This window comes from Halomonas sp. XH26 (genome assembly GCF_024138895.1).
Taxonomy (GTDB): domain Bacteria; phylum Pseudomonadota; class Gammaproteobacteria; order Pseudomonadales; family Halomonadaceae; genus Vreelandella; species Vreelandella alkaliphila.
Window position 1 is genome coordinate 2,129,721 of the sequence record NZ_CP071889.1, and the last position, 230,686, is coordinate 2,360,406.

The 230,686-nt window shown below is 52.0% G+C and carries 217 protein-coding genes, 1 tRNA gene, 2 other RNA genes and 2 pseudogenes (2 of these 222 only partly in view); 70 read left to right on the forward strand and 152 right to left on the reverse strand.

Features of this window, described 5'->3' with window-relative positions; translation table 11 throughout:
• Nucleotides 1-300: the 3' portion of an Rrf2 family transcriptional regulator gene (locus tag J4377_RS09890; RefSeq protein ID WP_253485398.1), read on the forward strand. The gene continues 147 nt to the left of window position 1, outside the view; the window shows 300 of its 447 coding nt (coding positions 148-447); its start codon lies beyond the left edge, outside the window; it ends in the stop codon at nt 298-300.
• A 6-nt stretch (nt 301-306) separates the two neighbouring features.
• Here the strand turns inward: J4377_RS09890 and J4377_RS09895 are convergent, their stop codons facing one another.
• The gene (locus tag J4377_RS09895; protein ID WP_253485399.1) at nt 307-1,518 is read right to left on the reverse strand and encodes an NnrS family protein; all 1,212 of its coding nucleotides are present in this window, start codon (nt 1,516-1,518) and stop codon (nt 307-309) included.
• A gap of 158 nt (nt 1,519-1,676) precedes the next feature.
• On the opposite strand from J4377_RS09895, the gene hmpA reads away from it, so the two are divergent.
• The 3 genes from hmpA to J4377_RS09910 all read left to right on the forward strand — a co-directional run bounded on the left by hmpA (nt 1,677) and on the right by J4377_RS09910 (nt 4,020).
• Nucleotides 1,677-2,849 (forward strand): NO-inducible flavohemoprotein, encoded by a 1,173-nt coding sequence (hmpA, locus tag J4377_RS09900; protein ID WP_253485400.1) that lies wholly within the window; start codon nt 1,677-1,679, stop codon nt 2,847-2,849.
• Nucleotides 2,850-3,033: 184 nt separating this feature from the next.
• Nucleotides 3,034-3,600 carry a Yip1 family protein gene (locus J4377_RS09905; RefSeq protein WP_253485401.1) on the forward strand — a complete coding sequence of 189 codons (567 nt, stop codon included), beginning with the start codon at nt 3,034-3,036 and terminating at the stop codon, nt 3,598-3,600.
• Between the two features lie 69 nt (nt 3,601-3,669).
• Nucleotides 3,670-4,020, forward strand: a complete 351-nt coding sequence (locus J4377_RS09910; RefSeq protein ID WP_198349628.1) for a DUF488 domain-containing protein — start codon at nt 3,670-3,672, stop codon at nt 4,018-4,020.
• Here the strand turns inward: J4377_RS09910 and J4377_RS09915 are convergent, their stop codons facing one another.
• The 3 genes from J4377_RS09915 to J4377_RS09925 form a co-directional block, all read right to left on the reverse strand.
• Nucleotides 4,021-4,407 (reverse strand): SirB2 family protein, encoded by a 387-nt coding sequence (locus J4377_RS09915; protein ID WP_120386869.1) that lies wholly within the window; start codon nt 4,405-4,407, stop codon nt 4,021-4,023. It abuts the gene before it with no gap.
• 11 nt (nt 4,408-4,418) lie between these two features.
• The gene (locus J4377_RS09920; protein WP_253485403.1) at nt 4,419-4,841 is read right to left on the reverse strand and encodes a ribonucleotide reductase subunit alpha; all 423 of its coding nucleotides are present in this window, start codon (nt 4,839-4,841) and stop codon (nt 4,419-4,421) included.
• 84 nt (nt 4,842-4,925) lie between these two features.
• On the reverse strand, nt 4,926-5,495 hold the full coding sequence (locus J4377_RS09925) for a hypothetical protein (protein ID WP_230835113.1): 570 nt from the start codon (nt 5,493-5,495) through the stop codon (nt 4,926-4,928).
• A gap of 177 nt (nt 5,496-5,672) precedes the next feature.
• Here J4377_RS09925 and J4377_RS09930 point away from each other — a divergent pair, with 177 nt between their 5' ends.
• The 5 genes from J4377_RS09930 to J4377_RS09950 all read left to right on the forward strand — a co-directional run bounded on the left by J4377_RS09930 (nt 5,673) and on the right by J4377_RS09950 (nt 12,171).
• On the forward strand, nt 5,673-7,571 hold the full coding sequence (locus J4377_RS09930) for a type IV pili methyl-accepting chemotaxis transducer N-terminal domain-containing protein (RefSeq protein WP_253485405.1): 1,899 nt from the start codon (nt 5,673-5,675) through the stop codon (nt 7,569-7,571).
• Complete coding sequence (gene narL / locus J4377_RS09935; protein ID WP_089674621.1) at nt 7,571-8,239, forward strand: two-component system response regulator NarL; 669 nt, start codon at nt 7,571-7,573, stop codon at nt 8,237-8,239. Before J4377_RS09930 ends, narL begins: the two co-directional genes overlap by 1 nt.
• 238 nt (nt 8,240-8,477) lie before the next feature.
• The gene (locus J4377_RS09940) at nt 8,478-10,070 is read left to right on the forward strand and encodes an antiporter (protein WP_253485407.1); all 1,593 of its coding nucleotides are present in this window, start codon (nt 8,478-8,480) and stop codon (nt 10,068-10,070) included.
• Nucleotides 10,071-10,162: 92 nt separating this feature from the next.
• The gene (locus tag J4377_RS09945; RefSeq protein WP_038484906.1) at nt 10,163-10,621 is read left to right on the forward strand and encodes a universal stress protein; all 459 of its coding nucleotides are present in this window, start codon (nt 10,163-10,165) and stop codon (nt 10,619-10,621) included.
• Nucleotides 10,622-10,677: 56 nt separating this feature from the next.
• Nucleotides 10,678-12,171: an MFS transporter gene (locus J4377_RS09950; protein WP_253485409.1), complete on the forward strand. Its 1,494-nt coding sequence runs from the start codon at nt 10,678-10,680 to the stop codon at nt 12,169-12,171.
• A 183-nt stretch (nt 12,172-12,354) separates the two neighbouring features.
• Here J4377_RS09950 and J4377_RS09955 read toward each other — a convergent pair whose 3' ends face one another.
• Nucleotides 12,355-12,771, reverse strand: coding sequence for a MarR family winged helix-turn-helix transcriptional regulator (locus J4377_RS09955; RefSeq protein WP_038484912.1), 417 nt, complete (start codon nt 12,769-12,771; stop codon nt 12,355-12,357).
• A 126-nt stretch (nt 12,772-12,897) separates the two neighbouring features.
• Here J4377_RS09955 and J4377_RS09960 point away from each other — a divergent pair, with 126 nt between their 5' ends.
• Nucleotides 12,898-13,464, forward strand: a complete 567-nt coding sequence (locus tag J4377_RS09960) for a YIP1 family protein (protein ID WP_038484915.1) — start codon at nt 12,898-12,900, stop codon at nt 13,462-13,464.
• Between the two features lie 83 nt (nt 13,465-13,547).
• Here J4377_RS09960 and J4377_RS09965 read toward each other — a convergent pair whose 3' ends face one another.
• From J4377_RS09965 to J4377_RS09980, 4 genes are all read right to left on the reverse strand, one after another.
• Nucleotides 13,548-13,976: a DUF488 domain-containing protein gene (locus J4377_RS09965; RefSeq protein WP_253485412.1), complete on the reverse strand. Its 429-nt coding sequence runs from the start codon at nt 13,974-13,976 to the stop codon at nt 13,548-13,550.
• Between the two features lie 378 nt (nt 13,977-14,354).
• Nucleotides 14,355-14,451, reverse strand: an RNA gene (gene ffs, locus J4377_RS09970) — signal recognition particle sRNA small type.
• Nucleotides 14,452-14,506: 55 nt separating this feature from the next.
• A tRNA-Met gene (locus tag J4377_RS09975) sits at nt 14,507-14,583 on the reverse strand.
• 103 nt (nt 14,584-14,686) lie between these two features.
• Entirely contained in the window at nt 14,687-15,619 is a 933-nt protein-coding gene (locus tag J4377_RS09980) for a choline ABC transporter substrate-binding protein (protein WP_253485415.1), read from the reverse strand.
• 191 nt (nt 15,620-15,810) lie between these two features.
• Here J4377_RS09980 and betI point away from each other — a divergent pair, with 191 nt between their 5' ends.
• The 11 genes from betI (at nt 15,811) to J4377_RS10035 (ending at nt 30,737) form a co-directional block, all read left to right on the forward strand.
• Nucleotides 15,811-16,434 carry a transcriptional regulator BetI gene (betI, locus tag J4377_RS09985; RefSeq protein ID WP_176472079.1) on the forward strand — a complete coding sequence of 208 codons (624 nt, stop codon included), beginning with the start codon at nt 15,811-15,813 and terminating at the stop codon, nt 16,432-16,434.
• 10 nt (nt 16,435-16,444) lie between these two features.
• Complete coding sequence (gene betB, locus J4377_RS09990; RefSeq protein WP_038484928.1) at nt 16,445-17,914, forward strand: betaine-aldehyde dehydrogenase; 1,470 nt, start codon at nt 16,445-16,447, stop codon at nt 17,912-17,914.
• Between the two features lie 99 nt (nt 17,915-18,013).
• Entirely contained in the window at nt 18,014-19,687 is a 1,674-nt protein-coding gene (betA, locus tag J4377_RS09995; protein WP_253485418.1) for a choline dehydrogenase, read from the forward strand.
• A gap of 202 nt (nt 19,688-19,889) precedes the next feature.
• Nucleotides 19,890-22,376: an acyl-CoA dehydrogenase gene (locus J4377_RS10000; protein ID WP_253485421.1), complete on the forward strand. Its 2,487-nt coding sequence runs from the start codon at nt 19,890-19,892 to the stop codon at nt 22,374-22,376.
• A gap of 444 nt (nt 22,377-22,820) precedes the next feature.
• A complete protein-coding gene (locus J4377_RS10005; protein WP_120386858.1) occupies nt 22,821-23,918 on the forward strand; it encodes an ABC transporter ATP-binding protein in 1,098 nt (365 codons plus the stop codon).
• Nucleotides 23,911-25,008, forward strand: coding sequence for an ABC transporter ATP-binding protein (locus tag J4377_RS10010; protein ID WP_231657042.1), 1,098 nt, complete (start codon nt 23,911-23,913; stop codon nt 25,006-25,008). Before J4377_RS10005 ends, J4377_RS10010 begins: the two co-directional genes overlap by 8 nt.
• The gene (locus J4377_RS10015; RefSeq protein WP_253485423.1) at nt 25,005-25,892 is read left to right on the forward strand and encodes a carbohydrate ABC transporter permease; all 888 of its coding nucleotides are present in this window, start codon (nt 25,005-25,007) and stop codon (nt 25,890-25,892) included. Before J4377_RS10010 ends, J4377_RS10015 begins: the two co-directional genes overlap by 4 nt.
• A gap of 1 nt (nt 25,893) precedes the next feature.
• Nucleotides 25,894-26,790, forward strand: coding sequence for a carbohydrate ABC transporter permease (locus J4377_RS10020; protein WP_038484944.1), 897 nt, complete (start codon nt 25,894-25,896; stop codon nt 26,788-26,790).
• 15 nt (nt 26,791-26,805) lie between these two features.
• Nucleotides 26,806-27,078, forward strand: coding sequence for a DUF2160 domain-containing protein (locus tag J4377_RS10025; RefSeq protein ID WP_038484947.1), 273 nt, complete (start codon nt 26,806-26,808; stop codon nt 27,076-27,078).
• Nucleotides 27,079-27,172: 94 nt separating this feature from the next.
• Nucleotides 27,173-28,912 (forward strand): ABC transporter substrate-binding protein, encoded by a 1,740-nt coding sequence (locus J4377_RS10030; protein WP_038484950.1) that lies wholly within the window; start codon nt 27,173-27,175, stop codon nt 28,910-28,912.
• A gap of 169 nt (nt 28,913-29,081) precedes the next feature.
• A complete protein-coding gene (locus J4377_RS10035; RefSeq protein ID WP_038484953.1) occupies nt 29,082-30,737 on the forward strand; it encodes a glycerol-3-phosphate dehydrogenase/oxidase in 1,656 nt (551 codons plus the stop codon).
• A 76-nt stretch (nt 30,738-30,813) separates the two neighbouring features.
• On the opposite strand, the gene glpK is transcribed toward J4377_RS10035, so the two are convergent.
• The 4 genes from glpK to J4377_RS10055 all read right to left on the reverse strand — a co-directional run bounded on the left by glpK (nt 30,814) and on the right by J4377_RS10055 (nt 36,429).
• Nucleotides 30,814-32,298 (reverse strand): glycerol kinase GlpK, encoded by a 1,485-nt coding sequence (glpK, locus tag J4377_RS10040; RefSeq protein ID WP_095603067.1) that lies wholly within the window; start codon nt 32,296-32,298, stop codon nt 30,814-30,816.
• Between the two features lie 164 nt (nt 32,299-32,462).
• On the reverse strand, nt 32,463-33,221 hold the full coding sequence (locus J4377_RS10045; protein WP_038484959.1) for a DeoR/GlpR family transcriptional regulator: 759 nt from the start codon (nt 33,219-33,221) through the stop codon (nt 32,463-32,465).
• A 129-nt stretch (nt 33,222-33,350) separates the two neighbouring features.
• Entirely contained in the window at nt 33,351-35,201 is a 1,851-nt protein-coding gene (locus J4377_RS10050) for an SLC13 family permease (protein ID WP_253485425.1), read from the reverse strand.
• Between the two features lie 250 nt (nt 35,202-35,451).
• A complete protein-coding gene (locus tag J4377_RS10055; RefSeq protein ID WP_095603068.1) occupies nt 35,452-36,429 on the reverse strand; it encodes an NADPH:quinone reductase in 978 nt (325 codons plus the stop codon).
• Between the two features lie 179 nt (nt 36,430-36,608).
• Between J4377_RS10055 and J4377_RS10060 the strand changes: the two genes are divergently transcribed.
• Nucleotides 36,609-37,376, forward strand: a complete 768-nt coding sequence (locus J4377_RS10060) for a glycerophosphodiester phosphodiesterase family protein (protein ID WP_095603069.1) — start codon at nt 36,609-36,611, stop codon at nt 37,374-37,376.
• Nucleotides 37,377-37,411: 35 nt separating this feature from the next.
• The gene (nfo, locus tag J4377_RS10065) at nt 37,412-38,332 is read left to right on the forward strand and encodes a deoxyribonuclease IV (protein ID WP_253485427.1); all 921 of its coding nucleotides are present in this window, start codon (nt 37,412-37,414) and stop codon (nt 38,330-38,332) included.
• Here the strand turns inward: nfo and J4377_RS10070 are convergent.
• Nucleotides 38,302-38,889: a helix-turn-helix domain-containing protein gene (locus J4377_RS10070; RefSeq protein ID WP_084183794.1), complete on the reverse strand. Its 588-nt coding sequence runs from the start codon at nt 38,887-38,889 to the stop codon at nt 38,302-38,304. The genes nfo and J4377_RS10070 overlap by 31 nt on opposite strands.
• 151 nt (nt 38,890-39,040) lie before the next feature.
• On the opposite strand from J4377_RS10070, the gene J4377_RS10075 reads away from it, so the two are divergent.
• Nucleotides 39,041-40,249, forward strand: coding sequence for a benzoate/H(+) symporter BenE family transporter (locus J4377_RS10075; protein ID WP_095603071.1), 1,209 nt, complete (start codon nt 39,041-39,043; stop codon nt 40,247-40,249).
• Nucleotides 40,250-40,383: 134 nt separating this feature from the next.
• On the opposite strand, the gene J4377_RS10080 is transcribed toward J4377_RS10075, so the two are convergent.
• Nucleotides 40,384-40,818 carry a hypothetical protein gene (locus J4377_RS10080; RefSeq protein ID WP_038484981.1) on the reverse strand — a complete coding sequence of 145 codons (435 nt, stop codon included), beginning with the start codon at nt 40,816-40,818 and terminating at the stop codon, nt 40,384-40,386.
• Nucleotides 40,819-41,061: 243 nt separating this feature from the next.
• Here J4377_RS10080 and J4377_RS10085 point away from each other — a divergent pair, with 243 nt between their 5' ends.
• The gene (locus J4377_RS10085; protein ID WP_120386852.1) at nt 41,062-42,792 is read left to right on the forward strand and encodes a proline--tRNA ligase; all 1,731 of its coding nucleotides are present in this window, start codon (nt 41,062-41,064) and stop codon (nt 42,790-42,792) included.
• 93 nt (nt 42,793-42,885) lie between these two features.
• On the opposite strand, the gene J4377_RS10090 is transcribed toward J4377_RS10085, so the two are convergent.
• The 6 genes from J4377_RS10090 to J4377_RS10110 all read right to left on the reverse strand — a co-directional run bounded on the left by J4377_RS10090 (nt 42,886) and on the right by J4377_RS10110 (nt 47,330).
• A complete protein-coding gene (locus J4377_RS10090) occupies nt 42,886-44,109 on the reverse strand; it encodes a PqqD family protein (RefSeq protein ID WP_120386851.1) in 1,224 nt (407 codons plus the stop codon).
• A gap of 49 nt (nt 44,110-44,158) precedes the next feature.
• Entirely contained in the window at nt 44,159-44,392 is a 234-nt protein-coding gene (locus J4377_RS10095) for a hypothetical protein (protein ID WP_176472081.1), read from the reverse strand.
• Nucleotides 44,393-44,610: 218 nt separating this feature from the next.
• Nucleotides 44,611-45,666, reverse strand: coding sequence for a diguanylate cyclase (locus J4377_RS10100; RefSeq protein WP_095603076.1), 1,056 nt, complete (start codon nt 45,664-45,666; stop codon nt 44,611-44,613).
• A gap of 98 nt (nt 45,667-45,764) precedes the next feature.
• The gene (locus J4377_RS10105; RefSeq protein ID WP_120386848.1) at nt 45,765-46,277 is read right to left on the reverse strand and encodes a hypothetical protein; all 513 of its coding nucleotides are present in this window, start codon (nt 46,275-46,277) and stop codon (nt 45,765-45,767) included.
• Nucleotides 46,278-46,459: 182 nt separating this feature from the next.
• Entirely contained in the window at nt 46,460-46,585 is a 126-nt protein-coding gene (gene ccoM / locus J4377_RS18845; RefSeq protein ID WP_267900570.1) for a cytochrome c oxidase subunit CcoM, read from the reverse strand.
• A gap of 226 nt (nt 46,586-46,811) precedes the next feature.
• Nucleotides 46,812-47,330 (reverse strand): peptidylprolyl isomerase, encoded by a 519-nt coding sequence (locus tag J4377_RS10110; RefSeq protein ID WP_095603078.1) that lies wholly within the window; start codon nt 47,328-47,330, stop codon nt 46,812-46,814.
• A gap of 118 nt (nt 47,331-47,448) precedes the next feature.
• Here J4377_RS10110 and J4377_RS10115 point away from each other — a divergent pair, with 118 nt between their 5' ends.
• Entirely contained in the window at nt 47,449-48,819 is a 1,371-nt protein-coding gene (locus tag J4377_RS10115) for an MFS transporter (RefSeq protein WP_120386846.1), read from the forward strand.
• Between the two features lie 2 nt (nt 48,820-48,821).
• Here the strand turns inward: J4377_RS10115 and J4377_RS10120 are convergent, their stop codons facing one another.
• Together J4377_RS10120 and J4377_RS10125 are read right to left on the reverse strand one after the other, a co-directional pair.
• Nucleotides 48,822-50,642: an SEC-C domain-containing protein gene (locus J4377_RS10120; RefSeq protein ID WP_120386845.1), complete on the reverse strand. Its 1,821-nt coding sequence runs from the start codon at nt 50,640-50,642 to the stop codon at nt 48,822-48,824.
• An 82-nt stretch (nt 50,643-50,724) separates the two neighbouring features.
• Nucleotides 50,725-51,972, reverse strand: coding sequence for an AarF/ABC1/UbiB kinase family protein (locus tag J4377_RS10125; RefSeq protein WP_038485007.1), 1,248 nt, complete (start codon nt 51,970-51,972; stop codon nt 50,725-50,727).
• A gap of 192 nt (nt 51,973-52,164) precedes the next feature.
• Between J4377_RS10125 and J4377_RS10130 the strand changes: the two genes are divergently transcribed.
• On the forward strand, nt 52,165-54,081 hold the full coding sequence (locus J4377_RS10130; RefSeq protein ID WP_253485429.1) for a DNA topoisomerase III: 1,917 nt from the start codon (nt 52,165-52,167) through the stop codon (nt 54,079-54,081).
• A 102-nt stretch (nt 54,082-54,183) separates the two neighbouring features.
• Here the strand turns inward: J4377_RS10130 and J4377_RS10135 are convergent, their stop codons facing one another.
• The 4 genes from J4377_RS10135 to J4377_RS10150 all read right to left on the reverse strand — a co-directional run bounded on the left by J4377_RS10135 (nt 54,184) and on the right by J4377_RS10150 (nt 58,028).
• Nucleotides 54,184-54,903, reverse strand: coding sequence for a ZIP family metal transporter (locus tag J4377_RS10135; protein ID WP_253485431.1), 720 nt, complete (start codon nt 54,901-54,903; stop codon nt 54,184-54,186).
• 53 nt (nt 54,904-54,956) lie between these two features.
• Nucleotides 54,957-56,927, reverse strand: coding sequence for a M48 family metallopeptidase (locus J4377_RS10140; RefSeq protein ID WP_253485432.1), 1,971 nt, complete (start codon nt 56,925-56,927; stop codon nt 54,957-54,959).
• A 25-nt stretch (nt 56,928-56,952) separates the two neighbouring features.
• Nucleotides 56,953-57,546, reverse strand: coding sequence for a LemA family protein (locus tag J4377_RS10145; RefSeq protein ID WP_038485032.1), 594 nt, complete (start codon nt 57,544-57,546; stop codon nt 56,953-56,955).
• 71 nt (nt 57,547-57,617) lie between these two features.
• Nucleotides 57,618-58,028, reverse strand: coding sequence for a DUF2784 domain-containing protein (locus J4377_RS10150; protein ID WP_253485434.1), 411 nt, complete (start codon nt 58,026-58,028; stop codon nt 57,618-57,620).
• A gap of 183 nt (nt 58,029-58,211) precedes the next feature.
• On the opposite strand from J4377_RS10150, the gene J4377_RS10155 reads away from it, so the two are divergent.
• A complete protein-coding gene (locus tag J4377_RS10155) occupies nt 58,212-58,811 on the forward strand; it encodes a cysteine hydrolase family protein (protein WP_120386837.1) in 600 nt (199 codons plus the stop codon).
• Nucleotides 58,812-58,873: 62 nt separating this feature from the next.
• Here J4377_RS10155 and J4377_RS10160 read toward each other — a convergent pair whose 3' ends face one another.
• From J4377_RS10160 to J4377_RS10195, 8 genes are all read right to left on the reverse strand, one after another.
• The gene (locus J4377_RS10160; RefSeq protein ID WP_231657061.1) at nt 58,874-59,566 is read right to left on the reverse strand and encodes a hypothetical protein; all 693 of its coding nucleotides are present in this window, start codon (nt 59,564-59,566) and stop codon (nt 58,874-58,876) included.
• Between the two features lie 229 nt (nt 59,567-59,795).
• A complete protein-coding gene (locus tag J4377_RS10165; protein WP_253485436.1) occupies nt 59,796-60,395 on the reverse strand; it encodes an O-methyltransferase in 600 nt (199 codons plus the stop codon).
• Nucleotides 60,396-60,650: 255 nt separating this feature from the next.
• Nucleotides 60,651-60,818 carry a hypothetical protein gene (locus J4377_RS10170; RefSeq protein WP_167520875.1) on the reverse strand — a complete coding sequence of 56 codons (168 nt, stop codon included), beginning with the start codon at nt 60,816-60,818 and terminating at the stop codon, nt 60,651-60,653.
• Between the two features lie 419 nt (nt 60,819-61,237).
• Nucleotides 61,238-61,813: a hypothetical protein gene (locus tag J4377_RS10175; protein WP_253485437.1), complete on the reverse strand. Its 576-nt coding sequence runs from the start codon at nt 61,811-61,813 to the stop codon at nt 61,238-61,240.
• Nucleotides 61,814-62,070: 257 nt separating this feature from the next.
• Complete coding sequence (locus tag J4377_RS10180) at nt 62,071-63,042, reverse strand: ATP-binding protein (protein ID WP_253485440.1); 972 nt, start codon at nt 63,040-63,042, stop codon at nt 62,071-62,073.
• A 75-nt stretch (nt 63,043-63,117) separates the two neighbouring features.
• Nucleotides 63,118-64,134 carry an IS30 family transposase gene (locus J4377_RS10185; protein ID WP_253485442.1) on the reverse strand — a complete coding sequence of 339 codons (1,017 nt, stop codon included), beginning with the start codon at nt 64,132-64,134 and terminating at the stop codon, nt 63,118-63,120.
• A gap of 300 nt (nt 64,135-64,434) precedes the next feature.
• Nucleotides 64,435-66,075: a reverse transcriptase domain-containing protein gene (locus tag J4377_RS10190; RefSeq protein WP_253485444.1), complete on the reverse strand. Its 1,641-nt coding sequence runs from the start codon at nt 66,073-66,075 to the stop codon at nt 64,435-64,437.
• 740 nt (nt 66,076-66,815) lie between these two features.
• Nucleotides 66,816-67,442 (reverse strand): LysE family translocator, encoded by a 627-nt coding sequence (locus tag J4377_RS10195; protein ID WP_038485060.1) that lies wholly within the window; start codon nt 67,440-67,442, stop codon nt 66,816-66,818.
• Between the two features lie 252 nt (nt 67,443-67,694).
• Between J4377_RS10195 and glaH the strand changes: the two genes are divergently transcribed.
• Complete coding sequence (gene glaH / locus J4377_RS10200) at nt 67,695-68,657, forward strand: glutarate dioxygenase GlaH (protein WP_253485446.1); 963 nt, start codon at nt 67,695-67,697, stop codon at nt 68,655-68,657.
• Nucleotides 68,658-68,721: 64 nt separating this feature from the next.
• Entirely contained in the window at nt 68,722-69,936 is a 1,215-nt protein-coding gene (gene lhgO / locus J4377_RS10205; RefSeq protein WP_198349574.1) for an L-2-hydroxyglutarate oxidase, read from the forward strand.
• Between the two features lie 75 nt (nt 69,937-70,011).
• Here lhgO and J4377_RS10210 read toward each other — a convergent pair whose 3' ends face one another.
• Both J4377_RS10210 and J4377_RS10215 read right to left on the reverse strand, forming a co-directional pair.
• On the reverse strand, nt 70,012-70,527 hold the full coding sequence (locus J4377_RS10210; RefSeq protein WP_198349573.1) for an N-acetyltransferase: 516 nt from the start codon (nt 70,525-70,527) through the stop codon (nt 70,012-70,014).
• A gap of 164 nt (nt 70,528-70,691) precedes the next feature.
• Complete coding sequence (locus tag J4377_RS10215; RefSeq protein ID WP_253485447.1) at nt 70,692-71,561, reverse strand: LysR family transcriptional regulator; 870 nt, start codon at nt 71,559-71,561, stop codon at nt 70,692-70,694.
• 94 nt (nt 71,562-71,655) lie between these two features.
• On the opposite strand from J4377_RS10215, the gene J4377_RS10220 reads away from it, so the two are divergent.
• Nucleotides 71,656-72,156: a lactoylglutathione lyase family protein gene (locus J4377_RS10220; protein ID WP_198349571.1), complete on the forward strand. Its 501-nt coding sequence runs from the start codon at nt 71,656-71,658 to the stop codon at nt 72,154-72,156.
• A 237-nt stretch (nt 72,157-72,393) separates the two neighbouring features.
• Here J4377_RS10220 and J4377_RS10225 read toward each other — a convergent pair whose 3' ends face one another.
• The 3 genes from J4377_RS10225 to J4377_RS10235 form a co-directional block, all read right to left on the reverse strand.
• On the reverse strand, nt 72,394-72,624 hold the full coding sequence (locus tag J4377_RS10225) for a hypothetical protein (protein WP_253485449.1): 231 nt from the start codon (nt 72,622-72,624) through the stop codon (nt 72,394-72,396).
• 254 nt (nt 72,625-72,878) lie between these two features.
• Entirely contained in the window at nt 72,879-73,562 is a 684-nt protein-coding gene (locus tag J4377_RS10230; RefSeq protein ID WP_253485451.1) for a hypothetical protein, read from the reverse strand.
• A gap of 891 nt (nt 73,563-74,453) precedes the next feature.
• Complete coding sequence (locus tag J4377_RS10235; RefSeq protein ID WP_253485452.1) at nt 74,454-75,044, reverse strand: hypothetical protein; 591 nt, start codon at nt 75,042-75,044, stop codon at nt 74,454-74,456.
• A gap of 730 nt (nt 75,045-75,774) precedes the next feature.
• On the opposite strand from J4377_RS10235, the gene J4377_RS10240 reads away from it, so the two are divergent.
• A complete protein-coding gene (locus tag J4377_RS10240) occupies nt 75,775-76,695 on the forward strand; it encodes a ketopantoate reductase family protein (protein ID WP_253485454.1) in 921 nt (306 codons plus the stop codon).
• 266 nt (nt 76,696-76,961) lie between these two features.
• Here J4377_RS10240 and J4377_RS10245 read toward each other — a convergent pair whose 3' ends face one another.
• The 9 genes and pseudogenes from J4377_RS10245 to J4377_RS10285 all read right to left on the reverse strand — a co-directional run bounded on the left by J4377_RS10245 (nt 76,962) and on the right by J4377_RS10285 (nt 86,143).
• A complete protein-coding gene (locus tag J4377_RS10245; RefSeq protein ID WP_253485456.1) occupies nt 76,962-77,594 on the reverse strand; it encodes a glutathione S-transferase family protein in 633 nt (210 codons plus the stop codon).
• A 191-nt stretch (nt 77,595-77,785) separates the two neighbouring features.
• On the reverse strand, nt 77,786-78,706 hold the full coding sequence (mmsB, locus tag J4377_RS10250) for a 3-hydroxyisobutyrate dehydrogenase (protein WP_301271696.1): 921 nt from the start codon (nt 78,704-78,706) through the stop codon (nt 77,786-77,788).
• A 24-nt stretch (nt 78,707-78,730) separates the two neighbouring features.
• Nucleotides 78,731-79,846: an enoyl-CoA hydratase/isomerase family protein gene (locus J4377_RS10255; protein WP_253485460.1), complete on the reverse strand. Its 1,116-nt coding sequence runs from the start codon at nt 79,844-79,846 to the stop codon at nt 78,731-78,733.
• 20 nt (nt 79,847-79,866) lie between these two features.
• Nucleotides 79,867-81,021 (reverse strand): acyl-CoA dehydrogenase family protein, encoded by a 1,155-nt coding sequence (locus J4377_RS10260; protein WP_253485461.1) that lies wholly within the window; start codon nt 81,019-81,021, stop codon nt 79,867-79,869.
• A gap of 263 nt (nt 81,022-81,284) precedes the next feature.
• Nucleotides 81,285-82,277 carry a branched-chain amino acid ABC transporter permease gene (locus tag J4377_RS10265; RefSeq protein ID WP_038485111.1) on the reverse strand — a complete coding sequence of 331 codons (993 nt, stop codon included), beginning with the start codon at nt 82,275-82,277 and terminating at the stop codon, nt 81,285-81,287.
• 2 nt (nt 82,278-82,279) lie between these two features.
• Nucleotides 82,280-83,166, reverse strand: a pseudogene (locus J4377_RS10270) (branched-chain amino acid ABC transporter permease).
• 82 nt (nt 83,167-83,248) lie between these two features.
• The gene (locus J4377_RS10275) at nt 83,249-84,472 is read right to left on the reverse strand and encodes an ABC transporter substrate-binding protein (protein ID WP_038485117.1); all 1,224 of its coding nucleotides are present in this window, start codon (nt 84,470-84,472) and stop codon (nt 83,249-83,251) included.
• A 136-nt stretch (nt 84,473-84,608) separates the two neighbouring features.
• The gene (locus J4377_RS10280) at nt 84,609-85,358 is read right to left on the reverse strand and encodes an ABC transporter ATP-binding protein (protein WP_038485120.1); all 750 of its coding nucleotides are present in this window, start codon (nt 85,356-85,358) and stop codon (nt 84,609-84,611) included.
• Entirely contained in the window at nt 85,355-86,143 is a 789-nt protein-coding gene (locus J4377_RS10285; protein ID WP_038485123.1) for an ABC transporter ATP-binding protein, read from the reverse strand. The genes J4377_RS10280 and J4377_RS10285 overlap by 4 nt, the downstream gene beginning before the upstream one ends.
• A 360-nt stretch (nt 86,144-86,503) precedes the next feature.
• Here J4377_RS10285 and J4377_RS10290 point away from each other — a divergent pair, with 360 nt between their 5' ends.
• The 9 genes from J4377_RS10290 (at nt 86,504) to J4377_RS10330 (ending at nt 96,792) form a co-directional block, all read left to right on the forward strand.
• Nucleotides 86,504-86,917 carry a MerR family DNA-binding transcriptional regulator gene (locus tag J4377_RS10290; protein WP_009724565.1) on the forward strand — a complete coding sequence of 138 codons (414 nt, stop codon included), beginning with the start codon at nt 86,504-86,506 and terminating at the stop codon, nt 86,915-86,917.
• Between the two features lie 20 nt (nt 86,918-86,937).
• A complete protein-coding gene (locus tag J4377_RS10295) occupies nt 86,938-88,107 on the forward strand; it encodes an isovaleryl-CoA dehydrogenase (RefSeq protein ID WP_038485126.1) in 1,170 nt (389 codons plus the stop codon).
• Nucleotides 88,108-88,117: 10 nt separating this feature from the next.
• A complete protein-coding gene (locus J4377_RS10300; protein WP_038485129.1) occupies nt 88,118-89,725 on the forward strand; it encodes a carboxyl transferase domain-containing protein in 1,608 nt (535 codons plus the stop codon).
• Between the two features lie 11 nt (nt 89,726-89,736).
• Nucleotides 89,737-90,570 carry an enoyl-CoA hydratase/isomerase family protein gene (locus J4377_RS10305; protein WP_038485132.1) on the forward strand — a complete coding sequence of 278 codons (834 nt, stop codon included), beginning with the start codon at nt 89,737-89,739 and terminating at the stop codon, nt 90,568-90,570.
• Nucleotides 90,567-92,606, forward strand: coding sequence for an acetyl/propionyl/methylcrotonyl-CoA carboxylase subunit alpha (locus tag J4377_RS10310; protein ID WP_038485134.1), 2,040 nt, complete (start codon nt 90,567-90,569; stop codon nt 92,604-92,606). The genes J4377_RS10305 and J4377_RS10310 overlap by 4 nt, the downstream gene beginning before the upstream one ends.
• Before the next feature lie 10 nt (nt 92,607-92,616).
• Nucleotides 92,617-93,522, forward strand: a complete 906-nt coding sequence (locus tag J4377_RS10315) for a hydroxymethylglutaryl-CoA lyase (protein ID WP_198349096.1) — start codon at nt 92,617-92,619, stop codon at nt 93,520-93,522.
• A 66-nt stretch (nt 93,523-93,588) separates the two neighbouring features.
• Complete coding sequence (locus J4377_RS10320) at nt 93,589-95,292, forward strand: AMP-binding protein (protein ID WP_095603109.1); 1,704 nt, start codon at nt 93,589-93,591, stop codon at nt 95,290-95,292.
• A 61-nt stretch (nt 95,293-95,353) separates the two neighbouring features.
• Nucleotides 95,354-96,178 carry a class I SAM-dependent methyltransferase gene (locus J4377_RS10325; protein ID WP_038485143.1) on the forward strand — a complete coding sequence of 275 codons (825 nt, stop codon included), beginning with the start codon at nt 95,354-95,356 and terminating at the stop codon, nt 96,176-96,178.
• Nucleotides 96,179-96,222: 44 nt separating this feature from the next.
• The gene (locus tag J4377_RS10330; protein WP_198349097.1) at nt 96,223-96,792 is read left to right on the forward strand and encodes a hypothetical protein; all 570 of its coding nucleotides are present in this window, start codon (nt 96,223-96,225) and stop codon (nt 96,790-96,792) included.
• Here the strand turns inward: J4377_RS10330 and J4377_RS10335 are convergent.
• On the reverse strand, nt 96,789-98,687 hold the full coding sequence (locus J4377_RS10335; protein ID WP_253485463.1) for a monovalent cation:proton antiporter-2 (CPA2) family protein: 1,899 nt from the start codon (nt 98,685-98,687) through the stop codon (nt 96,789-96,791). The genes J4377_RS10330 and J4377_RS10335 overlap by 4 nt on opposite strands.
• Nucleotides 98,688-98,805: 118 nt before the next feature.
• Here J4377_RS10335 and J4377_RS10340 point away from each other — a divergent pair, with 118 nt between their 5' ends.
• The 3 genes from J4377_RS10340 to J4377_RS10350 are packed head-to-tail and all read left to right on the forward strand — an operon-like array spanning nt 98,806 to nt 101,182.
• Complete coding sequence (locus J4377_RS10340) at nt 98,806-99,099, forward strand: Trp family transcriptional regulator (RefSeq protein ID WP_038485152.1); 294 nt, start codon at nt 98,806-98,808, stop codon at nt 99,097-99,099.
• Between the two features lie 2 nt (nt 99,100-99,101).
• Nucleotides 99,102-100,526 carry an anthranilate synthase component I family protein gene (locus tag J4377_RS10345; protein ID WP_038485155.1) on the forward strand — a complete coding sequence of 475 codons (1,425 nt, stop codon included), beginning with the start codon at nt 99,102-99,104 and terminating at the stop codon, nt 100,524-100,526.
• The gene (locus J4377_RS10350) at nt 100,523-101,182 is read left to right on the forward strand and encodes an aminodeoxychorismate/anthranilate synthase component II (protein ID WP_253485465.1); all 660 of its coding nucleotides are present in this window, start codon (nt 100,523-100,525) and stop codon (nt 101,180-101,182) included. The genes J4377_RS10345 and J4377_RS10350 overlap by 4 nt, the downstream gene beginning before the upstream one ends.
• A 76-nt stretch (nt 101,183-101,258) precedes the next feature.
• On the opposite strand, the gene rluF is transcribed toward J4377_RS10350, so the two are convergent.
• The 7 genes from rluF to cysM form a co-directional block, all read right to left on the reverse strand.
• On the reverse strand, nt 101,259-102,323 hold the full coding sequence (rluF, locus tag J4377_RS10355; RefSeq protein ID WP_253485467.1) for a 23S rRNA pseudouridine(2604) synthase RluF: 1,065 nt from the start codon (nt 102,321-102,323) through the stop codon (nt 101,259-101,261).
• A gap of 68 nt (nt 102,324-102,391) precedes the next feature.
• Entirely contained in the window at nt 102,392-102,937 is a 546-nt protein-coding gene (locus tag J4377_RS10360; protein ID WP_198349269.1) for a DUF924 family protein, read from the reverse strand.
• A gap of 66 nt (nt 102,938-103,003) precedes the next feature.
• On the reverse strand, nt 103,004-105,652 hold the full coding sequence (gene ppc, locus J4377_RS10365; RefSeq protein WP_253485469.1) for a phosphoenolpyruvate carboxylase: 2,649 nt from the start codon (nt 105,650-105,652) through the stop codon (nt 103,004-103,006).
• Between the two features lie 61 nt (nt 105,653-105,713).
• Nucleotides 105,714-106,553 carry a nucleoside triphosphate pyrophosphohydrolase gene (mazG, locus tag J4377_RS10370; protein WP_038485168.1) on the reverse strand — a complete coding sequence of 280 codons (840 nt, stop codon included), beginning with the start codon at nt 106,551-106,553 and terminating at the stop codon, nt 105,714-105,716.
• Nucleotides 106,553-108,829, reverse strand: a complete 2,277-nt coding sequence (relA, locus tag J4377_RS10375; protein WP_038486888.1) for a GTP diphosphokinase — start codon at nt 108,827-108,829, stop codon at nt 106,553-106,555. Before relA ends, mazG begins: the two co-directional genes overlap by 1 nt.
• Before the next feature lie 70 nt (nt 108,830-108,899).
• A complete protein-coding gene (locus J4377_RS10380; RefSeq protein WP_038485171.1) occupies nt 108,900-110,366 on the reverse strand; it encodes a 23S rRNA (uracil(1939)-C(5))-methyltransferase in 1,467 nt (488 codons plus the stop codon).
• Nucleotides 110,367-111,263 (reverse strand): cysteine synthase CysM, encoded by an 897-nt coding sequence (cysM, locus tag J4377_RS10385; protein WP_089037860.1) that lies wholly within the window; start codon nt 111,261-111,263, stop codon nt 110,367-110,369.
• A 91-nt stretch (nt 111,264-111,354) separates the two neighbouring features.
• Between cysM and J4377_RS10390 the strand changes: the two genes are divergently transcribed.
• Nucleotides 111,355-114,054: an ATP-binding protein gene (locus J4377_RS10390; protein WP_253485471.1), complete on the forward strand. Its 2,700-nt coding sequence runs from the start codon at nt 111,355-111,357 to the stop codon at nt 114,052-114,054.
• An 18-nt stretch (nt 114,055-114,072) separates the two neighbouring features.
• On the opposite strand, the gene acpS is transcribed toward J4377_RS10390, so the two are convergent.
• The 12 genes from acpS to rpoE all read right to left on the reverse strand — a co-directional run bounded on the left by acpS (nt 114,073) and on the right by rpoE (nt 125,087).
• Nucleotides 114,073-114,450 carry a holo-ACP synthase gene (gene acpS / locus J4377_RS10395; RefSeq protein ID WP_038486891.1) on the reverse strand — a complete coding sequence of 126 codons (378 nt, stop codon included), beginning with the start codon at nt 114,448-114,450 and terminating at the stop codon, nt 114,073-114,075.
• A 1-nt stretch (nt 114,451) separates the two neighbouring features.
• Nucleotides 114,452-115,270, reverse strand: a complete 819-nt coding sequence (pdxJ, locus tag J4377_RS10400; RefSeq protein ID WP_038485179.1) for a pyridoxine 5'-phosphate synthase — start codon at nt 115,268-115,270, stop codon at nt 114,452-114,454.
• Nucleotides 115,271-115,305: 35 nt separating this feature from the next.
• On the reverse strand, nt 115,306-115,998 hold the full coding sequence (gene recO, locus J4377_RS10405; protein WP_038485182.1) for a DNA repair protein RecO: 693 nt from the start codon (nt 115,996-115,998) through the stop codon (nt 115,306-115,308).
• An 8-nt stretch (nt 115,999-116,006) separates the two neighbouring features.
• Nucleotides 116,007-116,906, reverse strand: a complete 900-nt coding sequence (gene era, locus J4377_RS10410; RefSeq protein WP_095603119.1) for a GTPase Era — start codon at nt 116,904-116,906, stop codon at nt 116,007-116,009.
• The gene (gene rnc / locus J4377_RS10415; protein WP_009722084.1) at nt 116,903-117,595 is read right to left on the reverse strand and encodes a ribonuclease III; all 693 of its coding nucleotides are present in this window, start codon (nt 117,593-117,595) and stop codon (nt 116,903-116,905) included. The genes era and rnc overlap by 4 nt, the downstream gene beginning before the upstream one ends.
• Nucleotides 117,596-117,656: 61 nt before the next feature.
• Complete coding sequence (gene lepB / locus J4377_RS10420; RefSeq protein ID WP_038485188.1) at nt 117,657-118,460, reverse strand: signal peptidase I; 804 nt, start codon at nt 118,458-118,460, stop codon at nt 117,657-117,659.
• Nucleotides 118,461-118,475: 15 nt separating this feature from the next.
• Nucleotides 118,476-120,293 carry a translation elongation factor 4 gene (gene lepA / locus J4377_RS10425; protein WP_038485191.1) on the reverse strand — a complete coding sequence of 606 codons (1,818 nt, stop codon included), beginning with the start codon at nt 120,291-120,293 and terminating at the stop codon, nt 118,476-118,478.
• 191 nt (nt 120,294-120,484) lie between these two features.
• Nucleotides 120,485-121,903 carry a DegQ family serine endoprotease gene (locus tag J4377_RS10430; protein WP_253485473.1) on the reverse strand — a complete coding sequence of 473 codons (1,419 nt, stop codon included), beginning with the start codon at nt 121,901-121,903 and terminating at the stop codon, nt 120,485-120,487.
• 80 nt (nt 121,904-121,983) lie between these two features.
• A complete protein-coding gene (locus J4377_RS10435) occupies nt 121,984-122,430 on the reverse strand; it encodes a SoxR reducing system RseC family protein (RefSeq protein WP_245846638.1) in 447 nt (148 codons plus the stop codon).
• 14 nt (nt 122,431-122,444) lie between these two features.
• A complete protein-coding gene (locus tag J4377_RS10440) occupies nt 122,445-123,233 on the reverse strand; it encodes a MucB/RseB C-terminal domain-containing protein (protein ID WP_253485475.1) in 789 nt (262 codons plus the stop codon).
• Nucleotides 123,234-123,450: 217 nt separating this feature from the next.
• Nucleotides 123,451-124,191, reverse strand: coding sequence for a sigma-E factor negative regulatory protein (locus J4377_RS10445; RefSeq protein WP_253485478.1), 741 nt, complete (start codon nt 124,189-124,191; stop codon nt 123,451-123,453).
• A gap of 296 nt (nt 124,192-124,487) precedes the next feature.
• Nucleotides 124,488-125,087, reverse strand: a complete 600-nt coding sequence (gene rpoE / locus J4377_RS10450) for an RNA polymerase sigma factor RpoE (protein WP_038485199.1) — start codon at nt 125,085-125,087, stop codon at nt 124,488-124,490.
• 378 nt (nt 125,088-125,465) lie between these two features.
• On the opposite strand from rpoE, the gene J4377_RS10455 reads away from it, so the two are divergent.
• Complete coding sequence (locus tag J4377_RS10455; protein WP_038485201.1) at nt 125,466-126,542, forward strand: 3-deoxy-7-phosphoheptulonate synthase; 1,077 nt, start codon at nt 125,466-125,468, stop codon at nt 126,540-126,542.
• 78 nt (nt 126,543-126,620) lie between these two features.
• Here J4377_RS10455 and dinG read toward each other — a convergent pair whose 3' ends face one another.
• Complete coding sequence (gene dinG, locus J4377_RS10460; protein WP_038485204.1) at nt 126,621-128,750, reverse strand: ATP-dependent DNA helicase DinG; 2,130 nt, start codon at nt 128,748-128,750, stop codon at nt 126,621-126,623.
• 5 nt (nt 128,751-128,755) lie between these two features.
• The gene (gene rhlB / locus J4377_RS10465; RefSeq protein WP_038485207.1) at nt 128,756-130,030 is read right to left on the reverse strand and encodes an ATP-dependent RNA helicase RhlB; all 1,275 of its coding nucleotides are present in this window, start codon (nt 130,028-130,030) and stop codon (nt 128,756-128,758) included.
• 145 nt (nt 130,031-130,175) lie between these two features.
• On the opposite strand from rhlB, the gene J4377_RS10470 reads away from it, so the two are divergent.
• Together J4377_RS10470 and xthA are read left to right on the forward strand one after the other, a co-directional pair.
• Nucleotides 130,176-130,424 carry a hypothetical protein gene (locus J4377_RS10470; RefSeq protein ID WP_038485210.1) on the forward strand — a complete coding sequence of 83 codons (249 nt, stop codon included), beginning with the start codon at nt 130,176-130,178 and terminating at the stop codon, nt 130,422-130,424.
• Entirely contained in the window at nt 130,424-131,257 is an 834-nt protein-coding gene (gene xthA / locus J4377_RS10475; RefSeq protein WP_038485213.1) for an exodeoxyribonuclease III, read from the forward strand. Before J4377_RS10470 ends, xthA begins: the two co-directional genes overlap by 1 nt.
• Nucleotides 131,258-131,326: 69 nt before the next feature.
• Here xthA and J4377_RS10480 read toward each other — a convergent pair whose 3' ends face one another.
• The 14 genes and pseudogenes from J4377_RS10480 to J4377_RS10545 form a co-directional block, all read right to left on the reverse strand.
• Nucleotides 131,327-132,466 carry a hypothetical protein gene (locus tag J4377_RS10480; protein WP_370687183.1) on the reverse strand — a complete coding sequence of 380 codons (1,140 nt, stop codon included), beginning with the start codon at nt 132,464-132,466 and terminating at the stop codon, nt 131,327-131,329.
• 121 nt (nt 132,467-132,587) lie between these two features.
• Nucleotides 132,588-133,357: pseudogene (locus J4377_RS10485) on the reverse strand (TonB family protein).
• Nucleotides 133,354-133,761, reverse strand: coding sequence for a biopolymer transporter ExbD (locus tag J4377_RS10490; RefSeq protein ID WP_038485222.1), 408 nt, complete (start codon nt 133,759-133,761; stop codon nt 133,354-133,356). The pseudogene J4377_RS10485 and the gene J4377_RS10490 overlap by 4 nt, the downstream one beginning before the upstream one ends.
• A complete protein-coding gene (locus J4377_RS10495; RefSeq protein ID WP_089037770.1) occupies nt 133,754-134,296 on the reverse strand; it encodes a MotA/TolQ/ExbB proton channel family protein in 543 nt (180 codons plus the stop codon). The genes J4377_RS10490 and J4377_RS10495 overlap by 8 nt, the downstream gene beginning before the upstream one ends.
• Nucleotide 134,297: 1 nt before the next feature.
• Nucleotides 134,298-135,668, reverse strand: a complete 1,371-nt coding sequence (locus J4377_RS10500) for a MotA/TolQ/ExbB proton channel family protein (protein ID WP_253485481.1) — start codon at nt 135,666-135,668, stop codon at nt 134,298-134,300.
• Complete coding sequence (locus J4377_RS10505; protein WP_038485231.1) at nt 135,665-136,447, reverse strand: DUF3450 domain-containing protein; 783 nt, start codon at nt 136,445-136,447, stop codon at nt 135,665-135,667. Before J4377_RS10505 ends, J4377_RS10500 begins: the two co-directional genes overlap by 4 nt.
• A gap of 278 nt (nt 136,448-136,725) precedes the next feature.
• Nucleotides 136,726-137,136 (reverse strand): NUDIX domain-containing protein, encoded by a 411-nt coding sequence (locus J4377_RS10510; protein WP_253485483.1) that lies wholly within the window; start codon nt 137,134-137,136, stop codon nt 136,726-136,728.
• Nucleotides 137,137-137,194: 58 nt separating this feature from the next.
• Nucleotides 137,195-138,166 carry a class 1b ribonucleoside-diphosphate reductase subunit beta gene (gene nrdF, locus J4377_RS10515; RefSeq protein ID WP_038485235.1) on the reverse strand — a complete coding sequence of 324 codons (972 nt, stop codon included), beginning with the start codon at nt 138,164-138,166 and terminating at the stop codon, nt 137,195-137,197.
• A 43-nt stretch (nt 138,167-138,209) separates the two neighbouring features.
• Nucleotides 138,210-140,315: a class 1b ribonucleoside-diphosphate reductase subunit alpha gene (gene nrdE / locus J4377_RS10520; protein ID WP_217181866.1), complete on the reverse strand. Its 2,106-nt coding sequence runs from the start codon at nt 140,313-140,315 to the stop codon at nt 138,210-138,212.
• A 74-nt stretch (nt 140,316-140,389) separates the two neighbouring features.
• Nucleotides 140,390-140,839, reverse strand: coding sequence for a class Ib ribonucleoside-diphosphate reductase assembly flavoprotein NrdI (gene nrdI, locus J4377_RS10525; protein ID WP_051626497.1), 450 nt, complete (start codon nt 140,837-140,839; stop codon nt 140,390-140,392).
• Nucleotides 140,840-140,848: 9 nt separating this feature from the next.
• Nucleotides 140,849-141,070, reverse strand: coding sequence for a glutaredoxin-like protein NrdH (gene nrdH / locus J4377_RS10530; RefSeq protein ID WP_009722061.1), 222 nt, complete (start codon nt 141,068-141,070; stop codon nt 140,849-140,851).
• 373 nt (nt 141,071-141,443) lie between these two features.
• Nucleotides 141,444-142,055 (reverse strand): superoxide dismutase, encoded by a 612-nt coding sequence (locus tag J4377_RS10535; RefSeq protein WP_198349106.1) that lies wholly within the window; start codon nt 142,053-142,055, stop codon nt 141,444-141,446.
• A 232-nt stretch (nt 142,056-142,287) separates the two neighbouring features.
• Nucleotides 142,288-143,214, reverse strand: a complete 927-nt coding sequence (locus tag J4377_RS10540; RefSeq protein WP_038485241.1) for an electron transfer flavoprotein subunit alpha/FixB family protein — start codon at nt 143,212-143,214, stop codon at nt 142,288-142,290.
• Nucleotides 143,215-143,228: 14 nt separating this feature from the next.
• On the reverse strand, nt 143,229-143,978 hold the full coding sequence (locus J4377_RS10545) for an electron transfer flavoprotein subunit beta/FixA family protein (RefSeq protein WP_038485245.1): 750 nt from the start codon (nt 143,976-143,978) through the stop codon (nt 143,229-143,231).
• Between the two features lie 422 nt (nt 143,979-144,400).
• Here J4377_RS10545 and J4377_RS10550 point away from each other — a divergent pair, with 422 nt between their 5' ends.
• Nucleotides 144,401-146,065 (forward strand): electron transfer flavoprotein-ubiquinone oxidoreductase, encoded by a 1,665-nt coding sequence (locus J4377_RS10550; RefSeq protein WP_095603130.1) that lies wholly within the window; start codon nt 144,401-144,403, stop codon nt 146,063-146,065.
• Between the two features lie 50 nt (nt 146,066-146,115).
• On the opposite strand, the gene J4377_RS10555 is transcribed toward J4377_RS10550, so the two are convergent.
• The 15 genes from J4377_RS10555 to J4377_RS10625 form a co-directional block, all read right to left on the reverse strand.
• Entirely contained in the window at nt 146,116-148,323 is a 2,208-nt protein-coding gene (locus tag J4377_RS10555; RefSeq protein WP_253485485.1) for an ATP-dependent helicase, read from the reverse strand.
• A complete protein-coding gene (locus J4377_RS10560; RefSeq protein ID WP_253485488.1) occupies nt 148,320-148,886 on the reverse strand; it encodes a DUF1285 domain-containing protein in 567 nt (188 codons plus the stop codon). The genes J4377_RS10555 and J4377_RS10560 overlap by 4 nt, the downstream gene beginning before the upstream one ends.
• Nucleotides 148,887-148,917: 31 nt before the next feature.
• Complete coding sequence (locus J4377_RS10565) at nt 148,918-149,751, reverse strand: TatD family hydrolase (RefSeq protein WP_253485490.1); 834 nt, start codon at nt 149,749-149,751, stop codon at nt 148,918-148,920.
• 73 nt (nt 149,752-149,824) lie between these two features.
• On the reverse strand, nt 149,825-150,160 hold the full coding sequence (locus J4377_RS10570; protein ID WP_038485261.1) for a PilZ domain-containing protein: 336 nt from the start codon (nt 150,158-150,160) through the stop codon (nt 149,825-149,827).
• A gap of 38 nt (nt 150,161-150,198) precedes the next feature.
• Nucleotides 150,199-151,182 (reverse strand): DNA polymerase III subunit delta', encoded by a 984-nt coding sequence (locus J4377_RS10575; RefSeq protein WP_120386785.1) that lies wholly within the window; start codon nt 151,180-151,182, stop codon nt 150,199-150,201.
• Nucleotides 151,173-151,826 (reverse strand): dTMP kinase, encoded by a 654-nt coding sequence (tmk, locus tag J4377_RS10580; RefSeq protein WP_120386784.1) that lies wholly within the window; start codon nt 151,824-151,826, stop codon nt 151,173-151,175. The genes J4377_RS10575 and tmk overlap by 10 nt, the downstream gene beginning before the upstream one ends.
• Before the next feature lie 62 nt (nt 151,827-151,888).
• Nucleotides 151,889-152,896, reverse strand: coding sequence for an endolytic transglycosylase MltG (gene mltG, locus J4377_RS10585; protein ID WP_253485492.1), 1,008 nt, complete (start codon nt 152,894-152,896; stop codon nt 151,889-151,891).
• 30 nt (nt 152,897-152,926) lie between these two features.
• On the reverse strand, nt 152,927-153,733 hold the full coding sequence (gene pabC / locus J4377_RS10590) for an aminodeoxychorismate lyase (protein ID WP_038485272.1): 807 nt from the start codon (nt 153,731-153,733) through the stop codon (nt 152,927-152,929).
• Between the two features lie 6 nt (nt 153,734-153,739).
• Entirely contained in the window at nt 153,740-154,978 is a 1,239-nt protein-coding gene (gene fabF / locus J4377_RS10595; protein WP_038485274.1) for a beta-ketoacyl-ACP synthase II, read from the reverse strand.
• Nucleotides 154,979-155,171: 193 nt separating this feature from the next.
• The gene (acpP, locus tag J4377_RS10600) at nt 155,172-155,405 is read right to left on the reverse strand and encodes an acyl carrier protein (protein ID WP_008956801.1); all 234 of its coding nucleotides are present in this window, start codon (nt 155,403-155,405) and stop codon (nt 155,172-155,174) included.
• A gap of 124 nt (nt 155,406-155,529) precedes the next feature.
• Complete coding sequence (gene fabG, locus J4377_RS10605; protein WP_038485281.1) at nt 155,530-156,273, reverse strand: 3-oxoacyl-ACP reductase FabG; 744 nt, start codon at nt 156,271-156,273, stop codon at nt 155,530-155,532.
• A 66-nt stretch (nt 156,274-156,339) separates the two neighbouring features.
• Nucleotides 156,340-157,299 carry an ACP S-malonyltransferase gene (gene fabD, locus J4377_RS10610; protein ID WP_095603137.1) on the reverse strand — a complete coding sequence of 320 codons (960 nt, stop codon included), beginning with the start codon at nt 157,297-157,299 and terminating at the stop codon, nt 156,340-156,342.
• A 150-nt stretch (nt 157,300-157,449) separates the two neighbouring features.
• Nucleotides 157,450-158,469 carry a phosphate acyltransferase PlsX gene (gene plsX / locus J4377_RS10615; protein WP_120386781.1) on the reverse strand — a complete coding sequence of 340 codons (1,020 nt, stop codon included), beginning with the start codon at nt 158,467-158,469 and terminating at the stop codon, nt 157,450-157,452.
• 42 nt (nt 158,470-158,511) lie between these two features.
• Complete coding sequence (gene rpmF / locus J4377_RS10620) at nt 158,512-158,682, reverse strand: 50S ribosomal protein L32 (protein ID WP_009099300.1); 171 nt, start codon at nt 158,680-158,682, stop codon at nt 158,512-158,514.
• A 36-nt stretch (nt 158,683-158,718) separates the two neighbouring features.
• Nucleotides 158,719-159,267 carry a YceD family protein gene (locus J4377_RS10625; protein WP_038485316.1) on the reverse strand — a complete coding sequence of 183 codons (549 nt, stop codon included), beginning with the start codon at nt 159,265-159,267 and terminating at the stop codon, nt 158,719-158,721.
• Between the two features lie 162 nt (nt 159,268-159,429).
• On the opposite strand from J4377_RS10625, the gene J4377_RS10630 reads away from it, so the two are divergent.
• A complete protein-coding gene (locus tag J4377_RS10630) occupies nt 159,430-160,032 on the forward strand; it encodes a nucleoside triphosphate pyrophosphatase (RefSeq protein ID WP_253485493.1) in 603 nt (200 codons plus the stop codon).
• A gap of 3 nt (nt 160,033-160,035) precedes the next feature.
• Here J4377_RS10630 and sppA read toward each other — a convergent pair whose 3' ends face one another.
• From sppA to J4377_RS10650, 4 genes are all read right to left on the reverse strand, one after another.
• Nucleotides 160,036-161,163 carry a signal peptide peptidase SppA gene (sppA, locus tag J4377_RS10635; RefSeq protein WP_253485495.1) on the reverse strand — a complete coding sequence of 376 codons (1,128 nt, stop codon included), beginning with the start codon at nt 161,161-161,163 and terminating at the stop codon, nt 160,036-160,038.
• A gap of 60 nt (nt 161,164-161,223) precedes the next feature.
• Nucleotides 161,224-161,874 (reverse strand): HAD family hydrolase, encoded by a 651-nt coding sequence (locus tag J4377_RS10640; protein WP_253485496.1) that lies wholly within the window; start codon nt 161,872-161,874, stop codon nt 161,224-161,226.
• A 9-nt stretch (nt 161,875-161,883) separates the two neighbouring features.
• Nucleotides 161,884-162,825: an RluA family pseudouridine synthase gene (locus J4377_RS10645; RefSeq protein ID WP_253485498.1), complete on the reverse strand. Its 942-nt coding sequence runs from the start codon at nt 162,823-162,825 to the stop codon at nt 161,884-161,886.
• Nucleotides 162,826-162,926: 101 nt separating this feature from the next.
• Nucleotides 162,927-163,067, reverse strand: coding sequence for a hypothetical protein (locus tag J4377_RS10650; protein ID WP_157697981.1), 141 nt, complete (start codon nt 163,065-163,067; stop codon nt 162,927-162,929).
• Nucleotides 163,068-163,501: 434 nt separating this feature from the next.
• Between J4377_RS10650 and rne the strand changes: the two genes are divergently transcribed.
• Nucleotides 163,502-166,966 (forward strand): ribonuclease E, encoded by a 3,465-nt coding sequence (gene rne, locus J4377_RS10655; RefSeq protein WP_253485499.1) that lies wholly within the window; start codon nt 163,502-163,504, stop codon nt 166,964-166,966.
• A gap of 50 nt (nt 166,967-167,016) precedes the next feature.
• Here rne and murB read toward each other — a convergent pair whose 3' ends face one another.
• From murB to J4377_RS10690, 7 genes are read right to left on the reverse strand one after another with little or no spacing between them, the layout of a single operon-like run.
• On the reverse strand, nt 167,017-168,072 hold the full coding sequence (gene murB, locus J4377_RS10660; protein WP_253485502.1) for a UDP-N-acetylmuramate dehydrogenase: 1,056 nt from the start codon (nt 168,070-168,072) through the stop codon (nt 167,017-167,019).
• On the reverse strand, nt 168,059-168,544 hold the full coding sequence (locus J4377_RS10665) for a low molecular weight protein-tyrosine-phosphatase (RefSeq protein WP_038485335.1): 486 nt from the start codon (nt 168,542-168,544) through the stop codon (nt 168,059-168,061). The genes murB and J4377_RS10665 overlap by 14 nt, the downstream gene beginning before the upstream one ends.
• On the reverse strand, nt 168,541-169,332 hold the full coding sequence (gene kdsB / locus J4377_RS10670) for a 3-deoxy-manno-octulosonate cytidylyltransferase (RefSeq protein ID WP_038485338.1): 792 nt from the start codon (nt 169,330-169,332) through the stop codon (nt 168,541-168,543). Before kdsB ends, J4377_RS10665 begins: the two co-directional genes overlap by 4 nt.
• Nucleotides 169,332-169,541 carry a Trm112 family protein gene (locus J4377_RS10675; protein ID WP_038485341.1) on the reverse strand — a complete coding sequence of 70 codons (210 nt, stop codon included), beginning with the start codon at nt 169,539-169,541 and terminating at the stop codon, nt 169,332-169,334. Before J4377_RS10675 ends, kdsB begins: the two co-directional genes overlap by 1 nt.
• Nucleotides 169,534-170,550, reverse strand: a complete 1,017-nt coding sequence (gene lpxK, locus J4377_RS10680) for a tetraacyldisaccharide 4'-kinase (protein ID WP_038485344.1) — start codon at nt 170,548-170,550, stop codon at nt 169,534-169,536. Before lpxK ends, J4377_RS10675 begins: the two co-directional genes overlap by 8 nt.
• A complete protein-coding gene (gene msbA / locus J4377_RS10685; protein ID WP_038485347.1) occupies nt 170,547-172,283 on the reverse strand; it encodes a lipid A export permease/ATP-binding protein MsbA in 1,737 nt (578 codons plus the stop codon). Before msbA ends, lpxK begins: the two co-directional genes overlap by 4 nt.
• A 56-nt stretch (nt 172,284-172,339) precedes the next feature.
• Complete coding sequence (locus tag J4377_RS10690; RefSeq protein WP_253485504.1) at nt 172,340-174,607, reverse strand: DNA internalization-related competence protein ComEC/Rec2; 2,268 nt, start codon at nt 174,605-174,607, stop codon at nt 172,340-172,342.
• Between the two features lie 96 nt (nt 174,608-174,703).
• Between J4377_RS10690 and J4377_RS10695 the strand changes: the two genes are divergently transcribed.
• Nucleotides 174,704-175,255, forward strand: a complete 552-nt coding sequence (locus J4377_RS10695; protein WP_198349120.1) for a DUF2062 domain-containing protein — start codon at nt 174,704-174,706, stop codon at nt 175,253-175,255.
• A 12-nt stretch (nt 175,256-175,267) separates the two neighbouring features.
• On the opposite strand, the gene J4377_RS10700 is transcribed toward J4377_RS10695, so the two are convergent.
• Nucleotides 175,268-175,978 carry an ABC transporter ATP-binding protein gene (locus tag J4377_RS10700; protein ID WP_198349121.1) on the reverse strand — a complete coding sequence of 237 codons (711 nt, stop codon included), beginning with the start codon at nt 175,976-175,978 and terminating at the stop codon, nt 175,268-175,270.
• A 10-nt stretch (nt 175,979-175,988) separates the two neighbouring features.
• Nucleotides 175,989-177,230, reverse strand: coding sequence for a lipoprotein-releasing ABC transporter permease subunit (locus J4377_RS10705; RefSeq protein ID WP_253485506.1), 1,242 nt, complete (start codon nt 177,228-177,230; stop codon nt 175,989-175,991).
• Nucleotides 177,231-177,429: 199 nt separating this feature from the next.
• On the opposite strand from J4377_RS10705, the gene J4377_RS10710 reads away from it, so the two are divergent.
• On the forward strand, nt 177,430-178,500 hold the full coding sequence (locus J4377_RS10710) for an agmatine/peptidylarginine deiminase (RefSeq protein WP_253485507.1): 1,071 nt from the start codon (nt 177,430-177,432) through the stop codon (nt 178,498-178,500).
• Between the two features lie 9 nt (nt 178,501-178,509).
• Nucleotides 178,510-179,412 (forward strand): carbon-nitrogen hydrolase, encoded by a 903-nt coding sequence (locus J4377_RS10715; RefSeq protein ID WP_038485366.1) that lies wholly within the window; start codon nt 178,510-178,512, stop codon nt 179,410-179,412.
• 142 nt (nt 179,413-179,554) lie between these two features.
• Here the strand turns inward: J4377_RS10715 and J4377_RS10720 are convergent, their stop codons facing one another.
• The 4 genes from J4377_RS10720 to J4377_RS10735 form a co-directional block, all read right to left on the reverse strand.
• A complete protein-coding gene (locus J4377_RS10720) occupies nt 179,555-180,502 on the reverse strand; it encodes a Nudix family hydrolase (protein ID WP_038485369.1) in 948 nt (315 codons plus the stop codon).
• A gap of 111 nt (nt 180,503-180,613) precedes the next feature.
• Nucleotides 180,614-181,843 carry a bifunctional glutamate N-acetyltransferase/amino-acid acetyltransferase ArgJ gene (argJ, locus tag J4377_RS10725; RefSeq protein WP_038485373.1) on the reverse strand — a complete coding sequence of 410 codons (1,230 nt, stop codon included), beginning with the start codon at nt 181,841-181,843 and terminating at the stop codon, nt 180,614-180,616.
• Between the two features lie 36 nt (nt 181,844-181,879).
• Complete coding sequence (gene secA / locus J4377_RS10730) at nt 181,880-184,612, reverse strand: preprotein translocase subunit SecA (RefSeq protein ID WP_253485509.1); 2,733 nt, start codon at nt 184,610-184,612, stop codon at nt 181,880-181,882.
• A 68-nt stretch (nt 184,613-184,680) separates the two neighbouring features.
• Nucleotides 184,681-185,049, reverse strand: coding sequence for a hypothetical protein (locus tag J4377_RS10735; RefSeq protein ID WP_038485379.1), 369 nt, complete (start codon nt 185,047-185,049; stop codon nt 184,681-184,683).
• Nucleotides 185,050-185,160: 111 nt separating this feature from the next.
• Between J4377_RS10735 and J4377_RS10740 the strand changes: the two genes are divergently transcribed.
• Entirely contained in the window at nt 185,161-185,637 is a 477-nt protein-coding gene (locus J4377_RS10740) for a DUF721 domain-containing protein (RefSeq protein ID WP_038485381.1), read from the forward strand.
• 96 nt (nt 185,638-185,733) lie between these two features.
• Here the strand turns inward: J4377_RS10740 and lpxC are convergent, their stop codons facing one another.
• The 17 genes from lpxC to rsmI form a co-directional block, all read right to left on the reverse strand.
• A complete protein-coding gene (lpxC, locus tag J4377_RS10745; protein WP_038485384.1) occupies nt 185,734-186,645 on the reverse strand; it encodes a UDP-3-O-acyl-N-acetylglucosamine deacetylase in 912 nt (303 codons plus the stop codon).
• A 160-nt stretch (nt 186,646-186,805) separates the two neighbouring features.
• A complete protein-coding gene (gene ftsZ, locus J4377_RS10750) occupies nt 186,806-187,984 on the reverse strand; it encodes a cell division protein FtsZ (RefSeq protein ID WP_038485387.1) in 1,179 nt (392 codons plus the stop codon).
• Between the two features lie 34 nt (nt 187,985-188,018).
• On the reverse strand, nt 188,019-189,308 hold the full coding sequence (gene ftsA / locus J4377_RS10755; protein ID WP_038485391.1) for a cell division protein FtsA: 1,290 nt from the start codon (nt 189,306-189,308) through the stop codon (nt 188,019-188,021).
• A gap of 317 nt (nt 189,309-189,625) precedes the next feature.
• On the reverse strand, nt 189,626-190,339 hold the full coding sequence (locus J4377_RS10760) for a cell division protein FtsQ/DivIB (protein ID WP_038485394.1): 714 nt from the start codon (nt 190,337-190,339) through the stop codon (nt 189,626-189,628).
• Nucleotides 190,336-191,277: a D-alanine--D-alanine ligase gene (locus J4377_RS10765; RefSeq protein WP_038485397.1), complete on the reverse strand. Its 942-nt coding sequence runs from the start codon at nt 191,275-191,277 to the stop codon at nt 190,336-190,338. The genes J4377_RS10760 and J4377_RS10765 overlap by 4 nt, the downstream gene beginning before the upstream one ends.
• A complete protein-coding gene (murC, locus tag J4377_RS10770; protein ID WP_095603312.1) occupies nt 191,274-192,686 on the reverse strand; it encodes a UDP-N-acetylmuramate--L-alanine ligase in 1,413 nt (470 codons plus the stop codon). Before murC ends, J4377_RS10765 begins: the two co-directional genes overlap by 4 nt.
• Before the next feature lie 53 nt (nt 192,687-192,739).
• Entirely contained in the window at nt 192,740-193,837 is a 1,098-nt protein-coding gene (gene murG / locus J4377_RS10775) for an undecaprenyldiphospho-muramoylpentapeptide beta-N-acetylglucosaminyltransferase (RefSeq protein WP_084183740.1), read from the reverse strand.
• Nucleotides 193,838-193,855: 18 nt separating this feature from the next.
• The gene (gene ftsW / locus J4377_RS10780; protein WP_253485511.1) at nt 193,856-195,037 is read right to left on the reverse strand and encodes a putative lipid II flippase FtsW; all 1,182 of its coding nucleotides are present in this window, start codon (nt 195,035-195,037) and stop codon (nt 193,856-193,858) included.
• The gene (gene murD / locus J4377_RS10785) at nt 195,034-196,428 is read right to left on the reverse strand and encodes a UDP-N-acetylmuramoyl-L-alanine--D-glutamate ligase (RefSeq protein WP_253488133.1); all 1,395 of its coding nucleotides are present in this window, start codon (nt 196,426-196,428) and stop codon (nt 195,034-195,036) included. The genes ftsW and murD overlap by 4 nt, the downstream gene beginning before the upstream one ends.
• Before the next feature lie 59 nt (nt 196,429-196,487).
• Nucleotides 196,488-197,570, reverse strand: coding sequence for a phospho-N-acetylmuramoyl-pentapeptide-transferase (mraY, locus tag J4377_RS10790; protein ID WP_038485409.1), 1,083 nt, complete (start codon nt 197,568-197,570; stop codon nt 196,488-196,490).
• Nucleotides 197,571-197,579: 9 nt separating this feature from the next.
• Nucleotides 197,580-198,938, reverse strand: coding sequence for a UDP-N-acetylmuramoyl-tripeptide--D-alanyl-D-alanine ligase (gene murF / locus J4377_RS10795; protein WP_253485513.1), 1,359 nt, complete (start codon nt 198,936-198,938; stop codon nt 197,580-197,582).
• Nucleotides 198,938-200,431, reverse strand: coding sequence for a UDP-N-acetylmuramoyl-L-alanyl-D-glutamate--2,6-diaminopimelate ligase (locus J4377_RS10800; RefSeq protein ID WP_253485515.1), 1,494 nt, complete (start codon nt 200,429-200,431; stop codon nt 198,938-198,940). Before J4377_RS10800 ends, murF begins: the two co-directional genes overlap by 1 nt.
• A gap of 14 nt (nt 200,432-200,445) precedes the next feature.
• Nucleotides 200,446-202,152 (reverse strand): penicillin-binding protein 2, encoded by a 1,707-nt coding sequence (locus J4377_RS10805; RefSeq protein WP_038485418.1) that lies wholly within the window; start codon nt 202,150-202,152, stop codon nt 200,446-200,448.
• On the reverse strand, nt 202,149-202,484 hold the full coding sequence (ftsL, locus tag J4377_RS10810; protein WP_038485421.1) for a cell division protein FtsL: 336 nt from the start codon (nt 202,482-202,484) through the stop codon (nt 202,149-202,151). The genes J4377_RS10805 and ftsL overlap by 4 nt, the downstream gene beginning before the upstream one ends.
• A gap of 2 nt (nt 202,485-202,486) precedes the next feature.
• Nucleotides 202,487-203,443: a 16S rRNA (cytosine(1402)-N(4))-methyltransferase RsmH gene (gene rsmH, locus J4377_RS10815; protein ID WP_038485424.1), complete on the reverse strand. Its 957-nt coding sequence runs from the start codon at nt 203,441-203,443 to the stop codon at nt 202,487-202,489.
• Nucleotides 203,444-203,495: 52 nt separating this feature from the next.
• Nucleotides 203,496-203,856, reverse strand: an RNA gene (gene rnpB / locus J4377_RS10820) — RNase P RNA component class A.
• A 32-nt stretch (nt 203,857-203,888) separates the two neighbouring features.
• Entirely contained in the window at nt 203,889-204,746 is an 858-nt protein-coding gene (gene rsmI / locus J4377_RS10825) for a 16S rRNA (cytidine(1402)-2'-O)-methyltransferase (protein WP_253485517.1), read from the reverse strand.
• A gap of 113 nt (nt 204,747-204,859) precedes the next feature.
• Here rsmI and J4377_RS10830 point away from each other — a divergent pair, with 113 nt between their 5' ends.
• The 4 genes from J4377_RS10830 (at nt 204,860) to J4377_RS10845 (ending at nt 208,039) form a co-directional block, all read left to right on the forward strand.
• Nucleotides 204,860-206,365 carry a penicillin-binding protein activator gene (locus J4377_RS10830; protein ID WP_253485520.1) on the forward strand — a complete coding sequence of 502 codons (1,506 nt, stop codon included), beginning with the start codon at nt 204,860-204,862 and terminating at the stop codon, nt 206,363-206,365.
• Nucleotides 206,355-206,744, forward strand: a complete 390-nt coding sequence (locus J4377_RS10835) for a YraN family protein (RefSeq protein WP_038485433.1) — start codon at nt 206,355-206,357, stop codon at nt 206,742-206,744. The genes J4377_RS10830 and J4377_RS10835 overlap by 11 nt, the downstream gene beginning before the upstream one ends.
• 22 nt (nt 206,745-206,766) lie before the next feature.
• Entirely contained in the window at nt 206,767-207,360 is a 594-nt protein-coding gene (locus tag J4377_RS10840; protein ID WP_038485436.1) for a phosphoheptose isomerase, read from the forward strand.
• 106 nt (nt 207,361-207,466) lie between these two features.
• Nucleotides 207,467-208,039 carry a BON domain-containing protein gene (locus J4377_RS10845; RefSeq protein ID WP_038485439.1) on the forward strand — a complete coding sequence of 191 codons (573 nt, stop codon included), beginning with the start codon at nt 207,467-207,469 and terminating at the stop codon, nt 208,037-208,039.
• A gap of 130 nt (nt 208,040-208,169) precedes the next feature.
• Here J4377_RS10845 and J4377_RS10850 read toward each other — a convergent pair whose 3' ends face one another.
• The 8 genes from J4377_RS10850 to zapE form a co-directional block, all read right to left on the reverse strand.
• A complete protein-coding gene (locus tag J4377_RS10850; protein WP_253485522.1) occupies nt 208,170-208,658 on the reverse strand; it encodes a ClpXP protease specificity-enhancing factor in 489 nt (162 codons plus the stop codon).
• Between the two features lie 62 nt (nt 208,659-208,720).
• The gene (gene sspA, locus J4377_RS10855; RefSeq protein WP_038485445.1) at nt 208,721-209,347 is read right to left on the reverse strand and encodes a stringent starvation protein SspA; all 627 of its coding nucleotides are present in this window, start codon (nt 209,345-209,347) and stop codon (nt 208,721-208,723) included.
• A gap of 150 nt (nt 209,348-209,497) precedes the next feature.
• Nucleotides 209,498-210,265 (reverse strand): cytochrome c1, encoded by a 768-nt coding sequence (locus J4377_RS10860; protein WP_038485448.1) that lies wholly within the window; start codon nt 210,263-210,265, stop codon nt 209,498-209,500.
• Nucleotides 210,265-211,524, reverse strand: coding sequence for a cytochrome bc complex cytochrome b subunit (locus J4377_RS10865; protein WP_038485451.1), 1,260 nt, complete (start codon nt 211,522-211,524; stop codon nt 210,265-210,267). Before J4377_RS10865 ends, J4377_RS10860 begins: the two co-directional genes overlap by 1 nt.
• Nucleotides 211,524-212,123: a ubiquinol-cytochrome c reductase iron-sulfur subunit gene (petA, locus tag J4377_RS10870; RefSeq protein WP_038485454.1), complete on the reverse strand. Its 600-nt coding sequence runs from the start codon at nt 212,121-212,123 to the stop codon at nt 211,524-211,526. The genes J4377_RS10865 and petA overlap by 1 nt, the downstream gene beginning before the upstream one ends.
• Before the next feature lie 208 nt (nt 212,124-212,331).
• Nucleotides 212,332-212,721 carry a 30S ribosomal protein S9 gene (gene rpsI, locus J4377_RS10875; protein WP_038485457.1) on the reverse strand — a complete coding sequence of 130 codons (390 nt, stop codon included), beginning with the start codon at nt 212,719-212,721 and terminating at the stop codon, nt 212,332-212,334.
• A 13-nt stretch (nt 212,722-212,734) separates the two neighbouring features.
• Entirely contained in the window at nt 212,735-213,163 is a 429-nt protein-coding gene (gene rplM / locus J4377_RS10880) for a 50S ribosomal protein L13 (RefSeq protein ID WP_009721993.1), read from the reverse strand.
• Between the two features lie 224 nt (nt 213,164-213,387).
• Nucleotides 213,388-214,569: a cell division protein ZapE gene (zapE, locus tag J4377_RS10885; RefSeq protein ID WP_038485460.1), complete on the reverse strand. Its 1,182-nt coding sequence runs from the start codon at nt 214,567-214,569 to the stop codon at nt 213,388-213,390.
• A 232-nt stretch (nt 214,570-214,801) separates the two neighbouring features.
• On the opposite strand from zapE, the gene J4377_RS10890 reads away from it, so the two are divergent.
• Nucleotides 214,802-215,248: a ZapG family protein gene (locus J4377_RS10890; RefSeq protein WP_038485463.1), complete on the forward strand. Its 447-nt coding sequence runs from the start codon at nt 214,802-214,804 to the stop codon at nt 215,246-215,248.
• Between the two features lie 90 nt (nt 215,249-215,338).
• Here J4377_RS10890 and J4377_RS10895 read toward each other — a convergent pair whose 3' ends face one another.
• Entirely contained in the window at nt 215,339-216,100 is a 762-nt protein-coding gene (locus J4377_RS10895; protein WP_038485466.1) for a Nif3-like dinuclear metal center hexameric protein, read from the reverse strand.
• 138 nt (nt 216,101-216,238) lie between these two features.
• On the opposite strand from J4377_RS10895, the gene J4377_RS10900 reads away from it, so the two are divergent.
• Nucleotides 216,239-217,483, forward strand: a complete 1,245-nt coding sequence (locus tag J4377_RS10900; protein WP_253485524.1) for a Do family serine endopeptidase — start codon at nt 216,239-216,241, stop codon at nt 217,481-217,483.
• A 53-nt stretch (nt 217,484-217,536) separates the two neighbouring features.
• Here the strand turns inward: J4377_RS10900 and hisD are convergent, their stop codons facing one another.
• From hisD to J4377_RS10945, 9 genes are all read right to left on the reverse strand, one after another.
• Entirely contained in the window at nt 217,537-218,853 is a 1,317-nt protein-coding gene (gene hisD / locus J4377_RS10905) for a histidinol dehydrogenase (RefSeq protein ID WP_253485526.1), read from the reverse strand.
• A gap of 13 nt (nt 218,854-218,866) precedes the next feature.
• A complete protein-coding gene (hisG, locus tag J4377_RS10910) occupies nt 218,867-219,520 on the reverse strand; it encodes an ATP phosphoribosyltransferase (RefSeq protein WP_038485475.1) in 654 nt (217 codons plus the stop codon).
• Between the two features lie 28 nt (nt 219,521-219,548).
• The gene (gene murA / locus J4377_RS10915) at nt 219,549-220,811 is read right to left on the reverse strand and encodes a UDP-N-acetylglucosamine 1-carboxyvinyltransferase (protein ID WP_038485478.1); all 1,263 of its coding nucleotides are present in this window, start codon (nt 220,809-220,811) and stop codon (nt 219,549-219,551) included.
• A 13-nt stretch (nt 220,812-220,824) separates the two neighbouring features.
• Complete coding sequence (locus tag J4377_RS10920) at nt 220,825-221,073, reverse strand: BolA family protein (protein ID WP_038485481.1); 249 nt, start codon at nt 221,071-221,073, stop codon at nt 220,825-220,827.
• A gap of 122 nt (nt 221,074-221,195) precedes the next feature.
• Entirely contained in the window at nt 221,196-221,528 is a 333-nt protein-coding gene (locus J4377_RS10925; protein ID WP_038485485.1) for a lipid asymmetry maintenance protein MlaB, read from the reverse strand.
• Entirely contained in the window at nt 221,525-222,184 is a 660-nt protein-coding gene (locus J4377_RS10930; RefSeq protein ID WP_038485488.1) for a phospholipid-binding protein MlaC, read from the reverse strand. The genes J4377_RS10925 and J4377_RS10930 overlap by 4 nt, the downstream gene beginning before the upstream one ends.
• Before the next feature lie 38 nt (nt 222,185-222,222).
• On the reverse strand, nt 222,223-222,687 hold the full coding sequence (mlaD, locus tag J4377_RS10935) for an outer membrane lipid asymmetry maintenance protein MlaD (RefSeq protein WP_038485491.1): 465 nt from the start codon (nt 222,685-222,687) through the stop codon (nt 222,223-222,225).
• A 16-nt stretch (nt 222,688-222,703) separates the two neighbouring features.
• Complete coding sequence (gene mlaE, locus J4377_RS10940; protein WP_038485495.1) at nt 222,704-223,504, reverse strand: lipid asymmetry maintenance ABC transporter permease subunit MlaE; 801 nt, start codon at nt 223,502-223,504, stop codon at nt 222,704-222,706.
• Nucleotides 223,505-224,326 (reverse strand): ABC transporter ATP-binding protein, encoded by an 822-nt coding sequence (locus J4377_RS10945; RefSeq protein WP_038485498.1) that lies wholly within the window; start codon nt 224,324-224,326, stop codon nt 223,505-223,507.
• A 294-nt stretch (nt 224,327-224,620) separates the two neighbouring features.
• On the opposite strand from J4377_RS10945, the gene J4377_RS10950 reads away from it, so the two are divergent.
• The 9 genes from J4377_RS10950 to rapZ all read left to right on the forward strand — a co-directional run.
• Nucleotides 224,621-225,607, forward strand: coding sequence for a KpsF/GutQ family sugar-phosphate isomerase (locus J4377_RS10950; protein WP_038485501.1), 987 nt, complete (start codon nt 224,621-224,623; stop codon nt 225,605-225,607).
• A 35-nt stretch (nt 225,608-225,642) separates the two neighbouring features.
• On the forward strand, nt 225,643-226,185 hold the full coding sequence (locus tag J4377_RS10955) for an HAD family hydrolase (protein ID WP_038485504.1): 543 nt from the start codon (nt 225,643-225,645) through the stop codon (nt 226,183-226,185).
• Nucleotides 226,185-226,757, forward strand: coding sequence for an LPS export ABC transporter periplasmic protein LptC (gene lptC / locus J4377_RS10960; RefSeq protein ID WP_174412721.1), 573 nt, complete (start codon nt 226,185-226,187; stop codon nt 226,755-226,757). The genes J4377_RS10955 and lptC overlap by 1 nt, the downstream gene beginning before the upstream one ends.
• Before the next feature lie 8 nt (nt 226,758-226,765).
• A complete protein-coding gene (gene lptA / locus J4377_RS10965; protein ID WP_038485507.1) occupies nt 226,766-227,269 on the forward strand; it encodes a lipopolysaccharide transport periplasmic protein LptA in 504 nt (167 codons plus the stop codon).
• A 78-nt stretch (nt 227,270-227,347) separates the two neighbouring features.
• Nucleotides 227,348-228,073 carry an LPS export ABC transporter ATP-binding protein gene (gene lptB, locus J4377_RS10970; RefSeq protein ID WP_095603314.1) on the forward strand — a complete coding sequence of 242 codons (726 nt, stop codon included), beginning with the start codon at nt 227,348-227,350 and terminating at the stop codon, nt 228,071-228,073.
• Nucleotides 228,074-228,178: 105 nt separating this feature from the next.
• Entirely contained in the window at nt 228,179-229,594 is a 1,416-nt protein-coding gene (locus J4377_RS10975) for an RNA polymerase factor sigma-54 (RefSeq protein WP_253485528.1), read from the forward strand.
• 97 nt (nt 229,595-229,691) lie between these two features.
• The gene (gene hpf, locus J4377_RS10980) at nt 229,692-230,000 is read left to right on the forward strand and encodes a ribosome hibernation-promoting factor, HPF/YfiA family (RefSeq protein ID WP_009721972.1); all 309 of its coding nucleotides are present in this window, start codon (nt 229,692-229,694) and stop codon (nt 229,998-230,000) included.
• Nucleotides 230,001-230,004: 4 nt separating this feature from the next.
• A complete protein-coding gene (gene ptsN, locus J4377_RS10985) occupies nt 230,005-230,475 on the forward strand; it encodes a PTS IIA-like nitrogen regulatory protein PtsN (protein WP_038485517.1) in 471 nt (156 codons plus the stop codon).
• A 74-nt stretch (nt 230,476-230,549) separates the two neighbouring features.
• A protein-coding gene (gene rapZ, locus J4377_RS10990; protein WP_038485520.1) for an RNase adapter RapZ crosses the window boundary here: on the forward strand, nt 230,550-230,686 show its 5' portion. The gene runs 778 nt beyond the window's last position; only the first 137 of its 915 coding nucleotides appear in the window; it begins with the start codon at nt 230,550-230,552; its stop codon lies off the right edge, out of view.

Sequence of the window (230,686 nt, forward strand, 5' to 3'; positions counted from 1 at the left end):
CAAAAGAACTACGTTACCGCTATTCGTGGCAAGAATGGCGGCTTACTGCTGACACGGGACCCCGCCACCATTGGGTTAGGCGAGCTAGTACGCGAGATGGAGCATGACATGGCGTTAGTGGAGTGCTTTCATAGCGACAACGCCTGCATCATTACGCCTGCATGTCGCCTTCAACCGATTCTTAATGATGCACTGTCAGCATTTATAGGTGTGCTAGACCACTATACGTTGGCCGACCTGCTGGGCAGTCAACGATCTCAACTGGCGCAACTTATGCGCATTCCTACCGTCAGCGCATAGCACTCCCTAGCCATCCTGACCGTCGACTCGCGCCTGCATCAGCGGCCAAGTGTAGTGCGCGAGAAATATTGCGTAGGCTAAGCACCAGAAGATGATGCTCAGCGTATAGGTCCAGTGGGTAATCTGAGGAAATAACGCCAAGACGGGTGAGCGCACCAAGGCGGCTATTAGCATTAAGCCCAGCGCCACACCAATACCAGGCAATGTGCGTATGGGGCGGCCCGTATGACCTAGCGAAACCCTGGCCATCATGGCCAGCATCATGGTGCCCATGCCACCAATGGTCAGAGCGTGCACGGCAAGTTCAACGCGCATCAGCCCCATGAGTGCCAAGACCCACATGACAAGCCCTAGCGGAATGCAGGCGTAACTACCATGGAGCCCCCAAAGTAAAGGTTCACGCCAGCTATGCAACCCACCCCAACGCGCCATGCGAACAGTGTTGGCCAACGCTGCTAAGAGCATCACCCCAGCCATTAATAAAGTAGGAATGGCAACCCCCAACATGATGACCAGCTGTAGCAAGACGACGCCAGCCGTGCTAACCAGCGTTACTCTTTCGAGTAAAGCAATCGGTTCAGGCTTGGTGCGGTTCAAACGATTGGCAGTAAACATGGCAATCACACGCCCGCCTACGACGGTCATCATTAGGGTAATTAACAGCACGGCTAAGTAGGCCGCTTGGCGGATCAGCTCGGCATCACCTTGCATGACTCCCAAGTGCATCGCCAGATTAGCAGTGGCAAACAGCAACAGCACAGGCACAAAGATCAAGTTGCGCCAACGCTTTGCGGTGATAACGAGACGCGCCATAACCACGGCAACCACTGGAAGAAATGCAAGGTCAACCGCCAGCAGCAGCCATTCTGGCAAATCCATTGGAAAAGCCATCAGCACCCTACCTAATAGCCATAGCACCACCAGACCCAGCAGCGGCCCGCCGTTTAAACTCGGCAACCCTGTCCAGTTACGCACAGCGGTTAGTAAAAACCCCGCCACCACCGCCGCGGCAAAGCCAAACAACATTTCATGCTGATGCCAGAAAACCAGACCGCCATAAGGTCGCAGCAAAATAGTACCGTGCCAGAAGGCCAACCACACCAAGAGGGACACCACACTAAACAGCGCGGCCAGCAGAAAGAAAGGCCTGAAAGCCAGGCGCATTAAGGGTAAATGCTCAAGCTTAGAAGCAGGCTGAGATGAGGTGGTCGTTGGCATGGCGTAATCCCGACTAATTTACTTGGAAATATGAGTGTGCGCCTAGCCACCAACAAAGACCATGACATGTATCAAAAATACATCTTATGGCTAGCATTTAAAGGCCTGTGGAATTAAGATGCATTTCTAATACATCTTAAATTATCGAGGTAGTAACAGTGCTAACACATGAGCAGGAAAAGCTGATTAACGCGACAGCCCCCATCGTGGCCGAACACCTGAATGCGATTACCCAACGCTTCTATCCACTGATGTTCACCCGCTATCCAGAGGTTAAGCCCCTCTTTAATGAGGTACACCAGCAAAGCGGTGGTCAGCCCCGCGCACTGGCCAACGCCGTGTTGGCCTATGTTCAATTGCGCAGCAACCCTGCTCAGGCGCGCGCAACCCTTGATGTCGTGGTCAGTAAACACATCTCGCTAGGCATTCTTCCCGAACAGTATCCAATTGTCGGTGAATGCCTACTGGCGGCGATTGGCGAAGTGCTGGGTGAAGCTGTCACCCCGGAAATCGCCGACGCATGGGGCGCTCTATATAACGAGCTTGCCGCCCTGTTAATTGACCTGGAAGATCAGCGCTATCGTGAGTTTGAACAGCGCCCTGGCGGATGGCGTGGCACACGCCGTTTCAAGATTGCCAGTACCCAGCAGGAAAGTGCTTTAATTCGTTCTTTTATCCTTGAGCCCGAGGATGGGGAGCGCGTGGCTGACCATGAGCCGGGGCAGTATATCGGTGTACGTCTAACCATTAATGGCGAGCTGGTTTATCGGCATTACAGCCTCTCAGACACGCCGAATGGTCAAAGCTATCGAATCTCGATCAAACGCGAAGAACAGGGCCAAGTCAGCCGCCACTTCCACGATGTCTTACAACCCGGCGACACCTTGGAACTATTACCACCAGCAGGTGACCTCACGCTGATTGAAGGTGACGAGCCTCTGCTGCTTGCCAGCGGCGGCGTTGGGCAAACGCCCCTGCTCCCCATGGCACGCCATGCCCTGTCCCTTGGGCGGCAAGTTATCTATCTACACGCTGCCCTAGATGCCGAACATCAGGCCTTTAAAGGTGAATTAGAGACGCTGAAAAGCGAGTATCCTCAACGCCTTAAGGCTGTCCGCATTCATGAGCGTGGCAACGAAGCCGAACATATTGGTCGTATCGACCGCAGCTTATTAGCTCACTACCTGCCTGATCTTAAGGCGCGCTGCTATTTCGTCGGCCCTCAAGGGTTTATGACAGCGATTAATAATGCGTTGTCAGAATTGGGAGTCGACGAGGATCGCCGACACTTTGAGCACTTTGGCCCCTCACGCCCACTCGACGCAGCTTAATAATGGGCGGCCTCGGCATCTACCTGAGGCCGCTCATTAACAGCTCAGCCAACTGCGATCCTCTCGTTAGATGAAAGCAGAACTACCTTGACAGAACCGCCAGTAAGTCCTACTCCTTAAATAACATCACAACATGATATTTTAATTATCAGCTACGATCTCAACCGGCGGCGAGGCTAACACAATGACCCCTCTAAGCATTATTCAATTGCCCTTTACCCATTTAGCGGGATGGAAAGACCTCCAGCAACGCCATCCTTCAATCGCCACTCTGGCTTGGTGCATCGTGCTGCCCATGTCGTTACTCCCCCCGGTGATGCTCTATTACGCGGGCACACACTACGGAGATATTTTTGCTCCAGGCTTTGCTGACCGACAGTGGCGCTTCATCACTACCATTCTGTTCTTGGCTGAGCTGCTCACCTTCTTCGTGATGGGCTGGCTAATTCACGCGGTGGTCAATAGCGATCGGGATCTATCAATTAGCTACCACGACACTTATCTGGTGGCAGCCCTAGCACCTTTACCACTTTGGTCTGCAGCGATCGCCCTGCTGATCCCTAGCCTGTTGTTCAATACCCTGATAGTGCTAGTAGCACTTGGTATCTCTTGCAGTTTGGTCTACCACGGGTTGCAGGCTCTGTGTAAACGCTCAGCAAATGACGTCACAACAATGTCTGTAACTTACACCGTTATGGCCGCCGGAATGCTGGCATGGGGTCTACTGATGGCTATTGTTTGGGCTTATTAAACTTCAGGTAGAACGGAGGCTACTAACTCGCTAGGTTTAGAGGGCGATACAGTGACTAACGAGGTAACGATGAGTATCGAATTAAAGCGTGCCTACGAATCACCGCACAACAAGGATGGTTATCGTGTTCTCGTCGATGGTATCTGGCCACGCGGGGTGTCCAAGGAGGATGCTAAAATTAATGAGTGGCGTAAGGAAATTGCACCGAGCAGCGAGCTTCGCAAAGCGTTTCATACTGACTCACTCGATTGGAATGGCTTCCGCCGACGCTATCTCAAAGAATTAACGTCCTATCGCGAGACTCTTCGGGACCTTGCACAACGTGCCAGGAAAGAGCGAGTTACTCTGGTGTTTGCTTCTAAGGAAGAGCGCCGCAACAATGCCGAGGTACTTCGCCAGTACTTAAGAATGCTGAAATAATCAGCCCAACCAGGAAAGCGGGCTGTGGTGAATAGCAGCCCCCACCATATAGGCAAAGATGGCCACCGCCACTACCGCAGCTAGGGCTCGCACCGTTGGCGTAGCCCCGCGCTTAATCGCAATGGTGCCAATACCGATATAGGCCAGCAGCGCCAGTAACTTGGCGCCAAGCCAAGGAAGCTGCCAGGGCCATACGGAAAGCAATGCCATCAAAGTCACCCCCAGCCCCAACAAAGCCGTATCAATAAGATGGGGCAATACCTTGACCCAACAGGCGTTGAGTCGCGGGCTTTCCTGCACCGACCACCAGGCGCGCACTACGAAGAGCGTGATGCTCAGCGCAGCGGCCGTCATGTGCAGGTGCTTGATGAGGAAATAGTGCTCCATGGTACCGGCCCCTAGCCAACGTTAACCGCATCGCCGTGATGATCGAAGGCAAGATAGGCGGTGATATTACCCATTTGCAGCGACTCCATCATACGCTGAAGCTGGCGTTCAACCTCGGCGTCATCTTTTGGGTCGTCCATGGCAGCAGTGAAGACTAAATCCCATTCGATCTCGGTACGCCGTGACTCCTCGACCAATGCCGCCATACTGCTCAGTTCCTGCGTCGACTTATCTACGCATACTACCGGCACCAATACACCCCCTTCACCCTGTTCGAAGCGACGGCGCTGTTCAGCATCGGGGAAATCGGGCAGCTCTGCGCGAACGAACACAAACAGCAGGCGCTGGGGATTAGGTTGTTTACGTGCTTCCTGCAGTAAATCGGCAAACGTCGCTATATTCATAAAATCGGTGGTCATAACAACTGTGGTCATAAAGTGAGCCTTATCGCTAGTAGTTAAGAATCAGAAGGTGAGAGAGAGTAGTTAAGAATGAACAGGTGAGACTCATAGACGGCGTTACTCGGGTGACTCTACGAAAAGCCACAGCAGCAGCATTACCATGAACAGAGGGATCAACAGGCTAAGTGGCGCCGCGCGCCAACCATAGGCTTGGACGACCAGCGGTGCTATTCGCAGGGAAAGCCCGACACCTGCCGCTAAAGCCACACAAAGGGCGATACAAAGACACACCCAACGGCCAGGCATCCAGCCTTTGGCGTGGGCGATGCCGGTGGTAATCACCGCTCCTCCCAGCCCAAGCCCAGCCCCTACCAACAAAAAATCCCACGGCTGGCTAGCCATCCCAAATCCTCCCAGCGCCAACGCTAGCCCCAGTAATAGCCATTGCATCAAGCGGCAGGTGTCGCCCAGTTTGGCGATATACCAGGCCGGCCACGCCAACAGTACACCACTCATCAATGGTACCAACACATAGACAGGCTGCTTTGCAAGCAGGGCATAAAGTGTCCAGCTAGCCACCGCTAAAGCGCTTGCTAGCGGCATTAGCAGCATGGCTACCAGCAACTGATAACCATTCACTGGCTTTATTGATGTCTCCAACGTGGGAGGCGGCACAGATGATGGCATGGCGTTTCCCAGCGAGGGTATAAAGACATCGGAAGACATGCCAGAATTGTCGGTAAATACTGGGCTTAGGTCAAAAAGGCATCGGAGGTAGGCTGGCTAACCCCAAAGGAATAGCCCTCGTATCGAAATGCAGACAGTGCCACACTCGCTTACCTCTTTCGCGCTATCGGAAATGCCATGAAATTACTTCAGCGCTCCCTGGTTGCTCGCATCATTGCGTCCCTGCTTGCCATTAGCGGGATGGCGCTCATCAGTATCACCCTGACCATGACAATGTCTAACAGCAGCCGTGGCGATGCTGCCGCGATTAATGTCGCTGGCTCATTACGCATGAATGCCTATCAGATTATGGGAGCCTTGCAACGCCTGGAGTATGCTCCAGAGGAGACAAGCGCAGAACAGCTCGAAGGACTGATTTCGAGCTTCGATCAACGCTTGTATGGCACAACGCTACAACAAACGATCCCCATTGATGATCGTCATGAGCGCCGCCGTCAACTGGAAAAACTTCAGAGCTACTGGCAACACTCGCTTCGCCCGGCACTAGAGGCTCCGGCCGCTGCCACGGCGCTAGACCTCGCTACGCTAGAAATGATGATCGTTGAGATGGTCAGTGACATTGAAGTGCTAGTGACCTATCTGGAGCAGAGCACCGAGGCTAAGGTGCGGCTACTGGGGATGATGCAACTGCTTTTTCTGGTGCTGATCGCTATCGTGGTTTCGATAGCCCTTTACGATGTTCGCCATAACCTGGTAGTGCCGCTGCGCCAGCTGATGGTGCTTGCCCGCGAGGCGGCGCAACGTAATTTCAAGCCACGCTCAGAGCTACGCGGCAGTGATGAGCTGGCTTTGCTGGGCCACACCTTTAATAAGATGTCTGCCGAGCTGGCAACCAGCTACGCCGCATTGGAAGACAAGATATCGCGCAAGAAACAGGAGCTTGAGCGCAGCAATCAGGCGCTGCGAGTAATGCATGATGCCAGCCGTTCACTGTATGGCGGCGGTAACGACCTTTGCTCTAGCGCAGCACCTATGCTGCGCGAACTGGAAAACCTGCTGGATATCGGGCCGATTCGGCTTTCCCTCAACGATCCTTTCGACCAACGGGAAATGCCGGTTTTGGAAACCCACTCACGTACCCGGCCAGAGTATTGCCGTGACCAGGAGTGCCACGCCTGCCTGATTGATCCCCGCCCCTTGGAGATGGTGTCCAATAACCAGTCCCAATGTTTACTGCTACCTATCAGCGTCGGCGACACGCTGCTTGGCACCCTGGAAGTGTGGTATCACCAGGAGCGGCTCAACGATAGCACCCGTCGGTTGCTCACCATGTTAGCCGACCAGCTGGCCACGGCGGTGTACCTGCAGCGGCGTATCGAGGAGCAGCAGCACGTCACGCTGATCAACGAGCGGACCATCATTGCCCGCGAACTTCACGACTCGCTAGCCCAATCGCTCTCTTATCTAAAGATGCAGGTGGCGCGACTCGAACGTATGCAGCAAAAAGACGCCTCTCGAGAGATGCAGTCTGCGGTATTCGACGAGCTGCGTACCGGTTTAAACAGCGCCTATCGTCAACTGCGTGAACTGCTTACTACCTTCCGGCTCAAACTAGAGGGGCCAGGGCTGCAATTTGCCTTACGCCAAACCATCGAAGAGTTTAGCCAGCGCATGGAGATAACGGTCGAGCTTGACTACGATGTGCCGCCTTACCTACTTAATCCCAATGAAGAAATTCACGTGCTGCAGATCATTCGCGAGGCGCTGGCTAATACCCACAAGCACGCCCAAGCCCACTGGGCTGGGGTCACTGTGCATTTCGCCGATGCTCGCCTGTTAGTGCGTATTGAGGATGATGGTATCGGCCTGGAAGACGATAGCTCGCCGCCTATGCACTACGGTTTGGTGATCATTCGCGACCGAACCACTACCCTGAACGGGGAGCTAAGTATCACCAATCGCCCCGCAGGGGGAGCCAGCATTGAGATAGCCTTCACCCCGTTGACCGCTCGCTTAATTCAGCAGCAGCCTGTTACGGCTGCCTCAGACTCTCACTTAGGTACAGGGGCTTCTTAATGACGCTGACCACTGCCAACGATACACCCGCCACGCTAATGATTATTGATGACCACCCGCTACTGAGGCGTGGCGTCGCCCAGTTGCTTGAACTAGAGGACGATCTTGAACTGGTTGGCGAGACGGGCGACCCTGAAGAGGGCATTGCACTGGCTCTCAAACTGGAGCCTGACTTGGTTTTACTGGATTTAAACATGCCGGGCGTCAATGGTTTAGAAGCCTTGCGCCGCCTACGGGAAGCCAACTATAGCGGCCGTGTGGTGATGTTCACTGTTTCCGACCATGAGGATGATGTGGTCGCGGCGCTACGCAACGGTGCCGACGGTTATCTGCTAAAGGATATGGAGCCTGAAGACATGGTGCGCCAGCTGCGTCAAGCTGCTTTGGGACGCATGGTCATCAGCGAAAGTCTAACCGCCCTACTCGCTGAAGCGCTGCGTAATCAGCGCAATGCCCCCACCACTCCGGATATTCATAGTCTGACGCAGCGTGAACGCGAAATTCTACAACAGCTTGCTAGCGGACTCTCCAACAAGCTCATCGCGCGCAAGCTGGATATTACCGAAGGCACGGTCAAGGTTCACGTCAAGCATCTGCTCAAAAAGCTCAACTTACGGTCCCGTGTCGAAGCCGCCGTCTGGGCAGTCCAGGAAGGTATCGATCACTAGTCGATTCTGTGTGGTTACCTCCAAAGACTCACAGAGTACTTCTGCCCTGACCCGCCTTTACCCCCTCTCGATTTTTTCTCTTTAAAATCAACGAATCCAGGCTTTTCAGCGACTACCTCTCAAGAGGTATGTCGCTGTTTTTCATGTCATTTTCACCTATTTCCCAATGTCTTCCTCCAGCGTATCTTGCTTTCTAACTGCTAGATGCAGAAAGGTTCGATGCCAAGGGGAAATCGCCATGAGCAAGAGAAATGCCGACATTGAGAAATGGAATGTCGAAGACGCCCAATTCTGGGAACAGGAAGGCAAGCACATTGCCAACCGCAACCTATGGATATCCATTCCCAGCCTGCTGATGGGATTCGCTGTCTGGATGATGTGGGGAATGATTACCACCCAGATGCAGAACCTGGGTTTTTCGTTCACGGTTAACCAGCTATTTTCACTAACAGCGCTTGCCGGTCTAGCAGGTGCCACACTGCGCATCCCAGCATCGTTCATGATCCGCATCTCTGGCGGGCGTAACACTATCTTCCTGACCACCGCGCTATTGATGATCCCCGCTGCCGGCACTGGTATCGCCTTGATGAACCCAGGCACGCCGTTTTGGGTATTCCAGGCGTTGGCGCTACTGTCCGGTATCGGTGGCGGTAACTTCGCTTGTTCAATGAGCAACATTTCCACTTTTTATCCCAGCAAACAGCAAGGTTACGCCCTGGGCATGAATGCAGGCCTCGGTAATTTCGGCGTCACTACCATGCAGATTGTCATCCCACTGGTAATGACCGTCGGCATTTTCGGCGCTATAGCCGGTTCGCCAATGGAATTGCAAAGCGCTAGCGGTACGTTGATCGGCCGGATCGAAGCAGGGACCGATACCTGGATCCAGAATGCTGGCTTTATCTGGCTTGTATTTCTGATCCCATTAGCGTTCGCCGGTTGGTTTGGCATGAATAATCTCCGCACTATTACGCCCAACCCTGGTTCGCCGCTGGCGGCTTTCAGCAAAATATTAGGCCTCTACGGCGTCGGCATGGTGACCGCGGTTATCGGCATGTTGGCTCTAGGCTGGCTTAATATGTGGATTGCCTTGCCGCTAACCATTGTTCTAACCCTGGTGTTGTTGCGCCTGATTCCTGGCGATATCAAGCCCAATATCCAGAAGCAATTCGCGATATTTTCCAATAAGCACACTTGGTCAATGACCATTCTCTATATCCTGACCTTCGGCTCCTTTATTGGCTTCTCTGCAGCCCTGCCGCTCTCTATCAACGTCATCTTCGGCAACATGATGGAAGCGACTGCCGATGGCACGCTGATTCGCGTGGCCAACCCAGAGGCGCCCAGCGCTTTAACCTGGGCCTGGATAGGCCCCTTCGTGGGCGCTCTGATCCGTCCGCTGGGCGGATGGATCTCCGACAAAGTGGGCGGCTCCATCGTTACCCAAATAATCTCTGCGATCATGGTGGTCGCCTCTGTCGCCACTGGCTACGTAATGATGCAGGCCTATAACGCCACTGATCCTAATCAATTCTTTTGGCTATTCCTGCTGCTATTCATCGTGTTATTCGCTGCCAGTGGTATCGGCAACGGCTCTACCTTCCGCAGCATCGGCGTGATTTTCGACCAGCAGCAGAAAGGCCCGGTTCTTGGCTGGACCTCTGCCGTCGCTGCCTATGGCGCCTTCATCGCCCCGCGGGTAATGGGCGAGCAAATCCAGGCCGGCACACCAGAACTTGCCATGTATGGCTTTGCGGTCTTCTACACCATCTGCCTGGTCATCAACTGGTGGTTCTATCTACGCAAAAGTGCCTACGTAAAGAACCCCTGAGCTACGTTTAGAACCCCTAAATAGGGCTTGCTTCTTTACGCTCGGAGCCAAGCTCCGGGTCTTTACCCCCTACCCCAATGCGGGAGGACACCATGAAAATCATGATCGCCTATGACGGTTCGCGAAACGCCAAGCTGGCTCTTGCTCAGGTCGTCAATATGTTCCGCTGTAACCAACCTCTGCTGATACTCGTCGGCGTGGTGGAAAACCCACTCGACGCTACCGATAACAACGAGGTGCTTTTTCAGCAGGAGCACGATGAGGTTAAACAGCACCTTCAAGAGGGTGTGGCGTTCGCTATCGGCGAGGGCTTTCAAGCCGAGCAGCTTCTCGCCGAGGGTGACGCACGCAAGATGCTGCTTCAGGCCACTCGCAAACTCTCGCCAGACCTACTGGTCATTGCCCGCCATAGCCATCAACCGGATGGCGGCATCATCGCCAAGTCATTGACTTACTTCGTTGATGAGCTCGACTACATGACTTTTGGCAGCGTCAGTTCGTTCCTGGCCCGGCGCGCCGAGTGTCCCTTATTGATCCTACCCAGCCCTTGAGTAGCCTCTCCCTCCCTTTGGCATAGACCACATTTGGGACACAGGACGATACGACCATGAAAGTTTCCGCTGTATTCAAGTTTCGCAGCCCCGAAATTCGGGCCTTGCACCTGACCTGGATTGCCTTCTTTATTACCTTTTACGTGTGGTTCAACATGGCGCCGCTCGCGTCGAGCATGCTCAAGAGCGTCGACTGGCTAACCACGGATGATCTCAAGCTGTTCGCCATCTGCAACGTCGCCTTAACGATTCCCGCGCGTATCATCGTTGGTATGGCACTGGATCGATTCGGCCCGCGACGGGTGTTCTCGGTGCTCATGGTCACTATGTCGCTACCGGCGCTGGCGTTTGCTTTCGGTAACAGCATGACGCAGCTACTAGTAGCACGCCTGGTACTGAGCTCGATTGGAGCCAGCTTTGTGGTCGGTATCCACATGACGGCGCTGTGGTTCAAGCCCAAGGACATCGGCTTCGCCGAAGGCTTCTACGCTGGCTGGGGTAACTTCGGCTCCGCCGTCGCGGCCATGTCGCTGCCGACCATCGCCCTGAGCATGTACGGCGGCGCCGATGGCTGGCGCTGGGCAATCGCCCAAAGCGCTATTGTTATGGCCGCTTACGGTATTTACTACTGGTTCGCGATTACCGATGGCCCGGATGCTCAGGCTCACCGTAAGCCACGCAAATCCGCTGCCATGGAAGTGAGTTCCTGGGGCGATATGATCAAGCTGATCATCTGGACGATCCCACTGGTTGGCGTACTCGCCATTCTGGTCTGGCGTATTCAGTATATGGGCTACTTATCTGTTACCGGTGCGACCATCGCTTACCTAGCCATTATCGCTATCGTCATCTATCAAATTGTCCAGATACTGCGAGTCAACCTACCGATCCTGCGTAAGGGTGTACCGGAGGATGATAAGTACTCGTTCAACAGTGTGGCGGCGCTCAACAGCACCTATTTTGCCAACTTCGGCGCTGAACTCGCGGTGGTATCGATGCTGCCCATGTTCTTTGAGGAGACCTGGGGCCTGAATGCCGCTACCGCTGGCCTGATTGCTGCGTCATTCGCGTTCGTCAATCTGGTGGCGCGCCCCATGGGTGGCATGGTTTCCGACCGCATGGGCAACCGGCGTTTTGTAATGCTGTGCTACATGTTTGGCATTAGCGTTGGGTTCTTACTGATGGCTTTGCTCAATTCAAGTTGGCCACTGATTCTGGCCATTGCGGTGACCATCGGCACCTCGATATTCGTGCAAGGGGCCGAGGGAGCAACCTTCGGTATCATTCCCTCCATCAAGCGCCGCATCACTGGGCAGATATCCGGAATGGCCGGCGCTTACGGTAATGTTGGCGCGGTGGTGTACCTAACCATCTTTACATTTGTCACTCCATCGCAGTTCTTCTACATCATCGCCACCGGCGCTTTCATCAGTTGGGTTATCTGCTTGGTGTGGCTCAAGGAGCCAGGAGGCGCTTTCGATGACGAGTACTACGTCTCTTCTGTTGATAGAGACATCGAAGAACAGGCTTTAAAGAGTGCCAAGCACTAAAGAATTATCTGTAGCATCACGGCACTGTTCGCGTCGATTGGATTCGGACAGTGCCTCTACTGTTCAGCAACTAACCGAAATGCCATACAGCACACTTAAGAGCTATACACGGCAATCGCCCCTATCATTTCTGACAAGGGTACGGAATGTATACTGGCTATTTTAAACCTTCTAAGTTCTACATTAAGTGGACGTATTCCAGCCAGGAAATGGCGTCTCTTCCTGCAAATGACGCAATTCAGGTTGATGAGCTTCAGCAATCTGCGTCACCCGATTCACGCCCTCTTCCAATAAATGCACTTCTATTTGACGACGATCCTCACGCCCTTGCCGCCGCACAACCAATGATAGTTGCTCACAGCGGTCGACTAGCGCCACCACTCCATGATGTTTTGATTGAAGCCGCTCAGCAAGTTCCCCTACCGTTGCCCAATCTCTGCCATGGAAGCCACGAAGATGTAGCAGTAATTGATACTGCAATGGCGTCAGCCCATAGCGGCGACAGATATCTTCACTCTGGCGAAGAAAACAACGTAATCGATAACGAAATTGCGATAACCGCTCAAAGTCATTTTTATCAAGGGCTTGTTTTTTAGTCATTTTCCAACTCTGTTTACCACATACTCAACTATGGCTGACTCGCTAATTTATAGCGTCTTTAAAAAAACACAATATCACATCATGATATAAATAATCATTGAAATTACACCTTCAAGGAGACCTGGAATGAGAGCACTCACTTTTCTCAAATTACCATTTAATCATCGTGAAGGCTGGAAAGAGTTACAGACTTCCTGCCCCTCCATTCCTTTACTAGCGTGGCTGGTGGTTTTACCCATGTCGCTCTTACCGCCAGTAATGCTCTATTATGCGGGCAACCATTACGGCGATACATTTATGGTGGGCTTTGCTGACCGAGAGTGGCGTTTTATCACCACCATTATTTTCCTTGCAGAGATATTAAGTTTTTTCGTTATCGGGTGGGTAATCTACGCTGTAGTCAATGGCACTGAAGAGCTATCTATTAGCTATCAAGATGCCTATTTACTTGCCGGGCTTGCACCACTGCCTTTATTTGCCTCGTCGTTGGCACTCCTGGTACCCAACTTATTTTTTAATGTCGTGATTATACTCAGCGGGCTGGGCATCTCTTGCAGCTTGATTTACCACGGCTTACAAGCACTCTGTACTCAGCAAGAAGTTGATGTTGCTACTATCTCAGCCACTTACACAATTATGGCTGCCAGTGCTCTGGGATGGGGTATTTTGTTTGCGGTTATCTGGGCTTATTAAGCCATTAACATTAGGCGCACTGGCCTACAGGGGCGCTAAACCAGTCATCATCAAGCCAAATGATGACGCGTTAAGCAAACGGCCTAACGCTGGGAAGTGGCTAACGTGTGCGCTAGGCAGGGAGAGGAGCAAAATTCACGATCACTCGCGTCTTCCTCTGCAAGCGCTAATAGCGTCAGTTCTTTTATTACCGAAAGATGGGAATCGTCAATTTGACGAGCGGCAGTGAGTAGGGTCACCCGACCCGCGCGTGCGAATCTCATTAAAGGCAGTAGCTTATCAGGGCACGCCTTCAGCTCACTCCTGTATCGCTCAAGAAAGAGTGGTTTACTGATTTTTTGCTGACGATACTGACGGCATAGTTGAAATGCAGGTGCTATCTCCGGGTACCATTCATCTAGAGCAAGCAAGCGGCGTGATAGGCTTCCAGGCCATAAATCAGCCAATATACGAGTACCGTCACAAGCCTCTATCGGCGCATATATTTGCTTGAGCATGATTTCATAAGACATCGGCTATATACCTCTGCCGGCGAGCCCATGGCTTCAGCGAGTAATTCATATAAATATAGTACAGCAGAGATGCCCGACAAATTAACTAACAGAAAATCAGGGATATCGCTTTGTAGCGATGCGATATAGAGAGCGTCCAGGCTGCGCTTCGAAGATACAACAGCATCTGAATACTTAGAATGAAAAACAGTATCAAACTACGACGACAACAATTAGTACGCTAATAGCCTTTTTGCGCTAACAAATTTGCAGCGATTTTTGACGCGGGAGCGATGGGCATTACTTCTATGAATGGCATCACTATTTCTATAGCAATGTTACCAAGAAATAATCTATACCAGTGGTTTTAGGTAAGAAAGGCACTAGAAATGGAGGCAGCCCCAAAAGCCACATCCCGGCACACGCAGCCACCACTACCGTTGCTCCCTTCCGGGCCTGGCGGGGTTTGCAGTTTAGCGTTGCGGGAGGACCTAAGGGGCCACCATAGCGGCACACTCTGATATTTCTAAGTGAGTGTACTGATGCTGATGTGGTGGCTACGCCCTGATTTGAACAGGGGACCCCATCATTATGAGTGATGTGCTCTAACCAGCTGAGCTACGTAGCCTTTCCCTCATCAACGGGTGCAGATTATGCCTATCTTAACTATGAAAGGCAAGCCAAAAACGACCTGCCTTTCATTCAACTACCCTGTTAAGTGAATAGTGTACTTATAAAGCTGCTTGGACTGCTGGCAGCGCTTCTTCGCCAGCTCGAGTAGTCACCCCTTCGAGCCATGCTGCTAACACATCATCGTTTTCATTAAGGTAACTACGTGCTGCCTCTCGCGGGTCTACCCCATCGTCCATAATGGCACTCATCAATTGGTTTTCCATTTCCAGGGTGAATGTCATATTTTTTAGCAATTCACCGATATTAGGGCACGCTTCAACAAACCCTGCCCGGGTATTGGTATGCACGGTTGCGCCCCCTAGGTTGGGGCCAAAATAGTCGCCAGCATCAGATAAATACGCCATATCAAAATTAGTGTTCATTGGATGCGGTTCCCAACCTAAAAACACCATCCATTTTTCATTAGGCACCCTCGCGCGAAGCTCAGCCAGCATACCCGCCTCGCTCGAATCGATGACTTGCCAATCACCAAGCCCATAGGCGTTATCATCAATCATTTGCTCAATCAGCTCGTTACCATCATTGCCAGCTTCAATGCCGTGTAAACGCTGCTCAAACTGATCAGCATGCTCTGCCAGATCATTAACGGAGGTCACGCCCGCATCATAGACATATTGGGGCACTGCCAGGGTGTACTTAGCTCCCTCAAGGTTGACCACTAAGCGCTCAACCTCGCCACGCTCCACATAGGGGTCGCTGATAGAGGCCATCGATGGCATCCAGTTACCTAAAAAGACGTCAAAATCATTATTACCCATGCCCGCATAAGCAATCGGCACCGAGACAGTATCGACACGCGTTTCATAACCAAGTGCTTCCAGTACTTCACTAGCCAATGCTGTCGTTGCTGTAATATCAGTCCAACCCACTTCTGCAAAGCGAACACTACTACACTCATTAGCATAGGCAGCTGCCGGTAAACAGGCAGTCAGTAATAATGTACTTAGGCTTCGTGTGTATGTCCGTTTCATGTTGATCTTCCCCATTATCGGTTTTATATGAACACGCCCTATACGCAACAGTCGTAGAGACGAGAAAACAACGCAGGCTTTTATTGATTGAACGTTCAATAAAAAAATGTCATCATACTCAGGTAATCATGCCTACTCCTGGTTTTCAAGGACAGGAGCCAATGGGCATTCAACGTCAGTAGGAGATAGCTGTGCCTAAGGTGGGAATGGAACCGATACGCCGCCAGCAGTTAATTAAGGCTACCATGGCGGCCATTGACGAAGTTGGTTTAGCAGAAGCAACCGTCATGCGAATTGCCCGTCATGCTGGCGTTTCGGCGGGCATTATTAGTCACTACTTTGGCGGCAAGGATGGCCTGCTGGAAGCAACGATGCGGCAGATCTTAACCGATCTTAGTGACGCCGTTGCAGCACGCCGCCGTGCGTTAGAAGACGACTCCCCCCGGGCGCATATTGGCGCCATCATCGAAGGTAACTTTGATCGCACCCAGGTGACCGGCCCTGCCGCCAAAACATGGCTCGCCTTTTGGGCTAGCAGCATGCATAAGCCCGTGCTTCAGCGGCTTCAGAATGTCAACGATCGCCGTTTGTATGCCAATTTATGTCATCAATTCCAGCGCGTCATGCCCCGTGCAGACGCTCGCAATGCCGCCCGTGGCCTAGCCGCGATGATTGATGGTCTATGGCTGCGTGGTGCACTTACACCAGAAGGGCTCGACGCCGCTGAAGCGCGACATCTTGCGCACACCTATCTCGACCAACTGCTTATTCATCATGGATGCCAGCAACGTGCATCCACTGCAGAAACACAGTAAGGAGACCAACATGGCCGCTCAAGATATTCAGCCACTTTATATTGATGGTCGTCCGGTAGACGCCACTTCAGGCGAGACATTTACCGTTTCAAACCCCTACGATGGCAGCCTGCTTGCCACGATTGGCCAGGCAAGCCAAGCTGATGTTGATAGCGCTGTAGAAGCTGCTCAACGCGGACAGCGTCAATGGGCTTCAATGACGGGCATGGAACGCTCACGTGTTCTGCTGCGCGCTGTTGCACTGTTAAGAGAACGCAACGACGAGCTTGCCGAGTTGGAAACTCAAAATACCGGCAAGCCTATTAGTGAAACCGCCAGTGTCGATATTGTGACCGGTGCCGACGCCTTGGAGTACTACGCAGGCCTTGCCCCCGCTATCGAAGGCAGCCAGATTCCGCTGCGTGATAGCTCCTTTGTGTATACCCGTCGCGAGCCACTCGGTGTCATTGGCGCCATTGGCGCCTGGAACTACCCCATTCAAATTGCCTGCTGGAAAGCCGCACCTGCGCTGGCAGCGGGCAACGCCATTGTCTTCAAGCCCAGTGAAGTAACACCGCTAACCGCTATCAAGCTGGCTGAAATTTTCACTGAAGCAGGCCTGCCTGACGGTGTTTTCAATGTCGTTCAAGGCGATGGCCGCGTTGGCGCGATGCTGACTGAGCACCCAGGTATCGCCAAGGTATCGTTTACTGGCGAAGTCGGTACGGGCAAAAAAGTGATGGCCGCTGCTGGTGGCTCTACGCTGAAAGACGTCACTATGGAACTAGGTGGTAAGTCTCCGCTGATCGTGTTTGCCGATGCTGATTTAGATCGTGCTGCCGATGCCGCCATGATGGCCAACTTCTACTCCAGCGGCCAGATTTGCACTAACGGCACTCGCGTGTTCGTGGAGCGCAGCGTCAAAGACGCCTTTGAGGCGAAGCTGGTTGAGCGCGTTCAGCGTATCAAAGCGGGTAACCCGATGGACCCAAGCGTTAACTTCGGCCCGCTAGTAAGCTTTGAACATCAGCAAAAAGTGCTTTCCTATATTGCCCTGGGTAAAGAGCAAGGCGCGCGAGTATTGGCTGGCGGCGATGAGTGGAATAGCGGTGACTGGGCGAATGGCGCTTGGGCTGCGCCCACCATTTTCACCGATTGCACTGACGATATGCGCATCGTAAAAGAAGAGATCTTTGGCCCAGTAATGTCCGTACTCTTCTTTGATGACGAAGAAGACGTGATTCGCCGCGCCAATGACACCAAATACGGTCTAGCAGCGGGTGTGTTTAGCGAAAGCTTAAACCGTGCTCACCGGGTTATTCACCAGTTGGAAGCCGGCATTTGCTGGATCAACACCTGGGGCGAGTCTCCTTCTGAGATGCCGGTAGGTGGTTACAAAGAGTCGGGCATTGGCCGCGAGAACGGCGTCGAGACGCTCAATCACTACACCCAGACTAAGTCCGTACAGATCGAGATGGGGCCATTTGAGTCGGTGTTCTAAGCGAAGTAATGGACGCTCCCGGTAGGTATATCGAAGAGAAGTATCTCTTTTATGCCTACCGGCTCATTACCCATCATTCGGCTCCTCCAAGGTAAAAGCATGTCTCAATCACGCGAATTTGATTACATCATTATCGGTGCAGGCTCGGCCGGTAATGTACTGGCTACCCGACTCACCGAAGACAGCGACGTCAGCGTTTTGCTGCTTGAAGCAGGCGGCCCTGATTACCGTTTCGATTTTCGCACCCAAATGCCTGCCGCACTGGCCTACCCGCTACAAGGCAAACGCTACAACTGGGCATTTGAAACCGATCCCGAACCGTATATGGATGGCCGCCGTATGGAGTGTGGCCGAGGCAAAGGCCTGGGCGGCTCTTCACTGATCAATGGCATGTGCTATATCCGTGGCAACGCCCTGGATTACGATAACTGGGCCAAGCAACCCGGCTTGGAAGAGTGGGATTACCTCAGCTGCCTGCCCTATTTCAAAAAGTGCGAAACCCGCGATATTGGCCCTAATGATTACCACGGCGGCGACGGCCCGGTCAGCGTGACCACGCCGAAAGCTGGCAATAATCCGCTTTACCGCACGTTTATCGAAGCGGGGAAGCAAGCGGGCTATCCAGAAACCGAGGATGTTAACGGCTACCAGCAAGAGGGCTTTGGCCCCATGGACCGTTTCGTCACGCCCAAGGGGCGCCGTGCGTCGACTGCACGCGGCTACCTGGACACTGCCAAGCAGCGCAGTAACCTGACCATTGAAACCCACGCAGTCACTGATGTGATTGAATTTGATGGCAAACGTGCCGTTGGCGTGCGTTACGAGCAAAAAGGTCAGCCACACAAGGCCCACGCTCGCCGGGAAGTGCTGCTGTGTGGCGGTGCCATTGCCTCACCACAGATTCTTCAGCGCTCTGGCGTAGGCAACCCCGAATGGCTTCGGGAATTAGGCATTTCAGTCGTCCATGAGCTACCCGGCGTAGGCGAAAATCTCCAGGACCACCTTGAGATGTACATTCAGTACGAATGCAAAGAGCCTATTTCGCTGTATCCGGCGCTGAAATGGTACAACCAGCCAAAAATTGGTGCCGAGTGGTTATTTAAAGGTACTGGCGTTGGCGCCAGCAACCAGTTTGAATCCTGCGGTTTTATTCGTAGCAATGATGAGGAAGAGTGGCCAAACCTGCAGTACCACTTCCTGCCCATCGCGATCAGTTACAACGGTAAAAGCGCTGTTCAGGCACATGGCTTCCAGGCCCACGTTGGCTCGATGCGCTCGGAAAGCCGTGGACGAATTCGCTTAACCTCGAAAGACCCACACGCGGCACCCAGCATCTTGTTTAACTACATGGCCAAAGAGAAAGATTGGCAAGAGTTCCGCGATGCGATTCGCTTAACCCGCGACATCATCGCGCAACCAGCGTTTGATAAGTACCGTGGCCGTGAAATTTCCCCTGGCCCTAGCGTACAAAGCGATGAAGAACTCGATAACTTCGTCAAGCAACACGCTGAAACGGCTTATCACCCGTGTGGCAGTTGCCGCATGGGCGAAGGTGAGATGGCAGTGACCGATAGCCAAGGCCGCGTACATGGGCTCGAAGGCCTGCGCGTTGTCGATGCTTCGCTGTTCCCGGTGATCCCTACCGGCAACCTAAACGCGCCTACTATTATGCTGGCGGAGAAAATTGCTGACCGCATCCGTGGACGTGAACCTTTGCCACGCGCCAAGGTGGATTATTACGTCGCTCACGGCGCACCCGCTAAACAGGTTTAGTTGCAGCACCCAAACCTGCATGCAACATGTTAAACGCCATGGCCACTCGCCATGGCGTTTTTTTATGGTCTATTTACGCTACAGTAAAGAGACTATAGCGAATGTATAAGAGTGAAATGCTTGCACTGATATAGGTGACTCTGACAATATTCAAACATACGTTTAAATACGTCCACAATTAATCACCCACGGAGAAACATCCATGCTCACCTTACTACTCATTGTGCTTGCCGTTGCAGGCTTGCTCGTGGTGATGCGCCGCGAAGCAGGCGCTACGCCAGCACTCGCCCTGCTTGGCGTACTGGGCTTAGTAGGCTTAGTGCTTGGCGCAAGCGTTATTGGCACGCTGCTATTGATTGCGGCTGCCGCCGTTGCAATTGCTGGTCTACCAGCATTGCGCAGCAAGTGGCTGACGCCGCGCATTTTCGCCACCTTCAAAAAGGTAGCGCCGAAAGTGTCCGATACGGAGCGCACGGCATTAGAAGCGGGCAGCGTCTCCTGGGATGGCGAGCTCTTCTCTGGCAAACCTCAATGGGAGTCGTTACTTAGCTATAAAGACGACGGCCTGAGCGAGGCAGAACAAGCGTTCTTGGACAATCAGTGTGCGAAAGCCGCTGGCATGTGTAACGCCTGGGATATCGCCCAAGAACGCGCTGACCTCCCCCAACAACTGTGGGATTATCTAAAGAAAGAAGGCTTCTTCGGCATGATTATTCCGAAGGAGTACGGCGGCCTCGGATTCTCAGCTAAGGCACAGTCCATGGTACTGCAGAAGCTCTCCGCTAATGAGACGCTGATGGTCACCGTTGGCGTACCGAACTCACTCGGCCCAGGCGAACTGCTGCTTAAATACGGCACTCAACAACAGAAAGATCACTACTTGCCCCGTCTTGCTGATGGTCGCGAAATCCCCTGCTTCGGCCTAACTGGCCCGCGTGCAGGCTCTGATGCCACGTCGTTACCGGATACAGGCGTTGTCTGTAAGCAAGTTATCAATGGCGAAGAAGTGCTTGGCTTACGCCTTAACTTCGAAAAACGCTGGATTACCCTGGCTCCCATCGCCACCGTGGTAGGCCTAGCCTTCCGTCTTTTCGATCCAGAAAAATTGCTCGGTGACGAAGAAGACCGCGGTATTACCCTTGCACTCGTTCCCCGGGATACTCAGGGCATGGACATCGGTCGCCGTCACCATCCTATCGGCAGCCCGTTTATGAACGGCCCGATTAAAGGTAACGACGTGTTTGTGCCGCTGGATACCATTATTGGTGGCCCAGACATGATCGGCCAAGGCTGGCGCATGCTAGTCGAGTGCCTCTCGATTGGTCGCTGCATTACCTTGCCTTCTGGTGCGACCGGCACCGCCCGCTACGCGCTAGGCTGGAGCGGTGGTTTTACCCGCGTACGTCGTCAGTTCAACGTACCCGTCGCTGAAATGGAAGGCGTACAGGAGCCGTTAGCACGCATGGCCTCGCTGGCTTACATCTCTGCTGCTACGGTTTACCAAACCGCCAACCTGATCGACCATGGCGAAAAACCCGCCGTTCCTTCAGCCATCTTGAAGAGCCAGCTAACCGAGTTCCAGCGCGTGCTGCTTAGTGACGCAATGGATGTTCACGGTGGTAAAGCCGTTACCCTTGGTCCACGCAATTACCTAGGCATTGGCTACAGTGCTAACCCGGTGGCCATCACCGTGGAAGGCGCCAACATTATGACCCGCAACCTGATGATCTTTGGTCAAGGTGCGATTCGTTGTCATCCGTATGTGCTAGAAGAGCTGGCAGCGAAAGACGCCAACGACGTTAAAGCTTTCGACAAAGCCTTCTTTGGCCACGCAGGGCTGATTTTCGGCAATGCTGCCCGTGCCTTTACGCTTGGGTTTGGCTTAGGCAAAGCAAATGTACCTTTTAGTGGCCCTGCAGCGACCTACGCCCAGGATATTGCACGCATTTCAGCAGGCTTTGGCCTATGTGCCGACGCCGCCATGGCCAGCCTTGGCTCTGAACTCAAGAAGCGCGAAATGCTGTCAGCACGCTTGGGTGATGTTCTGTCCAATCTGTATCTAGCTTCCATGGTACTAAAACAGTGGCACACCGGTGACCAAGTCGAGGGTGAAGAAGCGCTGCTACACTATAGCCTGCGGTTCTTGCTAAACCGTGCCGAACAGGCGTTCGTTGAAATTTTCGATAACCTACCGAACCGCGCGTTAGGCAAGGCATTGAAAGTTATCATAATGCCGACCGGCCGCCGTTGGAATAAACCGCATGACGACTTGGCTCGCGATATCGCACAGCGCGTATCCACACATAGCGCCCTGCGCAGCAAGCTACTTTCCAATACATGGGATAAAGATGATGGCGCAGAGTCTAACCCGCTTGCCCGCTACAACGCGCTGCTGGTGGACTATGACCGTGCCGAAACCCTCTACCGCACGGTGAACAAAGCCTATGCCAAAGGTGAGCTGCCACAAACGGCACTACACCCTGAAGCACGCATTGAAGCCGCACTGGACAAAGGGATTATCAAAGAAGACGACGCACAGTTCATGCGCACTTTCGAGGCGGAAGTACTCGAGATGCTGACGGTTGATGATTTCGCCTATGACGCGTTTGCTAATGATAAATCGACGTTGATTAATCACAATGCAGCGCCTATGGCCACGCCGCAGCAAGCAGAAACCAGCGTTAAGTAGTCCTTTCTCGCTTTAACTAGCGATCCTAACCGGCCTCTCCAGGCCGGTTTTTTTACGTATATTTTCAAAAACGAAACAAACGAACATTCGCTTATCTCACTCAGCGGCTGCTTTCCTTCTCTAAACACCTCGTTTTAATGCCAATTTCTCACCAAAACAACCGTCATTCAGCACTCCCCACCGCCGGAGCAGCAGCGATATACGCCTAAAAGCGAATACAAACAGCTACAAAAGTCGTTGCAAGTTCGCAAATGATCAACTAGCCTTTCGTTATTGAAAATAAAGTGAATGGAAGTCCGCTTGATGGTTGGCTGACAATAAAGTGCAAACAGCCAAGGCTAACATCTCGAATAAGCGAGTATTGCTTCACTTTCATCAATAGCGATCAACGCAAGACCTCTACCAATAACATTTATCTATAACAATGACGTTAGCGAGATCGGCATGTCCTTACATCTGCAAAATATCGACCACATCGTCGGTGGTGAATCCCATATCAGTGGGGTGGACCTCGAGCTGGAGCCGGGTTCTTTCAATGTGCTGCTAGGGCGAACCCTGGCAGGTAAAACAACGCTCATGCGATTAATGGCGGGTTTGGAGCAACCTACCCGGGGGCGAATCTACATGGATGGCAAGGATGTCACGGGCGTATCCGTCCGCAAGCGCAATGTCTCCATGGTGTATCAGCAATTCATCAATTACCCAAGCCTTAACGTTTACGACAATATAGCGTCACCACTTAAGCTGGCTAAGGCATCCAAGCAGGAAATCGACAAGCGTGTGCGTGAAACTGCCGCCATGCTGGGGATTGACCACTTGCTGGACCGCTTGCCGCTTGAGCTTTCTGGTGGGCAACAGCAGCGTACCGCCATGGGCCGCGCTTTGGTTAAGGATGCGGACCTGATCCTGTTTGATGAACCGTTAGTCAACCTTGACTACAAACTGCGTGAAGCGTTGCGCGATGAACTTCGCGGGCTGTTCAAGGCGCGTAACTGCATTGCCGTTTATGCCACCACTGAGCCCAACGAAGCACTAGCGTTAGGGGGCAACACTGCCGTATTGCATGAAGGCAAGCTGCTGCAATATGGCCCAACCGAGCAAATTTATCGCGAGCCTAACGGCATCCTAAGCGCTGAGATGTTTTCAGAACCGCCTATCAATATTGTGCCTGGGCATCTTACTGCCAATGAAATCACCTTCGACCAGGATATCCATTTCCCCTGCGATGTCGCGCTACGCAACCTACCCGCGGGAGCATACCGATTTGGAGTCCGTGCCTCTCATGTCAGCCTACAGCCGAATGCAGCAGATGATCTAGAGCTTGAAGTTGAAGTTGAAGTGGCTGAAATCAGCGGTTCGGAAACCTTCCTCCACGTGCGGCACAACCTATTTTCTTTAGTACTCCATTTGCTTGGTATTCATACACCTAAAGTCAATCAGCGCATAAAGATCTACTTCCCTACCCACAAGCTGTTTGTCTTCGATCAGCAGGGTTCTATTGTTCATACGCCGGAAACACGGGGAGTGAATCAACATGGCTGAGATCATACTAAAGGCTCTCGCGCATACTTATAGCGCTAACCCGACATCACCTGAAGATTACGCGATTCGCCAGATGGAACATATCTGGCACCAAGGCGGCGCTTACGCCCTGCTGGGGCCATCGGGGTGTGGCAAATCCACCCTGCTGAACATTATTTCCGGGCTGCTCGAACCTTCCGAAGGGGACGTGCTGTTTGATGGCCAGCGAGTTAACGAGTTGCCGCCTGAGGAGCGTAACATCGCTCAGGTTTTTCAATTCCCAGTGATCTACGACACCATGACGGTGTTTGATAACCTCGCCTTTCCATTGCGTAACATCAACATCCCAGGTCACCGCATCACGCCAAAGGTAGAGGAAGTCGCCGAGATTCTGGAGTTAACCCCACTGCTCAAGCGTAAAGCCAAAGGGCTGACCGCCGATGAGAAGCAGAAGGTTTCAATGGGTCGCGGCTTGGTGCGCGATGATGTCTCGGCAATTCTATTTGACGAGCCGTTAACGGTTATCGACCCTCAGCTCAAGTGGAAATTACGCCGTAAGCTGAAGGAGATTCACCAGCGCTTCAATATCACCATGATTTACGTCACCCATGACCAGTTGGAAGCGGCAACTTTTGCCGACAAAATCGCCGTGATGTATGAAGGTCAGGTGGTTCAGTTCGGCACTCCTCAAGAACTCTTTGAAACCCCAGCGCATACCTTTGTTGGCTATTTTATTGGCAGTCCCGGTATGAACATTCTGGATGTACACCACCATGCGGGGGAAGTCATCTTTGCTGATATACCGCTCCCCATACCGCAGGCGTTTGTTGACGCCATTGCCAATACCAAAAGTTCGAATATAAAAATCGGCATTCGCCCCGAGTTTGTAACCGTGCATGCCAGCAAACGTGAAGGTGCCCTGCCCGCTCGTAAACGGCAAGTGCAAGATCTAGGCACCTACTCAATTGTTACCTTTGAGTTGGGTGGTCAGGCGTTCAAGGCACGCTTGCCGGAAGGTCACCCTGAATTCGGAGACGATATTTATCTCACCTTTGACCATGATCAGTTAGGGCTGTTTGTGGACGAATACCGGGTGGAGGTTACCTCATGAATAATAAAGTCTATAACAACTGCGCTTGGCTATTAGTTCTACCAATGTTAGTGCTCGTGGCGTTTTCCGCCATTATCCCCTTGATGACAGTGGTCAACTACTCGGTACAGGACGTGCTAGGTCCCAACGCTAGCTTCTTTACCGGCACCGAGTGGTTTCGCACTATGCTCAACGATTCAGCGCTGCAAGCTGCATTTGGTCGGCAGATACTGTTTTCATTGATCATTCTGGCTATCCAGATCCCACTGGGAATAGGAATAGCGCTGATTATGCCAAAACAGGGCTGGCAGGCGTCCGCCGTACTAATTCTGATTACCCTGCCCCTGCTAATTCCTTGGAACGTCGTTGGCAGTATCTGGCAAATCTTTACCCGTGGCGATATTGGGCTAATGGGCTGGGGGCTGCGCGAGCTAGGCATTAATTACAATATTACCCGTAATGCTGGTGACGCCTGGGCGACCATTATTTTAATGGATGTTTGGCACTGGACGCCGCTTGTCGCAATGCTCTGCTATAGCGGGCTGCGCTCTATTCCTGAAGCCTACTATCAAGCGGCAAGGATTGACCGTGCTTCTAAGTGGGCAGTGTTTCGCTATATTCAGCTACCGAAGCTAACTAACGTTCTGGTCATCGCCGTACTGCTGCGCTTCATGCACTCCTTCATGATCTACGCCGAGCCCTTTGTGTTAACCGGAGGTGGACCTGGTAGTTCAACCACGTTCCTAACCCAATCGCTTGCCACCATGGCTATCGGCCAGCAGGATCTGGGGCCTTCCGCCGCCTTCTCGATCATCTACTTCCTCGTCATTCTGTTAGTCAGCTGGGTGTTCTATACCACCATCATGCATCTGCAGAAAGACAAGAATTCACAGGGAGGCGTGTAAGATGTCTTACCAACTTGAAAATACCCAGCAGGGTGAAAAATACAACACTATTTTCAGTAAGGTGCCAGCAGCTGAGCGACGCAAGCGCCACTCACGCTCTCGGCTGAGAAAGCGGCTTCTGCTTGGCACCTATATCGTGCTGCTGATACTGCCCCTTTATTGGCTGCTCAATATGTCGCTGCAGACTAACAGCGAGATCCTCGGGTCGATGACGCTGTGGCCGCAAAACCTGACCTTTGACAACTACATCGGCATCTTCACTAACCCAAGCTGGTACATGGGGTACGTCAACTCCATCATGTATGTGGTGATGAATATGGTTATCACCATGTTAGTGGCACTTCCGGCCGCCTATGCCTTCAGCCGTTACAAGTTCATCGGTGATAAGCACCTGTTCTTCTGGCTATTAACCAACTTGATGGCGCCACCCGCAGTATTTTTGCTGCCCTACTTCCAGCTTTATTACTCGGTCGGCTTATTCGATACGCACATCGCCGTAGCGCTAGCTCACTGCCTATTCAATATTCCGCTGGCCATCTGGATTCTAGAAGGCTTTATGAGCAGCGTGCCTAAGGAAATCGACGAAACCGCCTATATCGACGGCTACAGCTTTCCCAAGTTCTTCATCAAGATCTTCATTCCCATGATCAGTTCTGGCATTGGTGTGGTGCTTTTCTTCCTGTTCATGTTTTCGTGGGTTGAACTGCTGCTGGCACGCACACTGACGTCTACAGACGCTCAGCCAATCGGCATGATCATGACCAGAACCTCGACGGCATCAGGTATCGACTGGGGCACCCTTGCTGCCGCCGGTATGTTGACCATTGTTCCCGGCATTCTGGTGGTTTACTTCGTACGCAACCATATCGCCAAGGGCTTTGCCCTGGGCCGCACCTGAGTAGGAGGAAACCTTATGTCCTGGATGGTATGGACTTTACCGACGGCTATTTTCTTTTCTTCCATTGCGGCCATGCTAGCTGGCATGACGATCTGGGAACTACGCTCGCCAAGCATTGAAAGAAAGGGATTTTTACCCATTAGCACCACCCGCGGTGATCGGCTGTTTATCGGCTTGCTGTCTGCCGCGTTTATTCACTTGGGCTTCATTGGGTTCACGTCGCTTTCAATTTGGATTGCACTAGCACTTTCAGCGGTATGGCTGCTGGTGTTAATGCGCTGGGGTTAGCCAATCAGCAATTCCAGGAAAACCCTGGCGTTAAGTACGGCAGTATCAAGGACGCTCAAGATATCAGGGAAGAGCACAACAAAACGAGGTCAATATGCGCAACAACAAGTTCAAACTTACTACCCTCGCCGCCAGCCTCATGCTCGCATCGGGGACACTGATGGCAGACGATCACGATGCGCGGGCAATCGCGGAGCGCTTGGTCGACGAACACTTCCAAAACTCTACCTTGAGTCGTGAAGAGCAAATCGAAGAACTTCTGTGGTTTGCAAAAGCAGCTGAGCCTTTCCGCGGTATGGATATTCAAACTGTCGCAGAAGGCTTGACCACTCACGTCTATGAAAGTGAAGTGCTGGCAGAAGCATTCAGTGAGTTAACCGGTATCAACCTTACTCATAATATTATCGGCGAAGGCGACGTCGTTGATACGATGCAAAATCAGATGCAATCAGGCAACAGCATCTACGACGGTTTTGTTAATGACACCGACGCTATCGGCACGCACATTCGTTACGGCACCACCATCAACCTCACCGAGGCGATGGAAAACGAATGGGCTGACTACACACTTCCAACGCTGGACCTAGACGACTTCATTGGCTTGCAGTACGGCACTGGCCCCGATGGCAGCCTATATCAACTACCCACTCAGCAGTTCGCCAACCTTTACTGGTTCCGTTATGACTGGTTCCAGCGCGAAGACCTGCAAGATCAGTTCCGTGAAATCTATGGCTATGATCTTGGGGTACCCACCAACTGGACGGCTTATCAAGATATTGCCGAGTTCTTTACCGAACATGTTGGTGAAATCGACGGCACTACCGTCTATGGCCACATGGACTACGGCCGTCGTGATCCGTCGCTTGGCTGGCGCTTCCACGACTCCTGGCTCTCAATGGCCGGTATGGGTAGCCCGGGCGTACCATCAGGTAATCCAGTCGATGACTGGGGTATTCGCGTTAACGAAGATAGCCAGCCGGTAGGTGCCAGCGTTAGTCGTGGCGGTGCAACCAACTCGCCAGCGTCTGTCTTTGCCATGCAGAAAGCCGTTGATTGGCTACGTGACTTCGCTCCGCCTGAAGCACAGGGCATGACCTTTGGTGAAGCGGGTCCTGTGCCTGCTCAAGGTCATATTGCTCAGCAAATTTTCTGGTACACCGCCTTCACAGCAGACATGACCGATCCTGCCGTGGCTGTGACCGACGATGAAGGCAATCCACTTTGGCGCATGGCACCTTCCCCTACCGGCCCTTACTGGGAAGAAGGCATGAAAGTGGGCTATCAGGATGTAGGTGCATGGACGTTCTTTGACTCCACACCCGAAGACCGTCGAACCGCTGCTTGGCTATTTGCCCAGTTTACGGTAGCTAAAACTACCTCTCTTGAAAAACTGATGGCTGGCCTAACGCCGATTCGTGAATCTGACATTTTCTCTGAGCAGATGACCGAAATGGCACCCAAGCTTGGTGGTTTGGTTGAGTTCTACCGCAGCCCCAACGAATCCAACTGGACGCCTACAGGTACCAACGTACCCGATTATCCGCGCATGGCACCGTTGTGGTGGCAAAACCTAGCGCCGGTAATGAGTGGCGAAGTTACCCCTCAAGAGGGCTTGGATAAGCTGGCGGCAGATATGGATAACACCATGCACCGCTTAGCTCGCGCGAACGTCTTCGATAGCTACGCCCCAGTGCTTAACGAAGAGCGCGACCCGCAATACTGGCTGGATCAAGAAGGCTCTCCTAAGCAAAAGCTTGATGATGAAATGCCGCAAGGAACGACCGTTCCTTACGATGAAATGATGGAAGCCTGGATGGAAGCGGGTACCCGCTAATCCAGTTAGGGCGGGCTTCGGCCCGCCCTATTAAGGCTCAAAAACTAGGTTTCATCAGCGGCGAGCAAATAACAGCAGGGCTCGCTGGTCTACATAGGCTTATTGCTTTGTTGTCATGTTGAAACCGCTACCTAAACACGGGGCTTTTTCTTTGTTAATTGGAACCGCTATGAAACTGCGTAACCGGAATATCGAGAAATTGCACACTGACGACTTTGACGCACTAATCATCGGTGGCGGCATTAACGGCGCAGCAACTGCAGCCGCGCTTGCAGGCAAAGGCGCTAAAGTCGCCTTAATAGACCGCGGTGATTTTGCGGGAAGCACCAGTATGCACTCCTCCAACTTAGTTTGGGGAGGCATTAAGTATATGGAAAGCAAGGATTTCGCATTAGTACGCAAGTTGTGCAAAAGCCGTAATCACTTGATTAAAAGTTACCCATCTACCGTTCAGGAAATTCGCTTTCTTACTACCATCAGCAAAGGTTTCCGCCATTCACCCTGGTATTTGTGGGCAGGCACCTGGCTCTACTGGCTGATGGGAAACGGGTTTACTAAGCTGCCCCGCTTACTATCTCCCAAGAACATTAAGCAAGAAGAACCCATTATTGATATCGAAGGCTCAGTCGGTGGGTTTGAATACTCAGATGCCTACTTACACGATAACGATGCCCGATTTGTATTTAACTTTGTTCGCCATTCGCTTAACTATGGGGCAATTGCAGCCAATTATGTTGAGTCGCTTGGTGCTGAACGTGAAGGACAGCACTGGGTAACGAAAGCGCGCAATGTCATGGATGGCAGCACGTTTAATATCCGTTCCAAAGTATTAATTAATGCTGCTGGCCCCTGGGTAGATCAGCACAACGCACTTACCGGCGAGAAAACCACCCATCAACATCTTTACTCAAAAGGCATTCATCTGATTGTTCCGCAATTGACGGAAACTAAACGGGTACTGGCGTTTTTTGCCGACGATGGACGACTGTTTTTTGTTATTCCCATGGGGAATCGCACCTGCATCGGCACGACTGATACACATATGGAACATCCAGAGGTAGATGTCACCGCTGAAGATATTGAATTTGTATTGGAAAATATCAATAAGCGCCTAACGTTAGAAAAGCCGCTTACCCAAGACGATATTATTTCAACACGCTGTGGTGTTCGGCCGCTGGCTATCAAAGCGGATCAAGGTAACGATCGCGATTTTCTCCAGCTGTCGCGTAAACATGTCATCGATACCAATGCGGATAGCGCCCACATTAGTATTTTTGGCGGTAAATTAACCGACTGCTTGAATGTAGGTGATGAAATCGCAGAAGAAGTGGTCCGCCTAGGTGTCAATCTCAGCGATATCAACTATCGCTGGTACGGTGAGCCACCAGAGCCTGTTAAACAGCAGTTTATGGACCAAGCTAAACGGATGAATCTAGATGCGATGACCGCACCGACGTCTACCGAGCCGCTCTCTTCCCGGCTGTGGCGGCGTTATGCAGAACAGGCCATGCAAATGCTGGAAAAAATTCGTCAGGATCCTGCGGAAGCCGATATTCTCATTGAAGGTACCGAATATATTCGCTGCGAACTAGAGCATGCCCGAGACCACGAAATGATTACGCAACTGGAAGACTTCCTGCGCCGAAGAGCCAAAGTGTCACTGGTTGTTCATCATGAACAGCTGCGCCACTCTAAGGGGCTGAAAGAAGCTTGTCGTGTCCTATTCGGAGACCAAGCGGAAGAGCGCTTTGCTACCTACTTTGCTGAAAATCGTGACACCTCACAGCCTTTCGTTGCACAAGCAGAGCCACAGAACACTCACTGATTAACCATCAACAACATTAAAAAGCCGCTATCATCGATAGCGGCTTTTGCATATTGAAGTAGCCAATAAACGGTTGTTAATTACAACGCACGCGATTCACGGCATCTAGCCAACCCTGGTACAACTCCTCCCGAGTCGATTCTGGCATTTTAGGTGTAAAGCTCTTTTCGCAACGCCAGAGTTGCTCAATTTCTTCAAGCGTGTCATACCAACCCAAACGCAAGCCTGCCAAATAAGCAGCTCCAAGCGCTGTCGTTTCAAGAATAGTCGGTCTATCCACCTGGACATCGAGCATATCGGCTAAAAACTGCATCACCCAGCTGTTTTTCACCATGCCACCATCGACACGTAGGTTACCGGGCGTGGCTTCCATATCGTCGTTCATACAGTGCTGAAGGTCACGGGTCTGGTAACACACCGCCTGGAGCCCCGCCGCAACGATTTCGGCAATACCGGTATCCCGGGTGAGGCCAAAAATGGCGCCTCGCGCTTTAGGGTCCCAATGGGGCGCGCCCAAGCCAGTAAAGGCCGGTACCAAGTAAACGCTATGTCCGCTACGGGTTTCTTTAGCAAGCGCCTCTGTTTCTGACGCATCTGCAAACAGGTTCAACCCATCGCGTAGCCACTGCACAGTCGCTCCAGCAACAAAAATACTGCCTTCCATCGCATAGGTCGGCTTGCCATTAATTCGGTAACCAATGGTGGTTAGCAGGCGATTTCGTGATACCGAGGGTGTATCCCCAGTGTTAACGATCATAAAACATCCGGTGCCATAGGTGCTTTTACCCATTCCTGGCTGAAAGCACGCTTGCCCCACTAACGCGGCCTGCTGATCCCCTGCCACACCCGCAATAGGGATAGACGCCCCTAACCAATCTGCGTCAGTGGTGCCAAAATCATCGCTGGAATCTTTTACCTCGGGCAGCATGTTGGCAGGAACGTTAAACAACGCTAACAGCTCATCGTCCCATGTTTGATTATGGATATTAAAAATGGCTGTTCGCGATGCGTTGGTAGCATCAGTGACGTGTTGCTTGCCATTCGTTAATCGCCAAATCAAAAAGGTATCGATAGTGCCAAAGAGTAGCTCACCACGCTGCGCACGCTCGCGGGCCCCTGCTACATTATCGAGTATCCAGGCGAGCTTGGTGGCAGAGAAATAGGGGTCTATTAAGAGGCCTGTCTTCGCTTGTACTGCCTCTGTATGCCCTTGGTCACGGAGTGTTTGACAAAGTTCAGAGGTCCGCCGATCCTGCCAGACAATCGCATTATAGAGCGGCTTACCCGTCACTCTATCCCACACCACCGTGGTTTCACGTTGGTTAGTAATGCCAATTCCATCAATCTGCTCTGGCGAAATATTCGCCTTATCTAATACCTCACGACAGGTGGCGAGGACAGTCTCCCAAATATTTTCGGGATCATGCTCTATCCACCCATCTTGAGGGAAGTGCTGGGGAAATTCCTGTTGGGCAACCGCCTCTATTTGGCCTTGGCGGTCAAATAAAATGGCGCGCGAGCTGGTCGTACCTTGATCGATGGCGAGAATAAAGGAGGACATATCACGTTCACTTTGTTGTAGGTTCTTTCGGTTTTGTGTGTTTTGTTTCGCTTTATTATCATCCAAGGCTACTCTAGACGCCCCAAATGCTCAAGTATGAAACTACTCTCCTTCGCTCTTAAACTCGTCGGTGGCCATCTTCTGCCGTAGCTTACGCATCATGCTTAAGCGATATGCAATGCGACACCGTGCTGCGATAACAGCTGCAGAATCGATTCAGGAGGCTTCCGATCAGTGAACAGAGCATCAAGCTGGGAAATATTCCCTTGGCGCACTACCGGATTACGATGAAATTTTGAGTAATCTGCGGCGAGATAAATGCGTCGCGAATTGGCAATAATCGCTTGAGCAACGCGTACTTCCTGGTAATCAAATTCAAGGAGCGAGCCATCCTCATCAATACCGCTGATCCCGATGATTCCGTAATCCACTTTAAATTGATTGATAAAATCGATAGTGGCTTCGCCGATAATACCGCCATCGCGAGAGCGAACTTGCCCGCCAGCAATAATCACCGTGAAGTCCTCTTTGTGCTGAAGAATGGCGGCCACGTTCAGATTATTGGTAATGATTTCTAAGCCCTGGTGTTCAAGCAACGCCTGGGCGATCACCTCGTTACTGGTACCGATATTAATAAACAGTGAGGAGTGATGAGGAATTTGCTGCGCCAAGCAGTGAGCAATCCGCTCTTTCTCTTCTAAATGTAGCGTTTTACGCGTGCTGTAGGCGGTATTAACAGTGCTCGACTCTATTCCTACACCGCCATGCACACGACGAACCCGCCCTTCGTTTGCTAGCGTATTTAAATCACGCCGAATGGTTTGTGGCGTCACTGCAAAGTGATCGGTCAGCTGCTCAATGCTCATATAGCCATGCTGGCGTACTAACTCGACGATAGCATCTTGGCGAAACTGTTGGTTCATAAGCCCGGCCTGTTCGTTATTTATTGGTGTATAAGTGCTGTTCTCTATGGGCTGTAGAGTAGCAAATTTTCGAAATTCAATAATACGAACATTGGGCCTTCCCCATTTTCTCGCTAAGTACCTGCTCCATTAGAGCGGCCAGGCCCATAAAATGGCAGGAATAGCGACTACCATCACTACTAACGAAAGTGGAAGGCCGAGCTTCCAATAATCACCAAATTGATAGCCGCCCGGGCCTAACACTAGCGTATTGGACTGGTGTCCTATCGGCGTTAGAAAAGCACATGAGGCACTGACGGCCACTATCATTAAAAAGGGATCGAGTGATACATCAAAACCACTCGCAAGACTGGCGGCAATAGGCGCCATCAACAGCGCGGCTGCGGCGTTATTGACCACGTTGGAAAGTAACATCGAGAGCATAAACAGCCCTGCCAATGAAACAATAATGGGCCACTCAACGCCGAATCGTAGTAATGCATCAGCAATAATTTCAGCGCCACCGCTCGTTTCAAGCGCTTCTCCCACCGGCAGCATAGCCGCCAAGAGAACAATAACGGGACCATCAATGGCTTGGTAACCTTCTCTCAGCGGCAGTACACCAATCAGTAGTGATATCAACGCCGCGCTACTCATGGCAACAGCGGCAGGCAGAAGATCAAACAGCATTGCAATAATGGCGAGGGCAAAAATACCAATCGACAACGCCAATTTTCGCGGTTGACCTAAGTGAAGCTCACGATTAGCCAGCGGCAAACAACCAAGGGTCGCTAAGCTATCGGCGATTTCATTTTCACTACCTTGTAACAGCAGTACATCACCGGTTTGAAAACGAATATCTCGAAGACGCTGCTTTAAACGCCCCCCATCCCGAGCTACCGCCACTAAATGCAGGCCGAACTGCTGATTTAACCGCAGCTGGCGTACGCTTCGATTGACCATCATTGAATCGTTACGCACCACCGCTTCAATCAGTTGCAGACCTTCCGTATCGACAGGCTGGCGCTCATCCGACGGTTGTGAAGCCCCATTCTCACTACCGGCCTCATCGCTATCTTTTTCATCTTCTTCTGGTTCCGCAATGGCGCTCAACCCTACTTTATCTTCCAGCAGCTTAAGCTCATCAGGCCCTGCTTCCAGCAGCAAAATGTCCCCCTCTCGAAGCACCCCATGAAATGAGTACCCTGCGCGGCGATTATCTTCCCGTACCACGGCAAGTACTGGGATGGTCTCTTCTAGCTCATCATGTAGTTGCTGGAGTGTCAGACCATTAGCCTTTGACTCTTCTGAGACCTTTAGCTCAACCAAATAATTAGCAGTATCAAACATTTCTTCGGTTGAAGCCTGCCCACTGCGCTTAGGCGTTAAGCGCCAGCCCACAAGCACAATAAACACCAGACCGGCTAACGCAACAGCAATCCCCACCGGGGTAAAGCTGAACATACCGAAGTTTTCACCGGTGATATTACCCCGGTATGTGGCAATAATGATGTTGGGTGGCGTGCCAATCAGCGTGGTTAAGCCTCCCAGCAATGAACCAAACGCCAACGGCATTAATAACAGCGACGGGGATGTGTTGTGCTCTCGAGCAAGCCGCATGGCAACGGGCAACAGTAACGCCAGTGCCCCTACGTTATTCATAACCCCAGAAAGCACCACGACCGTGCCGACCAACACGAGTAATTGTAGTAGCAGCCGTTCACCTACTTTGAGCACTTGATTGGCGATGATATCGACAACGCCCGAGCGCTCAAACCCTCGGCTAATGACCAATACCGCGGCCACCGTAATCACGGCTGGATGCCCAAAGCCTTTAAAAGCCTCATCGCTAGGCACAAGCCCAAGCATTACCGAGCCAAGCAATGCCGCAAGCGCAACGAGATCATAGCGAAATCGACCCCACATAAAAGCGGCAAGCGTTAATCCCAAAACGATAAAGACCAGCGTACTGGGCGCAAGCCCGATGCTTTCCATTGTCATGCGATGTCCATCTCCTTGTGTTGGGTACGCTCGGCTGATGTGCCAAATAACTAGCAACACAGTAGATGATGACTATACGGCCGTATAGCCCTAGAAGAGCAGAGCAACAAAAGAACGTTAGGCCAATAAAATGCCTAGCCACGCCAGGCATTCATAAAAAGTGGTTAAAGGACCACTAAGCCACACAGCTCACTCCATGTTGCCAAAAATGGCGGCAAAGCGTGGCCGTTTAACCAAGCGCGTAAACGTATTAAGGAAGTAGCACCGTCGAGCCAGTTGTTTTGCGGCTTTGCAGGGCATCTTGGGCCTTTCCAGCGTCCTTAAGCGGGTAACGATTTGCTACGTCAATATGAAGCTTGCCGCTTTTGATCATGCCAAAAAAGTCATCGCACATCATTTCAAAGCGTTCACGGGTATCCGCATAGCCGTTCAAACTTGGGCGGGTTACAAAGAGCGCGCCTTTTTGGTTCAGAATACCTATATTAACCCCGTCTACTGGGCCAGACGCATTACCAAAGCTGACCATTAGCGAACGAGGCTTTAGGCAGTCTAACGACATTTCCCAGGTATCTTTTCCTACGGAGTCATAAACCACATCGCACATTTCGCCATTGGTTAGCTCACGTACCCGCTCTACCACATTCTCTTCGCTGTAGTTGATCGTTGCCCATGCACCGTTGGCCATCGCCAGGTCGGCTTTCTCTTTTGAGCTAACCGTTCCAATCAGTTTAACGCCTAGCGCTTTGGCCCACTGGCAGGCAATCGAGCCAACGCCTCCAGCAGCGGCATGAAAAAGAATGGTCTCACCGCCCTTTAGCGCATAAGTTTGACGCAGCAGATACTGCACGGTTAGCCCTTTCAGCATACTGGCCGCAGCGGTTTCAAAATCAATAAAGTCCGGCAGCTTAATCACCTTGGCCGCTGGCAATGTATGCATCTCTGCATAGGCACCCAATGGCCCTTGTGCATACGCTACCCGGTCACCCTCTTTTAGATGGGTAACGCCTTCACCCACAGCGTCGACAACCCCTGCACCTTCAGTGCCTAATCCAGAAGGCATAGATGGCGCAGGATAGAGCCCTGTACGAAAGTAGATATCGATAAAATTCAGGCCCACCGCTTTATTAGCAATACGCACTTCACCGCTGCCGGGTGCCTTAGGCGCTGTGTCGACCCACTCCAATACACCTGAATCGCCCGTTTTTGAAAACTGAATACGTTTAGACATCTGGGCATACTCCCATTATTAATTACTGGACACACATTAGCGGGCTATCCAACCGCGTTGTGCGTCTCAAATCAAGCGATTAGCCAGCCATACAGGACATATTGCTGTCATGCACTCATGCTAGACTATCTGAAAATGTTGATAACAATGCTTATCGATTACTCTAAAACGGACAGACTATGACGCACCCAGCAATCTGTTTGCCTACGCTTATAGCCCATCGCGGATACTCAGCCGCCGCACCTGAAAACACCCTAACGGCAGTGCGCGCCGCTCATCAAGTGGGCACTACTTGGGTGGAATTAGACGTTCAACTACTGGGCGATGGTACCCCTGTCATCTGGCACGATAGCGATATTAGCCGCTGCTCCGATAGCCGTGGCGACCTTGCTAGCCTGACGTGGCAGCATGCACAACAGCTTGACGTCGGCAGTTGGTTTGGAGATTTGTTTGCAGGTGAAAAAATGGCCAGTCTAGAGGCCATGCTAGCGCTGCTGAACGAACTCAATATGGGGGTGAATTTAGAGATCAAGGTAAACAAAGGCCGTGACCCCATCGCCTTGGTGGATACCGTATTACCAATCGTATTAGCAACATTGCCCCCTGAACGGCTGATTGTGTCCTCGTTTGATGCCCGAGCATTAGCTCGATGCCGCCGCTTCGCACCCAAAGAAGCCCTCGCGCTGGGCGTACTATTTGGCAGCACACCACCAACCTGGCGTGACCAGTGTGAAGCCATCGACGCCTTTAGTATTCACCCTCATTGGCCGCGCTTAAAACACACACAGGCCGCTGCCATGCGCCGAGATGGTTATGAAATTTTATGCTATACCGCCAATGACCCCAGCGCTTTTGAAAGCCGCTGGGGCTGGGGAATAGCCAGCGCGATCACTGATGAGCCTGAAGCATTTCAACGCTATTTGAATAATCGACGTCGACACGGTTAAATTCGTCAATATCAATATTCTACCTAAGGAAGACTATGCACTATCTTGGTGCCCACGTAAGCGCCGCGGGTGGCGCGGATCAAGCAGTGTTCCGTGCGGTAGAAATCGGCGCAAATGGCTTTGCTCTGTTCACCAAAAACCAGCGACAGTGGAAAGGTAAACCGCTGACCGATGAGGCTATTGCTGCATTTAAACGAGCCTGCCAAACCCACGGGTTTGGCCCGGAACAAATTTTACCCCACGACAGTTACCTGATTAACTTAGGCCACCCGGAAACCGCTGGGCTTGAAAAATCACGCGCTGCGTTTTTAGACGAAATGCAGCGCTGCGAGCAACTAGGTCTCACGTTATTGAACTTCCACCCAGGCAGTCATCTGAACAAAATCAGCGAAGCCGATTGCCTGAAACGCATTGCAGACTCCATCAACGAAGCATTACTAGCCTCACAAGGTGTTACGGCAGTGATTGAAAACACTGCCGGGCAAGGCACCAACCTCGGTTGGCGCTTCGAGCACTTAGCGGAAATTATTGCCCACGTCGATGATAAAACCCGTGTTGGCGTTTGTATTGATACCTGCCACGCCTTCGCCGCAGGGTATGACCTACGTACCGCCGAGGCCACCAAAGCAACGTTGGACGAGCTAGGCAAGGTAGTCGGTTTTGAGTATTTACGCGGTATGCATTTAAACGATGCCAAGAGTGCCTTCGCCAGCCGTGTAGACCGCCACCACAGCCTGGGTAAAGGCAATATCGGCCTGGACGCGTTCACAACGATCATGCGAGACGAACGCATTCATGACATACCGATGATTCTGGAAACCGTCGAACCCGGCATTTGGGCTGATGAAATCAACTGGCTACGTGCTCAAGTACCCGGTGCTCAAGTACCCGGTGCTCAAGTACCCGGTGCTCAAGTACCCGGTGCTCAAGTGCCTGAAGCAGCGCCTGGCAAATAGTGAATCACATCGTGAAAACGTAGCCGCGTCGTAGCGCTGTTACGCATGGCGTGGGGGCGATCGGCAAAAAAACGCAGCCCCTCGCCTACTCGTAGCGTTTGCCAGCGCTCGTCAATGCGCAGCTCCATCTCGCCTTCAACAACGACGATGTGTTCTACCACACCGCTGGCGTGGGGAGACGACTCACTGATCGCCCCTGGCGCTAGCTCAATCATAAACATTTCAAAGCCCAGCAGCGGGTCGTAAGGGAAAAGCAGCCGCGCTTGCATCCCAGCGCTATCATCGCCCCAAACGGACTCCCAGCCATCTCTGTGTAGTTCGCCTAACGCAGGCTTGTCACCATCAAACAGGGTTGAAAACGACACCCGAAAACCACTCGCGATCTTCCACAGCGTTGAGATGGTAGGGCTAGACTCACCACGCTCTATCTGTCCCAACATGGCTTTACTCACACCCGTTTCACCCGCCGCGCGATCTAGGCTCCAACCACGATCTTTACGTAGCTTTTTAACGGTTCCCGCAATGTGTTCGGCAATGGTATGAGGGTCACTCACTATGTGGTTCTCCATAGAATTTAGTGTCGTAGTTTACCTATCCGAACAGCGATGAACACCGGCGATGCCAATATTGTGCGCTATAACGCACAGTGATAGTCTTGCAGCATTGTGCGTTATAGCGCACGCCACCCAATGTAAACGAGGCAACACTATGGAGGCACCACCTACCCTACAGCCCACAGGAAGCCATAGAACTCCTTTCTGGCGAGACATTAGCCTCTCGGCCGTCACAGCAGGTTTCGTTGCTGTCACTATCGGCTATACAAGCTCAGCGGCAATCATTTTCCAGGCGGCAGCCGCAGCGGGCGCCAGCACTGCGCAAATCAGCTCTTGGCTGTGGGCGTTGGGCATTGGCATGGGCATTACCTCGATAGGACTATCGCTGCGCTACCGCATGCCTTTATTGACAGCGTGGTCAACGCCAGGCGCGGCGTTTTTGGCGACGAATCTTCCTGGCATTCCACTTGATGAAGCGATCGGTGCCTTCCTCTTCTCCGCGCTACTCATTACGCTCTGCGGCGTAACAGGGTTATTCGAGCGCTTGATGCGCTATATCCCCAGCGCAATCGCCTCGGCCCTACTGGCAGGTATTCTGCTGCGCTTCGGTTTAGAGCTGTTCAACGTGATGGAAAGCCAATGGCTACTACCACTGGCCATGTTAGCCGCTTGGGTAGCCGGTCGGCGCCTATGGCCAACGCTCGCAGTGCCTGGCGTACTGTTAACCGGCATTGCTATTGCCCTTTGGCAGGGTCAACTTAACGTACACAGCATTCCGTTAGCACCTACCGTACCAGTTTTCACTGCGCCTACCTTTTCGCTGACAACGCTGATCAGTATAGGAATCCCCCTGTTTGTCATTACCATGGCGACTCAAAATTTACCTGGCGTAGCCGTGCTACGGGCAGCAGGTTATCAGCCAAACAGTTCGCCGCTCATTAGTTGGACAGGGGGCGCAACGCTGTTACTTGCGCCCTTCGGTGGCTATGCACTCAATATGGCGGCCATTAGCGCAGCGGTATGCATAGGGCCTGATGCCCATGCGAATCCTCTTAAACGCTATACCGCAGGCGTTGCAGCGGGCGTGTTCTATATCGCGATGGGCATATTTGGGGGCACAGTTACCGGTGTTTTCAATGCGCTTCCCAGCGTCCTGGTCATGTCGCTGGCAGGTATAGCGTTACTGGGCACATTAAGCGGTGGGTTAGCGAATGCATTTGAAAATAGCGGGCAACGAGATGCCGCCATTGTTACCTTTTTACTAACCGGCTCAGGCATCACGTTGTTAGGTATCGGCGGTGCATTCTGGGGGCTTGTGGCGGGCTTGGTGGTACTAAAGCTGACAAAGGCTCCAAATCATTAGCGGTATGTTATTCATACAATAACTATTTATTTAATAACGATACGATAAAAAATGCCCCCAGAGCGTTCACTACTGGGGGCATTTTATTATTTCTGTTCAGCGCTATCTGCCTCTACATATGAGGCCATTACGCATTACATCGTAGCGAGGCGTTCTTCATCCAGTACGCCCGACATCCGCACCATGGCTAACGCTTCATCCAGGCTGGCCACTTCTTCCATCATCAATAATTCGTTTTCCAAGCTAACAGGCTGTCCCGCTTTATCTGACAGCAGCTTTTCCAGCGAAGCTACATCCATAGCGTCGTCTAAGTGGTGAATATCTACCGACGCACTGCTCGCACTTGGTAAGTAGATAGTGCCATTAGAGAAATCCACGGCATAAGCGATAACGCCTGGCACAATAAAAAACAGTAAGCCGACACCATTGGCGATCGCCACCACGGGGTCAACATTACCGCTCATTTGTCCTTTACGTTCAGGATGAAAAAGCGTCCCACAACCACTTAACGTTACAATGGAGACACCAACAACGGCCCCCGTTAACCAACGGCGTACTGCTTGCTGCATGAAGGTTCCCTCAAAGTCCTAACGTACCGATAGCTGAAGAAGATGCGCTTGTTTGCCCACTGCTATCGAGCCACAAAACTGGGCAAGTTTAACACATTTGATTACCAGCACACGCCAAGCTGTTAACGTAGGATTTTGCCGCCATACCCGCTTAGCCGTACAATGCCGCATTCAACGCTAGTTTAAGCGCTACGTTACTAAACGATTAAGCATCACCCCTACCAACAAGGAATGCTCACGCCCATGCGCGCCAGCCAATTATTGATTGCGACATTAAAAGAAACCCCGGCCGACGCTGAAGTCATCAGCCACCAGTTAATGCTGCGCGCCGGTATGATCCGTCGTCTTACCTCCGGCCTCTATACGTGGCTGCCGCTTGGCCTACGCACGCTGCGTAAGGTTGAAGCCATTGTCCGCGAAGAGATGAACCGTGCCGGCGCTCAGGAAGTATTAATGCCCGCCGTGCAACCTGCTGACCTATGGCAAGAGTCTGGCCGTTGGGAGCAGTACGGTCCGGAGCTACTACGCCTGAAAGATCGCCACGAGCGTGACTACTGCGTAGGCCCGACCCATGAAGAAGTCATTACCGATTTGGTGCGCAAAGAGATTGCCAGCTACAAGCAGTTGCCGGTTAATTTTTACCAAATCCAAACCAAGTTCCGTGACGAGATTCGCCCGCGCTTTGGGGTGATGCGTTCTCGCGAATTCATTATGAAGGATGCTTACTCCTTCCACCTGGACGAAGCCTCCCTCAAAGAGACTTACCAGACGATGTATGATGCCTATACACGCATCTTCACCCGCCTGGGTCTCGATTTCCGTCCTGTGATTGCTGATAACGGCTCGATTGGCGGCACGGGTTCACACGAATTCCACGTGCTAGCAGAATCCGGCGAAGATGATATCGTGTTCTCCAATGCTTCCGATTACGCCGCTAATATGGAAAAAGCTGAGGCTCTGCCCGCGCCGCTAGGCAGCAACGCCGAGCGTGCAGCCCCCAGCGAAGAGATGCACCTGGTCGATACGCCCAACGCTAAGACAATTGCCGCCCTGGTAGAGCAGCATGGCCTGCCGATTGAGAAAACCATTAAAACGCTGATGGTGCATGCCGCTGAAGGTGGTTTGATTGCCCTGCTAATCCGTGGTGACCATGAGCTTAATGAAGTCAAAGCTGAAAACCTGCCCCAGGTAGCCGCCCCACTTACCATGGCAAACGAAGAAGAAATCCGCGCCGTGGTTGGCGCTGGCCCAGGCTCACTTGGTCCAGTTGGTCTAAACATGCCGATCATTATTGATCACAGCGTGGCGCTTATGAGTGACTTTGGTGCGGGTGCAAACATTGATGGCAAGCACTATTTCGGTATTAACTGGGAGCGTGACGTGGCGCTGCCCCAAGTTGCCGATCTACGTAACGTTGTCGAAGGTGACCCTTCGCCAGACGGCAAAGGCACGCTGTCTATCAAGCGCGGCATTGAAGTGGGCCATGTCTTCCAGCTTGGACAAAAGTACTCCGAAGCAATGAACGCGACGGTGCTGGGCGACAACGGCAAAACCAGCCATCCGTGGATGGGCTGCTATGGTATCGGTGTTACCCGCGTGGTCGCTGCTGCCATTGAGCAAAACCACGATGATTCAGGCATTATCTGGCCAAACGCTATCGCACCGTTCCAAGTGGCATTGGTGCCGATGAATGCCCACAAATCACAACGTGTGCGCGAAGAGTCCGAACGTCTCTATCAAGCGCTAACAGCCGCAGGCTTAGATGTACTGCTTGATGACCGCGACACGCGTCCCGGCGTCAAGTTTGCTGACCTGGAGCTTATGGGTGTGCCTCACCGTTTAGTGATTGGTGATCGTGGCTTGGATAACGGCGAACTGGAATACAAAGGCCGCAGGGACAGCGAAGCCACCATGGTTCCTGCTGACACAATTGTTGATTTCCTACGCGAAAAAGCCGGACTGATCAGCGCATAACCGTTTATAACGGCCACGACTAGAACTGCATCGTGGCCAATAAAAGAGACACTGGCAGGCATCATCAGTTAGGTTGCCTCGCCAGTGCCAGTGCTAATCGGTGAAAGGCTGAACTAATCCCAGGCTGACTAATTGGCCCAATAACTGGCAGATATCTCGCTTGACACTTTGCCTGCTAGCGCCAACAAAAAAAGCCATCAAGGTATCAATAATTTCATCTTGGCATAGAGCCTCATGCTGCAGCAGTACCCACACGGCTCTACTCGTCACATTCAAACGATGAATTTCGCCGCCCTCTTTAGCAATGACGAACAGCTCTTCACCCAGTGGAAACTCGTGAGCCACCGGACTGATTTGCCACCTGCGCGCGTCGTTTGCTGCCAGCACCTGACTCTGTTTGAACGCCTCCGGCTCAGTTTGACGACGACACGGATTCGTCGCCACAGCACCGTCAAGAAACCCATCGCTATCTATCTCAGTTGCCAGCCATGTTGCCGCTTCGTAAGCATCTCGGTAACGCATTAAAAAACACGGTAAATCTTTTAAGAGGGGCAAAAAGCGCTCAATCAACGTTTGATCCGACTCATGCTCAGCGAAATTCTGCTGCAACAACTGCCACAACCCATCTCCCGGCTGCAGACGAACCAGCTGTAGCTCACTGAGCAATTCATCGCGCTCAATAAGCAGTACGGCGCCTAGCGGACAACGCATCCCATGCGATGCCAGTTGCTGCTCGCCTAACGCCAGATAGCCATAGCGATCATCATGAAGCCCTAGGTGGTTGGCAACAAACTTATGAAACTCCGGCGCAAGGGTCTCTGGCAACGGCAAACGCAATCTAGGTGCAACGCCCAGCGCTATCCCTTCACCACAGCTAGTGAGTGCCAGCACATCATCGCCAAACACCCGATAACCAGCCGCGGCGAACGCCGCCGTGAGCGTGCTTTTACCAGCTCGATGACTATCCGGAAATATTACTAGCTGTTGATTAACCTCTACCGCCCCACAGTGAAGCCCAATATGCTCAGGATGATGTCGAAGATAAGCCCCCGCTAAATCAGCAATCACGCTACATGCGGTTCCTGCCGGTGTATCTAATAACATGCCTCCCGGCAGGGCCGGCGCTTCCTGCCAGTAACCATTAGGATGACGCCAAACACAAATAGAGGGTGCGTGCTGTTGAGCCTCACAGGGCGTTAGCCGCCAACCTGGCATGGCTTGATGAATCACTGGCAGTAGGTCCTCTGCATCAATCAAGCGTATGCAAGGACCAACATTTTCCAGCGCATAATCGACAGCAATCGATGTAGTAGACATGGCACCTACCCATACCAGCGAGGTAATAAGCGGCTTATGCGAATTTCAATCACAGCGTCTCCATCCCAACGGGAGCGCTGTGGGCGAGCGTAGGAAGGACGTGAATAATGGGGACGTGAATGGCTGGGTTTAGAATAACGGGGTCTTGAATAGCTGGGTCTTGAATAACGGGGCCTTGAATAGCTGGGCCGCGAGTAACGTGAACGGGAATGGTGATGTTCGCGCGCTTCAGCTTGCCCCATGGAAAACAGCGTAGGGGCAACGTAAAGTGCAGCGGCGCCAAGGCCTAAACTTGCTAACACTTGTCGGCGTGAACGCCGTTTATTCAGCAGGGAATCGGCTTCATTGCTCATATCAGCACTCCGGATTAATCGCTAGAAAGGTTATGAAACACTGTTTTAAAAACAATCCTAGCCCCGAAGTACACATCAAACCACTGACTGAGCGTCACTTTCCCATTGTTTACTTTTTTTAACTATACTTCAGCGTTTTGTGAAAACATTATGCAGCTGCAGTAATTTGCCAATCATTACGGCCTGCGCTCTTTACTCGGTAAAGCGCCTTATCAGCAGCTTTGTAGGCATCTGGAAAGGTGGCTTCCCCTGCGGTAAAGCGCACTGCCCCAATACTCAAGGTGACCCTTTCATTATGCGGATGCGCAGGGTGTTTGAAATCAGCCTGCTCTAAAACAGACGTCAATTGATCACAGTAGCCAATCAATAACGCGTCATTATCACAAGGCAATACTGCGGCAAACTCATCCCCGCCTAATCGGTACAGTTTTGCTTTTGCTCCAAGTACATATTTCAATAGACTGGCTAGGCGCCGTAACAGTTGATCACCCTCTGGATGCCCCAATGAATCGTTGTACTGCTTAAAGAAGTCGATATCGACCAAGATCAAAGCAAGCGCAGCCCCTTTTTTGGCAGCGACATCCTGATGAAGCGCACTGCGGTTACCTATCCCCGTCAGCGGATCGCGCATCGCATGCTGCATCCAGGCTAGGGTTTGCTTAGTAGCGCGCTCTGTACGCCGCAACTGACGCTCATGCATTCCCCAAAACAGCAACCCTAGTGCAAAAATCACCATACTCGAATAGGTGAGAATCTGATTATGCCGCCGGGTGTTTTCAGAAAACTCATTAATTGCCATACCACGCAGGTCGAGCTGGTTCATCTCAATGTTTGTTAAACAATCAATTGGACCCAACAATTCAGCTGCGGCATCAAACGGCGTCACGGCATTTTCTTTAAGGCGCTCTGTTAGTAAATTGAGGGTTTGTAAACTCGGCTGGGTACAGCTGTACCTTTGACGATATACCTCGACATCAATTAGCCCATAGGCAAGATCGAGATTAAGCCTAACCATTTGTCGTTGTTCATCATCAAAGGGCTGTTTGCCTAACAAATGTTGCTGGGCAAGCTGTAAATATCCCCGTGACCTGGTGGCCAATTGCTGCCCTGTCAAATTGCCTGTTTGGCTGAAGTAAGCCTGTATTTCGGGATATACCCAGCGCGCCTCATAAACAATAACCACCATCAATGCCATAAAACTCATGAGGCTCAATGATAACCACGTTACATAGCGGCGCTTCCTCGCTAAAGGAGCGGGTGGTGGCAGTGGTACGGCAGGTGGAGAAGGGGGCGGCTTAGTGATCACCAACGGGCCTCAATACTTCGAATCATCCATATCCAGTCATTGAATTCACGTAAATTTTTGATATCACGCTGATCATTATAAGCCTGATCAACCAGCCGCAATGGCCCTCGCGAACGCAATGTGAGTAGCTCTCCATCCTCTTCCGTAACCATTAACCACTTGGGATCATCCCAGCCACCTAACGTCACTTCGTAATCATCCCATGTCGTAAAGTGCAATGCGGGGGGAACTTCACCAAACTGATTAATTAGAAAGCGACGGAACTCAAGTCCGTGCATATCTACTTCTCGCCCTTGAAAAGGATCAAATATTGACAAGGTAATCGTAGACTGTTGACGCAACTCGTTAAGAGAGAGCGCTGTGGTTTTCTCACCATTAATTACGCTTAATGCCTGAGCATAGACCGGCATTGATAGCCAGCTAAGTAATAGTAGGATGCAGGCAACAATGGCTTTGGGATAATGATAAGCGCAACAGCGTATGACAACGATTAAATTAACAGCATTCATGGCAAATGGCTTCCTAGCGGTACAATGCCTTATTGTGCTGCCAGATACTTTACCAGACGGTTAATGCGAATACTCGGAAACAGTTTTTAATCAACAAAAAAAGCCGGCCCAAATGGGCCGGCAACAGGAAGCTCGTTGTTAAAAGCAAGCTCCCTCCCCTGACGACGGTCACCACAACGGCGTTAATGCTTTTTACGTTCATCCTTACGGAGGTGGTCGCGTACAATAAAACCTACCCAACCAATCATAAAAGCAATCATTAACGCGACAGTAACTAGACCGAAAATAACAGCATCATCCCAGTACATGGTGATCCCCTCCTGCCGTGATGTATGACACCATCCTAGTGCGTTAATCGCGGCAGGAAGCTGACCTGGGTCAAGCTTTTCAGCGGGGTTATTTGCGGCCTGTCAGGAACTTGATATGGGTCAGTTTTTAACGCTCAAAATACGCTTCAGCATTAAAATACGCTGTCAATTTTGAGCACGCCGAAGATCTAAAGCCTGTAAAACTTGCAGCCCTTAAAACTTGCAGCTAAAGCACTTTTCGATCTTCTACTTTGCTGTGTTCGGTTCCCGGCGGTAGAGGGTGGCCTTTCGCCAGCTCTGCACGGGTTGCATCACGCACATCCAGCACGTTGACTTGATAGCGAAGCGTGTGGCCTGCCAGCGGATGATTTGTATCGACCGTTACCATGTCCCCATCAATACTCATCACCGTGACAATTTGCGGGCCTGCTTCACCTTCTGTTTGGAAACGGCTACCTGGTTCAAGTGCTGCGCTGCCAAATGAGGCACGACTCACTTGTTGCACCAAGTCTTCATTACGGATGCCGTAGGCATCAGCAGGCGCAAGCGTGACACGCAGCTCATCTCCAGCGGCTTTATCTTCCAGAGCACTCTCTAAACCGGGCAAAATATTATCGTGTCCATGAAGGTACTCTAAGGGCTTATCACGCGCGTTGGAGTCATCTAGCACGCGGGTACTGCCATCGCTAAGCACATCGCTTAACACGTAGTGTAAAGTGACTACTTGATGGGCTGTAATCGACATTGAAAACTCCTCTCCGGTAAGCTATCGGCTTTGTCATGGATATCAGGCCTAGTCTACCACTGAGCGGTTTTTAGCGGGCCTCGATGCAGACGTTTTCTTTCCTGGAGTGTTAACCAATATGCCCACCCCTACTCCCCAGCGCAGCTGGCTGGATGCGTTAGGTATTTACTGTCGTGCGCCTGTCATCACCATGCTGTTTCTAGGTTTTTCAGCAGGCTTACCTTTTTTGCTGGTGTTTTCCACTCTCTCTGCATGGCTACGCAGTGACGGCGTTGAAGTGGCCGCCATTGGCTTCTTCGCCTGGATTGGCATGCTCTACTCAATCAAGTTTTTTTGGGCGCCTATCGTTGACCGGCTTGCCCTGCCAATCCTGACCCGCACGCTTGGCCAGCGACGTGGCTGGATGCTGCTTGCCCAGGGGATGATTGCGGCAGGGCTAATTGGCTTAGCGGGAGTCAGTCCCGTAGGCAACTTAGGCTGGGTAGCAGCCTTTGCGCTGCTGATAGCCTTTGGTTCGGCCACCCAAGATATCGCCATTGACGCGTATCGCATCGAATCCGCAGATGACGATGTACAAGCAGCGATGGCCTCTACTTACATTATCGGTTACCGCGGTGGGCTATTAGCGGCAGGTGCCGGGGCGCTGTATGTGGCATCAGCGATTTCCTGGAACGCAGCGTATCTCTGCATGGCTGCGCTTGTGGGCATTGGCGTGCTCACCGTGCTGATTCGACCTGAACCAAAGCGCGCATCGTTGACGGTTCAGCTCATTCACGAACCCAAGGTACGCGCATTCATTCGTGCCAGCCGTGGCCAGCCAAAAGTTTTGCGACGTCTAGGTGCTTGGGTGATTGGTGCCATTGTGTGCCCTTTTACCGACTTCTTCCGCCGCTACGGGGTGAAGGCGTTGGGCATTTTAGTGTTTATCGCGGTGTTCCGAATTAGCGACCTTGCCATGGCCTCTATGGCAAATCCGCTGTATATCGATTTAGGCTTTTCACTGGCCACCATCGCCAACGTCACCAATATTTTTGGTATTGCCATGAGTATAACGGGGGGCATTCTTGGCGGCTTGCTGGTTGCTCGCTACGGCATTGGGCCATTGCTGGTCATTGGCGCAGGCTTTGTCATGGTGACCAACCTGCTGTTTGCCGCGTTAGCGTTGATAGGCAACCAACTCCCCATGCTGGTCGTCACCATTATTGGCGATAATCTTGCCAATGGCTTAGCCAGCGCCGTCTTTATTGCATTTCTTTCCAGCTTAACGTCGCGGGCTTATACCGCCACCCAATACGCACTGTTTTCGTCGCTAATGACATTACCAGGGAAGTTTCTGAGCGGTTTTGGCGGGCTGGTCGTCACGGCCCAGGGATACGCCACTTTCTTCGTAGTGGCCACCCTACTCGGTTTGCCCGCCATTCTGCTAGCCATCTGGATCAGCCGGGATAAGCAGTTGGTGCCTACCCCAGTGATCGCAGAGGCAAAATAAAGCTAGCGGTGATCCGCCAACCACGCCAGCGCCCCTGGCGTGGTGCGCCACTGGTCACGCATCAAGGTACGATACTGCCACGCTTCCGCACGGGAGCCAGGATCGACTTGCCCATCCGCGTGAGGCATTGAAGGCCGCGGGTTCTCGGCACATAACAACTCTATCGCATGGCGATTATGAGCGACCACATCCGCCAGCGCTGCTTCAGCGGCATCGTGCTTTTCCAATCGATACAGCGCCAGCGTACGGCCCATTAATAAACCCAACTCTAAAGAGCCATCATCTTTTTGGGGCTCATCAGTGAGCGCTAGCGCTTCTTCATTGCGGTCATCACGCAGCAATTGATCAAGTACTAACTCTCTTAAGCCAAGACTATCTTCCTGGTCTATGGCTAGCAGCTCTTCAGCCAACTCACGGGAGTGCTGGCGCGCGCCGCGCTCCATGCCCACCACCAGCGCAAGGCCGGTACGCAGCAGCATGGCGTTATCGGCATCATCCCAACACAGGCTACCGTCACCGGCTGCACGGGCCTGCTCAAGCCAGCGAGAAAGGCGCAGTGCCAGCGGTTCCAGCAGGCTCGGCGCCATCCACGGCAGGCTACCAAAGCGGCTGGTCAGTGCTAACGTTACATCTTGCACTACCTGGGGGGCATCTAACCATTCTGGGTGAGCACATAGCTCAGACATCCACTCTATCGCGTTGCCCCAAGGGTCATCGCGAAAGCCCAAGGCGACCTCTTCATCGACCATGACCTGAAACTGTTCGTGCCAAGCCGCAAACAGGGTTTCTTCACGAGCAGTGGTGGTGTAGTGCAACCTACCGGAATCGGCATCTTGCTCAATGGTCAGCTTCGGTGCGATTGGAAGTGCCGCCAACAGCGCCTGTAGCGATACTAGCGGAGTCGCCATATCTTCTTCGGCGCTCAACAGCTGGTCGGCCAAGGTGGCACCAGGATTTTCAGCTAGAGCAGCAAGGAATTCGAGCTGCTCTTCATCCAAGTCGCCCTGGCGAACCAAGCGGCGGTACCAGAAGTTAGCTCGCTCTTTGGCCTCTTCCTCATGACCTTCATGCAGCAGCAACATGGCTTCAATGTAGGCTAGCGTCGGTGAATCCGGTAGTGCCTGCTGGGCTTTTACGAACGCAGCGCGGGCGCTGTCCAAGTCGTCGTTATCCAGGTGCATGAGGCACAACCGCTCAAGCGCCACGCCGCGCAAAAACAGTGGGCCGCGCTCCATAACATCATCAAGCAGGTCAGCACGCTTGCGGGTAAACCCACGCTCTTGATAGATATCTAACAGAATTTCAAACGCAGGCTCGGCCTGCTCCGGCAAGCGCGACCAATCACTACCGTCGAACAGTGACTCAAGAATCTGCATTGAACGACCGGTTTGACCGCTTTCAGCAGCAATTAGCCCGGCTTCTAATAACGCCTGGGCAGGTGCTTGCTGACTTTCCAGCGCTGCTTTCAACGTAGCACCTTTCCACTCACGCAGGGAAAGCATCCACATCATCTGCTCAGGAATATCCGTGGGGAAGTCAACGCGGTAGCAGCACTGTTTGAATTTACGCCCTGAATCACACCAGCAAGGCTCGTTACGCCCTGGTGTGGCCAATGGTTCGTTCGCAAAATTAAGCCGCTCTAGCGGCGTTTGCGACCATAAAATAGGCGCAAGCGCCTGGGCAGTTGCCACATCGCCATTAAACGAATCTGCGCCTTCGGCACGTACCCAGGTCATAAAATCGGGGTAGTGTTCCTGTTTCCTAATTGCCGAGAGTGCCCCAGAGGCAAATCCCAGCAGTTGATCGACCCATACCGCCAGCATTGCCGTCTCCACTGTCTTCAAAACGCGATTGAAAAGCGCAATAGTCTAGCATGACAGGCAGCTCTCCCGCAGCGGCAATTAGTTAGGGTCTACGCGCCCAGGCTAGCAGCGGCTCGGTGCGCGTATGCATATCCAGACGCGCTTTCAGACGTACCAAGTTCCAATAGTGCCCATTCAGCGCCCGGGAGAGCAGCAAGGTATCCGCAGGCGGTTGCAGCCGATCCATGGCAGCCCACACTTTGGGCGTTAGCTCGCGCAGGCGGCGGTGTACCCGCACATCGCTGAAATCCTGCTCACCAGGGAAAAATAGTGGCGACACGCACTCAGCGGACTCTCGATAAAGCGCTAGCGGCGCACCCTGCCCCTGGCGGCCGCCCATTTTCATTAACGCATCATCCATTGCCATCGGGTCTTGCGCCAAGGTGGCGTCTAATAGCTGCATCATGGCTTTTAGACGCGCTTCGGGCACAGGTATCACTGCACCAAAATCGTAGATGACCAAGCGCCCTTCAGCATCCGCCGCAAAGTTACCGGCGTGGGGGTCGGCATGCAGCTCTCGATAGGTGAACAGCTCTTCGGTAATCCAATCAGCCAACGCCACGGCCACTTTCTGACGAGTGCCATCATCGGTGCTTTCTAAATCCCGCAGCGGTGTACCGTCTACAAAGCGCATAGCAAGGACATGCTGGCCAGATAGCTCAAACAGTGGCTCAGGTATGACCAACTGAGGATTATCCTGGTACCGCTCGCGATAGCGAGCCAGCGCTCGTGCTTCGGCGTGATAATCCAACTCTTCACGCAGCCCCGCCGCCAACTCTTCAAACAGCGCATCCAAACGCGCTTGGGGTACTTTGAACCAGCGGCCCAAGCTCATTATCCGTTTGACCTGCTTAAGATCGCTTTCCAACACATCCGCAAGCCCAGGGTACTGCACTTTTAGCACCACGGTTTCACCCTCATGGGTGACGGCTTTATGCACCTGCCCCATGGAAGCACTGGCAAACGGACGCTCTTCTATATCGCTAAAGTACTGATCAATATCGCCGTACTGCAGTAGCAGCGCTTCACGAATACGCGGCCAAGGCATTGGCTCTGCTTGACGCTGCAAGCGAGCAAGCTCATTAGCTAGGTCTGGGGGCAGCAGGTCATCCCACTGGGACATAATTTGCGCTAGCTTCATGGCCGGACCTTTCAGCTCCGAAAGCCCTTCAAACAGCGCTTCACCAAGCGCCCGCCAATCAGCTTGACCACCTAGACGAGTTTTCAGCAGCGCCCCGCCAGTGCGGGCACCCAGACCCAATAAACGTCGTGTTCTGCCGCGCTCGCGCATGGAAATCGCCTCATTAATTGCTTTTTGACAGCTTACTCAATTTGTTAATTTTATACAAAAACTATACACAGAAATAAATTCATCCATCTACAAAACAACCTACTAGCCATCTATCACACGAGCTAGACGCTAACCTGTTGCCGGTTCTGCTAAGATGGCAACTTGTTGTTACCAGACAGGGCTAGACACTGTATGCGCTTGATTATCGCCGAGAAACCCAGCCTTGCACGGGCCATAGCCGACGCGCTGCCCGGCAGCGCAAAACGCCAGGAAGGCGCTATGGTCTGCGGCGACACCACCGTCACTTGGTGCCTAGGCCACTTGCTAGAACAAGCCCCGCCCGAAGCCTACGATCCTGCCGATAAACAGTGGCGGCTAGATCGGCTACCCATTGTGCCGCAGCAGTGGAAACTGATGCCGCGCCCCAAGGCGCGAGGGCAACTGGCAGTGATTCGCAAGCTGATTAAGCAGGCCACTAGCGTGGTGCACGCTGGCGATCCAGACCGCGAAGGCCAGCTACTGGTGCAGGAAGTAATTGAGTACATGAAGTATCGCGGCCCCGTTCAGAGGCTGCTGATCAGTGACCTTAACAAACCCGCCGTGAGCCGTGCGCTGGCCAAGCTGCGCTCCAATATGGAATACCAGCCGCTGTTTCAAGCGGCCCAGGCGCGCTCGCGTGCTGACTGGCTGTATGGCATTAACTTAACCCGTGCCTGGACACTCACCGGCCGCCAAGCGGGACATGACGGCGTGCTTTCCGTTGGCCGTGTGCAAACACCAGTACTCGGATTGATCGTGCGCCGCGACAATGCCATTCGTGATTTCAAGCCTCACCCGTTTTACCCGCTATGGGTGGATTTACAAGTGGCCCAAGGCCAGCTGCGCGCCTGGTGGGCACCTAAAGAGCACCAGCCCTTAGATGAGCAAGGACGGCTGATTGATCGCACTCCCGCCGATGCCTTAGCAGCACAGCTTCCCGGCGCACGAGGCACCCTAACCACCCTCGATCAACAGGAAAAACGCCAAGCGCCGCCGCTACCCTATTCGCTTTCCGCGTTACAAGTAGACGCCGCGCGCCGCCACGGGCTCTCCGCACAGATGGTGCTGGATATTTGCCAGCGGCTTTATGAACAGCACAAGTTAATTACCTACCCCCGTTCCGACTGCCGCTACCTGCCCGAAGAGCATCTAGCGCTGGCCCAGCGCAGCTTAAGCAGCGCCTGCCAGAACGATGACACGCTGCGCCAGTGGTTGGGCGGTGCTGACTTTACCCTGCGCTCAAAAGCCTGGAACGACAAACAGGTAGGCGCGCACCATGCCCTAGCGCCCACCGGCAAGCCTGCAGACTTTAGCCAACTTTCCGCCACTGAAGGCCATGTATTTCGGTTAATTGTGCGCAATGTGATGGCGCAGTTTTATCGGCCGCTGCGCACCTTTGAGGTGAAAGCAGAGTTCACCCTGCTAGATGAAGCTTTCCGTGCCCGCGGCCAGAGCATTCTTGATCACGGTTGGAAGCCACTCTTCACCACCCGCGACGAAACTCCGCCGCTACCGCCGCTCACTCAGGGGGAAGCCTGCCAAGCGCTTGGCGCAGGCGTTGAGGAGAAAGAAACTCGCCCGCCGGAACCATTCACTGATGCCAGCTTGATTAAAGCGATGATGAACATTGGCCGCTACGTAGATGACCCTAACGTGCGCCGCACGCTGCGTGACACCGATGGCCTTGGCACCGAAGCAACCCGTGCAGGTATTATTGAAACGCTGGTGCAGCGTGGCTACTTAGTGCGGCAGCAAAAAGCCCTGCGTGCCACTAAACTCGGCTGCGCGCTGATTGCCGCCTTGCCAAGCGCCGTAAGCACGCCAGAACGCACTGCGCTTTGGGAACAGCGGCTTAGGGCGATCTCAGAACAGCAGGATGACCCCAGCGCATTTCAGCAAGCACTCCTGGATGATCTACGTGGCCTACTCACCCACAGCGATGCGGCCAAGCTGAGACACAGCCTACAAACTGCCCAAGGTGAGGCCGGAGGCCCAGCAAAACGTGCAACTAAGCCAAGAAAAAGTTATCCAAAAAGGAAAAGTGCCGGGGCCAGAAAGAAGACGAGCTAAAAGAAAGCTTATAAGCGCACATTGCTTACTTGACGCTGATAGATGAGTGGCAGGAGACGGCTTGAGATCATCCCAATTGATCACAACTCATAGCTGACTTTATTAGCCACCAGCAATCATCATATTGCCGACTAAACCGAGCAAGAAGCCAGTAACTGCTCCCACTGCGGGCATGCTTTGATGTACAAGCTTAGATTCTGGTGCAATATCCTGGAAAACTAAGTAAAGAATTCCCGCACTGGCGAACAGCATTAAAGCGCCCATCAACTCGTCATACTGGGACAGCAAATAATACCCTGTGGCGGCAGAGGCAGGACCTACTAACGCTAAACCGCTAAAAGCTAGCACGATTTTATTTGGTGAGAGTTGAGAGTTACTACTTAACTCCTCAAAGGCATTAAACCCTTCCGGTAAGTTTTGCAAAACCATTAGCAGCGCCAGCAATAAGCCAGCGCTTCCTCCAGCGGCGAAAGCTGCGCCTAAAGCAATGGCTTCTGGAACAAAATCAGAAAGCATCGCAACCAGTTGACCAACAGAGCTGTTCAGCCTACTTAAAAAAGCATCCAAAAGATAAAAGCATACCCCTCCCGCGGCAAAGCACAACGCGGCCAATAAAGGAGACAGCTTGCTCGCTCCCTCAGGAGCTAGCACCAAAGCGACTGCCGATATAAGCGCACCCCCGCCAAAAGCAATGATGAAATGCCGCCAAGAAGCACCCAAGAAATAGGGGTGCACAAGATCAAGCCGAGCGAGCAATGCCCCCGTGGGCATTGCCGCGCCAGCCAGCAATGATAATAATAAGATATAGGTAATTTCAGTCATCGATATTGGCTATCACTTTTCTTATAGACCTTAATATTCAAACAATACTCTCTCTACTTTACAGAACTTGATAACTCGTCCGACAGCAGTGGCGGCATCGGGCAGTCGAGAATATCGGCTATTACCCGGAACAACTCTGCTTCGGCCGGGCGAATATGTCCGCTATGCTCAATGCAGCGCGCCATGGCTTGCAGAAAAACGGGCTTTTGCAGCGGCTTTAAACGTCGTAAACGCTCCACAGCCAAGCTTAATGCCTGCATATCACTTACTTCGTCAGTGGCAGACAAGGCGAACGGCAGCTCGCTTTCCGCTGCATTCAGCGCTGCGCTAATCTCTTCAGAATTATCCTGGCCAGCAGTTGCCAACACACTGAGCAGGCGCTGGCACTCTCGCTGTAAATCACTGAGTTTAAGATGTGAGAGCACGCTGTTCTTTTCGCCCAGATTGTTCAACAGCAGCTGATACAGCGCCCATTCAAACAAGCTGACGTGGCCATCCGCGTTGATTAATTGCTCCATACAGAGGCGAAAGTGCTGAGCCTGCTCAACGGACAGCAACTTTAAGGCTGGTAGTGCCAACTCAACCAGTGGTAGACGTAACCCGATATTCAGCCTCAATACCTCAGGGCCAATGTCCATCAGCGCTTGATAAGTATCTGGCAAGGCAATTTGTTGTAATGCATCTAACTGCTGCTCACGAACTGATGGTTCATCACTTAGCAGTAGTGCATAAATTAACGCTCGGGCGGTATAGGGTTCCTGGGCCGCAGTTTTGATTCGTTCTGGCAGCGCATTTAGCGTTGCCCTGGCTTGCGCCAGGTGGCGTTGACTGGGCTGGCCGATGGCGTTAATGGCCGCTTGAGCAGAAGCCGCGGTTAATACAGCAGCTAACGTCCCTCTGCTTAGTTTCGCATCAGAACGGTCTTTACTGCCATCTTCACTATCATCTTCATTATCTACTGAGCCAGGGGCGTCATGGTCAGTTTGCTGCGGGGGCCAGCGAACCTCGAAGCGACCATCCCAGTCTGGCATTACCCGCTGAATACGCTCTTTTAGTGGCGGGTGGGTCGCCATCATACGCGTAAATCCCAGCTTGATGCCCTGGCCGAAAAACAGGTGGCTGAATTCGGCTGCCTGCGGCGCTTTCAGGTAAGAACCCTGGCTATGCGAGCCAATCTTAACCAGCGCATTACCAATGCCATAGGGATTACGGGTGAACTGAACTGCGGAAGCATCCGCCAGATATTCGCGCTGACGACTGACCGCTGACTTAATCAGGTTGCCAAAAAAGGTGCCCGCATAGCCGACCACCATTAGCGCCGCTCCCAACCCCAAAATTACCGCCGCGGAGTTGTTACGTTTACTGCCCCCAGCACGCCGATAGCGCATGCTACGTAGCAAAGTACCGCCCAATAGCCCAATCAGCAGAATACCGTGGAGGATGCTGACCAAGCGTATGTTTAGCCGCATGTCGCCGTACAGAATATGGCTAAACTCATGCGCGACGACCCCCTGCAACTCTTCCCGTGTCAGGTTGCGAATGGTGCCACGGGTAATACCGATCACCGCATCGCTGGTTTGGTACCCTGCCGCAAAAGCATTAATGCCCTCTTCCTCTACGACATAAACGGAAGGCACCGGCGTGCCCGATGCAATGGCCATTTCTTCAACGACATTGAGAATGCGGCGTTCATCGGGGTCCTGGGTCATTAGATTAATCTCGCGCCCACCGAGCGCTTCTGCGACTGCCCGGCCACCACCACTTAGCTGACGTTGTTTGAATAGGCCGCCTAGCACCACAATAGCCAGCACCCCGACAGCCACACCAGCAACTAGCTGGAATGAGAGCGCGGACCATACTCCCTGCGCCGAAAGGCTGGTTTGTTCTGCGCCACTCATCAGCTGCAAAGCGATGGCAACCACCAGTGTCGTCACGGCAACCAACGCCAGCACTGCTAGTACCAGCAAGACAACCAGATGCCAAGTTTTGCGCCGAGCGTGTTCCTGAGCAGTGAAAAAATCCATCTAATCCTGGCTCCTGCGCAGTAGCTTAGAACGACACTTTGGGTGCCACTTGGATCTGGGCGCTGTCTTCAAATTCTAGCAATGAGGCATCTTGGCCATGCCCAAACATGCCAGCCACCGCCACTGGGGGGAAGCTCTGCCGATAAGTGTTGTAGTGCATCACCGCATCGTTAAATGACTGACGTGCAAAAGCCACCTTGTTTTCCGTGCTGGTGAGCTCTTCTGACAACTGCATCATATTTTGCGAAGCTTTTAGGTCTGGGTAAGCTTCCATGACGACATTGAGCCGTCCCATCGCTTGAGTTAGCGCACCTTCAGCACCACCAAGATCAGCAATCGCTTTGGCGCTACCAGGGTTCGCCGCCGCCGCTTTAAGTCCGGCCACTGCCGTGTTACGAGCCTCAATGACCGACTGCAGCGTTTCCCGCTCATGGCTCAGGTAGCCTTTGGCGGTCTCTACCAGGTTAGGAATTAGGTCATGCCGCCGCTTAAGTTGTACTTCAATCTGGGCAAAGGCATTCTCAAAGCGATTTTTCAACGAAACAAGACGGTTGTAGATTCCGATAACGTAAAACGCGATAACGGCAACGACTACCAAAACAATGATGAGTGTCAGCATTTGGGTCCATCCTTAGAGTTAGCGGAAAAGTGCTAGCGGAAAAATAATAGCATTTGAGCTTCAGATGCGTATTAACGAAAGCGCGCATTTGGCCGCACTACAAACCAACTGGCCAGCACCAAACTACCAAACAGGGTATAAACCACGATAAATACCCATTCCGGCAAAGTGAAATAAAGCAAGCTCTGCAACCAATATTGAACAAAAGAGCCCGCATAAGTGTCCGCCCCAGCCTTGGCCCGTAGCGCCATTTCCCACGTAGTTAATGGGCAAACGATGCCAAACCACGCCTGCACGACCACATAACCAATGGCACACAGATGAATGATCCGGAATGTCCGATGTCGCACCCACTGCCATTGCAGGAAATACCCTGCGTAGATGGCTAACAGACTGACGACAACAAACGCCACAAACAGCACATGGAGAACTAAAACCAAATCTGCCAGGAGTAACAGTAGCGTTTGTTGAGACATAGCCATCTACGTCATCCTCAAAAAGTGATCAACCTCCCTATCGACAAATGGCTAATTAAATTAGCCAATATTGAATAACGAACCCATGTACGCTGTGACCTGTATCATCGACTGTGGCCATAAGCCTGTCGTTATTACACTGACGCCGCTCTCTTTTAAACAACAATCAATAGCATCAAGGAGTTATTAATGACCACACCTGTCACACTACGTGAACTTTCAGGGCTTGAGCTCACCCCTAGCAAACTTTCTGAGTCTGCATTAATCCTTATCGATTGCCAAAATACCTACCGGGAAGGCGTCATGCAGTTAGAAGGCGTGGAAGAAGCCCTGGTAGAAGCCAAAAAACTCCTTGAAAAAGCGCGCGAGGCTGGTACTCCGATCATTCATATTCAGCATAATAGCGGGGAAGGATCGCCTTACGATATTAATGCGCCCATTGGACAGATCGCGGATATAGTGAAGCCGATAGACGGCGAGCCGGTTATCACTAAAGCGTTTCCCAACTCCTTCGTGCAAACCGACCTTGAAGCTCAGTTAAAAGAGATCGGCTGCAACAAACTGGTGCTGGCTGGTTTCATGACCCATATGTGCGTCAACTCCACTGCTCACGGTGCATTCAACCTTGGGTTTGAAGTAACAGTAGTTGCCAGCGCGACAGCTACCCGCTCGCTTCAAGCTGACCAAGGCAAGATGTTATCAGCTCAAGCGGTTCATGAGGGGGCGTTAGCGTCAACGCGAGATCTGTATGCCGCAGTGGTGGATACCGTCGACGACCTCCCCGTTTAATAAGCGGGGAGATCGTTTAACTTGATGCGCGGCGAGGAGGAGGTGTTATAGCGCCTAACTTGTTAGGGCGTTTGCGCTTCGTCGCGTATCACTCTGAGCGAAGTGATTTCAATGGTAAGCGCATCACGCGTTTTTTCTAAGTCACTTACCTGCTCACTGACCGCGGCAAGCTGGGTATTGGCCTCTTCAATCTCAGCGTTGAGCTCTTCAAGGTCTTCTTCTGCCTGCCTCCGAGCCTCTTCTGCATCTTCCTGCGACTGTTGAGCGGCATCGCGGGCTGCTTCAGCCTCTTTTTTATCCTCATCTACCTCGGCGTATGTTTCATTCAATTCTTCTAGGCGGCCCTGCTTTTCGTCTACTTGCTCATTTAGGGTGGCAACCTCTTCTTCGCGAGATTCACGCTCACCCCGTAAAGTGGTCAAATCGTCTTCAGCATTGGCAATATCCGCTCGCGTTGAAGCAAGCTCGGCTTCAGCTTCGGCTTGCTCAACCTCTAGCGCGTTCATTCTCTGCTGTAAGGTTGCTAGATCAAGCTCTGCGGCTTCGACCTCAGACATCTGCGCCTGAATCTGCTGATGCTCTCGCTCAGTTTCGGCCAAGCGCGCTTCGAGCGCTTCCTTACTGTCTTGTCGCGACCCTGCAATGGTGTGCGCAACGATAGCCCAGACCACCGCAATAATGGCGATGGCTAAGATCACCTTTACACGGTTGTCGCTCAACAGTTCAATCGTTGATGGTTTAGTAGTCCCTGTCATTGGTGCATTCCTCTCGCTTAAGGGCTATCGCTACTATGATGGCTAACATATGAACGCTAGCGGGTCTTTAACTGATCCATTGTTAATATGAAGGAAAGTTCATGGTTCGGCTAGGAGCGACCATTCAACACATACCAATTTAGCATTTGAATTAACTGCCCCAATTATCTCAATACGCCTAGCGGGCACTTCCCACTCATTGCGATCATTGAGCGCCAGCACCACCTCGTCAGGCGGAAAAACCAAAACAGCGCGTTGCCAGAAACTCCCCCTTACCAACAGGGACGGTACATGTGGTGAATTCTGGATCTGCCAACACCAGCGCCATAAAACTAGCCATTTCATCGGCATGAGAAGTGGCGTTATCCACCACAAGAAGCCCACCTTCTCTCAAGACCCGCTTAATATTCGGCCACCACTGTACATACTCAGAACGGTTAGAATCGAGAAAGAGCAGATCGAATGAAAAATCGTCCACGCTTTCCAGCAACTTGCCAGCATTACATTGCAACGGGGTAATGTAGTCAGAAAGCCCCGAGCGCTCGAAATTCGTGGCGGCCAGATCGAACTTGTATTCGGAAAGCTCTACTGTCGTGACGTGCCCGGAAATCTTCTGAGCTGCCTGGGCAAACCACAACGTGGAATAGCCATTAGAGGTACCAATCTCCAGCACTCGTTTTGCATCCGTGGTTTGGGTAAGTACTGAAAGAAACTCCCCCGTATCACGAGTGATATTCAGCATACGATGCGGACGATCAGCAATGGCAGCATCGTTTTCCTGGCCAAATTGCTCTAACTCAGTTAGCAACTCGCGTAATGATTCGACCACACTTGCCCCCTAGCAATCTAAACAGCTTTAAAACGAGAGCCGACTGGTCAGGCTCAAAAGATGGTAAAACATCATGCCCACTTAGCTTAGAAACGTAACGTTTTTAGCTTAACGCACATCATGCACTTCGCCAGATTGATCGAAGGCCTGAAATTGGCCAGGAGCGGATGTTAAAGAGTTTTCAGATTAATGATGTTCACAACATCTATTCCACGCCCCCTTCCCTAAAACGCGGAGCGTGGCGGTCTGGAAATGTCAGTTTCCGTCCTTAAATTTTGCTTTACAATTGCCGCTCATGCACATGGTACAGTAGTGCTCTCTATCCTCATGCTGGGTACCCTCAGCGATGATAATGCCGCAGCCGTTGCAGAACAGGGTGCCAATCCCGTCTTCGAATTTCACAATTGCATGTTCGTAGTCCATAAAGTTCTCCGCGAAGACCCCATCCTGCAAGAACGGGTAGTAATAGCTTGTCAGCAAAAGCCGATCTTTATCTGATATTTCCTTCGATGGCGCTATCAGGCGTCAGTTCAATTTCCTCTCGACCATCAGGTTGATACAGATAATAACAACGCACCTAAACAGCAAAGGCTAAGCAATTCTCTCCCTGGCAACAGATGCATTCAGTGCCATGATTCTCGGATATGCAACTCTGCATCACCAAAGTTGGCTTGGCCGCTATCGGCCAAAAGCGGACATTCACCGCAACTGAAATAACAGGTAATACAGCGACAGCGAAACCGTTAGCTACAATTTTAAGCTAGGTCTAAATCTCAGTCATCACTAGTCTGCTCGCCCGCTATCAACGGCCTTGACCTTCGAAGCAATGCTACCAAACTGAATTAATACCTATACACCAAGTGATCATAATTACCATCAATAAATCCAGCTTCAACACCAAATAGGCCTCCAATTTCTTTTAACGCACAGAGAACGTCTTGTTGAATCCTCTGCATGCTTCTTTCTGAGAAATCGTGCTGGAACTTTGCTGCAAAACTGAACCCTATATAAACTACCGGGTCCTTATAATGAACAAGATAGTTACGCATATCAAAAAGATTCTGAATACCAGCTCTCCAACTTGAATCCCCATAAGGCAATCGAGAGATTTTGTACAATTTTTTAAGCTTGTCTATTGTGTTTCCAGAGCTTCTTTCATCCTCTTCTTTAGCAATTGGGTGAGCATGCCAGACCAAATTTACAAATGCCTCAAATGCAATAGCCCAGCCAAGAATAGCTTCAATACAGAGCGCTATAGTTTCATCATCTTCAAACCCTGGACCTTTAAAGAAATAAGGCTTTCCAGACTCTGGCACGGAATCAGGAACCTTAACCATCCTCTTCTTAGCTTCATCAAAACAATTGTTTGCTCTCTTTAGCATGAGTTGTTCAACATTGAGCCTGTATCCATATGTCATATATTTCACTACGCTTCAAAGGTTAATTAAGCTGCCTTTTTTCGGCCACGAGCGGACATTTAGGCGACACTGATTAATGCCTAGCATAAAGGCAGTTTGTGGAGCAGAGGGAACCACAATTTACTAAACATATAGGCAATTGATTTCTTATGTAAATCCATTCTCATTCCTTGCAGCTAACATCACAACTAAATAACCAGCGCAGCTTTGCTGCGTCCAGCGCCGAAGGCGCGAAACCGATTAATTTGTTAGCTCACTCAAACCGTTTTAGATATTTCAGAGGCCGCGCTATGCCGACCTTCTCTTCCAGCTTCTTCTTCACCAACACTAATAATATCTTGTAAAACACCAGCAAAGCTGCGAGGATTTTTGTTTAAGTGAATGCCAACAAATGTTCCCTTAAAAGGCAACTCCGCATCAACTTTATTGCCATTTTCACATGTTAACTTTCTTACCCCACTTCCTACACAAAACCAACCAAAGCTATTTCCTAACTCAGACAGAACATATAAACCAAATCCCGAATTTTTATATATATTTTCTTTTTCAGACATGTTCTGAGTACGCGTAACACCTGGTTTTATAGCCTCTCTCAGCGCATCTTCTTCCTTTAATTCATATGCGGTGCAAAGGGTTTTGTGAACCCCACAACCTTCATCAATTATTGCTATTTCAGAATGACCATTTACCCATCGTTGTCCACATATGAAACATGAGTCTGAACCAGAGTGTTCCAAAGCATTTCTAATCACTTCGCGAATTGAATAACTAAAACCTTTTTTGGCTTCTGCATTGTCTTCACCGGCTAAAACATTAGCTAACCCATCAGATAGAAAAACGATTGCATCGATCAACTCCTCGCCCGTCTCAGCAATAGATTCATCTAACTCTGCACGTCTTATTTCTCGAATAGGCAAATATCTAGTATTTCCTTTTGCAACACCTACGTTCTTTCCAACATCTTTCATACCAGCATAATCAAAAAAACCGAGATGCATTAAATAAGAGTGAGCATTATTTTTTTCTGTAATACCTGATTTAGTAGTTCTTAAACCTAATTCACGGCGCCTACTTATCCACCTGCGGAAATAACTTCCCGCAACAAGCATTGCCATTGGTTTGGAGAATTCTAAAGGAGAGAAGTCAACGTTCACATTGTCTACAGTTTGACTTTGCGAAAGATCTTCCTGAAGTTTACCTAGAGATGAAGGTTGAAATTGACGTGGCAATCTAATTTCCATATTTTAAATCTCACCCTATGCTTAACTAATACCTGGCGGATGCAGACTCTGAGTGCAACACACTCATTGGATGGTTGATGGGCTTTCATGGTACTTGGCCATCAGCTCGCTCATCACTTCTATCGGACATTTAAAATCAAAGCGTTTTCGAGGCCGCATATTCAGCTCAAAGGCAATGGCATCCAGCTCTTCCTGGCTATGTACTGAAAGGTCTGTTCCTTTCGGTAAATATTGACGGATAAGGCCATTGATATTCTCATTGGCTCCCCGTTGCCAGGGGCTATGGGGATCGCAAAAGTAAATCGCAACACCGGTTTCTTGAGTAATTTTTGCATGGTGTGTCATTTCACGCCCCTGATCATAGGTCATGCTTTTTCGAGCGGTGGTCGGCATTCGGTTCAGAGCAGCACTAAAGCCTGCTACGGCGGATGTGGCGGTGGCATCGTCCATTTTTGCGAGGATCAGATAGCCACTGCTAAGCTCTACCAAGGTGCCTACCGCGGACGCGTTATTCTTACCTTTGATCAGATCGCCTTCCCAGTGGCCGGGCATTTCACGCTTACTGACCTCGGGCGGACGTAAGTGAATGCTGACCATGTCAGGGATCTGACCACGTCGATCCACTTCGCCACGGCGAGGCTTGCGTGTGGTTTTACCTTGTCGCAAGCAGTGAATCAGTTCCTTGCGAAGGTGGCCAACGGGCAAGGCATAAATGGCCGTGTAGATGGTCTCTCGGCAGACGTAGGCATCGCGCAAATCAGGTAGTTTCATCGTCTTGAGCTTGCCGCTAATTTGTTCAGGAGACAAGCGTCGCCGCAAAATATGCACGATGAGATCAAACCGCTCGGTGCCTGGCAAAAGCTTACGCGCAGGACGACAGACTACTCGACGCTTTTCTCGCTGACGTTGGGCGTGCCGGGCACAGTAACCGTTCTGGGCCATTTGGTTACGGCGTATTTCACGAGATATGGTTGAAGGAGCTCGCCCTAAGAGCTGGGCAATGTGCCGAAGGCTCATCCCTTGGGCTTGACCCACTTGGATGCTGGCACGTTCTTCAATGCTGAGTTCGAGGTAAGACATGGGACAACACCTTAGCGAAATGCTCAGGTGTTGCACTCAGTTTCTGCGGCCAAGCCTAAATCCGTGAAGCCGACACCGACACAGATCGGCTAGTGCCGTTTCTTGTGGCGTTGGTCGACGTTGACAGCCTGTTTTGCCCTGCATTTCAACCGATCGAGCACGCTGACTCAGGCTAACAGCACCCGTTAGCCCATGAATGCGCTGCCTTGCCCAATAAACGGTCAGCATGGCGACCTTTTGGGATAACGCAGTCGAGTGCGTAGGGTGTTGAGCACCGTCATCCGCCCGACAGTTTACTTTTTAAAGTTGCAAAAAATGATGAGCACTAATAAAAGCATTTCTACCAGTTAGGGCAGATTCCTGCGCATTAAAATCAACTGTTGTCGTTCGACCTTTCACGATCATTCCTATTACCTGATGAAAATCATTTATTACAGGCCCGCCACTATAACCTGCTCCTATTTCGGCATCTACCTCATAATTATCAACTGTTGAAATATTTACATGTGATGTTATAGATGTTTTGAGAACACTTACAGTAGTGTGTCCAGACATATTATCAGGAAAGCCCACCAGTGAAACCTGGTAACCAGGAAACATTTCTTCTTTATGATATATATCTAAGCTTTGAAATATTTTATTAGGATTATCAACAAATTCTAGCTCAACTATATCTCGATGCTTACATTGCTTCGCCACCTTCATTAAATATCTAACACTGCGTTTATTTATCCTCGAAATGTAACAATACTCGGCGTCATCAGCTTTACTAAAAACGTGTGAACAAGTTAAAACTTTTTGATCTTTAACCATAAAAGCTGTGCCTTGGATAGACTCAGCTTCTTCAGTAACGTTTTTAGCTCCTTCGAAATCCAGAATCCAAACACATTCTTGGAGCTCTCTCTGCTTTGCAATGTCTCTGTATTTTTGATCGGTATTAACAAGCTTAGAAGTTCGCGTAGGAAGCTTTTTCTTCAAAGGAAGTCTATTGAATTTTTTTGCAAGCATTTGATATACGGTAGAGTCTACTCCCTTAATCATACCTATAAAATTAATTCTACCGGCCACTACTTCTTCAAGCCTTTTTGGTTCTTTTTCAGGAAATTTTTCCCAAAAAACTACATTGGCAGCGTCAATATCACCAGACAACGCATGAATCATAGCCTTAGTTGTTCTTATATACCGTCGATCAACATTAACTTTTTTATTGACTTTCAGTCCTGTAACAACTTGACGGGACCGAGAAAATTCACCACGCGTTTTTTGTTTATTTAAATAAAATCCGCTTTTTTCTACAATATTAATGAATTCATTAGATGGTTGAAAAGCACCTTCTGTGGAAGAGCACACACCTTTAAAGTTATTATTTTTAAAAGAGAAAGTTATATCGTCAGCATAGCGTGTATAGAAAGCATGATTCTTTTTCGCAAGCAACGACAATCGACGATCAAGCTGCCGACTTATCATATTTGATATTACGGGTGATGTAGGAGCACCTTGAGGAATAGATCCATTCAAGCAACAGATTGTAGCAATAATTTGAGAGGTGTCTGAACGTAGGCTATATGGGGGAGCAGAAAGCAATCCCCTTACTCGACCGAAATTTATATGGCCATAAAAATCATTAAGGTCAACATTAAACACTAACGCTTTATTCACATGGGGACTAGCATTATAAAAGATCCCCCGATTCTTAATAAATGCTGTAGCGGCCGGGTGAGGAGTATATAAATCTTCGAGCAATGGCTTCAGCTTATTTTGAAGATATTTTAATCTCTTATCTGGGGCAGCAATAGCGCGCACACCGCCAAGTTTCTTTGCAATCTTAAAGTTAGTATAAAGATTATTTGGTCTAACTTTATAAACTGTAAAGCATAAATTTGGGTAAGTAGTTCCTAGTAGTGTAGATAGCTGCCTAGGTGTCGTATTAGTGTCTAGCATCAAGGCCGCCTTCGGGGTTTCACTTTACGCTATTCGAGATGCAACCGTAGACACTGAGGATACCATTTTAAGCTTACAGTGGCAGAGCTGCGATTAAGGTGCTAACTTCGTTGTCAATCAGCGGCATTTGTCTCCGCCAAGATTAACCCCCGTTAGGCGGCATCAACAAGTTAGCACCACCAAATATAAGATTCAATATTTTTTCGAAAAAAATAAGCGCTTACAATTAATCTGGTTAAATATTTTGCACTTCTTTTTCTTCCTATCCTTTCCTATAAGATGGGTTTTGAAAATCCATCGAGCGTGATATGTGATACAAGTATTAAACAACTCACCTTATAGCTGGATATAACGCTTTAGCATGTTTATCCACAAACCCCAGCCTAAAACACTCTATGTTATTGATATAAATAACATAATTTAAGCTGGATTACATATCCAAAATTCTAACGCCTGCTGCATCTCCCTACACGTCTGCTTTGGGTCGAAAACGGACTTCTAGCCAGGTGTCTAATCGCAGTAACCGTCTCCACTTACTTTTATTCAACAACCTGCAACTATCAAAATCCACTTAGCCTCAAAGCTAGCAGATAATGATTGCTGCCGTCATTAGAAATTGGTCGTCTAGCGCTGGTTTCACTATGGACAGGCGCGTGATGCCGCCACTAATTGTGAATACGGCATCCCTGATCATGATTAATTCGTCGGTTTCCTGACAGTCTAAAACCACCAAACGCCTATTACGCAGGCCGTTTGGCCAGCAGTGCCCACACGCCTGCTGAAGAAAGCAATGTTCCGCCGACAATATTGAAACGGCGCTGGGCGCGGCGTGAGGCAAGCATTTTGCGCACGGATGAGGCAAACACCGCGTAAAGCGTGGCATTGAGTGTCGCTAACGCCACGAACGTGACTGCCAAAATCCACAACTGCTGCCCCGCATTAGCACCAGGGCTAACAAATTGCGGCAAAAAAGCGACGAAGAAGATGATGCCCTTGGGATTCAGCGCCGTTACCAAATAGGTATTGGTGAACAGCTTCCAGCGCGACCCTGATACGGCGGGTGTTACCGGCTGAACCGACGATATCCCGGCACGCAACAGCTTTATGCCCATATAGAGCAGGTATAAACCGCCGATCCATTTGATAACGGTGAACCAAAACGCCGAAGCGGCCAAAACAGCACCCAAGCCAAGTAGCGAAAAAATCAGCGCCGTGGAATCACCTAGAGCAACCGCAGCGACAAGCGGAATATTAGCGCGTCGGCCTTGGGCGATGGAGTAGCTGACAACCGTCAAAATCGTCGGCCCAGGAATAGCGAGCAAGGCCACGGATGCAAGCGCAAAGGCAAACCAAATTTCGATAGACATGGGACAGCACCTTAGACGTGGTAATGACTAAGTTAGCATAAGCCGCGGCAGGCTGAAGTACCCCTTTAGCAACGCCCTCTGATATCCCCACTGTTTTGACGATGTGAGCTCCCCTTGCGGTCGAACCCGCACCATATTTTTAACTAAATAAATATAAAACGTTGACGAAATATAAAAATGTAGATATTTTTTAAGCGTAGGTTATTTATTCAGTCGGTTCTTTTTCACCCTTTTGCTAAAGAGAGGCGTCCAATGAACGCTCCAGCCACTATCCCCGCACAGCAGCATCATGGTTTCACCCTTGGCCGCTCACCGCAGTCGGACCGCTTACTGCAACTGAGCTTCCCTAAGGAAACAGTGAAAGCGTTTCTTGACGCCGTGTCGGAATGGCCGGTTCAGGCACTGGAATATAAGTCTTTCCTGCGTTTTCGAGTGGCCAAGATTCTTGATGACCTGTGTAAGAACACCCTACAGCCGGTGTTGATCGATACCATGGTGGATCGGGATACAGGGGCATTTCTGGTGACGCCAGAGGGGCTGGATCAGGTTGAGCAGGCCGACGAGATGGTGATATTCGCCACGGCGGTGGCTCACTTGATGGGACGCTCTAATTACGACGCTATGAGCGGCCAGTACTATGCACGGTTTGTGGTGAAGAACGTCGATAACTCAGACAGCTACCTACGTCAGCCGCACCGCGTGATGGAGCTGCATAACGACGGCACGTTCGTGGAGCAGGACACCGACTACGTGCTGATGATGAAAGTTGACGAACAGAACATGCAAGGCGGCAACTCGTTACTGTTGCACCTCGATGACTGGGAAGGGTTAGACAGTTTCTACCCTCACCCACTGGCGCGTCGTAACATGCGCTGGACCGCGCCGCCCAGTAAGAATGTTGATCGCGACATCTACCACCCCGTGTTCGATGTGGACACCGAGGGTCGCCCGATCATGGCCTACATTGACCAGTTCGTTCAGCCGAAGAACTTTGAAGAAGGTAACTGGCTAGCTGACCTGTCTGATTCGCTGGAAGGTAGCCAACATCAGCTATCGGTTCCGGTCGCTACTGGCAGCTTCCTGCTGATTAACAATCACTTCTGGCTGCATGGGCGTGATCGCTTCACCCCGCACCCTGACCTGCGTCGTGAGTTGATGCGTCAGCGTGGCTATTTCACCCATGCCAAAACACTACGTCAGCCTCGTCAGGTATAATCATTTAGAATAAGCTGGCCACCGCCATGACGGTGGCCATTTTCCCTTGGCTACCGAGACGCCTATGTACGACTACATTATTATCGGGGGCGGCATTCTTGGGCTGTCGACTGCCATGCAGCTTATCCGTGCCTATCCTGACAAGAAGATGCTGCTGGTCGAGAAAGAGGATGGCCCAGCCCGCCATCAAACAGGCCACAATAGTGGCGTGATTCATGCGGGGGTTTACTACACGCCTGGCAGCTTAAAGGCGCGTTTTTGTTTAGAGGGCAACCTCGCCACCAAAGCGTTTTGTGACGAACATAGCATTGCCTACGACGAATGCGGCAAGCTGCTGGTCGCCACGAATGACCTCGAACTCCAGCGTATGAAAGCACTGTGGGAGCGCACGGAGGCTAATGGCTTGGAGCGGTATTGGCTGACGGCAGAAGAACTGAACGAACGTGAGCCTAACATCACCGGCGTCGGCGGTATCTTTGTCCCCTCCAGCGGTATCGTCAATTATGCTGAAGTGGCTGCCGCCATGGGCCGCGACTTCGAAGCCGCTGGCGGTGAGATCCGCTACACCACGTCAGTCACCGGCTTAAGTGAGCAAACCAATGAGGTAGTGGTATCCACCAGCCAGGGTGATTTCTCTACCCGCTATATGGTGTCCTGCTCTGGCCTGATGGCAGACCGAGTGGTACGCATGCTGGGTATCGAGCCAGACTTCACCATCTGCCCGTTCCGCGGCGAGTACTTCCGCCTGCCCACGCAGCACAATCAAATCGTTAATCACCTGATCTACCCGATTCCTGACCCTTCGATGCCGTTTCTTGGCGTTCACCTGACGCGCATGATTGACGGCAGCGTAACGGTCGGCCCCAACGCGGTGCTGGCCTGGAAACGTGAAGGCTATCGAAAGACCGACATCTCGTTTTCCGACACGCTCGCCATGCTGCGCCACCGCGGCATCCGCCAAGTGCTGAAAGACAACTTGCGTCCAGGGCTTTCCGAGTTTAAGAACTCACTCTATAAAAAAGGCTACCTTCAGCAAGTGCGTAAGTACTGCCCAAGCTTAACACTGGCAGATCTTGAGCCTTACCCGGCTGGCGTGCGCGCCCAGGCGGTGTCCAACGATGGCAAGCTGGTCGATGACTTCCTGTTCGTCAACACGCCGCGTACTGTCAACGTGTGTAACGCACCCTCGCCTGCGGCGACGTCTGCTATTCCCATTGGGGCGTATATCGTAGAGAAAGTTAAGCAGCAGGTTGGCGATAGCGCCGCCGTAGTATGCTAGGAACTCACGAAGCTGCTTAGTAACGAGCCTGTTTCGGGCGCATAGTTTGCGTCCGAAATATTATTGAGCGGTTACTTAGCCAAAACTACGTAACGCCCTCACCATAGGCTGCATCATAAGAAATGAATCACTCCTAAGCGGCATCGGCTGCCCCTTCGCCATAAATCCAGACGACCGATACAAGCAAACTGCTGCCTCATTGCTGGTTGTAACGTCAAGCGCGAGACAATCGCACTCTTTATCTATCGCCCAGGTTTTAATTTCACCCAGAAGCGCCTTGGCGATGCCTTTCCCTCTTGCCGCAGGCGAAACCCACATTTGGTAGATGTGAGCGGTTTCCACCTCTGGCGCATGTACCACACCCCAAGCAAGCCCTACCGCCCAGCCCCCCTGCTCGGCCACTAACGGAAAAGCCACAAGCCCCCGTGCGCTAAGATCTAAGCGCGCCCGCCAATCAGCATCCGACAATACAGATTCCTGCTCGTAAGTGGCACCAAACGAGTCAGGGGAATCCTTGAGCGATTCCAGCCTAGCGGACTTGTACAACGTCCAATTCTCAGGGGTTAGTACTTTGATGTTGAAGTTTTTCATATAGGGGACTTGCTGCATGGTGCAGAGGTTTCGGGTGATTTAATAAGTTTGTTACCAGTCGCTTTGGTCAGTATCCGGGTAAAAGCGAACTTTCGGATACTTCTAATGTAATGCCATACTCAGTGGCTTGTTCGCTGCAATGCTTTGTTAAATATCAATCGGACTCAGAGCCAGCATCTAGCTTCCGCTATTACCGTTTCAATTCTCTTCTGATGTCCCCGGTGACGCCGGACGCAAAGGTATAGTGTCTCACTCACCGGGTTAGGAAGTCGGTGAGCCTTTATTTGTTCAGGCTTGTGAAACGCCTCAACCGCATGAGCCGGTAATGCTGTAAACCCCAGCCCGATGCTGACAGGCTCCAGAATCAACCCGATCTGGTTTGAGTACCCCTTTCTTAGAAACTGATGACTGTGCTGGAACTCAGGATAATTTTTGCTAAGCAGCAGGTTGGCGTGGTGACTTCCATCAGGATGGTCAATAAAACCGAGGGCCATCAACGTCTCCCAAGATGGCTCCTCAATGGTCTCAGGGGTCACCAATAACAATGATTCTTCCGCGATAGGCTTGCAACTGACCTCGGCCAGGGTAGATTTTGACGTCATGAAGCCAATATCCACAGAAGATTCGGCGATGGCGGTTTCTACGTCGGAGTTGGGTGCAAAGCGGTAATCAATTATGAGTTTTGGATACTTACTCTGCAGCGCCAATAAGCGTGGATATAGCTTAAGCCCAACACTCCCGGGTGACATCACCCGAACTACCCCTTCGTAAGGCGAATCTTCTTGGACTGCCTGCTCCAAACTCGATAACGCCTGCAGAATGTTCTGCGCTTCGATGTATAGCCTTTCGCCTGCCTGCGAGAGTGAGAATTTCTTCCCCTCCCGGATTAGCAACTCAACACCAAGTTGCTCTTCCAACTTACGCACATGCTGGCTCACCCCTGACTGAGTCATGTGGAGACGTTCGGCCGTACGGGTGAAATGTCCTACATCAACGAGGGTGCAAAAGGTAGTTAACCAGGTGGTGTTTATCATCACTATCCATAATTATCACAATCAAAAATGATAATTTTAAGTAATTAAAGGCGTTCTGTAACCTACTATCAGTCACACCAGAGGAGGACAGGCAATGCCCAACGTTTACCCAAGAAGTTTCTCACACATCGGTATTTCTGTACCGGATCTTGAGCGAGCCGTACAGTTCTACACCGAAGTGATGGGCTGGTATCTGATCATGGAACCCACCGAGATCAAAGAGGACGATAGCGCCATCGGAGAGATGTGCACGGATGTCTTCGGAGCCGGGTGGGAAAGCTTCAGAATCGCACATCTATCTACCGGAGACCGGATAGGTATCGAGCTTTTTCAGTTCAAGAATCAGACCAACCCGGAGGATAACTTTGAATACTGGAAAACCGGCGTCTTTCACTTCTCTGTGCAAGACCCCAATTTGGAAGAACTTGTTGACCGTATCGTAGCCGCTGGTGGTAAGCGGCGCATGAAAAAGCCACGCTACTACTATCCAGGTGAGAAGCCCTATCGCATGATTTACATGGAAGATCCATTCGGAAATATTGTGGAAATCTATAGCCATAGCTACGAACTGACCTACAGCGAAGGCGCCTACTAAATTATTAGCGATTAGAATTCGAGCAGGCTTGATAAGCCTGCTTTAAAAACGCCAGTTTCATTAACTTTTTATAAGTTAATTAAAATTAGGTAGCATTTCCAAACTTAGCGCCTTGCTGTATTTCCTAGCACGTTCGCTTAGGCTCGGTTACCCACCATTCAACACAGTCCCGCTTTTTCTTAAGCCCCTCATCCTGCACGTAGTCAGCCAGCTCGTTACGGCTCAGCGTCACATGGTTCACGGCATCTCCATATGCACTGCAATGATGGTCGCATCAGGAGCCGCCCGATGGGTATTCAGTATGTCTTCTATACCCATAATTGGGTGGCGCCAGTATTCAACACGACTACTTCGGGGTGCCTGTTTATGGTGCGCGAGCATTACGGCGCGAAGATTGCCAACAAGATTGCCCGTATCATGGGGTTCCCCCGCATCGCGAAGGTGGACAGGCGTACCTTCACTCGCCACCTTCAAGCCTCGTCGCGTTTTCGGAACTATCTCATGGATTAGTCAAACGACGGTTTAAGCCAAGCTGTCGTTATATGTCCAGGAACAGCCCTTAGGACTATGTACCCAAGTGTTAACAGTAATAGCTGGAAAATGGCTGATTTCTGTGTGCCGGGCAGTGGCCGTTATGATCAGTAAACTTTACATAACACACATAGGCGGTCATGAGTCTGAGTTTTAAGCCCACGATTCGAGTCATACCGAAAACGTCTAGACTAAAGTAGTCCTGTCATGCGTCCGATTGTTTGGACTAGCGAATTCAATGCAGATGAAGCATTTGTAACCGTGTTAAGGCGATCCCAGAATACGCTTTTCGTATCTTCACTCTGCACACCCTCTGGCTTAGACATCTCTTCAGTAAAAATTGCGATATCCGATGCTGCGGCCTGACGCTGCGCTGGCGTTAGGCTCTCATCTATCTCGATGCTACGGCGCAGCTCCGCCAAGACTGATTTTAGCTCGCGCTCAGCGTCAGAGCAGTAGGCATTAACATCCAGCGCGCGTATGTACCCATCCAAAGAGCTGTTGACGACTCCAACCTGACTCTGGATGAACGTTCCACCTGCCACTATATTTGTTACCGGTGTCATCGTCATAGCTACTCGCTGCTCATTGTATAAGTTAATCGCATATTCTAGGTCGTAATGACCGGTTGCTGGTTGATAAAATACGCAATCATGCTCTCGATTAAATAGCTCATGTTCTTGGATCTCATCGGTACGAAGTTCTGTACCGAGTTGCTGAATGAATTCTGGCCTTTCTGCGTAACAGTAAACTGCCACAAATGGAAATGGATCATTGCTCTCTCGGTCTATCACTAGTGCATGATTAAAAGCCTCTGCTTTTTTATCACCTCCAACCCGGGCGGCGAAAGCGATACGAGACTCACGGATTAACAACGAACATGTTGTGCACCTAACCATGGCATTACCTTTAAGTGAAGCAAGCTTAAAACTGAACCCACTTTTCTTTCTTGTAATGTGGCATTGGCAGCCCACTGCAACAAAAACATCGCCAAGATTTCAGACACCGAGGGCACTAATAGTGCTCCTCTACTGTTCAACAATGCTATGCTGCGCATTTAAACAACAACGTCTATTTACCAGAATAGACTACGTGTCGAGACTGCGTAATTAATTTCGCATTTCGGCCAAGAGCAGCCTTTTAGATAATTCTGATATATGTCAGCAGCGTGAAGATTGGAGCGTATATGAACCGTACTGATTAAATTTAGTTTTCGACTGCGAGACGGGCGCGCCACACTTTTAAAACAGCACTACCGACAACCTTAATCTCTGACGCGGATAACGTGTTACCTTTAGCCATATTGCAGACGAAACACGATAAGGCAAGATTACCAGCCGAATATCCCTTTTTCGGCTCAACACAGTCTATATCCCAGGACACGAAGTAGCCTTTACCTTTGCGAAGCCTCAACCGCTTAAGCTCTTTAAATGTGAGACCGCAGTAAGCACATTCATCTCTCTGTACGGTATACCACGATACAAAATCGGCTTTTTCAATATGTAGTCGTTGCTGAGCGCTCTTCTGTTTATCCAAGTACCTTGCTTTTGCCCGTTTTTCCATGTCGCCATATTGACACCACACACAGTCGGCGCGACCTTTTCGAAATGCGTCCTCTGGCGTATATTCCCCACATGAACAACACTCTCGTAATTGCATTTCTACTCGCAAAATTTAACGTTTAGTTATGGGCGGACTTTGGAATGAAGACGACGTTGCAACAGAAAATACGTCCTCATAGCTACGATTGGAGGATACCAGTGTTACTACTCTGTCCATTGCTTTGCCGTGAGTTTATTTATCACCTCTTGTCGAATGTGTGAGAGTTCTGGTGTTTCGTCTACCAATTTCCAATGATCTTGAATGCTCCAATTCTTACAGGAAATCTTCGTGCCGAAGTGGGTTTCAATCTCTATACCAGCGATATGGTAACGAAGAAACGGTCGCTCAAGATCATACCCAGATTTAGTAAGACCTAGGCTGCCAAACTTCTGATCTGAAGTTTTAGTAATTCGGGCTACCGGGAAAAATACCAATTCCTCAAATGGTGTGCCTGCCTCGTACAGAGAAACCATTGCTGTAACCGGAATAGCGTGCTCACAGACCACTGAATCCTCAGAATTTAAGCCTACTTCGCGATAGAGGCACCCAAATTTTCGTGAACCTGCCATACCCATGAAATCATGGCACCCTCTCAGCCTGCGATTGATTTCATCTCGCTTTTCTCTAGGCTTGCGAAAGACAGCAACTTTTTCAATGGTAAGAAGATTTGCTTTACAAAGCGCAATCTGTTCCGCGATCACATCCGCAGTTGTGGCGCCATGTTTATTTCTTATACTTGGGATAAAAATAACCATGTCAGCTAACTCTCCAAACGTCCGCTGCTGGACGTGAACCCCGTTCTTTGATAGCGCTTAGTAACTTTGACTTATTAAGTTTTGCCAGTCGAAATAAAGCGAGCACTGCCGTTCTTTGTATATGTGGCTTACGAGCTCCACCCTAGATAATAGTTCCCACCATTAGAAAATGACTTGAAGATGTCAGTTTTCGGCTGAGACTGTGTGAAAACGCTTGGGGAGTCTCGGTCCGGCCAAAAAATGATCAAAAATCGCGCTCCCTCGCTAAACTTGGTCATCTTCGTGGCAAAATTTCTCCAGATTTCGCGTACGGACGTCAACTTCTGGACGGTTTAAGAGTTTTCACACAGCCTCGGTCGAAAGCCGATATTGCATATACCACTTTACACAAGCCGCCCTCCCCCTGAGGCGTGACCCAGCCTCTCAAACAAAATCTTCTTAGCCTTAACGCTAGCAGATAAACCTCAGCCCCGTCATTAGTCATTAGCCGCGCATTGCGGTCTTCTGCCACGCCTAGAGCCTGTTCGCTCATAACACCTTTTAGCTTCTTCCATCACCAAAACAAAAAAGCTGATGCGGTGAACCAAGTTAGCACGGTCAACTGCATCGTCGCGTTACTGGTTTGTTTAATAAGGGGGTCTTGAAGCAACTGCTCTCCTCGGCTTCATTTCCTTATGCTGAACACGGTAAGCTTGGGGGCAACACCGCTGCTAATGGCTAAAAATCAACGATGACTTCCCATTGGATACTTGGCCCAGGGGCCATTGGTCGCCTGTTGGCGCATTCGCTTTCCCCCTTGACTGACACCACTTTAATTGGCCGACGTGGGCTACCTGAACAACAGCGCCTAACCTCCCCTGAAGGTGAAGAGCAAACTAAGCGACTGGCGAGCGTTACGGTTGCGGAACTGACTTCTCACCCACTGCCCGCACCTGGGTTTGTACATCTCACCACCAAAGCCATGGCCGCCGAGGCGGCGCTTGCCAGCATTGCCGATGTGGTTGCGCCCACGACCCCGCTGGTGCTGTGGCAAAACGGTTTTTTAGCACAACCACGTATTACACAAACGTGGCCTGGGCCAGTGCTGTGCGCGACCACTACTCAGGGCGCTTATCTCACTGGAGATGACAGTGTGGTTCACGCAGGGCGCGGGCCGACGTTTATTGGTGATTTAGATAATCAGCACGCGGGATTGGCGAAGACGTTAGCGGCGCTATTGAGTGAGGCAGGCTTTACCGCAACGGCGGTGAGCGATATACGCCAACGCTCGTGGCAAAAATTGGCGGTGAATGCGGCGATCAACCCATTGGTGGCGCTCAATGGCGTGCGCAATGGTGAGCTGCGCGGTGATGCTTATGCAGGCCGTTTGGCAGCGGTGGTCAAAGAGGTCGCGGCGATTCTAAAGCAGGAAAACATTGCCCCCCCGAATGGTGGCGAAAATGAAGACGCGTGGTTGGCGCTTGTGTGGCAGGTGGTGGAGAACACCGCTAACAATAAGGCCTCGATGTTGCAGGATGTTGAGGCTAAACGCCCCACCGAGCGCGGGGCGATTTTAGGGCCGTTGATTGATAGCGCCGAGCGCCATGGCTTGCCGTTTGGGGTGTTGAAGGAGCTCGATAGCGAATTGGCTAAATTGGAGGCGGAGTTTTAGGGAAAATTTAGTGGCTGAATCATCGCGCGCTAAAGCGCCTTCCCATAATATTAAATTGCCCTTATTTACGGTGCTGTCAGGGCTGTGCTGTTCCACTTACAACCGCTGCGCTGGTCTGCCATTGCGGGTGCGCTTCGCTTACCGCGCACTACAAAACCCGTATGCTCCATCGCATAAATGCACAATAAAGCCCGTGTATTTAGCCGTTTAGCAAATTGTAGCGCGCTAGAGCGCCCTCCCGTCATCAGGGAGGGCTGCTTTCTACATCACGTTACAGGAATCATCACTACGTTCTGAAAGGCGGGACGTTCTGCAAGCTGTTGGTACCAGCGCTCCAGGCTGGGGCGCCGCTGCCAGGTTAACCCAATGTTCCATAAATTATAGATAAAAGGCGCTAAGGCGATGTCGCCGAGGCCAAATTCATCGCCGGAAAACCAGGGTTGGCTTTGGTTTGCCAGCGCGTTATCTAGCAGTTCGAATGACCTTTCACAGGCTAGCATTCCGGCATCAATAGCATCGTTATCACGCTCTTCCGGCGGTGTTCTTACGAACCCCTGCAAAATAACGCGGTGCCTGGGCGAAAGCGTATTGTTCGCCCAGTCCATCCATTTCTCTGCCTGGGCGCGCTTGGCGGGGTCATCTATCCATAAGCTACCTTGGCCATACTGCGCGGCCAAGTAGCGGATAATGGTGTTAGATTCCCATAACACGCTATCGGTCGCGTCGTCTTTAAGTAGCGGCACTAGCCCATTGGGGTTCATGGCCAAGTACGCTGAGGTATTGTTGACCCCGTGCTGCATTCCTGCCGGAATTTGTTCAAACGCCAAGCCGAGCTCTTCAAGTACCCAGCGTACTTTTTTGACGTTAGTCGAGTTATTGCGGCCCCAAAGCGTAATCATGGCAGTCCTTTTTCTGGGCATACATCTGAGAATAGTGAAGAAAATGAGTGTGCCCGCCCTTGAGGCCAGTGGCAAGGGGCGGCTTATGCCGCCCTCTCGCGGGTGCCTCATGTTGATCGTTCCGCGCAAAACTCGTTACCACGCGCTAAACCGCCACTTGCTCCTCACCATTTTCCATTCACGCCTTAGCCTCACTCCTTATCTTGATAAAACTGCAGCAGGCTAGAGAAGTCGAGTTTGCCGTTGCCACCTGCTTTATGCAGGGTGAATAGCGAACGTGCGGCAGAGCCCATGGGCACCGGTGAGGCGCTTTGCTGGCTAACATCCATAGCGAGCCCCAGGTCTTTAATCATTAGATCCACCTGGAAACCGCCTTGGTAGCCTTTCGAGGCGGGGGCATTTTCCATCACGCCGGGGTACGGGTTGTAAACGTTTAGCGCCCAGTTTCCTCCAGAGCTTTGTTTCATTATTTCGGAAAGCACCGCTGGGTCCAGGCCGTTTTTGACGCCCATGTTGATCGCTTCGCATGTGCCCGCCATCAGGATGGAAAGCAGCATGTTGTTGCACACTTTGGCCACCTGCCCTGCGCCGTGGTCGCCAGCGTGGAAGATATTTTTACCCATCACGTCGAGTACGGGCTTGGCCTGTTCAAACTGTGCAGCGCTACCGCCAACAATGAAGGTCAAGGTACCCGCCTGTGCTCCGCCTACCCCACCAGACACCGGCGCATCAACAAAGCCAACGCCTTTTTCAGCGCCAGCGGCAGCCACGCTGCGGGCGGTATCCGCATCAATGGTCGAGCAGTCAATCACCAGAGCGCTCTTTTTGATGACATCAAACAGCGGCTCGTCGCCATCCACATACAGCCCACGCACATGTTTGCCTGCGGGCAGCATGGAAATAATAAAATCTGCGTCGGTGGCCGCTGCTTTTGCAGAGGCTGCCACTTCACAGCCTTGGGATTTCGCTGTTTCCAAGGCTTGTTCAGAAAGATCGAACGCGCGAACGTTAAAGCCCGCTTTCGCCAAGTTGGCCGCCATGGGGCCGCCCATATTGCCTAAACCGATAAACGCGACAGTGGTCATCTTTATTGTCCTTGTTAGAAAATTGATGGGGAAATGGGTTGAAGAAATAGCTTAGTGAAGATCCGCCAGAGGGCTCTTTTGCCACGGCGAAGCCAGCAGCTCATCGATAAAAGTTTGTTCGACGGACGCGACATCTGGGTATTTCCAGGCAGGCTTACCGTCTTTATCGACCAACAGCGCACGTACGCCTTCGGGGAACTCCTGATGGCGGCAACACTGCACTGAAAGCGCCAGCTCAAACTGAAACACCTCAGCCAACGACATGTGCTTGGCACGTTTTAGCTGCTCATCAATCAGCTTCACTGATACGGGGCTGCCGTGGGAAAGCGTTTTCTGCGCTTTGCTGAACCATTTGTCGTCACTGCGAACCGCCAGTACGGCATCCACGGTTTGCTCAACCGTATCGTGATCCATTAGCTCACGAATCAATGCGGCGGATTTTTGAACCGGCGATTCCAGCTCGGCGAATACCTCTTGAGACGCTTGTTCAAACTCGCGCAGCACGCGATTGACGACACCATGGGCGTCAGTTTGCTTTCCTTCTCCCCAGGTGGCATCCATCAGTTTTTGAGCCAGATCTGCGCGGTAATGGCTAGCAATCGCGCGATCAGCCAGGCCGAGATGAACGGCATCTGGCGCGTTAATTTGACTGCCGGTCATGGCTAAAAAGCGTCCGGTACCATTTGGCAGACGGTTTAAAAACCAGCTAGCGCCAACGTCCGGGTAAAGGCCAATCGTCACTTCTGGCATCGCCAGCCGAGAGGTTTCCGTCACGATTCGGTGGCTGCTACCGCTAAGCAATCCCATTCCCCCACCCATCACAATACCGCTGCCCCAGCAAATGACCGGCTTGGGATAGGTGTGCAGCAGGTAATCCAGGCGGTACTCGTGTTCAAAGAAGCGCTCAGGAAAATCTGGCTCGCTGTCACCTTTAATCGCTTTATACAGATTGACGACATCGCCCCCTGCGCAAAACGCTTTTTCACCAGCGCTATCCAACAGAACAGCGACAACTCGCTCGTCGGTTTGCCACGCTTTCAAGCGCGGCAGAATTTCTTCAATCATCTCTAACGTCAAGGCATTCAGCGAACGCTCGGCGTTAAGCTTGATCTCGCCAATAACATGGCCATCTTGGGTGGCGTGTTCAGCAAACAGTACGCTACTCATTCCATTGTCCTTGTAGTTGGCTACAGCTCAGAGGCACCATCAGAGAGCACGCGACGGGAAATAATCAGCCGCATGATTTCGTTAGTTCCTTCCAAAATACGGTGTACACGAGAGTCACGCACATAGCGCTCCATCGGATACTCTTTAATGTAGCCGTTGCCACCATAGAGCTGCAGCGCCTCATCACACACCTTGAAGCCGACATCAGTCGCAAAGCGCTTAGCCATGGCGCAATAGGTAGTGGCATCGGGGTGGCCAGCATCCAGTTTTGTGGCTGCCATACGCACTAACTGGCGAGCCGCGACAAGCTCAGTAACCATATCCGCCATACGGAACTGAAGCGCCTGGAAGTCTGCCAAACGCTTGCCAAACTGCTTACGCTCCAGCATATATTCACGGGCTTTGTTGATCGCCTGCTGGGCGGTGCCGATTGAGCAAGTAGCGATGTTGATACGACCGCCATCCAAGCCTTTCATGGCAATTTTAAAGCCGTCACCTTCGTTGCCTAACAGGTGGTTGGCGGGAACGCGCACATCTTCAAAGGTAATCATGCGGGTTGGCTGACTGTTCCAGCCCATTTTGTCTTCCTTACGGCCGTAACTAATGCCGCTTGCTTTCGCATCAACCGCAAAGGCAGAAACGCCGCTGGGGCCTTCGCCCCCAGTACGTGCCATCACTACCAAAAAGTCGGTGCTGCCCGCGCCAGAGATAAACATCTTGCTACCGTTGAGTACGTAGTCATCGCCATCACGCTTGGCGGTGGTTTTAAGCGAGGCCGCATCAGAGCCTGCATTGGGTTCAGTTAAGCAGTAAGAACCCAGCAACTCGCCAGTGGCGAGCTTTTCGCCCCACTGTTCCACTGCTTCAGAGGTGCCGAAGTCAGCCAGCATCCACGTCACCATATTATGAATGGTGAGATAAGCGGTGGTTGAGGTACAGCCCATGGAAAGCTGTTCAAAAATAATGCTGGCATCTAGGCGGGAAAGACCAAGCCCGCCAACGCGCTCTGGCGCGTAAAGTGAACAAAAACCTAACTCCCCCGCTTTGCGGATAACATCAACAGGAAAGAGGGCTTCTGCATCCCACTGTGCAGCGTGGGGCTCTAACTCGTTCTGGGCGAATGCCCGAGCCATATCGGAAAAAGCGACCTGGTCTTCACTTAACTCAAAATTCATGGCGAATCTCCGCAGCATGCGTCGCTGAACAGCCTTTGAGCAGGCTGGGCAGCTTGGCGTTTGCTATTATCTTTATTAGCCGTTGGCGTTATTGGCAATTGTCTTTACTGGCTATCGTCTTTACTGGCAATGTTGACGTTTACGTTAACTTATATTCTTACTCTGACAGGTGCAACCGGCTTAGCTCACTACCTTTGGCGTAGAGGCGTGATTTGGGCAGAAAAAAGGGTGCCCTAGGGCACCCAATCATCGAACAGAACCGGTTATTTGAAATTTTTGCGATACATTTTGGTGAGCTCACCCACAATGCCGCTGCGGAAGCTAAGTACGCAGACAACAAAGATAATACCCAGAATGACGCTTACCCAGTTACCCAACGGCGACTGTGCCAAAATGTGCTGCAGGCTAACCACAATGCCCGCACCCATAAGGGGCCCAAGCAGGGTGCCTACCCCACCCAGCAGCGTCATTAGGATAACTTCACCCGACATGTGCCAGTGTGCATCGGTTAACGACGCCAGCTGAAACACGACGGTTTTAGTAGACCCCGCTAACCCGGCCAACGCCGCAGAGAGAACAAACGCCAGCAGCTTGTAAGCATCAACGTTGTAGCCCAGCGAAATAGCACGCGGTTCATTTTCACGAATCGCTTTAAGCACCTGCCCAAAGGGGGAATGCACGGTGCGTTGGATTAGCGCAAAACCAAATATGAAGATGGCAAAAACGAAGTAATACATCGCCAGGTTGCTGCTCAAACTGATCACGCCAAACAAGTCACCGCGTGGCACGCCATGCAAGCCATCCTCACCACCGGTAAACGATGACTGAACAAAGACGAAAAACATCAGCTGAGCCAGTGCCAATGTCACCATGGCAAAGTAAATGCCCTGACGCCGGATCGAAAGCACCCCGAATAACAGCCCTAACAGGGTTGCCATTAAGGTGCCCGCAATAATCCCCACCTCTGGCGTTAGCCCTGGATAGCTTGCCAACAAGTAGCCGGTAACATAACCACCGGTGGCTAAAAATGCCGCGTGCCCGAACGAGAGCAACCCCGCATAGCCCAGCAACAAATTAAAGGCGCAGGCAAAAAGCGCGAAGCATAGAATTTTCATTAGAAAAACGGGATAGGCCAAAAAAGGAGCGACTAGCCCGATGGCCAAGAGCGCTATATAAAACATGTTACGGCGCATTTTGGCCCGCTTCTGTCGCTCTTTTACGGCTGATGGCGCATTGAGTGCTTGAGAATCTGCCATGGTTATGCCTCCTTACCGAACAGCCCAGCGGGGCGTAACATGAGCACCAATATCATCACCAAGAAGATCACGGTATTGGAGGCTTCGGGGTAATACACTTTGGTTAAGCCTTCGATGATCCCCATACCCAGGCCAGTAAGAATCGCACCTAGAATAGATCCCATTCCACCAATGACGACCACCGCGAACACCACAATCAGCAAGCTTGACCCCATGGTCGGTGATACAGGATATAGCGGCGCTGCCAACACCCCCGCAAAAGCGGCTAGCGCTACGCCAAAGCCATAAGTAAGCGTAATTAATAGCGGTACGTTTACCCCAAACGCTTGCATCAGCTGGGAGTTTTCAGTACCTGCACGCAGATAAGCCCCAACCGGGTGCGCTCAATCATAAACCAGGTAAATAGACACATGGCCAGTGCCGCTACCAGCACCCAGGCACGGTAGGTAGGCAGGAACATGAAGCCTAGATTCAGGCCGCCTTGCAGTGCTTCAGGAGTCGCGTACCGCGCACCCGAAACGCCAAAGAAATTTACCAGCGTGCCTTCAAAAATTAGTGCCAACCCGAAGGTGAGCAGCAGTCCATAAAGATGGTCTAAATGGGCAATGCGACGCAGTAAAAAGCGCTCCATTAACATGCCGAAACCACCCACCACCAGTGGCACCAGAAACAGCGCCAGCCAATAGTTGATGCCTAAATAGCGAAAGCCTAGCAGTGCGGCGAAGGCTCCCAGCATGTATTGCGCCCCATGGGCAAAGTTGACGATCTTCAGTAGGCCGAAGATGACCGCCAGACCCAAGCTAAGCAGTGCGTAAAAGGCTCCATTCACAAGCCCAAGCGTTAGCTGGCCCATGAAAACGGCTAATGGCACGCCGAATATCATCGTCATTGTATGACTCTCCTCGCCATCAAGCGGTTGGTGGCAAGTTGCCACCAACCAGTTCTAACGTCACTTGCGGTTGTTATTCGACTTAGTTTTGAACCAGTTTGCACTGGCTATCAGAGAGCGGACGGTAGGCTTCATCGGCAGGAATGGTGCTGAGGATTTCATACAGATCCCACTCACCGGTAGACTCTTCCGGTGTTTTCACTTGGGCAAGGTACATGTCATGAATCATACGACCATCTTCACGAATGGAGCCGTTACGCGCAAAGAAGTCTTCAATAGGCATATCAGCCATCTGGGCGCGTACAACTTCAGGGTCGTCGGTTCCCGCTGCTTCTACGGCTTTCAGGTAGTGCATGGTGCTTGAGTAGATACCCGCCTGAACCATGGTGGGCATACGGCCAACTTCTTCAAAGTAGCGCTCTGACCATTCACGAGACTCTTCATCCATGTTCCAGTACCAGCCAGTGGTTAGCAGCAGCCCTTGGGTGGATTCCAGACCTAGCGCGTGAACATCGTTGAGGAAAATCAATAGGCCTGCTAGCTGCTGGCCGCTCTGCGTGAGACCGAACTGGCTAGCGGTGGTGATCGCGTTAACAGTGTCGGCGCCAGCGTTAGCCAAACCAACAATCTTCGCACCAGACCCTTGGGCCTGCAGGATGTAAGAGGAGAAGTCGCTTGTCGGGAACGGGTGACGCACGCCGCCAACAATCTCGCCGCCATTGGCTTCAACTACGTTGGTCACATCAGCTTCCAGCGCATGGCCGAACGCATAATCAGCGGTTAACAAGAACCAGCTATCGCCGCCCTGCTCTACGACTGCCTTTGCGGTACCGTTCGCCAGCGGGTAAGTATCGTAAACCCAGTGGATGTGGTTTGGCGTGCAGTGTTCATTGGTAATGCTTGATGCCGCAGAACCCGACACAATGCCCAGGCCATTGTTTTCTTCAAGCACTTTAGTGACGGCAATAGACACCGAGGACGCCACTAGGCCACCCACCATGTCGACGTTACGCTGGTCGATCCACTCACGCACCGTGTTAGCACCGACGTCGGCACTGTTACGATCATCAGCACTAAAAATCACGATGGGCGAGCCGTTAACACTGCCACCAAAATCAGCAACCGCCATTTCCATGGCTGTTTCGCCACCTGGACCAGCTAAGTCACGGTAAGTACCTGACATATCTGCCAAATAACCAATGCGTACCTCATTATCGCTAATTTCAGCGTGAGCGGTTGAGACTGCCATAGTAGAAGCGGCGGCAACGGCGATGCTGGCGGTCAGCGTTTTTTTCATAAAGGTCATGTTCGTCTCCTGGCCCTTGAGGCCTTTGTTGTTGTGTTACGACGTACGAATGAAATACTTACAGAGCGTTTAGTGTTGTTAATGCTGTAGTGCACATACTGCGAAGCTGATGCTGCGTTTATGATCTAGATTGGCGTTATACCCCCAGCATAGTGTTGAGATGGTCTCGACGTGACGGAAGCTGCTCAGCGCTAATTTCTTCAACAATTTGGCCGTGATCCATTACAAAATGGCGATCTGCCAGCGGCGCTGCAAAACGGAAGTTCTGCTCCACCAGAACAATGGTCATACCGCGCTCTTTCAGTTGAATAAGCACTTCGCCAAGTTTTTGCACAATAACGGGGGCTAAGCCTTCGGTAATTTCATCGAGCAGCAAAAGACGCGCACCAGTGCGTAGAATGCGTGCCATGGCAAGCATCTGCTGCTCACCGCCAGAAAGCCGCGTCCCCTGGCTTCTGCGACGCTCGTAAAGGTTAGGAAACATGCCGTAGATTTCATCTAGGCTCATTCCACCAGAGCGAACTGTCGGTGGAAGTAATAAATTCTCGTGCACATCCAAGCTGGCAAAAATACCGCGCTCTTCGGGGCAGTAACCAATACCAAGCCTTGGAATATGGTGCGCCTTCATATTCAGCGTTTCGTTGCCATTAATCACAATCGAGCCGGTGCGACGCCCGACCATATTCATAATGGACTTCAGGGTAGTACTACGTCCCGCGCCGTTGCGACCCAGCAGCGTAACCAGCTCCCCACGCTTAACATCGAAGTTCACGCCGTGAAGAATGTGTGATTCACCATAGAAAGCGTGCAAGTCTTGCACTCTCAGCATTTCTAGCGTTTGGGAATCGGCTAGCTCGTTGGTTTCATAGGCTTCAGCGGTATTCATACGGCAGCCTCCTCTTCAGCAGCTTCACTGCCCATATAAGCCTCGCGCACTAATGGATTGCGGGAAACCTCTTCATAGTTACCTTCGGCCAACACCGCGCCGCGGGCTAATACCGTAATACGGTCACAAAGCCTGCTAACCACGCTCAAATTGTGCTCCACCATCAAAACGGTGCGCCCTTTCGAGACACGCTTAATCAGCGCGACGATACGGTCAACATCCTCAGCCCCCATGCCCTGGGTCGGCTCGTCCAACAGCATCATGGTAGGATCAAGCGCCAGCGTGGTGGCAACTTCCAGTGCGCGCTTACGGCCGTAAGGCATTTCTACCGTTAATGTATCGGCGTATTCACGCAGGCCTACCTCATCAAGCAGCTCTAACGCACGCTCATTAAGGTGATCTAGCGACTTCTCTGATTTCCAGAAGTGAAACGATGTGCCTAATTGACGCTGTAGCGCTACTCGGACGTTTTCCAGCGCCGTCATGTGCGCAAACACCGCTGAAATTTGAAATGAGCGCACGAGACCCAGCTGTGCGATCTCATTGGATTTCTTGCTGGTAATGGGCTTACCGCGATAAAGAATTTCTCCACGTGTGGGCGGCAGAAACTTGGTTAGCAAATTAAAAACGGTGGTCTTTCCAGCACCGTTGGGACCAATCAGGGCGTGAATATGCCCTTCCTGAACTTGAAGATTAACGTCATCCACGGCGGTAAAACCGCGGAATTCTTTGGTCAGCCCTCTGGTCTCGAGCACTGGCCCATTAAGAACATCGTCTGCACGCATGGAGTGGTAAGCCTCTTTTTGTTCTTGTGTTCGGGTGTTCTTGTATCCGGGTGTTGGGTGCTGACATTTCACCAACTGCGTCACCAAGTGAAACTCGTTAGCCGGCAACACACCCTTACCTGAACGTAAGGTGTAGGTGCAAACTAGCAATCACTTGAGGGGTATTACAATTACAACTTTGGTCTACGCTTCTTTAACGTTTCTTCACATTAACAATCTAAATTATTATTTTTCAATAGCTTATAAAAAAATCAAGGAAAACAAAAAAGCACAACTACTGCTTTACGTTAACGTAAACTTGTTTTAGCCTCATGGTCAGTGTTCCATAGGGACATTCCCCTATCGACGAGAACAATGATCATGAGCAAAACCTACACGATCAGTGAATTGGCCAGCGAGTTTGACGTTACCACTCGAAGCATTCGCTTCTATGAAGATCAGGAGTTACTCCACCCTGCTCGACGTGGCCAAACACGCATCTACAGCAGCAAAGATCGCGTGCGCCTGAAATTAACGCTACGCGGTAAACGACTCGGCTTTTCCTTAGCAGAAATTCGCGAACTCTTTGAGCTGTGGGATGAAACCCGCAGCGGCAGCGAAAAGCAGCTGCATTTGATGCTAAGCAAAATCAGCGAGCGTAAATCGGCTCTAGAACAACAAATGAAAGACATCACGATGGTGCAGCTGGAACTTGAAAGCGCTGAAATCCGCTGCCGCCAGGCTCTTGAAGAACTCAATGAAAAACCTTCTTTAACGACGAAAAGCTCCCTTTAACAATGACAAGGTGATTGACCATGTTTTCACACTATTCAGAACTCAATTTCGGCCTCGACGATGAACTGAACATGCTGCGCGAGCAGGTCAATGCCTTTGCCGCTAGCGAAATTGCCCCACGCGCTGCTGAAATCGACCGCAACAACGAATTCCCAAATGATCTGTGGAAGAAGTTTGGCGACATGGGTCTATTGGGGATTACCGTATCTGAAGAAGATGGCGGTAGTGGTATGGGCTATCTTGCCCACTGTATTGCGATGGAAGAGATTTCCCGGGCAAGCGCCTCTGTCGCACTCTCCTATGGCGCGCACTCAAACCTGTGCGTCAATCAGTTAAAGATCAATGCCAGCGCTGCACAAAAAGAGAAATACCTGCCCAAGCTGATCAGCGGTGACCACGTAGGTGCACTGGCAATGTCAGAGCCAGGTGCGGGGTCTGATGTCGTGTCAATGCAGCTACGCGCCAAGCTGGATGGCGATCATTACATCCTTAACGGCAACAAGATGTGGATCACCAACGGCCCTGACGCCGACGTATTAGTGGTGTATGCCAAGACCGACCCGGAAGCAGGCTCTAAAGGCATTACAGCGTTCATTATTGAAAAAGGCATGCCTGGCTTCACTACGGCACAGAAGCTCGACAAGCTGGGTATGCGCGGCTCTAACACCTGCGAACTGGTTTTCCAAGACTGTAAAGTACCGGTTGAAAACGTACTGGGTGAGGTCGGTAAAGGGGTTCGCGTTCTCATGAGCGGTTTGGATTATGAGCGCACCGTTCTGGCTGCTGGTCCTATTGGTATTATGCAAGCCGCCATGGACGTCGTGCTGCCCTACATTCATGAGCGCAAGCAGTTCAACCAGTCGATCGGCGAGTTCCAGTTGGTGCAAGGTAAAGTGGCGGATATGTACACCACGCTGAACGCTTGTCGCGCCTACTTATATGCCGTTGCCGGAGCCTGCGACCGCGGACAGACCTCGCGTAAAGACGCAGCGGGCGTGATTCTTTACTGTGCAGAGAAAGCCACCCAAGTTGCCCTAGATGCCATTCAGCTGCTCGGCGGCAACGGCTACATCAACGAGTACCCCACCGGTCGCCTTCTGCGCGATGCCAAACTGTATGAAATTGGCGCGGGCACCAGCGAAATTCGCCGGATGCTGATTGGCCGCGAACTCTTCACCGAAACAAAGTAAGGGCCGCGCCATGAGCACACTCTCTACACAGATCAATCCCCGCAGCGATGTCTTTCAAAGCAACGCAGCATCCATGCTGGGGGAAGTTTCTAAGCTTCGAGAATTGACCGCTGCCGTCGCCCAAGGTGGCGGCCCCAAGGCGCGTGAACGCCACGAAAGCCGCGGCAAGCTATTTGTGCGTGACCGTATCGATCACTTAATTGACGAAGGCTCGCCATTTTTAGAGTTTTCCGCCCTGGCAGCCCATCACGTTTACGATAGCGACGTGCCTGCGGCAGGCGTGGTAACGGGCATTGGCCGGGTATCTGGCGTTGAGTGCGTGATTGTGGCCAACGATGCCACGGTAAAAGGCGGTACGTATTTTCCGCTCACGGTGAAAAAGCACCTGCGCGCCCAAGAAATCGCCCGCAAGCACCGTTTGCCGTGCATCTATTTAGTCGATTCCGGCGGCGCTTTCTTGCCCCGCCAAGATGAAGTGTTCCCCGATCGCGATCACTTCGGGCGCATCTTCTATAACCAAGCCACGATGTCAGCAGAGGGCATCCCGCAAATAGCGGTGGTCATGGGCTCCTGCACGGCTGGCGGTGCGTATGTACCCGCCATGGCGGATGAATCAATCATCGTTAAAGAACAGGGCACGATTTTCCTGGGCGGCCCGCCGTTAGTGAAGGCGGCCACGGGCGAAAACATTAGTGCAGAAGACCTGGGCGGTGCCGATGTGCACGCCAAAATCAGCGGCGTAGCCGACCACTACGCTGAAAATGATGCCCATGCTCTGCAGTTGGCGCGCGCTTGCGTGTCCCGTTTAAATTGGCAAAAGCGCGGCAAATTAGCCATGCAAGCGCCCAAACCTCCCAAACTCGATCCCAGCGAACTTTACGGCATTGTTGGCACCGACCTTAAAAAGCCTTACGACGTTCGCGAAGTCATTGGTCGAATTGTCGATAGCTCTGACTTTGATGAGTTCAAGCGCTACTACGGCGACACCTTGGTAACCGGCTTTGCACATATCCATGGCTATCCGGTTGGCATCGTGGCGAACAACGGCGTGCTGTTTTCAGAGAGCGCGGTAAAAGGCGCGCACTTTATCGAGCTTTGCGCTCAGCGCAAGATTCCGCTGGTGTTCCTGCAAAACATTACTGGCTTCATGGTCGGCTCTAAGTACGAGCATGAAGGCATCGCTAAGCACGGTGCGAAGTTAGTGACTGCCGTAGCATGCGCCAAAGTACCCAAGTTCACCGTTTTGATTGGCGGCAGTTTTGGCGCAGGTAACTACGGAATGTGTGGTCGCGCTTATGACCCCAACCTGCTTTTCATGTGGCCCAACGCGCGTATTTCGGTAATGGGCGGCGAGCAGGCGGCAGGCGTACTCTCGCAGGTCAAACGTGAGCAGTATGAGCGCGATGGCCGCGAGTGGAGCAAAGAGGAAGAAGAGGCCTTTAAACAGCCCACTCGCGACCAGTACGAGCACCAGGGTCACCCCTATTATGCTAGCGCCCGCCTATGGGATGACGGCGTCATTGATCCACTTCAAACCCGCGACGTATTAGGGCTTTCTCTAGCCGCGGCCATGAATGCTGAAGTAGAAGAGACGCGCTTCGGCGTGTTCCGGATGTAAGGGCGAACACTATGGCTTACTCAACGCTACTGATCGAAGAAGGCGTGGCGCGCCTGACGTTAAACCGCCCAGAGGTGCATAACGCCTTTGACGACAGCCTGATCGCTGAACTGAACGCCCATTTAGACGAATTACACGCGCTGGCCAACGCCGGTGACGTTCGGGTGGTGGTGCTTGGCTCTGAAGGTAAGAGTTTCTCTGCTGGCGCTGATCTCAACTGGATGAAGCGCATGGTCGATTACGGCTTGGAAGACAACCTAGCGGACTCACGCAAACTGTCGGCGCTTATGTTCGGGTTAGACACCCTACCTTGCCCTACCGTTTGCCGAGTTCAGGGAGCGGCCTTTGGTGGCGCGGTGGGTCTAGCCGCCTGTTGCGATCTGGTAATCGCTTCAGATAAAGCTAAATTCTGCCTGTCGGAAGTAAAAATTGGCCTATCGCCCGCGGTGATTAGCCCCTATGTTCAGCGCGCGCTTGGCGAACGCCAAATGCGCCGTTACGCACTCACTGCTGAAGTGATGGATGCGCCAACGGCGATGGCGCTCGGCTTGGTTCACCAAGTGGTGGAACACGATGCCTTGGATAGCGCCGTAGATGCCATGCTCGACACCCTGCTGGGTGGTTCTCCCCAAGCCCAACGGGCAACCAAAGCACTGCTGGCAAGCGTGGCTCAGGCACCCGACAGCGACGCCACCCGAGAACACACCTGCCAAGTGATCTCCAAACTGCGGGTGAGCCAAGAGGGTCAAGAGGGCTTAGCTAGCTTTTTTGAAAAACGCCGCCCTGCCTGGACGCAACCGTCTGGCCTTCAAGAACCCAACACTGCTGCGGAGCCACGCTCATGACGCTTGACCTTACTAAATTCGACACGTTGCTAGTGGCTAATCGCGGTGAAATTGCCTGTCGCGTAATGCGCACCGCCCGCCGCATGGGGCTGAAAACGGTTGCCGTTTATTCAGATGCCGATGCCACGGCTCGCCATGTACGCGAGGCCGATGAAGCCGTTCGCTTAGGCCCTGCCGCCGCCCGCGAAAGCTACCTTAATGTTGATGCGGTTATCGATGCCGCCAAACGCACTGGCACTGGCGCCATTCACCCCGGCTACGGCTTTCTTTCAGAAAACGGTGGGTTTGTTAAAGCCCTTGAGCAAGCGGGCATCATCTTTGTTGGCCCCCCTGCGTCGGCAATTGCCGCGATGGGCGATAAATCTGCCGCGAAAGCGCGTATGGCCAATGCGGGCGTACCGCTGGTGCCTGGGTATCATGGTGACGACCAGGATGATGCGCTGCTGCGCAGCGAAGCCGACAAAATCGGTTATCCAGTGATGTTGAAAGCCAGCGCCGGTGGTGGTGGTAAAGGCATGCGCGTGGTTGAAAGCGGCGAAGGATTTAAGGCAGCGCTTGATGGCTGTCGGCGCGAATCCAGCGCCGCTTTCGGCGACGACCGTATGCTGATTGAGAAATACCTAGTGCAGCCTCGTCACGTCGAAGTACAGGTATTCTGCGACCGCTACGGCAATGGCGTGTACCTATTCGAGCGGGATTGCAGCGTGCAGCGCCGCCATCAGAAAGTCATAGAAGAAGCGCCCGCCCCTGGCATGACGCCCGAACTGCGCAGTGCGATGGGCGATGCTGCCGTTCGCGCGGCAAAAGAAATTGGCTATGTGGGCGCAGGTACTGTGGAGTTTCTGCTCGATGCCGACGGCTCGTTCTACTTTATGGAAATGAATACGCGCCTGCAGGTTGAGCATCCCGTTACTGAAATGATTACCGGCCAGGATTTGGTCGAATGGCAGCTGCGCGTTGCGATGGGCGAACCACTCCCCTGCACACAAGACGAGCTGACCATCACCGGCCATAGTTTTGAAGCGCGCCTGTATGCCGAAGACCCGGAGCAAGATTTCCTACCGGCTACCGGTTTGTTGACTCGCTTCGCCTTGGATTTAGAAGGTGCCGACTTAGATAGCGATCGGGTGCGTTTAGACAGTGGCGTGGAAAGTGGCGATGTGGTTTCCATGCACTACGATCCCATGCTGGCCAAACTGATTGTTCACGGCGCTGACCGGGATGCGGCGCTGGCCACTCTCAACCGCGCTTTGGCGGCGCTGGATGTACAGGGCGTGGTGACGAACCGCGCCTTCCTGCAACGCTTGGCAAATCACCCCGGCTTTAAAAACGTCGAGCTCGACACGCGTTTTATCGAACGCAACGAAGCCACCCTGTTTGCTCCGCGCAGCTACTCTACCGAAGCGTATGCCAGCGCCGCGCTGATCGGCCTGAACCAACTGGCCCAAGAGTGCGAGAGCGACTCTCCTTGGGATCGCCATGACGGCTTCCGCTTGAATGCCCCCCATACCATTCGTATTGCGCTATGTGACCCGGCAAGTGCCCAGGCAGCCGACAGCGACGCAGCGGTGGTGATTGTTGAAGGTAAGCGCGAAAGCGGCGAATCGCTGTGGAATCTGACCATTGGTGATCAAACGTTGACCGCTAGCCTACAATCGCTGACAGGTGATGCGGTAGCCGTCACGCTAAACGGCCACCGCCGCCGTCTACAGGCACGCCGCGATGGCCATATCGTGGTGATGGCTGAACCCAGTGGCGAAACACGCCTCTTCTGGCGACGCATCGATGCCATTGACCACGGTCACCATGAAGCGGAATCAACGCTGACTGCCCCCATGAATGGCACCGTTGTCGCGCTGCTGGTAGAGCCTGGCGCGGCGGTCGAGAAAGGCATGCCGTTGATGGTCATGGAAGCGATGAAGATGGAGCACACCATGACCGCGCCTGCCGACGGTAGCGTGGAGACGTTCCACTTCCAGTCGGGCGATACCGTGAGTCAAGGTGACGTGCTACTCGACTTTGCCCCCAGCGAATAGGAGCTAACCGATGGCACTACCTACGTCTATTAAACTGTTTGAAATGGCCCCCCGCGATGGCCTGCAAAACGAACCGGGCACCCTAGTGCCCACCGCCACCAAAATCGAACTAATCGAACGGCTGGCGAATGCTGGCCTTACCCATATTGAGGCCGCCAGCTTTGTCTCGCCAAAATGGGTACCACAAATGGGCGATGCCAGCGAAGTTATGCGCGGTATTGCCCGCAAACCCGGCGTGGTTTATTCGGCGTTAACGCCTAACCTGAAAGGCCTGGAAGGAGCACTGGCAGCCGGCGTTGAGGAAGTAGCGGTATTTGGCGCCGCTTCTGAGGCGTTTTCTCAGAAAAACATCAACTGCTCGATTGCTGAGTCGCTGACACGCTTTGAGCCAGTGCTTGCGCGAGCCAACGAAGCAGGTGTGCGGGTGCGTGGCTATGTGTCCTGCGTGCTGGGCTGCCCCTATGAAGGGGATATTTCACCGCAAAAAGTTGCCGAGGTAGCCAGCGCACTTTATGAGATGGGCTGCTATGAAATCTCTCTGGGTGACACCATCGGTGTCGGCACGCCGCTAGCCGCTAAGCGGATGATTGAGGCTGCCCGTCAGCAGGTGCCTATCGAGCATTTAGCGGCCCATTTCCATGACACCTATGGCATGGCGCTAGCTAACTTATATGCCGTAATGGAAGAAGGCGTGAGCGTGATTGACGCAGCGACTGCAGGGCTTGGTGGCTGCCCCTATGCCAAAGGTGCATCCGGCAATGTGGCCACAGAAGACGTACTTTACCTGCTGGAGGGGCTGGGCATTAAAACCGGCATAGACCTCCAGGCAGTGATTGATACAGGCGTCTGGATCACTCAGCAGCTTGGTCGCAAGCCCAGTTCTAAAGTCGCGTTGGCCATAAGTACGGTTAGCTAATAATAAATATAGAAGCCAACTGCTTTCTTCCCGTTGAGACAAAAAAAACAGTTCGGAGAGACATCCATGGCATCACCTGCACACACCCTACCTAGCTACACCAGCAGCACCGCAGATAAGCCGCTGCTGGGCATGACCATTGGCGATAAATTTGATCAAATCGCCGCACAGTATCCCGACAACGACGCGCTAATCGCCCTTCATCAGAACATTCATTGGAGCTACCGCCAGCTTCAGGAAGAAGTTAACCGTTGCGCACGTGCGTTGCTGGCCATTGGCGTAAAAAAAGGCGACCGGGTTGCCATCTGGGCACCAAACTGCTGCGAATGGACCCTAACCCAGTTTGCCACCGCCAAGATTGGCGCCATCTTAGTCAACATTAACCCCTCTTATCGTACTCATGAGCTGGATTACGCGCTTAATCAATCCGGTGCGCGCTTTTTAGTCACTGCCAATCAATTCAAAAGCTCTGATTACACCGCCATGCTGTTTGAGCTCGCGCCTGAGCTAAATAGCAGCGCAGAGGGTCAGCTAAAAGCACAAAAGCTACCTGATCTTGAGTGCATCATTAATCTGAGCACTGACAAGCATAGTGGTATGTGGCGCTGGGAAGACTTCATTAACGAAGCCAACAAGGTCAGCCAGACGGATGTTGATGACCTGCAGGCCACGCTACAGTTTGATGACCCGATCAATATTCAGTACACCTCGGGCACAACGGGCTTTCCGAAAGGCGCGACGCTCTCTCACCACAACATCCTCAACAATGGCTTCTTTGTTGCCGAAAGCATGGGCTTTACCAGCGAAGACCGCTTGATCATCCCCGTACCGCTCTACCACTGCTTCGGCATGGTGATGGGTAACCTGGGCTGCATGACCCATGGCGCGGCGATGATTTATCCGGATGAAGGGTTCGACCCCGGTAAAGTGCTAAAAGCGGTACACGAGCAAAAAGCCACCGCGCTTTACGGCGTACCCACTATGTTCATCGCCGAACTAGAGCACCCCGACTTTGCCACTACTGATTTTTCCACGCTGCGCACCGGCATTATGGCGGGTTCTATTTGTCCTGCTGAAATCATGAAGCAGGTCATCGAAAAGATGAACATGAAAGGCGTACAGATCGCCTACGGCATGACAGAAACCAGCCCGGTTTCCACCCAAACCGGCGCTAACGACACCATTGATAAGCGCGTTTCCACCGTTGGCCGCACCCAACCCCACCTGGAAAGCAAGATCGTCGATCCTGGCAACGGCGGCATTCTGCCCCGTGGTGAAATTGGCGAGTTATGCACCCGTGGCTACAGTGTGATGCTAAAGTACTGGAACAATGACAAAGCCACGGCTGAAGCCATTGATGAAGCCGGTTGGATGCATACGGGCGATCTTGCCACGATGGACGAGGAAGGCTACATCCAGATCGTTGGCCGCATTAAAGACATGGTGATTCGCGGCGGTGAGAATGTATACCCTAAAGAGATCGAGGAGTTTTTATACGCCCACCCTGCGATTTCAGAAGTACAGGTCACCGGTGTTCCGGATAAGAAGTATGGCGAAGAGTTAATTGCTTGGGTGAAACTCAACAGCAGCGCAGGAGAAGTCACTGGAGAAGACCTGCGCGAGTACTGCAAAGGCAAAATCACTCACTTTAAGATTCCTCGCTACTTTAAATTTGTTGATGAGTTCCCGATGACGGTAACCGGTAAAATTCAGAAATTTAAAATGCGCGAAATTTCTATCCAAGAGCTTGGGCTTGAGGATCAAAAATAACCCTTTAATTAACGCCGGCCCGTGGTCGGCGTTAATTTTTGTAAGGTATTGAGACACCAACATGTCCACTCAACAGCAGCTAGCAGAGCATTACCACCAAGGGTTACGCGATGACGCTATCCTTAGACAAATTCACACCCATTACCCCGATGGCCCAACGCTTCACCAACTTGCCCCGCTAGACCAGCTACATATCGGTGGTATTGCCGCCTCTAAAAAGCTGCTTAACCTACTTGATCCTTCACAACATACAAAGGTGCTTGATATAGGCTCAGGCTTAGGCGGATTAATGCGTCAAGGGGCAGCGCTAGGTTTTCAACTTACCGGTTTAGATATCACCCACCGCTTTAACGTACTTAATCAGGCACTGACTAACTTATCGGCTTCTCCGGCAAATTCGTCACTTAGCTGGGTTACCGGAGATGCCTGTGAATTACCCTTTCCGGAGAACACATTTGATGCCGTGCTATTTCAGCACAGCCTGATGAACATGCCCGACCCGGCCCGCGTTATTGCCGAAAGCCGACGAGTGCTACGCCCAGGCGGCAAGCTTGTCATGCATGAAGTCGTTAGTGGTAAAAACTTTGCCGAATTGCGCTACCCGGTTCCTTGGGCAGCATCGCCAGAGCATTCACACTTACTTTCGATGACTGAACTGACTGACTTGCTGGCAGCAAACGGCTTTCAGCTCCAGCACAGTGAAGATTGGAGCAGCACTGCGCTTGAGTGGCGTCAGCGACAGCGACAAAAAGAGCAAACGAATACCGTCGCCGTGCTTTCTCCGCAATGGGTATTTGGCGAGCGCTTTTTGAAAATGGGTAAAAATCTGCTAGAAAACTTATCAAATAACGCAATTAATGTGGTAGAAATCAGCGCCCGTTGCTAGGCTGATTAAGATAACTTCCTTAGTCAGGGACACGAGGAACGCCAATGAAACGCTTGGCAAGCACCCTGTTTTGTAGTGTTGCTGGTTCCATGCTGCCATTTATGGGCTGTTTAGCCAGCGGCGGAGATACCGACCTCGCCTATGCGTCTCCCAACAGCGAGTTTATGGCCCTGCGCAATGGTGTTGTTCTAGAAGGCAGCGACTTAAGCAGCCTCGATAGTTACACCACTGGCTTCCGCTTTACGGCCGGCTTTAGTCCATGGCAGTTACCACAGCTGGATATTGGCGCAGAAATTGCCTACCGCGAAAGCGAAGAAGTCCCCATCGCCTCCAATGTTGATCCTATTATTATGGATACTCTCAGCTTAGGCGGAGCGATCGTCGCAGGCGTGCGAATGGGCGCCTTTAGTATTTACGCTAAGTCTGGCCTCACCGAGTGGCGTGGCGAAACCGATCAACCACTGGCCGACGACGGCGGCACCGCCTTCCTGCAAGGCTTTGGCGCCACCATGACCATCAATCGCTTGGAAAGCCGCGTAGAGTACGAACGCATCGACGCTCCCACCCTCAGCCACCTCAATATGTTAAGCGCCTCTCTGCATCTGCCGTTTTAGCGGTTTTCTTCGGATGCCTGTTCAGGCGACGTCCATACGGGTTCTTCAGCTTGATTTGACTCATCCCAACCGTGCCGCATTGACCTACTCAGCGCCTCTTCCAGTTTCATAAACAGTTCGCCGTAACGCGGGCTAAAGCTAATACCCTCCTCAATCTCTTTCCAGGCTTCAAACAGCTCATCTTCATGAGCATTTTCGTGTTGCTCAAACGAGTCGATCATCTGCTTGGCACGCATAGGATGCACACCCATAGCCGTTAACGTATGGCCGCCTAGCTCCAGCGCAGAGTGATAAACCTCTCTGGTTATATCGTCAGCCCCTGCTTCGCGAAGCTGATACCCATGGCCACGGTCAAATGCACGCGCCAATACCCAAACGTTGGGATAGTAATGCTTGACGTGCTTCACCATATCAACAGCACGATCGCGATCATCAATCGCCACTACCATCACTCGCGCATGCGCAATACCCGCGGTTTCTAGAAGATCTGGGCGACTAGCATCGCCAAAGTAGCTTTTAATCCGAATATGGCGGAGGAGTTCAATTTGCTCAATTTCGAGATCCAAAGCCACGATGGGAATGTTATTGGCGCGCAACAAGCGACATACAACCTGCCCAAAACGACCGACACCGGCGATAATCACCGGCGCTTGCTCTTCGATCTTATCGGCATCGCGCGTATCATTTTTAGCTGTTTGGTAGCGCGGCAACACTAAGCGGTCGTAGGCAATAAACAATAGCGGCGTCGCAAACATGGAAAACGCGACAACAAGCGAAAGTAATTGCGATACATCAACAGGAATAACGTTGCTCTGCACGCTGTAAGTTAACAGCACAAATCCGAATTCCCCCGCCTGAGCAAGGCTTAACGTAAACAACCAGCCATTGCTATCGCGGACCCGGAACAACATGGCTAGCCCGAACAGAATAATGCCCTTTACAACAATAACACCAAGCACTAATACCAGCACAGCTGGCCACTGTGACGTGAGTACCTGAAAGTCGATACCAGCCCCAACCGTGATAAAAAACAGACCGAGCAAAAGCCCTTTAAACGGTTCGATGTTGGCCTCGATTTCGTGCTTGAATTCGCTGTTAGCGAGTACGATACCGGCTAAAAACGCGCCAAGCGCTGGAGACAAATTGACAATCCCCATTAGCGCAGCAATGCCAATGACCAGCATTAAAGCGGCAGCTGTAAATACCTCTCTCAAGCCAGAGGAAACCACATAGCGAAACAGTACTGGCCCAAGGTAATGCCCACTAATAATTACGATCCCGATAGCCCCAACCACCACCAGCCCGTGGAGCCATGCTGGCATACCCTCGACAAGGCTAAGGCTGCTATGTTCAGCATAACTACCACCTTCTCCCATTAGTTCAGGGAGCGCCAATAGTGGGATCAACGCCAACATCAGGATCACCGCGATGTCTTGAAATAGCAGCACCGAAAACGCGCTACGCCCACCTTCAGTTTTCGTGAGTCCTTTTTCGTTTAGGGTTTGTAGCACAATCGCCGTTGAGGAAAGCGCGAAAATCAAACCGATGGCCAAGGATGTTTGCCAAGCAAGTCCCAGCCACCAAGCAACAGCGGTACCTGCAGCGGCTGTTATCAGCACCTGTAAACCACCCATCCCAATCAAGCTTACCCGCATGGCCCACAACCCTTTTGGGTCGAGCTCCATACCGACTAAAAACAGCATCATCACTACACCAAACTCGGCGAAGTGCTGAATCGTGGTGGTTTCCTGGCCGACTAATCCCAGCATTGGGCCTATCACCACCCCAGCTACCAAATAACCGAGCACCGAACCAAGTCCAAACCGCTTGGCAAGGGGGACAGCGATTACCGCTGCAATGAGATAGATAAACGCTTGAATAAAATAGTCGGTCATCGGGCTTCCTCAAATTAACACGAATGGCTTGACTTCATTGCGTAATAGGATACCGTACTAGTACGCTAGTACAGCAACTTATTTCCTTACTTTTGTGGCAATACGGTGAACTCACTTTATGTCATTTGATGATGACCATCAGGCTGATTTAGTACGCTATTTACTTGCCATTGATTCGCCAGAAGCAATGGACGAGGCACTCGCCAGCTTGTTAACGCCCGCAGAGTACCAAGAAATCTGCAAACGCCTACAGATTTTTAAGCTTTTGCGTGAAGGAGTCCCCCACCGCAAAATCGCTGAAATCCTGGGCGTCGGTATTGCCACGGTATCCCGCGGTTCGCGCGCTTTAACCACATTACCCTCTTCAACGTTACCTTCATCACTACCGTCACCCACTTCACGGACCGATTAATCATGACGACGACTACGCCTGCTTCATCAGGCCCGCAGCCTTTTACGCTGTCGCGCAAGCCTCACTACGTCACCCTGGCGGCGGACTGTGACTTTTTTGCTCTGTTTCAAAAAATTGAACGCCAATTTGATACCTGCTATATGCTGGAATCACTAGGCGAAGATAGCCATATGGCTCGCCACTCGATTATTGGCTTTGATCCTGAGTACACGCTTTACGCCAATGGCGGCACATTAACTATTGAAGATCGTGACGGTAATGCAAACCACTATCCAAGCGATAACCCTTATGAGTTGCTACGCAGCTTGATTCCGCAGAATATTATTTCTCGTAAGTATGCAGGCGGACTAAGTGGTTATCTTGGTTATGACGCTATGCAATACTTTGAGCCTTCGTTATCGTTGAAAGCTAGCGACGATTTCGACACGTTTCGATTTGGCCTTTATAAAGATGGTTTGATCCTCGACAAAATGACCGGGGAAGTGACCTATTTTTATTACGACAACAGTCGCTACGAGTTTCTGCAAACCTTGATCGACGCTGAAGATATCCCGCCAGGCTCATTACACATCACTGCGCTGGGCGACACCATGAGCCGCGAAGAGCACGCCGAAGCGGTGGCCAAGGTGAAGCAGGACATCATCGACGGTAAGGTTTTCCAGTGCGAAGTCGGCTTTAAAAAGCGCTTTAGCATTAAAGGCGATACGCTAGCGCTCTACGATCAGTTGCGTACCATTAACCCATCGCCACAGATGTACTACGTGAAATTCGGCGAGCAAAAGCTGATTGGCGCAAGCCCCGAGCTTCTGTTCAGGCTCCGCCAGGGCGAGATGGAGACCTTCCCGCTGGCAGGCACTACCACTCGTGGCAAAACCCCGCAAGAAGACACGCAGTTAGCCCGCGCGCTACTCAACGACCCCAAAGAGATTGCCGAGCATAATATGATTGTGGATTTGCATCGCAATGATATTGGCCGGGTGGCGCAATTTGGCACGGTGAAAGTACGAAGCCTGATGGACATCAAGCGCTTTAGCCACGTGCAGCATATCTCCAGTGAAATTGTTGGCATTATTGCCGAGGGCGAAGATATGTTTACATCCCTTGCCAGCAACTTCCCTGCGGGTACGCTGACGGGCGCGCCAAAAATCGAAGCAATGAAAATCATTGATGATTTAGAAATTGACGGTCGTGGCCCTTATGGCGGCGCGGTTGGCCAATTCTCTTTTAATGGCGACTGCACCTTCGCGATTCCCATTCGTACGGTCTTTGTAAACGGTGAAAGCGCTTACGTGCAAACCTGTGGCGGCAACGTGTTTGATAGCAACGCCGAGGATGAATACGAAGAAATTCGCCGCAAATTTGCTGGCACCCGTAAAGCCCTTGCCCCTTTTATGAGCGCGGATATGGACATGGAGAGCCAAGCATGAAGGTGCTAATTATCGATAACTACGACTCCTTCACCTATAACCTGTATCAGTTTATTGGTGAGATTTTAACCACGCAGAAGAACCGCGGCGAGCTGCCCCATTTCGAGATTATTGTTAAGCGCAACAACCAAATCGACTTAAAAGCGATAGAAGCCATGGCGCCTGATCGGATTATAATCTCTCCTGGTCCAGGCTCGCCGGATGATCCGCGTTACTTTGGCGTCTGTGCCGACGTTATCGAGAAACTCGGCAAAACCACACCATTGTTGGGCGTTTGCCTGGGCATGCAGGGCATTGTTCACGTTTTTGGCGGCAAGGTGGTAAAAGCGCCTTTACCGATGCACGGCAAAATCAGTCCGATCAACCACAACAATTGCTCGGTATTTAATGGCGTACCCGACCAGCTTGAGGTGATGCGCTATCACTCATTGATTGCCGACGCGTTCACCCTGCCCGACTGCCTGGAAGTGACTGCAACAGTGGGCGCGCTAGGTGCTGAAAAATTTGAGCAACGCAGCCACTGGCAAACAGTGGGTGAGTTTGAATTGATGGGCGTTAAGCACCGTGATTACCCCATTCACGGCATTCAGTTTCACCCCGAATCGTTTGCCACAGAAGGTGGCAAAGAACTAATTGCTAACTTCTTATTTGCCTGATCCATCAGCTTGTAGGTATGCAATAGGTTAGGCGCTAAAGGCGGGCACCCAGGGCTGCCCGCCTTTCTATTTTTACCTAACGCTTCCCTTTCGCCCGACCAACACGGCCTTTACCAACTGGCTTAGCCCCGGCCTTACCTTTTACGCTAGGCTTACCCGCGCCAGCAGCTTTGGCCTTAGGGTGTGGCTTACCCGATGCACTAGCCTTCGGGCCAATACGCGCTTTTCCGCTGGCAGCTTTTTTGCCCTTAGGTGGCGGTTTGCTGCCAACCGCTTTAGCTCCTGGCCTAGCCGGCTTCTGGTGCCCCTGTTTCTGCCTCCCCTGTTTCTGCTTCCCCTTGGTGGCTGTTTTTTTAGGTTTGTTAGAGCCTGCCCCAGAATTGTAATCAGGCCGTGCCGTCTGGCTCTTGTCAGGAACTGCCTCAGAGCGTTCTGTCAGCGCGACAATCGTATCAATCTCTTTAGGGGTTAAATCCCGCCAATCACCTAGAGCCAAACCTTGCAGGGAAACATTCATTATTCGTGTGCGAACAAGCTGGGTGACCTCGTAGCCAAAGTACTCGCACATACGGCGAATCTGGCGGTTCAACCCTTGCACCAGCGTAATAGTGAACACAAACGTCGACGATTTGGTCACTTTACACTTTTTAGTCACCTGCCCAAGGATCGGTACCCCCTTCTGCATGCCTGCTACAAACTCATCGGTAATCGGCTTATTGACCGTAACCACATACTCTTTTTCATGATTATTATTAGCGCGCAGGATTTTATTAACGAGGTCGCCATTATTGGTTAGAAAGATCAGCCCCTGTGAGTCTTTATCGAGACGCCCGATGGGAAAGATGCGCGTGCCATGTTTCACGAATTCAACAATATTATCTTTTTCGCTGGATTCGGTGGTACTGACAATCCCCACTGGCTTATTCAGCGCAATAAGCACCAAATCCTCTTCTTCCTGAGGCTCTATCTCCTGACCGTTGACCTTAACCCGATCACCCGGCACCACTTGATCGCCTGTCGTTGCCCGACGCCCATTAATCCAAACGTTGCCTTGTTCAACATAGCGGTCAGCCTCTCGGCGAGAACACAAACCGCTTTCGCTGATGTATTTATTGATGCGGGTAGATTTTCGTAACGACATAAAACGCCATAGGCAAAAGTGTGGTGAAGTGGTTAAGCAAAATTCAAAAGCTAATGTTAAAAGCCTAACTAGAAGCCGGACCCAGGTTGTTTAAGAAACTCTATTTCGGCTGGCGTAGATACCCGGCCCAACACTTCGTTGCGGTGGGGATAACGACCAAAGCGGTCAATGATCGCTTTGTGGCGAATCTCGAAATCCAAGTTATTCTCTAATCCAGGTTGATCAAACAGCTGCATTGCCACCTCATGAATAGCGGCAGACTCACTGTGCATATAAGGCATGTATAAAAAACTACGCTCGACGGGAGCCAGTTCGTTATCCGCTGCTAAAGCAACCGCTTCCTGTGCAAGCGCTAAAGCTAACGCGTCACTGGCGAAGGCTTGCGGGTGGTCACGGTAGATATTTCGAGAAAACTGGTCCAACACAATAATTTCAGCCAGCCTTCCTCGAGCAGTACTGCGCCACTCATAACATTCACAGGCAGCCGCTTTGGTCAGCAGTGGGCCGAAACGCTGGGTAATCTGCTGATCCATCGACGTATCTTTTTTAAACCACTGCGCTGGCGTTAATTCATTAAACCAAAACGACAGTACTGACTGAGCATCCTTTATCATCACGCCCCCAATTCCTAATAAGGTGATGACGACGCCGCCACACGTAGTGGCGGCGTACTGTTATTTTTAACCCGTATTGCGTAAACCTGCTGCAATACCTGCCATGGTCACCATGAGCGCACGAGAGAGATCGGCACTAATGGCACCATCGGCGTCCCGATTACGCTGTAGAAGCTCCGCTTGCAAGCCATGAAGCGGGTCGATGTAAGGGTTGCGCACATCAATTGCTTGGCGAATAAGCGGGGTGTTTTCAAGCAGCTTCTCTTGCTGAAGGATATCCAGCACGACGTTTTCAAGCCGCTCAAAACGCTCACGTAGCTTCTTACCCAATGCTTTCAGCGAAGGCTCGTCGACTAGGCGATGCTCATAGTAAGCTGCAATCGCTACGTCCGCTTTGGCCAACAGCATTTCCAACATATCGAGATAGGTGCCAAAGAAAGGCCACTGACTGCGCATTTCTTGCAGCACTTCCCGGCCGCCTGGCTGCTCCAGGCGTCGCGAGAACGCCTCACCGCTGCCCAGCCAAGCAGGTAACATCAAGCGAATCTGTGTCCAAGCAAAAATCCACGGAATCGCGCGTAAGGTTTCCACGCCACCATCCTGGCGACGCTTGGTTGGCCGAGAGCCGAGCGGCAGCCTACCCAGCGCCCCTTCTGGCGTGACAGCACGGAAATACGGGACAAAATCAGGGTCTTCACGCACTACGCCCACATAGGCGGCATGGGCTACTTTCGCCAGTTGGTCCATCTCTTCACGCCACTCAGGCTCCGGTGCGGGCGGTGGCAAGAGCGTCGCTTCCATGACCGCACAGGCGTAAATTTCCATAGAGCGCAGCGCGATATCTGGCTGACCAAACTTAAAGCGAATCATCTCACCTTGCTCGGTCACCCGTAGGCTGCCATTCACTGAACCTGGCGGCTGGGAGAGAATCGCCGCATGCGCGGGACCTCCACCGCGCCCAACGGTACCGCCACGGCCATGGAAGAGCGTCAAATCTACGCCATGCTTGTCACATACATCGACTAACGACTCTTGGGCACGGTACTGTGCCCAGGCAGCAGCAAGCTGTCCGGCGTCTTTAGCAGAGTCTGAATAGCCAATCATGACTTCTTGACGGTCTTTCGCCAGGGCACGGTAACCGGGAAGCACCAGCAATTGGTCAATGACATCGCCCGCATGGTCAAGGTCGTTCAGGGTTTCAAACAGCGGTGCGATGGGTAGCGTGACTTGGCCACCCACCTCTTTCATCAATAACGCAACGGTTAATACGTCCGAAGGCTCGGCAGCCATGGAGATAATATAAGTACCCAACGCTTCAGCATGCTCTTGAGCAATCACTTTGAAGGTATCGAGCACTTCGCGGGATTCTGCCGAGCACTCCCAACGGCGTGGGATCAGCGGCCGGCTTGATTCAAGCTCTGCGAGCAGGAACTCTTGGCGCTGTGCTTCGTTCCAGTCCTGGTAGTGCCCCAAGCCCAACGCACTGGTGAGTTCTTCCATTACCTGGGCATGGCGACTGGCCTCCTGGCGCAAGTCAAGTTTGGTCAGCGTGACACCGAACACTGCCACGCGGCGCAAGGTATCAAGCAGCGCACCGTTTGCAATGGTATCCAGCCCGACATCACACAGCGAGCGGTAACATGCCAGCAGCGGTGCGTAGAGCTGGTCGCGGGTTTCAATAATTGGCCCGCCGTCATAGTTGCGGCCATCCAGCTCTGCTTTTGCCCAGTCGCGTGTGGCTTCCATTTTATTCAGCAGACGCTTGAGCAGCTCGCGGTAAGGCTCAGCAACTTCTCCCACCTCTGCCTTCAGGGCGCTGTTGGCTTTCCACATGGAAAGCTCGGTTTTCAGCTGCTCAAGATCGCGCAAATAGAGATCGGCGGCCATCCAGCGGCCCAATAACAGCACCTCTCGCGTCACCCGCGCGGTGACATTTGGATTGCCATCTCGGTCACCGCCCATCCAGGAAGCGTAGCGAATAGGCGCGGCATCTAGCGGCAAACGCTCTCCGGCAGTATCGAGTAATAAATTATCCAAATCGCGATGGAAGTCTGGCACTGCCTGCCATAAGGAGTTTTCGATAACCGCGAAACCCCATTTGGCCTCATCAACAGGGGTTGGCCGCTCATGACGAATCTCATCGGTATGCCACGCTTGACTGATCAACTCTTCCAGGCGCCCCTGGGCGCGAGTGCCACGCTCTGGATAGTCCTCAGAGCTTTCAATCGCGGTCAGGCACTCGTCGATAGCATCATATTTCTGAATCAACGTGCGGCGGATAACTTCTGTGGGGTGGGCAGTCAGCACGAGTTCAACGCGCATACTGGCCAGGGTTTCTACTAATTTACGGGGCGAATTACCCGCCTGCTGTGCACGGCTTAGCAGTTCACCAAGCACTGGCTGGGTACCAGGCTTGTAGTCTTCCACCCGGCGAAAGCGCGCCCGGTAGTGCTGTTCAGCAATGTTGGCAAGGTTCAAAAACTGGTTAAACGCGCGCGTCACTGGCAGCAGGTCGCGTTCGGGCAACTGGCGCAGATACTCAATAAGCTCACGCTGCTGCAATGAATCGCCCTGCCGTCCCCGCTTGGCATGGGCACGAATCGTTTCAATTTTATCAACAAATGACTGGCCTAAATCATCGGCAATCGTACGGCCCAGGCTATCACCGAGAATACGCACGTTATCACGTAGCGATTCGTGTAGGTCGTGACTCATTGGCATGGCCTCCTTACGGGGTCGCATTAGTTGTTAAAAGCTAGTTGTTAAAAATCAGTTGTTAAGGGGTAAGCGTTTTTTCTTGTGCTTTAGCGGCTTGCCAGTGTGTTTCCATTTCATCCAGCGAGGCGTCGGTTAGCGAACGCGCAGCGGCGGCAAGCTCGCGCTCTACGTAGCGAAAGCGGCGCTCAAATTTGGTATTTGTGGTACGCAAGCACTGTTCGGGGTCAGCACCCAATGTGCGCGCTAAATTAGTCACTGCAAACAACAAATCGCCGACTTCTTCTTGAGCGTGCTGTTGGTTACCCTCGGCAAGGGCTTCTTCAACTTCAGCCAGCTCTTCACGGATTTTGTCCAGTACACCGCTGGCATCCGGCCAGTCGAACCCGACCCTGGCGGCACGCTTCGAGAGTTTAGCGGCACGGCTAAGCGCAGGTAGCGTGCGCGGAACATCGTCAAGTACAGAGGGCGTGCTTTGCTGTGAACGCTCAGCACGCTCACCGGCCTTAAGCGCTTCCCAACGTGAATTAACGTGCTGGGTTTGTACGTCCTCGGCACTCACTCCGGGTGGACGCCGTGACGCTAGCGTGCCATCAGGAAATACATGCGGATGACGTCGCAACATCTTTGCGGTCAATGTATCGACGATGTCGTGAAAGTCGAAGCGCTGCTCTTCAGCACCAAACTGGGCGTAATAGACCACTTGGAACAGCAGGTCACCCAACTCGCCGGGCAATTCATCAAAAGCGCGCCGCTCAATAGCGTCAGCAACTTCGTAAGCTTCTTCCAGCGTATGGGGCACGATGCTGTCCCAATCTTGCTTAATATCCCAAGGACACCCCTGTTCCGCATTGCGAAGTACCGACATCAATGTCAGCAGATCCTCTACGCTATAACGCATCAGGCGCCTCCTTTACGGATGTTTTTCTCTGGGTCGGCATTACGTAGACGACGTACTTCCGTCACGTTGGGCAACTGCTGGATACGAGAAAACAAACGGCCTAACGATTCAAGACCGTCGACTTCCAGCGTGATGCGCAGTCGCGCAATCCCCTCGTCAGTATCTGTCAGCGTATTAACAGCTAATACATTAACCTTCTCGTTGCCTAGTAGCCCTGTCACGTCGCGTAGTAAGCCGGAGCGATCCCAGGCTTGAATTTCAATAGTGACGGGGTAACGGGTGTGGGCACGTTCGCCCCACTCTACTTCGATAATGCGCTGGGGCTCTTCCATGCGCAATTGAAGGATGTTGCTGCAATCTTGGCGATGGACGGTGACGCCGCGACCTTGGGTAATAAAGCCAACAATCGGTTCGCCTGGCACTGGCCGACAGCAATTCGCCATGCTGGTTTTTAAGTTACCGACCCCCAGCACGGTGATGTCGCTTTTGGTCGCTTTGCTTGGCTGGCGGCGTGGCTTCGCCAGCAACCGATCCAACTGCTCTTGGTCGTCCGTTTCACCAAACAACTGCTGGGCTTGATGAAGCACTTGGCCGATGCGCAGGTCGCCCGCACCAAGCGCCGCATACATATCGTCGGCGTTTTGGTAGTTAACAGCACCAGCAAGCTTAGCAAGGTCAAGCCCTTCAACATCCAAGCGGCGCATCTCACGCTCGAACAGCGCCCGCCCTTCGTCTAGGTTCTGGTCTCGTGCTTGGTACTTAAACCATGCCTGAATCTTCGCCCGCGCGCGTGAGGTGCGCACATAGCCCAAACTGGGGTTTAACCAGTCGCGGCTGGGGCCGCCTTTGGTGGCCGTTAAAATCTCGACCTGCTGGCCGGTTTTTAACTTATAGGTAAGCGGTACTATCCGGCCGTTAATCTTGGCACCACGGCAGCGGTGACCAATTTCGGTATGCACGCGATAGGCGAAGTCGATGGGTGTGGCAATACGCGGCAGGTCAATGACATGACCATCGGGAGTGAACACATAGATGCGGTCTGGCGCAACGTCGCTGGAAAGACCTTCACGCAGGTCGCCAAAGCCACCCACTTCATCCTGCCACTCAAGCACTTGGCGCAACCAGGCAATCTTTTCTTCATAGCTACGGCTTTTGGCGTTGGTATCATGCCCTTTATATCGCCAGTGTGCGCACACGCCTAATTCTGCTTCGTCATGCATAGCAAAGGTGCGAATCTGGATTTCCAACACCTTATTTTCTGGCCCCATCACCGCGGTATGCAGTGACTGGTAACCGTTTTTCTTCGGGTTGGCGATATAGTCATCAAACTCGTTGGGTACATGGTGCCAACGCGAGTGAACAATTCCGAGTACGGTATAACAATCGGCCACATCAGGTACCAGAATGCGCACTGCGCGCACATCGTGCACCTGGGAAAAATCAATCCGTTTGCGCTTCATTTTGCGCCAGATTGAGTAAATGTGCTTGGCTCGCCCATCGACGTCATAGTGGTGAATATTCTGGGCTTCCATCAAGCTCTTGATGGTTTCCACCACGTCATGAATATAGCGATCACGATCTAAGCGCTTTTCAGCCAGCAGCTTAGCAATCGCTTTGTACTCATCTTCATGCAGATAGCGAAACGATAGGTCTTCAAGTTCCCACTTGATTTGTCCTATCCCAAGTCGATGAGCAAGCGGCGCATAAATATCAGCCACTTCACGTGCGACTTGTAAGCACTTTTCACGGGGCGCATCTTTTACTTGGCGCAAGGCGCAGGTGCGTTCAGCAATTTTGATCAATGCAACGCGTACATCTCCAACCATGTTAACCAGCATTTTGCGCAGATTTTCCTGCTGATTATGCTGGCCCATACCATGGTTGGGCGCTAGTGGGTAGCTAATGGCCGCCATTTGTAAAACGCCATCAATCAGCTTAGCGACCTCTTCGCCAAACCGTTTGGTAACGGCGTCTATACTCAGCAGCCCTTCGCGAACCGCGCGATACAGCACGGCAGCCTCAAGGGTTGCTTGATCAAGCTTGAGCTCGGCCAGAATGTCGGCCATTTCCAGCCCCATTCGAAAACTTGAACCTGGCGAGAGCCACACACGGTGGGTTTGCGGCGCCTCTCGCTCCAACTGTTCAGCAAGCGCGCACGCTTGCAATAGTCGTTCGGGTTCACGTAGGCGCACATCCTCTTGAAGGCGCGCTAACCACTGCTGTATGTCCACCTTTCCGCTTTCGGTAAGCGGCTGGTCTTCACGCACTTTCACCATGACAATCATTCATCCTTTCAGGGTGACGGCTAGCCACTTTCCGTCACCGAGGCTTGATGCAATGGGCAGGCTAGCCCTCGTATTCAAATAGCATCAGCGTTTCCAGGTGAGCAGTGTGTAAAAACATATCGGCCACTGCTACTTGCTTGACGCGATAACCTGCATGCACAAGATGTGCCGCATCGCGAGCAAGCGTTGCCGGGTCACAAGAAATATAGGCCACCCGGGGTACATTGTAACTACCTAATACTTGGCAAGCTGCTTCTGCGCCGCTGCGCGGCGGATCCAGCACAATCGCATCAATTTGCTGATGCTCGCTCAATAGCATTTGCACCTTTTTGGCGTCACTTAAGTCTGCTTGCTGGGCATGCACATCCAGTAGATTAGCATCAGCGTTAGCGGTAATTCGCTCCACCATCGCTGGATTGCCCTCTACAGCAAGCACCTTTGCTCCTGCGGCGGCTAACGGCAAACTGAAGTTACCAATCCCTGCAAAGAGATCTACGAGCTGTTGCCCCGGCGCTGGCTTTAACCATGCTACCACCTGGGCTACCATCTTTTGGTTAACCTCAGCATTTACCTGTAAAAAGTCACCTGGTGAAAAACGTAACGTCACTAGGCTGGATGCTTTATCACCCGACAAACAGTGTTCACTTGTGGGTGAACTCGCTCTTTGAATTCCGAGTTCATCAAGATTAAGCACTTCTTGTAGAACGGGTGTAGCGCCTCCGTGTGCACCATTCCAGTGCAAAACAGGTGTTTCCCGCCCTAACCAAGTGCCGAGCGAGACCTGCTGCTGTTCCGCAAACTGCTGCCAGCGAGCTCTATCTTGATCATGGGCTTTTAACTGACGCACTAGCACGACTGTCGCCTCATCGGTCGCCAGTAATTCGACATGGCCAACGAGACGGGGCGAGGCTAATGTTGCCAGCAGTTGCCGTAACGGAAGAATCAATTTGTTCAGCGCTGGCACCAGCACATGGCACTGCTCAATATCAACTAATCGGTGGCTGTTGGGTGCTCGAAACCCCAGTAGAACATTCCCCTGACCATCTACCCTAACCCCCAAACGGGCGCGACGTCGGTAGTGCTCGCTACTACCATCTAACGCAGCAATAGGACCTAGCGTAAGGCCCTGACGCGCCATTAGCTCGGTGACAACGTCGCGCTTATGCTGGCGTTGTGCAGTAAGATTAAGATGCTGTAAATCACAGCCTCCGCACTGCCCAAAGTAAGCACAGGGAGGCTCAACCCGCTGTTCTGAAGAGGTGAGCCGATTTTTTATATGCGCTTCGTCATACCGCTTGCGCGTCACGTGTATCGCTACATCGACATGCTCACCGGGAAGCGCTTGATCAATAAAGACTGTTTTTCCCTCGACATTATGCGCCACACCACGACCATCATGAGCTAAACGCTCAACCACCAGCGTTGTCGAGATATCATCTTTTGACTCAGTTTTACGGCTTGGTTGGCGAACTAGCCCTGAGTGTCCCGAGGCGGGGCGAGATGGCCGCCGCTTACCCAGCATGGCCATCTATAACTCCGGGGCAAATAAGCCTGTGGAAAGGTAGCGATCGCCTCGGTCACAAACGATGAAGACAATGACCGCGTTCTCAGTTTGTTCTGCGATACGCAATGCTCCAGCCAAACTGCCACCTGACGACACCCCGGCAAAAATACCTTCTTCACGAGCCAAGCGGCGCATGTGGGCTTCTGCTTCTTGCTGAGCGATATCAAGGGTAATATCGACCCTTGGTGCTTCAAAAATCGACGGCAAGTACTCTTTTGGCCAACGACGAATCCCCGGGATGCTCGCACCATCCGCCGGTTGCAAACCGACAATTTGGATCGCTGGGTTTTGTTCCTTAAGATAGCGTGACACCCCCATGATGGTGCCCGTGGTCCCCATTGAACTGACAAAATGCGTCACTTCACCGCCGGTTTGCTGCCACACTTCGGGCCCCGTTGTGCGATAGTGCGCAAGCGGGTTATCTGGATTGGCAAATTGGTTTAGCGGTTTACCTTCGCCTCTTGCAATCATCGCATCGGCAATATCTCGCGCCTCTTCCATCCCGCCTTCTTTGCTCGCTGACACCAATGTGGCGCCGTAAGCCGCCATCGCCTGCTTACGCTCTTCAGAAGCGTTTTCAGGCATGATTAGCGTCATTTTGTAACCTTTGATAGCCGCGGCCATGGCCAACGCAATACCCGTATTACCCGAGGTTGCTTCCACCAGCGTATCGCCTGGAACAATATCGCCCCGCGCTTCAGCTTCACTTAACATAGAGAGTGCCGGGCGATCTTTCACCGAACCAGCAGGGTTATTGCCTTCTAGCTTGGCTAGAAGCGTGTTATTACGACCAGCCGTTATGCGCTTTAAACGAACCAGTGGCGTATTGCCAACCACATCTTCGAGCGTCGGATAATTCATCGTACATTCCTTATCATCACCATTATGCTGCATTATATCGGTGCTGCCGTTAGCTTGACAGGCAACCTCATTGAATCAACGAGCTTCTCTCATGTCTTTAAACACGCGCTTACTCTTTGCGTTACTCGGATTTCCGCTTCTTGTCTATGCCGTCATGGCACTATTGTTGGTGATGCAAAGCGAGACCACCGGCCATGACATGCTAGAAGAGCGCTTAGTTAGCGCCGGTGAATTACTGGCACCAAGCCTGGGTAACGCCATGTTAGATGGCGACCTGCCTCGCTTAGAAGCCATTGCCAGACAGCTTCTGGAGCACAAAGGGTTACGTGCGGTGACGCTTTTCGACGAGCAAGGAAGTCGCTTATTGGTACTGGGATATTCGATACCTCCACCACCTCGCCTAAATGCTCCTAATGCTACGACACTCACCATGGATGAAGCTATTTGGCGTTTACAGGTGCCTTTAACCACGTCTTACGGCCAACCATCTAATCTCGCTAATACTGGCTGGCTTGAAGCCGAAATGGACATACGCACGCTTAAACTGGAGCGCTATAAGCTCATTGCCAGTCTTAGCTTAGGCGGCATGCTGCTTGGGCTGCTGCTTTTTTTAGTCGCGTTTGCGATCAGCCGCTACGCTACTCGTCCAATTGAAGAGGCGAACCAAGCGCTTTATCGCCTATCCCGGGGGGACTACCGGCCTTATATGGTGGCTGCCCGCCCTACTGAGTTTCGGCAACTGGCAGAACATATCAATGGGTTAGCGGAACATTTCCGGCAAGCTCAGCATGATATGCAAAGCCAAATCGAGCAAGCGACCAGTGAACTACAAGAGTCCATGGAGACGATTGAAGAGCAAAATATCAAACTCGATCTTGCTCATCGAAGCGCTCTACGCGCGAATGCAGTGAAGTCCGAATTTCTGGCTAATATGAGCCACGAAATCCGCACCCCTTTAAATGGCATCATCGGTTTTTGCCGTTTATTAGGCCGCTCATCTCTCGACGCTCGGCAGAAAGAATGGCTAGAACACGTGCACCGTGCGTGCGATAACCTGTTGATGCTAGTAAATGATGTGTTGGACTTCTCGAAACTAGAAGCCGACCGGCTGACGTTAGAAGAAGTCGATATCGATCTTGTGTCGCTGATGGATGAAGTTGTTGGCCTTCATGCACCTGAAGCTCAACGCAAACGACTGCATTTAGTGGCGATGGTTTATGACGATGTGCCGTCAACGCTTCGCGGCGACCCGCTACGCATCCATCAAGTCCTCAATAATTTGACCAGCAATGCCCTGAAATTTACCCAGAAGGGAGAAATCATCATTCGTGCCATGCTGGACAGTCAGGAGGGCCAGCATGTCGTGCTGCGAATTAGCGTTAGTGACACAGGCATTGGCTTGAACGATAAACAACAAAAGCAGCTATTTAGTGCCTTTTCCCAGGCAGATCCTAGTCACTCCAGACAATTTGGCGGTAGTGGTTTAGGGCTGACGATTTGCAGGCAATTAGTTCAACGAATGGGCGGAGAGATTTCAGTTGATAGCGAGCCTGGAGAAGGTGCGACGTTCTCATTTACGTTGCCGCTACTTGCCGACATGACCAAGGAACGGCCGCAGGAACTCTCACTCGACGGCTCAATTGTTCGTTTACATGAGCCCCATCTACCCACTCGCAATGTGTTGGAACACTTAATGGAACGCTGGGGCGCAACTGCCGTCTCTTTTATTGAATCTGGCAACGAACAGCTGCTACTGCTGAGCCTAGATCATGATGACTTCATCGGTGAGCGAAAGACGTATTGGCAGTCAGTAATTGCTCAAGCGCCCTGCCCAACACTCATCCTTGCAAACGCCACTAGCTTTGAACTGCCTCACTGGGAGCTTCCTAATGGGGGGGATATACTGTGTAAACCATTTACCAGAACTCAATTGGTTGCCACGTTCAAACAACTATTAGAACCTGTCACAACCACTATTTCTGCCAACGCACAAACGATTAAAGCACTTCCTTCGTCAACATTCACGGTTCTGATCGTTGACGATAATGCGCCCAACCGCGAACTATTAAAAGCCATGCTCGAAAATGAGCATATCAACATTGTATTAGCTGCAAGCGGCCAGGAAGCGTTGGATTACGCACGTCAGAACGAAGCAGACATGGTGCTAATGGATATTCGTATGCCTGATATGGACGGTGTTCAAACCACCCAGGCTTTGCGGCGCATTAATAATAGCTGGGCGCGCTGCCCAATTATTGCCGTGACCGCACACGTGCTAAGCGATGAACGTCAGCAGTGGCTTGTGGAGGGTTTAGACGACGTATTGGTGAAGCCTATCAATGAAACTCAGCTGCAACAGCAGTTACAACGCTTCTTGGGTATTACGCTGCCAATCAGTCCGCTGTTACAGGCGACCCCAAAAGCCCCTGCTCTTGGATATACACCCGCCTCGTTATCCGTCATTGACCTTGAGCTGGGTACGCGACTAGCAGGCGGCAACCCCGAGTTCGCCAAACAGCAGCTAAAGCGACTGATCGATAGCCTAAGTGAATGCGAACAGCAAATTCGCAGCGCTTTCGAAGAAAACAACCTGACGGTCTTGCTCGATCATGTTCATGCGCTCAACGGTGCCAGCCGTTACTGCGGAGCACCCGAGCTCGCGCTAACGGTCGAAACGTTGGAGACACGTTTACGCACCGGGGGCTTGGAACAGGCTGAAAATTTACTTGATAAGCTGTATGCCGCCATCAAACGCCTCAGGGAGCAGCGAAGCACCTTGAATCAGCGCTAGTCCGTTAGCGCTCAAGTACTAACGTTCAAGTACCACAAATGCCACCGCGTAATCTGCTTCATCACTGAGCGTTATATGAGTAGCCGAGGCGCCGCTAGCTTGAAATAGACGAAGCGCCTCACCACTTAGCTGCAGGCTTGGCTTACCAAGTGAATCATTGAGAATCTGAATATCGCCCCATTGCATACCGCTTCTCAGGCCAAGCCCAAGCGCTTTAACATACGCTTCTTTCGCCGCAAAACGCTTTGCCAAATAGCTAGCGGGATGACCTTTTGTCTGCCACACAGCTTGCTCTTCAGGGCCTAAAATTCGCTGGGCAAAGCGTGGCCCATGACGCTTTACTGCCTTAGCAAAGCGCTCGACACGGGCGATATCCGATCCAATTCCGACAATCATCTTAGTGGCTACAGCAACCGTCATGCTTGTGTTCGTGCTCATGTTCATGCTCATGAGCATCTAACGCCGCCATTAATCCAGCTTCCTGACCAGCAATGATCAAGCGTTTCATTTCTTGAATGGCGTCCTTCAACCCGACAAAAAGAGCTCGAGCAATAATGGCGTGACCAATATTGAGCTCATTAACACCCGGCAGCGCAGCAATCGCCTCAACGTTGTGGTAGTGCAAGCCATGCCCAGCATTAACCACTAAGCCAGCAGAAACAGCGTGAATGGCCGCTGTACTCAGGCGTTCATATTCAGCAATAGCAGCCGTACTGCCAGGTTTTGCTTCTGCATAGGCTCCGGTATGAAGTTCAATCGTTGGTGCCCCTGCACGAATGGCAGCATCAATTTGTGCGTTATCAGGATCGATGAACAAAGACACGTCGCAACCGGCTGCGCTTAAGCGTTGACAGGCATTGGCAATATGATCAAAACCACCCACAACGTCCAAACCACCTTCAGTGGTTAGCTCTTCACGCTTTTCTGGTACTAAACACACGTGCGCCGGGCGTATTTCCTCAGCCAGCACTAGCATTTCTTCAGTGACAGCCATCTCTAAATTCATGCGCGTATTAAGCACTTCTGCCAATAGGCGAACGTCTCTAGGCTGAATATGGCGACGATCTTCACGCAGGTGAACCGTGATGCCATCAGCGCCGGCTTCTTCTGCTAGCAGTGCCGCTTGAACAGGGTCAGGGTAACGAGTACCGCGCGCTTGACGTAGCGTCGCAATGTGATCGATGTTAACGCCTAATAAAATCCTCGGAGGATGCATCACGTGTCTCCAATAAGTGATATCAAGATGCCCACCTAGCGCTGTCGGCGGCGGGCCAAATCGAGCATTAGTTCTCGGGAACGTAAAGCAGTCGCGCCCAAATGAGGCGCAAGTGCTGCCCGCATAACCGCTTTTAATGCACTTGCTAAGCCAACGGGCTGCCAATCGCCTTGATCAATATAGCGCAGCGTGCGGCCTTCGATGCCCTGCTCAGCAGGTACAAAAGCACGGCTTGCTGCATCAAATCGATAACGCGTTTGAGGATCGAGAGCACCGCCATCGTAGGTACAAAAACGCGGCGTTGCCTCAAGCGTCTCCAACAGCGCCCATTCAAAACGTCGCAGCGCCAAGGCGCGGTTTGCCGGTGTTGGCAATGCTTCTAAAAGCGCGCTATAAAATGCAAAAACCTCTGGCGCTGCAAGCTCCAAAGGCAGTAGACGCGTGGCTATTTCATTGGCATATAAGCCGCAGAGCAACCCTTCTCCGGCTAGCAGTGCCGTCTGGCCTCGCGACTCCATCAGCATTAATCGCTTTAGCTCACGCTCGCCGCGCCAAGACACAAACAAAGGGGTAAAGGGTTGCAGCCGTTGACGCGACTTAGAACCTGGCCGCTGCCCTCCATGGGCAACGGCGCGGATACGGCCATGGTTAAGGGTTAACAAATCCACCAGCGCACTGGTTTCACGGTAAGGCCTGCGATGCAGTAAAAACGCTGGCTCTGCCGACATGGAAGCACTCAATCGAGATCGTAGCCCAAGCTCTTTAATGCCCGCTCGTCATCAGACCAGCCGCGCTTCACTTTTACCCATAGATTGAGCATTACCTTGGTACCCAAGGCACGCTCCATATCTAGGCGGGCTTCGCGACCAATGCTTTTAATACGCTCGCCATTCTCACCGATCAAGATAACCTTTTGCCCCTGACGTTCGACCAGAATTAAGGCACTGATATGGGTCACACGCTCGGTTTCACGGAACTCTTCGATTTCCACGGTCATTTGATACGGCAGTTCATCACCAAGCTGACGCATGACTTTTTCACGCACCAACTCAGCCGCCATGAAGCGCAAGCTCTTGTCAGTGATTTGATCTTCTGGGAAAAAGTGAACGCTCTCTGGTAAGTATTTGGCAACTTCCTGTTCGAGCGTATCCACTTGGGTGCCATGCTTGGCAGAAATAGGTACAACCGCAGCAAACTCACGACGTGCACCTACTTCAGCTAACCAGGGTAACAAGTCACTTTTATCGTTTAAGCGATCTACCTTGTTGACCGCTAGGATCACCGGTGCTTTCACGTGCTCAAGCCGCTTTAGCACGGCTTGATCTTCATCCGTCCAACGGGTGCGGTCGATAATAAACACCACACAGTCAACATCACGCAACGCCTGTGTTGCCGCTTGATTCATAAAGCGGTTGATCGCTTTATTGCGGTCTTTTGACATGATGTGCATGCCAGGCGTATCAACATAGATGAACTGTGTCTCTTCTACCGTCTTAATGCCCATTACCTGATGCCGCGTGGTTTGAGGGCGACGCGAAGTAATAGAGATCTTTTGCCCTAGAATCCGGTTCATGAGGGTTGATTTGCCTACGTTGGGCCGCCCAACGATGGCCACGAAGCCGCAGGTTTGACTCATGACTTGTCTCCAGGTGTTTTTTCAAGGTGGAATAGCGCTTCTTCAGCTGCCTGTTGTTCAGCATGGCGGCGGCTGGGACCTTTACCAGTGGTATGCTCGGTTAGCAAATCAATGTAGCACTCCACGGTAAAGGTCTGGGCATGCGCCTCCCCCTTTACAGAGACTACTTCATAGCGTGGCAACGCTGCCTGACGCGATTGCAAAAATTCTTGCAGACGTGTTTTGGGATCTTTTTGTGTATCTTGTAGCGAAATATTTTCAAGCCGCTCGGCGTACCATGCCAGCACACGTTGACGAACTACGTCCATGCCCGCATCTAAATAAATAGCGCCAATCACAGCTTCTACTGCATCAGCCAAAATGGATTCGCGGCGATGCCCGCCGCTCTTCATTTCTCCTGAACCAAGCCGTAAGCATTCGCCGAACTCCATTTCTCGAGCCAACTCAGCCAATGTCTGGCCTTTTACCAAACGCGCTCTAAGACGTGATAACTGTCCTTCCCTAGCCTGAGGGAAACGTTGAAAAAGCGCCTCAGCGATTACAAAATTGACGATAGAGTCACCCAGAAATTCCAGGCGCTCATTGTTACGACCACCGTAGCTACGATGGGTCATGGCCAGTTCCATCAGCGTTGGGTCACCGAAGGTATGGCCGATTCGTCGGCAAAAAGCGGTTAAGGAATTACTCACAGTGCTCCTACGTCGTTGACGTTAACTAATATGACAGCATTAACAATTTCTAAACTATTTTTCATTCAATACGCCGCACGCTGGTAAAGCTAGGCAAGCCACCGTCCCAATGCATCCAAACAGCAAATGCTCTTCCAACAATATTATCTTCAGGAACAAACCCCCAATAACGGCTATCGTTGGAGTGGTCACGATTATCACCCATCGTGAAATAGTGCCCATCCGGAACAACCACTTCACGCATCTGGGGGCCAGGATCACGGGGGTTATTATATATATAGTGGCTAATGCTACCTAATTGCTCTTCCAATAATAGTTGCTGTGGCGAAAGCGCGGGACCTTCTTCAATTAAAGTTTTATTGATGGGTTCACCGTTCACATACAGTTGCTTCCCCTCATAACGAATACGGTCGCCCGGCAACCCTACCACACGTTTAATAAAGTTGACCGACGGCTCTTCTGGAAAGCGGAACACCATCACGTCTCCGCGCTCAGGATCATCAACCTCTAAAAAACGGCTGTGCAGCACCGGTAATCGCAGGCCGTAGGCAAACTTATTCACCAAGATAAAGTCACCCACTTCAAGCGTCGGCTTCATTGATCCAGATGGAATTTGAAACGGCTCAACAATAAAGCTCCGTACGACAAGCACCACCAGCAGAACTGGAAAAAAAGAGCGGGAGTAATCAATCGGCCACGGTTCTTTTAGCAATGTCTCTCGCGTTGTTTCATCCAAGCCTTCCGTGGTAGCTGCTTCAGCAGTGGCTAATCGCTCACGCCGCTTAGGTCTAAACCAAAGCACATCTAGCAAATATACTGCCCCAGAAAGTGCAACGGCGATCACCAGTAGTAATGAAAAATCCATGTGGGGTAAGTATCCCTAGTCGTTTACCTTGAGCACAGCAAGGAAGGCATCCTGGGGAATTTCAACACGCCCCACCTGTTTCATCCGTTTCTTACCGGCCTTCTGTTTTTCCAATAGTTTCTTCTTACGGCTTACATCACCGCCGTAACATTTGGCCGTCACGTTTTTACGCAGCGCTTTGACTGTTGAACGCGCAACAACCTGGCCACCAATAGCGGCTTGAATAGCCACATCAAACATTTGCCGCGGAATCAGCTCTTTCATTTTTTCCACTAGCAAGCGACCACGGTTATGCGCATGGTCACGGTGGATAATGACGGCCAGTGCGTCAACTTTATCGCCGTTGATCAGCACGTCCAGGCGAACCAACTTAGCCGCTTCAAAACGTTCGAAGTTGTACTCAAGTGATGCATAACCACGAGAAATAGACTTCAAACGATCAAAGAAATCCATGACCACTTCTGACATGGGCAGCTCATAGGTTAACTGGATCTGATTACCCAGGAACTGCATATCTAATTGCGTACCGCGGCGCTGCTCACACTCAGCAATCACGTTACCAACATACTCCTGAGGAACCAGAATACTGGCGCGCACGATGGGTTCACGCATCTCATCAACGTCTGCCATATCAGGCAATTTCGAGGGGTTCGATACGTATTGAATCTCGCCGTTTTTCATGGCGAGCTCATACACCACTGTCGGCGCTGTAGTCAGCAGATCAAGATCATATTCACGCTCTAAGCGCTCTTGAATGATCTCCATATGCAGCGTACCCAGGAAGCCGACGCGGAAACCAAAGCCCAATGCATCCGAGTTTTCCGGCTCATACTCAAGAGAAGCATCATTGAGCGCAAGCTTCTCAAGCGCGTCACGAAAGTCTTCGTAGTCATCGGCACTAACCGGGAACATACCTGCATATACCTGCGGTTTCACTTTTTGGAAACCAGGCAAGCGGGGAACATCAGGGGTTTTGGTGTGGGTGATTGTATCGCCCACCGGTGCTCCGTGGATCTCCTTAATGCCAGCGACAATGAAGCCTACTTCACCAGCGCGCAGAATATTGGTCTCTTTGCGAAGCGGTGTAAAGATCCCTACCTCGGTGGCCCCCCAATCACGCCCTGTGGACTTGATGCGGATTTTGTCGCCTTTGCGCAATGTTCCGTCGAATAAGCGCACTAGAGAGACAACCCCAAGATAGTTATCGAACCAAGAGTCGATAATAAGCGCTTGCAAAGGTGCTTCTGGGTCACCCTTAGGAGGCGGAATATCCCGCACTAACCGCTCTAACAAGGCGTCGATGCCGATACCGCTTTTAGCCGACACTTGGCAGGCATCGGTGGCATCCAAACCGATAATTTCTTCGACTTCCTGTGCGACACGATCAGGGTCAGCCTGGGGCAAATCAATCTTGTTAAGTACGGGGAGTACTTCCAAGCCTTGTTCAATTGCAGTGTAACAGTTAGCAACCGATTGAGCCTCCACGCCTTGTGCGGCGTCTACCACCAACAGCGCCCCTTCACAGGCGTAAAGAGAACGCGACACCTCGTAAGAGAAGTCCACGTGCCCAGGCGTGTCAATGAAGTTGAGTTGATAGACTTCACCGTCTGCAGCCGTGTAGTCAAGCGTGACGGACTGCGCCTTGATGGTAATACCACGCTCGCGCTCAATATCCATGGAGTCGAGCACTTGCTCCTTAAGCTCTCGCTCGGTCAAACCGCCGCAGGTCTGAATCAAACGATCTGATAGCGTCGATTTACCATGATCGATATGCGCGATGATGGAGAAGTTGCGTATGTGCTTGAGCTTTCCGCTGGAAACGTCTTGAGACATCGAGTGTGTTCTGCCTTATGGGTGTGCAAGGTGTAGCTGGCTTTATAGAGCCAATATGCGCAGGCAATAAAGATTGCCGCACGACTACTTTGCCAATGTTCGTCAAAAAGATAAGCGCTATTGTAGCGATATGCGCGGGATAGGAACAGCAGTCCGGCGAGAACCGCCGGACTGGAGAGACAATCAGTGGATTACTTTAGACGTAATGCCACAAATAGCGAGCGTCCATCTCGATACAAGCGCAATGGAATTGCACGATCATCTGGCAGTTCTTCAACAATTCTCAACAGCTCATCTGCTGAAGCAACGCTGCGATGATCAATGCTGACTAATATATCGCCCACACGCAGCCCCGCTTGCGAGGCAACACTGTCGGGGTCAACCTGACGCACTTCCACGCCACCACCAATATTTAGGCGCTCACGGGTTGCCTCATCAACTTCTACCACAGCCACACCCAGACGAACCTGATTATTGCTGCTCGAACTATCGCTATGACCAGCTTCTGAATCAGGCCAGCTACCCAGTTCAAGCGTTTCGGTCACCTCTTCACCATCGCGCATCAGTGTTAAATCCACATCACTGCCAGGAGCAACGCGACCAATCAGACGCGGTAACGTGCTGGAACGATCAACCTCTTCACCGTTCACTGCAATAATGACATCCCCTGCTTGAAGACCACCTTGCGCCGCGGGCCCATCCGGATCTAGGTCAGCAATCAGCGCGCCAATGGCTTCCTCCATGCCAAACGACTCAGCAAGATCACGAGACACAGGCTGAATCATTACGCCTAACCATCCACGGTTCACGTGTCCGTCTTCACGTAGCTGGTCAGCCACGTCCATGGCGACATTAATGGGAATAGCAAAAGAGAGCCCCATGAAGCCACCGCTACGCGTAAGTATTTGTGAGTTAATACCGACGACTTCCCCTTCAAGGTTAAATAAGGGGCCACCGGAATTACCTGGATTAATGGCAACGTCGGTTTGGATAAAGGGTACATAAACATCACGAGGCAGCGTGCGGTTAATAGCACTCACAATGCCAGCAGATACAGAGTGGTCAAAACCAAAGGGTGAGCCTATGGCAGCCACCCACTCACCGACTTTTAACTCATCGGAGTCGCCCAGATCAAGCACTGGTAAATTGTTGGCATCCACCTTCAGTAGCGCAACATCTGTTTGCGTATCGCTACCCACTAGCTCTGCGGTTAGTTCTCGACGATCGTTTAATCGCACAAGAATTTCATCAGCATCTTGAACCACGTGAGCGTTCGTCAGCACGTAACCATCCGCACTAATGACGAAACCAGAACCAAGTGACTGACGCTCTTCACTGCGGTTTGGCCCTCGACTAGGGGGAGGCGTAGGAAAACTATCGCCAAAAAAGTGGCGGAATATTTCGGGGATATCCTGGCCACCGAACCCTTGAATAGAAGGCCCAGAGCTACGCTGAATCGTCCTGCTAGTAGAAATATTGACCACACCAGGGGCAGCGTCTTCTACCAATTTGGTAAAGTCTGGCAAGTTCTGCGCGTGGGCATTTTGCCCAACGAACAAAAATATAATAAAGCACAACCAAAGTGCGGAAGGAAAAACCAAGCGCTTCATGCAACAGCTCCTAATCAAGCAAAAGTACTAACCACGTACTAAACACAAGGGAGTGCAACTCTCAGCGAGTTACAGGAGTATTAACTGACCAGACGCGGGCGGAAGCGTTCCACTCGTCCGCGTAGTAGATATTTCAGGATGACGACAGAGCCAATTAACGTACTAAAAAATAGCATCGCACAAACCCCATCACTCGCCCCCATTCCTGACGCCGTACCCGTAATGATGATGGTAAATAGGAGAGGCAATGCATAAACGAGCAGCGCCAGAATACTTACATCACTTTTAGTAACGGTGAACGAAACTGAGCTACCTATTGGATAAAGGCTTGAATATTGCGAGGGCAAACCGCCCGGATCAATGACGGTGCGTGGTTGACGGCGAGCTAACAACCCTGCGCCACATCCACGCCCTTCAGCACACTGTTGGCAAGCGACATTGCTCGACACATCTACCACTAATCCTGCTCCAGAGTGAGCAATGACGGTGCCTGAGCGTACGATAGCATTGCAATCTATAGTGTTCACAACGATGTACCTGGTTATTCAAATTGCACTGACTGAACAATGCGCTGCAACAATTCAACGGGCAGCTCGCCGATGCCCACTAATTGCCAGCTCTGATCTCCGACATCAATCAACAACACAGCAGCATTAGATACACCGACTCGATGAAGACCTTCCTCCAACGCTGGCTGACTGGCGGGCGACACAAACACGCTCACCGCCGCTAATCCGTCGCTATACACACGCTGGCCGCTTTGCTGCCCTGGCTCCAATGGCTGCTCGACAAATCCTTCAGGCAGCCAAGTTGCTTGCCAAGGCTGGTCAAGCATCTGCTCATCGGTGGGTCTGGGCACTTCACCACTATAGGCGGTAGGAGAGCGAAGCTGGGTAACTTGGAAGGTTTCAAGGACACGGCCTTGAGCATCACTAAGCACATGCTTAAGCAATAGTCCTGTCGCTTGATCGATCCACCAAGTATGTTGATATCGCTGGCTATCGATAGGCGAAAAGCGAAGCTCTACAGCATCACGCTCGGCGACTCGTGTTTCATCCTGAAGCGTTATGTCATAGTACTCGGCAACATGCTCTGCCCATGCTTCTGGTGCAGATACTGAGTCAGACTCGCCAGCTGGGAACCAAGCTAAATGCCCAGCGATGGAACGGCGCTCAACGCTAACGGACGGACCATCCAAATGCTGCACAACTTGTTGGCGAACGCCATCTCGCACACGGTGGGAGAGCGCCAGCGTTCTAACCCCTATAGCATCAATAGAAACCGCACGCGCTTGAAACTCAAAGCAGTGCCCAGCATAGACACTAGCCACTCATGAGCAGTAGTGAAAGGGGCTTGGCTGGGAGCATCTGCGCAGGAAAGCGATGGGTAGCTATCAGCTTTCAAATGGAGAGGCAGTAAACAGGTGCTCAATACGCACAGGCCAACTGCAAGCCTACCTCTACCTCTCCCGTAAAGATATTTACCTATCACGTTTCCAGCCACGCGGGCCCTCACTTGGTTAAAAAAGTTGGCCAACGCACCTAATATTAACGTTGTCCTAAAGGCTCCGTTACTGAAGAAGAGCGCATTAATGGCATCCAGCTATCACCACTTCCACCGGCAGCACCCTGCGCGTGCTGTTCAAGGTACGTCTTAAGCAGGCGAATCTGGTCAGCATCAATAGCCAGTGTCTGCTGGGCCATATCCCCCTGGGGCGCATGGGGTGTTGAGAACCCAGCGTCGCTGACATTCATAAAGCCGCCTTGTCCAGACTGACCATTCACACGAAACGGCGTTCGTTCAAACATCGGCATTTCTGATGGCGTCATGGAAGCGGGCTGAGAAGCCGCGAGATTAACAGGCTGAACCTGCACACCACTGCCGGTCTGGGCAGCAATGCTATCGCCTGCACTCTGCGCGCTACCTGACGTTGTGTTGCCGTTGTTAAAGAACTGCACCCCGGTAATCACCATCAGTGAAACGGCAGCCGCCACCCCGGCACCACGGGCAAAGGAAAGTCCACCAGAACGAGTGGGAATAACCACGGTGTCGTCTTCAAGGGCTGGAGCAGGTTCATCGCGCAATCGATCCATAATGCCAGCGGAAAGATCGATGCTCACATCAACATTTCTTTCACGCTGCATCATGCTGCGCGCCAAATGGTAGCGCCGCCATGTCTCTGCCGCATCAGAATCGTCAGGCAATGACTTCAACACTCGGCGCAATTCAAGCTCGTCACTTTCGCTATCCATCAATGCTGAAAGCGACTCCCGTGTGTTATGACTCATACTTCACACCCTCACACTGTGTTATTAGAAGCGCTGCGGTGGCACTGCTACCCAGTGTTTACCACCACAGCCACTCCACAGGCCAAGACCTCGTTTCAAATCGCCAATTCCTAAACGCTTAATTATCAGCAGATTAAACTGTTTGACTACTGAACATTGAACGTTCACTTGGCGCTTACTCGACCCAACTAAGATCGTCAGGTTCTATGACGCTTCACTTTCCAGACAGTTCACAAAAAATGTAAAAACGTAATCAAATGTGAATTTAAAGCTCTGCTCCTACAGCTCTCTGCCCCTTACTCATCACGACTATTCCGGGCCGTTGTCACTAATGGGCGTATATGCTCATCAACCGCCTCGCGGGCGCGAAAAATACGCGAACGCACGGTTCCTACGGGGCATTGCATCACTTGGGCAATATCCTCATACGCAAGACCATCCAGTTCACGCAGCGTGATCGCTGTACGTAAATCATCTGGCAGATTTTCGATGGCTTCGTAAACGGCTGCTTCCAACTGATCCCGAGCAATCGATGCCTCTGGCGACTCTGCGTCAGCCAACCGTCCACTTTGGTCAACCATTTCAGCATCGACAATATCCAGATCACTGCCGGGCGGTCTACGCCCCCGAGACACTAAATGATTTTTGGCAGTGTTAATCGCGATACGGTACATCCATGTGTAAAACGCACTTTCCGACCGAAATTTCCCCAGTGCTCGATACGCTTTGATAAAGGCTTCTTGCGCCACGTCTTGTACTTCGGAATGATCGTGAACATAACGTCCGATCAATCCAATAATTTTGTGCTGGTATTTTTTGACCAGTAGATCGAAAGCGCGTGTATCACCTTTTTGGGCACGTTCAACCAACTGCTGGTCTGTTTCACGAGTGCCCATTCACACCCCCCTCCCGCTCGTACGACTTACGCCGAGCGTTATCTCTCTTCGCCCTTTCATGTGGGCCTTCACAGCAAGCAGCATAGTGTCCCTTGGGCATTAGTTAATCTTAATGATGACAGATAATAATGAATGATTCGCTAACCACATTCAGTGTGAAAAAGTATTCAATGGTACTTAGTGTTGCGCGTTCTTAGCGGGGCATCAAGCGCTTACACACACTCCCCCCCTCATTCCGCTCAACTTGACCCACAGCCCCCGCAAATCTTGACCGTGACACTTTTCGTCTAGATCAAGTTCCGTAACAATTGATTTTTACCTGCCTGACACGCCATAGTAGAGCCACTTTTAGTCCATAGCGCACGCACAGGTAGCAAGATGTCAGATCAGCAGGTTAGTAATCTTAACGTCCTTGCACAGGATGTTCTCACCACCCCCGAAGCCCTTAAAGAGACTATTCCGCTGACAGAAGCTGCGGAACGCTCTGTTATTGAGGGCCGCCATACCATCCAAAACATCCTCGATGGTAAAGATCACCGGCTTCTCGTCGTTGTAGGTCCATGCTCCATCCATGATGTCGATGCCGCACTGGACTATGCCCGCCGCCTGCGTAAATTGGCAGATCAAGTGAGCGACAGCCTGTTCATTGTCATGCGCGTCTATTTCGAAAAACCCCGTACCACAGTAGGTTGGAAGGGGCTGATAAACGACCCTCATCTTAACGACTCTTTCGAAATTGATGAAGGCCTCCATATCGCGCGCAAGCTACTTGTCGATTTGGCTGAGCTTGGCCTGCCGCTCGCAACGGAAGCGTTAGACCCGATCTCCCCCCAGTATATGCAAGACTGCATTAGCTGGTCTGCGATCGGCGCACGCACTACAGAATCGCAAACCCATCGTGAAATGGCATCAGGGCTCTCCTGCCCAGTCGGCTTCAAAAACGGCACCGACGGCAGCCTCGACGTCGCTATCAATGCCCTGCAGTCTGTTGCCAGCCCGCATAACTTCCTGGGTATCAACAACGCAGGCCAAGTTGCGATTATCCGTACACGGGGTAACGCTTACGGCCACGTCGTGTTGCGCGGTGGTAATGGCAAGCCAAATTACGATAGCGTCAGCGTTGCTCTGGCTGAAAAAGAGCTTAAAAAAGCTGATCTTTCAGCCAACATTATGATCGACTGCTCTCACGCCAATTCTAACAAAGATGCTGGCCTACAGCCGCTGGTGCTCGAAAACGTCACCAACCAAATCCTAGAAGGCAACAAGTCCATCATTGGCCTGATGGTTGAATCAAACATTGGCTGGGGCAACCAGAAAGTTCCTGCCGATCTTAGCCAGCTAACGTATGGTGTTTCCATCACCGACGCCTGCATTGATTGGGACACAACGGTAGAAACCTTTACCCGCATGAACGACAAGCTTGCACCAGTGCTCGCCCAGCGTATCGCACAGTAAAAAACGGCTAGCAACGCTAGCCATAAGCGCCCCGCAAGGTAATTCGCCTTAGCGGGGCGTTTTTATTGCTACCTTTTATTACGGCATGATTTCTCGCTTGAACGGCGGCAGTGCATCTAGCAACGCCTGGCCATATCGACGCGTAATCACCCGGCGGTCCAACAGCGTAATGACACCGCGGTCGCTCTCCTTACGGATCAATCGCCCACAGGCCTGCACTAGCTTGATTGACGCATCTGGAACGCTAATCCGCATAAATGGGTTACCGCCCTGGCTTTCAATCCATTCGGCAAGCGTAGCCCCCACAGGATCATCTGGCACTGCGAATGGCAGCCGGGTAATCACCACATGGGTGAGATAGTCGCCAGGCAAGTCGATACCTTCAGCAAAACTAGCCAAGCCAAAAATGATGCTCCCATTGCCATCATCGACAGCCGCGCGATGACGCTCAAGCAATTCGTGCTTGGGTAACGCATCCTGCGCTAACACCCGCCCCTTAGCCGCCGCAGGCAAGGCTTTTTCCACTGCTCGCAATTGCGCCCGGGAAGAAAACAGCACCAGTGCAGCTTCGTCGTCTCCCAGTTGGGTCACGAAATTCACAATGGCGCTTTCATGGGCATCACGATCACTGGGATCGGTCGCCTCCTTAGGTACGCGCAGAATGGCATTGGCGTAATCAAAGGGGCTCGGCAACGCCTGATAGCGATAGCGGTTTGCTAGCCCAGCGCGCTCTTGGATTCGCTCAAAACGCCCCAGCGCGGTAAGTGTTGCTGACGTTACTACCGCGCCATGGCAGCGACCCCACAAATGTTTCGCAAGGGTATGCGCCGCGGATACGGGGCTTGCCGAAAACTCAATTTCCGGCTCTCCTGCCACACGACTAAGCGTAATCCAACGAGCACTGGGCGGCGCATTGGCAGCATCCTGCTCACTGAACGCTTGCCATAGTGAATGGGCATCAAGCGAACGCCCATGCAGCAGTGCAATCAGCGGCAACCACGTGTCGGCTTGATCCCTATCCAACCCTGTTTGCTTATCAGGGTCGAGGCTTTCGCGCAGGATATCGCTAATGCTCTCCAGACTGCGTGACAGCGTGGCGAACATAACCAGTAGTTGCTGAGCTTGTTCGCGAAGCGCTTCTGGTACCTGACCCTTTTCAAAACGAAGTTGATGATTAGCTTCTTCATCCGACAAGCCGTTTTCCCGCCCAGCCAGCTGGTGCCCCATGCTAAACACATCGCCCAAAGCGGGCTCTAAGCTATGCAGCAGCTCAGGTAGCCCAGCGAGCAAACGCGCAATCGTCGGCTGAACTGCTAACCCTTGATGCAGATCGGTTAGACTGCTTTTCAGTGTTTTTAACCAACGCAGGCAACCATGCACCGCAAAGCGATGGGCAAAGTGGGAAAGTGCCTTATCCGGCAGGTGGTGGCCTTCATCAAAGACAAAAATGCAGTCAGCGGGATCAGGTAGAATCGCCCCACCCCCCAGTGCTAGGTCAGCAAGAACCAAGTCATGGTTGGCCACGATTATATCGGCATCTTCCAGATCACGCCGGGAACGGAAAAAGGCGCAGGCACCGAAATGACCACAACGACGCCCGGTGCACTGACGATGATCCACCGTAAGCTGTCGCCAATGACCGTCGTCGATCGACGCCGACCATGTATCGCGATCACCTGCCCACTCACCTTTTCCGTAGGCTTCGGCCAGATCCGTGGCTAATAGGGAAAAGTCACTGCTGTGGGATTGAAGTGACTGCTCAAACAGCGACAGTGTCGGGTTCGGCTCAGAGCCTTCTAACGCCTGATCAAGGCGCGCAACACATACGTATCTGCCACGCCCTTTTGCCAAGGCGTAACGAAAGGCAATACCGCTATGACTGGCAAGCGAAGGCAAGTCCTGATTAAGCACCTGCTCCTGCAGTGCCACCGTCGCGGTGGAAACAATCAATCGCTTTCCCTGCGCCTTAGCAATCGGCAATGCGGCAATCAGATAGGCAAGCGTTTTACCGGTTCCAGTACCCGCTTCCAGCACGCACACATGATTATCGTTTGTGCGCTTGCCTTCACTATCCTGCTCAATGCCACCTAGCGTACGAGCGATTTCTGCGATCATCAGACGCTGGCCGTAGCGTGGTGTCAGCTCAAGCTTTTCCACCACGCGACGATAGGCGTCTTGAATATCACTTTTCAGCGCATTATCGAGCATGCGCGTTACAGCATGCCTTCCGGCGGATGTTCGCAGGGCAGCTTACCGTTAATGTAGCGCTCAATTTCTGGTAGCGAGAACGCATCTTCTTCGCCAACAAAACTAATCGAGACGCCTTTGGCACCCGCACGACCGGTACGTCCAATGCGATGAACGTAATCTTCTGGGTCTTCCGGCAGCGTGTAGTTGATCACGTGGCTGACATCTTCAATATGAATACCACGCCCTGCGACATCAGTTGCCACCAGCACTTGGATTTCTCCCTCACGGAAGCTCTCCAAGGTTTTGATGCGCTGATTTTGTGGCACGTCACCAGACAGCATAGCAACACTGACGCCTGCTTTTTTCAGCAAATCATCTAGCTTGCGCACGAGATCACGACGGTTACCAAACACCATCACGCGCTCGAAGCTCTCCTGCGTCAGCAGGTTAACCAACAGTCGCTGCTTGTCGTCATCAGAGACTAGATAAACACGCTGATCGATATCTGCCTGGTTCTCAACGGTGACTTCAATCTCTACATGAGCAGGATCGAGCGTCCATTGACTCGCTAGGCTTAAGATATCGTCGGTGAAGGTTGCCGAGAACAGAAACGTCTGGCGCTCCTCTTTCTTAGGCGTATAGCGAATAATACGTTTCACATCGGGAATAAAACCCATGGAAAGCATGCGATCCGCTTCATCCAATACCAACACCTCAACTTCGGAGAGGTCAATATCGCGCTTCTGGTGGAAATCCAGCAAGCGACCGGGTGTTGCCACCAGGATATCGATCTTCTTACCCAAGCTGTCGCGCTGCTTTTGATAGTCCATACCGCCGACAACACTGGCCACATTGAGCTGCGTGAAGCGAGCAAGCGCTTTAGCATCTTTTTCAATTTGCAGTGCCAGCTCCCGGGTAGGCGCAATAATCAACGCACGGGGTGCGCCTTGTTTTTGGCCATCAGGGGTCGGCTCTTCCAGAAAATAAGCCATTACCGAGATCAAAAAGGCGGCGGTTTTTCCGGTGCCTGTTTGCGCCTTGCCGACAATATCGCCACCCAGCAACGTGTGACGCAGTGCCTCTGACTGAATAGGCGTGCAGTACTCAAACCCTTGGGCATGAATGGCACGCATTAAAGGCAGCGGTAAATCAAAGTCATGGAAGCGCCACTTGCCGGCAACGGCGGGCACCTGAAACTGACGAAGATCCCAGTTCGATTGACGACGACGCGGCTTCCGACGGCGGCGTTTAGGCTTGCGGTTCTGGGCCGATGCTGTGGTCTGTTCCGACTCGCTCATAGGCTGTGTATCTGTCCATTGCTGTGGATGTTAGGCATCACGAAGTGCGCATTGTACCAGGGGTTGGCGATAAGAGCGCGTCCTGCTGTCGAAGGAGTGCGCTTGCCTGTTAGAATGAGGCATAAATTAACCCAAGGAGCGCGACATGACGCGTAAGAAAAAAACTCGTTCGCTAGCGGATAAGGTAACTATCCGCACTGGTCGCCGCAAAGATTACAAAAAATGGCGCCATGACAACCCTGACCAAGTGGCTCCTTCACGCCGCTTTGTGGCTAAGAAGCAGCAACAACGCAAGCTTCAAGCGGTGCGTAAACTGGCACGCCAGCAAGACGGGCAGAATATTGCCATCCATCCTGATAAAGAAGGAGACAACCCTTCAGGAGATCGTTCGTAATGCGTTTGGTCTCGTTTAATATCAATGGCATTCGGGCACGGCTTCATCAGCTTCAAGCGCTGATTGATACGCAGCAGCCAGACGTCATTGGCCTACAGGAAACCAAAGTACACGACAGCGAGTTTCCTCTGGCTGACGTTGAAGCCATGGGCTATCACGTTTTTTATTACGGTCAAAAAGGCCATTACGGGGTTGCCTTAATGTGTCGGCAAAAACCCCAAGCGGTATTTTATGGCTTCCCTGATGATGAGGAAGACGCCCAACGCCGGATGATTGGCGTACGGTTACTAGCCGATAATGGTGAACCGGTCACTGTTTGGAATGGCTACTTCCCCCAGGGTGAAAACGTTGAACACCCAACTAAATTCCCTCATAAAGCGCGCTTCTATCAGCAGTTGGCAAGCCTGCTACAAAACCAGCACCATCCTGAAGAACAGCTGGCGATCATGGGAGATTTCAACATATCGCCGGAAGATCAGGATATTGGTATTGGCGAACCAAGCCGCAAACGCTGGTTACGCGAGGGCAAAGCCAGCTTTCAGCCTATCGAGCGAGAATGGCTTGAAGGTATAAAAGCGTGGGGCCTCAGCGACAGCTATCGACTGTGCCACCCAGATAATAGTGAGTGGTTCAGCTGGTTTGACTATCGCTCAAAAGGTTTTGACCGCGAGCCAAAACGCGGCCTGCGCATTGACTACATTCTGGTGTCTAAACCGCTTGCCGAATGCGTCACCGGTGCAGGCATTGATTATGAACTGCGCGGTATGGAGCGGCCTTCCGATCACGCTCCTACCTGGAGTGATTTTGCGCTGATGCTTTCCCAGACAGACTAAGCACAAACAAGCCAAACACACATACGCCCCTTACGTTATTCGAGGGGCGTCTACCGAGGGCTTGTCACTTCACTCTTCAAAATTCGCCAACCACTGCTCTGCCTGATCATCACCCAGATTCGCCGCCTTGATAAGCGCTCCCTCGGCCTGATCATCTTGCCCCCAGCGATAAGCCAGCTGTCCATACTGCCGCCAGTCTTCCGCTTGCTGAGTGTTCTCAGCAAGTGCTCTCCAAGCGCTTAACGCCTTATCAACATGCCTCGCCTGCTGCCACGCCCCCGCCAGCAGCCGCAACGTTTCTTCATCACGCGCCAACACACCTTCTTGAATAGCCACTTCCAAGTGTTCACCTGCCCTAGCTGGCGTACCACCCGCTAAATGCAGACGAATTAACGTTAAGCGATCTTCGACCGTGGTGAACTTCCCCAGCTGCCACGCCATCTCCCACACGCCAGCCGCCACACCAGCCTGACCTGCTTGCTGGGCAAGCCCTGCCGCCTGACGCCAAGCATCAGGCTCGCTCTGCGCATTCAAATCACCCACTAGCCAACCGAGAGCTTGCTCGTTTTGTCCCGCATTGCGTAACACCACCGTGGTTAGTGCCTGCTGCGCGTCAGTCAATCCGCCTTTTTGCAGTAGCGGGGACAACCATTCAGCGGCGTCTTCCCAGCGCTCCTCTTCCGCTAATAAGCGAACGAGTCGCCACGCAGATTCATCGTAGTGCGGATTGCCCTTGGACTGGGTTAGCCACTGCTCATATAGCGTGATAGCTTCAGTGCTCTGGTTACCTGCACGACGTAGCGACGCCTCATCACGCAGCCAGCGTAGAATTTGGCTGCTAGGCACGCTAGGGCGCTGTCGTGCGCTGGCTAACTCATCAGCTGCCGCAACGTGATCACCTTGACGCACCAACGCACTCGCGGCGAGTTGATGATAGAGCGCACTCGCCCACTGGTCCGCACGATTGCCGCCAGCGAGGCGCTCTGCCTGGGATCGCGCATGTCGCGTAATACGGTTGAGCACATCGCTATCAGCCTCGCCGCTGGGCTGCTCAGCTAATTGGCTTTGCAACCCATTAAGATCGCGAACAATATCACCCGGCAGCGGTTCGTTCGCGTGCGCCATGACGCTTAGCGCGCTTAATACGGCGATTCCCACCCAACGCTGCATACTCTTTCCTCGACTGGCATTTTCAATGGACTGACTCAACGAACCATTCCAACAAACCATTCCAACAAACCATTCCAACAAACCATTTCAACGAACTATTCCAACGAGCTATTCCAACGAGCTATTCCAACGAGCTGTTCCAACGGACTAACTCAACGGGCTATCTCAACTGGAATTCAATACGCTGCGTGGCGCGACGAAGCTGCTGACCGGGTTCGAACTGCCAGCGCGCGATCGCTTCGCGGGCTGCGTCTTCAAACACTCGCCTCGGCTGTGCCCGCGTCACGCGAATCGTGCCGTTATCGACGCTACCATCTCGGCGAATAACAAACTCGACCTCCACAAAGCCCTCCATGCCCCGCCGCTGAGCACGCGGCGGATAAGAAGGGTTCACGCGACTGGTCGGAGCAACTTGCCCGACACTGACAGGCTCATTCGATGGCGCGGGCTCTGCCACTGGCGCGGCCTCACGCTGCGCTGTCGAAGGCGCAGGAGAAGGCGCTGCCGTTGCTGCTGGCTGTGGTGGCGCAGGGTCAGGTTGCGGCGCTGGTCGTGGAGACGGCTTCGGCGTGGGTTGCGGGGTGGGTTCGGGAGTAATTTCAGTCAGCTCTGGTAACTCACTCTCCAACTCAACCGGTTCCACTGGCTCGTCAGGAAGCTCTACCTCAGGTAGCGCAATCGTACTCTCAGCGATAGGTGCCGGCGCTGGCATAGGCATCGGCGGCGGTGTTACTGGCGCTGCCTCTGAAGGCGCAGGCGGCGGCGCTTCCTGCTCTGGCGCCATCTCTGGCGCTTCTATCATAGTCATCGACATTGACATTATAGGTTCTTCTGGCGAGCGCTCCGGGGCGCCACCAGTAGCGCCAACATCCAAAACAAGCCAACGGCTAAGGCAATGCCACCCAGTATCGAGAGGACATGACGAATCATGGTGCACTCCGGCTCGCTGCCACGGCGATCTGGTCAACACCCGCCTGCTTGAGGCGATCCATCACTTCAATCAACAAGCCAGTCGTGGATTCCCGATCGGCCTGGATAACAACGGAGCCATCATCACTCAACATGCCGGCGACCTGCTGGCCAATACGATGCACATCAACTGGCTTTCCATCGACCCAAACAGCCCCCTCCGGCGTCACAGCAATCAGTACCTGTGCGTCGGGGCGCGGGCTTGCCGCTGCCGCTTCGGGGCGTTCAATCTCAACACCGCTCTCTTTAATGAAACTGGTCGTCACAATAAAGAAGATCAGCATGATAAAGACAACGTCCAGCATCGGCGTTAGGTTAACTTCATTACTATCAGCCGTGGTGTCTATGGAACGGCGTCTACGCATCATTCTCCTCCAAGGCACGGGCTAAGCGGTCGTGTAACCGCTGGTCTTCGCGACGAATCACGTGCTCTAAACGACTAATAAACAGCAACCCCACCACAGCAATTGCCATGCCAGTTAGCGTGGGCAGCGTGGCACGGGCAACACCGTCGGCCATGGCCCGCGCCTGATGAGTATCACTAAGAGAAAGGCTATCGAACACGGTAATCATACCGGTGACAGTACCCAGCAAGCCTAGCAGTGGGCATAACGCTACAAGCAGTTTGATCCAGGGCAACGGGCGGCGTAGCTTAGCAACCAGCGCCTCTGTCCAGACATTGCGTAGCGTGCGTGCACTCCAGCTACGGTGATCACTGCGTGCAGCCCAGCGACGAATCAGTTGGCGACGGGCACGCCGCCAACTAAAGCGGTAATACCACCAGCGCTCAATTGCCATCCCAAACACCAGCACGGCAACGAATGCCAGCACCACTAAAACGGCACCACCGGCATCAAGCAGCCGCTCAACGGGCTCAAGCCAAAGAGGTAACGTGGGCATATTAGGTCACCGCTTGCGCATTAGCCGTCGACTGCGCTTCAAGATGGTCAGCTAAGGTGGCACTTGCTTCACCTTCAATGGCCTGGGTAATCAAGCGACTCCGACTCGCTAAGGCTGTCTGAGCAAATAGTAGCGGCACTGCTGTCACAAGCCCCAGCACCGTTGTTACCAGCGCCTGACTGATACCACCCGCCATTAGCTGCGGGTCGCCGGTACCGAACACGGTAATCGCCTGGAAGGTGACAATCATGCCGGTCACAGTACCCAGCAGACCCAGTAGCGGCGCAACGGCTGCCAACAGCTTAACAATCGGCTGGCCACGCTCGATACGCGGCAGTTCAGCCAACACCGCCTCATCCAACCTCGCTTCCAGTGCTTCCGGTGTTTGGTGCTTATCCATCTCCTGGAAACGCTGGAGCACGCGACCCAGCGGGTTATTAGCATTCGGTTGATCCAGCGCTTTACGCTGGCGGTGCAGCCGTGCACTGACGACGACCAGGTAAAGGTACTGCGCCAATGCCACTAATAGACCAAAGCCACCCAGCGCTACCACTACGTAACCGACATAACCGCCCTGCTGGAATCGCTCCCAGAGACTTGGCTGCTGAGCAAGAGCTTGCAACACGCTACCTTGGGTAGGATCAATGGCAAATACGCGGCTTTCACCTTGATGATAGGCCGCCAGCACATCACTGATTTCAGCAGGAGTATGCGGCACTTCAGCCAAGCCACCATCATCCTGGCCTTTCCTGAGCAACGCTGTGTCAGTAAACGCTGCAAAATCACCCAAGCGCACAACGCTTCTCGATTCAATCTCGCCACTGGCATCGGCCACCGGTAATTCAAGGCGCTCGGCACACCCAGTGCTCAGCGTTAGCGTCGCTAAACTGTCCACGACAGTTTCGATTTGTTGACGCTCCAGCACCTCGATCTCATTGAGACGCGGTGGTAACGCATTAGCATCTAGCGTCAACCAGCTATCACTGCCTAGTTCGTTACGCACCTCTTCGCTGTGCCGTGACAGATCCGCCAGTAGCGAGGTGAGCGCTTCGCCCTGCTCTTCCTGGCGCGCGGCCAGCGCTTGAGCCTGTTGCGCTTGTTCCTGCTGTTGCGCAGCTAATGCTACTTTCTGTTCTTCTGCAGCTTGATGCTCAGCCCGCGCCTCTGCTAACGCTTCATCCAGTGCCTCTTGATCTTCAAGGAACGACTGCAAGCGCGCTTGGTCACGCGCCTCAGCGGCTTCGCGAGCTTCACGTAACGAACCAACGCTGTCAGTTTGCGCCATTGCCATACTGCCGCCCAGAAGGCTTGCCAGTAATGCAAAACAGATTATGCTTCTGCGCGCGCCTCGCTGGCGTGTTAACAGACTCATTGCTGGCCCCCTGCGTGGTCGTTAGCAATAATGGAAAGCGGTAGGCGCAGCAGCTCTGGCGTGCGCTGATCGTCAGCAATACGTAGACCGTTACGCACCTCGCGGCGGGCGCTTTCATCAAGTGCCTGCCACTCACCGCTCGCCTTATCCCACATACCCCCTTCTCGACCATCAGGGGTTAGGTAATAAAAGCCGATTCGGCCAATGCGCAAATATTCCACTTCACGCGGATTACCTTCTGCTAATTGCAAACGACCACGCCAGCTATCCACTTCACGGCCATACGCCAATTCAGCACGCCAAGCTTCCAGCAAATTGGCAATGCGCGCCGCACTTTCTGAAGGCTGCTGCTCAGTGGGTTGAACACGCGCCAAACGCTCGGCTTTCAGAAACGGCAGGTCAGACTCGATCCAACTGATTAGCTGCTCTGTCATATCCTGCTCAACAGCAGGCAGCGCGGCGCGCGTGTCGCTTAACGTATCGAGCGCCTGACCAAGGCGCTGCTGGCGCTCGGCTTCACTGGCCAGGCGGCCACTTAAAGCAGCATTGGATGCTTCCATCTGGCGGGTTTCCCGCTCTAGGCGGCGTAGCTCTTCAATCGCTGAACGCGTGGCGTCATCAGCCTCATCAATTTGCTGCTGAAGTGCGGACTGCGCTTGCTGGGCCTCGACACTCTGGGCCGCTTGATCGACTGTCTCATCACTTGCCATTAGCGTACCGCTGACCAGCACTCCGGCAAGCCAGCCTCCATGCAAGGCAAAGAAAGGCCTTTTCAGCACGTTACGTCTCCGTTACTGATTAGCACGTCGCCATTAACGGCGCGCTAGAAACTCATTAGGTATAATGAACGATTTGCGTTTCGTTTAAGCAGTGCATAGCCTAACACTAATAGAATAAATGACAATATTTATCATTAGCATTCAATAGTGCTTCGCTGCAGACCGTCACTCCAGCATAAAAAAGGGCGCCAAGTGGCGCCCTTCAGTAAAGACATAGGGTCTGTAAAAATACAGGTTCAGTAAAAACACAGGGGCAGTAAAATACAGGGAAAGCGCTTCTAAGCAGCAACCACAACATGCTGTTTGGTCAGCGGTGCCAACGGCAGCTTTAATGCCTCTTCGCGGGTTACCCAAACCGTTTCAGCAATCTCCGCCCCAGCATGGACAGGCTGATCAATCACCAGACTGAACAACTGCGCTTCAATCACGGTGTCTGGCTCATTGGCTGCTAAAGCACGCTGCATGCCCAAAGGAAGTAACTGATCACTTGCTATACGTAAGCCAACTTCTTCCTCTAACTCACGGCAGAGTGCCGCTATGGCTTCCTCTCCCTGCTCAATTTTACCGCCTGGTTGCATAAAAAATCGCGCGCCCTGCTTGCGTACTAGTAGCAAGCGCCCTGAAGAGTCGCTCACGACTGCCGCTGCTATTTTCAGCAAATTCTGCGCCTTATCAATATTGCCCGACACTGCTCCCTCCTTGCCTCATCAAGCTATCAACGACGTTGAAAAGCCGCCGATGGTAAGCTTAAAACGCCCAGTCGTCGTCTTCGGTGGCAACGGCCTTACCAATCACGTAGGAAGAACCAGAACCGGAGAAGAAGTCGTGGTTTTCATCCGCACTCGGAGAAAGCGCGGCCATAATGGTTGGATCGACGTCGGTGACGCTGCTGGGGAACAACGGTTCAAACCCGAGGTTCATCAGCGCTTTATTGGCGTTGTAGTGAAGGAATTTCTTCACGTCTTCCGTTAAACCCACCTCATCATAGAGCGATTCGGTGTAGCGCACTTCGTTGTCGTAAAGTTCTAGCAGCAGCTCATAAGCGTAGTCTTTCACTTCTTGCTGGCGCTCGGGCGTGGCTTCTGCCAGCGCTTGCTGGAACTTGTAGCCAATGTAGTAGCCGTGCACGGCTTCATCACGAATGATCAAACGAATCAGATCAGCCGTGTTGGTCAGCTTGGCGTGGCTCGACCAGTACATCGGCAGGTAGAAACCCGAGTAGAACAGAAATGACTCAAGGAAGACGCTAGCCACTTTACGCATTAACGGATCGTCGGAGCGGTAACGCTCAAGAATCAACTCAGACTTCGCCTGCAGCGTCGGGTTTTCTTCACTCCAGCGAAACGCATCATCTACATCCCGCGTCGCGCACAGTGTTGAGAAAATCGAGCTGTATGAGCGCGCATGCACCGATTCCATAAAGGCAATATTGGTATAAACCGCCTCTTCATGGGGTGTGCGTGCATCCTCCATTAATACCGGCGCTCCCACGCTGCTCTGGATTGTATCGAGCAGCGTCAGGCCAGTGAACACGCGAATCGTCAGCTGTTTTTCCTGCTGTGTCAGGGTGTTCCACGATTGAATATCGTTGGAGAGCGGCACTTTTTCCGGCAGCCAGAAATTGCTGGTCAGGCGGTTCCACACTTCCAGGTCTTTATCATCCTGAAGGCGGTTCCAGTTGATCGCATCGACCCGCGATAAGCGTTGCATAGTGGTCATCAGAATTCTCTCACCAACATGATCTAATAAAAGCGATATACGATTACAGCGAGCAGGAGACGCAGCCTTCTACTTCCGTACCTTCAAGCGCGCTCTGGCGTAAACGGATGTAGTAAAGCGTCTTGATGCCCTTACGCCACGCGTAAATTTGCGCTTTGTTGATATCCCGCGTGGTGGCGGTATCAGGGAAGAACAGCGTCAACGACAGACCCTGATCAACGTGTTTAGACGCTTCAGCATAGGTATCGATAATTTTCTCAGGGCCAATTTCATAGGCATCCTGGAAATAATCGAAGTTCGCCTCGTTCAAGAATGGCGCCGGATAGTAAACACGCCCCAGCTTGCCTTCTTTACGGATCTCAATTTTCGCTGCCACCGGGTGAATACTAGAGGTAGAGTGGTTGATATATGAGATAGAACCCGTTGGCGGCACCGCCTGCAGGTTACGGTTATACAGTCCGTGCGCCATTACCGATGCCTTTAGCGCCTGCCAATCTTCCTGGGTAGGTAATGCAATACCGCTACGCTCGAACAAGTGACGCACTTTCTCAGTTTTCGGCAGCCACGCTTGATCTGTGTACTTATCAAAGAAAGCGCCCGATGCGTAGGTGGAGTCTTCAAACCCTGCAAAGGCTTCGCTGTGTTCGATCGCCAGCTGGTTAGACGCACGAATCGCATGGAATGCCACGCAGTAGAAGTAGAGATTGGTAAAGTCCAAGCCCTCTTCCGAACCATAATAAATGTGTTCACGCGCCAGGAAACCGTGCAGGTTCATTTGCCCGAGGCCAATGGCGCGAGACTTGGCGTTACCTTCAGCAATGGAAGGCACACTGCGCAGGTTGCTCATCTCAGAAACCGCGGTCAAACCACGAATGGCAATCTCAACGCTGGTGCCAATATCGCCTGAGTCCATCACTTTAGCGATGTTCATCGAACCAAGATTACAGGAGATGTCCTGACCGACCTGACGATAGCCAAGATCGTCATCGTATTCGGTGGGCGTATTCACCTGGAGAATTTCAGAGCAAAGGTTGCTCATATTGATACGACCGGCAATCGGATTCGCACGGTTAACCGTATCTTCAAACATGATGTACGGATAGCCCGATTCGAACTGTAGCTCGGCCAGGGTTTGGAAGAATGCACGTGCATTGATCTTGTGCTTACGAATGCGCGCATCCGCGACCATTTCATGGTACTTCTCGGTCACGCTGATATCCCCAAACGGCACGCCATAAACCCGCTCAACATCGTAGGGCGAGAACAGGTACATATCGTCGTTGCGCTTGGCCAGCTCAAAGGTAATGTCCGGAATCGTTACGCCCAGCGACAGCGTTTTAATGCGGATTTTTTCATCGGCATTTTCACGCTTAGTGTCGAGAAAACTCAGAATATCCGGGTGGTGAGCATTTAAATAAACCGCACCTGCGCCCTGGCGCGCACCTAACTGATTAGCGTAGGAGAAGGCATCTTCCAGCAGTTTCATAATCGGGATAATACCCGAGGACTGGTTCTCGATACGCTTAATGGGTGCGCCGGACTCGCGGATATTAGTCAACAAGAAGGCAACACCGCCGCCGCGCTTAGAGAGCTGCAACGCGGAGTTAATCGAGCGACCAATCGACTCCATGTTGTCTTCAATACGCAGCAGGAAGCAGGAAACCAGCTCACCGCGCTGCTGTTTACCGCAGTTCAGGAAAGTCGGCGTAGCAGGCTGAAAACGGCCGCTAATAACTTCATCAACCAGTGACTTGGCCAATGCCTCATCGCCACGCGCCAGCGTCAACGCCACCATGCAGACACGGTCTTCATAGCGCTCAAGGTAACGCTTACCGTCGAACGTTTTCAGCGTGTAGCTGGTGTAATACTTGAAAGCGCCCAAGAAGCTCGGGAAACGGAATTTATAGGCGTATGCCTGCTCAAACAGCGCCTTAATAAAGGCAAAGCTGTACTGGGCCAGCATTTCTGCCTCGTAATACTGCTCTTCCACTAGGTAATCGAGCTTCTCTTCCAACGAGTGGAAGAACACGGTGTTTTGATTAACGTGCTGCAGGAAATACTGGCGGGCGGCTTCGCGATCTTTATCGAGCTGCAATTCACCGTTGGCACCGTATAGATTCAACATCGCGTTCAGCGCATGGTAATCCAGGGTACGCGCCTCGGATGCCCCCGCAGTAGGCCGTTTTGTTTCTGCCGAGTTTTTTGTAGCAACGTTGTTAGAAGCTACGTTGTTAGAGACTGAGCTTGACGTTTCCAAAACTCTTCTACTCCTTTGCGGACCTTGGCGACATCGTCGTCAGTGCCAAACAGTTCAAATCGATAAAGCAGCGGCACTTGGCACTTTTGGGCAATGATTCGCCCTGCCAACCCATATGCTTCACCAAAATTCGTATTACCAGCGGCAATAACACCCCGTAAGAGATGTCGATTGTGCTCATCGTTTAAAAATCGGATCACCTGCCCCGGCACTGCCCCTTCGGCATAGCCGCCACCATAGGTAGGTGTCACTAATATGTAGGGCTGTTCTATGCGTGGTGTCGGTTCTTCACGGTTTAGTGGCAGCCGCTGAGCGCTTAAGCCAAGCTTTTGTATAAAACGGTGGGTATTGCCTGACTTAGTGGAAAAATAAACTAAAGAACGATTACGCCCAGCTTCCACATCAGCGTTTTGCATAGCGACGTTTTACGCTAGTGCTTGAATGCGGTCAGGACGAAAACCAGACCAATGATCCTCACCCGCAACCACGACGGGTAACTGACGATAACCCAGCGCTTCCACTTCCTCCTGGGCACCGCTTTCAGCAGTAATATCGATAACGGTATATTCTAGGCCCTGCTTATCCAGCGCACGGTAGGTAGCAGTGCATTGAACACAAGCAGGCTTGCTATAAATTTGGATATCCATGGCTATTTTTTCCTTTTCATAGCGGTGTTTTTCGGGTAGAGCATATCTTGTGCTCGCCCTCTCTGGAAGACACAACGCATACTATATATAGACCATGAGAAAATCAATTCAAGCATATATGGTATTTTTTTCATCCACAGGTTATTGACAGCTCGTACCCAATATCATACCCAGCAGCCTCTCAATAGCCGTCTAAAACACCCCTCCCCTAACCACCCCACGAACGCTCTCAATAGCTCTCATTAGGGCCATCACAAGAGCGGCTTCAGAAATAGCTAAACCTTCTCCCAAAAACAAAAAAACCGCTTCTCAATGGAAGCGGTTTTTTTCCAAGGCGCCAACGAGCTTGGCGCCTTTCTCACAGCGCGTGAGTTTAGGCGATAGCCGCCTGATAACGACGCTCAACATCTTCCCAATTGACTACGTTAAAAAAGGCTTCTACGTAATCAGGGCGCTTGTTTTGGAACTTCAGGTAGTATGCGTGCTCCCAAACATCCAGACCCAATACCGGCGTGTTGCCATGCATTAGCGGGCTGTCTTGGTTCAGGGTATTTTCAACGACCAGCTTTTTCTCAGGTGTAACGGAAAGCCATGCCCAGCCGCTACCAAAGCGACCCAACGCTGCTTTCTTGAACGCTTCCTTGAACGCATCAAGACCGCCTAGTTCAGCTTCAATAGCTTTTGCTACATCACCCTGAGGCTGGCCACCGCCATTAGGTGACATCATTTGCCAGAACATAGAGTGGTTGGCATGGCCGCCGCCGTGGTTAATAACGGCTTGACGCTTCTCTTCAGGTACACGATCAAGATTGGCAACCAGCTCTTCTACCGGCACGTCTTCAAGGCCCGTGCCTTCAAGCGCAGCATTCAGACTAGTGACGTAAGTGTTGTGGTGACGAGAGTGGTGAATCTCCATCGTCATCGCATCGATATGCGGCTCAAGTGCGTCATAAGCGTACGGTAATTCTGGAAGTGTATGTGCCATGCTAACTTCTCCTTAAGTGGCTTTTGTTACGTTCACTCAACTAGGTGTGGTCTTACCCCACCTTTTTCAACCATCACGGCTATAATTAATTACCGTGAGCAGCGATTATTGATAACCGATACGTTTTATACCCCAGTACCTTAGTCAACTATTGGCAGTTTATCGAACTCATCGCCAATAAAAAAGCCGACTTCTGGTGAAGTCGGCTTTTAGCCAGTTTAGATTCAGTGGCTTATAGCTTGCTTTCAAGCTCCGGCAGAACCTCGAAGAGATCACCCACCAAGCCGTAATCGGCGACTTGGAAAATGGGCGCTTCTTCGTCTTTGTTGATCGCAACAATGACTTTAGAGTCTTTCATGCCCGCCAAGTGCTGAATAGCACCAGAAATACCCACAGCAATATACAGCTCAGGGGCCACAATCTTACCGGTTTGGCCAACCTGCATATCATTGGGCACAAACCCAGCGTCTACGGCCGCTCGTGATGCACCAATGGCAGCACCCAGCTTGTCAGCAATGCCGTCAAGCAGCTTAAAGTTTTCGCCGTTGCCCATACCACGACCACCAGACACCACTACTTTGGCACCGCCAAGTTCCGGACGGTCGGATTGCGCCAGCTCTTGCTTAACAAAGCTAGACTGACCATTTTCGACCACTACTTCTACCGCTTCTACAGAGCCGCTACCCGTGCTCTCGACCGCATCAAACGCAGTGGTACGCACGGTCATCACTTTCAGTGCGTCGTCGCTTTTTACTGTGGCGATGGCGTTGCCCGCATAAATTGGACGCAGGAAAGTATCAGCACTTTCAACGCCAATCACGTCGGACAGCTGGCTAACATCTTTTAAGGCAGCCAAGCGCGGCAGTACGTTTTTGCCAGTGGTAGAGGCGCTAGCCAACACGTGGGTATAGTCGCCAGCCAACTCAACCAATAGAGCGCCCATTGGCTCGGCAAGCTGATGGGCGTAAACAGCGTTATCGGCAACGCGAACTTTATTGACGCCTTCAAGCTTTGCAGCAGCATCAGCCGCCGCCTGAACGCCTTCACCGGCCACCAGCACGTCAATGTCACCACCAATCGCCTTGGCAGCAGCAACTACGTGAGCGGTTGCGCCCGCTAACTGACCTTCATGAAGGTCGGCAAGTACCAGAATGCTCATGAGATCAGCTCCTATTAAAGCACTTTGGCTTCGTTTTTCAGTTTGTCGATCAATTCATCTACCGAGGCGACTTTAACACCACCTTTGCGCTCTGCCGGGGACTCCACTTTGAGCAGGCTCACCTTGGAGGCCACTTCAACCCCGTAATCAGCGGGCGTTTTGGTATCCAGCGGCTTCTTCTTAGCCTTCATGATGTCGGGAAGCTTCGCGTAACGCGGCTCGTTCAAACGCAAATCGGTGGTAACGATAGCGGGCAGAGAAAGCGCTACGGTTTGCAGACCACCATCGATTTCGCGAGTGACGTTGACCTTGTCACCGTCAACAGCAACCTCAGAGGCAAAAGTACCTTGGGGTAGATTGGTCAGCGCGGCCAGCATTTGGCCCGTTTGATTGTTGTCGGTATCGATAGCCTGCTTACCGAGAATCACTAAACCAGGCTGCTCTTCGTCAACAACCTTAGCTAGCAACTTGGCTACCGCAAGCGACTCAACGCGCTCGTCGGTTTCAATATGAATAGCACGGTCTGCCCCAAGCGCTAGCGCGGTGCGCAACTGCTCTTGAGCCGCCTTAGGGCCAACGGTAACGGCCACGACTTCTGTCGCAACACCCTTCTCTTTGAGGCGCACCGCTTCTTCTACGGCAATTTCGCAGAAGGGGTTCATCGCCATTTTGACGTTGGTAAGATCAACGTCAGAGTTGTCCGCTTTCACGCGGATTTTGACGTTATAGTCGATGACGCGTTTAACCGCGACGAGTACTTTCATAGATTCCTCGCTTGGCTTGTGATGGAAGCCGTTAGCTTGTCTCAGCATCGTACCAGCTGATGCTTCTAAAATAGGGGCGACGTGTATTTAAAACGACACCTTAAAAAATTCATGCAAGCGTTTGATAGGTCTGTAAATGAAAAACCCTATCAATTTGCCACAACCTAGTGACTAGCGACAACACCGATTAACTACGGCCTTGGTCGTAGCAGCGATGTAAACTCCATGGATAAATGGTGCTTTTGCCATCGTAGGGGTGACCTTACAGGGGTATTATGCCTATCATGGAGCATAACCAGAAGCAAACGACCGTTTAAAATTAAGGCCATCTTTTTATAAGCTAGTTCTCATAACGCTCATTTGACGTTTGTACAGGCTAGTTTTTGTAAATAATGGCTCTTATGAGAATAAGGAGAAGCCGGGTGGAAAATGTTGAACGCGATGTCATGGACTTCGATGTAGTCATTGTCGGGGCTGGCCCCTCTGGCCTAGCTTCCGCTTGCCGCCTAATGCAACAGGCAAATCAAGCAGAACAAGAGTTGACGGTTTGTGTAGTAGAAAAAGGCTCCGAAGTCGGCGCCCATATTCTTTCTGGTGCTGTCTTTGAGCCCCGCGCACTGGCAGAACTATTTCCTGATTGGGAAGAGCGCGGCGCACCGCTTAACACACCTGCCGTTCGTGACGATGTTTATCTATTAAAAGATGCTCAAAAAGCGCAAAAAATTCCTAATGCGCTAGTGCCAAAAAGCATGCATAACACTGGCGGCGATCTTACCCGCTATGTGATTAGCGCAGGCAACCTATGCCGCTGGCTGGCCGAGCAAGCCGAGGCTCTTGGGGTGGAAATTTTCCCTGGCTTTGCTGCCCAGGACGTAATTATCGAAGATGGTGCAGTACGCGGCATCCTCATTGGCGACATGGGTGTTAGCGCAGATGGCACTCCCAAAGATGGCCATATGCCAGGCATGGAACTGCGCGCGAAATACACGCTATTTGCCGAAGGTGCCCGCGGCCACTTGGGTAAACGGTTAATCAAAGAGTTCTCACTAGATGCTGGTCGTGACCCGCAGCACTATGGGATTGGCTTGAAAGAACTGTGGGATGTTCCCGCCGACAAACATGAACCCGGACTTGTGCTTCACGGCTCGGGCTGGCCGCTTGAAAAAGACACTCACGGCGGCTGGTTCCTTTACCACGCAGAAAATCAGCAGGTCGTCGTTGGCCTCATTATGGATCTTGGTTATAAAAACCCCTGGCTGTCACCTTTTGATGAATTCCAGCGCATGAAGCATCACCCGGTGCTTAGCCAATATTTAGAAGGCGGCAAACGGGTTGCTTATGGTGCGCGCGCCATTACCAAAGGCGGCTTTAACTGCCTACCGAAAATGACGTTCCCGGGTGGTCTATTGATTGGCTGCGATGCGGGCACGCTGAACTTTGCCAAAATCAAAGGCCTGCACACAGCGATGAAATCCGGCATGGTCGCTGCAGAAAGCGTCTTTGAAGCCATTAAGGGGGGTGATGAAGGTGCTCAGGAGCTAAGTAGCTTCACTGAGAAATGGCAAGCCAGCTGGGCCTATGAAGAGCTAAAAGAGAGCGCAAGCTTTGGCCCTGCTATCCATAAATATGGCACGGTAGGCGGCGGTGCTTACAACTTCGCCAATCAACTACTGGGCAATAAGCTACCCAACGTTCACGACACCACCACCGACCACGGCGCGCTAAAACCTGCAGCCGAGTTTGAAAAAATCACTTATCCGAAGCCCGATGGCAAATTGTCGTTTGATAAATCGACTTCCGTCTTTTTGTCCAACACCAACCACGAAGAAGACCAGCCCTGCCATCTGCGCCTAGCAGATCCAGAGCTGCCGATTCGCGACAACCTGCCAACCTATGCAGAACCGGCCCAACGCTACTGCCCTGCGGGGGTTTATGAAGTGGTGGAAGATGATCAAGGCAAGCCACGCTTCCAGATCAACTTCCAGAACTGCGTGCACTGCAAAACCTGCGATATTAAAGACCCTGCCCAAAATATTACCTGGGTAGCACCAGAAGGCGGCGGCGGGCCTAACTATCCCAATATGTAACCATCCGACTATGTAATCCGCATCACTAGGGTGCCATACGGCGCGGCCAGTTACGCTGGCTGCGCCGGTGGCTCTAAGCACTCAATCGGCGCACGTCGAGCAATGAGACGACGCCGGCCAGCCTGTGCGAAGCGCACATCGATAACAGGATCGGAGGGGTTACCTTCTACCGAGGCCACCTCACCTTCTCCAAACACGGCATGCATCAAGCGTTGTCCTGGGTAAAAGTGTGCATCAGCCTGGTAACTTGCCGCCGCCTCATTGACCTGCGGCGCCGCCAGCTCAATGTCTGTTCGTCCTAACCGCTCAAGATAGCGCTTCACCAAGCTCGGCGATGTTACCTGCACAGCCGTTACGGGTGTATCTTGGCGCGACAGACATGACGCCACCCGCAAACTATCCTGCCAAGCGCTTTCCGCAATAAAGCGACTAGGCCGATGAACACCACCATCATGCAACACCAGCAGCTGCTCTTGAGCCCGCGTAATCGCTACGTAAAACAGTCGTCGCTCTTCTTCTAACCTCTCATCATTGAGCGGATTGTCTCGACTGTAGTGCGGAAAGTCCTCTTCGTTCACTCCAACAACGGCGACCAACGGCCACTCCAGACCTTTCGCTCCGTGAACCGTGCTAATCAGAACACCGCCAGCTTGGTTCTCTACTGGACGTTCGAGCAGTTCGATAAACGCATCTGGATCTTTCACGCTATCGGCTTGCTCGATAAGCACATCCAATAGACGAACGTCCTCTTCGCCCTTATCGCGTCTTGCCGCTGCTCGCTTTAAGGTTTTTTCCGCTTCGATCGTTTCCACCACATGACTCAGCAGCTTTGCAGGCGGCCAACCACTTAATTTGGGCAGCTCACATAGCAGCGCCCAACGCTTTTTAAGCGTGCGACGCTGCAGCGGCTTTAGAGAGGTTAGTACCGGCTCGTGGCGTTCAGGCCAGCGCTGGGTGCTGGCCAGCTGATAGGCGAGCTGCTGAAGCCGCTCACGGGCAACAAAAGGCGTTGGCTGAGAGAGCAAAAGCAAGAGTTGCTCTGGATCGTGCAGCAGCTCTGGCTGGCGAGACAGTTTCAAATAGCCAGCCAATGCCTGCACGAGAGGGAGTCGGAAAACGAAACGATCTTCTCGTTGAAGACGAAATGGAATACCCGCCTGCAGTAACGCCAACTGAAAAGGCACCGAAAGCGCCCAACTACGCACCAGCAGACTAACATCGCTCAACGCGCGCCCCTGCGCTTGCCAATCAACTAAGGCATCGAGCAGCAGTCGGCTGCCCTGGCCGACAGATATATGGGTCTCAGGATTATTAGCATCCGCCAAACAGAGCTGGTCTGGTCGGCGCTGATTAGCCATGATGGCATGGTTAGCGGTCAGCGCCAGCGCGTGGCCATGACGAAACGTGATAGAGAGCGGGTAGTCTGTGGCGCTGCCAAACGTGGCGGTAAAGTTCTCCAGCATGGTGTCAGGGCGTGCGCCCCGCCATTCGTAGATGCACTGATTCGCATCACCTACCGCCATCACATTGGCGCTGGACCCCGCCAACACCGCTAGCAACCGCTGCTGGGCAGTATTAATATCCTGATATTCATCAATGATCACATGATCGAGAAAACCTTCCACACGACTGCGCAAGGTCTGTTCAGCTTCTAACACTTGCAGGGGCCGGTAGAGCAAATCAGCGTAGGTCATGACGCCTTCAACGTGCAACAGCCGTTCAGCTTCATCAAATGCGCTGGGAAAGTAGTCAGTATCCGGCTCGTAATTAAGACGCTTGTAAAGTACATCAGCCGATAGCATTTCCGCTTTTACCAGCCCACAGAAGTGGGCAAGCGCTTCTAATCGGTCGCCTTCGATAGCCGCATCGCGACGCTCAACGGCATCGTGAAGCACATTCAAGCTCGCCTGACGCAACAGGCGCTCTAGCTGCCAATCAGCAGACAGCAGGCGTCTCGGCGCAAGCGCCCCCCAGCGACACAGACTCTGCGTCAACCGATTACCAAGGGAGTGAAAGGTGCGCACATCTGGCAATGGCTGCCCTTGAGGCGCCATGCTGATCAGGCGGCGTTGAAAATCGTCTCGAGCCGAGCGGTTAAACATCAGCACCAGCATACGCTTCGGCGACACACCAGACGCCAGCAGGTGGAGCACCCTTGCCGCCATGGTGGTGGTCTTACCCGCTCCCGCGACAGCCGCTACGCGGGCATGCCCCTCGCGATGATGGACAACGGCTTGCTGTTCAGCGGTTAACTTCACGTCACCTCGCCTGGCATCGCATCATTGGCATTAAACTGGCCTAAAACATACCAAGATCCTGCGCTGTAGAGTCGGCATTGGCATTCGCCGTCGTCTGCTTCGCTCAGCGTGGCCTGCTCTACCAATCGATAATACACATTGCGATGCAAGCGAGCCGCTAGCCCAAAGCGCACGGCACACTCAGGGGCAAGGACACCTTCAGGCGTTTTGGAGAGACTAAGCGGGTGCTCTGCATCCACACGAACAACGTCATCGAATTGGGTCGTCAGCCACCAGGCATCATCGTGAAAATCTGCTTCTACCGCCACGAACGGGCAGTCAACCACGGTGACACGCCAACGTTCAACAGGCGTTACTAGGCAATAGCCATCGGCATCGCGTCGTAATAGGCTCGCTAACAACCGTGGTATGGCAAGGCGCTCAAACGGCTTTCCTTCATGCAGCCACGTGCCATCAGCCTGAATAACGATATCAATATCGCCACTAAGTGCTGGCTGCCACTGATCAACGGGGGGAATCGTCGCCGAACCGTTAAATTGCTGCATAAGCCGATCAATATTCATCGCTTACCTCCCAAGCTGTGCTCACAGCCACTTATACCACTAAACCGGACTGCGCCAACGCTTCCTTTACGTTATCAGGTGCATCAGGCACGGCAGCGCGGAACAGATGATAAAAATTGGCGCTGGTTTGCATCGCCACTTCATCAACGCTGATCCCTCGTTCTTTAGCGATACACTCTGCCACCTCAACCACCCAAGCGGGTTCGTTGGGTTTTCCACGATAAGGAACAGGCGCCAAATAAGGGCTATCGGTCTCAATCAGCAGCCGGTCAAGCGGCAGTTTTCTGGCCAGCTCTCTAAGCGACGCAGCATTGCGGAAGGTAATAATACCCGATAGCGAGATATAGAACCCAAGCCGCACAGCTTCACGCGCCATGTCTAAATCTTCAGTAAAGCAGTGTAATACGCCGCCCACCTCCGGATTAGTGTGCTCACGCAGCAACGCTAACGTGTCTTCTTTCGCTTCACGGGTATGAATAATTACCGGCAGCTCTAGCTCATTGGCCGCAATTAAATGGCGCTTAAACCGCTCGCTCTGAACCTCTACAGGCACGCTGTCCTGATAGTGATAATCCAGCCCTGTTTCACCGATGGCGACGGCACCGTACTGCTCAGCAGCATCAACAATATCGCTTACGCTTGGTTCTTTCGGAGCCTGATGAAGCGGATGCAATCCCGCCGAAATAACCACGTCGTGGTGCTCACGAGCGATTGCCGCCAACCCCGGCATTTCTTCAAGCGTCACCGCAATAGCTAAGAACTGGTTCACATTAGCAGCACGAGCAGCCGCCAGCGTTGCGGCAATATCGCCGTCGTGGGTTAGCTCAGATAAACGGTCTAAATGGCAGTGGGAATCAACAAACATGCAGCTCTCTTAAATTCTCGTAAACAGGTGAAGGGCAGGCTTTGTTCAATGTTATTGCGGTGCTAAGCGGCTATCAAAGCGTAAAGGATGGAGGTGCTTGATCTAATTGGCCGGCCAACAACGTTTCAATGCGATCACGTACTGAGTAGTCCTGCTGGCTGAAATGCACCCCAATACCTGGCATTCGCTGTCCACTCACGCCCTCAGGAGAAACCCAAACAACATGGCCAGAGATAGAAAGACGTTCACTCTCTCCTGGCAGGGTCAGTAATAGATAGACCTGCTGTCCAAGTCGATAGAGCGCTTTAGTCGGGACAAAAATACCGCCTCTATCTAGAAAAGGCATATACGCGGAAAGTAACGTCGGTATATCCGGCATTGTCAAAGAAAGTGCTTTTTGAACCGTCATAACAGCCTCCTTGGCAACAACCCTATTTAGCAACAGCCCTAGGAGCGTAACAGCGCCGACCAGCGTACCAGCCACGCTTCAAGCACTAGCTGAGGGTTCGGGTTAGCGCCGACTGCGAATAAACGGCGCTGCTCTCGAGCATAATCCAGTAATCGGAACCAATCCTGCACCCGTCCATTTTTCATCGCTTGACGGTATAACGGCTCTAAATCGGGGTTATGCAGCACCGAGGTTTCGCCAGACAAACCCAGCCGGATCAAGTCTTCAAGCCAAGCAATACCGTACCACAAGATGGCATCAATGGCCTGACGATCAAGCCTGGCAGCTTCTGAAACAGGCTCAGCACCACGCACTAACTGCTCGAAACTGTCATGAATTTGATGGCGAAGAGCGCGCTCCTCAGGCGTTGCCAACTCCACAGCAAGCAGCGGCAAACCACCCGACACTCGCCACCAAAAATGTGCTTCGTCGCCGCCGAGTTTTTCAGTCAACCAGCCTCGGCAATCCTCAAAGGGAACACTGGCTAATGGCCACTGCTGACAGCGGGAGCGAATCGTAGGCAGCGTGCGCGAAGGCACGTCTGACAGCAGAATAAATAGCGTTTTATCGCCGGGCTCTTCAAGGCTTTTGAGCAGTGCGTTTGCCGCTGCAATATTCATTGCTTCCGCGGGAGAGATCACGATCACACGATACCCACCCTGCTGCGCGGTTTGCGAAACAAAGCGGTTTACATCACGTATGGGGTCAATGCGAATCTGACGCTTACCCTCTTCTGGAGAAATGCGCATCAAGTCGGGGTGGTAGCCTGAAGCCAACATGGCGCAGCTATGGCAGTGGCCACAGGCTAGCTCGCCAGGCTGTGCGCATAACGTTCGAGCGATCAACGCTTCCGCCAACTGCTGCTTGCCAACTCCGTGAGCACCGCTGATTAACAGCGCATGCGGCAGTCGCCCTTCATTGGAAAGGCGAATCAACTGCTGCCACGTCGGCTGATGCCAAGGCAGCACTCCCGTTATTGCCATATAGCCACTCGCTCTTCTAGCGCTTGAGCTAGAGACGCTTGCACTTGATCAAGCGCTTGCCCCGCATCAACAATTGCGAAGCGCTGGGGGGCGGCAGCAGCGCGCTCTAAGTAAGCCCGCCGCACTGCTTCGAAAAAGGTTACTTGCTCTTGCTCAAAGCGATCACGCTGCGTTTGCTGGTCTCTTAAACGCCCTTCAAGACGCTCTTTCGCAGCATCGGGTGACATATCGAGTAACAGGGTTAGATCTGGGGAGAGACCTTTTTGCACTAACTGTTCCAGTTGAGCAATCCGATCTGTCTCAATACCGCGGCCACCGCCCTGGTAAGCAAAGGTAGCATCGGTAAAACGATCACAGATCACCCAGGCACCGCGCTCAAGGGCTGGCACTATTTTTTGCGCTAGATGCTGGGCTCGCGCGGCAAACATTAATAGCAATTCGGCATCGCTGTGCAAGGGCTCATCGAAAGAGGGATCAAGCAGCAACCCTCGAATCGCTTCAGCGCGCGGCGTCCCCCCGGGCTCACGGGTTCGCACAACCTCTATCCCGCGCTCTTGTAGCCATGTCTCTACAAACGCCACGTTAGTAGATTTTCCGACTCCCTCACCACCCTCAAGGGTGATGAAGCGTCCGCGCTTGCTCATTGAAGCCCCTTACTAAGTAAATTCGAAAAAAAACATCGCAGTTAAACAATGACTCAACCTGATTAGCGATTGCGAATATAGCGATTAACCGCATTATTGTGCTCACGTAACGTACGTGAAAAATGGTGGGTACCATCACCGCGAGAGACGAAGTAAAGCGTTTTTCCAGGTAGCGGATTCACAGCCGCTTCAAGTGAGGCGCGCCCGGGTAAGGCAATCGGCGTTGGTGGCATACCGTCAATCACATAGGTGTTATAGGGGGTCGCCTCACGTAAATCAGCACGTGTGATCCTCCCTTCATAGCGTTCGCCCATGCCATAAATGACGGTGGGATCTGTTTGCAAACGCATTCCCTGTTCCATACGACGTTTAAAGACACCTGCAATCTCCCGACGTTCTTCCGGCGCGCCTGTTTCACGCTCAATGAGCGATGCCATAATGAGCGCTTCGTAAGGTGTGTCGATGGTCAGGTCATCATCACGCCCGTCCCAGACTTCTGCTAGAATCTGCTCCATGCGGGAAAGCGCCTGACGTAGAATATCAACGTCACTCATACCCAGGTGGTAGCGGTAGGTATCAGGGAAAAACCAGCCTTCAGGAAAAGTCCCCTCTCGATCCAGCAACGACATAATTTCGTCGTCACTTAACTCTGCCGTCCGATTCTCAAGTTTTGGCGCACTGTCCAACAGCTCGCGCATCTGGCGGAACGTCCAGCCTTCGGGAATCGTTAACGGATAAGTGACAACGTTATTGCTCCCCAATAGAGCAATCAGTTCAAGACCGCTCATGCCTGGGGTTAGCTGATACTCCCCCACCCGTAAGCGTGGTACACGCTCAGGTTCAACACGCGCCAATAATTGAAATGCCCAAGCATCTTCAATAAAACCCTGGCTTTCCAGCTCTCGAACGACCTGATTGAACCCAGCACCCGCAGGAACCTGGTAAAGCGCGGGCTCCTCAAGTGTGACCGGTGCCGATAAGCGCTGCTGCCAGTAAGCATAGCCGCCCACAACGGCTGCGAATCCAACCACGACCACGACACCTACGGCAGCTAAAAACCGTTTCACCATGACACCTCAATAATGTTGATAAAATTCTGCCTAACGGGATGTCGGCGAATAGCCAAGTAAGTCATGGCCTATTGCTTGCAGCCTATCTTGGCCTGTCAGCGACCAGGACTGCAGAACTTCACCTGTTTCACTTAACAGCTTATTCACTGGCCACACACCTTGTACCGAGTTAGCTACCCAAAGACGCTCAACTTCATGGATAGCGTTCAGCGCAATAGGGGCTTCCTGTACCACGCCATGATCCAATAATGCCGCTCGCAGCGTACCCGCCACGCCGCACTGCGATAATGGCGGTGTGAAGAGCACTCCTGCTTGCTGCCAAAAGACATTCATACTGGTGGCTTCCACCAGCCAGCCATCAGCATCTCCAAGCAACCCCTCGGCGATGTCGGGATCACTCCACTCCTGGCGCGCGAGTACATTTTCCAATCGATTAAGGTGTTTAATGCCTGCTAAAAGCGGCTGATGCCCCAAACGCAACTGACAAATCCGTACGTTAACTCCCTCATGCCAACGGTCAGCATTTACCACAAAAGGCGTTCTACGGCTAAGCAAGCGAGGTTGAGAGCTATCCGGCGTTGCATACCCTCTCCCACCGCTTCCTCGGGTTAGGATTAGTTTGAGTATTTCAAGCTCGGCGCGAGACGGAGATTGCCAGGTGGCGACCAGCTGCTCCATGGAGGGCAACGGAATATTCAAACGCTGACAGCCCAGCAGTAAGCGTGCGTAATGATAATCCCATAACACAGGGACACCAGCGCGCAGCAGCACTGTTTCAAATACTCCGTCACCATACGCAAGCCCTCGGTCGTCAAACGGCACCTGGGGCATTGGCATTGCGTGTTATACCTTTTTAAACAGCAGTGAACCGTTGGTACCACCAAACCCAAACGAGTTTGAGAGCGCTATTTCAATGGGCATCTTCCGCGCGGTGTGCGGTACGTAATCAAGATTACAGCCTTCCTGTGGGTTATCCAGGTTAATGGTCGGCGGCGCAATCTGGTCTCGAATAGCCAGAATACTAAACACCGCTTCAACCGCTCCTGCAGCACCTAACAGGTGGCCAATCATTGATTTGGTAGAGCTCACGGCAACCTGCTGAGCTGCGCTACCAAGCACTTTTTCAATCGCCCGGCTTTCTGCTAAGTCACCCGCTGCGGTAGACGTGCCATGCGCGTTAATATAATGCACATCCGCTGGATCAATACGCGCATCTTTAATGGCATTGCTCATGGAAAGTGCAGCACCACGCCCATCTTCCGGCGGCGCAGTCATATGATAGGCATCATCACTCATACCAAAGCCTGCAAGCTCTGCGTAGATGTTGGCACCACGCGCTTTAGCGTGCTCGTACTCTTCCAAAACAAGCACACCCGCACCGTCTGACAGCACAAAGCCGTCACGATCAGTATCCCACGGGCGACTCGCCGCCTGAGGGTCTTCATTGCGAGTAGAGAGCGCTCGCGCGGCCGAAAACCCGCCCAACCCTAATGGGGTAGTGGCCATTTCCGCACCGCCACAGATCATTACATCGGCATCGCCGTATGCAATCGTGCGAGCACTGTAGCCAATATTATGGGTACCCGTTGTACACGCTGTGGTAATCGCGATATTCGGGCCTTTGAAGCCGTGCTGAATCGCCATGTTGCCAGAAATCATATTAATGATTGAACCTGGCACAAAAAACGGCGAGACGCGGCGTGCGCCACCCTTATTCAGCGCATTATGGTTATGTTCAATCATCGGCAAACCACCAATGCCTGAACCAATAGCCACCCCAATGCGCTCAGCATTCTCTTCGGTACATTCAAGCCCCGAGTCCTGAACGGCCTGGGCTCCTGCCGCCATGCCGTACTGGATAAACAAATCCATCTTGCGTGCGTCTTTAGGGTTCAGATAGGGGCTAATATCGAAATTTTTAACCGATCCTCCAAAACGCGTGTTGAAGCCACTTGTATCAAAGTGCTCAATCGGCGCTATGCCACTTTTGCCGGCGACAATATTTGCCCACGACTCATTAACACTGTTACCCACTGGGGTCACCAGGCCTAACCCAGTTACCACTACCCTTCTTCGCGCCATTAGCTTTCCTCCAGGCATCCATGGTGACACGACCCATCTGGGTCATTTGCTGCAGAAATTCGGTGACTAGTATAACGGAGATTGAACGTTATATTCATTGTGACAACAAAGCAAAAAAGCCGCCCCTACTCAGGACGGCTTTTCATACGGGTGGGTAAGCACCCCACCCTGGTTCACTGCTTCGACTCAACCCTTACTGATGGGCGTTTACGTAGTCGATAGCTTCTTGAACCGTGGTGATTTTTTCAGCTTCTTCGTCAGGAATTTCAGTATCAAATTCCTCTTCAAGCGCCATCACCAGTTCAACGGTGTCAAGAGAATCAGCACCCAGGTCTTCAGTAAAAGAAGAGCTATTCTGGATATCTTCTTCTTTAACGTTCAGGCGCTCTGCCACAACTTTCTTAACGCGCTCTTCAATAGTACTCATCAACGTACTCCAGTCGTTCACATTAGCCGTTTTTGATAACCAGCCATTTGGAAACCGCAAGCCAAAAGCTGCGGGGTAGTTTATAGACGCCCTTAAGCTGACGCAACCGCCAAACCTAAGGCCATCAACGCATATTCATGCCGCCGTTAACGTGTAGCGTTTCGCCAGTGATATAACCTGCAGCATCACTTGTCAAAAACCCAACGGCAGCGGCAATTTCCTCAGGCCCGCCTAAACGCGAAAGAGGAATTTGCTTAAGCAGCATTTCATGCTGCGCTTCAGGCAACGCTTCTGTCATATCCGTTGCAATAAACCCAGGCGCAACCGCATTAACCGTAATAGCACGGGAAGCGACTTCACGCGCTAAAGCACGACTAAAACCTTCCATTCCTGCTTTGGCAGCGGCGTAGTTAGTTTGGCCTAGGTTACCCATCGTTGCCACTACAGAACTTATCGACACGATACGCCCAAAGCGCGCCTTTGTCATACCACGCAGACATGCCTTACTAACGCGATAAACAGATTTGAGATTGGTATCCATCACGGAGTCCCACTCATCCTCTTTCATGCGCATTAACAAATTGTCACGGGTAATACCGGCATTATTGACCAAAATCGTGGGCGCACCAAAACGTTCGCCAATTGTTTTGAGCACCTGATCAATACTCTGCTGATCAGTAACATTAAGGCACATACCTGCACCTTCAATGCCATGCTCTTTTAGATCCGCATCAATTTTTTCAGCACCCGATTCGCTAGTGGCAGTTCCCACCACAATACGTCCTTGACGCCCAAGCTCATGGGCAATGGCTCGCCCAATACCTCGGCTAGCACCAGTAACTAGCGCAACTCTTCGTTCTTGAGTCATAACGTTCTTCCTTCAACCTAACTAAGCAAGGGTAGCGGAAAATAGTGACTTATCACGCACCATTTTTCACGCACCACCCGCCGACGCCTCACGTGCTAACTCAAGGGCTGAATCCAGGCTATCAGGATCATTTACCGCCAACCCTTTGGCACTACGCACAATGCGCTTATTCAATCCGGTAAGCACTTTACCAGGCCCACATTCAATGAACACATTAGCACCTTGCTCGACCATCGCTTCAACGCAAGATGACCAACGAACGGGCTGATACAACTGCTCGATTAAGCGCGTACGCAATGTCTCAATATCAGCATGGGCTTGCGCATCGACGTTTTGGATAACCGCATAACGAGGGGCACGCAGCTCAATTTTTTGCATAGCCTCGGAAAGTCGCTCAGCAGCTGGCCGCATTAACGCACAATGGGAAGGTACTGACACCGGCAGTGAAAGCGCTCGCTTGGCTCCCGCTTCCTGGCAGGCTGCGATAGCACGCTCCACGGCATTTTTGCCACCTGCGATAACAACCTGCCCAGGCGAGTTGTAATTAACGGCAGATACCACTTCTCCTTCAGCCGCTTGGGCACAGGCCGCTTCAACTGCGCTATCGTCAAGCCCCAGGATCGCCGCCATGCCACCTTCTCCTGCAGGGACAGCTTCCTGCATGGCTTCACCACGCAGGCGAACAAGGCGCACGCCTTCAGCGAACCCCATCACTCCAGCGCAAACCATAGCACTATATTCACCAAGACTATGGCCGGCCATGACACTTGGGCGAGGCCCTTCCAACTCTTGCCAGATACGCCAGATAGCTACGCTGGAGGCAAGTAGTGCCGGCTGAGTGCATGCCGTCGCATTCAACGCTTCTTCTGGACCTTCCTGGACGACTTTCCACAAATCGTAGCCCAGAGCGTCTGACGCTTCCTCAAATGTAGTTCCCACCACACTGTAGCGCTCGGCTAGCTCTCGCAACATTCCAAGTTGCTGAGAGCCTTGCCCGGGAAAAATGAGGGCAAGGGGTTGAGACATGTCGTTCACCTTTGCTCTTGTAGGCATTTGCTCAGTTGAGCGATAAGCGTGCTATTGGCGCCGTTGCTAAAACAGCTTTTGGCACATCCTGCTACCACCAATAGCCCGCAAAAATATATAACGTCTTATTATCTACTGCGCTGATAGCGCTCAAGAACACGACCAGCGCGCTGCAATTCGTACAGGCAAATCATGCTCCACTTCTTGCAATGCACGCTGAATTGCATAATAAAAACCATCCGCTTGGGTGCTGCCGTGGCTTTTCACCACAATACCCTGCAACCCCAAGAGGCTGGCCCCATTATAACGTACAGGGTCTAGCTCCCGCTTAAGCCTCTTCAGTACAGGCCTGGCCAGTATACTTGCTAAACGCCCACTCAAGCGTGATTCAAACGCCATTTGTACGCGTTCCACCAACATACGAGTCAAGCCTTCACTGGCTTTCAACGTGACATTACCAACAAAGCCATCGCAAACCACGACGTCAAGATCGCCCTGAAAAATATCCCCACCCTCAGCATAACCAAGGTAATCAAAGCTTAAATCGCTGGCACTTTCACGCAGCAAACGATCCGCTTCGCGCACATTAGCACTACCTTTCGTGGCTTCAGAACCCACATTCAACAAGGCAACACGAGGCCGCCTAATGCGATCCATACACTGAGCCATGGCGGCACCCATCATGGCAAAATCAAACAGTCTGGATGCAGGGGAATCTACATTTGCCCCTAAATCAAGCAAATAGCAACGTCGCCCTCCACGCGCGGGGATTGCAGTACTGATTGCCGGCCTGGAGATACCAGGCAACATACCAAGTTCGCGCCTCGCTAAAGCGACCAAAGCTCCGGTATTTCCCGCACTCACGCCTGCAACCGCTTCACCTGAAGACAGGCTACGCAGCATACACGCCATGCTGGTAGCGCCTCCGCGGCGCATTGCCCAGGCAGCAGTTGCCGCTTGAGAAACGCTTTCTGGAGCATCGGCTGCCACCAAACGTGACGTTGCCGCAGCCAAAGGCTGCGGCAAACGCGAAAGTTCAGCATCAATCTGCTGACGCGGACCAAACAGAGTTAATGCTAGGTCGGGGCGTTCAACAACCGCCCTTGCGGAGCCTTCGATAATGGCACGGGGGCCTTGGTCACCCCCCATTACATCAATCGCTAGGCGCACACAGCACCCACCCTGTTTTGCCGCTCATAAAAGCGCTAAGGCTTAAACTTCGACCACTTTACGACCGCGATAGAAACCGTCGGGAGAAACGTGGTGACGCAGATGAGTAGTACCGGTTTCTTTGTCCTGAGACAGAGTCGGTGCGCTCAGCGCATCGTGGCTACGACGCATACCGCGCTTGGAACGAGTTTTACGGTTCTGTTGAACTGCCATGGGTGTTTACTCCAAGGTAATTAAGGTAAGTGATGCTTACTTTTTGCCTTTCAAAGCGCCACTGCTTTTCAAAGCATTAAGCACTGCGAAAGGGTTCTTGGCCGGAGCGGAGTCTTCCGCCGTGCCTTCGGTCTTGCTGACCAGCTGCTCCGCCGAGACATGGCATTCGGTCTCATCGTGATAGACCACCTGCGGCAAGCTAAGGATAAGTTCATCCTCTATTACCGTCAGCAAGTCCAGCTGTTCATTTTCCACCAGCACCGGCTCATGACTAGCAGGTAGCTCGGCAGCCAAAGCTTCGTCTGCAATCATTCCTAATAAGAAATCACTGGAAACGTCTTGGCTTAGCGGCACTAGGCAACGGCGACAAGGCAACGCCAGGGTCGCTTGCAAATGGCCACGAATTTCGCGACGGCCTTGGGCATCAACGCCAAACTCGAGTACGACATGACAGTCGCCGGTTTGGTCACCTGCTTCTTCAGCTAGGCGTGGCAGCTTGTTCAGCGCCACAATGCCTTCTAGTCGTTCGCGGCGGGCTGCAAGCTTATAAGGCTCAACCCGGCTGGGGATTTGTGAGGTCAACATAGGCGCGCAATGATAGGCACTCGCCCCCCCGCTGTCAAAGCTGTCGGTGCAATTCTTACGAGATTATCTCCCAAAACCACGCAAATAGGCAGGCTACCAAGGTTTCGTTACACTCGTTTAAACGCCGATTAATGCTCAACCAGGCCTATTAAGGAGAACACTGTGCCTCAAACCAATAACGCGCCACTTGTCCTGGCATCAAGCTCTCGCTTCCGCCAAGCGCTACTGGACAAGCTATTACTGCCCTATCAGTGCTGCTCTCCAGACATCAACGAAACGCCCTATCCTAATGAAACGCCCAACGCCTTAGTGCACCGTTTGGCGCTCAGCAAAGCCAACGCCGTTGCTGAGCGTTTCCCCAACCATTGCATCATTGGCTCTGATCAAATAGCTCTGTTTGAGGGCGACATTCTCGGCAAACCTCATACAGAAGAGCGCGCTAGGGAGAATCTAGCGCGCTTTTCTGGCCAAAAAGTGACTTTTTTGACGGGCTTAGCATTAGTTGATACCCGCCACCAACGGCATCACGTCCATATCGAGCCGTTTGAGGTGGTTTTTCGCTCACTGAGCCAGCAAGAAATTGCACGATATGTTGCCCTTGAGCAACCTTTAGACAGCGCTGGCAGCTTCCGCATGGAAGGACTGGGGATTAGCTTGTTTGAAAAACTCGAAGGCCGAGACCCAAACGCACTCATAGGGCTTCCACTCATCGCACTATGCGACATGCTTCGCCAAGCAGGCATGAACCCACTCGGCGACGCTTAGTCGTTACTGAGCCTGAAAGCGCAAAGGAGCATGCGCATGCTGAAGCCCTAGCACTTCAGCAGCTGTTTGAGTAAAGCGGCGTGTCAAACGCTCGAAGGGGTCTAAGCTAGGCGTATAGTTTTCCCATTCAGCATCGCCTACCTGCTCACGAGCGACTTGTTCAAGACTGCCCAGCTCATCTATCAAACCTAGCTCTAACGCTTGCTCACCGCTCCAGATAAGCCCTGAAAAAATCTCAGGGCTATTGCTCAAACGATCACCACGCCCTGCCTTCACATCGTCTATAAACTGCTCATGGGTTTGAGTCAGAACACCCTGCCAGAAATCAGCAGCCTCTTCATCAAGCGGCTGAAAAGGATCCAAAAAGGCTTTGTTTTCACCGGCAGTCATTACGCGACGCTCTACGCCAATCTGGTTGATCGCTTCCTGAAAGCCAAAGCCAGCATAGATAACACCAATAGAGCCAACTAAGCTTGCACGGGACGCCACGATGCTATCGGCAGCAGAAGCAACGTAGTAAGCGCCGCTCGCACCAATATCCTCTATCACGGCAATAATAGGCTTGTCGCCCTGATCACGCAGCCGCATAATTTCGTCGTAAATACGCTGCGATTGCACAGGGCTTCCACCAGGACTATCAATGTGCAGCACAACAGCAGCAGCGCCCCCCGATAACCATGCACGATTCAAACCTTTAATGATGCGTTCAGCATTTGCTGGTGCATCACTGGCAATCACACCATGCACTTCCACCAGTGCTACGTGGCTCTCGGTGGGCAATGAGGCCGTTGGCTCAGCGAGAAACACGCGGTATAGCACTGTTGTTAACGATACCAATACAATCGCCAGCAACATCAAACGAAAGAACAGTTTCCAGCGCCGAGTTCTGCGCTGTTCCGTTAAAACACCGCCAACCCAGCGGTCCATCATTTCCAACTGCGCTAACCGCTGGCGCTCGCGCAGTATTTCGGCATCATCACTCTCCGCTCCCGGTAGCGGTTGCTTTTTGGCCTGCTGGACAACCTCTGGCCCATCAGTCCAACGGTCACCACTCTCCTGGCCAGAAAAACCATCACCCGCCTGAGAGCCACCACCATTACCACTTTCATCGCGCTGCTGCTCATCACTCATATACGATTCCTAGTGTTCGTTTGATCGTACAACCACTACTCTCAGTGGCTGTTAACGCCACTAACCGTGAAGCCAGTCGAACAGGCTATCTACATCATCCGCCAGCCATACAGGCTGACTAGCCGCTAACCGAGCGGGGGTATGCACACCGTAAGTAACGCCCACACGATCCATATTAATAGACCTTGCCATTTCAAGGTCATACTCGGTATCACCCACCATCACAGCACGCTCAACAGGCACTTTTAGCTCTTCGAGCAGTTCAAGCAGCATCTGCGGATGAGGCTTAGAACGTGTTTCATCTGCTGTTCGACTGGCATTAAACCAACCACCTGACTCTGTTTCGGTAAAAACCCGATCTAGACCACGACGACTCTTCCCCGTCGCCACCGCCAAACGCTGATAAGGACGCTCACGCAGACGAGCAACTTGCTCTTTAACGCCTTCAAAAAAAGGCATGGGCGTCGAATCACCATGAACGAAATGGTAGGCATAGCGTTGACGCAAGCGCTCGGCCTGAACCGCTTCAATACCAGGGCATAACGTCGCTATCGCCTCAGGCAGGCCCAGGCCAATAATATTCTCGATAGCACTGACGTCTAACTCATTCCACTCGGCATCAGAAGCAGCGGCCTGCATGCAGGCGACAATTTTCGGCACAGAGTTCATCAATGTGCCATCCCAATCAAAGATAATTAGCTCATAGCGCATTTCGCTTCCTTATTTACGAGCGCGTTTTAACGTTTCTTCTAATGCCTCAGGCAGCGGTGCTTTCACCGTAACGGGTCGACCATTGCCAGGCTCGGGAAACGTTAATGCACGGGCATGAAGAAATAGACGCCCCAAACCAAGGAGCTGCGCCATATGATTACTTTCGCGGGTACCGTATTTATCGTCACCCAATAAGGCGTGCCCAGCATGAGCCGCATGGACACGAATCTGGTGGGTGCGGCCTGTTACAGGCTCCGCCTCTATCAGCGTGACCTTTTCAAAGGTTTCCACTACCGCAAAGTGAGTCCGTGAAACCTTGCCATTTGGATCTACCCGCACTCGCCTTTCACCATTACCCGCATCAAAGCGGTCTAAGCGAGCACTCACATAACTCTTCCGAGCAGGCCAACGACCACTCACTAACGCTAAGTAGCGTTTGTCCATTGCATGCTTTTTCAGCGATTCGTTGAGTGTGACGAGCGCATCACGAGATTTTGCCAACAGTAAGCAGCCCGATGTATCACGATCCAATCGGTGGACAAGCTCTAAAAAAGTAAGGTCATCGCGCACTTGCCGAAGCGCTTCAATGAGGCCAATTTTGACGCCACTTCCGCCATGGACTGCCAATCCGGATGGTTTGTTAATCACCATCCAATCGGGCCCTTCCATAATGACGCTACCAATTAATAAATCACGTAAGTTGTCACTCACCTCTTTAACCGCTTCTCTCGGCGCTAATCGCAGCGGCGGCACACGCACCAGATCACCCGCTTGAAGTCGATAATCTACTTTGACGCGTTTTTTATTAACCCTTACTTCGCCTTTCCGCACAATGCGATAAATCAATGCACGAGGAGCACCTTTTAAACGCGTCATCAGAAAATTATCGATTCGCTGACCTGCTTGTTCCGGGGCGATATCCACCCACTGTACTTCCCGCCCTTCGGACATTAACGCTCACTCCTGGTGTGATCTAATAGCGACAGGCTAAAAACGGCATTCTAGCGTAGACCAATGCGCATTGCGTCAATTGCTGGTAGTTGTCTTTACTGTTATATTCCAAAACGTTCAGCGGCCAAGTGTGGCTTACCCGTAAACAGACACGTCGTAACGGGAGCACTACCACTCTTGCCAAGCGCCTGCCCGACAAACACGCAGGCCAGAGCACAGGCAAAATGGCGTAGTGTACGCATTACCCACGCGCCTTACGTACTGGATATACAGTTACTCTGTCGCATGCTTTTTGACGGCAGAGACACTTTTGCTTCGCCCGCAATGGCAGGCAATTGAATTAACAAACGTCACGCCCCAAGCAGCCTATCCTGTTCGTCACAAGGTGCTGCTTGACTTGGGGCGCCAAGTTCAACGCTGTGCCGATGACCGGCGTTGACGAATCGATGAATGCCAGGTGTTGGCGGTGTCAGCAGAGCCGGATGGACGTGACAGCCACCGAAACATGTTCTGCCTCCGCCACGTACTCAACGCCCTTACGGCCGGGTCGGCATGATTGCCTTCCCGGCTTAATGCGTCAGCATAGCAATGCGCCGAGCACAAGCACGCAGCACCCAGCGATTCGTCTACGCCACGCCCAGACGGCTCGTCGGCTCGCAATGCTATGTGAGACAATATGAAACGGATGCTGATTAACGCAACCCAGCCAGAAGAGCTGCGGGTTGCGCTGGTAGACGGGCAACGCCTTTACGATTTAGACATCGAATCTGGCGCTCGAGAACAGAAGAAAGCCAATATTTACCGGGGTAAAATCACCCGGGTAGAACCCTCCCTTGAAGCCGCTTTTGTTGATTTTGGCGCCGAACGCCACGGTTTCCTGCCACTAAAAGAAATTTCCCGCGAATATTTTATCAAAGATGTGTCTGGTCGCCCCAGCATCAAAGAGGTGCTGAAAGAGGGCCAGGAAGTCATCGTCCAAGTTGATAAAGAAGAGCGTGGCAATAAAGGGGCAGCACTGACTACCTTTATCAGCTTAGCGGGCCGTTTTCTCGTTCTGATGCCGAACAATCCCCGTGCAGGCGGCATTTCACGCCGCATTGAAGGTGATGACCGCAGCCAGTTGAAAGATGCCATGGGCCAACTGACAGTGCCAGACAAAATGGGCCTGATCGTTCGCACCGCCGGTATCGGCCGTAGCCCAGAAGAGCTGCAGTGGGACTTGGATTACCTCGTCCAAGTGTGGGAGTCCATTACCACTGAAGCTGGCAAGCGCTCAGCCCCATTCCTGATTTATCGCGAGTCTAATGTCATTATCCGCGCCATGCGCGATTATCTACGCCAAGACATTGGCGAGGTGTTAATTGACAGCCCCGAGATTCATGCAGAAGCACTGGGCTTTATTCGTCAGGTAATGCCCTCTTACCAGCAGAAAATTAAACTCTACGCCGATGAAGTTCCGCTTTTCTCGCGTTTCCAAATTGAGTCGCAAATCGAAACTGCTTACCAGCGCGAAGTAAAACTTCCTTCTGGTGGCTCCATTGTTATCGATCACACCGAAGCGCTGGTCTCTATTGATATCAACTCTGCCCGGGCTACACGTGGCAGCGATATTGAAGAAACCGCGCTGCAAACCAACTCTGAAGCAGCCGATGAGATTGCTCGACAGTTGCGCCTGCGTGATATCGGTGGCCTCGTCGTTATCGACTTTATCGATATGGGCCCTGCGCGCAATCAGCGCGAGGTTGAAAATCGCATGCGCGATGCCCTGAAGCTGGATCGTGCTCGCGTTCAGATTGGTCGGATTTCTCGCTTTGGCTTAATGGAAATGTCACGTCAGCGGCTGCGCCCCTCGCTAGGCGAAACCAGCGGTGTTGTTTGTCCGCGCTGTAACGGCCAAGGCACTATTCGCGATGTTCGCTCGCTTTCGCTCTCTATCATGCGCCTGATTGAAGAAGAAGCTATGAAAGAGCGCAGCGCACAAATCCGCGCCATTCTTCCAGTACCTGTCGCGACCTACCTACTGAATGAAAAGCGCAGCGTTCTAGCAGACATCGAATCACGTCAAGGCGTACGCGTAGTTCTACTGCCGAATCCCGAAATGGATACGCCGCATTACGACGTTCAGCGACTACGTGATGACCACCTAGACGATGATGAAAGCCTGACGCTATCCAGCTTCGAGCTTTCGACTGATACTGAAGTAGGTAAAGAACCCGATCCTAGCTTCACTCCGCCCGCCATGCGTGCTGAAGCAGCGGTTAAAAGCGTGGTACATAACGCACCAGCGCCCGCCTCTCTTCAGACTGAAGAGAAGGCAGAGAGAGCTGCCAAAGCAGATAAAGCCGTTACAGCGACTCCCCCCTCCACTGAAGAGCAACCCAGTGTGATTGGCCGCTTTATCAGAGGCTTCGCCAAACTGCTAGGCGGTGAAGATACCAGCACGAGCCAGCCTGAACCGGAAGCTCCTGTTGCCCGCAAGCAGCCTGAGAGAACGAGCAAAAATCGCTCACAACGCAGCGAAAGCAAGCCAAAGCCTGCCCGTGAACGTGGCGAAAGCGCCAGCAGAAACGAGCAGCGCAGTCAGCAGCAATCGAGCAATCAACAGCCGAGTAACCCGCAGCCTAGCCAACCGCGCAACGCTGATAATAACGACGACGCTAACGATAAACGTAGCGGTCCTAGTCGTACTCGCAACCGTCGACGCCACCCTCAGCAAGACGATGCCAAGCTCCAGGACAATGATCAAAAGAGCAGTCGTCAAAAAGAGCAGCAGACAAACCTAGCGGCTAAAGAGTCACCTAAAGATGAGGCGGCTAAACCTACTGCTCAACCAGAAAATCGTCGCGACAAACCACGTGATGCCAAGCCGAAAAACGAAGTTACCCGTGAGTCTGCATCACAAACGGACGACAAACAGGATGACGGCAAGCCGAAACGCACGCGTAACAATCCGCGCAACCGCACGCGTAAACAGGCCGTTAATCCTCAAGCCGAAGCGGAACAGCTGAAACTGCAAGCCGCAGCGGCTGAAGCTCCCTCTGCAGACGCTCCTTCTGCTGAGGCTGCTGTTGAATCACCTGCTGTTGAAGCGCCTGCTGTTGAAGCGCCTGCTGTTGAAGTGAACAGCAGTAAAGCAGCGCCGGCCAGCCCCTCTTTACAAGATGGGGCCAGCACAACAGCTGCACCAACCGCCGAAGCAGTGACTGAAGCGCCTGAACCAGCTGTAGAGGAATCAGCAGCTGCCGATGGAACAACGGCTGAGCGCCCTGCCGAAAAGGCGGAGAAAGCACGCAAGGCTACGCGCCAGCGTCGCCAACCTCAGCAAGCGGCAGAGAAAGCGGAACCTGAAGCAGAGGAACGTGTAGAGAAAAGCGCTGAGGCCAAACCTCAACAGCCAACTGATGACGCAACTGCTGCTCAAGAAGCGCCCCAAGAGGCGGCTAGCGGTTCGTCTGAGGTTGTGAAAGCTGATGCGGGAGTAGAGCTGGAGGAAGAGAGTAGTTCAAACGTGAAAGAGTTTGATACCGCCAACAGCGAATCAGTAAGCTCACGTGGCGAAGAAACTGCAAAAGAGACTGACAAGCCCCAGCAGTCGGCATCTCAAGCTGCTGAGTCTCAAGAACCTTCTGAGTCTCAAGAACCTGCGTCTCAAGAACCGCAGGAGACGGCACAAGAGACATCCGCAGACGCCAACACACATGCAGAAGCGCCGAAAGCTGCTGAGACTGCTGAGACTGCTGAGACTGCCGACAGTGACGCTAACACTCAGACACTCTCGCAAAGCGTAGCAGCTAGCATTGAAGCAAGCTCACCAGAGTTTGCTGAACAGCCGGAAGCACCTTCTTTAGACAGTGACGCAGTGAGCAATACAACTGCTTCAGACACGACAGCTGCTTCAGAAACCGCGAATAACAGCGCTGCTGCTCAAGAAGGCACAGAGCAGCCTACATTGGCGACTAATGAAGAGGTTCAAACGCCCTCACCAGAGGCCCCCGTTGAAACAGTGGCACCTGAAGAAGCAAAGCAAGCGCCTGCTGCTTCTACCCAAGACGAGGCACCTAAGCCACGTCGCCGCCGTCGTCGCGCTCATAACGATCCTCGTGAACTGCGCAAACAAGCACAGAACACGACTAATGAGTGATCGCTAGCACTCGACACTAGCACTAAAAAACCCCGCTAAGCGGGGTTTTTTTATGCTTGTACCAAGCGTGGCTCAGGCTCTAACTCAACACCAAATTGATTATAGACCTTGTGGGCAATATGCTCTGCAAACTGCAGTAGCTCACACCGATCACCACCGCCAAAATGCACAAGCACCAAGGCCTGCCGCGCGTGAACACCGAAAGCCCCTTGCCGAATCCCTTTCAACCCACACTGATCAATCAACCACCCCGCTGCCAGCTTGCTTTGACCGTTAACCTGCGGAAAATATGGCATGCTAGGGAATGCCTGTAGCAAGCGCGATAACTGATCGCTGTTAACTAGCGGGTTTTTAAAGAAGCTACCCGCATTTGCGAGCACCTGAGGGTCCGGCAGTTTTTCCTGACGAATAGCACACACTGCTTGAGCCACCGCCAAGCAATTCGCCGAAGCGGCTACTCGGGCAGCTAAATCTCCATAACCCAGTCTTGGCAGCGGCGTTTTTGATAGCCGCAGCGCCAACTGAGTAATAACGACTTTATCCGCTAGCGATTTTTTGAAGATGCTATCTCGGTAACCAAATTGGCAAGCATCGGCGCTTAACCAACGTACATTACCCGACGCCAACTCTACTGCCTGCACCCCTACCAGAACGTCTTTAAGCTCGACACCGTATGCACCAATGTTCTGTACTGGCGCTGCGCCGCAATCACCGGGAATCAGCGCTAAGTTTTCAATGCCCCACAGGCCGCGAGCCGATAGCGTCATTACTAACGAATGCCAATTAACGCCAGCTCCCACATGAGCAACAACAAACTCTCCGCAACTTTCTAGCCACCACTGCTGCATAGCAGGCCGAATCGCAATGCCTTTCAGCTTAGCGGGAAGCAGCACATTACTGCCACCTCCCAAGAGCGTAATGTGCCACTGCTTAGCAACGGCTTCACGCACCACATGCTGGAGTGCACTTAGCGTTTTAGGGGCAACATACCGCTCCGCCTGACAGGGTAAACGCAGCGTGTTCGCGGAGGTTAAATCGACTGACTGGCAACGACTAAGCAGATCATTATTACTTCTTTCACAACTCGTGATTTCACAACCTGTCATTTCTCAGCCCGTCATTTCTCAGCTGGGCAATTAGCCCTGTAGAAGCCGCCTCAATTAAATTCAGGACATGTTCAAAGCCCTCATCACCACCGTAATAAGGGTCAGGCACTTCAGCATCAGGCAAGTCGGCAAAATCTAGCAAGAGCCCTACATGGGCACGACTGGTACTCGGCTGTAGCGCTCGCATTGCCTCGAGGTTGTCGCGATCCATGCCTAGCACATAGTCGAACTCAAGAAAGTCACTGGCGCTTAGCTGACGAGCGCGCAAATGACTAATATCGATACCACGCTGTAAAGCAGCTACCTGGGCACGGCTGTCTGGCGCTTTTCCGACATGCCAGTCACCTACACCACAAGAGTCAACGCTGATATGACGATTTAAGCCAGCCTCTTCAACAGCGTGCCAAAAGACGCCTTCGGCCGTTGGCGAACGACAAATATTGCCCAAGCAGACAAATAGGACGCGCTTCATTCGCTTCCACCTTCACTTTCACTCGCCAGAAGCGCTCTCACCCTGGCTAAGTCTTCCGGCGTATCCACACCAGGAGGATTGATAGTGCTGGCTAGCGCAACTTGAATGGCATAGCCATGCTGTAGCGCGCGCAGCTGCTCTAGCTGCTCCAACTGCTCAAGGCTCGACGGCACCAGCTCACGGTAAGCGGCAAGAAAACTGGCACGGTAGGCGTATATACCAATATGACGCAACCATGCATCGGTGGATAAAAGCGCGGGTTGGACTTTAAATTGCTCTCGATCCCAAGGAATGGGAGCACGAGAAAAGTACAGAGCACGCCCCTGCAAGGAGCGAACAACTTTGACGACGTTAGCGTTAAATAACGTTTCAACATCAGTAATAGGCTCAGCAAGCGTCGCAATGGCCGCTTCTCGATCTTCGGCTAAACGCATCGCCACTTGGTCAATTAAGGCCGGTGGGATAAGCGGCTCATCGCCTTGCACATTCACCACTAAAGTGTCGTCGCTTAGCCCGAGCTGCTCTGCCACTTCGGCCAGTCGGTCGGTACCAGAAGGATGATCCGCGCGAGTCATAACGACATCCGCACCGTAGGGCAACATCGCATCACGTATACGAGGATCGTCAGTTGCTACCACGACACGACTTGCTTGGCTTTGACAGGCTCTTCGCCAGACATGGGCAACCATAGGCTCACCCGCGATATCCAGCAGTGGCTTACCCGGCAAGCGGGATGAGCCAAAACGCGCGGGAACAACTGCAATAAATTCGGTCTTAGCGACTGACATTACACCTCTCCGGTACGACCAGGCGAGATAGGTAACTTTTCATCGGCATCCATCGCGCGCGCCTCTTCAGGAAGCATTACAGGGATGCCTTCTTGAATAGGATACGCCAAACCGTCGTAGTGGCAGCAAAGCTCCTGGGCTTCACGATTATACTTGAGCTTGCCATTGCAAAGCGGGCAAACCAGCATTGCCAGTAGTTCTTTATCCATCGGTGTATCCCTTTTCAGAAAGCGCTGACAATTTAGCTGCCAGCCAGTGTTCAAACTCTGGTGGAAGCACGGCTTCTACCTCTAGCACCCAGCTATCGGGTGGCGCTAACGCTTGGCACTTCACTGCGTCTTTGGCGGTCATCACAACGGGGCGCTGATGACTAAAACGGAAAGTCTGGTCATCAAAACGCTGATGATCTGCTAGCGGACGCATCTCGCCGTCCACCCCTAAACTGCGCAGCGTATTAAAAAAACGCTCAGGATGGCCAATTCCCGCCACAGCATTCACAGGTAGCGTAAATGGCAGAGGGGTAAGCGGCATACGTTGACCATCCTGCACTCGGCGCCAGCTTAGCGGCGCTAGTTGCATCGATACTCCCTCTATAGGCAGAGGGCGACACTGCTGACCATTAATAATCACAGCGTCAACTTGAGTTAATCTACTGGGTGATTCTCTCAGCGGCCCAGCAGGTAAGCAGCGCCCATTCCCTAACCCCCTGGCTCCATCAACAACAACCAACTCAATATCACGTCCTAACGCCAGATGCTGTAACCCATCATCACTGACAATAATGTCGCACCCACTATCAACCAGGGCTTGAACGCCTCGTGGACGGCGCGGATCAGCCACGACCGGGCAGCCCGTTTGTTGCGCCAACATTAATGGCTCATCGCCGCTTTGCGCAGGGTCAGTGATTGCGGTTACCAGTAACGGATAGTGCGATGCTTTACCACCGTAACCACGGGTAATAATACCTGGCGACCACCCTTGCCTTACTAGCCAGTTGACCAGCCATGCCACTAGCGGCGACTTGCCGGTTCCACCAAGGGTAATATTACCCACCACGATAACGGGTACGGATGCTTTAACAGCTAGCTTTTTACCAGCATGGTAGTGAGAGCTACGGCGCGCCATAAGATAACGGTATAAAGCACCCAGCGGATACAGTGGCGTTAGCCATTTGCTTCCGTGATAGGCCGCCTTAAGCCAACGTTGCTCCAGGCTCATTCACTCTCCTGAAACTGGAGCTGATGCAGTGCCGCGTAGGCCCCTCCCGCATCTAGCAACGCCTGGTGGGTACCCTGCTCAATAATGCGCCCTTGATCCATCACCAAAATACGGTCAGCCCGTTCGATGGTGGATAGACGGTGGGCAATGACCAATGTGGTACGCCCTTCACACACATGCTCCAGCGCTTTCTGGATATAGCGCTCGGATTCGGTATCCAGTGCCGATGTCGCTTCGTCCAGGATAAGAATAGGTGCATCTTTAAAAATCGCCCGAGCGATTGCTAGGCGCTGGCGCTGGCCACCGGATAACATCACACCGTTTTCACCTACCACCGTTGCATAGCCCTGAGGCAACTTCTCAATAAACTCACTGGCGTAAGCCGCCTGAGCAGCCGCTTCAATAGCGGCTGGGTCTGGGTTAGTAACGCCATAGCCAATGTTGTCAGCAATGGTTGCATTAAATAGCGTGACTTGTTGCGATACCAATGCAATATGCTGGCGCAAAGGGCCTAACGCATAATCACCGGCATTCACACCATCAATCAAAATGCGTCCTTCGCTGGGCTGATAAAAACGCGGCAGCAGGCTGACCAAGGTTGATTTACCGCTGCCAGAGCGGCCAACAATCGCCACTAACTCACCCGGTGCAACGCTTATATTAATATCGTGCAATACATTAGGCTGATCATCAGCGTAGCGGAAACTGACATTATCGATCACCACGCTGCCTGTTAGCTGATGGGGAATTGTCTTACCTTCATCCTGTTCAGGAGTCAAATCAAGCAAGCCAAATAGCTCAGAAGCCGCCGCAATGCCTTTTTGAATCTCACTATTCACTTCTGTGAGCTGGCGCACAGGCTTGATCATTAGCGCTGCCGCGGTAATAAAGGCAACAAACTCTCCCGGCGTCATGTTTTCCATAAGCGCAGGCGCCATGGCAAGCCAAACCAGAATAGCCATGGAAATCGCTACCAGCATCAAAATCACAGGTGAGCTAACGGCACGCGTCATCGCCTCTTTCATACTTTGACGACGATTTTCTTCACTTACTCGTTCAAAGCGCTGTTTTTCATACTCCTCAGCACCATGCGTGCGCACGACGCGATAGCCGGAGAGCGCTTCAGAAGCGACGTGAGTAACATCTCCCATAGAGTGCTGGATACGCTTAGAGATACGCCTAAAACGCTTACTAACGTACCCCACTACAACAGAGATCACTGGTGTTACACCTAAAAAAAGCAGCGTTAACATCCAGTTAGTCCAGAACAAATAGCTAATCAACCCAATAACAAATAATCCTTCACGAAGAATAATGGTAACCGCGTTGGTAGCTGCACCCGCTACTTGCTCCACATGATAAGTCACCCGCGATACCAAATGGCCGCTGGAATGGTGATCAAAGAACCGCCCAGGTAGGTGTAGTAAATGAGCAAACACATCACAGCGCAGCGTATGAATCACATAGCGCCCCACATACGCCATAAAGTAGGTACTTAAAAATGTCCCTAGCCCTCGCGCCGCAAACATAATCACGACAAACAAAGGCAAAAAGAAACGAAAGGCAGCATCAGGGTTCTGGATGCCATCAATCAATCGCTTCATCATTTCGGCCAATGCTGTACTCGATGCAGCATAAATAACAAACCCTATTATCGCTAACGCGAATGCGCGCCAGTGAGGTTTGACGTAAGTTAATAATCGCTTGTAGAGAACCCAACCTGAATCAGTCACACGCGCTCCCGGCCATAGTGTGCAGTTGCGAGAATTCTACCTTATGGTGACGCGCATCAACACCGCTTACGAACGCCCTGTTGCTTTCGCATGGGAATGATCTGAATTGGCTGAGTCGCTGTGAGGCTAAATTCGAGAGCGCCATCCTGGGCGGTACTCCACAAGCAGCTCTGTTGTTGCCGAAAGCGGCGCACTACCGCGTCGACCGGATGGTTAAAGGGATTATCTTTCCCGGCACTAAAAATGACATGCCGAGGACGGCTTACTTGAACGAACTGAACACCCGAACTTGTATTGCTGCCATGATGCCCAGCCACTAACACGCTAATCGGCATAGTAACATTCGCTAAGATTCTCCTTTCGATGTCCTTGCCCGCATCTCCCGTGATCAGCAAACTCTGCTCACCAACGCTTACCTGAAGCACACAGGAGCGATCATTTGAGGACAGTACGTTATCTCCCTTTGGGGGCCATAACATCTTGTAGCCAATGCCATCACGCCGCCACTGCTGTCCTTGAACACACTCTGTACTAGCAACAGGCAGAAGCTCTCCATGGGGAGCCCACCACTGCGTTATTTGATGGTCTTTTAAGAGCGCACTAATCCCTCCCGCATGGTCGGTATCGGCATGACTGACAATAACGTGATCGAACGATTGACCTGGAGGCCAAAGAGTTTGCAATGGCATAAAACCACTGCGAAAGCGAGGTCCTGTGTCGTACAGCAATCGATAGTTGGCGCTACGTAACTCAATCAGCTGGCCTTGCCCGACATCATAAACAATGACGCGTAGCTCACCTTGGTTAAGCTGCTCATCCGCTGACCACCACGGAAAGCTTAACAGTAGCAGGGTCGCGCCAATACGTAGCCACCCCGGAACATTAGGGAGCCCCCAGCACAGCGAAATTAATAACAGTGCACCTACCAACGGGAATACCAATATTGACGGTGGCTGCCAAAGCGGCGCCCACTGCACGGTAATGACTAGCAACTGATGAAAAATCTGCAGTGCCTGCTCAAAACACCACCACACAAAAAGCCCTATTCCAGGCAGTGGCGATAGCACCCACCCCAATAACGCACTGGGTACCATGACGGAGCTGACCCAAGGTACAGCAACAAGATTAATCAGCGGGGCCGCAGGGGCAACTCTGCCAAACGCCACCAGCACTGCTGCCGCCATCAGCGGTGCGATGAGTAGTTGAGAACGCAGTAGCGCCCAGCACCACCCTTTGAGCCCTTGTGGGCGGGGGCGGCCTTGCCAAATAATAATCAACCAACCTACCGCAATAAACGATAGCCATAGACCGGGCCGCCACGGTGCAAGCGGATCAACCACTAACACTATCCCAAGTGCAAGCCACCAACCTTGCCAAGTTCCTGGTGCATGCCGTCCGCTAAGCACCCACAAGCCTAACAGCGTCATGATCATAGCTCGCATGGCAGGAGGCGCTAGTCCAGCTAACATGGCGTACCCCACAGCCGCCGCTCCTGCTAGCCACCAGGGCCAAACACGCAGACGCCAATTGGTAGGCGTCATCAGCCTGGCACTAAAACGAGCCAGCAGCAGCACAAATGAAGCGACAAGCCCAACATGCAATCCAGAGATAACCACTAAATGCGTCGTACCTGTTGCGTTGAGTAAGGTCCAGTCTTCTTGAGACAACTGCTCACTATCACCCAGCGTTAGCGCCGCAAGCCAGCGTCGAGTTCGCTCATGCAACGGTTGGCTAGACAGCGTTTCAATTGCTTTCTGACGAAGTGTTTGCGTAGCCCCCGACAAGCGTTCAGGCGTAGGCTCTTGCCGCACATAGCCCGTTGCATGTATGCCTTCGCGCCACAACCACTGCTGGAAATTAAACGTATGTGGGTTAGTAAAGCCACTGGGAGGGCGGAGCCGCAGCGTCATCCGCCAACGCTCCCCAACGAGGTAGCGTTGGTTGCCATAGGCACTTACTCGCACGCTACGCAGTGCGCTACAGCTCGGAAGCCCTTCAGGAGAGAGGCAGGATTCAACTGCCAGACGTATGCGTGACGACCCCGCTTCCTTTTGAACATTGATTACTCGAGCCTGCAGAGTGACATCTTCACCACTGAGCCCAGATGGCAAACGGTACCCCCACTCTTGCTGCACGCTGATAAAAACCCAGCTTGAAATAACCAACCAAATTAATAAGCTACGGCGAAAAACAACCCCGAAAAGCGCCACCACCAACACACTAGGCAAGAGAACCTGTAGATGCGCTTCAGGACCGCTTAACCACGCTGCTAGCGCACCCATCAATGCTGCCAAGGCAGCAGGTAGTGCAGCGCCTAATTGCATATCCCCTCCTTGGAACTGGGTCATTCATACCCACGCCATAGCCGAAGCACGCTGCTATATGGATAATAGGATATACCAATTGAAAGAGTACCTGACATGCCGCGCCGTTTCCTGCAGCGCTACATGCCAAAACCCGACACATTAAGGCGACAGCGCTCACTACGCTTTATTGCGCCGTTAATTGCGGATCCTGGGTTATGGCTTTTAACACGTCGAAGCGTCGCAAACGCGTTCAGCGTGGGGCTTTTTTGCGCCATGCTGCCTATACCGTTTCAAATGGTAGTTGCAGCACTAGGGGCAAGATTTAGCCGTTGCAACCTGGCACTTTCAGTAGGGTTGGTGTGGATTACGAACCCGCTCACTATGCCGGTTATTTTTTATTTTAATTATCGGATTGGCACGTTTCTGTTAGAAGCACCAGTAAGGGAGGCGCCATCGCGCATATCAACACCCTGGATTGCAGAACAAATGCACGACATCCTGCCACCGCTAATGCTTGGATCATTAATTTCTGCCTTGCTATTAGCCATGATTGCCAATATCGTCATACGGCTAATTTGGCGCTGGCATGTTTCCCATCACTGGAAGCGCCGCCGCCTGAAGAGACGGCAGCGCCGAGCTTGTATTGAATCAGAGTTCGACGACTAACCCCCTAGGGTATTAGTCGTTGTTCTGCTCAATTAACTGCCCACTATCCAGCCTTAATACCCGATCCTGATGGGCAGCCAAACTGACATCATGAGTCACAATAACAAACGCGCAGGCGCTCTCTTTAGCCAATTCGTCCATAAGCGCTAATATGGTACTTGCCGTGGTTTGGTCAAGGTTCCCAGTAGGCTCATCCATCAGCACAAGACTAGGGTCTGTCACTAACGCACGAGCAATGGCCACCCGCTGACGCTCACCACCCGAAAGCTCGCCAGGCTTATGATCAGCCCGCGCCTTCATGCCCACCCGCTCAAGCAGCTGCATAGCGCGCTGCTCCGCTGCCTTTTTAGACTGGCCACGAATAATTAACGGCAGCGCGGCGTTCTCTACCGCAGTGAACTCAGCTAGCAAGTGATGAAACTGATAGACAAAGCCGATATAGCGGTTTCGAAAACGGCCTAGTGCCGCTTCGTTAAGACCGGCTAACGGCTCACCAGCAATCACTACGCTACCAGCGCTAGGCCGATCGAGCCCTCCCAGCAGGTTTAACAGCGTTGTTTTACCCGAGCCTGAGCTCCCTACAATGGCAACACGCTCTCCAGCATGTACCTTAAGCTCAAGCTGATCTAATACGGTAAGATCTTGAGGGCCTTCGCTATATACCCGTGTCAGGCTGTTACATTCCAACATAACTGTTGTTGAGTGCTGTGTACTTGAGGTCATCGTTGCTTCCTTATTCATAACGCAGTACATCGGCAGGCTGAACCCGAGCGGCCCGCCAAGCGGGATAAAGCGTCGAGAGGAAGGTCAGACCAAAGGCAGCGATGACAATATCACGCACATCACTCCACTGCAGTTGAGAGGGCAAGTCACTAATAAAGTAAACCCCGGCATCCAAGAACTGAATACCGAAAGTTGTTTCAAACCAACTGATCAAATCAGAGATAGTCAGTGCCAGGAGAACACCCACAGTAACGCCAATCGCAATACCTATCAGACCGATGGTGAGCCCTTGCACGATAAAAATCCCCATGATCGAACGTGGGGTGGCGCCTATGGTTCGTAAAATGGCAATATCCGCTCGCTTATCGGTCACTACCATCACTAGCGTAGACACTATATTAAACGCGGCAACGGCAATAATGACCGTAAGCAGCAATGCAATCATGCGCTTTTCCATCTGTATCGCTTGAAATAGACTGCCATGGGAAGCAGTCCAATCCGTACCGCGGTACCCTGCGCCAAGTTCGTTAACGATCGCTTGCGTTTCACTGCCAGCCACGAACAGGTCATCTAGTTCCAGCCGTAGGCCACCCACCGCGTCGCCCAGGCGCGCTAACGTTTGCATATCTTCAATATTGGCATAGGCCAGATTAGCGTCTAAATCAGCGCCTACACTAAAGATACCGCTAACAGTAAATCGCTTAAGTCTTGGAAAAACCCCCGCAGGCGTAATCGATGCCTCTGGAACAAGTAGCGTGACGCGATCACCTACCCCAACGCCCAACCGACGTGCCAGCATAGACCCCAGCACTACGTTCCACTCACCAGGCACCAGATCAGAAAGCTGACCTTGGCGCATATGCTCACCAATAATCGACACTTGATCTTCCCAGTCTGGATGGATGCCATTCACCATAGCGCCTTGGTTTCTACCACCCGCTGAAAACATTCCTTGCTGTTCAACATAAGGCGCTGCACCAATGACTCGCTCTCGCTCAACAAGCTGTTCTGCTAACGCCTGCCACTCAACTAACCCTGCTTGTGATTCAATTTTAGTGTGAGGCACCATTCCCAAAATTCGAGTACGGAGCTCGTGATCAAAACCATTCATCACCGACAGCACAAGAATGAGCACTGCCACGCCAAGCATCAACCCCAGCATTGAAGTTAGCGAAATAAATGAAATAAAGTGGTTCCGGCGTTTAGCGCGCACGTAGCGCAGCCCCACCAGAAAAGGCAAACGATCAAGCATGGCATCATTCCTTAGTAATAAGCGTCCATGGTACGGTTTTTTTAGCATGGGTGCATGTACGAACGCTGCGTTAGAGTAACAAGTCTGCCTACCGTTCCCTCAAGCACGGTAACGCTTGCATGTTGCTAAGCAAGCCCCTAAATTGCGCCCATTCTTCTTGTCGTTAGGGCAAGGATTTTTTCGACTATTAAGAGCATTCGTGACGTTGGCTAACAAGACTTACCGTTTATTGCCCGAGTGGTCCCCCCAAGACGGCTTGCAACTGACTTGGCCCCGCCCAGACGGCGACTGGGCACCGCTGTTATCGCGCATCGAAGCAACACTTGAGCGTATCGTGATTGCCGCGACACGCTATCAGCGCGTGTTAATCAGCGTTCCTGATGACACCACCCAGCGCCGCTTGGCTGAGACGTTTGAGGCCTATGGCATTGCCCAACAACAACTGATGCTCATTGTCGCTCCCACGGATGACACTTGGGCCCGAGACCATGGGCCGATCACCGTGGTGGACGAAGCGCAGCAGCCACTCATGCTGGATTACACGTTTACTGGCTGGGGCGGTAAATTTCCTGCCAAGCATGACAATCGCCTCACTCAGTGGCTGGATGATGCAGGGGTGTGGACCTGCCCCATCGCTCCACGCAGCATGGTGCTAGAAGGCGGTGCGATTGAAACCGACGGAGAAGGCACGCTGCTAACCACTGAGGCCTGCCTACTGAACCCCAACCGCAATCCGTCACTCTCGCGTACGGATGTTGAAGCCCAGTTAGCGGAAGATTTTGGCGTCGATCGAGTCCTATGGCTAGCAAATGGGCATCTTGAAGGTGACGATACTGACAGTCATGTTGATACGCTCGCGCGCTTTTGCAATCCCTTTACCATTGCGTATGTCCGCTGCGACGACCCGACCGATCCTCACTATCCAGCGCTAAACGCAATGAAGCAAGAGCTCATGGCGTTTCGCCAGCGCAACGGCGAGCCCTACCAATTAATTGCTTTGCCGTGGCCACAAGCCTGCTTTGATCCTGAAGATGGTCATCGCCTCCCGGCTACCTACGCGAATTTTCTAATTATCAATAATGCCGTACTGGTGCCCACGTACGGCGATCCCGCCGACCTGATCGCGCTGCAAGCGTTGAGTATTGCCTTTCCAGAACACACCCTGATTCCTATCGAGTGTAATAGCGTCATTCGTCAGCATGGCAGCCTTCACTGTTTAACCATGCAGCTACCGAAAGGCACCCTTGCCCCTGCGCTTAGTCAATCCTAAGGAGCCATCATGTCTAACAGCTTAACCGTCGGTGTTGTTCAACAGCCAGCGTGGCCAGATAAAGCACGTAGTCTTGCAGCCAGCGAAGCAGGCATACGCTCAGTTGCTAGCCAAGGCGCACAATTAGTGTTGCTGCAGGAGCTGCATGCCACGCACTACTTTTGCCAGTACGAAGACCCTGCACTGTTTGATTTGGCTGAACCACTAGACGGCCCTACTGGTCAGCACCTAGCCGAATTAGCCAAGGAGTTGAATATTGTGCTGGTGGGGTCGCTGTTTGAAAAGCGTGCGGCAGGGCTTTACCACAATACAGCCGTCGTTTATGACCGCGCAAAAGGACGTGTAGGGCAGTACCGTAAAATGCACATCCCAGATGATCCGGCCTTTTACGAAAAGTTTTACTTTACCCCTGGTGATTCTGACGACGGACGTGGCCAAGGCTTCACGCCTATTGACACCTCTGTTGGGCGGCTAGGCATTCTGGTTTGTTGGGATCAATGGTACCCGGAAGCGGCACGCTTAATGGCACTAAGTGGTGCGGAGCTGCTTCTCTACCCCACGGCCATCGGCTGGGATCCAAGTGATGATGACGCTGAAAAAGCCCGCCAGAAAGATGCTTGGACAATTATACAGCGCTCCCATGGCGTCGCTAACGGGCTGCCCGTGCTGGTCGCTAACCGAGTCGGCTTTGAACCCGACCACTCTGGCGTTGGTAACGGCATTGCGTTTTGGGGAGGAAGTTTTGTATGCGGCCCACAGGGAGAAATGCTAGCGCATGCAGGTGAAGAGACGCAGCAACTAGTCGTCAACATCGATATGGCGCGTAGCGAGAACACTCGGCGTATTTGGCCTTATTTGCGCGACCGCCGCATTGATGCTTACGGTGACTTAACACGCCGCTATCGCGATTGATAACCCACTCGCTAGATAACCAATCTCGACTGATAAAAACACAAGCTGGTAAAAACATAAGCAGGTAAAAACATAGACGCCTGCTCTCATCGAGAGCAGGCGCAGCGTTCAAAATGCTAACGTGTGGCGATTGGCTTTGGCTTTACTTCCAAAAATCACGAATAGACGCAATTCCCTGAGCGCCAACAGCGCGTGCATGGTTAGCATCAAAACGTGTCATACCACCCAGTGCAAATACCGGCATACCAGCACGTTCCACTAGCTGCTGGAAGTCATGCCACCCCAGTGGCGCCACTTCAGGATGCGAAGGCGTAGTGCGCAACGGCGACAGCGTGACAAAATCACAACCCAAAACCGCAGCCTGAGAAAGTTGCTTTTGATCGTGAGTCGACGCCGAGAGCCATTTATTTTCTGCAATCGGGCGACGCTCAAGGTCCATTAACCGTGCGCTGGTTAAATGAATACCGTCAGCATCAACAGCGTCAAGTAGTGCAGGCTCTCCATTCAGCAACAGCTTCGCATCGTACTGACGGCAAAGGCGCAGCGCGCGCTCAGCACGGGCAATGTATGCCGCTTCATCAAGATTTTTTGCCCGCAGCTGTACGAGTCTGACACCATCTTCACTAAGCGCTCTTTCTAACAAGCTATCGAAACGCTCTTCGTCAGCTTCTTCGCCGGTAATCAGGTAATCAGTGGGCAACATCACCGCACGCAAAATAGGCAAGTTAGCGGCAGGGAAAGGATAGTTCACCAACTCTTCCATAGGCACCCAGCGCACAGCCTGCCCCTCGCGGCCAAACGGCTCACCTGCAAACTCTTGGACTTGCCAAACATCTAGCAGGATGTGCTTATCAGGATACTCATGATGAACGCGGATAAGTGGCCGAGCCCGTACAATCTCGACGCCAAGCTCTTCGTGAAGCTCACGCTTGAGACCTTCCAACCCTGTTTCATAAGGCGCCAGCTTGCCCCCAGGAAACTCCCATAGGCCGCCTTGATCGACATTAGAGGGCCGACGCGCAATCAGCACCCGCTTCTGATCGGCGCTGATCATTGCAGCCGCCGCGACATGAACTCGTCGTTTTACCATTACACTCATTACGTCTTTACCCACTTTTTGCGCGCCGCCCTAACCAAAGACGACGCTATCTCGCTGCATTAGCACGTCACTGCAACTGTTTTGGCTACTTTTCAGTGCGCTTCAGCTACGGTAATCCGCGTTGATAGTCACATAGTCATGAGATAGGTCCGAGGTCCACACAGTGGCACTCTCTTCACCACGGCCCAAATTAATGCGAATGATGATCTCTTCCTGCGCCATGACAGCGCTGCCCGCTGCTTCTGTATAACTGTCGGCACGGCCGCCCTGTTCAACCAAGCGAACGTCACCTAAATCAATCACGACTTGATTAACATCGAATGCCTCAACCGGCGCGCGCCCAACAGCGGCTAGAATACGCCCCCAGTTAGCATCAGAAGCGTAGAGCGCAGTCTTCACCAGCGGCGAATGAGCAACGGTAAAAGCGACATCCAAGGCTTCCTGCCGAGTGGTCGCTTCATCCACCTGGAGCGTCACAAACTTAGTTGCCCCTTCACCATCACGAATAATCGCTTGAGCAAGCTCGGTCATGACGCATTGCAGCGCATTGCGGAAAATGGCCACCTGCTCTTCATTTTCGATGCGAGCGCCGGTACCTGTCGCTGCCAACATGCACGCATCGTTGGTTGATGTATCGCTATCGACAGTGATGCAGTTAAAGGAGTGATCTACCGTTTCACGTAACAAACTTGCTAACAACGGCTGCGCAATCGCCGCATCCGTTACCACAAAGCCCAACATGGTAGCCATATTAGGCTTAATCATGCCTGAACCTTTGGTAATACCGTTGATCGTGACCTGCTGATCGCCAATTGAAACGGTTGCCGTTGCGCCCTTGGCACGGGTATCCGTGGTTAGAATTCCCTCACCCGCTTGCTGCCAAGCAAGGCTAGTATCCGTTAAGGAATTTAGCGCATGGGGTATACCGGCAAGCAGGCGCGTCATGGGCAGAGGTTCACCTATCACGCCGGTTGAAAAGGGCAAGACCTGGCTTTTATCAACGCCCATTTGCTCAGCAAGCGCTTCACAGCTGGCATAAGCATCCTGCAAGCCTGATGCGCCAGTACCAGCATTGGCATTGCCAGTATTTACCAGCCAGTAGCGAGGCACACGCCCTGCGCTTGTACACGCTTCAAGATGCGCTTTCGCAACGACCACTGGGGCAGCGCAAAACGCATTACGAGTAAAAACCCCAGCTACCGTGGCAGTTTCAGGTAGCTCAATCACCACAACATCACGGCGATCCGGCTTTTTAATACCTGCCATTGCACTACCCAGGCGCACCCCATTAAGGGGTGGCAATTCCGGAAAAGCAAGATTTCCCACCGCCATGTTTTTCTCCTTTGCGCTCAATTTCGCCACGCGTGATTAGCTTAGTTTTCCGCAGCACTGCTTATATTTTTTACCGGACCCACATGAGCACGGATCATTGCGCCCTACTTTCGGTCCTTCACGACGCAGCGGACGACCATCAGTCCCTGGCGCTTCCTGTGAAACATCGTCCTGCTGGGCATTAGGGTCGTCGTGGCGGCTTGCTGCTGTCGCACGTTCACGTACTGACTCTTCACGGCGCTTTTGCTCTAACGCATCAACCTCTTCAGGCTGACGGACCTGAACATGGCTTAAAATACGCGTAACGTCAGCTTTGATGTTCGTTAGCAGATGCTGGAACAACTCGAAGGACTCTCGCTTGTACTCTTGCTTAGGGTTCTTCTGGGCGTAGCCACGCAAATGAATGCCGCGACGCAAGTGATCCATCGACTGAAGATGCTCTTTCCAACGGGTATCCAATACCTGGAGCATTACTTGCTTTTCAAAACGGCGAATCAACGTGGCACCAGCAGCCTCAATTTTGGCTTGATACGCATCGCGGTGCATCGCTTGTAAACGCTCACGCAGCTTCTCTTCACTGAAGCGCTCATCCTCTGCCGCCCACTGGGTAACAGGAGCCTCAAGATTGAATTCAGTTTTAAGATGCGCCTCTAACCCAGGCAAATCCCACTGCTCAGCCAGGCTCTGAGGTGGCACATAATCACTGATGGCATCTTCCATGACTTCTTCACGAATACCGATAACGGCGTCGGAAACCTCATCAGCGGAAAGAATTTCATTTCGCTGTTCGTAGATAACTCGGCGCTGGTCGTTAGCGACATCATCGTATTCGAGCAACTGCTTGCGGATATCAAAGTTACGCCCCTCTACTTTTTTCTGGGCGCGCTCAACAGCGTTAGACACCATCTTGTGCTCAATCGCCTCACCGCGTTCTAGCCCGAGAGCCAGCATCAAGCGCTTCACTCGGTCAGAACCAAACAAACGCATCAAACTGTCTTCTAACGAGAGGAAGAAGCGTGTAGAGCCTGGGTCACCTTGACGTCCCGCACGACCACGCAACTGGTTATCAATACGACGGGACTCATGGCGCTCAGAACCAATCACATGCAAACCACCCGCTTCTAAAACACCGTCATGACGCTTCTGCCACTCCGCCTTGAGAGCATCAATCTGTTCTTGGGTAGGATTTTGCAGCTTAGCTGCTTCTGCTTCCCAGTTCCCCCCCAGGACGATATCGGTACCACGACCCGCCATATTCGTTGCAATAGTAATGGCGCCAGGACGACCTGCTTGAGCGATGATTTCTGCTTCGCTTTGGTGCTGTTTAGCATTCAGCACATTAAACGCCAGGCCAGCTTCGCGCATAAGGCGAGCTAGGTACTCAGAGGTTTCAATCGAAGCAGTACCGACTAGAACAGGGCGTCCCGCTTCGGTTTCGGCCCTCACATCTTTAATAATCGCTTCGTATTTCTCTTCCGCACTCAGATAAACCAAATCATTCAGATCTTTACGAGCAAGCGGTCGGTTCGTTGGAATGACGACCACATCCAGGCCATAAATTTGCCGAAATTCGAACGCTTCGGTATCAGCGGTGCCGGTCATACCTGCGAGCTTTTCATACAAACGGAAATAGTTCTGGAAAGTAGTCGATGCCAGTGTCTGGCTCTCTCGCTGAACCGTCACCCCTTCTTTCGCTTCAACCGCTTGGTGCAGCCCTTCTGACCAACGGCGTCCCGGCATAGTACGCCCAGTATGCTCATCAACGATGACGACCTGGCCTTCAGATACGATGTAGTCAACGTCTAAATGATAAAGATGCCGTGCGCGCAGCGCGGAATGCATATGCTGAAGCAAGTTTAGGTTTTGTGCGGCATAAAGCGATTCGCCCTCGCCCAACAGCCCTTCGGCACGCATTAGCTCTTCAACTTTGTTATGCCCCTGCTCGGTAAGCTCTACCTGCTTTTGTTTTTCATCAAGCAGGAAATCTCCCGTGACCGGCGCATCACTGTCCTCAGAGGCTTCACCTTGCTCTAACTGTTGAGCCAGGCGATTCACAATGCCATACAAATCAGTGTTTTCATCCACTGCGCCTGAGATAATTAACGGCGTACGGGCCTCATCAATTAAAATAGAGTCAACTTCATCGACAATGGCGTAATGCAGACCACGCTGCACTTTATCCTCAAGCGCGAATGCCATGTTGTCGCGCAGATAGTCGAAACCAAACTCATTGTTAGTGCCGTAAGTGATGTCACACTGATAGGCATGGCGCTTCTCTTCACCCGTTTGACCAGCATAGATAACGCCTACCGATAGCCCAAGAAACTCATACAAGGGCCGCATCCACTCAGCATCACGGCGAGCAAGGTAGTCGTTAACGGTGACAACATGCACACCCTTGCTTGGCAGCGCATTTAAATAGACGGCAAGCGTCGCCACCAGGGTTTTACCCTCACCGGTTTTCATTTCCGCAATACGGCCACGATGCAACGTCATGCCACCGACCATCTGGACGTCAAAGTGGCGCATTTTCATTACCCGCTTACTGGCCTCTCGCACGACGGCAAACGCTTCGGGCAATAAACTATCAACAGACGCGCCTTCTGCTAATTTTTGACGGAGCAGCCCTGTTTTTGCCTGCAACTCAGCGTCACTCACCCCTTCAAGCGCTTGCTCTAAAACGTTAATACTGAGCACACTTTTTTGCATGCGTTTAACGTCGCGATCATTTTTAGAGCCAACGACTTTACGTAACAAATTATTAATCATGAAAGTTCCAAATCTTCACGAGCGCTCCATTCAGGCGCGCCCTTTATATAAGGCAAATAAGGGTAAATTTAGTAAACGGACAGCTGAGCTGGCGGGCCACGAGGGGTCAGCACATCAATCGCGGCAACCAATCGACGTGGGATATGAAGAAAGTAGCGGGAACAGTGCAAGACGACAGGATGGATACGCGCTTTTTTTCTTACCCAGCGGCGCAGCGCAAAGCGCTTCTTAGCGATCCATTCAGATTGGGCACGCAGCATTGCGGGTACCCAAAAGCAGATGATGACGCCGCGTTCACCACTACGAAATGCATCTGAAGGATGTAAACTAGCAGGTAACAAACAGCTCACTAAGAGGCCTGCCAGCCACCAACGCGCTAGGCCATTTCGGCGTTGCCGCCGCGGCGAAGCAGACAAAACATCTGGCGTTGATGACATGCTGTGGACTGGCTCCCGAGCGTGTTAGGCTCTATCAATTAAAAGACAATACAGAACGCTGGTGGCAACCGTGAGTGTGGCGCAGCCAGCAACGTTCCAGGAATCAAGTTAATGAGTATAAAGGTTAAGCGATCCCGCGCACAGCCCATTACCCAACTGCTGACCAAGTCGGGCAGCGCTGGACAGCTTATGCGACAGTCCCGCTTAATTGATCAGGCTCAGCGTCATTTACGCGCCCACCTTCCTGAAGCAATGCGTGAGCATATTTTCGTCGGGGGCTTTCGGGACGGCCGATTGACGTTAATAAGTGGCCAAGCAAGCTGGTTAACGTGGTTACGCTATGAACAGCCGCGATTGCTAACCCTACTGCATCAGTTGCCAGGGTTTGAAAGCGTTACCGGCTTTACCCTGAAAGTGCGGCCCGTTCGGCCAATTGAAAGCCCCAAACGCTACACGCGCACCCTCTCAGAAAATGCAGGAAAAACGCTGACCGAATGCGCTAAAGACACTGACAACCCCTCACTTAAAAACGCCCTGGAGCGCCTTGCGGCGCATGCACCTAATCATTCAGATGACAAACATTCATAGCCACGTATTGCCAGTGCCAATACGCAAAAAGCACCGCTAAAGCGGTGCTTTTTACTATTGCTGTATGCTTACTCACCCGCCCAACAAGCGTTCAATCTATGCCATTGCAGGTGCCGAGTAAGAGATAGGCGCAACCGCTTTATCTTCTTCAAAAGTGACGATTTCATAGGCGTCGGGCTGCGCCAATAGCTCGCGGCACAACTGGTTGTTGAGCGCGTGTCCCGATTTAACACCCTGGAACTCGCCAATCAAACTGTGGCCCAGCTGGTACAAATCACCAATAGCATCCAGCACTTTATGCTTGACGAACTCATCGTCGTAACGCAGACCACCTTCGTTCACGATGCGGTAGTCATCCACAACAATAGCATTATCTAAGCTACCACCAAGCGCAAGATTATTGGAGCGTAAAAATTCGAGATCGCGCATAAACCCGAAGGTACGTGCACGAGAAACCTCTTTAACAAACGACGTCGTTGAAAAATCGATCAACGCAGTTTGTTTTTGCTGCTCAAACACAGGGTGATCAAAGTCAATTGCAAAAGAAACTTTAAAGCCTTGATGCGGCAAAAAAACGGCTTCTTTATCGCCATCACTGACGGCAACGCGGCGCTTAATTCGAATGAATTTCTTAGGCGCATCTTGCTCTAAAATGCCCGCCGACTGAATTAAGAACACAAAAGGGCTGGCGCTGCCGTCCATGATAGGCACTTCAGGCGCACTTACATCGACATAGGCATTATCAATGCCCAATCCAGCAAATGCCGACATCAAATGCTCGACCGTCGCGACTTTCACACCCTTGTAAGAAAGAGCAGTGCATAATGTGGTGTCTTCCACCAATTCGGCACGGGCCGGTACGTGAACCACAGGCTCCAGGTCGGTCCGGATAAACACAATTCCGGTATTAGCTGGCGCCGGGCGCAAAGCCAAGTGGACTTTTTTGCCAGAGTGCAGACCCACTCCGGTAGCGCGAATGACGTTTTGTAATGTGCGTTGTCTGATCATGGGCAGTGGTCGAACTCTAATGACGGCGGTCACCGGCAAAAGTGCCGACAAGTACCGCTAGGGGAAAGAAGGTTAAGAAACAGTGTTCACTTTAACAGCAAACGAGCGTTTTAACCAATAAAACTCTCGTTTACTGTTTCAATGACCCCGATAGCGTCAGTTAATCTGCCTGACGGCGTAAAAATGCGGGAATGTCCAAATAGTCATCTGCATCAGGGGTGCGACGCTTCTCGGAACGAGGCTTCGCAGCTGGCTCAGGCGCTTCTTTACGCGCCGTTGCCTGCTGACGCATGACAGTTGGCTGTTGCAACTTGCGGTAATCTGATGACGCTTCAGCAGCAGACCGACGCACTGGCTCACGTGAAGCAACTTTACCTTTGTTACCATCCAGCCCAGCAGCCACCACGGTCACACGCAGCTCATCGGACATTTCCATGTCGATAGAGGTACCCACCACAATGGTCGCTTCCTGAGAGGCAAACTCTTGAACTGTAGCGCCTACGTCATTGAACTCACCGATCGACAAATCGGGACCGGCAGTAATATTAACCAAAATACCGCGAGCACCGTGCAGATCAATGTCTTCAAGCAGCGGGCTACGAATGGCTTTTTCAGCCGCTTCGCGAGCACGATTTTCGCCAGTTGCTCCACCTGTGCCCATCATCGCCATGCCCATTTCTGACATAACGGTGCGTACATCAGCAAAATCGACGTTAATAATGCCCGGACTGGTAATCAACTCTGCGATACCTTGAACGGCTCCCAACAACACATCGTTAGCAGCGCTGAAGGCGGTTAGCAGCGTGGCGTTCTTTCCTAGCACAGAAAGCAGTTTTTCGTTTGGAATAGTGATCAACGAATCAACGTGCTCAGAAAGCTCTTTCATACCTTCTTCTGCGGCGCGCATGCGCTTCGGCCCTTCAAACGGGAAGGGCCGAGTTACCACAGCAACCGTCAAAATACCTAACTCTTTGGCAACCTGAGCAACGACAGGCGCACCGCCGGTACCTGTACCACCACCCATGCCAGCCGTGATGAATACCATATCTGCACCGGTTAATAACTCAGCGATGCGATCACGGTCTTCCATGGCTGCTTGGCGGCCGACTTCAGGATTGGCACCAGCCCCAAGCCCCTTGGTGATTTCACCACCAAGCTGCAAGACTGTTTTTGCAGACACTCGCTTAAGCGCTTGAGCGTCGGTGTTAGCGCAGATAAACTCAACGCCTTCGATATTACTTTCGACCATGTGGTTGACCGCGTTGCCACCGCCACCGCCAACACCGACCACTTTGATGACCGCACTGCTCGAGGGTGCGTTATCTACCAATTCGAACATAAGCCCCGTCTCCTGAACCGCGCTTGCGGCCCTGTCAGAAATTTCCTTTGAACCAGCCTTTAATTCTTACCAGCGCCGATTGACCTTCCTTGATATCACGCCTGACGACTTCGTTGCGCCCTTTATGCGCAGCAACGACTTCCCCGTGGCTTTCTAGGCCTTGCCCATGTCGCGCTTCTTGCAATGCATAATGCAGTAAACCCACACCTGTTGCATAAATTGGATTGCGTACCACATCAGCCAACCCTTTGACATTTTGCGGACATGCAATACGAACAGGCATATGAAAAATCTCTTCTGCCAATTCGCTAACCCCTTCCATACGCGAGGTGCCACCAGTGAGCACAACACCAGCAGCCACCATATCTTCATAGCCACTACGGCGTAATTCGTCTCTCACCAACGTAAATAGTTCCTCGTAACGCGGCTCAACCACTTCAGCAAGTGCCTGTCGCGATAAATCACGAGCCGGACGATCTCCTACGCTGGGAACTTTAATCATTTCATCGCTTGCCGCTAGCTGTGTCAGTGCGCAAGCGTATTTAACTTTAATCTCTTCGGCATGCTGCGTTGGCGTGCGCAATGCCATTGCTATGTCATTAGTGACTTGGTCGCCCGCTATCGGTATAACGGCAGTATGGCGAATGGCACCTTCACTGAAAATGGCCATATCAGTGGTCCCCCCACCAATATCCACCATACAAACGCCTAATTCTCGCTCGTCTTCGGTAAGCACCGCCATACTAGAAGCTAGCTGTTCAAGAATAATTGCGTCAACGGCCAGACCACATCGCCGAACACATTTCTCAATATTTTGAACGGCGTTCAATGCCGCTGTCACAAGGTGAACCTGCGCCTCTAAACGAACGCCTGACATTCCTAAAGGTTCACGGATACCACCTTGAGCATCGATTGAGAACTCTTGGGGCAATACATGTAATACACGCTGCCCTTCCGAGACCGCACGTGCGCGGGCTGAGTCAATAACGCGCTCAATATCGGATGGTGTGACTTCCCTTTCTTTAATCGCAACCACGCCGTCTGAGTTCATTGAACTGATATGGCTACCAGCAACGCCGACATAGACAGAGTGAATATCACAACCAGCCATTAATTCCGCTTCTTCAACAGCGCGCTGAATAGATTGCACTGTTGATTCGATATTAATGACCACACCACGCTTCATGCCGCGTGATGGATGAGAGCCGATACCCGCTATCTCAATCCCGCCGTCATCGGTGGGTTGACCGACTATCGCGACGACTTTGGACGTTCCAATGTCCAGCCCGACAACCATATTGGATGCGTTGGGTGAGCCTGCCATGAGTCGGATAATCTCCTAGAAAAATTTTAAAAAAACTTGTTAGTCGTAACTGCGCCAACATTGTTAAAACGGCGATACAAAATCACACGTAATAACATTGACGCCTACCGTAATATCAAGCCAAATGCTGATCGTAATTAAATAAAAAAGCCCATAAAAAAACATCAGCTATAACATAGTATAGAAACAGTACTGACAATACGACTAGCGCACGCCTACGATAATCGCCTTTGTGTGCGATTTAAACCCTATTCATGGCTTTTCGCTGTTGGCAACCACTTACATTTACCTACTTTTTGCACATTGTAAGTCGCTTATTACTCATTCTCTTCTGCAAAGTCACTTTCTCCGTGCCAGGCAACTGCAACACCATTGGGGTAACGCAAATCGATATAGCGAATATGTTCCCCAACCTGAGCAAGCTCACGCTGCCACGATGCCGACAAACGAGCTAGTCGGATTTCATGCTGACGTCTTCCTAACATTACCCAGGCACCATTGCTTAACTGGAGCCGCCATGCACCACGGGGCTCTAAGCGCAATTGAGAAAGTGACAACGATAATCCCTGGAAATGAGGCGTTAAGCGGCGATAATAGGTAAGCACCTCTTCACCACTTCCCGTCGGCCCAGCCAAATCAGGAAGCCCTTGAGGCACGCCTAGTGGCGCAAACGCAAACGACTCACCTTTGGGGTTAAGTAGAAAATCATCGTTCCAGCGGGCCACTGGCGTTTGCTCTACCAGCTCAAATACAAGTGCATTTGGCCACTCTCTGGAAATTCTAACCTCATTCAGCCAGCCAATTCTCAACGCACGCCTACGCAACTCACCTAAATCTGCCGAGAGCCAAGTTGCCTCTTGAACGAGCGGCGCTAGCTGAGTACGGAGGTAATCAGCACTCACATACTCCCACTCGCCACGAATAGACACACGCTCAATAGGCTTATCTAACCATAGCCATAAGGCACGCCCACCAGCACCGAGCAACAGTGTCAGCAATATGAGGCCTAACCACGCATTACGCTTCTTCATGAGCAGCTGCGTTGAACCGCAGTATTCAATATACTCAACACCAACTGATCAAACTCTATGCCCGCATGCGCTGCCGCTTGAGGCACTAAACTATGATCCGTCATTCCTGGCACAGTATTAACTTCAATGAGCCAAAACTTGCCCATCGCATCGCGCATCACATCTACACGCCCCCAGCCTTCGCCACCTACAGCATCAAACGCTTTCTTGCATAGCTCCGCCAAGGCCTGCTCATCACTAGATGCTAAGCCACTGGGCAGGTGATACTGAGTAGTGTTAGCAATGTATTTCGCTTCGTAATCATAAAAACCGCCTGGGACTTCGACACGAATTGCCGGCAACACGTCATTACCAAGCAGAGCAACGGTATACTCTTCACCTACAATGAACCGCTCAGCCATAACACGGGCGTCATAGTTCGCCGCCTCGTGATAAGCAGCTTCTAATGCTTCCTGGCTTTTAACGATACTAATCCCCAGCGTGGAACCTTCGTGAACAGGCTTTACCATCATTGGTAAACCTAATTGCGACACCACCATAGACCAATCAGATGTGTCGCTGAGCATGATGCTTTCAGGTGTGGGTAACCCTACAGCCTGCCAAACCTGCTTCGTACGCTGCTTATCCATTCCTAACGCTGACGCCAGCACCCCACTGCCGGTGTAAGGCAGCCCTAAAAGCTCTAGCGCTCCCTGCAGCGTACCATCTTCACCACCACGACCATGAAGAGCCACAAAAACAGCCGTTGGGGCAAGGCGTTCTAGCCCTACCAAACCCTCTTCTTTTGGATCGTAGCCAATGGCATCGATACCTTGACGCTTTAATGCGTCAAGCACAGCTGCACCGCTTTTAAGCGACACTTCGCGCTCTGCTGAAGTACCGCCATAAACAACAACAACGCGTGCCAAGGGGTCATTCAATGACATTGCTGTACTCATAGCTCTACCTTATCTAGCGCCAACTTGGCTTGCGCGAAACGCAGCGAAATACCACCCACATCACCGGCACCTTGAGTAATAAAGATATCCCCAGGGCGCAGAAGTTTGCTTAACAGTGCAGGTAGCTCCTGTTTATGCTCAACGAACACTGGATCGACTTCTCCTCGCTGACGAATAGACCCAGCAAGGGTGCGGCCTTCGGCGCCTGGAATCACGGCTTCCCCAGCGCTATAAACATCCAATAGAACGAGCGTATCCACTTGAGAAAGCACACGAACAAAATCTTCATAAAGATCGCGGGTGCGACTGTAGCGATGCGGCTGGTACAACATGACCAGTCGACGATCCGGCCAACCTGCACGAACCGCCTGAATGACCATGTCAACTTCACGGGGATGGTGCCCATAATCGTCGACTAACATGATCTCGCCATCAGCCTTGGGGGCGCTGAAGTGGCCATGCACTTGAAAACGGCGCCCTACACCAGCAAAACTTGCAAGCCCACGAAGAATGGCATCGTCGCTGACCCCAGCATCCGTTGCTACAACAATCGCCGCCATAGCGTTTAACGCATTATGGCGACCAGGCATTGCTAGCCGAATAGCTAATGGAGCAGCTTCCCCAGGACGCACTGCGGTGAACGAGACTTCACCGCCTTGCTGAGTGAAGTCCACAATGCGGTAATCAGCATCTTCATCGAAACCGTAGGTGACAAACTGACGCTTCACCTGATCACGCATCGACCGAATGTTAGCGTCATCAATACACAGCACTGCCAGCCCGTAAAACGGCAAATTATGCAGAAACTCGATGAATGTGCTTTTTAAGCGCTCAAAATCCCCACCATAGGTCGCCATATGGTCTGCATCTATGTTCGTCACAATAGAGACCATTGGCTGAAGATGAAGAAAAGACGCATCCGATTCATCAGCCTCAGCGACTAGATAATCACCCTCCCCCAACCGAGCGTTAGCGCCAGCACTGGTGAGTTTTCCACCAATCACAAAGGTGGGATCCAATCCGCCTTCCGCCAGCAGCGTTGCCGTCAAACTGGTTGTAGTCGTCTTGCCATGGGTTCCTGCGACAGCAATACCATGGCGAAAGCGCATTAGTTCGGCCAGCATTTCAGCACGCCTAACCACGGGCACACGATGCTCATGAGCCCAACGGATTTCAGGATTTGTTGCATCAATGGCGCTGGAGACAACCACGACGTCAGCGCCTACCACATTCTCTTCAGCATGACCGATAGCAACGTTAACGCCACACTGACGAAGGCGCTCAACAACATTCGATGCCTTCATATCGCTACCGCTGACGCTGTAACCCTGATTCGCGAGCACCTCCGCGATTCCACACATACCTGCGCCACCGATACCAACAAAGTGCAAACGCTTAATACGGCGCATACCAGGGCCGCTTGGACGGACACCTGAGTGCAACGTATTATTAATAGAGTCGGTCACGCAGTCTCTCCTTGTTTAACCAGCGCTAAACATCCCTTTGTAAGACGCTCAGTCGCCTCTAAGCAAGCCGCTTGGCGGGCTTTAGAAGCCATATCTGACAAAACGCTCGGGACTAATAGCTCATCTAAATAGTGTGTTAATCGCTCGGGGGTCAGTTCAGACTGTGTGACACAAAGTGCCGCCCCGGCCTTTACTAAAACGCCAGCATTGACTCGCTGATGATCATCAACAGCAAATGGAAACGGCACTAGCAAGGCGGGCTTTGCAGCTGCGGCAAGCTCTGCCACTGTTAGCGCTCCGGCACGGCAAACGACTAAATCTGCCCACTTATACGCAGCCGCCATATCGTCAATAAAAGGAGTGACATCTGCCACAATTCCATGCTCGACGTAGGCGCTTGCCGTCGCCACATCTCGGTCTTTGCCCGCTTGATGGCGAACATCAGGGCGTCGTTCTGGAGGCAAGCCCGCCAACCCGGGCGGTAAACGTTCATTCAATGCGACCGCCCCTAGCGAGCCACCAACAACTAATAACCGCAGCGGACGAACGGCCAGTTCAGAATCACTTCTTGGATGCTCACCCAGTGCAGCAATATCTTCTCGCACCGGATTGCCAATCACTTCTGCCTTGTCACCAAAAGCCTCGGCAAACGCCGCGTAAGTGCGTGTCGCCAATTTCGAGAGCACTTTATTGGTCAGCCCAGCAATAGCATTTTGCTCATGTATCACTAATGGCACCCTGGAAAGCCACGCCGCCAGCCCACCAGGGCCACTGGCAAAGCCACCTAACCCAACCACCACATCAGGATTGAAGCGGCGAATTACCTTTCGCGCTTGCAGTACGGCTTGGGAAAGGTTCAGCGGCGCCTTCAGCCAGCCAGCTACTCCTTTGCCACGCAGACCGCTTATGTCGATGGTATGAAGCGTAATACCTGCTTCTGGCACTAGGCGATTTTCGATCCCTCTTGGGCTTCCCAGCCATTCAACGTCGACATTGTGGGCTTTGAGCGAACGTGCTAATGAAAGCGCCGGAATAACATGACCTCCGGTACCTCCCGCCATAATTAAAATGCGTCGACGTGCGTTCGTCGTCACAAACAACTCCTTGAGTAGTTACGGTAACCGAGGTTCATGGCGTGACTTATAGGGTGTTGATACACGACGCGGACGGTGACGCGTCTCTGCATCTACGCGCAACAACAAGCCCATCATCATACCGGTTACCAATAAACTTGAACCGCCATAGCTAATCAACGGCAATGTTAGCCCTTTCGTTGGCAACAGCCCCGAGCTTACCGCCATATTGATAAATGCCTGAGCTGCGATAACGAAACCTATGCCATAGCTGACATAGGCACCAAATAAATGGCCTGCCAATTCTGCGCGACGACCAATCAACATCGCCCTGGTAATGAGCAAGGTAAATAGTAGTACAACGAGAATGGCCCCTATCATGCCAAGTTCTTCTGCGATGACAGCAAAAATAAAGTCTGTGTGAGCTTCAGGCAGGTAGTGAAGTTTTTGCACACTATTACCTAAACCAGTACCGGTCACATGCCCACGACCGAAAGCAATCAGCGCCTGGGTAAGCTGATAGCCAGTCGCAAACTGATCAGCCCAGGGGTCCAAAAAGCTCGTCCAGCGCGCTAAGCGGTAAGGCTCCATAACGACCATCATGACGGCACCAACAGCCAATACGCCACCACTACCAAATAGCAAGGTAAGTGAAGCGCCGCTCATCATTAACATACCAATAACGCACACGGTATATACCACCATGCCGCCAAAATCGGGAGCAAGAAAAAGCAGCCCTGCCGGAATGGCAAGCACCGCTAAAGGTCGCCACATACTTAATGCACGTTGGCGCAGATCATAGGTAAAGCGAGACATGAAGGCGGCCATGTAAAAAATCAAACCGATTTTTCCAAGCTCCGAAACTTGCAGGCTCGGTAAGGGGCCAGGCAGTGAAATCCAGCGTTTACTGCCGTTAACTTCCTGACCAATCACGAGCACCAGCACTAGCATGATAATGCTCACTAGCAAAATTAGCGCTGCGTTTTGCCGCCATGCTTCCAAAGGAACACACAGCATAAAAAAACAAGCCAATATAGCCAGGAGTAGAAAAATGCCATGCTGCCGAGAGTAGTGATAGCTGTTTTCCAGCAGACCTACCGATGCTGAACTTACCATCACCCAGCCTAACCCAGCTAACGCTACGGCGGCGGCGATCAACCACACATCGGAGGGTAAATGTCGCGTTGTCAAAGTATCGCGGATACGCTGTACTCGGCTCATAACCTCTCTCCTGAGTGATTACGCTGTTTATGCTTTTGCTCAACCCAATCCCGAAAGGCATCGCCTCTCGCTTGGTAATTAACAAACTGATCTAGGCTTGCGCAGGCGGGTGACAGCAATACACAGTCGCCGGGCTCAGCTATTTCCCAGGCCACTTCCATAGCTTGAGTTAAATCGTGTACTAGATGCACTGGAACAGCAGATGACAAAGCGGCTTCAAGACGGAGTGCGTCAGCGCCAAATAGCACCGCAGTTTTGGCACACTCTGCTAATGGCATTGCCAGGGGGGTAAAATCAGCACCTTTACCGACACCACCGGCCAATAATATTACTTTCCCTGTCAGCGACGCGCTAATGCCTTGAATCGCGGCTAGCGTAGCGCCAACGTTAGTGCCTTTTGAATCATTCACCCACATAACGCCATTGATACGAGCGATAACTTCACTACGATGGGGCAGCCCCTTAAAAGCAGTTAATGCTTGGCACATCGGTGCTTTTGCGAAGCCCAACGCCTTACCCATTGCCAATGCTGCTAGTGCATTGGCATAGTTATGTCGCCCTGCCATATTGAGAGCTTCTGTGCTAAGCCAAGCAGTATCACCTTGGAACAGCGTTAACTCGCCACCTTTTTCAACTACTCCCCAGTCATTAGCTGCGGGTGCGAAGGCCGTAAAACGCTCTACATGATCAACAGGCGACTCTGGCCAAGTGAGCGCGTCATCCGCGTTGACAATGACTGATTGTGCACCGCGAAAAATACGCTGCTTAGCGCGGCGGTAACCCACCATATCTCCATGACGATCTAAATGATCTTCACAGAGGTTTAAAAAAGCAGCCGCTTTAGCACCCAAATGAGGCGTTGTTTCCAGCTGAAAACTTGAGAGTTCAAGGATGTAAAGCTCGGCATCTGGGTATTCAGCTAATAAATCCAATGCAGCCGTACCCAAATTGCCACCCACCGCAGCTTTAACACCAGCAACTCTAGCCATCTCGCCGAGTAACGTCGTAACAGTTGACTTGGCATTAGAGCCAGTAATAGCGGCGACCGGCGCATTCACCGCGCGAACAAACAAAGCAATCTCACCTACCAGCACGGGCTCCCCCGTTGCTGGATTATAACGCTCTAGCAAGCCATCAAGCCCTGGCGAATGAGGATCTACACCAGGGCTGACAACCACTTCGTAGGCATCTGTAAAATCAAGCGCCGTTAACGGACCACAATAAACCTCAACATTGGGGTTCTCGTTCTGAAAAGCGTGTAGCCCCGGAGGTTCAGCTCGCGTATCTGCTACCATAAATGGCACGCCTTGACGCGCCAAATGCCGACAAATAGCTTGCCCAGAAATCCCCAGGCCAATAACAACGGTGACTCCATTTGCGACTCGCACGATGACCGGCTCCTTTGTGCATCACGCTAATAGTGGCAACACTGCCGCTATTACTTTGCTAATCATCGAACTTTAAGCGTAGCCAACCCTAACAGCACCAGTACGACGGTAATAATCCAGAAACGCACAATTACCCGCGGCTCTGGCCAACCTTTCAGCTCGTAGTGGTGATGCAACGGCGCCATACGGAAAATACGCCGACCGGTAAGCTTATAAGAGCCAACTTGAAGAATCACCGAGACCGTTTCAAGCACAAAGATACCGCCCATAATAAACAGCACAATTTCTTGGCGCACTATAACGGCGACAACGCCTAGTGCGGCACCTAGCGCCAGCGCCCCTACATCTCCCATAAACACCTGAGCGGGATAAGTGTTGAACCACAAAAAACCCAGGCCCGCACCAGCAATAGTGGCACAGAAAACAGCCAACTCGCCGGTGCCATGAATAAAAGGAATATGTAAATAGTTGGCAAACACAGCATTCCCACTTGCATAGGCAAATACGGACAAGCCCATTGCCACCAGTACAGTGGGCATGATCGCCAGGCCATCAAGACCATCCGTGAGATTGACTGCGTTAGAGCTGCCAACGATCACAAAATAGGTCAACACGATATAGAACACGCCAAGCGGCAACGCGACATCTTTAAACATCGGGATCAATAAGCTAGTTTCAGCCGGTGTAGCGGCCGTGAGATAAAGCACCAAGGCAGCGCCAATACCCACCACCGACTGCCAGAAATACTTCCAACGAGCAGGTAATCCACGCGGGTTCTTTTCAACAACCTTGCGATAATCGTCGACCCACCCAATAGCCCCGAAACCTAATGTGACCAGTAGCACCACCCAAACATAATGATTGGTTAAATCGCCCCAGACCAGCGTACTGATAGCAATAGCCAACAATATCATTGCCCCACCCATAGTGGGCGTACCTGCTTTAGACAAATGAGATTGAGGGCCATCATCACGAATCGCTTGGCCAATCTGACCTTCAACTAATCGGCGTATAACCCAGGGCCCAAGCCACAGGCATAGCATGAGGGCCGTTAGCGCTGCGAGAATGACACGTAAGGTTAAATAGTTAAAAACTTGGAAAGCAGACTGATATTGGGCTAGAAAATTCGCCAGGTGAAGTAACATGAACGGCGCTTACCTTGTTTCATCCGCACGTAGCGCAGCAATGACATTTTCCATGCCTGCACTACGCGATCCTTTCACCAGCAGTGTGGTGTTAGGCGGCAGAGTATTAATAACATGACGCACTAGCGTCTCGTGGTCGTCAAAATGCAGCCCGCGACCGAAGGCTTCACTTGCTGAACGGGCGGCATCACCAAAAGTCAGCAATGTATCGATACCCAGTGACGCAGCGTAATGACCGATCTCAGCATGTAGGGCATGAGACTCGCTACCCAACTCCCCCATTGCGCCAAGCGCGCACCAGCGCGGTGTAGGAAAGTTCGCTAACGCATCCAACGCCGCTTTCACAGCACCAGGATTTGCGTTATAGGTGTCGTCTAACAACGTCGTATTGCGCACGCCGGACACGATGCTTAACCTACCAGATAATGAGGACAATTCGCATAGTCCCGTCACTACTTGCTCTGGTGTAACGCCTAATGCGAGAGCCGCTGCAGCAGCCGCCAAAGCATTACTCACATTATGCTTACCAATCAAGGGCAGTTGGACGTCACCCAGCACTTGGCCACGCTCAACAAGCGTAAAAGCATACCGCCCCAAAGAGTCGCACGAAAGTGCGGACGCGTGAACGTCCGCATCGCCATGTAAGCCGTAGCTTACAACTTTCTTGCTTCCCGCACAGGCTGACCAAAATTCAAAGTAATAGTCATCGCGATTTAGCACCGCGATACCACCTTCAACCAGCCCGGTTAATATTTCGCTTTTGGCTTGGGCAATTTGCCCCATACCGCCAAACTCTCCGACATGTGCGCCTGTTACATTGGTAATGATGGCGACATTAGGAGAGGTCAACTGGCTGGTCCAGGCAATTTCGCCCAAATGGTTAGCCCCTAGCTCAATCACACCTACCTGATGGTGCGTTGCTAAACGCAGCAATGTCAGCGGCGCACCAATGTCATTGTTTAAGTTGCCCTCTGTCGCCAGAACACCGCCTAATGGAGAAAGTAGCGCAGCCGTCATCTCTTTAACGGTTGTTTTACCGCTGTTGCCGGTGACAGCCACCAGCGGCAGTTTACAATGTTCACGCCAAGCCCGCGCCAGCAGGCCAAGGCCCAAACGCGTGTCTGCGCATACTAGCTGAGGAAGCAAACTGCTTACCGGGCGCTCAACCAGAGCAGCTGCAGCGCCTTTCTCAAGCGCCTGCTCAATAAAATCATGGCCATCAAAACGCGGCCCCTTCAAAGCCACAAACAGACACCCAGGCACAATATGACGCGTATCGGTAATTACCGCTGTGACCGACAACTCGCATAAAGTTTGCGGGACAGAAAGCTTTAGTGCTGAGGCAATACTAGCTAACGACCAGTTCATCACATGGCAGCCCTAAATTTGAAGGCTTTAATCACTTGTTCGCTATCTTGATAGTCATGACGCACGTTACCGATGTGCTGATAGGCCTCATGACCTTTTCCAGCCACCAAGATAACGTCCTGGGTATCAGCATGCTGAACCGCATGACAAATTGCCTGACTACGATCACCTATTTCCGTAAAGGCAGCCGCAGCAGAAAAGCCCGAAATAATTTGTTGGCGAATTTGCTCGGCAGACTCCTTACGCGGATTATCGTCAGTAACGATCACGTGGTCAGCTCGCTGCTCTGCTACAGCAGCCATTTCAGCTCGCTTTCCCGTATCACGCTCACCACCACAACCGAACAGGCACCATAGTTTCCCAGCGCTCCCTAAATGCTCTTTCAGCGCTTCAAGAGCATTAGCTAATGCATCCGGCGTGTGGGCATAATCGATAACAACGCTGGGCGCATCAACCTCGCGATATAACGCCATACGCCCAGGCACTGGGCTCAACTCAGTTGCTGACTCAAACAACTGATCTAAAGGCTCGCCCAACCCATAAAGTACACTAATGGCTAACAGCACATTGTCTAGGTTAAACCGCCCCATCAAACCGAGATTAAGCGTTTTTTCACCTTCCGGCGTAGCAACAAGAGCCTGTTGACCATATTCATGGGGATGCCAACCAATCACGCGCAGCGTCACTGCTTCATCGTCGCCTACTGCCAAAACACGCACACGGCTATCGCAGCCTGCCAGCATTAGCCGCGCAAGTGGATCATCTGCATTGACGACCGCAAGTACAAGCTCAGAACGCCGGAACAACTTTGCTTTTGCAGCGGCATAAGCCGCCATACTGCCATGGTAATCAAGGTGATCTCGCGTCAGGTTGGTGAATACGCCTGCGGCGACGTTCACTGCGTCTAAACGGCGTTGCTCAAGGGCATGCGAAGACGCTTCAAGCGCCACACGCTTCACTCCTTGGTTAGCTAAATCAGCCAAGGTTTCTTGCATTGCCAATGAACCAGGCGTAGTAAGGCCTGTGTCGACCAATTGGCCAAGGCGACCAACACCCAATGTCCCGATCACTCCAGCAGGCTTGCCAAGCAATTCGCTTAACGCTGCTATGTAATGGGTAACAGAGCTTTTCCCATTGGTGCCCGTCACCCCAATCACCTGGAGGTCTTCGGGAACAGAAAACAGTGTGCGACCTAGCTCACCAAGTCGCATAGACAGATGCGGCAAATAAAGTATTTGCCCGTCCAGAGAAACACCACCTTCTTTCGTGTGCGCCAAAACGAGTGATGCACCTGCCGCCAATGCTTGGTCAACAAACTCATAACCATCACGCTGACTACCAGGAATAGCCACAAATACATCGCCCATCGCTAACTTACGCGTATCCGTCACTAAGCGAAGCTGCTCTGGTAATTTAGGCAACTCCTCAGGTAATACAGCGTTAGGCCAAACCTGCTTTAGCGCAACCCATAGACTCTCTGGGGACAACCTCATGCAATCTCCTTATGCTACTCGACCTCGTGATCGGGCGGCACGTCCAGCAAACGTAGGGCATTACCTGTAACGCTAGAAAACACCGGAGCAGCCACTGCTCCACCATAAAATTGGCCAGCGCGAGGGTGATCAATCATAACGACGGTAACAATACGCGGGTCGGAAATAGGCGCAATCCCCGCAAAAACACTGCGGTAAGCATCAGTGGTATAACCTTGCTGCCCTATTTTACGCACCGTGCCTGTTTTCCCCCCCACACGATAGCCTTCAACGCGCGCTCGGCGACCACCGGTATAGGCGGCGACCGACGTTTCTAAAATATTCAGCAAATCATTGGCCACTGTGGGCGATATAGCAGGACTCCCCTGAGGAGGCTCAGAAAGCCTCAACAGCGAGGGCGGCAAACGCACGCCATTATTGGCTAGCGCAGTGTAAGCACTGGCCAATTGAACCGCTGAAACAGAGAGACCGTAACCATAGGAGAGCGTCGCTCGTTCACTTCGAGACCAGCGAACTGGCGCTGGCAAACTGCCTGTCGCCTCACCAGGAAAGCCGGTTCCCGGTGCTTGTCCAAGACCTAGCTGATTGTATTTTTCCCAAATGGCCGTATCGCTTAGCTGTAGCGCTAAACGAGACATACCAACGTTTGAAGATTTTTCTAGAATCCCCGCTAAATCTAAATCGCCATAATTACGGAAGTCTCGAATAGTGAACTGATCCAGGCGCATCCAGCCAGGCGAGGTGTCAACGATAGCATCACGATCTACAACACCACTTTCCAGTATTGCAGCCATTGCCAAAGGCTTCATAACAGACCCTGGTTCAAACACATCAACCAGTGCCTGGTTGCGTAAACCTCGCGGATCTAACCCAGCGCGGTTATTCGGGTTGTAAGAAGGCAAGTTAGCCATTGCTAACACTTCCCCTGTGCGCGCATCGAGCATTACTAACACTCCACCGTCCGCCTCATGCTCAGCGACAGCAGCGCGCAATTCACGGTAGGCCATATATTGAATACGCTGATCAATCGCCAACGTTAACTCACCGCCAGGTTGCGCTTCACGGATAACTCCGAGCTCACGAACTAAACGACCTCGTCGATCTTTTATGACTCGGCGTTGTCCAGGATGCCCCGCTAAGTAGGGCTGATAAGAGAGCTCTAGCCCCTCTTGCCCCACATCATCCACATTGGTAACACCCAGCAACTGCGCCGCCACTTCACCGGCTGGATAATAACGCTTGTATTCACGCTGCTGATAAACACCAGGCGTGCGTAAATCCAGTATGCGCTGGGCCGCATCGGGCGTCATTTGACGACGAAGGTACATAAATTCTCGACTGCTATATCGAGAGACACGGGATTCAAAGTCATCGAGCGACATGCCTAAAGCTTGCGCCAGCATTACTCGCTGAATGGCATCGGTAGGTAGCTCTTGAGGATTCGCCCAAAGTGTTACAACAGGCGTAGAAATAGCCAGAGGTTCACCATTACGATCAGTGATCATACCGCGGTGTGCGGGTATTGCCTCATGGCGAAGCGTACGGGCATCGCCCTGGCTCTGTAAAAACGGGCGATCAATTACCTGAAGCAGCGTAATCCTGCCGACTAAAATGGCTGACGCAAGCATTACAATAATGAGAATAAATAAAAAGCGTCCGCCAGCTAATGGCGGCGCAATAGGCATTTGACGGGATATCCCTCCCCGACTTTCGCGCTTCATGGTCGAATCACCTCGACATCATTCACATCGGGAATGCGCATTTCAAGCCGTTCCGTAGCAATTTGCTCTACACGGGCTGGAGTAGACCACGCCCCCTCTTCCAATAGCAGCTGCCCCCACTCGGTTTGCAGCTGATTTTTTTCCTGCTCTAACTGCTGTAGCTGCGCATACTGCACTCGCGTCATATGCGTGGTGGCAACCACTAAACCACCGGTCACGACACACGCCAAGAACAGCACGATAAGGATAACCGGCCAAGCTCGAAAACGTAGCTTGAAAGGCCATTCGGTGCGCAGCGTTGACGCCCAACGCTCTATCCGATCCATGCTCATGATCACACTCGTTTACGGGCGGCCCGCATGACGGCACTGCGCGCCCGAGGGTTAGCTTCCACCTCTTCATCACTTGGGCGTATTCCTTTACCCAAGGCTTCAAGACGGCGATTTAGCTGATCATCGCGAATAGGCACGCCTCGTGGCAAGTGCGTATCACCCCGCACATGGTGACGAATGAAGCGTTTTACACGACGATCTTCAAGCGAGTGGAAGCTAATCACAACCAGATGCCCACCAGGAGCCAGCACTTCCAATGCCCCCTCAAGCGCTGCATCCAGTTGATCGAGCTCACCATTTAAATAAATACGCAGCCCCTGAAACGCTTTGGTCGCTGGGTGACGACCCTTTTCCCAAGCAGGGTGAGCCTCTTTTAACACCTCGGCCAAGTCAACAGTATGCGTAAAAGGCTTTTCCACACGTCGCGTAACAACGGCTCGCGCCAAGCGCTTTGCGTAACGCTCTTCACCATAGGTTTTAAACACATTGGCAATATCATTTTCGCTAGCACGGGCTAAAAACGCAGCGGCACTCTCTCCTTGAGTAGGATCCATACGCATATCAAGAGGACCGTTGCGCATAAAGCTAAAGCCTCGCTCTGGATCATCTAACTGCGGGGAAGAAACACCAATATCTAGCAATACACCTGAAAGCTTTCCGTAAACCCCTTGCTCTTGTGCATATTCAACTAACCGAGCGAACTCTCGCTGCGTTATGTCGAAACGAGGATCATCGATATCTTTAGCGGCTGCTATTGCTTGAGGATCACGATCCATGGCCATTAAACGACCTTGTTCGCTCAGGCGCGAAAGAATAACGCGGGAGTGCCCGCCTCGCCCAAACGTACCGTCTAAATAAATACCATCAGGATTATGAACAAGTGTATCTACCGCCCCTTCTAATAAGACGCTGGTGTGGCGAAAATGGGAAGTAACCTGGTCAGCGTCAGGAGAAGGCATGTTAATCTCACACAGTGTTAAGAAAGGTGCGAACGGCGCACCTTTTATGGAAATGGGGAGTCGGCCGATAAGCCGGGTTCTGTCGTGGACAGTCATTCCTCTAGGCGCTGCGTCACCACAGCGCTCAAGCAACCTACCCGGATCCAGCGCGGGCCACGCCATTGGATCCCTATTTGGTCTTGCTCCGAGTGGGGTTTACCATGCCACGCACTGTTGCCAGGCGCGCGGTGCGCTCTTACCGCACCCTTTCACCCTTACCGGCCTCGAAAGGCTTAGGCGGTCTACTCTCTGCTGCACTTTCCGTCGGCTTACGCCGCCCAGGCGTTACCTGGCACTCTGCCCTATGGAGCCCGGACTTTCCTCCCCCAACACACTTTTACAAGTGTGTTAGCGGCGACTGTCTGGCCAACTCCGGCGGCAAGCATACCAGCGCCCCGCCGTCGCCTCAATGCCCACCTTTCAATGCTTGCAATCTTGCGTACCACTCCTGCTTTCGGCCGCCTAGCATTTTTGCAGCAACGGCTGCCCCCTGCTTGACGCCAACCCCCTCTGCTAGCATGGCTTTAAGCAACTCATCAGCAGCAATAGATTGCTCATCGCTTTGAACAACGGGCGGCGCCCCAGCGATCATTACGACAAACTCTCCACGACCTTGGTTAGGGTCTTGCCTAAGCTGATCCAACAATGATGACGGCGAGCCCTGCAAAAAAGTCTCATACGTTTTGGTCAATTCTCGGGCCAGAACAACCGCTCGCTCAGGCATTTGTTCACATAACGATTCGAGCGTGTGCTCAATACGGTGAGGTGACTCGTAAAAAACCAGCGTTTCTTCTCGACACTGCCATTTTTCAAGCGCTTGCCGTCGCGCACTTGGCTTAGATGGCAAAAACCCACCAAATGTAAACTTATCAGTCGGCAACCCAGCCGCTGAAAGTGCACTGACCAGCGCACAAGGCCCAGGAAGCGGCACAATCTGCCTACCCCGCAATCGCAACTCTCTTACCAATACAAAACCCGGATCGCATATCAGCGGCGTTCCCGCATCACTGATTAGGGCAATGCTTTCCCCCGCCATTAAGTAGCTATCCACGGTATCAACTCGTCGTGCCTCATTATGTTCATGCAATGAAAGCATCGGCTTATTAATGCCTAGATGCGCCAACAAGCGGCCGCTGTGGCGTGTATCCTCCGCAGCAATACGTGATACCTCTGCTAATACCCGAGCAGCGCGTGGCGATAAGTCTTCCAAATTCCCAATTGGTGTTGCAACCACGTACAATATACCCGGATGCTGGTGTGTCATCGTGACTCCCGATTTGTTAATAGCCTGCACTGACGGTGCGCCATGCTTGTGCAATGGTAAATTTATCTGCTCATTGAGCGACGGCAGCGCAAATGGAAACTAAGGAAGGATACATGAAACAGTCAATACGTGGATTACTAGCCACTGCCTTCATGGCGCTTCTGATTACAGGGTGCGCTATGCAATCCCCAAGTGTGGTTGACCGCGTCCCTGACCAGGATGCCAGCCGACTACTTAGTCAAGCTGAGCAGCAAGCACCTGAGCAAGCTGCCAAGACGCGACTGGAAGCGGCTAATATCCTTGCTAGACAAGGGCAACGCGAAAATGCTTTTGACGCAGCCGATGCGGTTGATGAAAACATGCTTTCAGAATCGGATCGGGTGCGCTGGGCAATGCTTTTCTCTGAACTTGCTCGTGGCATGGACAACCCCCGCGCGGTCCTGCGCGCGACCCAGGTGCTTGACGACGAACTCCCCATGCAGGCAAACCAACAAGAAACCCTTGCAGAACGGCAGCAGTGGGCACGCCAAGCCTTGGATCAGGCTGAATATACGAAAGTATCCATACCTGAATTAGAGGGTGTCGAAATACGCCGCATAGCAGTGGCCTTACCAGAATCTGGCCCACTAAGTAGCGTGGCTAACGCTATCGCTTCTGCAATGCGCCGTCATCACGAGTTGCGCGGAGATAATGTACAACTTAATTTCATCAATGCGTCTCAATATTCATTAGATGAAATTTACCAACGCGCAGAGCAGATGAATGCCCAACTTTTGATTGGCCCAATTGACAAAGGTCAAGTCACTCAACTTGAGCAGCGCAATAGTGTACCACTACCGACACTGGCTCTGAACTATGGCAACAGCGCAAGCAATCAAGCACCTCAACTCCTTCAGTACGGTTTATCCGCTGAAGATGAAGCCCGCCAAGCAGCTCGCCGAGCCTTTCAGGACGGCCATCGTCAAATGGCTATTATGGTGCCCGACAATGCCTGGGGACGCCGCGTAGGTGAAGCTTTCTGGAATGAGTGGCAAAGTCAAGGTGGTGAAATCACCAATGCCGTCCGCTACAACCCTAGCAGCGCCGTAGCCAACGCAGTCAAAACAGCCCTAAATGTCAGCGGCGATCGCGCCCGCCTAGGGAACATTGATGCACTATTCTTACTAGCACTTCCCGAGTACGCGCGCCAAGTGCCGCCGACCATGGACTACTACTACGCCCCCAGCCTGCCTGTTTATGCTACCTCCCACCTTCATGAAGGGCGTCTACAGACACGTTTAGACCAAGACCTAAATGATGTGATGTTTATCGATATTCCATGGCAAATCCCTGACGCAGCAGTTGGCGGGGAAGAAGCGCTGCCCTTCTATTCGACATATGCCGAGCTTCGCAACGAGTCAGAAGCGTCAATGTTCCGCCTGATGGCAATGGGCGTGGATGCTTACGAGCTTGGCATTCGCCTATCAGACTTATCAGCCCTTGACGGCATGAATGGAAGCACTGGCACTCTTCGCTTATCAGATGATGGCAGGGTTTATCGAGAACTACCGTGGGCGAAATTCCAAAATGGCGTGCCTTCACCCATTTTGATTCCCGGCCTACTGAACGATGACCAATAGTTATCAGAATCCCAATACACCGCAAACAGCACGGACGCGGGGCGCAGCCATTGAGCAATTAGCCGCTCAATGGCTGCAGCAACATGGCTTAACACTTGTCACTAGCAATCATCACGTTAAAGGTGGTGAGCTTGATCTTGTGATGAAAGACCAGGATATCCTGGTCTTTATCGAGGTCAAACATCGCACCACTACCCGTTACGGCCACCCCTTAGAGACCGTCACTGCACAGAAGCGACACCGCTTAATACGAGCAGCCAAGCTCTATATCGCTCGGCATGCTGTTTCAAGTCCGTGTCGCTTTGATATCCTAGCGATCACAGGCACGCCTCCCACGCTTGAATTCCAGTGGGAAAAAGCGGCTTTTGATGCTTACTGATACCTTTACCTAGGAAGCCCTAATGGACTTTCAATCACGCATACTTAATCACTTTAACGCCAGCATAGACACGAAGACATATGCCAGCGAAGTGCTGCCGCCTTTTATCGAAGTCGCCAGCCAAATGATGGTTCAGTGCTTAGTTAACGAAGGTAAAGTTCTCGCCTGCGGCAATGGCGGCAGCGCAGGCGATAGCCAGCACTTTTCGTCCGAGCTATTGAATCGTTTTGAGCGTGAGCGCCCAAGCCTACCCGCACTAGCACTGACAACCGATACCTCAACACTTACCTCGATCGCCAACGACTACAGTTATAATGAAGTGTTTTCCAAGCAGATCAGGGCGCTAGGCCAGCCCGGCGATGTCTTATTAGCCATTTCCACTAGCGGCAACTCAGCCAATATCGTTCAAGCCATCCAGGCGGCCCATGACCGCGATATGACGGTTGTCGCGCTGACTGGCAGAGATGGAGGCGATATGGCGTCACTACTAGGCCAGGATGACTGTGAGATTCGCGTTCCAGCAACATCCACTGCGCGCATTCAAGAGGTTCACCTACTCGTCATCCACTGCTTATGTGATTTAATTGACGAACAGCTCTTTGGCGGAGTCGACTAAATAGTCAGCACAAAACAAATTAAACTGAGCAGATCAAACTGCACAGACACAATCAAACGGGTAGATTAACACCTACTGACTTTACATTTTGAAAGGAGTCATCGCCATGGTCCTACGCTATTCTTTATACAAACTGACTGCCGTTGTGACACTGAGCGTTATTTTACTTACTGGATGTGCAAATAACGCAGCATCTAACCCTTCCAATTATGGTCAGCGCAGCAGTGATGTTGAAGCCATTGACACAACTATTGAACGTGAAGCACCACGTGCGCTGGAACGCTCAGATGCCCGCTTAAGGGATGCACGCATCAGGGCGCATAGCTATAACGGCTCACTACTTCTGGTAGGGCAAGTACCTAGCGAGGAACTACGCAATAAAGCAGGTGAAGTCGCCAGCTCTCTACGAGGCGTAGACCAAGTACACAACGAACTCAGTATTGCTGCAAACCTACCCGCTAGCCAACGCCTAAACGATACCTGGCTAACCACCAATGTGATGAGCCAACTCGCCACCAATGATCGCATCGACTCATCAAAACTGAAAGTCACCACCGAAAACGCGACTGTGTATCTGATGGGCATGGTGACTCGAGATGAAGGTAACCGAATTGCTAACGCGGTATCCGCGGTTGGCGGCATTCAGCGAATCGTTAAAGTCTTTGACTATATCGATTGATTAAACACACTGTCATAAAAAAACCTCGTCCTCGGCTTTTCACCGAGACGAGGTTTTTTATTCACCAACTGCTTTACTAAGAAAAACCGTCGCTCAAGAGCATAAGTTAACCACTTAGCTAAAAACCACGCTACTTAACCACGCGTAGCGTCGGCTTTTTCTTAGCCTTTTTAGTCGATAGTGCAGAAACGTCACCCTCTTTTTCAGGGACAGGCTCTGTTACCGTTAACTCAGGCTTGGACGATTCATCAAAAGCGTCTGAAAAATCGCCATCTAATTCGGCATCATCAAACTCTGCCGCATCCAGCTCTGGCTCATGCCCAAACACCATACCAGCACCATTTTCACGAGCGTAGATCGCGATAAGCGCAGGCGTAGGAATCATTACCTGCATAGGCTGGCCACCAAAGCGAGCGTTAAACCCCATGGCCTGATTTTCCATAAACAGGTCACGCACAGCGGTCGGCGCTACATTCAACACAATTTGTCCATTTTGAACAAACTGCCGCGGTACTTCCACGCCTGGCTGCGTAGCATCAACCACCACATAAGGCGTTAACTCATTATCCAACAACCACTCATAGAGAGCTCGGGCGAGATAGGGACGGCTCGATTTCATAAGACTCCCTCCTCCTGACAAATATGCCCCTTACCCGATTAAGGAGAAGAGGCAGCATGAATTCAAGCGCGCATCTCTTTTTCACGCTCGTTTAAAGATGCTTTAAACGCTTCGCGTTCGAATACCCGCGACATATAGCCCAACAGAGGCTTTACCTGCTTTTCAGGCAATTCGATATTCAGATCAGGCAAACGCCATAAAATCGGCGCTAAACAGCAGTCTACAAGCGTAAACTCCTCACTCATAAAGTAAGGCATATCTTCAAAGATAGGCGAAATCCCAATGAGGCTTTCGCGCAGTTCTTTACGCGCCTTTTCCGCTTCTTTTTTACCACCGGTGCGTATTTGCTCCAGCATTGGGCACCACTCGCGCTCAATACGATGCATCCACAAACGGCTTTGCGCCCGCGCCACCGGATAAACAGGCAGCAGAGGAGGATGAGGGAAACGCTCATCCAGATACTCCATCATGACCTTAGATTCATAAAGCACTAAGTCACGATCTAGCAGCGTAGGCACGCTGTTGTACGGGTTGAGGTCTGCTAACTCTTCAGGTGGACGCTCGTCGCTGACATCAACGATATCAACCGCCACCCCCTTTTCAGCCAGAACAATGCGCACACGATGACTAAAATGATCATCATTACCAGAGTAAAAGATCATCGACGACCGCTTGGCCACAACACCCATGAAAGCATCCTCGCATCAAAACAATCTTTGATAATAACACGCCAGCGCTAGCTTATGGGATGGTAACCCGCTTTGCATTACGACTGACTAAATAAACAAAGGGCGCACGGCTTCCGCCGTGCGCCCGACATGCCATTCATCACTTAATTATTAGTGAACATCTCGCCAGTACTCACGCTTAAGCAAGTAGGCAATCACACCAAAAATGAAAATGAAGATCAGCACTTTAGGTGCCAGCGCCTGAGCTTGAAGCTTTGAGGGTTCGCCCACATAAGCTAGGAAGTTAGTAAGATCATACATCGCTTCCTCAAACTCAGCAGGCTCCATGGAACCTGGCTGGGTCACCTGCAGCACATCACAAGACTGGTACTTACCCGACAAAGGATCGGGTGACTGACCCGCCACCGGATGATCAGTTTCTGAGCACACCAGCTCTTGTACGCCCTGCAGAGGCTCCAGCACGTTAGGCATCGCAACCAGATCAAATACCGTGTTGTTAACACCAGTGGGGCGGCTCGGATCTTTGTAGAAGCCAAGCAGATAGGAGTAGATCCAATCCGTTCCACGCACACGCGTTTTTAGCGATAGATCGGGCGGCGGAGCACCAAACCAAGATTCAGCATCGCCACTATTCATTGCAATATGCATCTGATCATTAAACGCCAGATCAGAGGAGAAAATCAGATTTTCTTCAACCAAATCCTGGGGCATCCCCAGATCTTCAGCCGCACGAGCAAAGCGTTGATACTTAAGCGAATGGCAGCCCATGCAGTAGTTAACATAGAGCTTCATGCCATTTTGCAGCGAGGCTTGATCATGCAGATCAGGATCCATCGAGTGCGGGACACTCGCACCACCGGCAGCCATCGCAGTTACTGGCACTAAGGCGAAAAGGAGTCCAAAAAGATACTTTTTCATTAGCCAGTCACCCTTTCCGGAACGGGTTTAGTCTTCTCCAGCTTGGTGTAGAACGGCATCAAGACAAAGAAGGCGAAATAAATCACGGTGCACGCCTGGGCTAGTAGCGTCCTGCCCTCTGTCGATGGCAACACACCCAAAACACCAAGGATGACAAAGCTGATAGCAAACAGCGTCAACATGGTTTTCGACATCCAGCCTTTATAACGCATTGAGCGTACCGGACTACGATCCAGCCATGGAAGGACAAACAATATCGCAATTGCAGCCCCCATGAATATAACACCAAGGAACTTGGCGTCTAAGCCGAACACCGAGAAAGTAATGGCGCGAAGAATGGCATAGAAAGGCGTCATATACCAAACGGGCGCGATATGATCAGGTGTTTGTAGCGGGTTAGCTTGATCAAAGTTTGGCTTTTCAATAAAGTAGCCGCCGCCTTCTGGGAAGTAGAACACCACCACACAGAAAACGAACAGGAATACCGCAACACCCACCAAGTCTTTTACCGTGTAGTAAGGATGGAAGGGAATTCCATCTAACGGCACGCCCGCCTCATCTTTCTTCTGCTTAATATCAATACCATCAGGGTTATTTGAACCCACTTCATGCAGCGCAATAATATGCAGCACGACGAGCGCTAAAATAACAATTGGCAAAGCAACCACATGCAGTGCAAAGAAACGGTTGAGGGTAATGCCTGAAATCAGGAAGTCACCACGCACCCACTGAGCCAGATCGGGACCAATGCCAGGAATCGCGGAGAACAGCGAAATAATAACCTGAGCACCCCAGTAAGACATCTGACCCCATGGCAACAAATAGCCCATAAAGGCTTCTGCCATTAGCACCAGATAAATAGTCATACCAAACACCCACACTAATTCGCGAGGCGCTTTGTAGGAACCATACAAGAGACCACGGAACATATGCAGATAGACGACAAGAAAGAAGGCAGAAGCGCCGGTGGTGTGCATATAGCGAATCAACCACCCCCACTCCACATCACGCATAATGTATTCGACAGAATCGAATGCACCTTCAGCAGAGGGGTTAAAGCTCATGGTTAACCAAACCCCGGTCAAGATTTGGTTAACCAACGCCAACAGCGCTAATGAGCCAAAGAAATACCAAAAGTTGAAGTTTTTAGGCGCGTAATATTTGGAAAGATGCTCTTGCCACATCTGAGTAGCAGGGAAGCGATCGTCTACCCAACGCATGAGGCCCTTTTCCGCCTTGGCTTTATTCGGATTACCCATTAGGCAGCCTCCTCATCTTCGCCGATGACAATAATGTCATCATTTTCAAAGCGGTAGGGTGGAACCTCAAGATTAGTCGGCGCAGGTACATTACTGAACACGCGACCGGCCAAGTCAAAGCGAGAGCCATGACATGGGCAGAAGAAACCACCCGGCCAATTATCAACCCCCACCCCTTCAGCATTCGGCTCAGGCCGGAACAGGGGCGAACAACCCAAATGCGTACAGATACCAATCAATACGCCTATTTCTGGCTTGATAGAGCGCAAGTCACCCTGGATATACGCTGGCTGCTGCGGCACCTCCGAATTAGGATCCGCTAAACTGTCGGCACCTAACGCTTCCGTTCGCTCAATCATTTCCGGCGTACGATTAATAATCCAAATCGGCCGACCACGCCACTCAACGGTCATACGCTGCCCAGGCTCAAGCTTCGATATATCAGCTTGAACAGGCGCACCTGCCGCTCTTGCCTTGGCACTAGGCTGCCAAGAAGCCACAAAGGGGACCGCAACCCCGACAGCGCCCACCGCCCCCACAACGGAGGTGGCGCCTACAAGGAAACGGCGCCGACCTTTGTTTACGCCGTTATCTGCCATTTCTGGTTTCTCCCATCAGCTTACCCGTTCCGCCGCAAAGGCGTCTTGCGACGACGAATATCAAATACGCTCTATGTTAAAAAAACAAAGCGCTCTGCACAAGAACAACCGCCCGTGACCATGGTGGTATAAGCGTTATAATTTTTTGATATTCCAATAAAAAGCGCCCAGGTCTTTGACCTGGGCGCTTTTGCCGCATAGCGTAAAATTAACGCTTAGAGAACTGCGGACGACGACGTGCTTTACGCAGACCGACTTTCTTACGCTCAACTTGACGAGCATCGCGGGTTACATAACCAGCGGCGCGCAACGTTGGACGCAGATCTTCATTGTAGTTCATCAGGGCGCGAGTAATACCGTGACGAATGGCACCTGCTTGAGAGGAACCACCACCGCCAGCAACAGTGACAAATATGTCAAACTGATTTAGCGTCTCAGTCAACTCAAGCGGCTGACGAACAACCATACGACCAGTTACACGACCAAAATAAAGGTCAAGATCTTTATCGTTGACGGTAATTTTGCCAGAGCCCGGCTTCATAAACACGCGAGCGGTGGAAGTCTTGCGGCGCCCGGTACCGTAATACTGCTGTGTCATGGCGAAGATTTCCTCAGATGTTCAGTTCAAGCGGCTGTTGGGCAGCATGCGGATGCTCGGCACCGGCGTACACTTTTAATTTTGAGTACATGGCGCGACCCAAAGGACCTTTCGGCAACATGCCTTTAACGGCAGACTCAATAATGCGCTCAGGGGCATGATCAAGCATTTTGTCGAATGTCATAGAGCGCAAACCGCCCGGGTAACCAGTGTGGCGATAGTAGGTTTTAGCCTTCGCCTTGTTGCCGGTTACGTGGACTTTTTCAGCGTTGATAACAACAATGTAATCGCCAGTATCAACGTGAGGAGTAAATTCGGGCTTATGCTTGCCACGCAGGCGGCGAGCAATCTCGGTTGCCAGACGACCGAGCGTTTTGTCCGTAGCGTCGACTACGTACCAGTCGCGCTGGACGGACTGCGGCTTAGCACTGAACGTCTTCATGGATAAAATCACCAGATTAAGTGTGTTGGGTAGCTTACACCGCTACGTAAGCGATGAAGCACCATCCCTATTTTTTTTGGTTGCCAGAAAAAACCAGCAACATGCAGCGAGGCGGCATTCTACAGCAAGTATCACCGCAAGTTAAGTACCGCCACTCTTTTTTATTGATATCGCTCTTATTGATATTATTCTTGCTTGCAGCGTACTTATCGGAGCACCCGATACTAGGGCTTATGGGGTAGCGCCAGATACTCTTTAGACTGCATTTCCTGCAGACGCGACAGCGTCCGCTGAAATTCAAAGGTCAGCTTACCATCGCGATACAGCGCTTCAACTGGCACCTCTGCTGACATCAACAGCTTAACCCCGCGATCATAAAACTCGTCAACCATATTAATAAAGCGGCGAGCCTGATCGTCTGTTTTAACATTCATCTGAGTGACGTTAGATACCAAAACTGTATGAAATTCTCTGGCAAGCTCAATGTAATCATTCTGGCTACGCGGCCCATCACAGAGTTCGACAAATTCAAACCATGCCACATCGTCGTGGAGTCGGCGCGTCTTTAAAACGCGATGATTAATCTCAAGAGGCGCCCCCTCCTCACCTTCATGACCGGCTATTTCTCTGAAGCTTCTGCTTAGCTCCTGCTCGGCCGCTTTATCAAGCGGTGCATGAAAAATCTCAGCCCGCTCCAAGGCACGCAAACGGTAGTCAACACCAGAATCGACATTGACGACCTCGCAGTGGCGATTCACTAGCTCAATGGCGGGAACAAACCGTGCACGCTGCAACCCATCTTTATAAAGGTCGTTCGGCACTATATTGGATGTCGCCACCAACACCACGCCACGCTCAAACAATGCCTCAAGCAAATTTGCCAAGATCATTGCATCGGTAATGTCTTTGACAAAAAACTCATCAAAGCAGATGACGCGCGCCTCAGCAGCAAACTTGCCAGCAATCAGCGTCAAAGGGTTCTTTTCGCCCTTATAGTGAGTCAACTCATTGTGGACACGCTGCATAAAGCGATGAAAATGGGTGCGCATTTTTTCAGGGAACGGCAGCGCCTCGTAGAAAGTATCAACTAGATACGTTTTCCCACGCCCCACGCCTCCCCAAAAGTAGAGCCCCTTAACCTCAGGCAGCACTGGCCCGCCGGCACTGACCTTTTTACCCAGCAGCCCGGCAACTTTTGCTTTTAACCCTTTGTTAGCAACTACAGTTTTAGGAGCACTAGCGGGTATGGCTAATAACTCATCATAAAGGCGCTGAAGATGCTTAACCGCCTGCTCTTGAGCAGGGTCGTACTGGAAATCGTCACGCTTTAAGTCTTCCTGATACCGCGCAAAAGGCGTTAATCGGCTCGCCTGCTCACTGTCTTGACGTGCAGATAATGATGACATCAACTCGCTCCCACAGCACACATCGTGAACGAAACTGTGACGTTGTAAGAACACAGCCTGCCCTAATAAAAAAGGAATATTATACGCTGCATAATAACTAAGCGCATGAGCGGATTGACCCAACCGACGGATACGCGCCTATAATGGTCACGCTTTGTTAAGCTGTTTGTTAAACTATTTGTCAAACCCCGCCATGCGCTTGGTGGCGTGCATCATCTCTAGGGAGAATACTGTGGAAGCAAGCTCGCCATTCACTTTTGCGATTATCGGTCTCGTTATTGGATTTGTTATCGGCTTAGCGTGTTATCGCCTGTTCAGCAAAAGCCAACGTGACCACGCCACATTAAAGCAGGCTTTACTTGAGCGTGAACATCAAATAGCCGAGCTTAAGAAAGGCATGGGAAGCCACCTCACCGGCATCCAGCAGCACATCATTAATATTCGCCAGGAAGCTGATCGGCTAGAACAGCAAATAGACAGCGAAGCTGCTGAATGGAGACTGGAAACGGCCATTACACCTTCCACAAACAAACTCGCGCCTAACACAGAGGACGAAGGTGATGTTAACACTCCGCGTGATTATGCAGATGGCAAAAGCGGTACGCTATCTGAAGACTTTGGCTTGAAGAGCAGTTTGAATGAGCATGACACAGCCACACCTCAACCTCCTCGTTATTAAGAAACAGCAAGGCTAATTGCTTTTAAAGCACCTGCATGACAAATAGCATCCGCATAGCCAACCGATGCGGATGCTTTGCACAAGTTAGCGCTAGGCGGGATTATCGATATCGACAAATCGGTGCTCTATACCATACTCACTCGCCAACCACTCACCCAGCGCCTGAACACCAAAACGTTCAGTCGCATGATGACCAGCCGCGATGTAATGAATACCCATTTCTCTAGCCAAGTGCGTCGTGCGCTCTGATATTTCCCCAGACACGAAAACTTGCGCCCCTGCATCGTAAGCCGCCGTAATCATGTCTTGAGCACCTCCAGTGCACCATGCGACCCGCTCCACAGAGCCAACTAAAGGCGACTCGACCACTAAAGGCGCTCGATGGAGCACTGCAGCCAATTGACCGCCCAGCTCAGCAACGCTTAGCGGCTCAGCCAACCGGCCGGACCACAACAACCCTTCGCCAAGCTCACCATCAATGCATCCCTCGACCTTCCACCCCAGACGCTTGGCCAGCTCGGCATTGTTGCCAAACGCTGCATGCGCATCTAATGGCAAGTGGTAAGCAAGCAAGCTCATTTCGTTATCCAACAGTGTTTTAATACGTTTCTGCTTCATGCCGGTAATAGCTACCGGTTCATTTTTCCAGAAATAACCATGGTGCACTAACACCATGTCCGCTCGCCAAGCGACCGCCTCCTCCAATAACGCCTGACATGCCGTCACCCCTGACATCACCCGCGTTACAGTGTCACGCCCCTCCACCTGAAGGCCGTTAACGGTAAAATCTTTAAATTGCGATGACCGCAATTGATGGTCGCAAGCAGCAACTAGTTGGTCGCGATGGATCACACTGACTCCTTAACCGATTAACAGGCTATCGTGAGGAACATCTCAATAAAGTGTTACGATGGAACTATTGTAAATCTCGCTTCGCGTTATCGCGAACCTCACGAACATTTAGACTATCACCCGCTGAGGAAATTTCGCATGCACCGCTCTGTGCTGCCCTATATATGGCCAATTATCACCGGGTTATTGCTCGCTGCCTTGGTGCTACTTGCTTTCCCAGAGTATTTGCCCAATCCGTTTCGGCAAACGCCACCCGCAACGGTCGAACCCCCCTCTTCGCTGGTGCCTACTAGCGGAGAGTCGGCAGCCAATCGACCTGCTCCTGAGATTCGCCAAGCAGAACCGCTCAACCGCAACCAAGGGCCTGCAAGCTACTCCAACGCCGTTAATCAAGCGGCGCCAGCCGTCGTCAATATCTATTCATCACGCATTGTTGAACGCGATCAGCATCCATTAATGTCTGATCCTTTTTTCCAGCAGTTCTTCAGCGGCGACGATGCAACCACTCATCAGCGAATGCTGTCGAGCCTGGGTTCTGGCGTTATCGTCAGCCATGACGGCTACGTGCTAACCAATCACCATGTCATTAATGGCGCCGATCAAATACAGGTAGCACTTCGCGATGGTCGGGAAACACTTGCCGAGGTAATTGGCACTGACCCAGAAAGCGACCTTGCCGTATTACGCATTACCCTTGATGACTTGCCAGTGATCGAACTTGCTGACTCAGAACAGGTAGCCGTGGGTGATGTAGCACTCGCTATCGGCAATCCTTTCGGTGTTGGGCAAACCGTTACCATGGGCATTATTAGCGCAACGGGGCGCAGCCACTTAGGTTTAAATGCCTACGAGGACTTCATTCAAACCGACGCCGCGATAAATCCAGGCAATTCCGGGGGCGCATTAGTCAACCCTGACGGCGCCTTAGTAGGCATTAATACGGCTATTTTCTCACGGTCAGGGGGATCACAAGGAATTGGTTTCGCGATTCCAGCCAACCTTGCCCACAGCATCTTGAATGAACTGGTTACCCGCGGTCGCGTCATACGCGGCTGGCTTGGCATAGAAGCACAAGCACTCTCCCGCGAGCTGGCCGCATCGTTTGGGCTAAGAACCCCTCAAGGCGTGATCGTCGCTGGCGTCGTGAAAGACGGGCCTGCCGCTAAAGCAGGCTTACAGCCCGGCGATGTTCTGCTGTCTATTGACGGTCAAGTGATTTTGGATGCTCGGGTAACAATGAGCGCGATTGCCTCCATTCCACCCGGCACAAAACTACCGCTGACGGTCGTACGAAGCGGTGAGCGCATGGACATGACACTGGAAGTAGGTGAACGGCCGGTACCCATTAATGCCACATCAGGAGAGCATCAGAGCGACTCGTAAGTCGCTCTGATGGTTATCGACGCTTGTTCAGACGGCGTTTTTTCAAACAAGACTCAATCGTTAATACGATACTCCGCTGAACGAGCATGGGCCGTCAGTGATTCGCCCCGGGCAAGTACAGAGGCTATTTTACCAAGCTCAGACGCACCACCAGGCGAGCACTGAATAATGGAGGAGCGTTTCTGGAAATCATACACCCCCAGTGGCGATGAAAAACGGGCTGTTCCAGACGTGGGCAGCACATGATTCGGCCCTGCACAATAGTCACCCAGAGCTTCCGAAGTATGCCGCCCCATGAAGATAGCCCCAGCGTGACGCACTTCATCAAGCCAGCCACCAGGCGCCTCTACAGAAAGCTCAAGGTGTTCCGGTGCAATACGGTTGATCAATTCAATGGCTTCGGCTTGATCTTGACATAGGATTAATGCTCCACGACGCTGCAGCGAAGCACGGGCAATATCTTCACGCTCAAGTGTCGGCAATAATCGTTCGATTGCAGCCTCTACGGCTTCGAGATGCGCAGCGTTCCAACTAACAAAAATCGCCTGGGCATCCTCGTCGTGCTCAGCCTGGGAAAACAAGTCCATCGCCAGCCAATCTGGGTCTGTCTGGCCGTCAGACACCACCATGATTTCAGAGGGGCCGGCAATCATATCAATACCAACCTGACCAAATACCGTGCGCTTAGCAGTCGCCACGTAGATATTTCCAGGCCCTACGATTTTATCTACCCGCGGAACGCTTTCCGTGCCATAGGCAAGCGCTGCGACCGCCTGTGCGCCACCAATCGTGAACACATAATCGACGCCCGCCAGATGCGCAGCTGCCAGCACAAGATCATTCAACACACCGTCCGGAGTCGGCACAACCATCACAATCTCGCGCACACCAGCCACATGGGCAGGGATAGCATTCATCAATACCGATGAAGGATAAGCGGCTTTCCCGCCTGGCACATAAATACCTGCGCGGTCCAGCGGGGTGACCTTTTGGCCCAGCACCGTTCCATCAGCCTCTTCGTATTGCCACGAGCTTGGCTTCTGGCGCTCATGATAACGCTTAATACGCTCAGCGGCGGCTGACAGCGCATTACGCTGCTCAGCAGGCAAACCATCAAAGGCCTTTTTCAGTTGCTCAGGAGATAGGCGTAGCTGCTCCATACTCTCGACTGACAGGCGGTCAAAGCGATTTGTCGCCTCAACCACCGCACTGTCACCTCGCCGTTTAACATCTGCCAATATCTCTTCAACACGAGCCTGTACTGCCTTATCAGACACCCCTTCCCAATCCAGCAGCGCATCTAAATGCTGATGGAATGCCCCATCAACAGTCGAGAGACGGGCAATGGTGGCTGTGGACTTATCGCTCATGGTAAACCTCGTGTCATTCAATAGGCTGAGTCTGACGCTTTTTAACCGCACTTTCCAGGCGGGCTAACAATGGCTTAATACGGTCATGCTTCATAGTCATGGCGGCTTTATTAACCACCAGGCGAGTGCTGATATGGGCAATGAGCTCACGAGGCTCCATGCCATTGGCGCGTAGCGTATTGCCGGTATCCACGATATCAACAATTTCATCGGCCAAATTCATCAGCGGAGCAAGTTCCATCGCCCCGTAGAGTTTGATCACTTCGGCTTGAATACCCTGCTCTGCATAGTAACGCCTCGCTACGTTTACAAACTTAGTAGCTACACGACGACGCGCTTCAGCAGGCAACTGACCTGTCACACCAGCAGTCATCAGCTTGCAACGAGCGATATCCAAGTCTAGGGGCTCGTATAGACCTTCAGCCCCATGTTCAAGCAGAACGTCTTTACCCGCAATGCCTACATCTGCGGCACCCAGCTGCACATAGGTCGGCACATCGGTTGCCCGTATAATCACCAACTTTACATCTGGCAAATTAGTATCAAACAACAGCTTACGGCTTTTACCCAAATCTTCTGCCGGGGTAATTCCCGCATCTGCCAACAGCGGCAGCGTTTCGTCCAGAATACGCCCTTTTGAAAGGGCCAAAATCAGTTGCTTACTCATTATTTAGGCCAATGGTTAATAACATGGCTTAGCCAGGAATACGGCGAATGCGCGCACCCAGCAGCTGTAATTTTTCCTCAATGCACTCATAACCACGATCGATATGATAAATACGATCTACAAGCGTTTCGCCTTCAGCCATCATTGCCGCGATCACCAATGACGCTGACGCACGAAGGTCGGTAGCCATTACCGGCGCACCTGAAAGCTTTTCTACGCCTTCAATCAGTGCCGTATTACCTTCAAGGGCAATATTCGCCCCCATCCGGTTTAGCTCTTGCACGTGCATAAAGCGGTTTTCAAAGATGGTTTCCACTACCCGGGAATGCCCCTCGGCGACAGCATTCATCGCCACAAACTGCGCCTGCATATCGGTAGGGAATGCAGGATAAGGTGCAGTGCGAATATTCACCGCTTTTGGGCGCTTACCGTGCATATCCAAAGCGATCCAATCATCGCCACTGGTAATCTCAGCACCCGCTTCTTCAAGCTTCGCAAGCACCGCTTCTAAAATATCGGCACGGGTGCGCTTCACTTTCACGCGACCACCCGTCATGGCAGCTGCCACCAGGAAAGTACCCGTTTCAATACGATCAGGCATGACATCGTGCTCGCAGCCGTGCAGCGTCGCAACGCCCTCAACCACGATTGTGTCAGTACCATGCCCGCGAATATTAGCTCCCATCTTGATCAAACACTCGGCGAGATCGACAATTTCCGGCTCGCGCGCAGCATTTTCAAGAATAGTGGTGCCCTCAGCAAGGGTTGCCGCCATCAACAGATTTTCGGTACCCGTTACCGTCACTGTATCAAAGAAGATAGTGGCTCCTTTCAAGCGTCCATCAACTCGGGCACGAATATAACCCGCTTCAACGCGGATCTCTGCGCCCATCGCCTCAAGACCACGGATATGCAAGTCCACCGGACGTGAACCAATTGCGCACCCGCCTGGTAGAGAAACATCTGCCTTACCGAAATGTGCTAACAACGGGCCTAACACCAGAATGGAGGCGCGCATCTTCTTAACGAGCTCGTAGGGAGCATGACACTGCGTTACCTGAGAGCCGTCAAGCTGGATACTGAGTTTCTCACCCATCACAGGTTCAACGCCCATTCGTCCTAGCAACTCCAGCGTAGTAGTGATGTCTTGCAAATGAGGCAAATTACCAATAATGACCGGACCATCTGCCAAAAGGCTGGCACACAAAATTGGCAACGCCGCATTCTTAGCGCCACTCACCCACACTTCGCCATCTACCGACCCATTGCCGGTAATGATTAATTTATCCATAGAGAAGCCGCTACTATGCGTTTTCCGGTGCAGTTTGCCACTGCGCCGGAGTAAACGTTTTGATACTAATGGCGTGCAGAGCGCCAGATGCAATTTCGTCATTTAGCGCCGCATAGACCAGTTGCTGACGCTTTACAGGAGAAAGACCTTCAAAAGCTTCGCCAACCGCGATCACCTGAAAATTGCAGCCTTCACCCTGGATATGAAAATCACATCCATCGATGCGGGACTCAAGCAGTGCTTTTACCTCGTTGGGTTGCATAAGACAGGAAACTCCTTTGGGCCATTGAATTAGGTAATTGAAATAGGGAGGACGTTGAATTAGTGAGGAACAGGAGAACATGATAAAGAAAAGCGACACGCTTGGCGATGCTAGACGAGCACTCACGCTTCAGCGTTGGGCGAACCTATTAGCGCGTCGAGTTCAGCGAGCGACGTTAAACGTTCAAGCGGAGCAGACAATGCAATCGACGTAACGACAATGTCTAGCGAGTGACACGCACGCAGCCATTCAAACAGAACGCTAATCGCCGCGCTACTTGCCTTTGAAACGCCTGAAAAATCGAGAACAACATCAGTTAATCGAGCACTTTCAAGCCATTTAACGCCTGCAGCGGCCACATCGGCCGCTGCATTGACATTGAGATCACCCTGAACAGCCAACGCGCAAGACTGCGCAATCAGCGAAACATGGGGCATAGATAACAGCGTCGTCACGCGTTGCCCCCTTGCTCAAGCTCGTCGACACCAATTTCAGGCGACCAACTACGAATGACTGCATCGTAGTCTCGGTTATTTTCGCGCATCGACTGATCAAACTGATTACGGAAGGTCAGCCCTAAATTGATGCCATTAACAATAACATTGACCACTTTCCACTCACCATTTGAAAGTCGCAGACTGTAGCTAACGGGGTAAATCTGACCATTTGTGGCAACAACTTCCATATCAACACTGGCTTGATCTTCATAGCGCTGACCGCGCTGGTCGGTCAACACTCGCAACTCATCGTAATCAAAGGTCACGAGACCACGCGTGTACGTGTCGATCAGGGTTTGACGAAAAACATCGGCGAACCGACTACGCTGTTCTGGCGTTGCGTTGCGAAAGTAGCTTCCCATCACGCTAGCGCCAATATAACGAAAATCCGCTACATCATTCAGGCTATCGTTGACTAACGCCTTAAGCTCATTAAGATTATTGGCGTAATAATCTTCTCTACCGTTAATCTGCTCCATGAATTCATTGACGTTTTCACGAACCAACGCTTCTGGCGATTTCGACTGGGCCTGGGCAGCAAAAGGCAGCAGAACGACCGCTAGCGTCAACAAAAAAAGCAAACGACGGGCCAACATTACGCTATTTTCTTTCATTAAAATCACCTCATGACAACTGACAGCACCCACGGTGCTTAGTTAGTAACCATATTGGATACAAATTGCTGGATAAGTTCTTCGAGCACCAGGGCAGACTGGGTATCACGAATAACATCCCCCTCCTCAAGCACTTCAGGAGCGCCGCCAACACTCAGGCCAATATACTGCTCACCGAGCAGCCCAGCCGTCAAAATAGCTGCGGTAGTATCTTGCGAAAGCTGGCCTTCAAGATCACTATCGAGGCTCAACACCACCCGCGCATCATACCACTCGGTATCAAGCTCAATAGCCTCTACCCGTCCCACAGTAACACCGGCCATGGTGACCCGCGCACGTGGTTTCAGGCTGCCAATGTTGGAAAAACTGGCCTCGAGACGAAACGTGTCGGAAGATGTTGAAAGCGTCATGCCACTTACGCGTAAGCCCAAAAAAACAAGCCCCAGAATGCCCGCAAGCATAAACAGGCCAACACCAAACTCCATGGTTTTACTGCGCTTCATGTTATTGCTCCACCCATTAAAGGCCGCCAAACATCACGGCGGTCAATACAAAATCCAGCCCCAAAACAGCAAGCGATGAATACACCACCGTGCGGGTTGTCGCACGCGAAATACCTTCAGAGGTAGGCACTAAGTCATACCCTTGGAACACCGCAATCCAGGTGACGACTACTGCAAATACAAGGCTTTTGATTATTCCATTACCAATATCATCAACAAACGAAACACTAGCCTGCATATTGCTCCAGTAAGAGCCTTCAAAAACCCCCAGCCATTCCACGCCAACCAAATAGCCACCCCAAATCCCCACTACGCTAAAACCAACGGTAAGAATAGGTAGCGCAACAAAACCTGCCCACAACCTTGGCGCCACAACCCGGCGCAGAGGGTCAACGCCAATCATTTCCATGCTGGTTAACTGCTCAGTCGCCTTCATCAGGCCAATTTCCGCCGTTAACGCAGAGCCCGCGCGCCCTGCAAACAGTAGCGCAGCGACCACTGGCGCTAGCTCTCGAAGAAGCGAAAGAGCAACCATCTGGCCAAGCGCCTGCTCTGCCCCAAAATCAACCAATATGGTATACCCCTGCAGCGCAAGCACCATGCCTATAAACAGCCCTGACACCAGTACAATAGCCAGAGACAGTACACCGACAAAGTGCACTTGGCGCAGCCACAACGACCACCCTTCCCGAGAAGGTACCCCTACTGCCGACTGGGCAAGAAAGACACCTGCACGCCCTAACGACTCTAAGGCATCACACCCTTTTTGCCCCAGCCGAGCGACATGCGAAATAGCATGTTTAATGTTTGATTGCATTTAACGCACCTTCCCTGCAGAGGCTTGGCCTAGAATATCGCGGTAAAGTGTCTCAGCGGGATAGTGAAACGGCACCGGCCCGTCTGGCTCACCATGGATAAACTGGCTTACTCGGGGATCTTGGTTCGTATCTAAGGTTCTTGGCGTGCCAGAGGCTACCACCTGCCCATCGGCAATGAGGTACAGATAATCCGCAATGCTGAGGGTCTCTTTGATATCGTGCGAAACGATCACTGACGTAAGCGACAGTGCCTGATTCAGCCGTTTAATTAGCTGTACAAGCACCCCCATAGAAATGGGGTCTTGCCCGACAAAAGGCTCATCATAAAGGATTAACTCTGGATCAAGCGCTACCGCCCGTGCCAGCGCCACACGCCTTGCCATCCCCCCCGAAAGCTCAGCTGGCGACAAGTGCCTAGCCCCGCGCAAACCCACTGCCTGTAACTTAAGAAGCACTAGATCGCGTATCATAGGATCAGGCAAGTCAGTATGCACCCGAAGCGGAAACGCTACGTTTTCAAATACATCAAGATCTGAAAACAGTGCGCCGCTCTGAAATAACATACCCATGCGCTTACGCAGCGTAAACAGGGCCTTACGCGACAGGCGATGGACATCTTGACCGTCGATTAACACTCGCCCCCGGTCAGGCGTTAATTGCCCACCAATTAGCTTTAAAAGGGTCGTCTTTCCGGTACCGCTTGGCCCCATGATAGCCGTTACCTGGCCTCGCGAAATCGTCATGTTGATTCCGCGAAAAATATCATGATCACCCCGCGAGAAGTACAAATCTTCAATTTCGATGAAGGGAGCATCGGTCATGGGCTGGCTGGCCTTGATGGTCGTCTTGCCGCAACAGCATTAGTATATGCTGGCTACGCATTAGTTAGTTAAAAACAGATAATTCAAAAAAACAGCTAGTTTATAAAGAACAGACAGTTTAAAAAACAGTGTTTTCGAAATATTATCGAACATCGTAACTTAACGCTACTCACAGTAACAGATGCGCTCATTGCAACCGCGCTGAGGAGTAGGATACGCGCCTTACCTACAAACCGCGCCAAGATGTTATTCTTACCGACCTACTTTTGACCGCTTATGAAAAGAGATGCCCTCATGCGCCAGCCACTATCGACACCTAGCCCACTGCGTGAAAGTGCGCTGCGCACACTGCAAATTGAGCAGGCCGCTATCGGTGGACTTCAGGCAAAACTTGATGAGAGCTTTGACCACGCTTGTGAACTTATCCTCGCCTGCCAGGGCCGCGTAGTGGTAACCGGCATGGGTAAGTCCGGCCATATTGCGGGCAAGCTGGCTGCAACGTTGGCAAGCACCGGCACGCCTGCTTTTTTTGTACACCCAGGTGAAGCCAGTCATGGCGATCTCGGCATGATCACCCGCGCAGATGTTGTACTAGCACTTTCGAACTCTGGCGAAACCGCAGAGGTCACTGCGCTGCTTCCGCTGCTGAAACGCCTAGGAACCCCCCTTGTCAGCATGACTGGACGCCCTGGTTCCACATTAGCCAAACACGCCGATGCTCACCTTAATAGCGGCGTTGAGCGCGAAGCCTGCCCTCTCGACTTAGCGCCGACCAGCTCAACCACAGCAGCACTTGCCTTAGGTGATGCCTTAGCCGTGGCATTATTAGAAGCACGGGGCTTCACCGCGGAAGATTTTGCGCTTTCACACCCAGGTGGAAGCCTCGGCAAACGCCTACTTTTGCGTGTAAAGGATTTAATGCACAACGGATCACGCCTCCCCCAAGTAGCATTAGGCAGCCCGTTACGGGACGCACTCTTGGAAATTACTCGCCAAGGGTTGGGCTTTACCTGCGTAATCGATAGCGAAGGACGCCTTGCCGGCGTTTATACCGACGGTGACTTACGCCGAACGCTGGATCAGTTTCATGACCTACGTGACGTCCTAGTTGATGATGTGATGACACGTCCTGGAAAACGTATCGGTCCCGATGTGTTAGCGGCTGAAGCGGTACGCATCATGGAAGACAGTCGAATCACCGCACTGGCGGTCGTGGATGATCAGCAGCGCCCCATTGGCGCGCTACATATGCATGACTTACTTGCTAGTGGTGTCATTTAATCAATCTTTTCAAACATTAATAATACGGAGGCTTCATGGCCCTACCTGACGCTCTACAAGACCGGATTCGCCGCGTAAAATTGCTTGCTATTGACGTTGACGGCGTACTTACCGATGGCCGCCTCTATTTTCAAGCTGACGGTATCGAAATCAAAGCGTTTCATACCCAAGATGGCCACGGCCTCAAACTTTTGAAACGCGTCGGAATCCATGTTGCCTTAATTACTGGGCGTGATTCTCCCATGGTCAGCCAACGTGCTGCGTCGTTGGGAATTACCCATGTGTATCAAGGGTGCGAGGATAAACTCACTACGCTACGCGCGCTTTGCCAACGCCTAGACATCACGCTTGAGCAGGTTGCTTATTGTGGTGACGACCTACCAGACCTTGCTCCAATTAAACGTTCTGGCGTAGGCATCACCGTCCCTAATGCTCCTGATTATATGCATACTCACGCTGACTGGATTACCGATCGGCTTGGTGGCCACGGCGCTGTACGTGAAATCTGCGATACCTTATTGATGTCTCAAGGTCATTGGGATGCTGTTTTAGATACGTACCTACACGGCCAATCGTAATGCGCTTTTGGGTTAAAAAACGCATTTGGATAACCATCATGGTGTTTGCCTTAGGTGGCGTACTGGTATGGCTGGATCCGCGCGGCCCTCAAGACCAATCAATCGACGCAGAGGCTCGTGCTCAAGAGCCCGGCCATGTACTAGAGAATGCAGAAATTACTCTGTTTGGTGACACCGGAGCCATCCAGCAGTCGCTGACGACGCCACGCTTAGTTCATACCCCTCAAACGGCGATGACAGATGTCCTCTCCCCCAGGGCGACACTATTTGATAGCGAAGAGCGTCAATGGCTAGCGACGGCGGAGACCGGCACCCTAAATACTGACACGCAGGCGCTCACGCTAGCTGGTTCAGCCCAATTACTTGCACCTGATGAGGGCTGGCAGTTGAATACTGAGTTATTACACTATGATGGCATCACCCGTCATGCTTGGAGCGATGCCGAAACCATACTTCAGCAACCGCCCCAGCGCATTGACGCTTCACGTATGGATGTATGGCTGGATGATAGCCAGATCCGCTTAACCAATAACGTGCGCGGCGTTCACCCGCCTGCCACTCGTTCTCAGTAGGAGTCGCGATGAACGTTCTTATTCGCACGGCACTCTTCGTCATTGCGCTACCCATTTCAGCGGCAGCGCTACCGGTTATGGCACAAAGCCAAGCCCCCGTAGAAGTAGAGGCTGACCGTTTAGATCTCGATCAACGCGCAGGCACCGCAGTGTATTCAGGCAACGTCGATATTCGGCAGGGCAATATGCAACTGCGCGGCGATCGCGTTGAGATTCAGCGCAACGATGCTGGCGAGCTATCGCGTGCCATTGCAACCGGTGGACGAGCCTACATACGTAACCAGCTCGAAGACCAAGCTAGCCCAATGGAAGGCTGGGCAAAACGTATTATTTATCATGTTGCCGAGCGTCGGGTAGAGCTCATTGACCAAGCGGAACTGACCCAGCAAGCAGATCGCTTTGAAGGTGGGCGATTAGAGTACTTTATAGACCAAGGTGTGGTTCAGGCGCGTTCTGATGTTAGTGGTGGTGAGCCACAACGTATCCGCATGACTCTTCAGCCGGAACAATAGGAGTGTCCAGTGGCGACCAATAACGCAGAGCCCGCACCTCAAACCACAGCCTCAGAATCAGCATCAGAAAGCGCGCCGATAAAAACACTTTATGCCCAACACTTAGCTAAAAGCTATAAACGCCGCCGTGTCGTTAAGGATATTAACCTAGAGATATCTCAAGGCAGCGTGGTAGGGCTACTAGGCCCCAATGGCGCAGGCAAAACGACATCGTTTTATATGATTGTCGGCTTGGTAAAGTCTGATGCGGGAAAGGTTGGCATTGATGAGCTTGATTTAACCCATGCCCCCATGCACGAACGTGCAATGGCTGGTATTGGCTACTTGCCTCAGGAAGCCTCTATTTTTCGCAAACTTACCGTCGCCGACAACATCATGGCAATCCTGGAAACCCGCAAAGAGCTCGATCGTAGCGCCAGGGAGCAGCGCCTTGAGTCGCTACTGGAAGATTTTCACATCACGCACATTCGTGACAACTTCGGCATGAGTCTTTCGGGCGGAGAGCGTAGACGTGTTGAGATTGCCCGCTCCCTCGCGACCGAGCCTGCCTTTATCCTGCTTGATGAGCCGTTTGCCGGCGTTGATCCAATCTCAGTGGGCGATATTAAAACGATCATTCGAGCCCTCAAAAAGCGCCATATCGGCGTGCTGATCACTGATCATAACGTCAGGGAAACACTGGATATTTGCGATATTGCTTACATTGTAGGTGACGGCCATATCATCGCCAGTGGCCCCCCTCAGGAAATTCTCAACAACCAGCGGGTAAGAGACGTTTACTTGGGGGCTGATTTCCGCTTGTAAACAGCCATCTGTAGAAAAAATAGTAGTGGTGGCATACTTATTGCACTTGCACCAAGCCATAACTCGCACTAGGGTGGAGCTTTCTGATTAACGAGCGGTTCTCAGATGGTCATGAAAGCTTCTCTTCAATTGCGTATCGGTACACAGCTGACCATGACACCTCAGCTGCAGCAGGCCATCGCCCTGTTACAGCTATCAACGCTGGACCTCCGTCAAGAAATTCAGCAAGCACTTGATGCCAATCCAATGCTTGAGCAGGAAGATGAGTTCGGCGAACAGGCCGTTAGTGAACCCCAGGAAGCTGAATGGTCCGAAAGCATTCCTAACGAACTCTCAACTGACAGTGACTGGTCAGACACTTATCAAGACCTTGGTAGCCATGGTGCCAGCAGCGAGGGGCCTGACTTTGAGCGTCAAGCCGCTGGTCAAAGTTTGCATGGCCACTTACTTTGGCAACTCGCCATGACAGATTTTTCACCACGCGACCACGCCATTGCTGAAAGCCTCATCGATGCACTGGATGCCAACGGCTACCTAACCCAGCCTCTCAATGACATTCGCGAAGGACTTAAAGCCCAAGGGCATGAAGGCCTTAGCCAGCGTGAAGTTGAAACAACCTTGCTTCGTCTTCAACAGTTTGAGCCCACCGGTGTATTTGCTCGCGACCTGCGGGAGTGTTTAATGCTGCAGCTCGCCTCACTACCGGAAGATACACCGCTGCTTATGCCTGCCAAGCGGTTAGTGCGTCAATTTCTGGAAGCGCTTGGTAAGGATGATGTGCGTTTGCTAAAGCGGCGGTTAAGTCTAGATGATGAGCAGCTTGATGATGTCATCCGCTTGATCCGCAGCCTTGATCCTCGCCCAGGAAGTGCCTTTGGCGACACTGATGACAGCTATGTAACGCCAGATTTAGTCGTACGCCATGACCACGAAGGATGGCACCTGGAGCTAAATCCTGAGGCATTGCCGCGCTTGCGCATTCAACCTGACTACGCAAGCCTGATCAAACGGGCTGACAAGAGCCAAGATAACCAATTTTTAAAAGAGCATCTCCAAGAAGCTCGCTGGCTCATCAAGAGCCTTTCAAGTCGAAATGATACGCTACTGCGGGTGGGCCGAGAAATCATAGCTCGCCAGATAGGCTTTCTGGAACACGGCGAAGAAGCCATGAAACCGCTGATTTTAGCCGATATCGCAGACGCCGTAGAAATGCATGAATCCACTATTTCCAGGGTCACCACCCAGAAATACATTCATACTCCGCGCGGAGTGTTTGAGCTCAAATACTTCTTTTCAAGCCAAGTAAGTGGCCAGGACGGCGGTGACAGTCACTCCAGCACCGCCATCCGCGCTCGAATCAAAAAACTGGTGCAAGATGAACCGCCCGGGAAACCTCTCTCAGACAGCCGCCTCGTGGCGCTATTGGAAGAGGGTGGCATTAATGTGGCAAGGCGAACGGTGGCCAAATATCGCGAGTCGATGGGTATACCCTCTTCAAGCGAACGCCGCCGTTTACGCTAATAAAACAGTGCTAACGAACAAAGTCTGTCTAAGGGCTTTGCAATAGCGCAAAAAGGGTTACAATCGAAGAACAGTCCGATGGATAAGGAGCACGTCAATGCAAGTAAATATCACTGGTCATCACGTAGATCTGACTGACGCCTTGCGTGACTATGTAAATGAGAAGCTGGAACGCGTTGAGCGCCATTATGACAATATCACCACCGTACAAGTGACCTTATCTGTTGAAAAGGAGCGCCAGCAAGCTGCCTGCACCCTGCATGCTGCAGGTGCCGATCTACACGCAGAAGCATTAGACAACGATATGTACGCTGCGATTGATGCACTAGCGGACAAAATTGATCGTCAACTCGTTAAACACAAGGAAAAAGCACAAGCTCGCGCCCAAGGCGCTGGCGTGCGTTAACTCAATGACGTTGGAAACTATTCTTCCCCCGGAGCGCGTGCTGTATGACGTCCCCGGGGGCAGCAAAAAAAGGGTGCTGGAATTTTTCAGCACCTTTATTGCGCAAAACACGCCAAGCCTAGATAGCCAAGAAGTCTTCAGCCGCCTGATTGGTCGTGAGCGTTTGGGTAGCACTGGAATAGGCAACGGCGTTGCTATTCCTCACGCCCGTAGCCCTCACTGCAGCTCGCCTATCGCTGGTTTTTTAAAGTTAGCTGAGCCAGTAGATTTCGATGCTATTGATGGCGACCCCGTCGACCTTGTTTTCGTACTTTTAGTGCCCGAAGAGGCGGACGACACGCACTTAGCCTTATTAGGGCAAGTGGCGTCCATCATGAACAACGTTGACACACGTCAGCAGCTTCGTAGAGCGGCTAGCCAACGTGAGCTATTGGACCTTATTACAGCAAAAATTCGTGAACAACCTGTTACCTAAATGGTCCACCGCTAGACACTGCCTACTAGTTTAACGTTTACCTCCATTTTTATTGGCATGCCAAGAGAAACTCTATGCAACTGGTGATCATTAGCGGCCGTTCAGGGTCCGGTAAATCTATCGCCTTACAAGCGTTAGAAGATCTTGGCTATTGTGCCATCGATAATTTGCCCGCCATGTTACTCGGCTCCCTTGTGGATGAGCTTCGCGA

Excerpts from the sequence above, each read along its gene's own strand:
- J4377_RS10800 (WP_253485515.1), bottom strand. The coding sequence starts at position 200,431 with ATGAGGTTGTCCCCAGAGAGTCTATGGGTTGCGCTAAAGCAGGTTTGG.
- relA (WP_038486888.1), bottom strand. The coding sequence starts at position 108,829 with ATGGTGAAAGTGCGTGAAGACCAGCCGCTTACCGAAAGCGGAAAGGTG.
- J4377_RS10140 (WP_253485432.1), bottom strand. The coding sequence starts at position 56,927 with ATGGATTTTTTCACTGCTCAGGAACACGCTCGGCGCAAAACTTGGCAT.
- lpxK (WP_038485344.1), bottom strand. The coding sequence starts at position 170,550 with ATGAGCCTGGAGCAACGTTGGCTTAAGGCGGCCTATCACGGAAGCAAA.
- lptC (WP_174412721.1), top strand. The coding sequence starts at position 226,185 with ATGCGCTTTTGGGTTAAAAAACGCATTTGGATAACCATCATGGTGTTT.
- dinG (WP_038485204.1), bottom strand. The coding sequence starts at position 128,750 with ATGCTCGATAATGCGCTGAAAAGTGATATTCAAGACGCCTATCGTCGC.
- J4377_RS10315 (WP_198349096.1), top strand. The coding sequence starts at position 92,617 with ATGGCACTACCTACGTCTATTAAACTGTTTGAAATGGCCCCCCGCGAT.
- rpoE (WP_038485199.1), bottom strand. The coding sequence starts at position 125,087 with ATGGGCACTCGTGAAACAGACCAGCAGTTGGTTGAACGTGCCCAAAAA.
- ccoM (WP_267900570.1), bottom strand. The coding sequence starts at position 46,585 with ATGTACTGGGATGATGCTGTTATTTTCGGTCTAGTTACTGTCGCGTTA.
- J4377_RS10160 (WP_231657061.1), bottom strand. The coding sequence starts at position 59,566 with ATGACAGGGACTACTAAACCATCAACGATTGAACTGTTGAGCGACAAC.
- narL (WP_089674621.1), top strand. The coding sequence starts at position 7,571 with ATGACGCTGACCACTGCCAACGATACACCCGCCACGCTAATGATTATT.
- nrdF (WP_038485235.1), bottom strand. The coding sequence starts at position 138,166 with ATGACCACTATGCAACGCTTATCGCGGGTCGATGCGATCAACTGGAAC.
- era (WP_095603119.1), bottom strand. The coding sequence starts at position 116,906 with ATGAGTCAAACCTGCGGCTTCGTGGCCATCGTTGGGCGGCCCAACGTA.
- acpP (WP_008956801.1), bottom strand. The coding sequence starts at position 155,405 with ATGAGTACTATTGAAGAGCGCGTTAAGAAAGTTGTGGCAGAGCGCCTG.
- lpxC (WP_038485384.1), bottom strand. The coding sequence starts at position 186,645 with ATGATCAGACAACGCACATTACAAAACGTCATTCGCGCTACCGGAGTG.
- glaH (WP_253485446.1), top strand. The coding sequence starts at position 67,695 with ATGAACGCTCCAGCCACTATCCCCGCACAGCAGCATCATGGTTTCACC.
- J4377_RS10380 (WP_038485171.1), bottom strand. The coding sequence starts at position 110,366 with ATGGCCATGCTGGGTAAGCGGCGGCCATCTCGCCCCGCCTCGGGACAC.
- J4377_RS10150 (WP_253485434.1), bottom strand. The coding sequence starts at position 58,028 with ATGGCTATGTCTCAACAAACGCTACTGTTACTCCTGGCAGATTTGGTT.
- J4377_RS10350 (WP_253485465.1), top strand. The coding sequence starts at position 100,523 with ATGAAGGTGCTAATTATCGATAACTACGACTCCTTCACCTATAACCTG.
- J4377_RS10255 (WP_253485460.1), bottom strand. The coding sequence starts at position 79,846 with ATGAGTAGCGTACTGTTTGCTGAACACGCCACCCAAGATGGCCATGTT.
- mazG (WP_038485168.1), bottom strand. The coding sequence starts at position 106,553 with ATGCGTTATAGCGTAGAGGATCTGCTGACATTGATGTCGGTACTTCGC.
- J4377_RS10300 (WP_038485129.1), top strand. The coding sequence starts at position 88,118 with ATGAGCACACTCTCTACACAGATCAATCCCCGCAGCGATGTCTTTCAA.
- J4377_RS10295 (WP_038485126.1), top strand. The coding sequence starts at position 86,938 with ATGTTTTCACACTATTCAGAACTCAATTTCGGCCTCGACGATGAACTG.
- ftsZ (WP_038485387.1), bottom strand. The coding sequence starts at position 187,984 with ATGTTCGAATTGGTAGATAACGCACCCTCGAGCAGTGCGGTCATCAAA.
- J4377_RS10540 (WP_038485241.1), bottom strand. The coding sequence starts at position 143,214 with ATGAGCATTCTGGTACTTGCCGACCTTCATGAAGGTCAGTTAGCGGGC.
- J4377_RS09950 (WP_253485409.1), top strand. The coding sequence starts at position 10,678 with ATGAAAGTTTCCGCTGTATTCAAGTTTCGCAGCCCCGAAATTCGGGCC.
- J4377_RS10015 (WP_253485423.1), top strand. The coding sequence starts at position 25,005 with ATGAATAATAAAGTCTATAACAACTGCGCTTGGCTATTAGTTCTACCA.
- murC (WP_095603312.1), bottom strand. The coding sequence starts at position 192,686 with ATGCGCCGTATTAAGCGTTTGCACTTTGTTGGTATCGGTGGCGCAGGT.
- J4377_RS10650 (WP_157697981.1), bottom strand. The coding sequence starts at position 163,067 with ATGCGTACACTACGCCATTTTGCCTGTGCTCTGGCCTGCGTGTTTGTC.
- J4377_RS10535 (WP_198349106.1), bottom strand. The coding sequence starts at position 142,055 with ATGGCACATACACTTCCAGAATTACCGTACGCTTATGACGCACTTGAG.
- J4377_RS09960 (WP_038484915.1), top strand. The coding sequence starts at position 12,898 with ATGAGAGCACTCACTTTTCTCAAATTACCATTTAATCATCGTGAAGGC.
- J4377_RS10765 (WP_038485397.1), bottom strand. The coding sequence starts at position 191,277 with ATGAGTACAGCAATGTCATTGAATGACCCCTTGGCACGCGTTGTTGTT.
- J4377_RS10175 (WP_253485437.1), bottom strand. The coding sequence starts at position 61,813 with ATGACATATGGATACAGGCTCAATGTTGAACAACTCATGCTAAAGAGA.
- cysM (WP_089037860.1), bottom strand. The coding sequence starts at position 111,263 with ATGAATTATCCGACGCTCGAAGATGTGGTTGGCAATACGCCACTGGTT.
- J4377_RS10025 (WP_038484947.1), top strand. The coding sequence starts at position 26,806 with ATGTCCTGGATGGTATGGACTTTACCGACGGCTATTTTCTTTTCTTCC.
- J4377_RS10055 (WP_095603068.1), bottom strand. The coding sequence starts at position 36,429 with ATGTCTAAACGTATTCAGTTTTCAAAAACGGGCGATTCAGGTGTATTG.
- J4377_RS10035 (WP_038484953.1), top strand. The coding sequence starts at position 29,082 with ATGAAACTGCGTAACCGGAATATCGAGAAATTGCACACTGACGACTTT.
- J4377_RS10735 (WP_038485379.1), bottom strand. The coding sequence starts at position 185,049 with ATGTCATCAACGCCAGATGTTTTGTCTGCTTCGCCGCGGCGGCAACGC.
- J4377_RS10900 (WP_253485524.1), top strand. The coding sequence starts at position 216,239 with ATGCACCGCTCTGTGCTGCCCTATATATGGCCAATTATCACCGGGTTA.
- J4377_RS10430 (WP_253485473.1), bottom strand. The coding sequence starts at position 121,903 with ATGAAGCGCTTGGTTTTTCCTTCCGCACTTTGGTTGTGCTTTATTATA.
- murB (WP_253485502.1), bottom strand. The coding sequence starts at position 168,072 with ATGACAGGTTGTGAAATCACGAGTTGTGAAAGAAGTAATAATGATCTG.
- ftsW (WP_253485511.1), bottom strand. The coding sequence starts at position 195,037 with ATGAGCCGAGTACAGCGTATCCGCGATACTTTGACAACGCGACATTTA.
- J4377_RS10110 (WP_095603078.1), bottom strand. The coding sequence starts at position 47,330 with ATGTCGATTACAGCCCATCAAGTAGTCACTTTACACTACGTGTTAAGC.
- J4377_RS10235 (WP_253485452.1), bottom strand. The coding sequence starts at position 75,044 with ATGGTTATTTTTATCCCAAGTATAAGAAATAAACATGGCGCCACAACT.
- J4377_RS10625 (WP_038485316.1), bottom strand. The coding sequence starts at position 159,267 with ATGTTGACCTCACAAATCCCCAGCCGGGTTGAGCCTTATAAGCTTGCA.
- J4377_RS10495 (WP_089037770.1), bottom strand. The coding sequence starts at position 134,296 with ATGCCCACGTTACCTCTTTGGCTTGAGCCCGTTGAGCGGCTGCTTGAT.
- rsmI (WP_253485517.1), bottom strand. The coding sequence starts at position 204,746 with ATGACACACCAGCATCCGGGTATATTGTACGTGGTTGCAACACCAATT.
- J4377_RS10260 (WP_253485461.1), bottom strand. The coding sequence starts at position 81,021 with ATGAATTTTGAGTTAAGTGAAGACCAGGTCGCTTTTTCCGATATGGCT.
- J4377_RS10145 (WP_038485032.1), bottom strand. The coding sequence starts at position 57,546 with ATGCTGACACTCATCATTGTTTTGGTAGTCGTTGCCGTTATCGCGTTT.
- sppA (WP_253485495.1), bottom strand. The coding sequence starts at position 161,163 with ATGAGTGATGAGCAGCAGCGCGATGAAAGTGGTAATGGTGGTGGCTCT.
- murF (WP_253485513.1), bottom strand. The coding sequence starts at position 198,938 with ATGAACTGGTCGTTAGCTAGTATTGCCTCAGCACTAAAGCTTTCTGTC.
- fabF (WP_038485274.1), bottom strand. The coding sequence starts at position 154,978 with ATGGCGCGAAGAAGGGTAGTGGTAACTGGGTTAGGCCTGGTGACCCCA.
- sspA (WP_038485445.1), bottom strand. The coding sequence starts at position 209,347 with ATGGGTGTTGTGGCCAAGCGGTCGTCGATGATCTTTTACTCTGGTAAT.
- nrdH (WP_009722061.1), bottom strand. The coding sequence starts at position 141,070 with ATGGATATCCAAATTTATAGCAAGCCTGCTTGTGTTCAATGCACTGCT.
- hisG (WP_038485475.1), bottom strand. The coding sequence starts at position 219,520 with ATGAGTAAGCAACTGATTTTGGCCCTTTCAAAAGGGCGTATTCTGGAC.
- J4377_RS09940 (WP_253485407.1), top strand. The coding sequence starts at position 8,478 with ATGAGCAAGAGAAATGCCGACATTGAGAAATGGAATGTCGAAGACGCC.
- ptsN (WP_038485517.1), top strand. The coding sequence starts at position 230,005 with ATGACGTTGGAAACTATTCTTCCCCCGGAGCGCGTGCTGTATGACGTC.
- kdsB (WP_038485338.1), bottom strand. The coding sequence starts at position 169,332 with ATGTCAGTCGCTAAGACCGAATTTATTGCAGTTGTTCCCGCGCGTTTT.
- J4377_RS10105 (WP_120386848.1), bottom strand. The coding sequence starts at position 46,277 with ATGAATGCTGTTAATTTAATCGTTGTCATACGCTGTTGCGCTTATCAT.
- mraY (WP_038485409.1), bottom strand. The coding sequence starts at position 197,570 with ATGTTACTTCACCTGGCGAATTTTCTAGCCCAATATCAGTCTGCTTTC.
- J4377_RS10930 (WP_038485488.1), bottom strand. The coding sequence starts at position 222,184 with ATGAAAGAAAATAGCGTAATGTTGGCCCGTCGTTTGCTTTTTTTGTTG.
- J4377_RS10695 (WP_198349120.1), top strand. The coding sequence starts at position 174,704 with ATGCCGCGCCGTTTCCTGCAGCGCTACATGCCAAAACCCGACACATTA.
- J4377_RS10085 (WP_120386852.1), top strand. The coding sequence starts at position 41,062 with ATGCGCGCCAGCCAATTATTGATTGCGACATTAAAAGAAACCCCGGCC.
- J4377_RS10210 (WP_198349573.1), bottom strand. The coding sequence starts at position 70,527 with ATGAAAAACTTCAACATCAAAGTACTAACCCCTGAGAATTGGACGTTG.
- glpK (WP_095603067.1), bottom strand. The coding sequence starts at position 32,298 with ATGTCCTCCTTTATTCTCGCCATCGATCAAGGTACGACCAGCTCGCGC.
- J4377_RS10470 (WP_038485210.1), top strand. The coding sequence starts at position 130,176 with ATGACGCGTAAGAAAAAAACTCGTTCGCTAGCGGATAAGGTAACTATC.
- J4377_RS10195 (WP_038485060.1), bottom strand. The coding sequence starts at position 67,442 with ATGTCTATCGAAATTTGGTTTGCCTTTGCGCTTGCATCCGTGGCCTTG.
- J4377_RS10275 (WP_038485117.1), bottom strand. The coding sequence starts at position 84,472 with ATGACCTTTATGAAAAAAACGCTGACCGCCAGCATCGCCGTTGCCGCC.
- lepA (WP_038485191.1), bottom strand. The coding sequence starts at position 120,293 with ATGTCTCAAGACGTTTCCAGCGGAAAGCTCAAGCACATACGCAACTTC.
- J4377_RS10920 (WP_038485481.1), bottom strand. The coding sequence starts at position 221,073 with ATGCAACCCAACGAGGTAAAAGCACTGCTTGAGTCCCGCATCGATGGA.
- J4377_RS10975 (WP_253485528.1), top strand. The coding sequence starts at position 228,179 with ATGGTCATGAAAGCTTCTCTTCAATTGCGTATCGGTACACAGCTGACC.
- J4377_RS10045 (WP_038484959.1), bottom strand. The coding sequence starts at position 33,221 with ATGAACCAACAGTTTCGCCAAGATGCTATCGTCGAGTTAGTACGCCAG.
- nrdI (WP_051626497.1), bottom strand. The coding sequence starts at position 140,839 with ATGCAAAACGCTGATGTGGAAGCTGGGCGTAATCGTTCTTTAGTTTAT.
- J4377_RS10290 (WP_009724565.1), top strand. The coding sequence starts at position 86,504 with ATGAGCAAAACCTACACGATCAGTGAATTGGCCAGCGAGTTTGACGTT.
- J4377_RS09920 (WP_253485403.1), bottom strand. The coding sequence starts at position 4,841 with ATGACCACAGTTGTTATGACCACCGATTTTATGAATATAGCGACGTTT.
- J4377_RS10050 (WP_253485425.1), bottom strand. The coding sequence starts at position 35,201 with ATGACAATGGAAAGCATCGGGCTTGCGCCCAGTACGCTGGTCTTTATC.
- mltG (WP_253485492.1), bottom strand. The coding sequence starts at position 152,896 with ATGGTGAAACGGTTTTTAGCTGCCGTAGGTGTCGTGGTCGTGGTTGGA.
- rpmF (WP_009099300.1), bottom strand. The coding sequence starts at position 158,682 with ATGGCAGTTCAACAGAACCGTAAAACTCGTTCCAAGCGCGGTATGCGT.
- ftsL (WP_038485421.1), bottom strand. The coding sequence starts at position 202,484 with ATGAGCATGGATCGGATAGAGCGTTGGGCGTCAACGCTGCGCACCGAA.
- pabC (WP_038485272.1), bottom strand. The coding sequence starts at position 153,733 with ATGCCAATGCCCCAGGTGCCGTTTGACGACCGAGGGCTTGCGTATGGT.
- J4377_RS10645 (WP_253485498.1), bottom strand. The coding sequence starts at position 162,825 with ATGTCCGAAGGGCGGGAAGTACAGTGGGTGGATATCGCCCCGGAACAA.
- J4377_RS10560 (WP_253485488.1), bottom strand. The coding sequence starts at position 148,886 with ATGAATATTGATCGGCTTATGCAGCAATTTAACGGTTCGGCGACGATT.
- ppc (WP_253485469.1), bottom strand. The coding sequence starts at position 105,652 with ATGAGTCACGACCTACACGAATCGCTACGTGATAACGTGCGTATTCTC.
- J4377_RS10950 (WP_038485501.1), top strand. The coding sequence starts at position 224,621 with ATGCGCCAGCCACTATCGACACCTAGCCCACTGCGTGAAAGTGCGCTG.
- J4377_RS09965 (WP_253485412.1), bottom strand. The coding sequence starts at position 13,976 with ATGTCTTATGAAATCATGCTCAAGCAAATATATGCGCCGATAGAGGCT.
- J4377_RS10565 (WP_253485490.1), bottom strand. The coding sequence starts at position 149,751 with ATGTTTGTTGATTCCCACTGCCATTTAGACCGTTTATCTGAGCTAACC.
- rhlB (WP_038485207.1), bottom strand. The coding sequence starts at position 130,030 with ATGAGCGAGTCGGAACAGACCACAGCATCGGCCCAGAACCGCAAGCCT.
- J4377_RS10955 (WP_038485504.1), top strand. The coding sequence starts at position 225,643 with ATGGCCCTACCTGACGCTCTACAAGACCGGATTCGCCGCGTAAAATTG.
- J4377_RS10090 (WP_120386851.1), bottom strand. The coding sequence starts at position 44,109 with ATGTCTACTACATCGATTGCTGTCGATTATGCGCTGGAAAATGTTGGT.
- J4377_RS10865 (WP_038485451.1), bottom strand. The coding sequence starts at position 211,524 with ATGGGTAATCCGAATAAAGCCAAGGCGGAAAAGGGCCTCATGCGTTGG.
- J4377_RS10215 (WP_253485447.1), bottom strand. The coding sequence starts at position 71,561 with ATGATAAACACCACCTGGTTAACTACCTTTTGCACCCTCGTTGATGTA.
- J4377_RS10130 (WP_253485429.1), top strand. The coding sequence starts at position 52,165 with ATGCGCTTGATTATCGCCGAGAAACCCAGCCTTGCACGGGCCATAGCC.
- nfo (WP_253485427.1), top strand. The coding sequence starts at position 37,412 with ATGCACTATCTTGGTGCCCACGTAAGCGCCGCGGGTGGCGCGGATCAA.
- J4377_RS10500 (WP_253485481.1), bottom strand. The coding sequence starts at position 135,668 with ATGAGTCTGTTAACACGCCAGCGAGGCGCGCGCAGAAGCATAATCTGT.
- J4377_RS10850 (WP_253485522.1), bottom strand. The coding sequence starts at position 208,658 with ATGAAATCGAGCCGTCCCTATCTCGCCCGAGCTCTCTATGAGTGGTTG.
- mlaE (WP_038485495.1), bottom strand. The coding sequence starts at position 223,504 with ATGCAATCAAACATTAAACATGCTATTTCGCATGTCGCTCGGCTGGGG.
- J4377_RS10220 (WP_198349571.1), top strand. The coding sequence starts at position 71,656 with ATGCCCAACGTTTACCCAAGAAGTTTCTCACACATCGGTATTTCTGTA.
- J4377_RS10265 (WP_038485111.1), bottom strand. The coding sequence starts at position 82,277 with ATGGCAGATTCTCAAGCACTCAATGCGCCATCAGCCGTAAAAGAGCGA.
- J4377_RS10455 (WP_038485201.1), top strand. The coding sequence starts at position 125,466 with ATGTCAGATCAGCAGGTTAGTAATCTTAACGTCCTTGCACAGGATGTT.
- J4377_RS10860 (WP_038485448.1), bottom strand. The coding sequence starts at position 210,265 with ATGAAAAAGTATCTTTTTGGACTCCTTTTCGCCTTAGTGCCAGTAACT.
- mlaD (WP_038485491.1), bottom strand. The coding sequence starts at position 222,687 with ATGAAGCGCAGTAAAACCATGGAGTTTGGTGTTGGCCTGTTTATGCTT.
- recO (WP_038485182.1), bottom strand. The coding sequence starts at position 115,998 with ATGTCGGCAGAGCCAGCGTTTTTACTGCATCGCAGGCCTTACCGTGAA.
- J4377_RS10830 (WP_253485520.1), top strand. The coding sequence starts at position 204,860 with ATGAAACAGTCAATACGTGGATTACTAGCCACTGCCTTCATGGCGCTT.
- J4377_RS09930 (WP_253485405.1), top strand. The coding sequence starts at position 5,673 with ATGAAATTACTTCAGCGCTCCCTGGTTGCTCGCATCATTGCGTCCCTG.
- J4377_RS10155 (WP_120386837.1), top strand. The coding sequence starts at position 58,212 with ATGACCACACCTGTCACACTACGTGAACTTTCAGGGCTTGAGCTCACC.
- J4377_RS10640 (WP_253485496.1), bottom strand. The coding sequence starts at position 161,874 with ATGCGCTATGAGCTAATTATCTTTGATTGGGATGGCACATTGATGAAC.
- J4377_RS10125 (WP_038485007.1), bottom strand. The coding sequence starts at position 51,972 with ATGCGCGAGCGCGGCAGAACACGACGTTTATTGGGTCTGGGTGCCCGC.
- J4377_RS10185 (WP_253485442.1), bottom strand. The coding sequence starts at position 64,134 with ATGTCTTACCTCGAACTCAGCATTGAAGAACGTGCCAGCATCCAAGTG.
- J4377_RS10545 (WP_038485245.1), bottom strand. The coding sequence starts at position 143,978 with ATGAAAGTACTCGTCGCGGTTAAACGCGTCATCGACTATAACGTCAAA.
- J4377_RS10570 (WP_038485261.1), bottom strand. The coding sequence starts at position 150,160 with ATGACGGTTCAAAAAGCACTTTCTTTGACAATGCCGGATATACCGACG.
- rsmH (WP_038485424.1), bottom strand. The coding sequence starts at position 203,443 with ATGCCTTCTCCTGACGCTGACCAGGTTACTTCCCATTTTCGCCACACC.
- J4377_RS10240 (WP_253485454.1), top strand. The coding sequence starts at position 75,775 with ATGACTTCCCATTGGATACTTGGCCCAGGGGCCATTGGTCGCCTGTTG.
- J4377_RS10325 (WP_038485143.1), top strand. The coding sequence starts at position 95,354 with ATGTCCACTCAACAGCAGCTAGCAGAGCATTACCACCAAGGGTTACGC.
- J4377_RS10135 (WP_253485431.1), bottom strand. The coding sequence starts at position 54,903 with ATGACTGAAATTACCTATATCTTATTATTATCATTGCTGGCTGGCGCG.
- argJ (WP_038485373.1), bottom strand. The coding sequence starts at position 181,843 with ATGGCGGTGGGAAATCTTGCTTTTCCGGAATTGCCACCCCTTAATGGG.
- J4377_RS10945 (WP_038485498.1), bottom strand. The coding sequence starts at position 224,326 with ATGACCGATGCTCCCTTCATCGAAATTGAAGATTTGTACTTCTCGCGG.
- rluF (WP_253485467.1), bottom strand. The coding sequence starts at position 102,323 with ATGTCGTTACGAAAATCTACCCGCATCAATAAATACATCAGCGAAAGC.
- J4377_RS10575 (WP_120386785.1), bottom strand. The coding sequence starts at position 151,182 with ATGGCAATAACGGGAGTGCTGCCTTGGCATCAGCCGACGTGGCAGCAG.
- J4377_RS10335 (WP_253485463.1), bottom strand. The coding sequence starts at position 98,687 with ATGACCGACTATTTTATTCAAGCGTTTATCTATCTCATTGCAGCGGTA.
- J4377_RS10000 (WP_253485421.1), top strand. The coding sequence starts at position 19,890 with ATGCTCACCTTACTACTCATTGTGCTTGCCGTTGCAGGCTTGCTCGTG.
- hisD (WP_253485526.1), bottom strand. The coding sequence starts at position 218,853 with ATGAGCGATAAGTCCACAGCCACCATTGCCCGTCTCTCGACTGTTGAT.
- J4377_RS10715 (WP_038485366.1), top strand. The coding sequence starts at position 178,510 with ATGTCTAACAGCTTAACCGTCGGTGTTGTTCAACAGCCAGCGTGGCCA.
- pdxJ (WP_038485179.1), bottom strand. The coding sequence starts at position 115,270 with ATGCATCCTCCGAGGATTTTATTAGGCGTTAACATCGATCACATTGCG.
- J4377_RS10740 (WP_038485381.1), top strand. The coding sequence starts at position 185,161 with ATGAGTATAAAGGTTAAGCGATCCCGCGCACAGCCCATTACCCAACTG.
- J4377_RS10835 (WP_038485433.1), top strand. The coding sequence starts at position 206,355 with ATGACCAATAGTTATCAGAATCCCAATACACCGCAAACAGCACGGACG.
- acpS (WP_038486891.1), bottom strand. The coding sequence starts at position 114,450 with ATGATTGTCGGAATTGGATCGGATATCGCCCGTGTCGAGCGCTTTGCT.
- J4377_RS10840 (WP_038485436.1), top strand. The coding sequence starts at position 206,767 with ATGGACTTTCAATCACGCATACTTAATCACTTTAACGCCAGCATAGAC.
- J4377_RS10340 (WP_038485152.1), top strand. The coding sequence starts at position 98,806 with ATGTCATTTGATGATGACCATCAGGCTGATTTAGTACGCTATTTACTT.
- J4377_RS10720 (WP_038485369.1), bottom strand. The coding sequence starts at position 180,502 with ATGGTAAAACGACGAGTTCATGTCGCGGCGGCTGCAATGATCAGCGCC.
- J4377_RS09910 (WP_198349628.1), top strand. The coding sequence starts at position 3,670 with ATGAGTATCGAATTAAAGCGTGCCTACGAATCACCGCACAACAAGGAT.
- J4377_RS10285 (WP_038485123.1), bottom strand. The coding sequence starts at position 86,143 with ATGCGTGCAGACGATGTTCTTAATGGGCCAGTGCTCGAGACCAGAGGG.
- ftsA (WP_038485391.1), bottom strand. The coding sequence starts at position 189,308 with ATGGCAGGCTCACCCAACGCATCCAATATGGTTGTCGGGCTGGACATT.
- J4377_RS10390 (WP_253485471.1), top strand. The coding sequence starts at position 111,355 with ATGTCTTTAAACACGCGCTTACTCTTTGCGTTACTCGGATTTCCGCTT.
- J4377_RS10120 (WP_120386845.1), bottom strand. The coding sequence starts at position 50,642 with ATGCTGGCGGTATGGGTCGATCAACTGCTGGGATTTGCCTCTGGGGCA.
- J4377_RS10330 (WP_198349097.1), top strand. The coding sequence starts at position 96,223 with ATGAAACGCTTGGCAAGCACCCTGTTTTGTAGTGTTGCTGGTTCCATG.
- J4377_RS10490 (WP_038485222.1), bottom strand. The coding sequence starts at position 133,761 with ATGCGTAGACGCCGTTCCATAGACACCACGGCTGATAGTAATGAAGTT.
- murA (WP_038485478.1), bottom strand. The coding sequence starts at position 220,811 with ATGGATAAATTAATCATTACCGGCAATGGGTCGGTAGATGGCGAAGTG.
- J4377_RS10190 (WP_253485444.1), bottom strand. The coding sequence starts at position 66,075 with ATGCTAGACACTAATACGACACCTAGGCAGCTATCTACACTACTAGGA.
- J4377_RS09945 (WP_038484906.1), top strand. The coding sequence starts at position 10,163 with ATGAAAATCATGATCGCCTATGACGGTTCGCGAAACGCCAAGCTGGCT.
- J4377_RS10805 (WP_038485418.1), bottom strand. The coding sequence starts at position 202,152 with ATGAAGCGCGAAAGTCGGGGAGGGATATCCCGTCAAATGCCTATTGCG.
- J4377_RS10760 (WP_038485394.1), bottom strand. The coding sequence starts at position 190,339 with ATGAAGAAGCGTAATGCGTGGTTAGGCCTCATATTGCTGACACTGTTG.
- J4377_RS10010 (WP_231657042.1), top strand. The coding sequence starts at position 23,911 with ATGGCTGAGATCATACTAAAGGCTCTCGCGCATACTTATAGCGCTAAC.
- betB (WP_038484928.1), top strand. The coding sequence starts at position 16,445 with ATGGCCGCTCAAGATATTCAGCCACTTTATATTGATGGTCGTCCGGTA.
- lepB (WP_038485188.1), bottom strand. The coding sequence starts at position 118,460 with ATGGATTTTTCATTACTACTGGTGATCGCCGTTGCACTTTCTGGGGCA.
- J4377_RS10005 (WP_120386858.1), top strand. The coding sequence starts at position 22,821 with ATGTCCTTACATCTGCAAAATATCGACCACATCGTCGGTGGTGAATCC.
- fabD (WP_095603137.1), bottom strand. The coding sequence starts at position 157,299 with ATGTCTCAACCCCTTGCCCTCATTTTTCCCGGGCAAGGCTCTCAGCAA.
- J4377_RS10345 (WP_038485155.1), top strand. The coding sequence starts at position 99,102 with ATGACGACGACTACGCCTGCTTCATCAGGCCCGCAGCCTTTTACGCTG.
- J4377_RS09955 (WP_038484912.1), bottom strand. The coding sequence starts at position 12,771 with ATGACTAAAAAACAAGCCCTTGATAAAAATGACTTTGAGCGGTTATCG.
- J4377_RS10030 (WP_038484950.1), top strand. The coding sequence starts at position 27,173 with ATGCGCAACAACAAGTTCAAACTTACTACCCTCGCCGCCAGCCTCATG.
- J4377_RS10305 (WP_038485132.1), top strand. The coding sequence starts at position 89,737 with ATGGCTTACTCAACGCTACTGATCGAAGAAGGCGTGGCGCGCCTGACG.
- xthA (WP_038485213.1), top strand. The coding sequence starts at position 130,424 with ATGCGTTTGGTCTCGTTTAATATCAATGGCATTCGGGCACGGCTTCAT.
- rne (WP_253485499.1), top strand. The coding sequence starts at position 163,502 with ATGAAACGGATGCTGATTAACGCAACCCAGCCAGAAGAGCTGCGGGTT.
- rpsI (WP_038485457.1), bottom strand. The coding sequence starts at position 212,721 with ATGACACAGCAGTATTACGGTACCGGGCGCCGCAAGACTTCCACCGCT.
- hpf (WP_009721972.1), top strand. The coding sequence starts at position 229,692 with ATGCAAGTAAATATCACTGGTCATCACGTAGATCTGACTGACGCCTTG.
- J4377_RS10280 (WP_038485120.1), bottom strand. The coding sequence starts at position 85,358 with ATGAATACCGCTGAAGCCTATGAAACCAACGAGCTAGCCGATTCCCAA.
- J4377_RS10170 (WP_167520875.1), bottom strand. The coding sequence starts at position 60,818 with ATGGACTACGAACATGCAATTGTGAAATTCGAAGACGGGATTGGCACC.
- J4377_RS10845 (WP_038485439.1), top strand. The coding sequence starts at position 207,467 with ATGGTCCTACGCTATTCTTTATACAAACTGACTGCCGTTGTGACACTG.
- betA (WP_253485418.1), top strand. The coding sequence starts at position 18,014 with ATGTCTCAATCACGCGAATTTGATTACATCATTATCGGTGCAGGCTCG.
- J4377_RS10320 (WP_095603109.1), top strand. The coding sequence starts at position 93,589 with ATGGCATCACCTGCACACACCCTACCTAGCTACACCAGCAGCACCGCA.
- J4377_RS10075 (WP_095603071.1), top strand. The coding sequence starts at position 39,041 with ATGGAGGCACCACCTACCCTACAGCCCACAGGAAGCCATAGAACTCCT.
- J4377_RS10445 (WP_253485478.1), bottom strand. The coding sequence starts at position 124,191 with ATGAGTCATAACACACGGGAGTCGCTTTCAGCATTGATGGATAGCGAA.
- J4377_RS10115 (WP_120386846.1), top strand. The coding sequence starts at position 47,449 with ATGCCCACCCCTACTCCCCAGCGCAGCTGGCTGGATGCGTTAGGTATT.
- secA (WP_253485509.1), bottom strand. The coding sequence starts at position 184,612 with ATGATTAATAATTTGTTACGTAAAGTCGTTGGCTCTAAAAATGATCGC.
- J4377_RS10245 (WP_253485456.1), bottom strand. The coding sequence starts at position 77,594 with ATGATTACGCTTTGGGGCCGCAATAACTCGACTAACGTCAAAAAAGTA.
- lptA (WP_038485507.1), top strand. The coding sequence starts at position 226,766 with ATGAACGTTCTTATTCGCACGGCACTCTTCGTCATTGCGCTACCCATT.
- J4377_RS10675 (WP_038485341.1), bottom strand. The coding sequence starts at position 169,541 with ATGGATAAAGAACTACTGGCAATGCTGGTTTGCCCGCTTTGCAATGGC.
- J4377_RS10360 (WP_198349269.1), bottom strand. The coding sequence starts at position 102,937 with ATGATAAAGGATGCTCAGTCAGTACTGTCGTTTTGGTTTAATGAATTA.
- J4377_RS10060 (WP_095603069.1), top strand. The coding sequence starts at position 36,609 with ATGACGCACCCAGCAATCTGTTTGCCTACGCTTATAGCCCATCGCGGA.
- zapE (WP_038485460.1), bottom strand. The coding sequence starts at position 214,569 with ATGTCATCATTATCTGCACGTCAAGACAGTGAGCAGGCGAGCCGATTA.
- J4377_RS09925 (WP_230835113.1), bottom strand. The coding sequence starts at position 5,495 with ATGCCATCATCTGTGCCGCCTCCCACGTTGGAGACATCAATAAAGCCA.
- J4377_RS10690 (WP_253485504.1), bottom strand. The coding sequence starts at position 174,607 with ATGCAATTAGGCGCTGCACTACCTGCTGCCTTGGCAGCATTGATGGGT.
- petA (WP_038485454.1), bottom strand. The coding sequence starts at position 212,123 with ATGGCAGATAACGGCGTAAACAAAGGTCGGCGCCGTTTCCTTGTAGGC.
- J4377_RS10705 (WP_253485506.1), bottom strand. The coding sequence starts at position 177,230 with ATGCTTGATCGTTTGCCTTTTCTGGTGGGGCTGCGCTACGTGCGCGCT.
- J4377_RS09980 (WP_253485415.1), bottom strand. The coding sequence starts at position 15,619 with ATGAAACGGACATACACACGAAGCCTAAGTACATTATTACTGACTGCC.
- J4377_RS10020 (WP_038484944.1), top strand. The coding sequence starts at position 25,894 with ATGTCTTACCAACTTGAAAATACCCAGCAGGGTGAAAAATACAACACT.
- J4377_RS10100 (WP_095603076.1), bottom strand. The coding sequence starts at position 45,666 with ATGAGTTTTATGGCATTGATGGTGGTTATTGTTTATGAGGCGCGCTGG.
- J4377_RS09895 (WP_253485399.1), bottom strand. The coding sequence starts at position 1,518 with ATGCCAACGACCACCTCATCTCAGCCTGCTTCTAAGCTTGAGCATTTA.
- J4377_RS09905 (WP_253485401.1), top strand. The coding sequence starts at position 3,034 with ATGACCCCTCTAAGCATTATTCAATTGCCCTTTACCCATTTAGCGGGA.
- rplM (WP_009721993.1), bottom strand. The coding sequence starts at position 213,163 with ATGAAGACGTTCAGTGCTAAGCCGCAGTCCGTCCAGCGCGACTGGTAC.
- J4377_RS09915 (WP_120386869.1), bottom strand. The coding sequence starts at position 4,407 with ATGGAGCACTATTTCCTCATCAAGCACCTGCACATGACGGCCGCTGCG.
- J4377_RS10665 (WP_038485335.1), bottom strand. The coding sequence starts at position 168,544 with ATGAAGCGCGTCCTATTTGTCTGCTTGGGCAATATTTGTCGTTCGCCA.
- fabG (WP_038485281.1), bottom strand. The coding sequence starts at position 156,273 with ATGACTCAAGAACGAAGAGTTGCGCTAGTTACTGGTGCTAGCCGAGGT.
- tmk (WP_120386784.1), bottom strand. The coding sequence starts at position 151,826 with ATGAGCAAGCGCGGACGCTTCATCACCCTTGAGGGTGGTGAGGGAGTC.
- J4377_RS10310 (WP_038485134.1), top strand. The coding sequence starts at position 90,567 with ATGACGCTTGACCTTACTAAATTCGACACGTTGCTAGTGGCTAATCGC.
- J4377_RS10700 (WP_198349121.1), bottom strand. The coding sequence starts at position 175,978 with ATGACCTCAAGTACACAGCACTCAACAACAGTTATGTTGGAATGTAAC.
- J4377_RS10080 (WP_038484981.1), bottom strand. The coding sequence starts at position 40,818 with ATGCAGCAAGCAGTACGCCGTTGGTTAACGGGGGCCGTTGTTGGTGTC.
- lhgO (WP_198349574.1), top strand. The coding sequence starts at position 68,722 with ATGTACGACTACATTATTATCGGGGGCGGCATTCTTGGGCTGTCGACT.